Source organism: Streptomyces sp. NPDC090798 (assembly GCF_044768965.1).
Taxonomy (GTDB): domain Bacteria; phylum Actinomycetota; class Actinomycetes; order Streptomycetales; family Streptomycetaceae; genus Streptomyces.
This window is the reverse complement of sequence record NZ_JBIVXA010000024.1, coordinates 1-168,104: the sequence shown is the minus strand read 5'-3', so window position 1 is coordinate 168,104 and position 168,104 is coordinate 1. Positions and strand designations below refer to the sequence as shown.

The window sequence follows — 168,104 nt, the reverse complement described above, 5'->3', positions numbered from 1 at the left end:
CTCGCCCCGGAGCCGGTCCACTTCCCCCAACCTCACTCCGGGAAGCTGCCCACGATCAGCCGAGATCACTCAACGTAACGAAGCACTACTAGGACCTGTCCGGCGGATCATGCCGGAGACGCGCTTATGAGGCGCCGTTGCTTTCCTCCGACCTGATCCGCCGGACAGGCCCCAGCGGCACCGGACCTACTCCCGCTGGGCCTTGACGAGTACCTCCCCGGTGGGTGTACGGGAGTACAGCACCGACCGCCCGGCCCGCCCCCTCCGCACCAGCCGGGCGTCCAGCAGCACCTTCAGATGGCGTCCGACCGAGCCGAGACCCTGCCCGGTCAGGGCCACCAACTGGGTCGTGCTCATGGGGGAGTCGAGCAGGACGAGGACCCCGGCGCGGGCGGGTCCGAGCAACGCGCCCAGGCTCTCCGGCACGGTCCCGGGCCCGGTGTCGCAGAGCACGCCCGAGCAGGGGTAGACGACGGCGTACCGGTCCGGCTCCTCCCACGACACCCAGCCGTGCCGCTGCGGTGTGACCGGTACGAACACCAGCTCGGCGCCGGAGATCTCGCGTGGCGGGTACTCGTGGACATTGACCTGCAGCCGGTTGTCGCCGAGCCAGCGCGTACCCGGCCGCAGCGCGTCGAGGGCCGCCGCCCAGCCGCCCTGGCTCAACTGCGCGGTCCGGGCGACGACATCGGCCTCCAGGACGCGCCGCCGCCGGTCCCAGTACGGGCGTACGGCCTCGGTCCAGACGTAGGTGAGCAGGTCCGCGGCGCGCTCCGGGAGGTCGTCGCGGCGCAGGGCGGCGGGCAGCGGCCCTGCCAGGGAGACGGTGAGGTGGGCGCGGGCGTCCGCGGCCGACGCCTCCCGCACCCGGGCGACCTCCTCCTCGAAGTCGGCCTCGCCGCGCGGCGTCGGCGTCAGGAAGTCGGCGATCCAGTCCCGCCCGAGCCCGGACCGTATGAGCAGCGCGGTGACGGGGTCGGCGGCCAGCCGCCTTGCGTACGCGGGCAGATGGGCGTCACGCCAGGCCCGTTCCCCAGGGTGCGCGGCCGTCCGCGCGTGCAACAGCTTGACGGCGGCGAAGGTCTCGGCGAGCGGGGAGAGCACGAAACGGGTGCGGGCGAGGGTGTCGGCGTTGATCTGCCACCAGCCCATCCGCCCCTCCCACCGCCGCTCTCTGTCGCTGTCCGTCGCCCCGTGTGGTTTCGCCTCGCCCCTTGTGGCTCGCCTTCGCCCCGCGTGGTTTCGCTTCTCCGCGAAACAATAACGACCACGCCCGGCGCCGCCCGAGACTCCGTGCATGCGCAGCTACTCCGACCTGTTCCGCACCCGGGAGTTCACCCCTCTTTTCCTGTCCGCGGCGCTCAACGCGGCGGCCTCGACGATCGGCGGCCTGGCCGTCGGGACACTGGTGTACGAGGCGACGGACTCGCCGCTGCTGTCGGCGGTGAGCATGTTCGGACCCCAGCTCGCGCAGGTGGTCGGCGCGACCACCCTGCTGTCGGCGGCGGACCGGCTGGCGCCGCGCGCCACGATGACGGCCATCGCCCTCTCCTTCGCCGTCGGTACGGCGGTGATGGCGACGCCGGGACTTCCGGTCCGGGGGCTGTTCCCCCTGATCTTCGTCCTGGGTCTCGTCTCGTCCCTCGGCGGCGGTGTCCGCTGGGGTCTGCTGAACGAGGTCCTGTCCAAGGACGGGTTCCTGCTGGGCCGTTCGGTCATGAACATGGTGGCCGGCCTCGCGCAGATCACGGGCTACGCGACGGGCGGCGTCCTGGTGGCGGTGCTCTCGCCGAGGATCACCCTGGCGAGCGCGGCGGCCCTGTATCTCGCGGCGGCCCTGGTCACCCGCTTCGGCATGACCCGGCGGCCGCCGAGAGCCACCGGCCGCCCCTCGATCGCGCGGACCTGGCGCACCAACGCGCTGCTGTGGTCCTCGCCCCCGCGCCGGACGACGTACCTGCTCCTGTGGATCCCGAACGGTCTGATCGTCGGCTGCGAGTCCCTGTACGTGTCGTACGCCCCGGACCGGGCGGGTCTGCTCTTCGCCTTCGCGGCGTTCGGCATGTTCGTGGGCGATGTGACGACGGGCCGTTTCATCCCGCCCGCGGTCCGCGGCCGCCTGGGCGTTCCGTTCCTGCTGCTCCTGGCGGCGCCGTATCTGCCCTTCGCGCTGGGGCCGGGGGTGGCGGTGGCGGCGGGCGCGGTCGCCCTCGCCTCGGTCGGCTTCGGGGCGAGTCTGATCCAGCAGGAACGCCTGATGGCCCTGACCCCGGAGGAGCTGAGCGGGCACGCCCTGGGACTGCACTCCTCGGGCATGCTCACGATGCAGGGGGTGAGCGCGGCGCTGGCGGGAACGATCGCCCAACTCACCTCGCCCGGAACGGCGATGACGGTGATGGCGGTCACATCGGTCGCGGCGACACTGCTGATTTCGAGCCCCCGCCAACACCCGGAAGTATCCACACCACAACAGAAGCAACCAGAAGTGAACTCACTCTGAACCCCGAAAGGTTGTGCGACGGCGGCCACAACTCCCCCTCGGAGGACGTCGTCGAACGGGATGACCACACGCGCACAGACATACGCGCGGACCTCATCGGCCCCTGGGGCCCCGTTGGGCCCATCGGGCCCCGTGGAGGAGAACCGATCATGTTCAGTCGCCGCATCACCGCTCTGCCGAGGGCGCTGGCGCTCGCCACCGCCGCCGTGGCCGTAACCGTCGCCGCCCCCGCGGCACACGCCGCCCCCGCCAAGAGCGCGACCGCGGTCGTCGTCGGCCAGAAGCTGTACTACACGGCGGCCGCCGGTCAGACGAACCATCTGTCCATCTCCTGGGCGCTCGGCGCGACCGACCCGGGATCCCAGCTGAGCGACTTCATCTACACCTTCGACGACACCGTCAAGATCTCCCTCGGCGCGGGCTGCGTCCGCCCGGCCGGCGGCGACGACACCAAGGCCGTCTGCACGGTCACGGAGCCCAACACCTCGGCGTCCGACCTCGACTCCCTGATCGTCGATCTCGCAGACGGCAACGACACCGCGACGACCAGCGACACCAGCGGCGGGAACACGAGGATCTACGGCGGGCCGGGCAACGACACCCTGACCGGCCACGGCGTCGACGTCCTCTACGGCCAGGGCGGCAACGACCGTCTCTCCGGAGGCGGCGGGGTCTACGACGAGGGCGCGAACGGCGGCGCGGGCAACGACACCCTCATCGACTGCAGCGCCGAGTGCCACGGTGGCGCGGGCAACGACAGCCTGTCGGGCACAAGCGGCGACAACTCCCTGTTCGGCGACGACGGCGACGACAAGCTGTACGGCAACGCGGGCCGCGACCTCCTCCAGGGCGGCCGCGGCAACGACACCCTGTACGGCGGCGCGGGCGACGACAGGCTGTACGGCAACAGCGGCAACGACGTCCTGCACGGAGGCGCCGGCAAGGACTTCCTGTCCGGCGGCCCCGGCCGCAACAAGACGTACCAGAACTGACCCGTTCAACGGGGTGGTCGGGCGGGCGTGAGGAACGCGGCCCGACGGGCACTCGGTCCCTCTGGGGCCGAGAGCCCGTGTCCGGCCAACGGGCACTCTTCCGGTCGTCCCCCTGAGGTCAGGGCTTGCCCGTCCCGGACCCCTCGACGGCGCGCAGGGCCTCGATGACGCTGGCCACATGAGCGCGGGCGGCCGCCTCGGCGCGCTGCGGATCACGCGCGGTGATGGCCTCGACGAGGGCGAGGTGTTCGCCCAGGGAGACCTGGGGGCGCCCGGACTGCAGGGCCAGCCGGAACTGGTGGCGGACGATCTGCGCGTTCAGACGGGTGAGGAGTTCGGCGGCGGTGTCCTGGCCGGAGATGTCCCGGACGAAGTCGTGGAGTTGGCGGTTGAGTTCGGAGTACTTCAGGGGCTCGGCGGCCTGGACGGCGGCACGCAACTGCTCGCCGAGCTCGAGGAGTTGCGTGCTCTGCGCATCGGTGACCCGTTCGGCGGCCTTGGCCGCGCACAGCCCCTCGAGCACCATGCGGCACTCGTAGATCTCCACCGCCTCGCTCACGGACACGGTACGGACCCGGGCCCCGCGGTTGCGGATCCGCTCCACAAGACCGTCGGCGGCGAGATCGACCAGCGCGGCTCGCACACTGGCCCGCGTGACATCGAACTGCTCGGCCAACTCGGCCTCGACCAGGCGCTGTCCTGGCGCCATGTCACCGGCCAGGATGGCCCTGCGCAGCGCGACGAGGGCCTGCTCCTTGGCCGCGGCGCCGCTGCCTTTGGCACTGCCGGTAGCTGGGGGCACGTACGTACTCCTTCGGTCTCGAGCTCCTGGAGCGCCTCGGGCTTCCCTGAGCTCTCGGCTCTCCTTGGAGATGGTTACCGACCGTAGGATGGGTACACAAAATCGTCAACAATCCGGCCCGGACAGTGGGGATCCGGGCCCGGTGGCTGCTGGCATTCTGGGGGTGTGGTCGTGGAGCGGATGTGGATCCGCCGGGGAGGGGAGCGTGCCATGGGTGGGGCGGAGCGGGATCGGGTCGGTACGGGGCCGCTGGGTCCCGAGCAGATGATCGCGGAGGCGCGGAAGGCGTTCTTCGTGATGTTCGGGTTCCTGGCGCTGATCTGGCTGGCGCAGCTCGCGAACTTCGCCGACCACTACGCACTCTCGCGGGACTACGGAGTGGTGTCCGGCGACACCGGCACGCTGCCCAACATCGTCACCGCACCCTTCCTGCACTGGAACTGGGCACACATCGAGAGCAACTCGGGACCGCTGTTCGTCTTCGGATTCCTCGCCGCCTACCGGGGAGTGGTCCGTTTCCTCGGGCTGAGCCTGCTCATCGTGGTGACCAGCGGTCTTACGGTCTGGTTCCTCGAGCAGGGCAACGTGGACACGGTCGGCGCCAGTGGCCTGATCTTCGGGTACTTCGGCTATGTCGTGGTGCGCGGACTCTTCGACCGGCACCTGATCGACACGCTGATCGGTGTCGTCATGGCGGCCTCCTTCGCCTACATGCTCACCGTGGCGGTGCCCGGGACGCCGGGGGTGAGCTGGCTGGGGCACCTCGGGGGCCTGGTCGGCGGCCTGGTCGGGGCCTGGCTCTTCAGGGACCGACGCCCCCGGCCCGCCAAGGACACCCACTCCGGCGGCGGCACCGGCCCGACCACCCGCGGCGCCCTCCAGCCCCGCGCCGACAGCCCACGCGCCGACCTCCACAAGGAACTCGGCGACCTGGGCCTGCTCTAGGCCCTGTCGTAGCTGGATTCGGTGAGCGGCGACAGTAACTGGTGGTGAAGCAGGGCCTGGCGATGGAGGGCGATCGCCGCGCCCGGGCTTCCCTCGCCCTGCTCCGCCCTGCTCCGCCTTGCTCCGCCCCCGGCCCCGTCGCATGCGGCCTGGCTCACACCGATAGGCCCGTATTGCGCGGTGGACTGTGGGTACGCGCCATCCGTGGGCCTCGGCGGCGCCGTCATCCACCCCTGAAGGGCACAAATCCGGCAACCTTGTCATTTGACCGTCGGGCACGTGATCGGTGGCTCCCGCGGCCTGTCCGTTAATAGAAGGACGACCCTGGAACGGGGGACGCATGACCCAGGCGGATGATCGCAGGGGACTGGCCGGCGTGGCCACGAGACAGGGGCTCGAGGCGGCGGTCGCGGAGGAAGCGCCGTTGCCGCATACGGCCCCCGCGCCACGGGTGATCCCGGTCAGGGCGGGCGCCCGCAAGGACCGGCTCGCCGCGCTGGACGGGCTGCGATTCCTGGCGGCGCTGTCGGTGGTCCTCTTCCACTTCGTCGGCCAGACCCCCGGGGCGATGGTCGTCGTCTGGGGGCGCCCGTACCAGAGCACCTTCCCGGAGTCGCACGGCTACTTCGCCTTCGGACGGCTCGGCGTCGACCTGTTCTTCCTGATCAGCGGCTTTGTCATCTGCATGAGCGCGTGGGGGCGTACCCCGCGTGACTTCTTCATCTCACGCGTCACCCGTCTGTACCCGATGTACTGGATCGCGATCGTGGTGTCGATGTGCGTCATCTACTTCGCCGACACCCCGTTCGGGCACCCCAACCCGCGGGTGCTGTTCGCGAACTTCACGATGCTGCAGACCCCGCTCGGTGTGGCCAACCTGGACCCGGTCTACTGGACGCTCTGGCCGGAACTCTGCTTCTACCTCACCTTCGCGGTCGTGGTGTGGAAGGGCCTCACCCACCAGCGGGTGGTGATCTTCTGCGGGTGGTGGACGGTCGCCGCGGTGCTGGCGCCCAGCGCCCACATCCCGCTGCTCACGCTGATCGTGAACCCGACGTCCGCCCCGTACTTCATCGCGGGCATGGCCTTCTACCTCATGCACCGCTACCGGCCGACGCCGCTGCTGTGGGGGATCGTCGCCATGTCGTGGCTGCTGGCGCTGCACTTCCTGCTGGCGCCCCACGGCGGTCGCGTCAACTGGGCCACCTGGTCGCCGTGGCGGGGCTGGCTGATCCTCGTGACCACCGTGTTCTTCCTGCTGATGGGCGCCATCGCGCTCGGCGGGACCCGCCGGATCCGCTGGCGCGGGCTGACCGTCGCGGGCGCGATGACCTTCCCGCTGTACCTGTTGCACGACACGATCGGGATGACCGTCGCCCACCACTACGGCGACCGGATCGACCCCTCGGCGCTGGTCGTGGCCACGGTCACCGCTCTGATCGTCCTGTCGTACCTCGTGCACCGCTTCGTCGAGCGGCCGATCGCGCTGGCCATGCGGCGCTCGCTGAACACTGCCGCGTTCGGCCCGCAGCCGCCGACGCCGCGCTCCTGACGAGTAGAGTCCGTCTCTTCGCCGGGTCCCCCTGTGCGGAGTCCCCGCGGTAGGTCGTGCCACGGCCGTTTCTCCTGACCTCGTCCGTACGCGTCACCTCCCGGACTCGACCGGCTCATGCCGCGTGCGCTGCGTTATTGGGGTCGGAGGGCCACGGCGTCGATCCGTCCGCGGAATCGGTCATCTCGGCCGGGACGGGGCCAGGTTCGTCGACTGGCCGGCGCCCGAACGTGCCGTGGTGGAGGAGGCCTTCCGCCCGCTGCCGGCCCTCGCTCTGGTCGACGGTCGGTCGCCGTCGGACATCTCCGACCTCTTGGCGGGAATCGCGCACGCGACGGGTGAACTGGAGCCGTGGCTGGAGCACATGGCCGGACTTCCCGGCTCCGAGACGGACGCCGGGCTCGTCCGCCTCGCCCTCGACCGGGCGACCGAACTCCTCTGGGAGGAGTTCGGATTCACGTGGTGGTACCACCGCGACCCCCAGGTGATCGCCGCCTGGCTGCCCACCCAGCGAGCCCGCGTCGCCGCCTTCGCGCATGAAGTAGCTCCTCGGACAGGCCCCATGAGCGGACTGCGAGGGCCGTACGGGCGTCGGCTTCGTCCGCGCGCCGTGAACGTGCTGGCCAGGCAGGGCGTTCGCGCCGGAGGTGCTGTTTGGGTAAAGGGTTCGGCATCGACAGTTCAATGGTCTTGTCCTGTGCATGTCTCACTCGATGAGATGCACGGAGACCACTCCTTGCAACTCAGGACCACCCAGGGGGATTCATGCACATATCCCGTACCGGGCGCGGTGTCGCGGCTTCCACGGCCGTCACCGCCGCCCTCGCCGTCGCCGCGCTGGCGACCGCTCCGCTGGCCGGCGTCACCACCGCCGCACCCGCCGCCGTACCGCACACCAAGGCCGTCCCGGCCCTCGCCGGACACACCCTGGTCCACGACGTGGCCAGCCCGCTCTCCAGCGAGCAGTGCCAGGCCAAGTGGCACATCGCCTGTTACAACCCGCTCCAGTACCGCACCGCGTACGACCTCAACGCGCTGTACCGGAAGGGCATCACGGGCAAGGGGCGCACCATCGTCATCGTCGACTCGTACGGTTCCCCGACCGTCCAGCACGACCTCGACGTCTACAGCAAGCAGTTCGGTCTGCGCAGCACCAAGGTCAATGTGGTCAAGTGGGGCAAGGTTCCCGTCTTCGACCCCAAGAACTCGGACATGACCGGCTGGGCGGGCGAGACCACCCTGGACGTCGAGATGGCCCACGCCGTGGCGCCCGACGCCAAGATCGTCCTGGTGGAGACGGCGGTCGCCGAGACCGAGGGCACCACCGGTCTGCCGGAGATGATGGACGCCGAGAAGCACCTGATCGACCACGGCGTCGGTGACGTCATCACCCAGAGCTTCGGCGCCACCGAGAACACCTTCCCCGGTTTCGACAAGGGCGACTTCTCCAGCATCAAGAAGCTGCGCTACGCCTTCGAGGACGCGAACCGCAAGCACGTGACCGTCCTCGCCTCCTCCGGTGACGGCGGCGCGACCGACAGCACCGCGGACGGCAAGGGCTACTACAACAAGCGTGTCAACTCCTGGCCCTCCTCGGACCCGCTGGTCACCTCCATCGGTGGCACCCAGCTCCACCTGAACGACAAGGGTCAGCGCGTCAAGCCCGACAGCGTCTACAACGACTACGGCTCGGGCGGCGGCGGCCAGTCCCACGTCTTCTCCCGCCCGGCCTTCCAGAACGGCGTGAAGAACGTCGTCGGCGCCCGCCGCGGCACCCCGGACGTGTCGCTGGCCGCCGCGGTCAACGGCGGTGCCTGGATCTACTCCAGCTACGACCCGACCGCCACCGGGTGGGACGTCACCGGCGGCACCAGTGAGGCCAGCCCGCTCTTCTCGGGCATCATCGCCCTCGCCGACCAGGCGGCCGGCCACCGGGTGGGCAACATCAACGAGGCGCTGTACGGCCTCTCCCAGCGCTCCGCCCACCACGACAAGAGCGCCGGCATCGTCGACGTGAACGACGGCACGAACAACACCTATGAAGGTGTCACCGGCTACAAGGCCGTCAACGGCTACGACATGGCCACCGGCGTGGGCACCGTCGACGCCCTCCGCTTCGTGCCCGCCCTCGCCCGGGCGAGCCACCGCGGCTGACGCCACACCGCCGCACCGGGGCTCCTTCCTCCGAGAGTTGCCCCTGAGCTTTGTCCCTGAAATTCACCTCTGAGACGGCCCGGGTTCCCCACCCGGGCCGTCCGTCTGTTTATCTGTAGAAATCGAGTCGGTGGATTCGGGCTGAGAGGATCCGCATACCCGGAATTGGCGGCATGCTGATTCATGCCCGCTCGCACATATCCTCCTTTGGTATGCCGCCGGCTTCCTCGATTAGCGTGTCGGGCAAAACGGGCACGGATCGCCGTTGTTACTGTGCGGGTCCCAAGGACTGTCCACAAAGGATGTCACGCGCCAGCCGGCGGACAAGATTCGCCTTATTCGAATACTGGCGCAGTCCGGTCGAGAGGATACGGACCATGCACGATTATTCTCGTCGCGGCCTGCTCAAGGCGACGGCGGCCGCCGGCGCCGGCGCGGTGGTTCTCCCGGGTGTCGCCGCCGCGGAAGCTCCGGGCGCGAGCGCCGCGACCGAAGCGGCCGGCGACGCGAAATGCAAGTCGGCGAAACTCACCGGCCGCATCGTCCATCCCGAGGATGCCGGGTACGCGGAAGCGAGCCTCGGCTGGGACGAGCTCTTCTCTCACTATCCGCTGGTCATCGTCTACGCCCAGGAGACCCAGGACGTGGTCAACGCCCTCACGTGGGCGCGGCAGAACAACGTCGCGCTGCGGGTGCGCAGCGGCGGCCACAGCCTTGAGGGCTGGTCGAACGTGGACAACGGCATCGTGATCGACGTCAGCGAGTTGAAGTCGGTCCACATCGACACCGCCACTCGTACCGCGGTCCTCGGCGCCGGGCTCAACCAGTTGGAAGGGGTGACCGCACTCGCGAAGAAGGACCTCGCGGTGACGACCGGTACGGAGGGCACCGTAGGCCTGTCCGGTGCGACGCTCGGCGGCGGCCTCGGCTTCCTCGTCCGCTACCTCGGCATGGCCTGCGACAGCCTGACGGGGGCTGAGGTCGTCGTGCCGTCGGGTGCCGACTGCGCCAAGGTGATCAAGGCGGATCTGAAGAACAACTCGGACCTGCTCTGGGCGCTCCGCGGAGCGGGAAACGGCAACTTCGGCATCGTCACCTCGCTCACCTACAAGGCGTCTCCACTGAAGAGCGTCGCCTATCTGCAGGCGACATGGGAAGGCATCGGGGATCTCCATGGGGTCTTCGACGCATGGCAGCGTACGGCGCTGTTCGCCGACAAACGCCTTGGAACCCAGCTCGAGATCCACAGAAACCAGACCCTGCTGTTCGGGGTTCTCGCGGAAGGGTCGGCGGCAGAGGTGAAGGCGCTGCTGGCTCCGATCCTGTCGGTCGGCAATCCCAGTGTCTCGGTACAGGTCGGTAACTGGGGCGACGTATACGCGGGATTCCAGATTCCGACCAGCGCCGAGCCCGGGAACTGGAAGTTCTTCTCACAGTTCTCCAGCAAACCGTTCCCGAAGAAGGCGATCAGTATTGTCGCCTCATTCATGCGAGACGCCCCCACGGACGACAGCAACTTCTTCACCCAGGCCTTCGGCGGGGCGGTGAGGAAGGAGCCCCGCGGCGGCACGTCGTTCCCGCACCGCGACACGCTGTTCTATTCCGAGCAAGGCGCCGGCTGGGGGCCTCGTACAGGACAGCCAGGCGTCTGCGACCCACTCACCCCGCAGGCCCAGGCCTGGATCGCCGAGTTCAGCCAGGCAATGCGGCCCTACGTGGACGGCGCCTACGTCAACGTGCCGAACATCGGAATGCAGGACTGGGAGACCGCCTACTGGGGACCCAACTTCGACCGGCTGCGCAAGATCAAGGCGAAGTACGACCCCCGCAACGTCTTCCAGTACGAGCAGAGCATCCCGCCCGCGTTCTGCTGACCGAAACAACAGAAAGGTCCGGCCCGGGAGGAAACCCCTCCTGAGCCGGCCACGGTCTTCCTGACCCGCCGTTCGCGAAGTGACCGCCGTTGCGGGTCAGGACCTGTTGACGGCCGTTCGCTCTCCGACATGCCGACGCAGTGCCGTCGTGCCAGGCTGAGGGGGATCACGCCGTTCCGGGAGCTCGGCTGACCGGATGGCCCTGCCACCCAAGGAGGCCGACATGGCCGGTGACGCCGTCCGACCCGGAACGGCCAGTGCCAACCCGCGCCCATGGCATGCGCCCACGTCGAACACCACCGTCCTCGCGGCCGCACTGATGATCTTCGGTGGTGCGATGGCGATCTTCGAAGGAATCGCGGCCATCGCCAAGAACGGCCTGTTCCTCGCGACGCGTCACTACGTGTTCGAGTTCAGTCTGGCGGGCTGGGGCTGGGTGCACCTCATTCTGGGCATCGTCATCGTCCTTGCCGGATGCGCCGTGCTCAGCGGAGCGCTGTGGGCGCGCTTCTTCGGTGTGTCCGTGGCGGGGCTCGGCGCGATCGCCAACTTCCTGTGGGTGCCGTACTACCCCCTGTGGGCCCTGACGCTGGTCGCCGTCAACATCTTCATCATCTGGGCTCTGTGCACGGGTATGCGTAGCGAGGCCGACGAGGGACGGACGGCCTGAGCAGGCGCTGGGCTCACACGTCGATGAGGACCTTGCCCACCGCTCCCTTCTCGACCGCGGTGTGCGCGTCCGCGGTGCGTTCCAGCGGGAAGCGGTGCAGCGGCAGGCCCGCCTCCTCGCCCACGCGCAGCGCCCCGTCGGCGAGGGCGGCGGTGATGGCGGCGACGGCATCCCGCTTGGCCTCGGCCGGCATGGTGTAGACGAGCACGCCCTGGAAGCGCAGGTTGCCGAAGAAGGTCCAGCGGGGCAGTGTCACCTCGGCGCCGTCGTCGTAGTACGCGACGGCGCCGTTCTGGGCGGTCACCGAGACGTCAAGCCGCGCGTTCGCCGCCATCGCGACCTCCACGACGATGTCGGCACCGTCCGGGGCCACCCGGCGGATCGCCGCCGCCACGTCCTCGGCCTTGTAGTCGACGACGTGGTCCGCGCCGGCGGCCTCGGCCAGACACGCCTTGAACGGGCTGCTGACGGTGGCCACCACGGTCGCCCCCGCCCAGCGCGCCAGCTGGATCGCCATGTTGCCGACCGCGCCCGCGCCGCCGGCGACCAGCACCGTACGGCCGCGCAGCGCGCCGGGGCCGAGCCGGGCCGGGCCGCCGTCCCGCACGGTGAGGGCGCGGTGGGCCGTCATCGCGGGGATGGCGATGCTCGCGCCGAGGTCGAGGGAGGCGTGGTCGGGCAGCGGTACGGCCTGCTCCTCGCGAAGCACCACGTACTCCTGCGCCGTGCCGCCCGGACGCTGCCAGGCGGCCTCCCAGATCCAGACGCGCTGACCGGTCCTGGCCGGGTCGACACCCTCCCCGACCGCGTCGATCAGTCCGGCGCCGTCCTGGTTGGGCACCTGCTCGCCCTCACCCTGCGGGCCGGCCGTGCGCGACTTCCAGTCCGTCGGGTTCACCCCGGACACCCCGACCCGTACCCGCACCTCGCCCGGTCCCGGCTCCGGCAGGGGACGCTCGGTCAGGCGCAGCACCTCAGGGCCGCCGCCTTTCGTGTACACGATTGCCTTCATGATCTGGACAAGACCCGGCCGAGCCGTATTCTTCCCGGCACGCACCTCAGGCCCGCGGGGTCCCCTGGCACAGCACGGCGGTCCCACCGCCCGCCGGTGGCGGTTCGGGGAGGGCGACGCCGCAGCCGGGGGAACGGCATGGGGACCTGGGAACGCAGGTTCCACCGGAGTCGCCGAGGCCGCGATGCCTGTCGTCAGCTCGAAGACAACGACGGCGCCACTGCACCGCGCGTCATCCGGATGCCGCAACGGAAACCGCATCACCCATTCGGCCGACCTGACGTGCCGTCGGCTGCCGCGCCCGGAAGCCTAGGATCCGCCACTAGGGAAAGGGACGTCGCCCACCCCTGTCCGGCATCGGCGGGCCCACCTGATGACTGGAGGAGACGGGATGCTGCACCGCGCCGGCAGGACCTCCTGGAAGCGCTTCGCCGGCGTTCTCGTCCCGAGCGCCCTGGCCGTCGCGGCCCTCGGTGTCGGCATGGCGCAAGGAGCACTGGCTGCGTCGTTCCTCATCTCCGGCCAGAAGTTCCAGGTGGCCCTGGACACTCTGGACGTCCGTGGTCTGAGCATCTACAGCTTGGTGGACGTGACCAGGAAGGGCACCCTCGTGCCGGTCTTCGTCACCGGGGCCAGCCATGCGGAGATCAGCGGGCTGTGCCAGTCCGTGGTGGTCACGATCCCGGTCCTGGGCCCGTACACGCTGAGGGTCACCGGCGGCGAACGCCGCCGGGTCGAGGCGAAGAACCTGTTCCTCGACGCGACCTCCTTGTCGAGCAAACAGGCGAATTTCAACGACCTCGACATCGGTGTGGCGGCGGGAGCGGTCAGCAAGGGCCCGATCAGCCGGGAGGACAGGAAATCCCGGTTCTTCGATCCCAACGGCTTTGCCCAGCAGGCGGATTCGGCCTTCCTGAGTGACGTGCGCTTCACGACGGTCGCAGTCTCGGCCGCCACGTTCAACGTTCCGGACCTCGACGTGCGGCTCAGGCAAGGCCGCCACGAGTGCTTCTGACCCATCGGCACGCAACACGCGCCTTTCGTGCCCGCTCGCCGCACACTCCCGCCCGCCGAACACCATGGAAGCCCACGTGTTCTTCGAACGATCCGGCAGACGCCGGGACTTGCGCGTCGCCGCCACCGACGCCCGACGAGTATTCAGGACCTGGCGGGACGAACGTCCCTTCTGGGCAGGACTGTTCACCTTCGCGGCGGCCTTGCCCATCATCTACTTTCCTTACGCGCACTTGAAGTTCGGCGCCATCCCACTGGCCCTGTCGACCTCGGCCGGCGCGGGGTCGCTGATCATCGGGGTTCTGCTCGTGGCCCTGGCCGTCTCCCTCTGGTTCCACCAGCAGGCGCGCGTATTCGCAGGGATCACGGTCATTCTGCTTGCCCTCATCTCGTTTCCCGTCGCCAATTTCGGGGGCCTCCTCATCGGATTGACTTCCGGCCTGATCGGCGGATCCCTGGCCTGTGCCTGGATTCCTCCGACGGGCGCCGCCGACTCGCGGCCCGAGGCGAACCGTGCGTCAACCCCCATCCCCGCGAGTGAGGACCACGGTGGCAGGTGACGCCCCGACCGACTGTGCGGCAAGCGGGCCGGATTCCGAGCCCTGCCATCCGAGCAGTGCGGTGCCCGGCCGCTCGGCCGGCCAACTGCTGCGGCCCCTCACCTGCGCACTGGCAGTGGCCGCCCTGTCCTTGGTCCCGCAGCTCGCCACACCAGCGGCTTCGAAGGCGTTGCTCGCCCCTGGCTCCATCCCCACGTCCAAGGCACCAGCGGCTGCCGGTAAGCCGGTCGCCCCACTGCCGGACCGTCCGGCGAACGTCCTCTGGGTGCTGCGCGCCGACAGACTCGTGCTCCACGACAGTGCCTTCCGCGGCGTGGTCACCGTCCGGACCGCGGCCGGGTCCCAGCGGGTGCTGAAGTTCACCGCACGGTCGCTGGACTTCGGCGACCTCGACCTGACCGCGGGCCGCGGCCGCGCGGCGATGCGCCTGCGGGCCAAGCCCGCGACCACATCTACGGTCAAGGGCAAGGACGTGGTGACTCTGTACACCCGGAAGCTGTCCGGCACACTCGTCGGACTGGGCGGCGATCCGCTCCCGGCGGACCGCAGCGTCACCGTCACGCCCGACGCGCTGCCCCCGTGGCTCTCCCACTCCGCCGTTCCCACCCGCACCATCACCTTCGAGAACGTGACCGTTTCACAGGTCGCCCAGCTCACCGGCAACATGTCCATCGCCGGGCCGACCCTCAGCGTCGCGGCCGGGTGACTGGCACACATCCGCCGCCACCCCGTACTCAGGCTCAGCCGGGACTCTCGATGGTCAGCCTGTGTGCTGTGTGCTGTCCGCTCGACGGAACGCCCATCAGTCGGTGAGCCGGTTCAGCAGGTGCTGTGCCTCCTTGATGCGTCCGAGGCACAGCACGCGAAACGTACCCACGGAACGTCCGGCGGCCGACTGGAACAAATCGACGGCCAGTTTCAGCCAACTCGGCTTGCCTTCCGGCTTCCAGGGCAGGGGGTTGGCCGTTCCGGCCAGCTGGGCGGCCTGCCGGATGGCCTCGGCCCGCTGGAAGCAGTTCACCAGGTGTTCCTTGCCGAACCGCGCCTCCAGCAGCACCCGGCACGCGTCGAAGCAGTCGTACGCCCGCCGCGCGGCCACGGCGGCTTCGTGTCGCGCGTCCGGGGTGTCCTCGGCGCCCCACAGCTCGGCCTGCCGCAGATAGAGTTGCCCGAGCCCGTCGATGAGGTCGATGTCGGTGAAGTTGTCGTAGAGCAGTTGCGTGAGGTCCTGGGGCTCGTCGTCCGGTCCGCTGCCCCCGTCCTCGTCGTCCGGTTCCGCGGGCGCGTAGCGCCTGCTGTGCAGGTACCTGCCGATGCTCGTCGCGTAGTCGAGGCTGATGAGCTCCTCGAACGCCGCATCAATGTGCTCCTGGTCGACCGACGCGCCCGACTCCAGACGGACGCGCTCGCGCAGTACGGCCACCCGTTGTGACTGGAAGCGATGGTCCAGCGGCTCGACCAGCTGCGCGGCCGCCCGCTCGAGCGCCGCCTCGCGCTCTGACGGATCCGGCGATCCGTAGCGGACATGGCGGAGCAGGACATCCGCCATGTCTATCTGCGCCTGGCGCCGCTCCTGCCCGCTGCGGGTGCTGCGGATCACCGATTCCAGGATCGCGGCCGCCTCGGCGTACTCCCACAGGTAGCGGTGGAGCCGCGCCCGGGCCAGCCGGATCTCGGTGCTGTGCGGCCACAAGCTCTCCGCCCGGTCGAGGACGGCCCAGGCCGGGCCGTTGTCGACGCGCCGTCCCGCCTTGCCGGCTCCGGGCTGGTGCACCGTCAGGAGGCGCTGGTACTCGCGTTCCAGGTCGCTGCGCAGCTCGGCCGTGCCGATGGTCGGCCCGTACCGCTTCTCGTGGCCCTCAAGAGTCCGGACCCGCTCCGCGTAGACCCGCTGCAGCAGATCGAGCCGGACGATGGGAATCCCGTCGTTCGCCTCGACTGCCGCCCGCCACAGGCTGCGCCCGCGCAGGTGCCACTCCTCCACGATGCACAGCCGGGCCAGCTGTGCGTGATGCCTGGTCCTGGCCTCCTGGGTGGCGAGCCACTCCTGTGTCCTGCTGACCGCGCGCCGCAGGTCCCGCTGCGTGGCCGAGTCCTCCGGGTCCCACTCCAGCCGCTCGCGATGGCGCAGGCACTCCAGCCACACACGGTAGGCGCGGGCACTCGGGGCACTGTCCACGGCCTGTACGGCGTACCGCTCCGCTCTCCTGGCCTCCACCACGGCTTCGCGCAGACGCTCGTTCTCCTCCAGCGCCCATGCCTTGAACCCGACAGTCCGGGCGAGCTCAAGCAGCCCGCTGGCGTCGCCGACCTCGGTCTGCTGCATGAGGGCGTCACGGTACGGCTGGAGCAGGTCCATTGCCGCGTTCGCGCCGTCCAGCCGGAGAGCCGGATCGGCCTGGCGCCGGTGGATGTTGCGGAGGAACCTGGCGACGGTCAGGCGGACGGGCAGCCCCCAGGCCGTCTGCGGCCCGTACGGGCCGGAGAGGCTCTCCATGACGAGACCCACCATGGCGGACCGTTCCTCGTCCGTCCGCAGCTCGAGCGCGTGGTGCCTTGCCGCCTCCAGGAAGCGCCGGGTCCACAGATGCCGCAGTGCCGTGGTGGGCGCGCAGCGCTCGAGGGCCACGCGGCCGAGGTCCACGGCCTCCGCCAACGCCGCCAGCCGCTCCGGCTCGTTGTCGACCGTCCTCGCCCGGGCCCGGGCGGCGCGCATGCGCAGGCCGAGCTGCGTGGCCTCACCACCGGTCGTGTTCGGCGGGGGCAGCAGATTCAGCAGGTCGTGCACGAGTCCGACGCTGGAGCGGCCTTCGGCCAGCTGCTGTCCGTCCAGCTGCAGGTCCGCGGTGTTGAGCAGCCAGGAGATGGTCCAGGCGAGCCGGCTCACCCGCCCCTTGGCGATCTGCTGGGCGTCCTCGCTCAGCACCGCGGCGGCACCGGCGCGGATCCGCAACATGTCGGCGTCGGACCCGTAGCGGCGTCTACCGAAGAACAGGGCGTTGTCGATCGACCGCAGCATCTGCGGAGGAAGGCCGGGCGCGCAGCCGCACAGGGCGTCCACGGCCTGCTCGCAGGCCGCGACGAACCGGGCCTCGGCCTGCGCTGTCACCGGCTCGCGCATCCTCACGTTCAGTTGCGACACGGCCCGGTACAGGGCCTCGTAGCCGTCGTTCGGACTGCTGTTGCTGTTGCTGTTGCTGTTGCTGTTGCTGTTGCCGTTGCCGTTGCCGTTGCCGCTGACGGCGGCGGCGACTTCGTGGGCCGGCTCCTCCTCCCGGTGCGCGCTCGGCTCGACCGGCAGGACGATCGCTTCCACGTCCAGCGTGTTGGCGATCTCCTCCACCTGCAGGCTCAGCCGGGGCAACAGGCCGCCGGCTCGGGCCCGCAGCCAGCTGGCCGCGCACTCCACGGCGAACAGGAGCGACCGGTGACTGTCGTCGCCCTCCTCGTCCTCGAAGTGGGAGCGGGCGGCCTCGAAGACCCCGAGCGCGCCTTCTCGCAGCGTCCTGTCCAGCAGCTCCGGGTCACGGGCGGCCGGACCGAGCGCGACGGCCTCCGCCGGCTGAAGACGACGGCCCACGTCGACGCCCAGGGCGACGAGCGTCATGTTCCGCAGCGCCTCCCGGGTGGCGCGGCTCAGTTCGTAGTGCGGCGACCCCGGTGGACCTGCGGACGGCTGCCGCTCCAGGAGCACGCCGTGGGCGGCGAGCCGCTGGATCGGTGCCGGGCCGACACCGGCGGTGACGAGGACGTCATGCGGCAGCGGGAGGCGCTCGGCCATCGCCCAGATGATGAGCGGGGCGAGGGCGCCGGGAGAACCCGAGTCGTCGAGCAGCCGGCATCCGGCTTCCTCGAACACCTTGGTGATGGTCATGCGGCAGGCGTCGAGAAGGTCCACGGCGACCGCCACCGGTTCGGCGTCGTGCGGGCCGTTGTCGACGTACTGGCTCACGTGCTGGTCGACGCCGAACAGAAGGATCCCGGGCCGTCGGACGAGACTGTCGTCGGCCTCGTCGATGACCTGGTGGGCATCCACGCGGACCTGGCGCTCGCCCAGCTCGTACGAGAGGAGCTCGGTGGCCTCCTCCCGGGTGAGCGGGCCGAGCCGGACCGGTGGCATGTGGCGCAGTTGCTGGCCCCCGTTGGCCGGCAGATGCGTCACGCTGGCGATCAGGACCACCGATCGCCGGAACGCGAAGTTGCCGAGGACCTCGTCGAGATCGGCCTCGAGATCAGCGGTGTCCTCCCCGAAACGGGCGCAGTCGATGACGGTCACGATGTCGTGGCCGTGCGCGGCGCCCGAGAGGGTGCTCAGCATGTGCTTGATCTTGCGTTCCGTGGAGGTCGTGTCCTCGCCGTACTCCTCCACCGTGAACAGGTTGGCGTCGAGCCGCGTGGCCAGCGCCCGGGACATGGGGAACCGGCTGCCGCACCCGGGCACATCGATCTCCAGCAGCGCCCAGGGGCGGTTGACCCCAAGTGCGCGACGGAAGTCCTCGTCGCCGACCAGCCGTTCGATGAAGGCGGACTTGCCCGTGTGCTCGGGACCGACGACCGAGATGACCCTGCCCCCCGACACCAGGGAGCGCGCGTTACGCAGCTCTGCCTCGCGCCCCACGAACATGCTCGACGGGTCGGCCGGAAGAGGGGAGAGCCAGGAGGGCAGCCGCGGGCCCGGCGCCGCGGCCGGAGCCGAAACCGGACCGGCCTTGATCAGAGTGAGGGCAGCGGGCGGCACGACGTCGTGCTCGCGCAGGAGGTCGGTGAACTCGCCGTCCGAGATGAAGGTGTGGGTGGGGCAGGCATGCAGGCGGTGGTTCCGGAACGCCTCGTCGTCGTGGATGACCACACCGACCAGGTGGTCGTCGCAGAAGACGGCGGCCCCAGAGGCACCGGCCCACGCCTGTTTGCCGTCCGAGCGGTCACCGGGGGCAGTGTCCTGGTCCAGGACATACAGGTCATGGACACCGCGACCGCCGGCCAGCGGGGGCAGGGCTCCGCGCAGCTGCTCGACCTTGCGGTGCCCGTCGGCCGTCCGCGTCGCGAGGGGGAAGGCGAGACCGCCGTAGGACAGCGTGGACGTTCCACCGGCGCGGCCCCACAGCACCTGTCCGGGCACGTCCACCTCGGAGCTGAGCTCCAGGAGGGCGACATCGCGACCGGTGGGATGAGTCCAGCGGACTTTCGCCCGCCGGTACTCGATGGCACCGGAGGAAGGAAGGCCGACGTACACGTCGATGTATGGCCACTGCACTCCGGAGTCCTGCCGCCTGGTGACGTGCCGGGCGGTGAGTACCAGGCGGGGGGCGATCAGGTAGCCACTGCCGAGTCCCTGCTTCTGCTCGCCGTCTCCGGCGCGGATGTCGACCAGCCTGCGCGGGTCCATCTCAGTGGTAGTCCCGGGAGCCGGCTTCCTCATGGCTGATCTCGGGGCTGCTGCCGCCGGCCGCCCGATCCTTGATCTTGAGCTTCAGGGTCAGCTTGTGCGTTCGGGCGGAGGCGGTCGTCCGGTCCAGGCCGGCGTCGACCACGCCGAAGTGGAACTTTCCGCCGACTTTGTTGTCCTTGCGCAGTTCCAGCAGCAGCTCGAGCTGCGCCTCTTCGATCTCGAAGCCGAACTGCTGATCAGCACCCTTGTCCTGCGCGGTGTACAGCTGCTCGCGCAGCTCTTCGATCGCCGCGGCGAGCCCCATCTCCGCCTTGTCCGCCATCCCCGCCCCCAGCTTTCGCCACCGGCTCCGGACCATCCGAACCCGAAGGGTCAATAGTGTGCCAACTGCCTCCCGGATTTGCCAAAATGCCCCGAACGGAGGGAAGTTGCAGGGCCGGCGGGGTTCGGGCCAACTCGATCCGGTACCAGTCGCGTCGCACTGCACGGGGCCTCGTCGGCGGCGCCGACGTCACCGTTGTACAGGCGATGTCGTACAGGCCATGTCGTACAGGCCATGTCGTACAGGCGATGCTGGGCCACAGGTCCGCGACGCTGACTCCGGACACGTACGGCCATCTGGTCCCGGACCGTCCGGACGCGGTGTCCAAGAAGATGCACAAGCGCCAGGCGGAGGGGCCGACTCGGGAGGAATCCTTTCCTGAGCCGGCCCTTCTTGCTGTGCCCCCGGCAGGATTCAGCGGCGCACTGGGGTATTGCTGCTGCGCGATAGACGGCCGGGCTCAGCCATAGCGGCAGCGCGAAGCCGAGGGGATGCCCGCTTGCGTACCAGGCCGTCAGCAGACCAGGTCGACCCGCAGCGGAACTTGTGAGCCTGCGGAAACACCAAGGGTATGGGCCGCTCTTCACCGTCCATTATGCCGAGACATACCGCATACAGGCGATGCTGGTGTATGTCGCGGTGACGGCGGCGGTTATGGCGGAAACGATCCGCATCGAAATCTCCTGGCCCACTTTATTTCTGAAAGTTCTCAGGGCGGGCGCGGGTCCAGTCATGGAGATTTCCGTCCTGCGTCAGAACAGCGGCTCGACAGCTTGGCATCGGTGACGGCCAGGCCGAACGCGCGCATAGACGCTGCTGACTGTCGGCTCTCTGTACCGCCCGCGTGCTACACCGCCCGCGTGGCATCTGAAGCGGGATCTTCACGGACTCGCCGGGAGCACCGGCCGGATCTCGGCCGGATGATCGCGTCCCGTCTATCGGGTCCGCCGCCATCCGTCAAGTCACGAGTTCTCCTGTCACGCAATCCAGGGGCATGACGCGATTCGATTGCCGGGGCCTAATTGAGATACGGCTCACAGAGAGCAAGTGACCCGCCTGCGTCGTCCGGAACATTCCTGGAGATGCGATTTACGGGACACATTTCCCACTACCCACAAAAGAAAGGACGTGGCGGCAATGCTTCTCACTTCCGCCCATCCCCTATGCGTCGAAGCGACCCTGGATCCCCGGCTCACCCGATGGAAGTGGCTGGTGAAATGGATCCTCGCCATCCCGCACTACATCGTCCTGTTCTTCCTGCAGATCGCGTTCCTGCTGCTGAGCATCGTCGCGTTCTTCAGCATCCTCATCACCGGCAGCTACCCCCGACCGCTCTTCGATTTCAATGTCGGTGTCATACGCTGGAGCACGCGAGTCAATTACTACGCCTCCGCAGTGCTCGGCACCGACAGGTACCCGCCGTTCACTCTGAGGGACGTGCCCGACTACCCGATCCGCGTCGATGTCACCTATCCCAAGCGGCTGTCCCGCGGGCTGGTCCTGGTCAAGTGGCTGCTGGTCATCCCACAGTTGCTGGTGATCACGGTACTGATCAGCAGCGGCTGGAGCGCATACCGCTACCTCGATCACTACAGTCCGTTCTCCTCCGGGCTCATCGGCCTGCTATCTCTGGTCGCGGTGGTGATCCTGATGTTCACGGGGAGCTACCCACGGGGTCTGTTCGACCTCCTCATGGGCCTGGTCCGCTGGACGCTGCGAGTGCTCGTCTACGCGTACCTCATGACCGACAAGTACCCCCCGTTCCGGCTGGACATGGGAGGGAGCGAGCCCATGGCAGGAGCGGTACAGCCGGCGGGCGGCGGGTAGGGATCTCCGTCGCCGGCCAGGCCGCCGGGGCTCGACACATCGGTGGCACGCGAGGGGCGCCAAGTCGAACAACCCGAAGGGCCGGCTCAGGAGGGTCCACCTCCTGAGCCGGCCCTTGGACCGGCAGGGGCGCCGCTCGGGTTCCGGCCGATGCCGAGGGAAAGGGGAGTCTGACGACCGCCCTGCCCTGGGGTGTCCACACCTTGAGCGTCGTCGGGGTCGACGCGGCCGGGAACCGGTCGCGGCCGACCGGGTACGAGGTCTCGGTTCCGTCGCAGCTCCCGCCCCCGAGTCTGCCCACCCTCGTCCTCACCGCCCCGGCGACATCCGGCCGGGCGGCCCAACTGGACGTCTCCGGTCAGCTGTCGGCGGCTCCGTACCCATCTGGTGAGGCCGTCCACGTCGTCAAGAACGACCTGGCCCATCCCGCGGGCGTGACACTGCCCGATGCGCCGTTGTCCGCCGACGGCACCTTCCGCATCGCCGATGCCCCACAGGTCGGCGGAGCCAACACCTACACCGCGACCTACCCGGGTGACTCCGCCCACCAGGCCGTCAACGCGTCCGCGACCGTCCTACGCGAAGGTGTCCGAGTCGCTGAACGGCTACTACGGGAACACCCACTACGGCAGCTTCCTCTACCGGGTCTACCACCACACCGCCAAGGCCAAGCTGACCGCCACGGTCACGCCCGACAAGGCCGGCCAGTGCGTGCGATTCCAGACCCAGCGGTACTACGGCGGCGCCTGGCACACACAGAGCACCTCCTCCTGTCACACGCTCAGCACCACGAGCACCGGCTATGCGACGCTGAGCCTGACCAAGGAGGTCAACAGCAAGTTCCGTATGCGGACCGAGTACGTCCACACCAGCAAGGACACCGGCAACCTCAGCACTTGGGGCGCATGGCAGTACTTCACCGTCAGGCAGTGACCCACAAGGCGCCGGGTCCCCGCAGAGGGGAGGTGAAGCTTGGTGGTGAACCGCCGCGCGAGCGGCCCAGGCACTCACCTCCCGCACCACCTCGGCAGCCGCGCGTCCTGGCCGACGGCTCCGGACACGCCACGGCGCCCTGCGCGGTACGGATGCGAGGGCGCCGTGGCGGCACGGGGGCGGGTCAGCGGGTGCGAGGAGATCCTGAGCCGCCCGGGGTTCGGGGCGCCCAGGTCGGCTCTGCCGTGGCCTCCTTCATGGACGGTTCGTCCATGAGGACGTGCCAGCCGTCGTCGCCCGCGTTCCCGTCGAGGCGCACGCTGATCTCCTTCGTCTGCCCGGTGTCCTGGAAGTACAGGACGACGGTCTGACGCTCGGAGCCTTCGTCGTAGAAGTCGGCTGCGACCTTCCCGCCCGCTCCCTTTCCGAATGCCTTGATCCAGTTTTCGGCCGTGCTGCGTGCGGCGTCCTTGCCGCCGTCACCGGTGGCGAGTGCCGCGAGCCGGTCGGCGGAATCGTCCGCGATCCGCCAGACGAGCTGTTGCGTGACGCCGAGTGAGCCGGTCGACGGGTAGCCGAGCACGTGCAGAGGTTCATGGCCGGTGTAGTCCTTGGCGTAGCGGGTGTCCGCCGTGTCGTCCGTGGACGAACACCCGGTCAGTGCCGCGAACAGCACACTGGCTGCCAGCACTCCGGTCATCGGGCCGCGTGCTGCGGTCCCTGCCCTCATTTGGCACTCCTGGGTCGGATGATCAGGACTCGTTGTATCGGGTTGCTGGTGCCGCGGTAACGCGCCAGCACATCGTCGAGCGTGGTGTGGTTCTTGATGCCGTGCTGGGAGAGTCCCAGATGTCCCTGCACCTTGGAGGTCACCACCGCGGCGTGGTTGTAGCGCCGTTCCTTCTTCCATTTGAAGAAGACGATGTCGCCCAGCCGGGCGTTGTACGTCTTGGAGATGCGGGTCGCGGGACGGTGACCGGAGCAGTGACGGCGCAGGTTGTCGGCGCCCGACCAGGTGTAGCTCTTGTTCTTGACCGAACCGAAGAGGTAGTACCGCTGCCACCACGCGCCGTCCGTCTTGCGGCCGCCCCACCGGAACTTCATACCGCCACCACCGCCACCGTGGTACCTCCGCCCGTCGGTACGAGCGGCTCGCCGGCGACGAGCGGCTCAGCCGGCGCGACCGAGCCCGGGCCCGGTTATGGATCGGCACGGCGCTGAGCAAGGAGGGCAACAACGAGTACGCGACCGGCGTCATGGCTGCTGCCACCCGTGAGTTCGAAGAACTCGGCGAGCCGGAGGACTGGTCCGTGGCGCACCAGAAGCTCGCCCTGGCCCACCGCGGTGCCGGCCATCCGCAGTCCACGCGTTCGGCCTGCGCAGATCCCGCTACCGCGGCCTCGTCAAGACCCCCCCGCAACACCACCTCACCGGCGCGGCCCTCAACCGGGCACGACTTGCTGCCTGGCTCACCGGCCGCCCTCTCGCCCACACCCGCATCTCACCCTGCGCGGCAATCCGCCCAGCCAGGGCCTTCGTTGCATGGCAGCCGGCCGTGCACGCCTGGCGGGTTTACCACGATTGGGTGAATCCATCCGGTAAGCGGCAACCGCACGTCATCTCTACATGTCACACATTTCACTTTCGACAGCAGACATCTCAGGGGGACTTATGAGTAACCAGCAGCCGCCGCAGCCCGGATGGGCCGGCCCGCGGCAGCCCCACGGCCAGGCCCCCCACGGCCAGCAGCCGTACGGGCAGCCGCTGTTCCAGCCACAGCCGCCGAAAAAGGGACCCGGCGCAGGGAAGGCCATCGGTCTCGGCTGTCTCGGCCTCGTCGGCGTGGCCGTCGTCCTTGGCATCGTCGCCGCGGCCGTCGACGGCAGCGGCTCGAACGACTCCAGCAGCAGCGCCTCGAAGTCCACGTCCACCACCACGACCGGCAACAAGGCGGCCGCCGACGCCAAGGACGACAGCAGTAAGTCCGGCGACAAGAAGGCCGGTGCCCCGAAGACCGTTGTCTTCAAAGTCTGGGGGACCGCCCCGGCCGGAGCGCTCGGCGGTCTCGACATCAACTACGGCTCCGACAGCGACACCCGCAAGGGCGTGTTCAAGAACGGCAAGTTCGAGGCCATCCTGCCCCTCAAGAAGGGGGCGATGTACTACTCGCTGAACGCCCAGCTGCAGGGCTCGGGGGACATCAACTGCAGCGTGACCGAGGACGGGCAAACGAAGTCCGGGCACGCGTCGGGCGGCTACAACATCTGCGACGCCCAGCTCAGCAGTGACTTCACCGGTGGCTGGCAGTAGGACCGGCCGCGGATTCCCGGCCGCCGCCCACCCTCGAACCGAACAAGTGCCCCTGGGGGAACCGTGACCGACGCCAGTTCACCGCCGATGCCGTCGTACAGCCCGACACCACCGGTGAAGAAGTCTCGCACCAACCTGATCATCGCGGCTTCAGCAGCCGCCGTCATCGCGGCGGTCGTCGGCACCGGAATCGTCGTCGTGCACTCCGGCTACGGCAGTAAGCCGGTCGAGGCCGTCAAGCCGACGGGCGGCGCCACGGGGGCGGCCGCCACGGAGACACCGACCCCCACGCCGTCGTACGACGAGGTGACTGCCGACAGCTTCACCATCGAGCTGAAAACCACGAAGCGGCAGTGTTTCGGGACGGCTGGCTGCAATGTGACGGTCGAGCCGGACCTCACCTACCTGGGGGACAGCGAGGGCATCGCCCCGGACGCCGTGTACGAGATCACTTACGAGATCCACGGCGACGAGTCCGGCCCGGTCATCGAGACAGCCGAGCTGTCGGACCGGACGAGCCTGAACTACACGCCGTCCATGATCAGCACTGCTTCGGCGGGCACGAATGTGTCCGTGGAGATCACCGACGTCACAGCCCAGGGAGGATGAGGCGTCGCAGGCCGGGTGTGTGGCGGCCTCGCTTCCCGAGCAGAGTGGGACGTTGGTGCCGTGGGGGGTGTCCACCCGGTTGTGGCCGGCGGCCGGCAAGGCGCACAGCGCGTCAAAGAGGAGCCGAGGGCTACGTCTTTGATGCGCGGCCGTCAGCCGTGCTCGACGAGATTGAGCGGGATCGGGGTGGCCGCGTAGGCGGCCGGGAGCACCATGCCGGCGTGGTCACAGACGAAGGCGCCACCGGCGAGGAGGGATGCCGCGTCACCTGTCTCGTTGGCGGTGGTGGAAACCGTCAGCCGCCGCAGTTGCTGGGCTACGCGCTCCGGATCGTCGCACTGGTGGCCCGTTGGGTTGCGTATCGCGGACCAGTTCACGGCGTCGACGGCATCAAGGGACACCCTCGCATTCTGCCGGAGTGCGCTACGGGCGCGGGAAGCGCAGCCGAGATGATCAGCGCCCCATATCCTGGATCCTGGTCGTCTTCGCGCTCCGCCCTGAGCTTGGGAAGCTCGGGTCTTCCCGAGGCGGACGTTTCGCTGACCTGCGGTGAGCGATACCGACAGCGCTCTGGCTCAAGCGCCAGTGCCCGCCGTTCCCCGTGGTTCCCGCACGAGCTGGCGCGCATCTGGCACGGCTCTGACGGCGGTGCAGTTGCCTGCCGTGTCTAGAAACGCCTCCTACAACCCTCTGTGATGGGGCAAGATGAATTTGCTCCCATCGACGGGGGATGGGGCGCCGCGCATGCCTGCCGTGGACTCGCCATCCTGGTGCGTGCGATCACCGGTGTCTCATGAATGACGGTCAGTCCTGTATGGCCGTAAAACGCGTGGGTGTCGGGTCGGGGCCCGAAGCTCCGTGAACAGGAAGGAATCCTGCGCATGGCGAGCGCAACCGACCCGTGAGGGCAGGGCCGCTGATTGGCCTGGTATCAGGTGGTCTCTTGGTACCCGTCACAGTGGCCTATCCCTGGATCGGCGTGATCGCGGTCCTCAGCCCACTCGCTCTCTTGTGCTGCGTAGTTTTGCCTGGCGTGTGGTCTGCAAGCCCGTCGCGCCGCCGCGACGCCCGTGTCATGGCCGAGTTATTGCTCGGCTCACCTAAGCGGGAGCGGCGATGAACGGCCAGCACTGGTGTCGCGCGCCTCCGCTGCATGCCGATGATGTCCGGAGCGTTGTCGTGATCGGTTGCGCCCGGAACCTGCCCCTACCCCCGGTGAGAGATCACCGGGGCGGGGCCCGCACTGATGGATCCTTCTTCTTGCCCTGGGTCTTGCCTGGGATCGTGGTGACCTGCGTTTTCGCTGCTCAGGAGCAGTGGGCACCTGCGACTGGTGGTCGCCGTTGGTCGTCTTTGGCCATTGTCGAGCGACCTCGCAGGGCCCAGGGACGGCCCAGCGTAGATCACATCAGTAGCATCAACTGACGGACGCCGCCCGCCACTGCGCGGTGATGCACCCCTCTTCCATGTCCCACCACTCCTTGGCAACGCCGTGGTTGAGGAGCTTTCGTACCTTGGCCAGATCGGCGGTGGGCGGCACATCCAGGGAGACCATGCCGAACCGCTCTATGCCCTCGCCGTCGACGCCGAGTTCCTGAAACGCGTTGATCACGCTCTGCCGTGCGGCACCCGAGCCGCCGTCACGGAACACGATCAGGCGGATGGTGCAGTTCTCCGAACGGCGAACCACCTCGCCGGCCCATCGCACGCCTTCCTCGTCGGGCTCGGCGGCCACGATGTCCCCGCACGCGATGTCTCGAACGAACCACGGGATGTTGTCGAGCCGCACTGTGCCGTCGCCCTGGTCGACAGCCCACAGACTCTCCACCGACGCCGGGGGCCATTCGTCCTCGATCTCAAGCCGGAAGTGCACCTTCACGTACGGGCCTTCAGGGTTCGTCATGGCGCCCAGGATGCACAGCCATGCCAGGCCAGGCCAACCGCAGTCTCCGCGCTACCAGCTATGCCCAGCTCATCAGCGGCGTGAATCCTGCTGAACTGACCAGCGCCGAGGTGTATCCGCTCGGATGGAGCGAGCCCGGCGCGCTGGAGTGGGGGCGTCCCTGGTACGACGACCTCACACAGTTCTTCGAGGCTGCTGCCAGGGCGGGCGACGCGATGCTTGTCTGGCTGGACTGACAGACCACGACCGGCGGTGAGACCTCAGCTTGGGAAGCTTGGGTTTTCTGGGGGCGACTACCGCACCGACCTGTGGCGGAGCGCCGTCGGCGCCTGGTGGGTGGTCGACTGGTTCCCCCGCCGTGGTTCCCCGCACGATCTGGCACAGGTCCGGCACGGGCTGGCGTTGACCCCCACTGTTCGCCCTTGTTGATGTCAGCCGCTGATGTGTCAGCCGCTGATGTCAGACGTCGTCCATGCTCCCTGGGCCTGCGACGCAGTTTCCGGCCCCGTCCACCAGGTAGATGACGTCGCGGGTGCCCACTGCGTCCGCCTTGCCGGGCTCGGGATCGATGACCGGGCAAACCGACTCCACTCCTCGGACGACAATCTTGTACGTCACAGGCCATGCGCGTTCTTCGGCCCACCCAAGGTATTCACCGCCGCCCTCGCCCGGTGTTCGGTCGGGATCTCCCTCGACCACAGCACCGCGCTCTCCGCACGGCGGACAACCGACCACGCGGGCATCCCAAGCCGACTCATTGACCACCCGCACCGGCAGTCCCTCATCGTCGGAACTGCTGCACCCTGTCACGGAGATGGCAGCGAGGCCTAGCGCGACCAGCAGCGAAATACGCGGTCGTTTCATGCTCAGGCAGGACGCAGTGTTGGGACTGCCTGGTTTCCAAGGTCGCATGCCAGGACTCCCCCGTGATCATGGATCGGTCTCGGATCATCGCAGGTCATAGACCTGATGGGCAACGGTCCAAGACCGCTGTCCGGTCCAACCTGGTGTACGGCCGGTGGGGCGGGGTGTAGTTCCGCCGGCCGCCAGGTCGAGCCGCGGAACGTCTACCGGTCCTTCACCCGCATCGCCGACTCCGCTGACATCCGAGTCGTTCGGCTGCACGACGCCCGGCACGGCACGGCCACCCTCCTAGCGGCGGCCGGGTCGGTGCCCAGCTGGAAAGCCCTGCCGTTGCGGGCCGATAACTGTGTTGCTAGAGCAGGGGAGTTGATGTCTAGTGACCTCGCGCATCAGCATCTAAATAGGAGAAGAGAGTGATCAGACTTAGACGCCTGCTGGCGTCGATGACCGCCGCCGGAGTCGCGTGCATGCTGAGCGCGGCTCCCGGGGCTGCCGCGGCACAGCACCACGCGGCGGCGCCGGGTGCCGCGTCGGCGATGGGCGTTTCGGCACTGTCGTTCAGCGCCAAGTCGGTCGATGCCACCTCAGGGTCGGCCACCATCGAACTGAACTGGACGATGATCTCGTCCAATCCGAACGCCCTCGGTTTCGGGGGCGACATTCACATACGCCGGATGAATCCGAAGACCGGCGCCTACATTGGCACCGAACTCGCCGCCAACTTCGACTCCCAGGGTTCACTGTCCGGCGACGTCACCGTCAAGCCCGGTGCCACCCCCGCCTCGACCACGTACACATGGACCGTCGCCGTCCCGCAGTACGGAGCCACGACGAAGACGACCTGGGCAGTCTCGGAGATCCAGGGTGGTGACGGCGCTGGCGACAAGATCGACTGGACCGCGCCCCAACTGTCCGCGTTCCCCAGCTCCTTCACCGCCCGGACCACCGTGGACCAGGGCTACCCGAGCCTCGACCAGATCGCCCTGGCGCAGGGTATGCAGGCCACCGTCTACGAGGCCCCCGGCCAAGGTGCCGCGCTGCGATACCAGCTCGACAGCCAGGAGAACAAGTCCGGTGTGAACGGCGGAACGGTTGTGGTCACCGGTTCGGGCGGCCGCACGGCCCGCGGATCGTTCGCCATCGTCCGGGACGCGAGCGAGGGCTACCAGGGCTGCGGCAACATCGACTGGATGCAGCGGCAGGTACTCGACTGCGCCGTGACCGTGTCGCTGCCGGCCGGCCTGTCGGAGGGCGATTGGAAGGTCACAGAGGTGGACCTCACCAGCAATGCCGGAATCACCCACGCCTACACCGGGCTGTCCGAAGCCCCGGTGCACGTGACCTCTGACAGCGTGCTGTCCGCGACCGGCTTCGCGTTCACCCCGAGCCAAATCGACAGCTGGCACTCGCCCGTCCCGACCGTACAGCTCTCCCTGCGGGCTTCTGGCGCCGTGGGCGGGGTCAGCTCCGTACAGCTGACGAACTGGGGAAACAACGCCACCCAGTGCCAGCAGCTGTCCACCACCCCGACCGTGCAGGCGGACGGTACGGTCACCGTGCCGGTACGCGGGCTGCGGGGCCAGTTCAGCTGTCAGCTCACCGGTTTGATCATCACCGACGGTCACGGCGACCAGGCCGTCTACGGTTCATCGCTGGGCGCCCCGGACGTTGATGCGACACTGACCAACATCCCTGACACCGTGTTGCCCACGGTGGACGCGGTCGCAGTCACCCCGGGTACGGTCGCGGCCAACGACACCCAGACATGGATCAAGCTGACGATCGACCTGTCCGCTTCCACCGCCGGGGTGAACGGCCTCGACCTGTATCTGGTCGACGCCTCCGGGCACGCCGACCCGATTCAGTCCGGTGGTGTGTCCACCACCTTCTCAGGTCCGTTGGACGAGTACTTCACGCTGCCGCGGGGCACCGCACCCGGCACGTACACCATCGGTTTCACGCTCCAGGACCAGGGCTACAAGACCGTGAGCTACGGCCTGCCCGGCGGCGGCAGCCAGCCGATGCCCGGCGGACCCGTCACCCTTACAGTCACCGACCCGGCAACCGCCGGGTGACCATTCGGGACACGCTCCAAGGCTTCACCTGTTCCGTCACGTCAGCGTGAGGGAACAGGAGGGGCGATCCTGAGCAATCACGCAACAAAGTCCCGAAGTCCGCTGAGTCGCAGCTGAGGGGGCCGACTCGGGAGGAAACCCCTCCTGAGCCGGCCCTTCCTGCTGTGCCCCCGGCAGGATTCGAACCTGCACGGATGTGGCACGCGACTATCTGCGTCGTGCACCTTCTGATCCGTAGCGCTATAGAGATCAGCCGTTGAGGGTCATGCAGGTCGCGCTTCAGCCATACGAAGACGGCGCTGGTCGGAATCGGCCGCTGAGGTTGCTGTATTTCGCTGCTGCACCGATCGAACGCCCCCAGCAGCCGCACCGGGGGGCCCGTATGCCCGGATCAGATGGCGTCGATTTGCCAGGCGATCACACCGGTTGACCCCTTGGCACCGTCGACATCAATGCGTACCGGCTTGTGCACGGTGATCCGCTGCTGGACCACCGACTGATCGCACGGCACCTTGGTCTCTGTGCCGGTGCTCGCCGGTGTGAATGTCAACTGCGCGCTGCCGTTGCCGACGCACACCAGGTTGAGCCTGTATGTCCTGCCCTCGTTCAGGCTCGGCTCGGTGTGGATGCCGTCGATCACCCGCTCCGCGCCGGCCTCGACCATCTTCCCGCTGTGGACGGCGGTCAGGGCCGCTTGAGCCTGCTCAGTGAGTTTCTTCTGGGACGGCTCTGTTGCCGTCTGCGACCCACTCGCAGCAGGCGGCGAGTGATCTTTGGAGGCTTCGCCGTCATCACTGCCGGACGTGCACGAGGCGAGCAGGACTACTGACGCTGCCACAGCGCATCCGGCGAGCCATGCCCGCGGGCTCGAAAAGGTCATGACGAGGTTTCCCAGTACTTCCAGCCAGTCTCGGATGTGGGCAGCGTCGCCGACCCGTGAGCGATCTCGACGCCACCACAGCTGCTGCCGCCAGCGGAACGGTACCGCTTCCAGTTCAGCTTGTACCCCCACGAGCCGTACTGCAGGTGTCCGTACTTGTTCCGGCTGATGTCATGGGAGTAGTTGTGGCCGATGGCGACAGAGACACTGGCACCGATTTTGATGCTGATGGTGGTCTTGGCCTTCGCGAGGATCGCCCCGGCCGACCACTCCCCGCTGGCTGAAAATTCGGCAGAGATGGTGCCAGTTTTGGTGACGGACACGGACATGGTGCCGCCCGGACCGTCCTTGTACTTGGTGCCGTTCCACCAAGAAGGAACGTGGTATGCCTTCTTCGACGTGATGGTGTACCACGTGGACGGCTGGTCACACATGGACGGCGCCTTGTCGGAGAGTGGCTGATCGGTGGCGTCCTCCCAGACCTGTCTGTCGTTGATGTCCGTCGTTTGGTCAGCGGATATCGCGCTGTTGTCGCCTGTCGGCAATTCATCAGCGGAAGCAGTACCCGCAGTCACGAAGCAGAAAAGCAGAGCAGTGGCAGCGCCGGTCGCAGCGCGCCGTGAACCGATGCCCATGTGACACCTTTCCGGTGGACCGCCCCCGTGGCGATCGAGCATTTGGACACTACGGTCAGGGCATGTACTGGACAATCAAATGATCAATGTTCTGAGGAGAACTTGAGAATTCGATGTGGTGTGGTCGGGAAGTGGGCAGCTCAAAGCCAGGTCGGTGGAGCTGCTTTGGCGCGAGTGATCATGGTCTCGTAAGCATTCCCGCGTCGGGCAATCTGGGGACCTGTCCGGTAAAGCACGACGTTGGGGCCGTGATCTGCGAGGCTCGCGCCAAAGTGGCTGCCTAAAGCCGTGGAGCCGACCGCCCCAGCCACGTCGTACCTCCTTCTACGGCAAGCGGTTGATTGCTGTGCGCGCGGCACGGGCGTCGGCTGGGCTGGAGCCGGGCGGCGACAGGAGCGCAAGGCCGGCCGGGGGCCGGGCTGCGCGCGGGGAGCGGAGCGAGCCGCCTTGAACCAGTTGAGTTGGCTGCGCTGCGTCGCAGGGACATCGACCTGGCCGGCCGCCTGGTCGTGGTCCGCCGGGCGCAAGCCGAGTTGCAGGACGGGCGGCTCTTCGACAAGGCGCCCAAGTCGGCTGCCGGGGTGCGCACGGTCTCCTTCCCCGGTGAGCTGGTCGACGAGATCACGCGTCACCTGGAGCACTACGCCGCCGCAGGACAGGACGGGCATGTGTGCGTCGGGCCGCAGGGTGGGCAGCTTCGGCGGAGCAACTTCCGGGACGACTGGGTCAAGGCGCGGAAGGATGCAGGCGTCACGGCCGAGCTGCACTTCCACGACCTGAGGCATACGGGCAACACGCTGGCCTCCACGGCCGGGGCCAGCACCAGGGAGCTGATGACGAGGATGGGCCACAGCAGCTCGCGGGTCGCGCTGATCTATCAGCACATGACCAGCGACCGTGATCGGGCCCCTCGGCGCGATGATCCGCGACGGTGGGGGAGACCTCTCGGACAACGGCGACAGTCACACGCCTGCAGTGATGCTCACGAAATGGCGCTTCGGGATGGACCGACTTCCGGCATATGAGCTGATTGACTCGTCTGCTCTCAGCGGCGACGACAGGCGGCTCACCGTACGAGTCGGCCATCCGTAGACCTGGGGAAACGGCAGGTACCCACGCGGCACAGCTCTGGAGCGGCCTCTTCGTCCCGAGCGCTCGGCTGGGAGGGGCATTGAGGTCTGGTCGGCTGGTCGGTCGGCCATCGCCGGTTGTTGACGCTCGGCTTGCGGTCGTGGTGCTTGCCGTACTCCACTGCTGTACAGCGGTCACGGGATCAGGAAAGCCGCCCGGCCTCGTAAAGCGCGTCGAAAGCCATCTCGTCGACGGCCGAGACTCGGTCCCGATCGGCGTAGCGGAACCACGCCTTCTCAGCGATCTCCCTCGATGGGGTCAGCTCACCGCGGTGATCGGCGGTGTAACAGATCATCCGGAAGGGGCCGTGATTCGGATGGCCCTCGCCGATCTCGAAAGTGCCGAAGTGCACCATGGAACCGGGGTCGATCGCCGCCTGTAGTTCTTCGTCGATCTCCCGCACCAGGGTCTCGCCGTCGGACTCGCCCGGCTCACGATGACCGCCCGGGAAGTAGAAGCGATCTCTGCCATGACTACGCGTCACCAACACCCGGTCGTCCCGAACCAGGATCCACGCCACCTTCTCCGGCACACCGTTGCCATTCGCCATGGCTCGTGACCGTATCGGAGGGCATCGTTTGCGTCAGCACCGTCCGCACACTGAGCTTGGGAAGCTCAGGTGATCCAGAGGTAGTCGCCGTGCTGACCCGCGGCGGAGCCTGAGCGGCGTCCCATGGGCTGCTTACCGCTTGCCCGGTGTTCCCCGTGGTCCCCCGCACGACCTGGCACGGATCTGGCACGACCCCTCGTCCTGGCCGATCACAGGTCCACCCGAGAGGCGTCCGCCTTGGCGTCGCCACGATGCGGAACGACGTACGCAGGTCGAAAGGGAAGCTCCCGCAGCGTTGCTTCCATGGCCTTGAAGAGGGCGTCGGCATCGGGCCCGTAGGCGTACACCACACCCTCTCCGCCACCGAACTCGTTCCGGTCTACTTCGCCAACCCCGGCGTTCTCAACGACAACGGTCATCGCGCGTTCCGCTTCGTAGATTGCAGCCCGCTCGTCCCGCTCCCCGAACTGGTCCCCGCTCAGGCGGAAATGGGCGATGACGGTCTGCTCGGAAGCGTCGGCTTGAGGCATGTCGAAGAGTGCGTCCATACGCGACACGATCTCACCGGGCAGGTGGCCAGAAACAACCCATCTTGCCGTACGGCCGCCTCACTCAAGCGCTTGGGTCGCCACCCGCAACTGTTCGCTGTAGGGATAAAAGTGAAGGTACGGTCTGGCTCGAGGCGCGCGTCCCCCCAATGGATCACGTGGATGCCGCCCTCCGGGTCGGCCGTGAAAAGGAGGCACACCAGCTTCGTGGAAGCGCCCAGCGCCTCGAAGGTCTCGTGCAGATTCTGGTACTCCTCAGAGACGCGACTGGCGTTTGAGATCCGCGAATGCTGGCTGCCAGGGTCGAGATGCGCAGACCGGCGGGCGGCTGGCGGCCCCCGCCGCACTGCACGTTCAAGTAGAACGCTCCGGACTGGTACGAGGACATGCACGAGCGTCAGTGCAAGGCGCACTTCTCGCGACGCATCGGGATTGAGCGCGGCATCGCTCGCCTTCAGAGCCGCGCTGGAACAGTTCTGTCAGCCAACCTGTAGCTGACTGCCTCTCTGTGCCCGCGGCGGCCCCGAGCCGCTGCGTCGCCCCCTCCGATACGGATCACCAGGAGTCGACGAAGGTCCGGTCCACGATGGGCGAGTGGGGGAAGATCTCGTACGACGCGTGAGGCGGAGGAGGAGCGGGCGGCCGGCGGCCCGGTCCGCGGGTGCGTGGGTCAGGCGTCCATGTGGAACTTGTCGATGTCCCAGTGCTGGTTGCCCCGCTCGGTGAAGACCAGGACGTTCAGCCGACCGCTGTTGAAGTTGAAGTCACAGGTCTTGGACTTGCCCTTGCCGCCCACCTTGCACACGCGGACGTTGTCTGAGGCGGGCCCGAAGAGACTGACGGCGAAGGTGCGGCCGTCCGCCTTGAGGTCCTTAACCGTGACAGTGTCGGTGGCAGGGTTGTACGACATGGAGCCCTGGGCGTACTGCTCGCTGACATTGTGAGGGGTGGCCGAACTCGTGCCCGCGCCGATAGTGAAGGCGAGGCCGAGGCCGGCGACGGCGGAAACGGGGGCGGTGATCAGTGCCCGGCGGATGGACTTATGCATGCGCGTTGCTCTCTCCATTTGAATGACCGCGAAACAGTGGTCTCTGCGCAAATGCTAATCGCTCGGGGTGACTTGGCCGCCTGGGGGCGTCCCGAAGGCATGCATCACACCGTCCAGTTACCGAGCCTGACACCTCATCACCAAGAAGGCGTCGCGCGGTGACAGCTCGCCTCCTGCTTTCCGCCCTGGCTACGCCCGCGTCTCTCCCAGCGCGACAGTCCTGGGCATGCCGATCTCGGCGTGGTCGAACCCGGTGTGCTGATGCCCGAGGCAGTCGAGCCCTGCCCATGCCGGGTCCTCGCCGAAGACGAGCTGCAGCTCGACCTTCCAGTACTCCGGCTGCCGGTCGGGGGCATCACGGTCGTCGGCACCGTTGACCGCAAGCAGTCGCCCAAAGGACATCGAAGGCTGGTCGTCGTTCCAGCCCCACCTGCCCCGTTCGACGATGAAGCCGTCACCGTCGTTCTCAAGACTCTCGATCCCTTCGACCTCGACCTGGAGGAACTCACCGAAGGCATCCCAGGCGGCGTCGACGTCGCGTACAGACTCGGGCTCGACCGCACGCTGTCTCAAAATGCGCGCGAATACATCCACGCTGGATCTTCACGGAATGGGCGTGCGGGATGCTAGCGCGATGCTCCAAGTGGCTCAGGGCTTACCCCAGGAGCGCTGACGCTGGAAGCAGATTTTGAGATCTGGCCTCATCCTTATCAGGTCGATCATCGCGAGCTCCAGGCACTGGATCTTGGCCGCCATGCGGCGTGGGAGGTGTCGCCAGGGTTCGCCCTGACCCACCTTCGTTCGCCGCTGTTGGTGTCAGCCGCTGGGGTCAGACATCAGCGGCCCACTTGACGTTCGTCCTAGACAGGGATTAGGGGCGGCACTCAGTCGCCGCCGCCGGCACGACGAGCCTTGGCGAATGCTCCGCCCCGGACCAGAAGCACCGCACCGAGCGCGACGAGCCCCAGAGCTAGGGCGGAAAGCACCATCGCCGCTCCGGAAGAGAAGCCGAGGAGTTTGGGTCCTCCGTCCAGGACGGGGCCGCCAGCCATCGCAATCCAACCCCAACCAGCCCTCGGCGACGGCGCATACGCCGCGGTTCCCCGGCCGTTCAAAGTCAACACGCCCAGAACTAGGAGAACGCAGCCGGAACCCAACACGATCCACGCAGACATGGCACCCCTCCGTTGGGAAGGCTGCTGCACGGGCGGAACGGCTTTGATCTGTGGCCTGGCGGTGCCGTAGAGCACCAGTTTGGAGGATCGCGTAACCGGATGCGGGCTGAGCTGGCGAGACGCTGAGCTGCGGGTTCTCGGGGGACTCGCCGAGGATCCCCGCTGGTTGTTGTTCGACCGGGCACGCAGAGGGCACGTGTGCCCCTCTGCCGCACTCTGGCCGCCAGATGGCGAGACCCCTGTTGCGCGCTCACGCGGGCTGCGGGCGGCCCGTACTGCCCCGTAGTCTCGGTTCCGACCACTCGGCAAGAACGGGGGAGTTCACGGGATGGCGAAGCCGGTACGCGCAGCACTGGGGGAAGTCTGGCTCAACTGCCAGGTCTGCCAAGGGGATTTGTTCCGAGAGCGGCGTGTCCTGCTCAACAGCGCCGGCATGGAGTTCATGCTCGGAAAGTTGGCATGGGCCGACGAGAACGCCACGGGCCTGATCTGCTGGCGGTGCGGCTACGTCCACTTGTTCGTCAACAAGGACATCAAGCTCTACCGAGCGGACAAGTAACGGAGTTCGCGAAATCGGGTGGGGCTGACCTGAGGTGGTGACGTGCGTGTGTTCAGCACACTCGCTGTCGTCCTCCGTGGGTCCCTGCTGCCACGAGACCACGCGGTCGGCGAAGCCTGACTGGTCGAGTCGAGTCGCCGGCCGACCTGTGCGACGCTCGATGCGAACTATGGGCACGAAGGTCGCTAGGGTCTGTCGGGCGTTCCATCAAGATCAGCAGAAGCACCCAAGACATCTCCACGAGGGGCTTTCCGCGGCGTGCGCGGTCGATGGCGTCAACGGCGAATAGGACGACCAAGACCAGAATGACAGATCGTTTGGCCCAGCCCATGAGGCTGCTTCGATCAGGCCATGAGGCTGCTTCGATCAGGGTTTTGCATGGTCGTCCTCTCGTGGGCTGCACCGTGTCGCGCGGGCGGCGCCGCTGATTCTCTCCCTCACCCACCACTCACCCCAGCTCCCATCCCGTCTGCCGTCGACCCACCCGTGGAGCGGGCGTGGTTCCTGGCGTCCGGGTGGAGCGCGCCCCGACGGGGAGAGATCATCGGCCTCCGCTGGTCCGATCTCGACCTCGACAATCGTGTCCTGTACGTCCGTAGCAGACGCAGCGCCGCCGTGGCGTCCTGTACGACGACGATCCGAAGAGCCGCCGTCGTCGCGCCGTACCGCTGCCCGCGCTCTGCATCGCCCCGCTGCGCTGGCACCGGATGCGGCAGTCCGCCGCACGCGCCAAGGCGGGGGAGAAGTGGCAGGCGTCCGGCTACGTCTTCACCACCCGCACCGGTCGCCAGGTCGAGCCGCGGAACGTCTACCGCTCCTTCACCCGCATCGCCGACTCCGCCGGCATCCGCATCGTCCGGCTGCACGACGCCCGGCACGGCACCGCCACCCTCCTCACAGCGGCCGGAGTCGCGCCCCGCGTCGTGATGGAGATCCTCGGGCACAGTCAGATCGGCATCACCATGGATGTCTGCACGCACGTTGTGCAGGACGCGCAGCGCGAGGCGATGAGTCACATGGATCGGCTGCTCAGGAGGCGTCCCGGTCGTCAGTGACCGTGCTCGTTGATGCCAGCGGTGGATGTCAAAGGCCCCGGACCATGATCGGTCCGGGGCCTTTGCCCTTGTGCCCCCGGCAGGATTCGAACCTGCGACACCCGCTTTAGGAGTTTTCCCTGAGCGGGGCTGTGACCTGCGCAAACGTGCGCTGCAGGGCGGCTGGTCTGGGAAAACACCCCTCCGTGGTTCTCACGTGTTCACGGGGTTTCCCGGCCTCATGTGTGCTGAATCCGTTCTGGTGGCTGCCCGGAAGGCGTCCTCTGGCAGCCCGCCCTATGCGGCAGTGCGAGAAGTCCTACCACGGCTCCGCTGTTTCGAACTGATGCCAGTTATTCGCGCAGGCGGGCTGGCGCGCGGCTTCGTCGAGGGCAGATCGTCACGGAGGAGTGGGCTACCGCCAGCTGCCCTGTGGCGGGTGCTCTGGCATGTGGGTGGGGAAGGTGAGTCGCCTGTTCGCGGCTTTGGCCAGCCAGTCCGCCCACCTGCCGATGAAGTCGTCGAGTTCCGCGACGTCCAATGGGTTGAATGGCCACGCCACCTGGCGTACGTCCATGCCAGGGCCCAGCGCGGCCCGGGCTTCCGCGTCCGGCAGGAGAGCAAAGGGCTCGACAATGGCGCGCTCCGCCAGCAGGGGGCTGATCATGAATGCCGTCTCGAACCAGCGGTACTGCTCGGCGACCTGAGCGTCGCAATACCACAGCGAGTGGCTGCGCCCCTGGTAGCCCTGTTGGTTGTCGGGGAGGCGTAGGGACATCGTGGCGTAGGCGATGACGTCGAAGGGCGGTGCCGAGCCGACTCGCCACACCTCCGGCGCTGCCGCGTGGGTGGCGGACAGGTGCAGCGTGGCGTGGCCCAGCTTGAAGATCCAACCTCCGTCGTCTCCCTGCCGGACCTCACCCGTGGGGGCCGCTCCCGTGAGGGCCATGAGGCACGTCTCGGAGATTCGCGACAGGGCGCTCTTCGCAGCGTCGAACAGATCCTGGCGGCGTTCTTGTTCGGTGCGGTGCTGGGACAGGCGCCTCCCGTCCTCGGCTCTCCGGGTCGCCTCGTTGCGATTCGCCTCCGCCAGCGCGGCCAGCCCACCCGAGAGTGGGGCTTGCATGAGGCGATCCAGCCGGGCCAGCACGTTATTGGGGGTCGGTCGGGCTTGCGGAGCCTTGTACAGACTCTCCTCTACGAGCGCGGCGAGGGCAGCCGGGACGGCCACGAGGCGAGGTGGGGCGGAGTGGAGGTGCTGGTCCTGAAAGTCGGGGCCCGGGAACGGGACGGTGCCGGTGATCATTTCGTAGGCGGTGATGCCTAGAGAGTAGATGTCGGAGGCGATGGTGGCCCGCTGAAGCCTCCACCGCTCGGGGGCGACGTAGGGGCTGGTGCCGTTGAGTTTCCAGGTGTGGGTTGCGGTTGCGGCGTCGGCGTAACGTGCGAGGCCGAAGTCCGCGAGGCACCAGTGCCCATCGAGTAGAAGGACGTTCTCCGGTTTGAGGTCTCGATGCACGACCTCGCCGTCCAGGTCGGCCAGCGCCACGGCGATGTCCTGCAGAACCTTGACGGCTTCCTCCAGCGGGAGCACGCCACCGGACTCCATCAGGTGCTGGCGCAGCGACTTATCCGCCCGGGGCATGACGAGCGCCCAGTCGTCCCCGTGATCACCGCTGTCGATGATCGGAACGACGTTGCACACGCCCTCGCCGGAGAACAGCAGCTCGCGTTCGGCACCGGGGCTCTTGGGGATCAGCTTCACCACTGCTGGCTCGCCGTTCGCAGAGCGGGCCTCGAAGACGCGGCCGAATCCGCCCTCCCCAAGCGGGTCTCCCAGCTCCCACTCCTGTTCCAGCCTCAACTTGTCCACCGCACGCCTCTTCATCGTGAGTTGCTCACCACGGGTGCCGCTGCACCCGGCATCATCATGCCGGACAGCACCGACGACCCGTCCCTGAACAGCAGATCAGCCCCGCAAACACTGATCAGCGGCGCACACATCGGCGAACCAGATCACCTGAGACGGGGACCAGACCAACGGAGACCGGACATGTGTCTTGGCAGGACCCGACCTTCGATACTCGCTGTCTCGTCTCACCGAAGGTTGAGCGTTCTCACCGAACTTTGACCGCCTTGCGTGCCGACTGAGCCAGGCGTACCGCGCAGGTCGGAGTTTGGTCACCACCGACGGCCCGCAGGTCAAAAGTTCGCCCAACTTGCCATCTGACACGGCTCCGTTGTCATCGTGCGATACCTCAAATCGGCCTGCGAGTAGCACAATTGGTTGCTAGTTCACCTAACCTAGTGAAACTCCGCCGTACTAGTTCGGCATTGCGCGGGCGCGGGTGGCAGATTCCGTGGTGCACGTCGGTGGCTCATCACCGGCGTCCGCCTCATGCCGCCGTCGGCGGAGCAGGAGCAAGCTGCGAAACGTCCAGACGCCACCGAGGCGTTGTTGGGGCTGATCGTTCTTCGGGCGTTGGCAGGTGGGCCGTACGGGGCGAGGAGCGCCGCCCACTCTCCTGCAGGGTGTCGGCCCGTTCCTCGTCGGCACGAGGCTTCGGTGCTCGGGCGCGTGACACGCTCCCGAGAGACGGGAGCTTCTGTGTTCGCCCGGCACGCCCGGGTGGAAGGACGACACCATGGTCGCGAAACGACGCGACGGCACTTTCCCGCACATCGGCACCGACACCTGGGGCCGGAACCTCGCGGACGCCATCGAGAACACCTGCGCGGAACACGGGGTCGTGCCCCCTCCTCGGCAGGCGATCACCGAGGGGCTGGCCACCGCTCTCCCGGATACCGAAATCAAGGGACTGATCGCCAGCCGGAACAACAAGAAGGTGCTCAAGCCCTCGGCCTTCCGTCTCGTGCAGGCCGGCGACGAGCAGGTACTCCTGCTGATGTGTGACGTCCATGGCGCTGCCGTGGTCCCGTGGGATCTCAACGACCGCACCGTCAACTGCTGGTCGCCGCCCGTTGCTGAGGCCAGCCAGCGTGTCAAGGAGCTCATCGTCGCCGAGCTGGAGCTGCACGAGGCCAGGAAGACCGAGAAGACCGTTGAGAAAGAACGGGAGAGCTGCCGCCGCGCGGCCGGTGACGACACGTACGCCGCGCAGGCCCTGGCGGCGGCCACGCAGAAGCACCAGGACGCCGAGCGCCGGGTGGGGGAACTCGAAGGCGAGCGCCAGGCCCTCCTCACCGCCCTCGGTGGCCGGCGGCCGCGGCCTGTGGTCCGGGCGGCGGAGGAGGATGGGGAGCCGAAGGCGGCGCTCGCTCTCGCTGAGCAGCCGTACGAGGTGGCCGTCCACATGCAGCGGTACGCCGCCGAGAGTCTGGAGCGTGCCGGCAAGACCCGCGGCTACGACCTGGCTGAGTCTCTCGTGGACGCGGGTCAGCTCTCCAAGGGCATGAACGTCCTGCAGCAGTGGCAGATCACCCGTCCCGACGGCACGGTGTCGAAGCTGTGGCGGCTGGCCGCCGTGACCGGGAACAACCGCGCACTGGCCCGTCTCAACATCTTCCGTGTGCGTCCGGAACACCTGGTCACGGGGATGCCCCAGTCCCTCCTGCCCATGCCGAAGGGCAAGAAGGCCGATCCCGAGCTGCTGCTGCTGGGCCAGCGGGAGATCCTGAACCGGTTGTCCGACCGGCTCAACGAGGCCGCCGCCAAGCCGGAGACGGAGGCGACCGACCCGTCGGTCCGGGCCGGGAAGATCGCCACGGTCTCCGCGGAGATCGTGATCGGCTGCACCAAGCCGGCGGCGCTGGAACACGTCCTGCGGACGTTGAACGTCAACGACCACCTGCGCGGCATCCAGCCCTACGACGAGGATGCGCGTCTGATTGCCCTGTTCGCGACGCTCGTCGACGCATACGCCAGGGAATCGCACCTCGCGGAAGCGCTCGCCGAGGCGTTCCCCGACGCGCGCGGCGCGGACCTCCTCGACCTGGTCGGGGTGCGTGATGCGCTGACCGCCAACGGACCGCTCGACCCGCTCGTGCCGCTCGTGCCCGCGGGCGATGACGTCTCCCCCACCGTGCTCCGTGATATCGCGGTGCGCGCCATCACCGCACTCGTGTTCCCCGAGATCCCGCCCGAGGCCCCGAAGCGGACGAACGCACGCACCGTCCGCGACACGGGGCGCTTCTGGCCGATCGTCAGGGGAACGCTGCAGGAGCCGGCGTGGAGCCAGACCAAGGCGAAGACAGCAGAGGCACGCACCCGCCTCTGGTCCGCCGCCATCGCCCAGCTGTTCCTGCACCGGGGCAACATCCTCTCCGCCCTCGGCTTCTTCGGCGTCCCGGAGACCGCCAAGGGCGCCGGACAGGACCCGCGGTCGCTCAAGGCGCTCCTCCTCGGGGCAGAGGCCGGCGACACGGCCGCTTGGGCCGCCCTCGTCCAGCGCATGGCGCCGGCGCTGATCCACGCTCCGCAGCCGTTCATCACCGCTGGCCAGGGCAGCGAGGCGGGCGACGGACGCAAGGGTGTGCGGCGCACCCCTAAGAGTGCCCTCGCCGCCCTCACTCTGGCGTACACGGCAACCAGCGCCCCGAACATCAGCCGGGCACTCCTCCTCGCGTTCGCGAGGGCCGTGCTGGAGCACCCGGACGCGACGCAGCCGCCCGAGGCGGGCGGCGGTGAGCCTCTGGTCTGCTACGGGGAGCGGCACTGGGTGGATGGCCGGACGCCGATCACCGCGGGGATGGTGATCGCTCCTGACACCGAGGGCCGGCCCACACACTACGTCGCCGACAAGGCTTGGTTCGACGAGACGTTCCCCGTGGAGCTCAGCCGCCCGGTCCCAGGCAGCCCCGGAAGCACCACCACGTCCCCCACGGCAGGGACCAGCACGGATCCCACTGCCACCGTGAACGGCGCTCCGCCAGCCAACCCGCACGACCAGCTGGCCACGCTGCGCCGCGAGCTGCCCGCCCGTGTGGAACTCGTCGAGAGCGGCTACCAGCAGGCCGTGGACTCCGCCCACACCCTGATGACGGATTTCGAAGAGGCGCACCGCCTGCGAGTCCAGCTCGGAGAGGACGCACTCCCGGCCGAGCAGCGGATCGAGTGGATGGAGAAGCTGACGAAGGCCCGGGCCGCGGCCCAGGCCAGCGTGACGACGCTCGAACAAGTGGAAGCGCTGATCCTTCAGGTCTGACCGGCGCGGTAGCACCCGAGACCGGCATGTGCCAGCGGGCTCCTCAAGGCAGTTGAGGAGTCCACCTCGCCAGCCGCGTGACCGGGCGGTCACGCGGCTGGTTCAGCACGTGCCGAGAGCGGACAGACCCGACCGAGGCAGTCAAAGTTCGGTGAGAACGCTCAACCTTCGGTGAGACGGGACACTCGCCTTAGGAGTTTCCCTTGGGCGGGGCTGTGACCTGCGGAAATGTTGACTGCGGTGCGTCTGGCCTGGGAAAACACCCTCCGTAGTTCTCACGTGTTCGCGGGGTTTCCCAGCTGCATGTGTGCTGAATCCGCTTCGCAAGGACGTCTGTACAGCAGAGCGATCGGTCACCGGGATGGCACGGCACATAGTTCCGGCGAACGCCTCTCGTGGGCTGCGACTTTGGCCGACGATGGGATCGCAGGTGTCGAGCGCGAGTAATTGGTACGGGGACAGGGGGCGTTGTGCGCGTTGATCTGCGTATGGAACACGGTGCGAGTGACTTGCGCTCACTCCACACTTGGCTACGGAGTGACGCGGGTGTGCGCAGATCGGCCACCCTGGAGTTGCAGGGGGCATCACTCCAGCCGGGGCAGATGGGATCCGCTGTCGAGGTGATCAAGCTGGTGACCGAGAACGGGTGGAGTGCGGCCTCGTTCGTGATGGCCGTCGTGGCGTGGAAGCGGACGCGGCCGCAAAATCCCCAGATCACGATCAGCCGCGACGACACCACCGTCTCGCTCACGAACTGCAGCGACGAGGAAGTGGAGCGCGTGATCCGCATCCTGAGTGAGAGGCAGGGCGGGGAGGGGCAGGGCGAGTGACTGTGCTGCCCGACCCAGGAGCATCACGAGCCGTCCTGATTGGCTCCAGTCGATTTGATCACCTGGAGCAGCTTCCGGCTGTCGCCAACAACCTCACCGCGCTTGCCGAGGCACTCTGTCTCCCCACTTCCTGGAGCCTGCCGCCGCAGAACTGTGTGGTCGTGTCGAACCCGGTATCCAACGATGAAGTGATGGCTGAGCTCAGATCCGCTGCCAAGCAGGCCCGCGACACTCTGCTCGTTTACTACGCAGGACACGGGTTGATCGACCTGCAGAACGCCTTGCAGCTTGCGTTGCCCAAGTCCCATCAGCGGCGAGTGGAGTCGGGGCTTCCCTACGACTATGTGCGCCAAGCGGTTCTGGACGGTCCGGCAGAACGGCAGGTGATCGTGTTGGACTGTTGCTTCGGCGGCCTGGCACTTGGGGCGATGGCCGGCACGCCGGAACTGGTAGATCAAGCATCTGTGGAGGGAAGTTACCTCTTGGCTGCAGCGTCGGAGACGAGTTACGCCCTGGCGCCGCCCGGCGAGACCTACACGGCCTTCACCGGAGAGTTGCTGGAAGTCCTTCGTACAGGCATGGCTGGTGGGCCGGAGCTGCTGGAGCTCGATGCCGTATACCGGCACCTGCGCCTCGCGCTTGGAGCTAAGCAGCGCCCCATGCCGCAGGCTCGCAATAGGAACACCAGCGCTCGACTGGCGCTCGGACGGAATCGAGCCTTCCTGCCTGGACCTTCAGTAGCCACCTCGGACAGCCTGGACTTGGCCAGCCGCACTTGGCCTGCGCCGGAGGGCATCCGCACCGTCCAAGGGTTCATCGCCAGACTTCAGAATGTTCGTCAGACGTCCGGGTTGACACAGAAGGCGGTTAGCCAACGGTCGGGTGGGCGGATTTCGGAAGGCAGTGTCAGCAATCTGCTCACTCGCGAGACCCTGCCCAGGACATGGACGGCTATACCGACCTTCCTGTCTGCCTGTGGTGTGCCCGACGAACAGGTGGAGCAATGGCACGCAGCCTGGACGAGACTTCGGGTGGAGCAATCGAGCACCACTGCTGCTGTGCAGCCGCCGAAACGCCAGATTACGAAGCCTGCTGTAGGAGGCGCCTGGCGGAGGCTGACCGGCCGTATCGGGAGACCAAAGTCGCGTTGAGCTTCGGTGCCTACGGAACCCGGGAAACCTCCGCAGTTGGACTTGGCTTCTGGGGTGTTGTATCGGACTTGTCCGAGTCGCTTCCGAAAATCGTGTTCCAGAGGGCGACGACCACGATCACTGCAGCCACGATGGCCCACGTTGACGGCTTCTTCCCCCGCCGCGAGACCGCTGTGGGCCTGACGTACGTGGCTGCGCGGTAATGCCCCTTGCGGTACTGCGCCATCGTTCACCCTCCCCCGAGGTCAACCTGGACGAGCTGCTCGTCCTGCCGAGCAGTGTGACAGTGCACCGGGGTGGTTTGAAGGTGAGTTGAAACCACGCGGCTGGATTTCATTCACCGCATGTGGCCTCCGCCGAGGCACTTGGCCACCTACGGGACCCATAGTGACGGACAGGAGGTGTCTGAACCTCGCAGGCGTCCTGTGCCGACGGAGTCTTCCTCCACCTCGTCCACACCGCGTACGACACCGAAGGACGAGCCGATGTGGGCTACTGGGAGGGCGCCGTCCAATCAGGGGGCAGACCTTAACGGGGCACGGTAACTGCCATGAGTTTGCCGTCCCCAAGGTGGAGCCAGCCCCGGCCAGGAGTGAGAGGGCGGCCGACAATGGAGTCTCCCGTCTTGATGCCGATCCAATCACCGGCGCGCCGCTCCTGAGGAGACAGCAGGAGGCCACGGTGGGCTCTCTTCGCTTTGCCCAGCCAGGGGTAGCTCGGCCCGAGCTTGTCTTCATCGCCGGCCAAGACCAGCGCTGTACCCTCGTCGAACCCGTGCTCTAGCAAGTTCCGCAGCACACGCTGGGCATCGCACTCGCCCAAGACCTCCGCGTCGTCCATCACGACAACGACCGGTTCCTCAGCGGACGCCACTGACAGGGCCTCCTCAAGTTCGTCGTGCCCGATGTCGCCCTGATCGAAGCAAGCAACCACGCCGTCCTGATCGGCCAATTCCCGTAGAGGTGACGGCCTGGGCGTGGCTAAGACGACCTGGGCGCCAGATGCGAGGAGAGAACGTGCGATGTTCACCAGTGCCGTGGAGCGACCTGACTTCGCGGGCCCGGCCACAACGAACGCGGGAGCAGTGCCGGAGGCCAGATCAGGGCCATATGCGGCCAGGTTGTCGCCCCCGACACCCGCCAGTGCCCACAACCTCGGTGCCGCCGGATCACGCATGGTCCACGCTTCATCGAAGCTGATGTCGGACGGCAATGAGGCAGAGCGTTTCTGCGCTTCCAACGCTTCATGGGCTGCGTCCCACAGGCCGAGCAACAGGACGTGATCCTCTTGTGTCAGGGTCGCCATGTGGGAGAACGCGACAAGTGCCTCCCGCTCGGGCAGCTCATCGTGGGTATACCAGCGGATCCACGCATCCGACGAAATTCCGGTCTGCTCCTCCATATCAGTGAAGGACCACTTGCGCTTCAGCCTGTGTTCGTCAAGGCGGCGATGCAGCGTGACCAACTCCAGCCGCGCCGGGGAGCGGTCCACCTCGAACTCTCTGCTCTTCACGCCGTAGAACGTCGCGTTCGCCGGCCGTTGCTCCTCCGCGGCGTCAGCCATCCTGACGAAGCCTTCACTACGGCGAACTACACCGAGGAACACTCTCAATGCGTCCTTGTCGTGCCACAGAGCCTGCGCCGCGTTGAGGATCAGTCCCTTCAATGACTCATGCGCGTAGTTGAACTGCGCAGAGTCTTGGCTGGCGTTGGTCGGTGTCTCCGTGCCGGCTGGTGGCTCTTTTGCTGCCTGCCCACTTGAGGCCCCAGTGTCCTGCTTCGGCGAGCCCTCGGAAGGGGCAGTCGTGTTGTTCACGTCATCGTCTCCGGCGGATCCTGTGGTATCTGCCGGAGGGTGTACTGATGCTTGGGCGACCGTTTCCCTGACGACCTGCTTCCACAGAGCCTTGAAACGATCAACTTCGCCGTCTACGTCGCTGTGTCGAGCGAATTCGGCCAGGACACGGACAATCATCTCAAGGCGGCCCCACGGGGGTAGGTCTGGCCTCTGGAACGTGTCCAACACTGCTTGGTGATTCACGATCCAGTAGTCCTGCGCGTCCTTCCCGACGCGGTCGCGAATAGCGCGGGCTGACGGGAGTCCCGCGTCCAGCCTCAGATCGTGGAGCTCGTCGTTCAGCTTCTTCAGGTCAGGCTGGTCAGCCAGATCGGGCCTCTTCCACGGCTGAGCGACCACTATCTCTGCCCCCTCCTGTGCTTCTGCATCGTTTGCAAATCAGGCGGCTTGGCGCCTGTACTCACGGGCGTCAGGATCTGTCATGAGTGTCATACAGCGGCTGTTCTTGGCCGATGGTGTCAGCGATCGTCTTGAGCCGTCAGGGCCGTCCTGTAAGCACCCAGGCTGGATGCACAACCCAGTCGGTGCCATACGGAAGGTAGATCCTCATGGAACAGATCAGCTTGCGCCTCGTAGTCCTCCTGATAGTCGGAGTCCTTGTCGTCGCCCTGACGCTGCATGCACCCGAAGTCGGCGCGGCCTTGGTGGGAGCCACTGCGGTGGTGGCACTACTCGCCCAACTCATGGGTCCCGAATGACTCTGCTGAGCGGAGAAGCTTGCAGCCATGGGCCACCTCATCTCCCAATCTGTGGTCCGATTCCATGCGGACAGCTCCACCGAACCCAGGGCACATCTGCGGCTTCATGGGACCTGTGGTTTTTGGTCTCAGCTTCGGTGGCGGTGTTCCTCAATGTGGGCCTGATTCAGCCAGTGGGCGATGTTGTTGCTGGTGGTGGTGATGATGGGATGAGCAGGGTCTACGAGGCGTCGTGTGTCTGTGAGCATCCGAGTGAGAATGCCGACGGCTTCCCTGGGGTAGCCAGCGCGTCCGCGCCACATGGCGAGCTTGTCCAGCACCGACAGTGTGGCGACGTGATCAGCGCCAAGGTGGCGTTCGATGTGGGTCAGCAGGGCCTGGTAGGTGTCGCTTGCCGTCAGTGCGTCACCCGTTTCGCCCTGCCAGTGGCCAAGGCTATCGAGGGTCGTCAGGGTTTGGAGGTGGCCAGGGCCCAAAACACGTTCCTGGTCAGGGAGGAGCTCTTGCAGTGCGGCGATGGCTGCCTGGGGTGCTCCTGCAAAACCACGCATGACGGCAAGGCTGTGCCGGGTACTGAGAATCTCTGCGCCTTCTGGCACGATGCGGCGCTGCTGATCACGGAGGACATCCTCCAGTGCTTGAACAGCCTTCTGGGGCTCTCCTGCCCAGCCCAAGCACAGGGCGCGGCTGTGTCGGGAGCTGAGTGTGTCGGGGTGGTGAGGGCCGAGGACTCGGGTTCTATCGGCGATGACGGCGGCGAGGTTCTCAGATGCGGTGGCCGGATCGGTTCTTGCCTGCAAACGGGCGAGGTTGTGGCGCGCGGTGAGCAGCTCGGGATGGTCTGGGCCCAGGATCTCACCCATGTCGGGGATCAGCGCCTGATATCCGTCTATGGCCTTATCCGTCTCGCCCGCTTCTCCCTGCCAACGGGCAAGGCTCTGCCTGGTGGTCAGGGCGCGCAGGTGCCGGGGTCCGAGCGCTCGTGTCTGGTCGGGTAGCAGCGCCTCGAGCAAGCTGACGGCCTCGGCAGCGTTGCCTGCCTCACCCAGCCAGCGGGCCAGGTTGTGGCGGGCGGTCAGGGTGCCTTCGGCATCGGCACCGAACTCTTCTTCCATGACTGGAATCAGCTCGCGGTAAGACGCAGCAGCTCCTGCTGCGTCACCAGCGACGCCCTTCCAGTAAGAAAGGTTGTGGAGGGTGGAGAGTATCTCCCCACGGTCCGCTCCGTTGCGCTGCCGGACAGCGAGAATCTCTGTCAGGGCGGCGATAGTGCCATGTGTGTCGCCCGTCTCACCCCGCTCGAGTGCAAGGTTGTGACGAGTTACGAGGGTCTCGGGGGCCTCGTAGCCGAACAACCGGAGGTGGTCTGCCTCAAGGCTTTCCAGGGTCTGGACTGCTCCGGCATGATCGCCGGCTCGGCTTTGCCAGCGGGACAGCTCGCTGCGGGCGACAAGGGTGTGCGGGTGGTCGGCCCCAAGGTGTTGGTGGGAGAGGGAGCGGAGTGTGTCGAAATGGGCGCGTGCCCAGAAGATGTCGCCTGATTCACCCGCACTCGTGCCCAGCCGGAATAGAAGGGTGTATGCGGTGTCGTCCTGCCACAGGGGGTGGCTCTCGCCGTCCTGATCGTGGGTGGCCAGCGAGCGGGCGCTGGCCCGCAGCCGCTGTGCGTGGTCCTGGTCGTGCGCAGTGTCGGGCCAGATATCAAGCAGGGCGTGGGCAGCCGCCGGCAGGACGGTGTTCCTGCGCTGTGTCCGGATGTCGGGCGAGGAACCAGGAGGTTGCTGCTCGCGTACGGCACGCTGGATGAGCTGGTGCACGCGGACCAGCCATGAGTCGTCACAGCCCTCGCCCGGGGTGTGATCGATGAGGTGGAGCCGGTCCAGCGTTGCCAAGGTGTGCTCGGCCGCGAGCTCGTCGACGGGTCGGTCTGTTCTGCTGCGCTCGGTCAGCCAAGCGCGGGCGGCCCCGCTGGTGAACAGCGGGGCGGGAATGCCAGTTGTCCCGTCGAGGACGGCCGCCAGTTCCAGCATGGGGCGAGCCAGCGCGCCGGTGTGCTGGTCGGCCTGGTCGACGGAGATGTCCCACAGCGCTGCCAGTGAGCTTGCCGTAGCACTGCCGCGCACAGCAGGGATCAGTCGTTCAAGGGTGAGCCGGCGGTCCGCGAGCAGGCTTCGGTAGCGGGCGATGCTGCACGAGGCGTTGTAGTCGAGGTATGCGCCGGCCCGCGACAGCGCCAGGGGAAGATGACCAAGGTCATCGGCGAGCCCCGCCAGATCCGCGTCGGCATCGGCGGGCACGGCCCGCTGCAGCGTGTTGCGCAGGTGGGTAAGGGATTCCTCGGCCGTGAAGACGCCAACCGAAAGGAACGGGTGTCCACTTGCCGTGACGAAATCTCTTTCGCGGCTTCGCGTGGTGACGATGACCCTCCCACGGCCAGCGGTGCGTCGAGGCACCCACAATCCCTCAAGTGCACCGGGGGAGTGCACGTCGTCGAGGACGATGAGCCAGCTGAGTTCGGTGACACGGAGCCAGTTGAGGAATTGCTCAGCGGCATACGTGGTGTTCTCACCGCCGGGCACCAGCTCAAGAGCACGGGCTGCCTGAGCGTAGGCACCGGTCACGGCAGGCGTGTTGTTCGCCGTCACCCACATCAGCATGTCCACTCCACCGCCTGCCACGTAAGCGGTACGGCGGCAGTAGTCGGCGGCCAGGCTGGTTTTGCCGACGCCTCCGGCTCCTGTGACCACGCACCCCCTGACAACTGCGCTGGCTGCGTCCCCGATGTCACTGTCCTCGGGGTCATCCAGAGCGCGTGCCAGGGCATCGCGATGTTCCCGCTCGACGAGCACATCGGCAGGTTCAGGGACCAGACCTATGCGTAACGGCTTTGCGCTGCTGGGCGTAACGCCAAGCGGCTTCTGCGTGCGTGGCCCGGACGCCGCAGTGTCGCGGCGGGCTGTGGTCCTGCTTTGCTCGGCCGCTCGGCGTAGATTCTCCCACCGAGCACGGGACTGTGGCCCGGGCCTCGAACCAGCGCGGCTATCGAGGAGTTCGGTCAGGAAGGCGAAAGGCGCCCCGGCCCGCGGAACACTCTGAGCGCTGAACCACGCGCTGAGAGTGCTCTTGGTCAGGGTGACGGGAGGGGACTGCCGCTTGGCCAGCTGGATGATCTGACCGAACGTAAGCCCGGATGCCCGCCGAATTGCCCCCAGCTCCTCGGCCAGGCGTGAGGCTGCCGCCGGGACGTCCACCATGCCGTTCCCCCGTTCGTTCCGAACCTTCTACGAACCCTATTCCTTGCCTGTCTGACCACCACATACCTGTATTCCGGCGGGAGTTACTTCTCGCCGAACCCCGATCCGAACAGGTCAGGTGACGTGTGACCGATCGCTTGGTTGGTCAAGTCCACGGATTGGACAGACAATGCGCATTCTCTGTCGTAAAGCGCGGTACGTCTGGCGAACGCCGAGGCTGCGGCGGCGGATCGCCGCGCTCGTTGTGCGGTGGATTGTCGGTGCCGCGCTGCGGACACTGGCGAGCCTTTTGTGGGGGTGGTGGACCAGCTAGTGACGGACTTCGGGGCCGGGTTGGTCGTCGCCACCAGGGACGGCGCGGGTGGGGTCTGATCCAGCCGCGGCCCCGGTGTCCACCGAATCGCTGCGAAGAGAACTGGCGATCGACGTGGACAACGGAGCCGTACTGGGTGCCCGTCAGCGTGAGGCGCCCTCCGGCCACAGCACCCGAACGGGCACGCCGTTCCGCTCGGCGTAGGCCACGACGTCCGCCGTGCCGCCGTACCCCCATGCCGGCTTCCCGTCCCATACGGCGACCAGCTCGTCAGCGAGCCCGACGAGGATCTCAGAGCCGGTCATGTGCGCTTCGGAGTCGGATGGGGTCATGCCGGTCTCGTGCACGTCGCTTGCTCGGGACTTCAGCGCGTCGTAGGTGGAGTGGTGCCACTCCGGCAGGCTGTCGCGGTACTCGGTGGCCGGGACGACGACCTCACGGCGTCCGCCGGCGGACAGCACGACCTCGGCGAACTATGTGTCGGGGCCGTCGGCGATGCACGAGATACCCACCAGTTCCGCCGCGTCGTGCCCGCTCACCGCATCGGCCAGGAGTGTCCGCACGCGCTTCTCAACCTCTGTGCTCAGTCCGCGGTGACCGGTGATCCCCACCCGCATGTCTGTCCTCCTACAGGTAGACGCCGTGCAACCGCTCGTAGAACTCGCGCACCACCTTGGGCGGTGAGCTGGTGGTCAGCGACCGGCGCACGGCACGCGCCCTCTCCACGATCCGGCCGGAACGGTAGCGGAGTCCGGATTCCAGCGCGCGGGAGTGGCTTCAGGTGAAGGCGAGAGCGCGGAAGGCGTTGCGAACGTCGGTCAAGGGCTGGCGGTCGCGGGTGTAGTAGAGCTTGTTGGTCAGTAGGACTGCCCAGCGCCCCTGTTGGGGCGAGATCCACATGCCGGTGCCGGTGAAGCCGTAGTGGACCCAGATGTCGTCATCGGGGTGGGTGCCAGGGGCGGGGTGCCAGAACAAGCCGCGCACGGGTTCGAGGGTGCCGGTCTGGACGGTCAGTGACTGCCTGGTCCAGGCGGGGCCGAATCCGGCTCGCCCCAGGCTGGTTGAGGTGTCCAGCATGTGGCGCAGGAAGAGGGCGAGGTCGTCGAGGACGGTGAAGGCGCCGGCGATCCCGCACACTCCGCCCAGGAGCCGGGCGGAGAAGTCGTGGGCGACACCCTTGAGGTGAGTGTCGTTGTCCTGGTCGAGTTCCGTCGGCGCGCAGCGGGCGGCGATCTCGGCGGGCAGCGGCCCGAAGCGTGTGGAGGTCATGCTCAGCGGCTGCCAGATCCGTTCCGTGGCGAGCCGGTCGAGGCGCTGGCCGGAGAGATGTTCGGCGAGGTAACCGAGGATGAGGGCGGCCCGGTCGGTGTACTCGACCGCCTCGCCGGGAGGACGGTGCAGGGCCTCGTGGAGAACGCCGTCGCGCACGTCCTGTGGGTCGGTGCCGTAGAGGTTCTTCAGCTGGGCCCGCAAGGGGACGCCGGCGGTGTGGGTCAGCAGCTGGCGGGCAGTTACGGCCCCGAGTGGGCGGCCGGCGACTTCGGGCCAGATGTCGTTGAGGGGGACGTCGAGGTCGAGCTTGCCTTCCTCCCACAGGGCGCCGATGGAGGACCAGACGGCGAGGACCTTGGTGAGGCTGGCGGCGTCGAAGACGGTGTCGCGCCGCATCGGGGTGTCCGGCTCGTCGGGGTCGAGGACCCCGGTGGTGCCGTGGGCGAGGGGCCCGGCGGCGTTGCCGACGGCCCACACGGCGCCTGGGTAGATCTTGTCGCGGACGCCTTCGTTCAGGAGCTGCTCGATGCGGTTGATGCAATCGGTGCGGTGCGTCATGGTCTCCCTGTTCGCCGTGGGCATCCCGCCGGGCCAGCGTAGTGAGTTGGGGCGGGTAGGACTGGCGGTGCAATGGTGTGTCGGACATCGGCCGCGGCATCGGCGTACTCGCTGTCGGGGCGCCGCCATCAGGGCCGCTCGCCCTCTTCAGACGAGCTGGCGACTGAGGTCGGTCAGCGCCTGGGCGGTCGACGAGAGCGGGTAGCGGGCGGCGTTCGCGTAGCCCGCCTGCCTCAGGGCGGGCAGGAGGCCGGGTGCGGTCCGTAGCCGATCCAGGTCTCGGGCGAGGGTGGCGGAGTGAGTGAAGTCGGTGGCCGAGCCGGAGGCGGCGAGTACTTCGTTGAGGCCGGGGACGGGCTGGTAGAGGACGGGCAGTCCGCAGGCTTGGGCCTCCAAGGCGACCAGGCCCATGGCCTCCAGGGTGGTGGATGGCATGACGAGTACGTCGTGTTCGGTGAACGCTTTCCACAGCTGTGGGCGGCGGAGCCAGCCGAGGTAGCGGGCTCTCACGCCGGCCCGTTGCAACAGCGGTGCCAGGGCATGGAATTGGGCTCTGGGCGCGGCCATGCTCAGTTCGACGCCCGGCACTGGGGCCAGGCTCTTGATCAGGGCCTCGACACCCTTCTCGGAGGTCAGCCGTCCGGCGTAGAGCAGGCGCAAGTGGCTGGAGGACGTGCGGGCGGGCCGGGGTGGCGGATCGGTGAGCAGGTGGTCGGGGATGCCCCAGGGGATGAGGGTGATCTTCCGGCGGTCGACGTGTGGGGCGAGCTTGCGGAGGCGGTCGGCCATTGCCCCTGTGGGTACGACGATGGCGTCGGCCGCCCTTACGGTCTCGCGCAGCACCTGCAGCTGGTCGCGATGGGTCTCGGCGAAGATCAGGTCCGTGCCGTGGACCAGGGCGATACGGGGATGCAGTGGGAGCGCCCGGATCAGGGCGGGGGTGGCGCCGAAGGTGAGGTGCTGTAGGTGCAGTACGCCGACCTGAGCTGGGTCGATCGCGACTGCTAGAGCCTTGCGCAGGGCTGCGACGTAGCGGCCGAAGGCAGGGCCTTGAAGGCACTTCCCGGCCACGGACAGCAGGTCGAGTCCGGCGGGGACGCGGTGTCTGTGGCCCGACGGGCCCAGCATGAAGGCGCGTGCGGGGATGAGGGGGCGGCCGCCGGTATAGAGGTCGAGGAAGAGCTCGACGCTGCCACCAGGGCTTCCGGCGGGCAGATCCAGAAAAGTCGCAGCCATCGGCCCTGTGATCGGCCCGGGTCTCACAGGACTCCTCCGGGAAGCTCTTCGTAGAGTCGGGAGATGTCGATGCCGTCCGTCGCCGCGTACTTGGCGGGCTGCTGCTGGTAGCTGGCCGGGGTGCCATAGGCGGTGAGGAAGACGAGCTTGCCGAAGGTCATGCCCGGATAGATCCGAACCGGTTTGGCGGCGCGGATCTCCAGAGTCCAGCGGATGGCGTGGCCCTGGTGGCCGAGCGGGGCGGAGACGTGCACCCAGATGCCGAGGGAGCCGATGGTGCGGTTCCCGTTGAGCATCTGTGCGTACGCCTCCGACCCCGTCCGCTCGTGCGTGACACCGAGGTAGAGCAGCCCGGGCTCCAGTACCAAGCCCATGGTGGGGATGGTCTGCTCGGTGAACGCGGTGGGGACGGCGGCGTCCAAGGCGCCGGCGCAGACACGGATCGTGCCGCCGAGCCGCCAGCCGTAGGAGTTCGGGGAGAGCCGGGCGGGGTCGTAGGGGTCGATGGTGATCTCGCCGGTCTGGATTGCGGCGTCGATCTCGGAGCCGGTGAGGATCACGACGCGACCGCCTCGATTCCTGCCATGTCTTGCCAGTACCGCGATGGCTGCGGGCCGTGGGCGGCCTGGTACTTGCCGCGGTAGAGGTCGATGGCGCCGGTGGAGACGAAGAACATGATCTGCCCGATCTTCATGCCGGCGTAGACCCGTAAGGGGCGGACAGGAGAGAGCATCAGCGTCCACTGGCCGTGGAAGCCGATGTCTCCGATGGGGGCGGTGATCTCGACGAACAGTCCGAGTCGGCCGACGGACGAGCGGCCGAACAGCAGTGGCACGAAGGCGTTGGAGCCGACCTGTTCGAGGGTGTGGCCGAGGTAGAGCTCGCCGGGCTGGAGTACGTATCCGCCCTGGCCGATCTCGATCGCGCGGGTGGGGTTGGGTCGGTGGGCGTCGATTACAGGGGCGGTGTAGGTCAGCAGGGTGGGGCCGAGGCGGACGTTGTAGCTGTTGGGGTTGACCTGGTCCGGCTCGAAGGGGGTGATGGTCAGGCGGCCGTCGTGTGCTGCGGCGGTGATCTCGTGCCCGGTGAGGATCATTGCTCGCCTCCTTCGGCGAAGTGGGAGGTGGAGGGGAAGGGCAGCGTGGTCAGGACGCGGCGTACGGCCTGCCCCAACCGCAGCCCGGCCTGATGCGTACGTCCGCCGAGGTGGCTGTCGGCGAGGTAATCGGTGGTCAGCACGCTGCGTATCGCCGACGGCAACGGCAGGGGTGTGGGAGTGACGACCAAAGGGCCGACGCGTTCGGTTAGGTGGTCGAGCAGCTTGTCGCGGACATCAGCGTGTTCGTCGGGGAGGAAGGCGTGGACGAGCTGGTTGTCGAAGGGCTCGATGGCCAGCAGGTCGCCGAGGGTCAGGACGTCGCCGAGCGGGGTGAGGCGCAGGGCGGTCTCGTTGAGGATGACCGCGTCCGCGCCGAGACCGGAGTGCAGGCGGCCAGCGATCTCTGTCAGCAGGTGGCGTCGGTCCAACGTGGTGTTGCGATAAGGCTCGTTCACGGTGCCGATCGGGCTCGACAGCGTCCGCGCGACCAAGGCGATCTTGGCGTGCAGCACGGCGAGGTCCCCGGGAACCGCGGCCGAGTCCGGGAAGGCGCACGCGCGGGTGACCCAGCCGCCGCTGACGGGCTCGGGGGTGGCGTATCCGCGGCCGAGTTCGAGGCCCTTGACGACGAGTGTGTCGCCGACGTGCAGGGGGCCGTAGGTGTCGCTGTGGCAGTGGCCGGAGAAGATGACGTCCGCGAACGGGCACGTGGCGGCGAGCTTCAGGTCCTCATCGAAGCCGGAGTGGGACAACACCACCCAGGCGTCGGCGCGGTGGTGGTGCTCCAGCATCACCTCACGTAGGGCCTGGGCCGGATCGGCGACATGGTGGCCTGTGCGCTGGTCGGCGGGGATCGCGTTGAACGCTTGCGGTCCGATCGCCGCGGTGACGGCGACTCGGTGGCCGCCGATGCGCTTGATGCGTACCCGGTCGAAGAGGGGGTTGCCGTTGCCGTCGGCTACGTTGGCGCACACGGTCATCGCGTGCAGCCCCGGTTCGAAGTAGTGCGTCCAGCCGTGGTTTCCCGGTGCGAGCAGGTCGTACAGGCCGCTGAGGATCTCGTGCTCGATCCGGCCCTTGCCGAAGCGATAGAAGCCGCTGCCCTCGAAGAAGTCGCCGCAGTCCACGATCAGGCTGTCGGCTTTGGCGGCGTGGAGGTGGGTGAGCATCGGGGCGGCCGAGTCGAGGGCGGAGTGCACGTCGGTCGTGGCGATGATCCGCCGGAGCTGTCGGCTCATGGGTTGACCTCGCAGATGTCGGCGCCGAGGGCGTGCAGCTTGGTGGGCAGGTCGGCATGGCCGCGTCGGAGCTGTTCGAGCCCGCCGAGGGTGGTGACGCCGCGGGCGGTGAGGCCGGCGATGAGCAGGGCGGAGCCTGTGCGGATGTCGGTGGCTTCCACCCCGGCGCCGTTCAGGTACTGCGGGCCGGTGAAGCGGCACTCGGTGGACGAGTGCTCGTGGATCTCGGCACCCAGGCGGGCGAGTTGGGGCAACAGGTTGCCGTGGCGGCCGGGGTTGATGGTGTCGGCGAACAGATGGGTGCCGGGGCGGGTGAGGGCCAACGCCATCAGCGGTGGTTCGAAGTCGGCGTCCAGACCGCCGGGGGAGAGGGAGGCGACGGCTCGTAGCGGCTTGTCGGTGGGGCAGGCGTCCTGGGCCCGCACGGTGAGCACACCGTCCTCGGTGGCGGCGGGCACGCCAAGCTGTCGCAGGGCGGTGACCAGCGGAGTCACGTCATCGCCGCTCACGCCGCAGATGCGTGCGTCGCCGCCGGTCACCGCGACCGCACAGGCCAGGGTGCCGGCCTCGATCTTGTCGCCGGGTACGCGGCAGGCGATGGTCTCCACAGGGGTGGACGGGCGCGGTACGAGCGCCAGGGCGGACTCGCTGACGCGGCACTCCCACCCGGCCATCCGCAACGCGCCGACGACGCTGAGCACTTCTGGTGACAGGTTCGGCTGGCCAAGACGCAGCGGCCGTCCGGCTACGGCCGCACGCAGGAGAGCGGCGATGCTCGCGCCCCGGGAGCGGAAGGGCAGCGTGATCGAAACCGTTTCGGCGGTTCGGGCGGCTGCTGCCTCCACGACGTACCCGTGGTCGTCGACGGTCGTGCGGTCGCCGAACCGCTCGTAGACCTTGAAGTGCTGCTCCATCCCGCGCTGCCCGATCCGGCAGCCGCCCGGCCAGGGAAGCCGGGCCCGCCCGTAGGCGCCCAGCAGTGCGGGTACGAGGTAGTACGAGGCCCGGATGCGGGCGGCGGTCTCGGCGGCAGGTCCCGGCTGGGATGTGTCGCTCGGCAGGATCATCACGGTGTCGGGATCGCTGACGGGACGGGCCGTGTGCCAGCCGGTCTGCTGAAGCAGGGTGAGCATGGTCTCGACGTCCGTGTTCGCCGGAACGTTGGCCAGCTGCACCGGGCGGTTCAGCGCAGCGGCGGCGGCCAGCAGCGGAAGGGCGGCGTTCTTGGACCCGTCGACAGTCACGGAACCGGTCAGTGGGCTGCCCGGCCGGACGGCAACTACTTCGGCGGCGACTGGGGGAATCCGTACGGCTGTCAACAGTCAACTCCTCTGCAAGGGAAGGGGGCGTGAGGTCTCGACCGGATCGCTGACCTCGAACTCGGCCCAGCAGCGCTTGCCTGCCGGCATTGGATCGAACCCGTGGCGATCCGCGAGCGCGGCGACGAGGAACAGGCCGCGTCCGCCCTCCTCGTCCCCGCCGGGCAGACCGACCTGCGGGACGTCGGGGCTGGTGTCGGTCACCTCGATCAGCAGACGCGCATCGCTCAAGCGGGCACCGGCCGAGATGGGCCCTTTTCCTGCATGCCGTACTGCGTTCGTGATCAGCTCAGCTGCCACCAGCTCCGCCGTCTCCAGGAGCTCCGGCTCCAGGAAGGCACCCCACGCTCGTATCGCACCCGCGAGCCGCTGCCGCGCGCACGCCGCGGCAGCGGACGTGCAGGAAACGGGAAAACGGACGTGGTGCACTTCCATGAGCGGCCTCCTGGATCGGTGCTGCTCCTCCACGCAACCGCGCCAGGGACAAGCGGAACCAGGCCGTGTGCTGGGGCTGCATCACCTATGCAGGAGCTGCATCACCGCCAATTGGCCCTCGGCTACGCTCGGTTGAGTAGGCAGGATCGGCGACGGCAGGAGGAGCCGTGGCACAGATGGCCGAGGCACAGAGTGAAGCGAGACGGATCGGTGAAGTGATCCGTCAGGCACGCGTGTTACAGCGGCGCTCCCAGAAGGACGTCGCCGCCGCACTGGGGTATCACCAGTCGAAGGTGAGCCGCCTGGAGAGTGGCCGGGGCACACAGGACGTCCGCATGCTGCGCGAGGTCGCGCAGGTGCTGGACATTCCACCGCACCGCCTTGGCCTCGCCGCCGCTTCGAATGCCAGCCCCTCGGACCCTGAGACAGAGGACATGCACCGCCGTACCTTCCTCGCCGCCGGCATCACCGCGCTTGCGGCTCAGTCTTCGCCCGCCGCACCCCATCACGATCTGGTCCAGGTCCTGCTGCCCGGCACCACTCCCGTGGCCACCGGCCAAGCCCTGGGTATCAGCGAGCTACGCGACCGAACACGGACCGCACGCCGGCTGTTCTGCACGTGCGACTACACCGAGCTGGAGCGGACCCTGCCGGGTCTGATCGCCGACCTGCGTCAGGCCGCCGACGGCTCATCCGGCTCGGCCGACGCGTCCGCACTGCTCGCGACCGCCTACCAGACGTCAGTGAGCCTGCTGCTGAAGCGAGCCGACCAAGGCAACGCCTGGCTCGCGGCCGGTCGCGCCATGGCCGAGGCGGAACGGTCCGGAGACCCCGTCGCGCTCGCCGCCAGCGTCCGCGTTCACGCCCACGTCCTCGTCCGCGAGAAGCACACCGCACAGGCCGTGAACATCATCCGCCACACCGCCGACCAGCTCACCGGCTCCTACGACCAGCGCCCGCCACGCTACCTGGCAGCGGTCGGCCTGCTACTGCTCCGCGGGGCGACCGCCGCCAGCAGGAACGGCGACCGCGACACCACCGAGGACTTCCTCACCGAGGCCCGGGAAGTCGCGCGCTACGTCACTTTCGACCGGCCCGACGCCTGGGCGAACTTCAGCCCCACCAACGTCGCCCTCCACCAGGTCAGCGCGGCCGTCTCCTTCGGCGACGCAGGCATCGCCCTGAAGACCGCCCGCCCCCTCATGCGCCGCCACATTCCCGTCCCCGAGCGCCGCGCCGCCCTGTGGGTCGAGGCCGCCCGCGCCTACAACCAGCAGGGCCGCCTCGCCGACGGATACCAGGCGCTGCGCATCGCCGAGAGCTGCGCGGCCCAGGACATCCGCCGCCCCGCCGTCCGGGAACTGGTCGCGGATATGGCCGCCCGCGACCGCCACCGTACGCTGCCCGCACTGCATCACTTCAGCCGTCAATTGGGAGTCCCCGCGTGAGCGACCAGCCCGACCAGCAGGCCAAGAAGCCGTTCCTGTACGTCGTCGTGTGCGCGGCCGGAGTCGCCGGCGACGTCGGCAAGCTGATCACGGCTGCTCAGGAGGCGAACTGGGACGTCGGTGTCATCACCACTCCGCAGGGCCTGGGGTTCATCGACACGGGGGCGGTCGAGGCCCAGACCGGCTACCCCATCCGCTCGGCCTGGCGCTCACCCGGCGACCCTCGCCCGCTGCCGCCCGCCGACGCCATCGCGGTGGCGCCGGCCACCTTCAACACGGTCAACAAGTGGGCGGCAGGGATCTCGGACACCCTCGCGCTGGGCATCCTGTGCGAGGCGTACGGCATGGGCATCCCCACCGCCGTCCTGCCGTACGTGAACTCGGCCCAGGCCGCCCATCCCGCGTACCGGCAGAGCCTGGAGCGGTTGCGCGAGATGGGCGTCCTGGTCGGTTCGTACGAGCCTCACCGGCCGAAGGCCGGGGGCGGCGCGGACCGATACCGCTGGGAGGAGGCGCTGGAATTGCTCACTCCCACGGTGTCCGTGCGGCCGTGATCAGCGCCGCCGTGCCGGTGGCGGCTGCGGCGCTGGAGTGGCTGCCGCTGGTTGGACGGGAGCGGCCGGGCGTGGTGTGGCGCTGCGAGCCCTGGCTGCCTCGGCTTGCGGGCCGGGGGCGTGGCGTTCGCCGAGGCGGCGGATGCGCCAGGTGAGTGCGCGGGCGGGGCTGCGGGCATCGTCCAGGGTGCGCTGGCCGAGCGCCTGGTCGAGGACGGTGGCCGAGTTGTGTCCTGCCGCTTCTGCCTCGGCGAGCACGGTGGCGAGTGCGTCCCAGGCGGGGTCGTTGAGGATGCGCTCGGCGTGTTCTGGTACCGCCTGCTGGAGGTGGTGGGCGTAGCGGCGCTTGGTCTGGAGGCCGGGGGAGCGGCGCGCGAGGTCCGTCAGGGCCCGGCCGGCGACCTGCGCGTACGCGACCTGCAGGTGGACGAGGGTCTGCTCGGCTGCCGCCTCCTGTTGGGCGTGCTGGCGGGTGCGGTGCCAGTGCATCGCGAACGCCACGGCGGTGAGCATGGCGTCCAGGAGCATCGCGAATCCTGTCCCGTCACCGTCCTGGGGCCTCTCCCGCCAGATGGCCTGGACGCTGCGGCGCAGGACGCGAGTGCTGTCGAGGTCAGCGGCGATGCGGGAGCGGGTGGCGCGTTCGAAGACAGCGGCGGCCTGTTCGAGTTCGGCCTTGAGCGCGGCCGGTGCGGTGACCGGCAGGAGGTCCAGTGCGGCGCCGAGTGCCATCAACTGTCCTTGGGCCGTGGGGTCGTCGCTGTGGGTGAGGTGGTGGGGGATGCGTTCGGTGGCGGCGGTGGCCTGGTGCCACGGGCTGCCCGGCCGGACGGAGACAGGTTCCGGACTGGTGGTGGCGAGCCGTTTCCGAATCTGAGGGAGGGAGAGGTCAGGGGCGAGGGTGGAGCCCGCGTAGAACACAGGCTCGCCCTTGTCGTTGGTGTCGCCGGGCAGGGCGAAGTTGCAGCCGAGCGCGTCGCCGGACGGGCCGCGCTTGAGGCGCACGGTGACGCCCGTCGCTTCCAGCAGGGCGAAGAACTCGGCCTCGGTGGAGGCGGCTGCCATCGCGCGGCGGACACGCAGGCGCAGCATCTCGCGGGAGGTGGCGTCCTGGCCCAGGCGCTTGGCCTTGAAGTGCTCCTTGCTGGTGGAGCGTTTGGCGGCGGTGCCATCGCCCGGCTTCAACCGCCGCAGCCCGTAGTCGGCCTCGATCTGGCGGGCCTCGCGCTGCACGGCACGCTGGTCGTAATCACGCCGGGGGCGGCGGCCGTCCTGGCGGACGAGGGTGGCGGTGATGTGGATGTGGTCGTCGGCGTGGCGGACAGCGACCCAGCGGCAGGCTTCCGTATCGCCTTCGGGGGCGATGCCGGCGGCGGCCACGATCCGGCGGGCGATGCCGGCCCACTGGGCGTCGGTGAGGATCGGGTCCTCAGGTGCAGCGCGGACGGGGCAGTGCCACACGGTGTACTTGGGCGCCTTGTCGCCCAGCATCGTCATGGGCTGGTCGAGCTGCGCGGTGAGCTGGGCCTCCACGTCCTTGGGGTCGCGGTGGGGGCTGCGGCCGGGGTCGGGGGCGAAGTCGTTCCAGGAGGCCACCAGGTGCGGGTCGGTGTGCTCGTTGGCCCGGCCCTTGCCGAAGAGGTAGCCGATTGTGCGGCGCGTGGCCTGTGGCCCCTTGCCGAGGATGATCTTCGGGATCAATGGTTCACCGCCCCTCTGTGATCTGTGCGACCGCGGTGTCCACCTCGGCGACGGATGCCTCGACGCGGTCAAGGAGCCGTTGGACGGTGTCGGGGTGGGGCCAGGCGCCATCCTTGTGGAGGTGCCATGTGAGCTGGTTGAGGTTGTTGCCGATGCCACCGAGCTGCCGGTTGGCGGCCAACAGCGCCTTGACCATGGCGCGGTAGTCGGCGGCTGCCGCGGTGGGGTCGTCGGCGCGGGCGGCGGCGAGCGCGCACTCGGCGACGTAGCCGCCGGGCTGCATGCGGCTTAGGGCGGCGGCCTTCTGGACGAGGGCGAACTCGTCGTCGTTGTAGCGGGGATGGACGCGGCGCTCGCGCAGCTGCTTGTCACGCAGACGGCGACGCGGCGCAGGCTGCTGCGGCACGTTCGACGACGGCTCGCTGCCCCCAGTCTCGGTCGGCTCCCCCGGGCCGGCCGACGCCGGTGCCCCTGCGCCGGATGCCTCCGCGTCCCCTGGGGCGGGGGCCGGGTAAGGACTCCTTACCCGACAACTTGCTGCGCTGTTTGGGGCTGAGGTGGTGTGCGTCGGCTGCTGTGCTGTGGGGAGTTCGTGGTGCTGTTCCTGCATGGGGGTGCTCCGGTGGTGAGGGGGCGGGAGGTGTGTCACGTGCGTCGCATGCGTCCCATGCCTGGTCAGGACAGGTACGGACACTCGGCCAGGTACGGAGAAATCCGTCCCCGTGAGGACATCCGTCCCCGCGCTGACCTGCGCGGGGACGGATGCGACGCAGTGACACGGACCCAGAGGGAGGAGGGTCAGCGGGCGCGTTTGGGGCCGGCGGGGCCGCCGGGCGGGCCGATGGGCGGTTGGCCCGCCGGGGAGGCGGGCGGCTTGCCCTGGGCCGGGCGCGCGGGCGTGGCATCGTGTGCGGGCGCCGTCTCGGTGAGGTCGGGGCAGTGGCGGGCCCAGCTGTCGAGGAACCGGTTACGGGCGTACCCCTTGGCCTGCCTGCCCTTGTCGAACCGGTAGTTGGCCGGGCGGATGTCGAAGTCCCGCAGCATTCTGCCCAGGTGGTAGGCGTTGAGCCCGTTGGTGCCGTGCTCTGCCCAGGGGGCCTCGGGGTCCTGGAGCAGGGCGGTGACCAGATCCAGGGAGGACAGGGCCTCGGGGTTGCCGTGTGCCTCGAAGACGCGGTGGATGTCGCGCAGCAGCCGTGTCTTCAGGTTGGTCTGCTCGTCCTGGACGGCCTCGTACCGGGTCATCGCCACGCAGGCCGCACGGGCACGGGCGGGCCAGTGGCCGCCGGCCAGGTCGGCGATGATGACCAGTGGTTCCCAGGTGTCCGCCGCCCGGTCCTCCACCGGCATGGGCGGCGCCATGCGGCCGGCCGGGCCGCGCAGCGGCCCCAGCCAGGCGGACAGCTTGTCCCGCAGCGCGTTCAGTTCCGGTGTGGCGTAGCGCGAGCGGAACGGGGTCACCTTCTCGCCCGGCTTGCGCTTTTGCATGCGGAGCACGACCGCCCGGTCCGTGATCGTGTCGGGCAGGTCGCCGATCGAGGCGAGTGCGGCCATGGCGAAGGTCGGATACGGGGTCGGCTTGTGCTCTGGTCCGGAGATGCGCCAGGCGGGCCGGTTGCGCTGGTGTCCGGCGTTCAGCAGGCCGCGCAGTTCCTCGTTGTCGCCGGCCTTGCTGAAGATGGTGTCGGCCTCGTCCACCAGGAGCGTGCGTGGGTTCTTGCCGATGACGCGGAAGAGCACGGCCGTGGACATGTTCACCGTCATGATCGGCTGGTGGACGGTCTCGTGGAGCACGTCCAGCACCCGGGACTTGCCGCAGCCCTTCGTCGGGCCGACGACTGCCAGACGCGGCGCGTGCTGCAGAGCGGTCTGGATGTGCGTGGCCGCCACCCACAGGGTGACTGCGGTCAGCGCCTCGTCACTAGGCAGTACGACGTACTTGCCGATCGCCACCCGCAATTCATCCAGTAGTTCCGCGCCCTCACCGGAACCCTGTTTCACGGGGTCTGCCGGTCGCCGAGGAGGCCGGGGACCGACCTCGTGATCCGGTCCCCGTGCGTCGACGGGACCGGTCCCCTCCTGCTGGGCGGTGTCCGCCACGGGTGTGTCGGTCCCCAGTGACTGGCGGGGACCGTGCTCACGGTCCCCGTTGCGGTCCCCTGGTGCAACTGCAGCCTCTTGGGGACCGGTCCCCGATTTCACGGCGTTGGCCTGCGGGTTTGCACCGGATGTCGATACGGGGACCGTGACGTGCGGGGACCGGGCAGCGTGCACGTCGCGGGGACGGTCCCCAAGAGCAGCCGTGTCAAAGGGAGGCTGGGGGCCGCGTGCTTCCGCGTCTGCCGAGTGCTCGACGGTCCCCGATGCGGGGGACGGTGTGTCCGTCTGGTCCCGGCGGTGCCAGGGGATGCCCTCGCCGGGGACGGCGGGCGTGGGCCAGGCGGTGGTGGAGGTGTTCGTGGTGGTGGGGGACGTAGAGTCCTCCATAGGCGTTCCTCTCTGGCGAGGGGCAGGACGGGCAAGGTCCCGCCCCTCACCAGCTCGTTCGTTCAGGGATGGGCGATCCGTTGGGAAGTCTTCGGCCCTCGGCGTTGGCGCGCCGGGGGCCGCTTCGTTGTCCGCGTCAGACGCGGGGTCAGGCCGTGAGGTCGTACGACGTCTGGGCGTCCAGCCACGCGTCCACCTCCCGCCAGCGGTAGCGCAGGTGACGGCCGACCTTGTGGACGCTGGGGCCGATGCCCCGGTACTTCCACTGGTAGAGCGTCTTCACCGGCACCCCGAGGTAAGCGGCCACGTCGGTGGGAGTGGCGAGCTGGTCACGCTCGGCGCCGACAAGGCGCGGGGAGTGGTTCGGCAATGAGGTCTCCATATCGGAATCAGGGTTTTCGATGGCAGGCGTGGGCAACACAGCCACATCACCAGCGGAAGCGTCCAGAGTGGATTCTGAACCCGGCTACTTCTCTCGGCGTGGCCGGGAAGACCAAAACAGTAAGGGCGGATCCCCGGTTGCCGAAATCGCTCTCGCGGAAGCAGGAATTTTCTGTGGAGAAGCGACCGGCTGAGGTGCCGGAATCCGATACCTCAGCAGCTCAGAGGCGGCGTCCAGCAGGCAGCAGTGACACGGTCAGCCCTCCGGACACCGCAGCCGATAGCCGCTCAAATCGCCCACATTTTTGACGCGGAGGGAAGGTAGCACAACCTCCCCGCTGAGACGGCTCGTGATGTGCCGGAATTCGAAGAGACGAACACCACTTCGCCCCCGGACGCCTTTTGGAGAGTTTAAGAACTAACTCTTGCCATGACGGCCGGCTGCAAGTTAAAGCTATCTGTCATGCCCAACCGACCTGTCGAAATAGGCCCCGCCGGCCTCCACACCGCCCGCGCCATCGAGCACCTACGTCTGGTGCGCGAACTGACCCAGCACCAACTCGCCGCCCGCTGCACCGCACTGGGCCGCCCGATGGCCAACACCGCCCTCAGGCGCACCGAACGCGCCCGTCGCCGCTGCGACGTAGACGACCTCGTCGCCCTCGCCACAGCGCTCGGCGTTTCACCCGCGGGCCTGCTCCTGCCGCTCCCGTCGGCGTCTTGTGATGACCGGAGGGGGTGCTAGTTGGCGCGGGTCTGGATTGAGGACCGCATAGGGCACGCGGCGTACGTACGGGCCGTGGCGGATGCCAAAAGGGCGGGGCGTACGCCGCCGGGGCGCTACCGCGTGCGCTGGTACGACCCCGACGGCAAGCCGAAGATGAAGACCTTCACCCGCAAGGTCGACGCCGAGGCAGAGCGGACGAGGATGGAGTCCCGTCTCAACGACGGCTCCTACCGTGACCCGGCCGCCGCCCGCGTGAAGTTCGCAGAGGTGGCGGAGTCCTGGCTGGCAGCGCAGCTTCATCTCAAGCGCTCAACCAGGGCTCGCTACCGCGGTGTTCTCGACGTCCATGTGATCCCCAAGTGGGGCACCACCCCGCTGGACCGCATCCACTTCGAGGACATCGCGGAGTGGCTCGCGGATCTGCTGTCCGGCGAGGCGACCGGCGGTAGGAAGCTCAGTCCCCTGTCGGTCCGCAAGGCGTACGTCGTCCTCAGTCGCGTTCTGGGCTACGCGGTCAAGGCTCGTCGTCTGGCGGTCAACCCGGCTGTCGGCGTGCCCCTGCCGAAGGCGATGCCGGCGGACCACGTGTACCTCGACGACATGCAGGTCGACGCCCTGGCCAACGCGTCAGGCGCCTACCGGGTGTTCATCTTGCTGCTGGCCTACACCGGCCTGCGCTGGGGCGAGGCGTCCGCGCTGAGAGTGGGCCGCGTCGACCTGGACGCCTGCCGGGCTCACATCGTGGAGGCGTACGCCGAGGACAACGGCAAGCTCTACCTCGACACCCCTAAGAACCACGAGCGCCGGTCCGTACCGATCCCGCGGTTCCTGGCCGACGAGCTGAAGCCCCACGTCCAGGGGAGGAGGGATGACGACTTGCTCTTCACCGCCCCGCAGGGTGGGCCGCTGCGAGCCCGCAACTTCCGCCAGCGATTCTTCGCGCTGGCGGTCGTGAAGGCCGGGCTGGGGCACCTCAAGGTCACCCCGCACAAGCTGAGGCACACGGCAGCCTCACTCGCCATCGCCAGCGGGGCAGACGTCAACGTCGTACAGACGATGCTGGGCCACAAGTCCGCAACGCTGACCTTGGACACGTACGGGCATCTCTTCCCGGACCGCCTGGATGAGGTCTCGAAGAAGATGCACAAGCGCCGCGCCAAGCAGTTGGCCAAGGCGAAGGCCAAGCTGGAGAAGGCGGCGAGGAAGGCTCGCGAGGCCGCCGAAATGGTGGCGGCCCTGGAGGAAGATTCCGCGTGATGTGTGCCTGATCCGTGCCGGGGAGCCGTAGCAGAAAGGGCCACCCCGCCGCGCTGAGCGGTGGGGTGGCCCCTTGTGCCTCTGCCTTGGATCAGGTCAGTCGCGGCCGGCGGCTTTCCTCCCAGAACCGGTCCATCGCACCAGTGGCCGCATCCCCAGCCAACCGCTCGATCCTCTCGGGCACCTCACGCTCGTCGAGCACGAAGAGCCTCCCGCCGACGAGGTGCGTGGTCGTCTTCCAGTCGAGACGCCGTCCCGCCTCCCTGGCGGCACGCCGGACGTCCTTGAGTTCGCCCATCTCTGCAAGATCGTCCGCGCCGAGGATCAGCTGTCCGTAGTAACCCTCGTACTCGGGCTTCAGAGCGCCCCGCATCAGCGACTCAAGCCGGTCGACCAGCTTCTCGTACCGGCGACGGGCCAGCTCTTCCTTCGCGGGCATCTCGCACAGCTCCCCACCTCTGCCCGCAGCGGCATGTGTGCCATATGTGTGCTGCGAGGACGAAGGCCCTCCCGCCCGCTGGACGGAAGGGCCTCTGACCAGGTGTTTCTCTGTGCCCCCGGCAGGATTCGAACCTGCGACACCCGCTTTAGGAGAGCGGTGCTCTATCCCCTGAGCTACGAAGGCGGGGGGATCTCGTTGAGACCCGGCGACTAGCGTAGCGGATTCGGTGGGGTGGGGGTTCTGGCGTTCGGTCAGTGGGTGATTCGGGTTTCCAGGCCGTCCAGGACGCGGTCGAGGCCGTACCGGAAGTTCTCGTCGCGGGCGGTGCGGGGATCCTTGCCGCGTTGTTCGGCGTAGCCCTCGCGGAGGTGGGGGTAGGACTCGGCGGCCTGTTCGGCGGTGGGCCAGAGGCTCTCCACGTACTGCTGTTCGGTGTGGCCGCTGCGGGCGAGGACGTTGAGGTAGGCGGCCTCGCTGGTGGCCATGCCGGTGACGTAGGCGACGAGGGTCGAGGCGGCCTGGTCGGCCTCGGTCGTGGGCAGGCCCGCGCGGGTGAAGAGGGCGAGCAGGAACTCGGCCAGGCGCATCGCGTTCGGGCCGAGGTACGACATGCCCATCTCGCCGAGCACCGAGGCGATCCACGGGTGGCGCAGCATCGTCGCGCGCAGGCTCTGGGCGCAGAGGGTCGCGTCCGTGCGCCAGGTCGCGGGGCCGGTGGACCCGGGGATCTCGATCTCGCCGTAGATCTCGTCGATGGCCAGCTCGATGAGTTCGTCCTTGTTGGCCACGTGACGGTAGAGCGAGGTGGCTCCGGCGCCGAGGCGGGTACCGAGCTTGCGCATGCTCAGGGCGTCGATGCCGTCGGAGTCGAGCAGGCGTAGCGCCTCGGCGACGATCTGGTCCCGGCTCAGCGCAGGCTGTTCGCGGCCGGCCCGGGGGCGGGTCCACACCGACTGGACGGGCGGCGGCGGCTCCGCTTCGGCCTGCTTCTGGGGGGACATTCGGCTTCCTCTCTCCCGGTCCGGCCACCGTAGCGCACAGCATGCGCAGGATGCGTACGGGTGGTGATGGAATCGTACGGCGTTCTCCCTTGCGTACAGTGTGCGCATCGCCGTACGGTGTTCCACGGAGCGCACGGTGTGTGCGGCTCAGCCTGTTGTTCGAGAGGTAGTGAGATGGACCGTCATCCGCGTCGCTGGCTCATCCTGATCGTGTTGTGCCTCAGCACCCTGGTGCTGGTCGTCGACAACATGGTTCTCACCGTGGCGATCCCGACGATCGCCGAGGATCTGAAGGCCAGCGCCCAGGACCTCCAGTGGATCCTCGACTCGTACATGCTGGTCTTCGCCGGGCTGCTGCTGACCGCGGGCAGCCTCTCCGACAAGTTCGGGCGGCGGAAGGTGATGGTCATCGGGCTCGCGCTCTTCGGGGCGGCCTCTGTGGTGGCCATGGAGGCCGCCACGCCCGGGGCGCTGATCCTGGGACGGGTGCTGATGGGCGTCGGAGGTGCGCTGATCATGCCCAGCACGCTGTCGATCCTGATCACCGTCTTCGACGACGCCGAGCGGCCCAAGGCCATCGCCGCCTGGAGCGCCGTCGCCATGGTCGGGCTCGTCGGCGGTCCGGTCGTCGGCGGCGCGCTGCTGGCCCACTTCTGGTGGGGGGTCGTCTTCCTCCTCAACATTCCCATCGCCGGTCTCGCGATCGTCGCCGCGCTGGTCCTCATGCCCGAGTCCAAGGGGCCCTGGCGCAAGGCCGACCCGATCGGCATGGTGCTGTCGATGGTCGGCATGACCGCGCTCATCTGGACGATCATCGAGTTTCCCAAGGCCGGCCTGAGTCAGCAGGGCACGCAGTTCTCGCTCGGCGTCGCCGTGCTCGGGCTGGTCGGATTCGGGGTGTGGGAGAGCCGCTGCTCCTCGCCGATGATCCCGGTCTCGCTCTACCGCAACCGTGTCTTCACCGGCGCCAGCTTCTCCCTCGTGCTGCTGACCCTGGCGCAGGGCGGCCTGATGCTGGTGCTGACCCAGTACCTGCAGTTCGTCCTCGGCTACTCCGCCACCCAGACCGGCCTCGCCTTCACCCCGCTGGCCCTCGCGACCCTCGCCTTCAACAGCGTCGGCGCCGCCCTGCTGCCGAAGACCGGCAACCGCGCCATGGCGGTCTTCGGGCTCCTCGTCATCGCCTCCGGGTTCGGGCTGCTGTCCACGCTGAACCCGGAGAGTGGGTGGGGAGTGCTCGCCGGTGCCATGTGCCTGATGGGTGCCGGTGGGGGGCTGACGATGCCCGCTGCGATGGCGGCCATGATGGGCGCGATCCCGGACGAGCACGCCGGTGTGGGCTCCGCGCTCAACGACACCGTCCAGCAGGCCGGCGCCGCGCTCGGTGTCGCCGTCCTCGGTGCGGTCCTCTCCAGCACCTTCACCGGCCACATGCCCGCCACCGCCCCGGCCACCGCCCGCCATTCGATCGGCGACGCCCTCGCCGTAGCCGCCCGCACCGGCGACAAGTCCCTCCTCGCCTCCGCCCATGACGCCTTCACCAGCGCGATGTCGGCGAGCTTCCTGGCGGGCGGGGCGGGAGTCCTGGTCGCGGCCGTCCTCGCCGTCTTCCTGATGCGGGACGGCAGCGGGCCCGCCGGAGCCCCGGACGAGGGTGGGTCCGAGGCCGCGTCGGCCGGGCTCGCGGGGCTCACCCACTGACGCCCATGGGCGCATCCCCCACATGCTCCCGCCCGTGTCCGGACCACCTCCCCGTGGCCCGGACACGGGCGTTCACGTGCTCAAGCGGTCCCAGACGGTCTCAGGCAGTCTCAGCCGGTCTCAAACGGTCGCCGGAAGAGGTGCGCGCGCCGACGCGTCACGTCCGCGGTACCCGGCGAAACCGTCCCGCCACCCACAGGTCCTCCTCGATCCGCCCCACCGTGGCCCGCAACTCCGGCAGCACCTCGGCAACGCACTCCTCGGTCGTACGGCGGCTGCTGTGCATCGCGACATTGACGGCGGCCACGACCCGCCCACCGCGCTCGCGCACCGGCACCGCGACCGAGCGCAGCCCCACCTCCAACTCCTCGTCGACCAGGGCGTACCCCTCTTCCCGTACGCGGTCCAGGACGGCCTTCAGCCGAGCGGGGTCCGTGATCGTGCGGGGGGTCAGCGGGAGCAGTTCGGTGAGCGGGGGCTCGGGCAGGTCCGCCAGCATCACCCGGCCCAGCGCGGTGGGGTACGCGGGCAGGCGGGTGCCGATGGTGATGTGGACGCTCATGACGCGGCTGGTGGAGACGCGGCCCGTGTACTGGATCTCGTCGCCGGTCAGGACCGCCAGCGACACCGAGTCGTGCAGCCGCTGCGAGAGTTCGGTGAGGTGCGGGGCGGCGATCTCGGCGAGCGAGGTCCGCGACAGGGGAGGGAAGCCGAGGCCGAGCACACGGGGGGTGAGGCGGAAGACGCGGTCGTGCGCGGTGACGTATCCGAGGTGTTCCAGGGTGATCAGTGCGCGGCGGGCGGTCGCCCGGGCGAGTCCGGTGGCCTGGGCGACCTCGGTGAGGTTCAGTTCGGCGCGGCCCTCGCCGAAGGCGGTGATGACGGTGAGGCCCCGGGCCAGCGACTCGATGAACTCCCGGCCCAGTTCCTGCTTGGAGGCGCCGGTCCAGACGGCGAGGCCGGAGGGGGCGGCGGTGGCGCGGGGCGTGGGCGTGGCGGATTCGGCGTGCTGCGCCTCGCGCAGTTCCCGTTCCATCGCGGCGACGGCCTCCCGCAGTCGGGGCAGCAGGGTGTCGCGCAGATCGGCCGCGGTGTGCCGGCTGGTGTGGCTGACCACGCTCACCACACAGGCGATGCGGCCCGCCTCCCGTACGGGCATGGAGAGCGCGACCAGACCTGGTTCGATCAACTGGTCGTCCAGCGCCCAGCCGGCCTCCCGCGCCTCGGTCGTACGCTGCTCGAAGTCGTCGCCGAGGGCGGGGAGTCGACGTGCGCTTCGGCCGGCGCCCGGCTCCTCCGGCCTGCCCGCCGCGAGGTCATTGCCGACTGTGAGGCCTTTGCCGACTGTGAGGTCCGTGCCGACTCCGAGGCCCTTCCTTCCCGCAAGGTCCTTCCCGTCCGCGAGGTTCCTGCCGTTCTTGCCGTTCTTGCCGTTCGTGCGGTACGCGCCGTTCCAGTCCTTCTCGCCGTTTCCGTCGTCCTCGCCGTACTCGATCGGTCGGCTTCGCGCCGGGACCGCCGGGAACCCCCGGTCCTCCGGGTCGGCCGCGCGCCGCTCGTGCCACCGCGCCCACTCCCGTTCGCCCCACTCGGTGGCGAACAGCGGGCCGGGCGCGGTGCGTTCGGCGGGCAGCAGGTCGCCGATGCGGAAGCTCAGCGACATGGCGCGGCGCCGGGTCGCCTGATGGATGAAGCGGATGCCGTCCTGGTCGCCGACCGCGAGCGAGACGGACTCGTCGAGCTCGTCGGCGAGGGCGTCGGCGTGCGCGTCGAGGAGGCGGGGCAGCCGCAGGGCGGCCAGATAGGCGTTGCCGAGTTCCATCAGACGGGGGGCCAGGACGGCGTCGCGGCCGTCGAGGCGTACGTACCCCCGGCGCGCCAGGGTCGCGGTGATCCGGTCGACGGTGGAGCGCGCGAGCCCGGTGGACCGCTCCAGACCGCTGAGGCTGGACACTCCGTCGGCGTCGGTCAGCCGCCGCAGTACGGCGATACCGCGGATGAGGGGGGTGACGGCCTCCGCGGGCACCGCGGCCTCGGCGCTCGCGGCGCTGCTGGTGCCGGTCCCGGGGGCCGGTGCGACGTTCGATGGCATGGGCTCTCCGTTGTGGATCTCTGAAGAGACGCAGTCGCGGATCTCCGAAGAGACTCAGAACAGACACCGTAGCCCTTGCACGGCCAGGTCAGCAGGTCGGAGAACGCGAGCGGCGGGGAGAGACCGGTCGGGCGAAGGAGGGAACAGCCGGTCGGGGGCGGCGGAGAGACCGGTCAGTGGCGCGTGACGGACACCCGGTAGTCACCGTTCGGATCGGTCGCCGTGACCGAGATCGTGATGCCGGTCTTGGGGTCCTTGAAGGACTCGCCGGGGGTGAAGGGGGCGTCGGAGAGTTCCGCGTGGACGTTGGGGCTGCGGGTGCAGCCGCCGCTGTGGCGCTTGGAGTCGTAGACGGTGATGGGGCCGTTTCCGGTGTCCACGCCCGCGTCGACCTTGTAGATGAGGATGCCGGGGCGGCAGACGGCGGAGTCGTTGCCGTCGTGGGTGCGCAGTTCGAAGGCGTACCCCGTCTTGGTACCAGTCGGTACGAAGACCAGCTTCTCGCCGCCGGGCCGGGACAGCGGGGTGAGGGTGTACTCCGTCGTCCCGGGCGACGCGGCGCATCTGACCTGCGACTCGTCGAGCCAGCCCAGCTTCCACTTGTGCCAGCCGAGGAGGTCGTTGTCGGCTCCCCAGTCCTCGCTCATGATGTCCCAGTGGCCGACCGCGCCTCCGCCCTCCGGGGTGTAGAGGTCGGGCAGGCCGAAGGTGTGGCCGTTCTCGTGGGGGAGTACCCGGTAGCCGGTCTCGGCGTAGGAGCCGGAGCCGTCGTCCTGGCGGCTGTAGACGAAGGACGCGTTGGAGACGGGGACGCCGTCGGCGATGGGTGCCTCGGTGTTGCCGGCGAAGGTGACGGACAGGACGGTGTCCAGGGCGGAGGGCCCGGCGTTCGGCGTCACCAGCACGTTCAGGAGGTCGTACGAGCGGAAGTCCACCTCGGGGTCGGCCGTGGCCACTATGTCCTGGACCAGATCGCGGTAGCCGGGGTCGAAGGGGGCACCGCGTTCTATGCCGTACGCCTTGAAGGGCTTGGGCATGCGCAGCCAGTGGTGGATGGGGGTCTCGGGGCGGTAGTCGAGGCGGCCGTAGGAACTGGTGCGAAACCAGTTCTGGGTCTGCGGGAAGAACTCGGCGAGCCGGTCGAGTGCGCTGCCCGGGCCGGGCGCGTCGGAGAAGTCGACCATCAGGGTGAGGGCTCGGACGATGCCGGTGGAGCGGGCGTACCCGGGTTGGGTCGGTATGCCCTCTCCCATCTGTACGCCCATCGCGCCGCTGATCATGCAGGGACCGAGCGCCGTGGAGCGGGCCAGCGCGATGGAGCCCGCCGTCGTGGAGCCCGCCGGGAGGTGACCGGTGCCGGCGGAGGTGCTGACCGTCAGCGTCAGAAGGGTCACCGTGGCGAGGGCGGCCACGCGGCGCGAGCGTATCCGGCGGCTGGTGGGCTGCATCGGCTGCATGCAGGGGCCCTTCGCTCACGGCAGCCGCCCGGTCACCGGCTGCACCCTGTGCGATCACCCTGTGACGGGGGATGCGGGGGCGCGCGCTGGAAGAGACCGAACGTGGGTTTCTTGCCGGGGTAGGGGTGACGGGAGCCGCGTCAGTGGTTTGGCCACGGCCCGGGGCGGACGCTCGGGCGCGGGCTGGGGCGGACGCCCAGGCGCGGGCGGGTGCGTGCCGAGCCGCGGCGGGGGCGGGTGCGAGCTGCGGCGGGGAAGGCGGCTGAGCTGGGGCGGGGGCGAGGCTGAGCTGTGGCTGGGACGGAGGCTGAGCTGCGAGCCGCGCCGGATGTTCGGCCATGCGCTGCGCGGGATGCTTGGCCGGGAGTCCACATGCTTGGCCGTGCGCTGCGCCGGATCCCCTGCCGGGAGCCGCCCCCGACGCTCGGCCGGTGGTCACGGCGGATGTTTGGCCGTGCGCTGCGCGGGATGCTCTGCCGGAAGTCGCCAGAGGCTCTGCCGGGAGCCGTCCTGATGCTCCGTCGGTAGTCGTGGCGGATGCCCGGCCTGGAGTCACGCTGGACTCCGGGCCGCGTGCCCCGCCGGATGCTCGGCCGCGCGCGGCGCAGGATCTGCGCCGGGAGCCTGGCCGGATGCTCGGCCTGTCGTCACGGCGGACGCCGGGCCGTCGGTCATGCCGCCCGTCACGTCGGACTCCTGGCCGTCCTTCACGCCAGACGGACGCCCGGCCGTCCGTCACGCCGGAATCCTGGCCGCCCCCCACGCCGGACGCCGGGCCGTCCCCCTCGCCGGACGTCGGGGGCCACCCGTCACGCCCGACTCCAGGCCGCGCACCACGTCGGACTCCTGGCCGTCCCTCACGCCAGACGGACGCCCGGCCACCCCCCCCACCCCACCCCCGAAACCAAGTGACGCAGGTCACATCAGATCTCTGGGAATGCGGGAAATAACCGGGGACGGTTTCCCCGTTTAGCCATGTGTCCGAGCGAAGCGGGGATGGATTCCCCGGATCGCGCCACAGTCTTCCTACACCTACGTCTGAGGAGTACACCGTGGAGACCGCCACCCCCGTGAAGCGTCGCGTGCCCCGGCCCCGCGCCGATGCCCTGCGCAACCGGGAGCGGATCGTCGCCGCCGCGCGTGAGATGTTCGTCGAGTTCGGCCCCGATGTGCCGTTCGACGAGATCGCCCGCCGCGCCGGTGTCGGCAACGCCACGGTGTACCGCAACTTCCCGGACCGCGACGCGCTCGCGCGGGAGGTCGTCTGCTCGGTCATGGACCGCACGTCGGAGTGGATCGAGTCGGCTCTCGCCGAGGGCGGCGACGCCTTCCAGGCGCTGAGCGACTTCGTGCACTTCGCGGCGGACGAGCGGATCGGCGCCCTGTGTCCCATGCTCTCCGAAGCCTTCGATCAGCACCATCCGGATCTGTTCGCCGCACGCGAGCGGACCATGGAGATGATCGATGCGCTGATGAGGCGCGCCCGCGAGGCCGGGCAGTTGCGTCCCGACGTCGAGTCCGGCGACTTGATGATCGCCGTCAGTCAGCTCACCCGGCCGCTGCCCGGCACCGCGTGCCAGGGCATCGACCGCTTCGTTCACCGTCATCTGCAGCTGTTCCTGGACGGTCTGCGGGCACCGGCCCGCTCCGTACTGCCCGGAGTGGCGGCCACCGTGGAGGACCTTCGAACAGCCTGACCACCTGACCGATGAGATAGGCGCACAGCGCCAGTCCAGTCCTTAGTCCGACAAGCTTCACGACAAGCTTCACGACCAGCTTCACGACCAGCTTCCGGAAGCCTGCGGCCGTCGACGACGACGAGCCGCCAGGCTCCCGTGACCTTCCCTCACCCTTTTTCACTGCGAAGTACCGGAGTGGGTATCCCCATGTCTGAATCAGGCACCTCAGCCTCGGCAACGTCGGCGGCCGAACTCGCCGACGCACACAGCAACCGCTGGAAAGCGCTCGCGTTCATCGCGCTCGCCCAGCTGATGGTCGTCCTCGACGCGACCATCGTGAACATCGCGCTGCCCTCCGCCCAGCAGGACCTGGGGATATCGGACGGCAACCGTCAGTGGGTCATCACGGCCTACGCCCTCGCCTTCGGCGGTCTGCTGCTCTTCGGCGGCCGTATCGCCGACCTGTGGGGCCGCAAGCGCACCTTCGTCACCGGTCTGATCGGCTTCGCGGGCGCCTCCGCCCTCGGCGGCGCCGCGCAGGGCGAGGCCATGATGCTCGGCGCCCGCGCCCTGCAGGGCGCGTTCGGCGCACTGCTCGCGCCCGCCGCGCTCTCGCTGCTCGCGGTGATGTTCACCGACGCCAAGGAGCGCGCCAAGGCGTTCGGCATCTACGGTGCGATCGCCGGTGGCGGTGGCGCCGTCGGCCTGATCCTCGGCGGCTTCCTCACCGAGTACCTGAACTGGCGCTGGACGTTCTTCGTGAACATCCCGTTCGCGATCATCGCCGCCCTGGGCGCGTACTTCGTCATCCGTGAGCCGGCCGGTGGTCGCAACCGCTCGCCGCTCGACATCCCCGGTGTCATCCTCTCCACCCTGGGTCTGGTCTCCCTGGTCTACGGCTTCACCCGTGCCGAGTCCAACGGCTGGAGCGACTCCACCACCATCGGTCTGTTCGTCGCCTCCGCGGTGCTGCTCGCGGCCTTCGTCTTCACCGAGTCCAAGGTCAAGGCCCCGCTGCTGCCCCTGCGCGTCATCACCGAGCGCAACCGCGGCGGTGTCTACCTCTCGCTCGGCCTCGCGATCATCGCGATGTTCGGCCTGTTCCTCTTCCTGACCTACTACCTGCAGATCGTGAAGGGCTACTCGCCGGTCAAGACCGGCTTCGCCTTCCTGCCGATGATCGCGGGCATGATCACGGGCTCCACCCAGATCGGCGCCCGTCTGATGACCCGCGTCGCGCCGCGGCTGCTGATGGCACCGGGCTTCGCCCTGGCCGCCGTGGGCATGCTGCTGCTGACCCAGATGGAGATCAACTCCTCCTACGCGGGTCTGCTGCTCCCGGCCCAGCTGCTGCTCGGCCTCGGTATGGGTACGGCGTTCATGCCCGCCATGTCCCTGGCCACGTACGGTGTCCAGCCGAAGGACGCCGGTGTCGCCTCCGCGATGGTCAACACCTCGCAGCAGGTGGGCGGCGCGATCGGTACGGCCCTGCTGAACACGATCGCCGCCTCGGCGACCACCTCGTACATCAAGGACCACATCGCCGGTGCCGCCTCCAAGTCGCAGCAGCAGCTCGTCCAGCTGCAGGGCATGGTGAACGGCTACACCAACGCCATCTGGTTCGCCGTCGGCATCCTGGTGATCGCCGCCGCGATCGCCGCGACCCTCGTCAACACCGGCCGCCCGGACATGTCCGCGGCCTCCGGCGCGGGCGACGGTGCCGAGGACGAGGTCAAGGTGCCGGTGATCGCCCACTGATCACCCGTACCGCCCGTACCGCCGCTGGCACCTCCGGTGCTTCAGGTGCTTCGAGTACGGGCGCGGGGTGGGGACGCCTCGCCCGTACGATTCCCAGGGTCCGCCCCGGTTCCGAGCTCATCGGGACCGGGGCGGACCCGCGTCCACCCCCGGTCAACCCGTCAGTCCGTCATCCGCCAGCCCGTCGGCCCGTCAACCCCATCAACGCAGCCAGGGCAGGTCCGCGCCCGCGTCCTTCGGCTGCAGCCCCTCGGCGATGATCCGCATGGCCTCGCCGAGGGCTTTGTGCTGTTCGGGCGTGAGCCGGTCGAAGAAGGCCTGCCGTACGGCGTCGACATGGCCCGGCGCGGCCTTGCTCAGCACCTCGTAACCGGCGTCGGTGAGGACGGCGAACTGGCCCCGCTTGTCGGAAGGGCAGTCCTCGCGGCGCACCCATCCGTTCTTCTCCAGGCGGGCGATCGCGTGCGAGAGGCGCGAGCGGGTGATCTTCGCGTTCATGGCCAGCTCGGTCATCCGCAGCCTTCTGCGCGGCGCCTCGACGAGCTGGACGAGCAGACCGTAGTAGACGTGTGGCATGCCCGCGTCGCGCTGCAGCTGACGGTCGAGATGGTCCTCGAGGAGGGTGGCGGCGTTCATGTACGCACGCCAGGTGCGCTGTTCCTCGTCGGTGAGCCAGCGCGGCTCTTCAGCGGATGCGGATGCCGTATTCATGGACTCCACTGTACGAGCCCCTTCTTGAATGTTAAACAAATCGGGAGTATGGTTCTGCATGGAAGCTTGAGACTTCAAATAACTTCCCAATCGGTCTTACGATGGACCCCCCGGAGGGAGTAGCCGCCATGTCGGTCGCCACGTCTGCCGTCACCGAGGGGCGTGCCTCGCAGGAGCGCATGCCCGCCCTCTACCTCAGTCATGGCGCTCCGCCGCTCGCCGACGACCCGATCTGGCCCGGAGAGCTGGCCGCCTGGTCCGCCGAACTGCCCCGCCCCAAGGCGATCCTGATGGTCTCCGCCCACTGGGAGGAAGCCCCGCTGGCCCTCGGCGCGGTCCAGACCGTACCGCTCGTCTACGACTTCTGGGGTTTCCCCGAGCACTACTACCAGGTCCGGTACGAGGCTCCCGGCGCCCCCCAACTCGCCGAGTCCGTACGGAAGCTGCTGCGCGCCCCGGGCGTCCCCGTCCAGGACATCCCGGACCGCGGCCTCGACCACGGCGCCTACGTCCCCCTCGTCGAGATGTTCCCCGACGCCGACATCCCTGTCCTGCAGATCTCCATGCCGACCCTCGATCCGGTGAAGCTGATGGAGATCGGACGCAAGCTGGCGCCGCTGCGCGACGAGGGTGTCCTGATCGTGGGCTCCGGCTTCTTCACCCACAACCTGGCCGCGCTGCGCCAGGCCGGCGTCCCCTCCTGGTCGGCCGAGTTCGACGACTGGGGCCACCGCGCCCTGGACGCCCGCGACTGGGACGCCCTGCTCGACTTCGGCCGCAAGTCCCCGGCCGGCCTGCTCGCTCACCCCCGCACCGAGCACTTCGCCCCGCTCTTCGTGACGATGGGCGCGGCGGACGCCACGGGCGAGCTGGACGGGCAGCGGTCGGTGATCGACGGGTTCTGGCTGGGGCTGGCCAAGCGGTCGGTGCAGTTCGGCTGACGTCCGTGCCGCCGTCTGTGCTGCCGTCTGTTTCGGTCGGCGTCCGGTTCGGCTGATCTAGAGGTCCTTCTCGTACCAGGCCACGTCCCAGTACCGGCCGAACTTCCGGCCCACCTCCCGGTACGTACCGACATAACGGAACCCGAAGCGTTCGTGCAGCCGCACGGACGCTTCGTTGGGCTGGGCGATGCCCGCGTAGGCGCGGTGCACGTCCTCGTCGGCGAGCGCCTCGAAGAGGGCCTTGTAGAGCAGCGTGCCGACGCCCCGGCCGCCCGAGTCCGGGGCGAGGTAGATGGTGACCTCGACGGAGGTGGCGTAGGCGGGCTTGGGGCGGAAGGCGCTGGATGTGGCGTATCCCAGAATGCGCTGTGCGTTCCCGGGAGTCCCCTGTGAGTCCGTGTCCGTGGCAACCATCAGGCGGTGCGGGCCGTCTTCAGGGTGGGAGAGCAGCCAAGGACGACGCTCTTCCGAGGTGAAGACGGCAGTGTCAAATGTGATGGGCGTCTCACGAACGTAGTGGTTGTAAATGGCCGTGAGAGCGTCGAGGTCGGCCTCGACTCCAGGCCTGACCTGCACCTCTGTACGTTCTGTTGGCATCCGACCTCCCGCTGTGGCGGCACAGGGTACTGCATGATCAGAAAAATTGAGGGGCGGGTTGGGAATTCTGTCCGGATTCCAGTCGTTGTTTCCTTCGGATGCCGGGCACTCGGAAGAGTGTCCGAGCGGCCACTAGGACCCGCAAGCCCACCATCGCAAGGGAGCACGCATGGCAACCCGTGCCGTCGCCCGTCGTCAGTCCGCCACCGGCGAGACCAGCGACGCGGCACGCAGTGTTCGCGCCGTAGGCGGCGAAATCGCCGACCGCGACCTGGTCGGCATGTACCTCGACGAGATCGCGCGTACGCCGCTGCTCGACGCCGCCAAGGAAGTCGAGCTGTCCCAGACCATCGAGGCGGGTGTGTTCGCTCGGCAGATCCTCGACGACGAGGTGGATGCCCCCAAGGCGGACGCGACCCGCGAGGAGCTCGAGGCGCTGGTCGCCGAGGGGGAGCGGGCCAAGGACGTCTTCATCCGCTCCAACCTGCGGCTGGTCGTCGCCGTGGCCCGGCGGTATCCCCGTAGCGGCCTGCCCCTGCTCGACCTGATCCAGGAGGGCAACGCGGGCCTGGTGCGCGCGGTCGAGAAGTTCGACTACCGCAAGGGCTTCAAGTTCTCGACGTACGCCACCTGGTGGATCCGTCAGGCCATCACCCGCTCCATCGCCGACCAGTCGCGCACGATCCGCCTCCCCGTGCACCTGGTCGAGGAGCTGGGCCGCATCCGCCGGGTGCAGCGCGAGTTCAACCGCGAGCACGGGCGTGAGCCCGAGCACGCGGAGATCGCGACCGAGCTCGGCTCCACCCCGGAGCGCGTGGGTGACGTCCTGGACTGGGCCCGCGACCCGGTCTCGCTGAACATGTCGGTGGACGACGACGGTGACACCCAGTTCGGTGACCTCCTCGAGGACACCTCCGCGGTCTCGCCCGAGCAGTCCGTCCTCACCCTGCTGCGCAGCGAGGAGCTCGACGACCTGATCGGGCGCCTCGACCAGCGCACGGCCTCGATCATCAAGATGCGGTACGGCATCGACGACGGCCGGGAGCGCACGCTCACGGAGGTCGGCAAGGAGCACGGCCTCACCCGTGAGCGCATCCGCCAGATCGAGAAGCACGCGCTGCTGGAGCTGAAGAAGCTGGCCCGCGACACCGGTTTTGATGCGGCGGCTTAAGAATGTCCGCGGTTCGTGCGGTTTGCGTGGTTCATGTGGTTGGTGCGCCACGTATGGTTCGTACGGGTTCGGCGGATCTGACGGATCTGATGGCCGTAGGTCGGCCATAAGTCGACCGGACATGGCCATGTAACGCCGCTTAACTCGCTGGGCTCTGGGCACAAGACTTCAGGGCCCAGGGTTCAGGGTCCCGGGGCGCAGCCCCAAGACCCCCCAGAACCGAGTCCCGACGCACTCCCCCCCCGCGCCGGGACTCTCCAGAGCCGAGCTTCGGCGCCTTCCCCCCCCTGGCGCCGGGGCTCGGCTCCTTTTTGTCCGGGGTCCGTCGGCGTTCGGCAGGGTGCGTTCGGCGGGTGGTTCGGGGCCCGTTCCGGGGGAGCGGTGGTTTTCGGGCAGCCTGACGGGCCACCCCGTACCTGAACCCCGGGGTGACCCGGATGGCAGATTGTGCCACAGGGGCATAACCTGCCGTCCGTGACCGGTACCAACCGCGCGGCCCGCGCGTCCAACCCCCGCGTTCCGGGGGGTTCGTCGTCGGCCGATCGTGCCGGGGGGTGCGATGAGGTCCGCTCCGGCGCGGCCGCCGCTCCCGGGCTCTCCCTCACGGAGCGACGCAAGGCCGCCACCCGAATGGAGATCGCACGGGCCGCGGCCGGGCTCTTCATGAGGCACGGTCTGCGCGGCACCCGCGCCGAGGACATCGCCCGCGCCGCCGGTGTCGCGCCACGCACGTTCTACCGCTACTTCGCCGGCAAGGAGGAGTGCCTCGCCCCGCTCTTCTCCGCGGGCGTCGAGAAGTGGGCCGAGGCCGTACGTGACGCCCCGGCCGACCTGTCCGTGCCGGAGGCGCTTCGCCACGCCGTCGTCCAGACCCTCACCCCGGGTGTCGGGCTGCGACCGGAGTCCATGGACTGGGTCCGTGCCCTGCTCCGGCTGGCCGAGGGGAGCCCGGCGGTGCTGAGGGTGTGGGGCGAGGCGTGTCAGGGGGCGGAGCGGACACTGGCACGGGTGCTGGAGGCGAGGGCTTCCGTGGCGGGCGGCGGGGCGGAGTTCCGGCTCGGTGCCGCCGTGGCCGGTGCGGCCGTTCGTGTGGCGGTGGAGGCCTGGGCCGCCGGGGACGAGCCGGCCGACGGTCCGGCCGGGCCGGTCGCGCTCGCGGTACGCCATCTGGAAGCCCTGCGTGACTTCCCCTGGGGAGCCGTGTGAGCGCGCCGCGGACCGGTCAGGCCCGCGCAGGGCTCACTCGGCCCTGACGCCGCGCCCTTCCGGGCGACCGCCCTCTGCCCCGCCCTACGAGCCGCCCTCTGCCCCGCCCTACGAGCCGCTCTCCGACCCGCCCTACGAGCTACCCGCCGACCCGTCTTCCGGGTCGGCCGCCGCCCGAGTCAGGCGTCCGCCCAACTCCCTTACGCACTCGACCAGTTCGGCCGGCCGGCGCACCGTGAACTCGCAGTCGACCATCGCGAGCCGTACCGCCAGCCACTCCACGGAGTCCCCGGCGGAGGAACGCAGCAGACAGTTGCGCTCGTCGATCGGCTCGGGCGCGCCGAACCACTTGGGCAGGCGGGCCGCGACGAACGCGGCGGGCGCGGCGAAGGTGACCTCGAAGTCGTACGTCTCCTGGCGCCCGTACATCGACTGCCGCAGGTACTCGGCCGCGCTCCCCGTCGGCAGTTCGCGTGGCGTGAAACGGACGCCGGTCGCGAAGGGCTCGGCGATCCGGTCGACGCGGAAGGTGCGCCAGTCGTCGCGGTCGAGGTCGTAGGCGACGAGGTACCAGCGACGGCCGGTGGAGACGAGGCGGTACGGCTCGGCCAGGCGTTGTGACGGGGTGTCGTCCCCGGAGCGGTAGGCGAACCGCAGCCGTTCCCGTCCGGTCACCGAAGCGGCGATCACGGTCAGCGTCTCGGGCGCGATGCTCGCCCCGTCCCCGCTGGTCAGCGGGGTGGTCGCGGCCTGGAGCGTGGACACACGGTGGCGCAGCCGGGACGGCAGGACCTGCTCCAGTTTGGCGAGGGCCCGTACGGAGGCCTCGTCGACGCCCTCGACCGCGTGCCCGGCGCCGGCCCGCAGCCCCACCGCGATCGCCACCGCCTCCTCGTCGTCGAGCACGAGCGGTGGCATCGCCTTGCCCGCCACCAGCCGGTAGCCGCCGTCGGCCCCCTTCGTCGCCTGCACCGGATAACCCAGCTCCCGGAGCCGGTCGATGTCGCGGCGGACGGTACGCCGGGACACGCCAAGCCGCTCGGAGAGCTCGCCACCGGGCCATTCGCGCGGGGTCTGGAGGAGGGAGAGCAACTGGAGGAGCCGGGCCGGGGTGTCCGTCGTCATGTTTCCCAGGGTGCCGTACATCTAGGACGTGATCTGACCTAATAGGGGTCTACCTTCAAGCCATGACCTCCACCGAGACCACTCTCAGCAGCCCGGCCGAGCCGCCGCAGGGCCCGGCAGCCGTGGCCGACCGGCGGCGCTGGTTCGCGCTCGCCATCGTGATGACCGCGGCCTTCATGGACCTGGTCGACGTCACGATCGTCAACATCGCGATTCCCTCGATCCAGCGGGACGAGGGCGCGTCCTTCAGCCAGATCCAGTGGATCACCGCCGGCTACGCGCTCGCCTTCGCCGCCGGGCTCATCACCGGTGGACGGCTCGGCGACATCCACGGCCGCAAGCGGCTCTTCCTGGTCGGCATAGGCGGCTTCACGATCGCCTCCGCGCTGTGTGGCTTCGCCGCGAACCCGGAGATGCTCGTCGCCTCGCGCATTCTGCAGGGCGGGATGGCCGCGCTGATGGTGCCGCAGGTGCTGTCGATCGTGCACGCGACCTTCCCGGCGCACGAGCGGGGCAAGGTCTTCGGCCTCTTCGGGGCGATCGTCGGCCTGGGCGCCGTGTCGGGCCCTCTCCTCGGCGCGTTGCTCACCGAGTGGAACCTCTTCGGTCTGGAGTGGCGGCCGATCTTCCTCATCAACCTGCCGGTGGGCATCGCCGCGCTGATCCTGGGACGACGCTTCATCAGCGAGTCCAAGGCCCCGAAGGCCCTCAAGCTCGACCTCGTCGGCGTGGCCCTCGTGACGCTGGGCCTGCTGATGCTGCTCTACCCGCTGACGCGCGGGCGTGAGCTGGGCTGGCCGCTGTGGGGGTACGTGTCGATGGGCGGCGCCCTCCTCGTCTTCGCGGCGCTGGTGGCGTACGAGAAGCGCAAGGCGGCGCGGGACGGATCGCCGCTGGTCGAGCTGTCGCTGTTCAAGGTGAAGAGCTTCGCCGCGGGCATCGCCGTCCAGACCGTCTTCGGGGTCGGCCTCGGCATCTTCTTCCTGGTCTGGACGCTGTACATGCAGGTCGGCCTGGGCTGGAGGCCGCTGCGGGCGGGCCTGACCGGGGTCCCGTTCTCGATCGCGGTGTCGGCCGCGGCGGGCATGTCGGTGCAGCTGCTCGTCCCGCGCTTCGGGCGCAAGGTGCTCCAGGCCGGCGCGCTGATCATGGCGGCCGGGGTGCTGCTCTACATCTGGGAGTCCGAGCGGTACGGCCTGTCCATCGCCTCCTGGCAGATGGCGCTTCCGCTGGTCGTCATGGGCGCGGGCATGGGCTTCATCGTGGCCCCGCTGACCGACGCGGTGCTGTCGGAGGTCCCGCGCGAGCACTCCGGTTCGGCGTCCGGCCTCATCAACACCGTGCAGCAGATGGGCAACGCGCTCGGACTCGGCCTGGTGTCCGTGGTCTTCTACGGCCAGATCGGCGACCACTTGACCCGCGCCCAGGTGGGCCCGGCCTTCGTCAACGGCTTCCAGCACGCGCTGGGCTGGGTCGTGGCGGTGATGGTGGCGATCTTCCTGCTGATGTTCGCGCTGCCGAAGCGGCCGGCACAGCATGTCGAGGGGGCGGGGGAGGACACCGCGCTCGGCGACCGGGAGGGCGCGAACCCGGCGGCGGGCGCCCCGGTGTCCGACAGCGAGCCGGCGCTGCTGGGCTGATGTCCTGGTGCTGACGTCCTGGTACTGACGTTTTGGTTGTGTGCCCGCCCTCCGCTGCCGGAGGGCGGGCACATTGCGTCCGGCGGGGCAGGCGACAGACCGTAACCGTCCGCGGCCTGCGGAAATGGCTCGGGCGACAGGGGCGACGACGGCGTCGGCCGTCCGGCTGTGACCCGCCAGCAGTGAAACGAGCTGGGCGGACGGCCCCACCTCGATGCCCGTTTGTGTCCACCTGTCGCCCGAACCTGTTTACTTTCCGGAAATCCGGGCGTAGCCTCCGAGCGAAACCACAAGTTCGGGCATCGGCCGCACAGTAATCGGAGGCGAACGGACATGTACGCACCGGAGCGGCAGCAGGAGATCCTCCGGCTTGCCCGTGACGGCGGTCGGGTGGACGTGCTCTCGCTGGCCGAGGAGTTCCAGGTCACCGCGGAGACCATCCGCCGCGATCTGAAGACCCTCGACCGCGCGGGACTCCTGCGGCGGGTGCACGGCGGTGCCATACCGGCCGGACGGCTGGACTTCGAGCCCGACCTCGCCGAGCGCGAGTCCACCGCGGCCGACGAGAAGGACCGCATCGCACAGGCCGCGGTCGCCGAGCTGCCGGACCAGGGCACGATGATCCTCGACGCGGGCAGCACGGTCGCCCGGCTCGCCGGGAACCTTCCGCTGGAGGCGACGCTCACCGTCGTCACGCACAGCCTGCCGATCGCGGCCCGCCTCGCGGACCACCCCGGCATCCAGCTCCACCTGGTCGGAGGGCGCGTCCGGCACCGTACGCGCGCCGCCGTGGACGCCTGGGCGCTGCGCGCGTACGCCGAGATCCGCGCCGACGTCCTGTTCGTCGCAGCCAACGGCTTCTCCGCCGAGCACGGACTGACCACCCCCGACCTCGCCGAGGCCGCCGTGAAGCGCGCGGCCATCCGTGCCGCGCGCCGCGTGGTGCTGCTCGCCGACTCCTCCAAGCACGGCCAGGAGCACTTCGCCCGCTTCGGCGACCTGAGCGACGTGGACCTGCTGATCACCGACAGCGGGCTGAGCCCCGAAGACGCCACCGACATCGAGCGCGGTGGCACGGAAGTAGTGCGCGCATGATCCTCACCGTCACCCCCAACCCCTCCCTCGACCGTACGTACGAGGTCCCGTCGCTCGACCGCGGCGAGGTCATCCGGGCCACCGGCGAACGCGTGGACCCGGGTGGCAAGGGCGTGAACGTCTCGCGCGCGGTCGCGGCGGCGGGGCAGCGCACGATCGCCGTACTGCCGCTGGGCGGCGCGCCCGGCGCACTCGTCGCCGAGCTGCTCCACGCACAGGGCATCGAGGTCGCGCCGGTCCCGGTCGCCGGAGCCACCCGTTCGAACATCTCGGTCGCCGAGCCGGACGGCACGCTCACGAAGATCAACGCCCCCGGTCCCGAGCTCACCTCCGCCGAGGCGGAGCTGCTCCTGGAGACGGTGCGTCAGCAGTATCGTTCCGGCGACACCGACTGGATCACCTGCTGCGGCAGCCTGCCGCGCGGACTCGGTCCTTCCTGGTACGCCGACCTCGTCGCCCGCGCCCACGCGGCGGGCGCCCGGATCGCGCTGGACACCTCCGGCCCCGCGCTGCTCGCCGCGCTGCGCGAGCGGCCCGACGTGGTGAAGCCCAACGCCGAGGAGCTCGCCGAAGCCGTCGGGCGCCCCCTCGCCACCGTCGGCGACGCGGTCAAGGCCGCCGAGGAACTGCGCGAGATGGGCGCCGACGCAGTGCTCGCGAGCCTCGGCGCGGACGGGCAGCTGCTCGTGGACGGCGCGGGCGCCTGGTTCGGCAGCGCACGGGTGGACGCCGTGCGCAGCAACGTGGGCGCCGGTGACTCCTCCCTCGCCGGATTCCTGATCGCCGGAGGCCGCGGCCCGGAGGCCCTCGCCTCCGCCGTCGCCCATGGCGCCGCGGCCGTACAGCTGCCCGGCAGTGTGATGCCGGGCCCGGCCGACCTCGACCCCTCCGCCGTGACCGTCACGTCGGAGGTCCCCGCGGACCGCGTACTCACGGAGCCCGTGTCATGACGAACCCAGCTGTTGCGACGAACCCAGCTGTTGCGACGAACCCAGCGGTTCCGACGGCCGGTACCGCCGCGGTCGCACCCCCTGAACAGGCCCTGATGAGGCGGGGTTTCCCCGGCCCCGCCTCCGCCACACCCGTAGACCCCGCCCTCCTTGAGTGCGGCACCCCCGTCCCCACCCCCGCCCACCACTTCCCCCGGGCGATACGCGTGCGAAGGAGCCCGCGATGAGCGAGATGATCACCGCGGACCTGGTCGATCTCGACCTGTCCGCCGAGAACAAAGAGGCGGCGGCACGCGCCCTCGCCGAGCGCATGGTGACCCTGGGGCGGGTGACCGACCTCGACGGCTTCCTCGCCGACGTGGCCGCCCGCGAGGCCCAGATGCCCACCGGCCTCGACGGCGGGATCGGCATCCCGCACTGCCGCAGTGTTCACGTCACCGAGCCGACGCTCGGCTTCGGGCGCAGCGCGGCCGGGATCGACTTCGGCGCGCCGGACGGCCCCGCCGACCTGATCTTCCTGATCGCCGCCCCGGCGGGCGCCGACGACGCGCATCTGACGATCCTGTCGTCGCTGGCCCGTCAGCTCATGAACGCCGAGTTCACGTCCGCGCTGCGGGCCGTGGACGACGCGGCGGCCGCGGCCGCGCTCATCCGCGGGGACGAGTCCCCGGCGGCCGCGGCCTCGACCGCGCCCGAGGGCTCCGAGTCCGCCGAGGACTCCGAGAACTCCAAGGGCTCCAAGGACTCCGTGGCGGTGTCGGCGGCGGCCTCCGCCGACACCGCCACGGGCACCACCACGAGCGTGCGTCCGTTCCGGATCGTCGCCGTCACCTCCTGCCCCACCGGCATCGCGCACACCTACATGGCGGCCGAGTCGCTGGAGAACGCGGGCCGCGAGGCGGGCGTCGAGGTCGTCGTCGAGACGCAGGGCTCGGCCGGCTTCACCCGGCTCGACCCGGCGGTCATCGCGGCCGCGGACGGCGTGATCTTCGCGCACGACGTGCCCGTGCGGGACAAGGACCGGTTCGCCGGCAAGCCGACGGTCGACGTCGGTGTGAAGGCGGGCATCAACAAGCCCGCCGAGCTGATCACCGAGGTGCGCGGCAAGGCCGCGCGCGGCGAGGTCAGCGCGGGCTCCGCGCCCGGTACGCCGGTGGAGCGCGCCGGTGAATCCGGCGAGGGCTACGGCACCAAGCTCCGCAAGTGGCTGATGTCAGGCGTCAGTTACATGGTCCCGTTCGTCGCGGCCGGCGGTCTGCTGATCGCCCTCGGCTTCGCGATCGGCGGCTGGACGGTCAACAAGGCGCCGTCGGTCATGGACCACTTCGTGTGGACCCAGACGGACAGCTGGGGCGCCCTGCTGTTCCAGATCGGCGGCGTGGCCTTCAACTTCCTCGTCCCGGTCCTGGCCGGCTACATCGCCTACGGCATGGCGGACCGCCCGGGTCTCGTCCCCGGCTTCGTCGGCGGCGCGATCGCGCTCAACATCAACGCGGGCTTCCTCGGAGGCCTGGCCGCCGGTCTCATCGCCGGTGGTGTGGTGATCGGGATCCAGAAGGTGAAGATCCCGGTGGCGCTGCGCGGCATCATGCCGGTGGTGGTGATCCCGCTGATCTCCGCGGCGATCGTCGGATTCCTGATGTTCGTGGTCATCGGCAAGCCCATCGCCTCCGCGCAGAAGGGCATGACCGACTGGCTCAACGGCCTCACCGGCACCAACGCCGTCCTGCTCGGCGCGCTGCTCGGCCTGATGATGTGCTTCGACCTCGGCGGCCCGGTCAACAAGGTCGCGTACACCTTCGCCACCGCCGGTATCGCGGTCGCGAGCCCCAGCGACTCCGCGATGAAGATCATGGCGGCCGTGATGGCGGCGGGCATGGTTCCGCCGCTGGCCATGGCGCTCGCCACGACCGTGCGCGGCAAGCTCTTCACCCAGACCGAGCGGGAGAACGGCAAGGCGGCCTGGGTACTGGGCGCCTCCTTCATCTCGGAGGGCGCGATCCCGTTCGCGGCGGCCGACCCGCTGCGCGTGATTCCCTCCGCCATGGTGGGCGGCGCGGTCACCGGCTCCCTGTCGATGGCCTTCAGCGCCACGCTGCGGGCCCCGCACGGCGGCATCTTCGTGGTCCCGCTGATCGGCAACCCGTTCCTCTACCTGATCGCCATCGCGGCCGGTGTCTGTGTCACCACCGCCCTGGTGGTCGTCCTGAAGGGCATGCGCAAGCAGGCCCCCGAGGGGACCGGTACGGGGGTCGCCGACGCCGCGACAGCCACGAAGGTCGACTCCAAGGAGCCGGTCGCGGCCTGAACGGCCAACTACTCGCCCTTTTAGGGCATCTGCGAGATACGTCACGGTCCGGGGCCAAAGTCCCGGACCGTGGTGTCTACTGGGGGGTATGCCTGAGCATGTGTCGATCCTCCAGCTGACGGGCGTGGCCGTCCTCGCCCTCGCGACCGCCATCTGGGTCGTCGGCCTGTCCCGCCTGCTGCGCCGCGCCCGCACCGAGGCCGTCGTGCGCCACCACGGGCACCTGCTCCGCGCCATGCCCCATCAGCGCCGGTCCGGCCCCGCCGCGGAGTCCGTGGAACTCACCCCCGAGGAACACGCCGCGTTCGCGGGCCTGGTACGCCAGTTCAGCGACAGTCGCCCCTGACGAACGGGGGGCTCCCCCCTGACGAAGGGGGGTCGGTTCGACACGCCAGGCCCTAGGCGAGCCGCGCCGCCCGGCGTTCCATGGCGGCCCGTGCCGCGTGCTCCGTCGGATAGACCTCGCACATGTGCCGGCCGTCCGGCGTCGCCGTGTGTTCGACCTCCCACAGGGAGATCTCCTGGCCGTCGCGGAGCAGGAACGCGTGCTCGTAGAGCGAGAAGCACAGCCCGACCTGGCCCGCCCGGCAGGGGCGCCCGAAGGCCTGGGTGATCTGGTGCGCGAACGCGGTGCGCAGCAGCAGCGTCGTGATGTCGGCCCCCGGCCGGTCCGCGTTCTCCGCCCGCCGCAGCAACCGCCGCGCGTGATCCGCCGAGTCGTCCGTCAGGTAGACGTGGCGCGGCTCGGGGACCGGCGACAGATGGACCATCACGGGCAGTTCGAAGTCCGGCGCGTCCGGCGGCAGCGGCAGCCGGGCCGTGGCGGCGCGCAGCTCCTCCTCGTCGACATACACCTCGTGCTGCGGCTCTCTCCCGAGCGCCGTGTTGTGCACGAGCTCCCACAACGTGACCGCCGAGCCGTCGGCGAGCAGCCAGGTGTGCCGGTACGTCTCGCGGTGCAGCCCCGCGCTGTGGTGCGCGGAGTGCAGCGAACTGTCGTGCGCCAGCGCGCAGTCGAGCCGCCTTATCGTCTCGTCGGGCAGCTCGAAGGAGTTCAGGGCACGGCCGAGGAGTCGCTCGAGGTGCTCCTCCGGAGACTCGGGCGACTCGGGTGGTTCGTACGCTGCTGTCTCGTACGGAACGCTCAAGGCTTCTCCCGGCGTTGCTGCATGTCACCTTGTGGGTGCATACCGTAGCCCCTCGGTCGGACATCAATCCTGCGAACCGAGAAAACGTACGGACAGAAAACGAGCGGGCCGCGCGGCAAGTTCCCGCGCGGCCCGCCGTGACGTCAACGGCCCCAGGTCAGACCGTACTTCCCGCGGTCCACGCACTCCAGGACATGTTCCAGCCGTTCAGTCCGTTGTCCGGCGAGACGGTCTTGTCGGGCGAGTTCTTCACCACTACGACGTCCCCGACGAGAGAGTTGTCGTAGAACCACTTGGCGCTGGTGTCGCCCTGCGCACCCTGTGCGTCGGCGAGACCGACACATCCGTGGCTGGTGCCCTGCCGTCCGAAGGGCGGGTTCCCGCGGTCGTACCAGTAGTTGCCGTGGATGAACGTCCCCGAAGACGTCAGACGCATCGCGTGCGGCACGTCCGGGATGTCGTACTCGCCGCCGTAGCCCACCGTCGAGCCGTTCATCCGCGTCTGGACGAACTTCTCGGAGATCACCATCTGACCGTTGTACGTGGTGTGCTCCGGGCTGCCCGCCGAGATCGGCACCGTCTTGAACGTCGTGCCGTCACGCACCACCGTCATGGTCTGCGTGTTGACGTCGACCGTGGAGACCTGGGAGCGGCCGATGGTGAAGGTGACCGTCTTCTTCTGCACCCCGAAGACGCCGTTCGCGCCCTCGACGCCGTCCAGGTCGATCTTCATCGTGACCTTGGAACCGGCCTTCCAGTACGCCTCGGGCCTGAAGTCGAGCCGCTGCGAGCCGAACCAGTGCCCGGCCACCTGCTGCCCACTGCTGGAGGTGACCGTGATGTGCGACTGCACGGCCTTCTGGTTGCTGATCACCTTGTTGAAGTTGAACGACACCGGCATTCCGACGCCGACCGTGGTGCCGTTGTCGGGCGTGTACGTGCCGATGAAGCTGTTGCTCGAGGAGACCGTCGTGAAGATGGAGTTGGCGGCGGCCGTGCGTCCGCTCGCGTCCTTCGCGGTCGCCGAGATCTGGTACTTCGTCCCGCGCTCCAACTGCGCCGTCGGCTTCCAGCCGGTCCCGTCCGCGGTGATCGCCCCCGGCACCGCCGTCCCGGACCCCGACACCGTCATCTTCACATCGGTCAGCTTGCCGTCGCTGACCTTCACGCCGGTCGCGTTGATGGACGCGTCCGTCGAACCGTCCTTGGCCGAGATGACGATCTTCGCCGTGGACGTCTTGGCCGAGGTGCCGCTGTCCTTGTCGCCCTTGGCGTCGGCGCTGGCGTTGCCGCCGCAGCCGGTCAGGGTGAGGGCGCCGACCATCAGGGCGGCACAGGCCCCCAGTGCGCGCCGCGCTGTCATGTTCGGCGTTGCCACGGGCTGCTCCAGTTTCTCGTGATGTGCGTGATCCGCTCCAGTGCATGGAGAAGGAGCGAGCGGTGCCGCGAAGGGTTCCCCCCGTCCCCGGCCCAGCACCATCGCGTGACACAACCGGGACAATCACCGCCGGGCCCACGTCGAACTCCCCCTGCCACTGCCCCCACTTGACGTCAGCGAGGGCAGCGGGCCACCCGGAACCACGGGCCGGACCCGTCCTAGGCGCTCCCGTACAACTCCCCGTACGACGGCCACACCCCGCCCGGTCCGTCCACCGGGTCGGCTGCTCGTACCGCGCGGACGATCGCCCGGGTGACCAGATCCGCGCCCGCCGCGAGGATCTCGTTGAGGGCCAGGGGGTTGTCGGGACTGAGGGGGCGGGCGCCCGTGGCCAGGGCGAAGACCGTGTCGCCGTCGTTCAGGAGGTGGACCGGGCGCACGGCGCGCGCGATGCCGTCGTGCGCCGTGCCGGCGAGCTTGTGGGCCTGGGCGCGGGTGAGGTCGGCGTCGGTGGCGACGACGGCGAGCGTGGTGTTCAGCGGGGGAGGCGCGTTCTTCGCGGCGGCTTCGGCGAGCCGTTGCCGCGCCGCCTCGTGGACCTCGGCGGTGGGATAGGCCGTACGACCGTCTCGCAGCAACTCCCCGTACAACACCCCCGTCTCCGGATCCACCGCCGAACCCGCCGCGTTGGCCACCACCAGCGCGGCCACCGTGATCCCCGAGGCGAGCACGGCGCTCGCCGTCCCGACCCCGCCCTTGATCCGCCCGACCGTCGCCCCCGTCCCGGCGCCCACACACCCCTCCGGCACCGGCGTGCCCGGCCCGCTCGCGTCGGCGGCCTCGACCGCGGCCCGGCCAGTGGCCGCGTCCGGCCTCGCCCGGAAGTCGCCGCCGCGGCCCAGGTCGAAGACACAGGCGGCGGGCACGACCGGCACGACGTGCGCCGGATCGGGGCCCACCCGCACCCCGCGGCCCCGCTCCTCCAGCCAGGCCATCACCCCGGACGCGGAGTCCAGGCCGTACGCGCTGCCGCCGGTCAGTACGACCGCCTCCACCTTCTGCACCAGGTTGCGCGGGTCGAGCGCGTCGGTCTCCTTGGTGCCGGGGCCGCCGCCGCGTACGTCCACGGCCGCGACGGCGCCGCCCACAGGGGCGAGCACGACCGTGGTGCCGGTGAGCCAACCGTCGCCGGTACGCGTCGCGTGTCCCACGCGCAGCCCCGCGACATCCGTCAGAGCGTCAACTGTCATGCCTCCAGTGTTTCCCGCCCCGCGGTCCCCGCTCCCTCCCCTGTCACCATCCGTGCCGTCAAGGCCACCCCGACCGCCACCGACAGCGCCGCCACGACGCCCGCCGTGAGCACGGCCCAGCTGCGCAGGAAGGTGCACAGGATCACCAGCAACGCCGTCGTCGGCAGGACGAGTTGCTGTGCGATGCCCACCTTGAAATACCGCGCGTGCAACAGCCACACCGTGAGGAAGTACAGCGCCGTCGGCAGTGTCACCGCTGCGGACGCGGCGAGCGTCGAGATCTGGGCCTTGCCGACCGCCTGCTCGACCGCGACCTCCAGGCCCGCACCGATCGCGGCCGCCGACGCGAAGATCAGGTAGTGGCCGTATCCCCACAGGAACGCGTGCGCGTTGGACCGCAGGTGCCCGTGGATGGGCACCACGAAGTAGATCCACCATGCGGAGAAGACGATCAGCAGTCCGCCGGCGGCGATCGGCAACAGCTCGCCCAGCGCGTCGTGCTCGGCCACCGCCGATTTCACGGCGACCGTCGACGCGGCGATCGTCTCGCCCAGCACGATGATCGTGAACAGGCCGAACCGCTCGGAGACGTGGTGCGGATGCCAGGAGGTGACGAAGTCCTTCTCCGCGTACACAGGGACGCACATCTCGGCGATCGCCATCACCAGGAACACCCAGGGGCGCCCGGACTCCGGCAGGACCAGCAGCCCCAGCCAGCCGACCTGGCACAGCAGCACACCGGCCGCGTACCGCAGCACCATCGTTCTTTCGGGGCCCTCCGTGCTGCGGGCCACCCGCAGCCACTGGGCGATCATCGCGAACCGCATGATCGCGTAGCCGAGCCAGACGGCTACGTACACATGGTTCTCGAACGCCTGCGACACCCCTGCGGCGAGGACCAGGACACCGGCGATCTGCACCAGCGTCATGATCCGGTAGAGCGCGTCGTCGTTGTCGTAGGCCGAGGAGAACCAGGTGAAGTTCATCCACGCCCACCAGATCGCGAAGAAGATCATCGCGTAGTTGAGGATGCCCTCGCCCGCGTGTCCCGCCGCCACGGCGTGCATCAGCTCGACGCCCGCCTGGGCGATGGCCACGACGAAGCACAGGTCGAAGAAGAGCTCCAGCGGCGACGCGACGCGGTGCGCCTCGTCCCTCCTCCGGGCAGTCATTCTGCGCAGGGGCCCGAGCCGGGCCGTCCTGGGCGTCGGGGTGGGTTCGGAAGCGGCGCTGGACGTCATACGGCCAAGCACAGCAGAAAAGAGTCCAGGTCGCTCGGGTTGGCGGCCGCAGGACGCGGCCGTACCGGGGTGGGCCGGGGGCCCCTCGGCGTACTCTGGGACGCATGAGTACCGCCTCCGCCCCCGAACCGCGTGACGCGTCCGCACCGCGTGATCCGAAGTCCGCGCTGATCTTCGACGACCCGCTGAGCCAGCAGTCCTCGGACGACACGGACCGGGGATGGGGCGAGCAGTCCGGTGGTGACGGTGACAGCGCGGCGGACCTGAAGAGGTTCCTCGACGAGAAGCCGCCGCACCACCTCTGAGCCGCCGTGCCCCGGCGCCGCCTGACGCCGACCCCGACATGGCGAGCGCCGTTCCCGAGGCCGCCGCGGCCGGACCTGCGGTCGCGAATCCCGGCCTGAAGAGGACGAAGCCCGATCCCGGACCGCCGGAGTCGGCCTCCGAGCGTCCGGAGTCGGCCTCCGAGCGTCCGGAGTCGGCTCCCGAGCGTCCGGAGTCGGCTTCCGAGCCTCTCAAGCGTGGCCCGCCTCGTGCGGGGTCGACTTCCGAGCTTCCCGGACGGGCGCCCGACTGTCCGGAGCCGACCTCCGAGCTTCCCGAGCCCGACGCCGACGGTCCGGGACCGGGCTTCGAGCCTCGGGAGCAGGCCGCCGAGCTTTCGTAGCCCTACGGCGACTGCCCGGGGCCAGCCCGGGCGTTCCCGGAGCCTGAGCCCGATGGTCCGCAGCCGGCGCGTACGGTTCCGTGTCCCGGCTCCGAATGTCCGCAGCCAGGCCCCGCGTTTCCGGAGCCCGAATCCGACTGTCCGCAGTCGGCCTCCGAGCGTCCGGAGCCCGGCCCCCACTGTCTGACATCGGCCCCCGCGCTTCCGTGGCCCGGCCCCGGTTTTCAGGAGTCGGTCCGTGAGCGTTCCGAGCGGGGCCCCGGCCTTCGCCGTCAGTGCTGGCTGTTGCCCGAACCGCGCTGGGCCACCAGGGCATCGCGGATTTCCTTGAGCACCTCCAGCTCGGACACCTCGGTGATCTCCTGGGTGCCCTCCTTCGCCTTCTGCCGGGCCGCTTGCCGGGCCAGGAACTTCGACATCGGCAGGACCATCAGGAAGTAGACGACGGCCGCGGTTATCACGAAGCTGAGCGTGGCGCCCAGCACGGAGCCCCACATGATCCGGATGCCCGTCGCCGTGGCCCCGGTGCCGTTGCAGGGGTCTTTGAGGCAGGAGCTGTAGCTGTCGAGGTTCTGCGTGCCGATCGCACCCACCAGCGGGTTGATGATGCCCTTCACCACCGAGTTGACGATGTTGGTGAAGGCCGCTCCGATGACCACCGCGACGGCCAGGTCGATGACGTTGCCCCGCATCAGAAAGGCCTTGAAGCCCTCCCAGACACCGGGTTGCTTCTTCTCGCTCACCAAGAGGCCCCTCTGCACAAGTTGTGGAACAAACAGCTCCGCAACCTACGGCAGGGCTCGCCGGACCTGTCCAATTCGGTAGCACGATCGAGAGAGTTGACACCGATTCGATATCCAGGAGAGCCGTCAGTACGGCATTGCGCACGGTACTCAACACAGTGTCACCGCCAGCCGTGCCGTCGTGCCCGCGCCCGCCAGCCGCGCCGCCGTGGCCCGGGGCACGGAGAGGACCACCAGCGCCCCGGTCTCGGTGGCGGCGAAGTCCGGGACCTCGGCCACCCGCGCCCCGGCCGCGACCACACGCCCCTCGCTGCCACCGTCCGCCGCGATCACGTCGACCCGGTCGCCCGGTTCGAGCAGCCGCACCGTGGCCGCGTCGGCGATCCGCACCGGCACCGCCACCGTCTCCACCGCGCCCCGCCCCCGCACGGACGCGGTAGCGGAAGGGGGAGGGGAAGGGAGGGAAGGGGACATGGGGGAGGAAGCGGACGTGGACGGGGGAGCCGCCGTCGGATGGCCCCGTGCCCGCCCGGCGTCACCGGGGCCCGCCGCCACGAGGGCCGCCGCGGTGATCGCGAGCCCCGCGGCCACGGCCCGCCGCTTGTGACGGGTGAGACGCCGCAGCCGGTACCGCCCGCCGCGCACGTGTACGGGGGAGAACTGCGGCACCTCGCAGATCGGAGGCGCGTCCACACCGGGCGGCCGTGCGTGATCCGGTCCGGGCGGACGTACGGGATCCGTGCCCGGCGCCCGTACGAGATCCGTGTCCTGCGTGCGTACAAGAGAAGTGTGCTGTGCCATGGGACCACCACCTGCGACGAGAGACCGGCTTGCGATCCCACGATGAGGCCTCGCGGCGGAGCCCGTCGGCGCCGGTGGACTACCGACGAGTTGTGGACAACTCCCTCACCCGAACGGGACGTTCCACCGCGTGAAAACGCCCGTCAGTGCCCGTCAGCGCCCCTCGGTGCCCACCGAGCGCCCGTCGAAGCCAACGTCACGGCAGCTCGAACCCCGGATCCATGCCACCCAGCGCCGTCGTGCACAGACAGTCCCGCGTCCCGTTCTCCGGCAGTGCCGCCACCGCGTCGTACAGCACGTCCCGCAGCCGGTCCACGTTCGACGCGAACACCTTCAGCACGTCGTCGTGCGAGACGCCCTCGCCGGCCTCCGCGCCCGCGTCGAGGTCGGTGACCAGGGTCAACGAGGTGTAGCAGAGCTCGAGTTCACGGGCGAGCGCGGCCTCGGGGTGGCCGGTCATGCCGACCACGGACCAGCCCTGCGCCTGGTGCCACAGCGACTCGGCGCGGGTGGAGAACCGCGGTCCCTCGATCACCACGAGCGTGCCGCCGTCCATCGGCTCCCAGTCGCGCCCGCGCGCCGCTTCGAGGGCGGCCTTGCGCCCGACGGGGCAGTAGGGGTCGGCCAGCGACACGTGCACGACATTCGGCACGGTGCCGTCCGGCAGCGGCAGCCCGTCGAAGAACGTCTGCGTCCGCGTCTTCGTACGGTCGACCAGCTGGTCCGGCACGAGCAGCGTTCCCGGCCCGTACTGGGGGCGCAGTCCGCCCACCGCGCACGGTCCGAGGATCTGACGGGCGCCGACGGAGCGCAGCGCCCAGAGGTTGGCCCGGTAGTTGATGCGGTGCGGCGGCAGATGGTGGCCGCGGCCGTGGCGGGGAAGGAAGGCGACCCGCCGCCCGGCGATCTCGCCGAGGAACAGGGAGTCGCTCGGCGGCCCGTAGGGGGTGTCGACTTGTATCTCGGTCACATCGTCGAGGAAGGAGTAGAAGCCCGAGCCGCCGATGACACCGATCTCTGCGTTCGCCATGACAAGCACATTAGCGGGATTCGAAGGCTCGCCTCCGAAAACGCCGGGGCCCCCGTCTCGACGCCGGGGCCCCCGTCTCGACGCCGGGGACTCCGCCCCCGAAAACGCCAGGGACCCCATCGTCGTACGACGACAGGGTCCCTGCGAGAAAGTCCTACGCGGCCGAGCTGCTGCTCGACGAGCCGCTGCCCGACGACTTCGAGTCCGACGAGGACGACGAGGACGTCGACGACGATGACGAAGTCGAAGAGGTCGACGGCTTGGACGCCGGCGAGCTGCTCGACGACGAGCCACGGCTGTCGTTGCGGTAGAAGCCGGAGCCCTTGAAGACAATGCCGACGGCCGAGAACACCTTCTTCAGGCGTCCACCGCAGTTGGGGCACTCGGTCAGGGCGTTGTCGCTGAACTTCTGCACCGCCTCGAGGCCCTCGCCACACTCGGTGCACTGGTACTGGTAGGTCGGCACTTGTCTTCCTCCTGGCACTCTCACTCAATGAGTGCTAACGACGATCCATAGTGACGTATTCCGCGAGATCAGTCCACTGTCACCGGCACTCGGTGACCGACGCCACGTGCGACGGTGCGTCCACTGGGTCGGGTGGCCAGCCGTGAGCGCAGGGCCAGCAGGGTCGCCAGCGCCAGTGCCGTACCGGCCATCGGCACCAGGAATCCGGCACCGTTCCACAGGCGGTCCTCCAGCTGTCCGGCGACCGTGACGGCCGCCGCCTGGCCGAGCGCGACGGCACCGGTCAGCCAGGTGAAGGCCTCGGTGCGGGCGCCCGCCGGGACCAGGCCCTCGACCAGCGTGTAGCCGGTGATCAGGGACGGAGCGATGCACATGCCGACCAGGAGGCCGATCCCGGCGAGCACGACCACGGAGTGCGCGGCCCACAGTCCGGACGCGGCGAGGGCCAGGGCGGCGTAGCCGATGACGAGCCGCCGCTGCGGGGCCACCTTCCAGGCGAGGGCTCCGCAGACGACGCCGGAGAGCATGTTGCCCGTGGCGAAGACGCCGTACAGGACGCCGTTCAGACCGGGCTCGCCGATCGACTCGCTGAACGCGGCGAGCGAGACCTGCATACCGCCGAAGACGGAGCCGATGCCCAGGAAGGTCACGATCAGCACGCGCACTCCGGGGACCCGCAGCGCGGAACCGTGCTCCACGCGTGTGTGCCCGGCGGCCGCGACAGCGGGCTGGGTGCTCTTCTGCGAGGCGAAGAGGAGACCGCCGATCAGGGTCAGCCCGGCTTCGGTGAGCAGGCCCGCGGCCGGGTGCACGGCGGTGCACAGCGCCGTGGCGAGCAGCGGGCCGAACACGAAGGTCAGCTCGTCAGTGACGGACTCGAAGGCCGCGGCGGTGGTCATCAGGGGCGAGTCCTGGAGCTTCACGCCCCAGCGGGCGCGCACCATGGGCCCGACCTGGGGCACCGAGGCGCCGGTCGGCACGGCGGCGACGAAAAGGGCCCACAAAGGGGCGTCCATCAGCGCCAGCGCCGTCAGGGAGAGGCCTGCCAGGGCGTGCACCAGGACGCCGGGCAGCAGGACGGCCCGCTGGCCGTGGCGGTCGGCGAGACGGCCGGTGAAGGGTGCGAACAGCGCCATGGAGACGCCGGTGACGGCGGCGACGGCGCCGGCGGCCCCGTACGAGCCGGTGGTGTGCTGGACGAGGAGTACGAGGGAGAGGGTCAGCATGGCGAAGGGCTGACGTGCGGCGAAGCCGGGAAGCAGGAACGTCCAGGCGCCGCGGGTGCGCAGCAGCTGTCCGTATCCGGGGCGGGAGGTGACCGTGGATGCCACGGCCGTGCCTTTCTGCCGCCTGGTAGCGCGGCCCCTTTTGTCGGGCGGCGCCGAGAGCTGTCCTCTTGCGCGGAACTGCGGTAGATGCCGCGCCGCCCACTGCGGGGGCGTCGCGACCGCCATACGGTCGCGCCAGCTCTGCTTCAGGCAGAGTTGGTTCGATCAAGGTGTGCCTTCATCGTACAGGGCCGAGTGCTGCGGTGCCTGTGAAAGTGAGCACCATGGCGGTGTTCGCCTGTGAATGCACATCGCCCCTTAATGTCCCGTTTACTGTCCGGAATGTCGGGAGTGCGGTCCGGCGCCGTTGCCCGCGAGGCCCAGCCAGCCCGCCAGCTTGCCGCCCTGGCCCACCGCGCGCAGCCGTCGCTCGGCCGCGTCCCGGACCGGGTCGGTGGCCACCACGAGCAGCTCGTCGCCGCGTCGCAGGACGGTCGTGGGCAGCGGCACGAAGGACGTCCCGTCGCGCACGACGAGGGTGACGGCGGCACCCGAGGGCATGCGCAGCTCGGCCACCTCCACGCCGTGCATGCGGGAGCCCTTCGGGATCGCGACGGACAGCAGATGGCCGCGCAGCCGCTCCAGGGGTGCCGATTCGATTCCGAGGTCGGCGGCGCCCTCGGACTCGCCCAGCCGCAGCTTCCGGGCCAGCCAGGGCAGTGTGGGGCCCTGGATGAGGGTGTAGGCGACGACCAGGACGAAGACGATGTTGAAGATCCGGCGGCTCTCCGCGATGCCGCTCACCATCGGGATGGTCGCCAGGATGATGGGTACGGCGCCGCGCAGGCCCGCCCAGGACAGCAGCGTCTGCTCCTGCCACGGGATCCGGAAGGGCAGCAGGCTGACCACGACGCTCAGGGGACGCGCCACCATGGTGAGCACCAGGCCGATGACGAGGGCCGGCGCGATGTCGTCGCCCATCTCGTGCGGGGTGACCAGCAGGCCGAGCAGGACGAACATGCCGATCTGGGCGATCCAGCCGAGCCCTTCGGCGAAGCCTCGGGTGGCGGGCCAGTGCGGCAGTTTGGCGTTGCCGAGCATCATCGCCGCGAGGTAGACGGCGAGGAAGCCGCTGCCGTGCGCGAGCGCGCCGGCGGCGTACGAGGTGACCGCGATCGCCATCACGGCGATCGGGTAGAGGCCGGAGGCGGGCAGCGCCACGTGCCGCAGCCCCCAGGAGCCGAGCCAGCCCACCGCGAGGCCGATGGCCGCGCCGATGGCCAGCTCCAGGGTGATCTCGCCCAGCAGCACGTACCAGTGCTCCACGGGGCCCGCCGTGCAGAACGCGACCACGAGGATGACCACCGGGGCGTCGTTGAAGCCGGACTCGGCTTCCAGGATGCCCGTCACGCGCGCGGGGAGGGGCACTTTCCGCAGCACGGAGAAGACGGCCGCCGCGTCCGTCGAGGACACCACCGCGCCGATGATGAGCGCCTGCCGCCATTCCAGGCCGATCAGGTAGTGGGCGGCCGTGGCCGTCACCCCGACGCTCACCGCGATGCCGACCAGTGCCAGTGAGGTGGCCGCGGGCAGTGCCGGCTTGATCTCCTTCCACTTCGTGCCGAGGCCGCCCTCGGCCAGGATCACGACCAGGGCCGCGTACCCGATGACCTGGGTCAGTTCGGCGTTGCTGAAGTGGACATCGCCGACCCCGTCCTGGCCCATGGCCATGCCTATGCCGAGGTAGACGAGCAGGCTGGGGAGCCCGCTGCGCGAAGAGATACGAACCGCTGCCACCGCGACGAGCAGAACGAGCGAGCAGACGAGCAGGAGCTGGTTGAGGTGGTGGACAGTCAGCGGCTGTTCCCTTCTCGCCATTCCGGGCACTGGAATCGAACGTGTGGATGTGAACACGTCGATTCGATGCGATCGCGTCGAGGGCGACGCGTGGAATCGATGTGATCGCGTGGATCCGAGCACGTCGATCCGAACACCCGAAGTCGGTACATGAGTCCAAGTACTTCGTTACCTTACCTAACTCTTGACGCTTTCTTGACACTCCAGGGGCCGAGATCGAACGCTCGTCCGTCCTGTACCCGACTCCGCGTCAAGGCGCGTCGGGCCCTGCGCCTATGGTTGCTCCAGCACTCCAGGACCGCCTGCCGCTCGCGTTAGGACAGCAAGGACAGCGATGCCCCCGAACACCACCGCCTCTTCCGGCCAGAAGCCGGGCAAGTCCGGCAGGAAGAAGGGGCGCAAGGCCCGACTGGTCCTGATCGTCCTGGTTCTGGCCCTCTTCGGAGGCGTTGCCTATGGCGGCTACTGGGGGGTCAGTACCGTCCGCGCCTCCTTCCCGCAGACCAAGGGTTCACTCACGCTCGACGGCCTGTCGGGCCCCGTGGACGTCAAACGGGACGGCAACGGGATCCCGCAGATCTACGCATCGTCCGACGAGGACCTGTTCATGGCGCAGGGCTACGTCCAGGCGCAGGACCGGTTCTACGAGATGGACGTACGCCGCCACATGACCTCGGGCCGGCTGTCCGAGATGTTCGGCTCGAGCCAGGTCAAGAACGACGAGTTCTTGCGCACGATGGGCTGGGACCGGGTCGCCAAGGAGGAGTACGACAAGAAACTGTCGCCCTCCACGAAGAAGTACCTCCAGGCGTACGCCAAGGGAGTCAATGCCTACCTGAAGGGCAAGGACGGCAAGGACATCTCCCTGGAGTACGCGGCCCTTGGTTTCACCAACGACTACAAGCCCCAGGAGTGGACCCCGGTCGACTCGGTCGCGTGGCTGAAGGCGATGGCCTGGGACCTGCGCGGCAACATGCAGGAAGAGATCGACCGCTCCCTGATGACCAGCCGTCTGGGCCCGAAGCAGATCGCCGACCTGTACCCGGAGTACCCCTACAGCCGGAACAAGACGATCACCCAGGAGGGCCAGTACGACAGCGTCACGGCGTCGTACGTCCAGGGCGGCAGCACGACGACGGGCAGCGGGACGCAGTCCACGACGGGCACCGGCCTCGCGGGGAACACCACCGCGCCAGGCGGCCTGCAGAGCCAGCTCTCCAAGCTCTACAACGTGCTCGACAACGTGCCCACCGCCGTCGGTGTGAACGGCAACGGCATCGGCTCGAACTCCTGGGTCGTCGCGGGCAAGTACACGATCACCGGTAAGCCGCTGCTGGCCAACGACCCGCACCTGTCGGCCTCGCTGCCCTCGGTCTGGTACCAGATGGGCCTGCACTGCACGAGCGTCTCCAGCAAGTGCCGGTACGACGTCTCCGGCTACACCTTCGCGGGCATGCCCGGCGTGGTCATCGGCCACAACCAGAACATCGCCTGGGGCATGACCAACTCCGGGGTCGACGTCACCGACCTCTACCTGGAGAAGATCACCGGCGAGGGCTACGAGTACGACGGCAAGGTGCTGCCCTTCACGACCCGCAAGGAAACGATCAAGGTCGCGGGCGGCGCCACCAAGACGATCGTCGTCCGGGAGGCCAAGGACGGGATGCCGCTGCTCTCCGACCGCGACGACGAACTGGTCAAGGTCGGCAAGAAGGCCACCGTCGACAGCGGGGCGCCCGACCGCGGTGACGGCTACGCCATCGCGCTGCGCTGGACCGCCCTGGACCCGGGCAACTCCATGGACGCCGTCTTCCAGCTGGACAAGGCGTCGAACTGGTCCGAGTTCCGCAAGGCGGCCGCGTCCTTCGACGTGCCCTCGCAGAACCTGATCTACGCCGACACCAACGACAACATCGGCTACCAGCTGCCCGGCAAGATCCCGACCCGGTCGAAGGGCGACGACGGCTCGCTCCCGTCGCCCGGCTGGGACTCCAAGTACAAGTGGACCGGCTACATCAAGCAGTCCGAGCTGCCCTACGAGTACAACCCGCAGCGCGGCTACATCGTGACCGCCAACCAGGCGGTCGTCGACAAGGACAAGTACCCCTACACGCTCACCACGGACTGGGGCTACGGGACGCGCAGCCAGCGGATCACCGATCTCATCGAGGCGAAGATCAGGGGCGGCGGCAAGATCTCGACCGACGACATGCGCCAGATGCAGCTCGACGACAGCAGCGAGATCGCCAAGCTGATCGTGCCCAAGCTGCTCAAGATCGACGTCGCCGACAAGAACGTCCGCGAGGCGCAGAAGCTCCTGGAGGGCTGGGACTACACCCAGGACGCCGACTCCGCGGCGGCCGCGTACTTCAACGCGACCTGGCGCAACATCCTCAAGCTCGCCTTCGGCAACAAGCTGCCCAAGGAGCTGCGGGTCAAGGGCCAGTGCCTGAACGTCGCCCCGGTCGACACCACCGGCCCCGCGGACGAGAACCAGACCGTGCGCGAGTGCGGTCAGCGTGAGGCCGACCAGGCGCAGCCGGACGGCGGGGACCGCTGGTTCGAGGTGGTCCGCAAGATCATCGACGACCAGAACAACGACTGGTGGAAGGCGCCCAAGACGCGCCTCGACAATGCGGCCGACAACCGCGACCAGCTGTTCGCGCGGGCCATGAAGGACGCCCGCTGGGAGCTGACCGCCAAGCTCGGCAAGGACATGGACACCTGGAGCTGGGGCCGGCTGCACCGCCTGTTCCTGAAGAACCAGACCATGGGCACCGACGGTCCCGGCGTCCTGCAGTACATGCTCAACCGCGGCCCCTGGAAGCTCAGCGGCGGCGAGGCGACGGTCAACGCGACCGGCTGGAACGCCGCCGGCGGCTACGGCGTGGTCTGGGTGCCGTCCATGCGGATGGTGGTCAACCTCGACGACTTCGACAAGTCGAGGTGGATCAACCTCTCCGGCGCCTCAGGGCACGCCTACAGCGCCCACTACACCGACCAGACGGACAAGTGGGCCAAGGGTGAACTGCTGCCGTGGTCCTTCTCGGACAAGGCGGTCGACAAGAGCACGAGCGACACCCTGGTGCTCAAGCCGTGAGCCGCCGACGGCGACCGTGAGTCACTGACGGTGGCCGTGAGTCACTGACGGCGGCAGGTGAAAGGGCCCTCCACGCACGCGTGGAGGGCCCTTTCACCCACCCGGGCCCGTCAGCCGAAGCGGCGCACCCCCGAAGGCGTCACCACCGCGTGGACGGGACGGTCGTGAGGTTCCGCAGGGACGTGCTCGACGACCTCCGCGTCGTACAGCAGCACCACCAGCGCGGGATCGGCCCCCGCGCGCTCCAGGCGGGCCAGTACGCGGTCGTACGAGCCGCCGCCGCGGCCCAGACGCATTCCGCGCCGGTCCACGGCCAGGCCGGGCAGCAGGACCACGTCGGCCTCCTGGACGGACTCGGGGCCGAGCCGCTCGCCCGCCGGCTCCAAGAGAGCCATCCTGCCCCCGTGTTGGACGCGCTCCAGGGAGCCCTCTCCGGCGTACGCACCCCAGTCCAGGTCGTTGTCCGCCATCAGGACCGGCAGCAGCACGCGCACCCCCCGCGCGTGGAGCGCGTCCAGGAGCGCGAGGGTGCCCGGCTCGCTCCCCACGGAGACGTACGCCGCCACCGTGCGCGCGTGCGCCAGCTCCGGCAGCTCCAGCGCCCGCAGGGCCAGGGTCCCGGCGGCTTCCCGCAGGTCGTAAGGTGTCAACCTGCTCCTCACCGCGAGGAATCCTCGCCGCAACATTCGCTTGTCAGGCTCTGCCGCACGTCCCACGTGGCTCACAGCTCACTCCGTACCGTTCCTTATGCGCTCATATGAGAGCTATTTAACGGGACCAGCAGATTGCGCTCATAGCCACCGGATATGGTTACGCGCATGACTGAGTCGCACCCCAGGATCAGCAAGGCTGTCATCCCCGCAGCAGGCCTCGGCACCCGGTTCCTGCCGGCCACCAAAGCCACTCCCAAGGAGATGCTGCCGGTCGTCGACAAGCCGGCGATCCAGTACGTGGTCGAAGAGGCCGTGTCGGCGGGTCTCGATGACGTCCTGATGATCACCGGCCGAAACAAGCGGCCCCTCGAGGACCACTTCGACCGCAATTATGAGCTGGAGTCCGCCCTTCAGAAGAAGGGTGACGCCGACCGGCTCGCCAAGGTCCAGGAGTCCAGCGACCTGGCCACCATGCACTACGTGCGCCAGGGCGACCCCAAGGGCCTCGGGCACGCCGTCCTGTGTGCGGCTCCGCACGTCGGCCACGAGCCCTTCGCCGTGCTCCTCGGCGACGACCTGATCGACCCCCGTGACCCCCTCCTCGCCCGCATGGTCGAGGTCCAGGAGCAGCACGGCGGCAGCGTCATCGCGCTCATGGAGGTCGAGCCCGAGCAGATCCACCTCTACGGCTCCGCGGCCGTCGAGGCCACCGGGGAGGGCGACCTGGTCAAGGTGACCGGCCTGGTCGAGAAGCCGGACCCGGCGGACGCGCCCAGCAACTATGCGATCATCGGGCGCTATGTCCTCGACCCGCACATCTTCGACATACTCCGCAAGACCGAGCCGGGCCGCGGCGGCGAGATCCAGCTCACCGACGCCCTCCAGCAGCTCGCGCAGGACGAGAAGGTCGGCGGCCCCGTGCACGGCGTCGTCTTCAAGGGCCGCCGTTATGACACCGGTGACCGCGGCGACTATCTGCGTGCCATTGTCAGGCTCGCGTGCGAACGTGAGGACCTGGGCCCGGACTTCCGGACCTGGCTTCGCAGTTACGTAGCCGAGGAGATGTAGGAATTTGAGCAGCGCCGCGACCCGTGTCACAGGCCAGGACCACCTCTGGTCGGTGACCGAGCACCTGGAGGACATCCTCGCGACCGTTCGCCCCCTCGAACCCATCGAGCTGCAACTCCTCGACGCCCAGGGCTGTGTCCTGGTCGAGGACGTCACGGTGGCGGTCTCCCTGCCGCCGTTCGACAACAGCTCGATGGACGGGTACGCGGTCCGGGTCGCCGATGTCGCGGGCGCGAGCGAGGAGTACCCGGCGGTCCTCACGGTCGTCGGCGACGTCGCGGCCGGCGAGGGCGAGCTGCCCCATGTGGGCCCCGGTGAGGCCGCCCGCATCATGACCGGCGCCCCGCTGCCGCCCGGCGCCGAGGCCGTCGTCCCGGTGGAGTGGACCGACGGCGGCCTGGGGGAGGGGCCCGTCTCCGGGATGCGCGCCCACAGCGCGGCCCCCGAGGGCGCCTCCGGCCAGGTGCACGTCCACCGCCCGGCCGAGGCACGCGCGCATGTGCGCGCGAAGGGCAGCGACGTGAAGGCGGGGGACCGCGCTCTCGAAGCCGGCACGATCCTTGGCCCGCCGCAGATCGGCCTGCTCGCCGCGATCGGCCGCGGCACCGTACGCGTGCGCCCGCGCCCGCGCGTGGTCGTCCTGTCCACCGGCAGTGAACTCGTCCAGCCCGACGAGCCGTTGGGCACCGGCCAGATCTACGACTCCAACAGCTTCGCCCTGTGCGCCGCCGCCCGCGACGCCGGGGCCATCGCCTACCGGGTGGGCGCGGTCGCCGACGACGCCGAGACGCTCCGCGCCACCATCGAGGACCAGCTCATCCGGGCGGACCTGCTGGTCACCACGGGCGGCGTGAGCGTCGGCGCGTACGACGTCGTCAAGGAGGCCCTGTCCTCGGTGGGTGACGAGGACGAGGAGGGCAGCGGCATCGACTTCCGCAAGCTCGCCATGCAGCCCGGCAAGCCCCAGGGCTTCGGAACGATCGGCCCCGAGCACACCCCGCTGCTCGCGCTCCCCGGCAACCCCGTCTCGTCGTACGTCTCCTTCGAGTTGTTCGTCCGCCCCGCGATCCGCACCCTGTCGGGCCTGGACGACGTCCACCGCCCCACCACCAGGGCGACCCTGGAGACGGGCAAGGCGCTGACCTCGCCGGACGGCCGCCGGCAGTTCCTGCGCGGGAGGTACGCCGACGGCAAGGTGACCCCGGTCGGCGGCGCCGGATCGCACCTGGTCGCGGCCCTCGCCCAGGCCGACGCGCTGATCGTCGTCCCCGAGGACGTCACCTCGGTCGAGCCCGGCACCGAGGTCGAAGTGGTCCTGCTCGGCTGACTGCCCCGAGTGGCGGTACCGTGTCGCGCACAAGAGGCCCGACCGGGAGCGCCGCGCAGACATGAGTACGCAGGACCGACTGACCCACATCGACGAGGCGGGCGCCGCCCGCATGGTCGACGTCTCCGGGAAGGACGTGACCGCGCGCACCGCCCGCGCCAGCGGCCGTGTCCTGGTCTCGCCCCGTGTGATCGAACTGCTGCGTGGGGAGGGCGTCCCCAAGGGCGACGCCCTGGCCACCGCGCGCATCGCGGGCATCATGGGCGCCAAGCGCACCCCGGATCTGATCCCGCTCTGTCACCCGTTGTCGGTCTCGGGTGTCAAGCTTGATCTGTCGGTCGCGGACGACGCCGTCGAGATCCTCGCCACCGTGAAGACCACCGACCGCACGGGCGTCGAGATGGAGGCCCTCACCGCGGTCAGCGTGGCGGCCCTCACCGTGATCGACATGGTCAAGGCGGTCGACAAGGGGGCGGTCATCACGGACGTACGGGTGGAAGAGAAGACGGGCGGAAAGTCGGGCGACTGGAGCCGGGCATGACGGCACCGTCGTACCGCGCGCTCGTGGTCACGGCCTCGAACAGAGCCGCCGCGGGGGTCTACGAGGACAAGGGCGGCCCCTTGATCGCCGAGGGGCTCACGGCGTACGGCTTCGAGGTCGACGGCCCCCGGGTGGTGCCGGACGGCGACCCCGTGGAAGCGGCACTGCGCGCGGGTGTCGACGGCGGGTACGACGTGATCGTGACCACCGGCGGGACCGGGATCTCGCCCACCGACCGGACGCCCGAGGCGACCCGGCGCGTGCTCGATCACGAGGTGCCGGGCATTCCCGAGGCCATCAGGGCGTTCGGAAGAGAGAAGGTGCCCACGGCGGCGCTGTCCCGGGGGCTCGCCGGAGTCGCGGGACGGACGTTGATCGTCAACCTGCCGGGTTCCACCGGCGGGGTGAAGGACGGCCTGGCCGTTCTGGAGCCCCTTCTGATCCACGCCGTCGACCAGATCCGTGGCGGCGACCACCCCAGACCCAGCGGCAGTGGGGGTGCGAGCTGAACAGCCCATCCTGGCCCGTCGAGCTGGTGGACGGCGATGTCGTCCTGAGGCCGATAAAGGTGCGCGACCAGCGGGCCTGGCGCGAGGTGAACCGGCGCAACCGGGACTGGCTGCGGCCCTGGGAGGCGACGATTCCGCCGCCCACGCCCAGCGGTCCGATAGCGCACCGGCCGACCTACCGTCAGATGGTCCGGCATCTGCGTGCCGAGGCCAGCGCGGGCCGGATGCTGCCCTTCGTCATCGAGTACCAGGGCCGTCTGGTCGGGCAGCTGACCGTCGCCGGGATCACCTGGGGATCGATGTGCTCCGGGCACATCGGCTACTGGGTGGACCAGTCGGTGGCGGGGCGCGGAGTGATGCCGACGGCCGTGGCGCTGGTGACCGACCACTGCTTCCGTACGGTCGGACTGCACCGCATCGAAGTCTGCATTCGCCCGGAGAACGGGCCGAGCCGCCGGGTCGTGGAGAAACTCGGATTCCGTGAGGAAGGGCTCCGGCCGCGTTATCTCCACATCGACGGGGCCTGGCGGGACCATCTCGTCTTCGCGCTCACCGCGGAAGAGGTGCCGGAGGGGTTGCTGGGGCGTTGGCGGCGGGCACGATCGATGCAGGCCCGTTCGGAGAAGCAGAGCAAGCCCGGCACTCAGTAAATGAAATGTGTGTTCGAAATTGATCGGTGCGTGATCGGCTCGGGGCATTAAATTCGCGCTCCCTGCGGCCTGCTGATCGCATCGGTCACAAAAAAAGCTCGAAATATCAGCCGGATCGTGCGACACACCGGCCGAATTGGCAGATGGCCTCATGCAAACCCCTCTACCGTGTGAGGCGTGAGCAGCAGCGGCCTCATCTACGCAGTCATCGTCGGGGCCTGGGCCGCCTACTTGGTGCCGATGTGGCTCCGTAGGCAGGACGAGCTGAACGAAGCCCGTCCGACGGAACGCTTCAGCACCGCCATCCGGCTGCTGTCCGGACGGGCGGGAATGGAGCGCCGGTACGCCAAGGACCTGCGGGCGCGCTCCGCCGAAGAGGGGGAGCCCAGCGCCGGTCCGGACGCCGTCACCAACTCGGTGGACGTCCGGGCCTTCGCCATGCCTCCGGTCCGGCAGCAGACCAAGGCCCAACTCCCGCCGCCCGCCCAGCCCGAACCGCAGCAGGCGCCACAGGCCGCCGCCCGGCAAGGTGCCCCACAGGGCTCCTCACCGGCCGGCCGGCCGGTGCCGCAGCAGTCGGCCCAGCCCGCGTCCAAGTCGTCGGCGCCGGGGCCCGGATCGGCGCCGTCGTCGGGTTCGGCGTCGGATTCGGGCTCTGGACCGGATTCGGCCAACTCCGGGGCCTCCAGGGTTCCGGCCGCGCGGCGGGCCTCCGCGGCGGAGGCCGCGGCGCGCGCCCGGCGCTCGAAGGTGCTCGCGCGCCGACGGCGTACGACCGTGATGCTCTTCCTCGCCTTCACGCTCGGCGCGATCGTGGCGGCCGTCGGGGGGCTCGCGTTCCTGTGGGCGCCCGGCGTGCCGGCCGTGATGCTGAGCTCGTACATCGTGTACCTGCGCGCCCAGGAGCGACGGCGCTTCACGTACACCATGGACCGGCGCCGGGCCGAGGCCGCGGCGCAGCGGCTCAGGGAGCGGCAGCCGCGCCGGCGGCCCACCCTCGACCCCGGCGCCGACGAGCCCGACGACAGCCCCGAGCCGGAGACCGACCCAGGACTGTCCGCGCTCGCGGCCGACCGCCGCGCCCTCGTCGAGCAGACCGACCACGCCGAGTGGGTCGACCAGCAGCGTGAGCGCCAGCGGGGCCCCGGCCGGGGCGACAGCTGGGACCCGGTGCCGGTTCCGCTGCCGACGTACGTGACCGCGCCGGTCGCGCCCCGGGCCACGTCCAGCGTCGATCTGGGGGCGCCGGACGCGTGGAGCTCGGCGCGCTCCAGCGCCGTCGAGCCGAGTGAGCCGGAGGCGGATCCCGCCGCCGAGGAGGGCCACGATGCCGCCGAGACGGCCGAGGCCGCCGACGACGGCCGCAGTGACGCCCGGCGCGCCGCGTCCGCCCGGCGGGCCCGTGAGCGCGGTCGCACTCCGCTGTTCGACCAGTACGAGGACGGCGAACGGCCGCGCGCCGCCAACGAATGACCAGGCGCTCGGGAGCCCCGGCTGACCAGCCAGGAACGGATTTCCAAGCACCCCGACGGGGATGCTAGAGTTTCACTCGTTGCAAGGGCCTGTGGCGCAGTCCGGTAGCGCACCTCGTTCGCATCGAGGGGGCCAGGGGTTCAAATCCCCTCAGGTCCACTGCAATTCAGAACCCCGTCGGATTCGTCCGGCGGGGTTCTTGCCTGTCCGGCCACGCTCTCTCGTTCACCGAATGGTCAGCGGCTTGGCAAAGCAGAGGCTGAGTTCGTGGAAGCGGTAGTAGCCGAACTTGGCACAGGGCTCGTAGCCGCTGGAGAGGTAGAGAGCGACCGCCTCGGGCTGCTTGGCGCCGGTCTCCAGGACCATGCGGGTGCGGCCGCCCGCGCGGGCGTCGTCCTCCAGGGCGGCCAGGATGCGGCGGGCGAGGCCGAGACCGCGGGCCTGCGGGGTCACGTACATGCGCTTGAGCTCGGCGTCGCCGTCCGCGTACCCCTCGTCGTTCCTGTCCTGGCTGCGCCAGCCGCCGGACGCGATCGGGCGGTCCCGCTCGTCGTAGGCGAGGAGGTACAGGCCGAGCGGCGGCCTGAACATCGACGCGTCGAGCGGTGTGACATCGCCCTCATCGCCGTAGCGCTCGGCGTATTCGGCCTGCACCTGGTCGTTGAGCTTGACGGCGTCGGGGTGGTCGTACGGGACCGGGCGGATACTCATGCGAGGTATCGTACATGTATGCGACCTCTGGGTGGATTGGATTAAGTATCGTGCCAGCGTGCTGACTGTTACCTCGGTGAATGTGAACGGGCTCCGGGCCGCCTCCAAGAAGGGCTTCGTGGAGTGGCTCGCGGAGACCTCCGCGGACGTGCTGTGCCTTCAGGAGGTACGGGCCGAGCCCGGGCAGCTGCCCGAGGAGGTGCGGGCGCCGGAGGGGTGGCACGTCGTGCACGCCCCCGCGGCCGCCAAGGGGCGCGCGGGCGTCTCCCTGTACACCCGGCGCGAGCCCGACCGGGTGCGCATCGGGTTCGGGTCCGAGGAGTTCGACTCCAGCGGACGCTACGTCGAGGTCGACCTCCCCGGTGTCACCGTCGCCAGCCTCTACCTGCCCTCCGGCGAGGTCGGAACCGAACGGCAGGACGAGAAGGTCCGGTTCATGGACGAGTTCCTCGCCTATCTGAAGGAGCTGCGCGAGCGCTCCGCCGCCGACGGGCGTGAGGTCGTCGTCTGCGGCGACTGGAACATCGCCCACCAGGAGGCCGACCTCAAGAACTGGCGCGCCAACAAGAAGAACTCCGGCTTCCTGCCCGAGGAGCGCGAGTGGCTGGGGCGGGTCCTGGACGCGGGCGACGGCGGATACGTCGACGTCGTGCGGGCGCTGCACCCGGACGCCGAGGGTCCGTACTCGTGGTGGTCGTACCGGGGGCGGGCCTTCGACAGCGACAGCGGATGGCGCATCGACTACCACGTCTCGACACCGGGGCTCGCGGGCAAGGCCGTGAAGGGGTTCGTGGAGCGGGCGGCGACGCACGGGGAGCGCTGGTCCGACCATGCGCCGGTGACGGTCGTCTACGAGCTGTAGTCCCGTAGCCGCCGGTCCAGCGCCATCGACACTTCCGCCTCCACCACGCTCTTCGCCAGGGGGCGCAGGCGTTTGAGGTCCTCGGTGGTGCGGTTCTCCGTCAGGACGATGCCGGCGAAGAGGTCGGCCAGGGCGTCGGCGTGGTCGCGGACGCGGCGGGCGGCGGTGAGGACGTCGGCCAGGGGGATGCCCTCGCGGACCAGGGCCGCCGAGACGTCGAGCAGGCGGCGGCTGATGTGGACGATCTCGCCGCCGTCGGTGCCGAGATAGCCGAGGTCGAGGGCCGCGGCGAGGTTCTCCGGGGTGGCCTGGCCGGCGAAGACGTCGGCGAGCTCCTCGGGGGAGAGGCGGACGGGGGTCTCCTCGGTGGGCTCGCCCAGGCCCAGGAGTTCACCGACGTCACGGCCGTGGTCGAAGGCCTCGGCCAGCTCCGCGATGCCGCTGAGGGTGTGGCCGCGTTCGAGCAGCGCCGAGATCGTGCGCAGGCGGGCCAGGTGCGTGTGGTCGTACCAGGCGATACGGCCCTCGCGGCGGGGCGGCGGGATCAGCTTGCGCTCCCGGTAGAAGCGCAGGGTGCGCACGGTGATGCCGGCCTCCTCGGCCAGCTCCTCCATCCGGTACTCACGCTTCTCCGCCACGTGCGAAACCCTACGTCGTACCGCCGGTAACTTTCGTGGTCGCAACCCTACCCATCAGTACGGAGCTGCTCTACGCTCCCATTGCGCCAGTGTTTACTGGCAGAGTCGGACGGCTAGGGAGGCGTGGGATGGTCGGGATGACCGAGCACGAGCATGTGCGCGTCGCGGTGATCGGGTCCGGGTTCGGCGGTCTGGGGGCCGCGGTGCGGCTGCGCCGCGAAGGGATCACCGACTTCGTCGTCCTGGAACGGGCCGGAAGCGTCGGGGGTACGTGGCGGGACAACAGCTACCCGGGGTGCGCCTGTGACGTCCCCTCGCACCTGTACTCGTTCTCGTTCGCGCCGCACCCCGACTGGCCGCGCACCTTCTCGGGGCAGGAACACATCCGGGCCTATCTGGAGCACGTCACCGACGTCTTCGGGCTGCGCCCGCATCTGCGCTTCGACTCCGAGGTGAAGATGATGACGTGGGACCAGGAGAAGCTCCGCTGGGGGATCGAGACCAGCCGTGGTTTCCTCACCGCCGATGTCGTCGTGTCCGCGACCGGGCCGCTCTCCGACCCCAAGACCCCCGACATACCGGGGATCGACTCCTTCCCCGGCAAGGTCTTCCACTCGGCCCGCTGGGACCACGACTACGACCTGCGCGGCAAGCGCGTCGCCATGATCGGCACGGGCGCCTCCGCCATCCAGATCGTGCCCGCCATCCAGCCGGACGTCTCCCGGCTGACCCTCTTCCAGCGCACGCCGCCGTGGGTGATGCCCCGGGTCGACCGCGCCATCACCGGCGCCGAACGGTGGCTGCACAAGCAGCTGCCCTTCACCACACAGGCCCGGCGCGGACTGCTGTGGGGGATCAGGGAGCTGCAGGTCCAGGCGTTCACGAAGCGTCCGGGCGAGCTCGGCCTCGTCGAGCGGCTGGCCAGGCGGAACATGGCGCGGGCCGTCCAGGATCCGGCGCTGCGGGCCAAGTTGACCCCCGACTACCGGATCGGGTGCAAGCGGATCCTGCTCTCCAACACCTACTATCCGGCGCTCACCCGGGCCAACGTCGACGTCGTGGCCTCCGGGCTCGCCAAGATCGACGGCTCCACGCTCGTCGCAGCCGACGGCAGCACGGCCGAGGTCGACGCGATCATCTTCGGTACGGGCTTCCACGTCACCGACATGCCGATCGCGGACCGGGTCGTCGGAGCGGAGGGCAGGACGCTCGCGGAGGTGTGGCGCGGCGGCATGAAGTCGCTGCGCGGGGCCACCGCGGCCGGGTTCCCCAACTGGATGACGATCATCGGCCCGAACACCGGGCTCGGGAACTCCAGCATGATCCTCATGATCGAGTCCCAGTTGAACTACATGGCCGACTATGTGCGGCAGTTGGACGTCCTGGGCGGACGCGTGGCCCTCGACGCCCGCTCCGACGCCGTGGAGGGCTGGAACGACAAGGTCCAGGAGCGGATGCTGCGCACCGTGTGGAACACCGGCGGCTGCACCAGTTGGTACCTCGACGCGAGCGGCCGCAACACCACCATCTGGCCCGGCACGACGACCGAGTTCCGTAGCGCCACCCGGCGGGTGGACCTCGGAGAGTACGAGGTGCTGCGCGCCCCCGAGCCGCGCACACCCGAGCCGAGCACGCACGGGTCGAGCGCACCCGAGCCGAGCAGCAAGAACTCCGGCACCAAGAAATCCGGCACCAAGGGCGCCAAGAGGGTGGAGGCGGGAGCGTGAGTCGACCGACGCATGTGGAGCACGGGGCGTACGCGCCGCCCGCGCCCGCGGGGGAACTGACCGCCGTCTCCGCCGACGGCGCCCGGTTGCACGTGGAGGTGCACGGCCCCGAGGACAAACCGGCCGCGCCCATCGTCGTCCTCGCGCACGGCTGGACCTGTTCGACCGCCTTCTGGGCGGCGCAGATACGGGACCTCGCCGTCGACCACCGGGTGATCGCGTACGACCAGCGCGGGCACGGACGCAGTCCGGTGAGCGAGACGTGCACCGCGGACGCGCTCGCCGACGACCTGGAAGCCGTGCTCGGGGCCACGCTCGCGCCCGGCGAGAAGGCCGTGCTCGTCGGGCACTCCATGGGCGGGATGACGCTGATGGCCGCCTCGGCGCGGCCGCGTTTCCGGGAGCACGCGGTGGCGGCCCTGCTGTGCAGCACGGGCAGTTCGCGGCTGGTGGCCGAGGCGCGGGTGGTGCCGATGCCGGCCGGTCGGCTGCGGACCCGGGTGACCAAGAGGATCCTCGGGTCGGCCGCGCCGCTCGGGCCCGTCACACCGGTCGCCCGGCGGATCCTCAAGTACGCGACCATGGGCGCCGGTTCGTCGCCGGGCATGGTGGAGGCGTGCGCGCGGATCGTGCACGCCTGTCCGCGCAAGGTGCGGCACGCCTGGTCGAAGGTGCTCGATCTGCTCGATCTCGACCACGGGGTAAGGGCGTTGGAGGTGCCGACGGCCGTGGTGGTGGGTACGGCGGACCGGCTGACGCCCGTGGTGCACGCGCGCGCCCTGGTCGCGACCCTGCCGAACTGTGTCGGCATCACCGAGCTGACCGGGCTCGGGCACATGACACCGGTGGAGGCGCCGGAACTGGTCACCGCCCGTATACGCGAACTCGTCTCCACCTACGCAGAGATCAAGGAGGGCAGCGCATGACCAAGGTGAGCCTGGAAGGGCAGGTCGCGGTCGTCACGGGGGCCGCGCGGGGCGTCGGCGAACTCCTCGCCCGCAAGCTCTCCGCGCGCGGTGCCAAGGTCGCGCTGGTCGGCCTGGAGCCGGACGCGCTCAAGCAGGTCTCGGAGCGGCTGCACGGCGAAAGCGGCTTCTGGCACGCCGATGTCACCCACCATGAGGCGATGGCCCGGGTCGCGGCCGAGGTGAAGGAACGGTTCGGGAAGGTCGACATCGTCGTCGCCAACGCCGGTGTGGCGAACGGCGGTCCCTTCGTCGAGTCCGATCCCGTCGCCTGGCGGCGGGTCATCGAGGTCAACCTCATCGGATCGGCGGTCACCGCGCGGGCGTTCCTGCCCGTGCTGATGGAGAGCCGGGGGTATCTGCTCCAGATCGCCTCGCTCGCGGCCATCACCCCGGCGCCGATGATGACGGCGTACTGCGCGTCCAAGTCGGGTGTGGAGGCGTACGCGCACAGCCTGCGCGCCGAGGTCGGCCACAAGGGCGTACGGGTCGGGGTCGGTTACCTGTCCTGGACCGACACCGACATGGTGCGCGGGGCCGATCAGGACGAGGTGATGCGGGAGTTGAGGCAGCGGCTGCCGTGGCCGTCCAACAAGACGTATCCGCTGGGGCCGGCCGTCGACCGTATCGTCGCGGGGATCGAGCGGCGGGCCGGTCATGTGTACGCACAGTGGTGGCTGCGCGGGATGCAGGGCGTCCGGGGCTACCTCCCCGGGGTCATCGGGGCGGTAGGACAGCGGGAGATGAGGCGGTTCGAGCCGCGGCTCAAGGGCGTGGGTACGGGGCTCGTGGGTGCCGGCGGGGCGGCCGACGAGCAGCGTCAGCAGGGGATATCACCGTGAGTAACTGATCGAAATGCGTGCGTAGTCCGTGCGTGTAAGTCTGGTCGAGCCCGATCCCCCTCACCCACAAATGGGAGTGAAACCTCATGGGCAAGAAGGACCAGATGCAGAACAAGGCCGAGCAGATGAAGCAGCAGGGCAAGAAGAAGATGGGCCAGGACATCGGCCACGAGAAGGCCCGTCCCGGCGAGCACTCCCCGCAGCCGGGTGCCCGCACCTCGCAGCAGGGTGCGCGCTCCCCGCAGTCGGCTGAGCGCTCCCCGCAGAGGGGCGACCGGACGATCCCGGAAGCCGAGCGCATGCAGCGTGAGGCGAAGGACCGGTTCGACCAGGACTACGACGTCTGACGGTTCGCTGCGCCGGCTTAGGCCGAGTTGTGGGGCGCCCCTGTTGGTTGGGGGCGCCCCACGCTTTTGTTTGGCGTCGGGGGGTGCGTTGTCGGGTGCGGGTTCTCTGTGGCTTGCGCGCAGTTCCCCGCGCCCCTGACGGGGCGCCTCCCCGCCCCCTATTGAGATCTTGGGGGGAGTTTCGGTCTTGATCTGTCGGGGGGGTTTGTGTAGTCGGGTGGGGAGGCCGCGTGGTGGGTGGTCAGGAGGTCCAGGGCCAGTTGGATGGCCGTGTCCATTTCGGTGTGGTGGCCCTCCGCCCAGTCCAGGGGAGTGCGCAGGACCGCCAGATCCGGGGGGACGCCCTGGTTCTCGACGGACCAGCCGTACGCGTCGAACCAGGCCGCGTTCATCGGCACCGTGATCACCGTGCCGTCGCCGAGGCGGTGGCGGCCGGTCATGCCGACGACTCCGCCCCAGGTGCGCTGGCCGACGACGGGGCCGAGCTTCAGCAGCTTGAACGCGGCGGTGATCATGTCGCCGTCGGAGGCGGTCGCCTCGTCGGCGAGGGCGACGATCGGGCCGCGCGGGGCGTTCGAGGCGTACGACACCGGCTGGGCGTTGCGTGTCAGGTCCCAGCCGAGGATCGTGCGGGTGAGCTTCTCCACGACGAGTTCGCTGATGTGGCCGCCCGCGTTGCCGCGTACGTCGACGATCAGCGCGGGGCGCGAGACTTCCAGGCGCAGGTCGCGGTTGAACTGGGCCCAGCCGGAGCCGCCCATGTCGGGGATGTGGAGGTAGCCGCACCGGCCCCCGCTCAGCTCCCGGACGACCTCGCGGCGCTTGGCCACCCAGTCCTGGTAGCGCAGGGGGCGCTCGTCGATCAGCGGGACGACGGCCACCCGGCGTGAGCGGCCCTCGCCCGCCTCAGGGATGAACGTGAGCTCCACCGTCGTACCGCCCGCACCCGCGAGCAGGGGGTAGGGGCCGGTGACCGGGTCGACCGGGCGGCCGTCGACGTGGGTGAGGACCGCGCCCTCGCGGATGCCGGTGCCGGCGAGCGGTGAGCGTGCCTTGGAGTCGGAGGAGTCGCCGGGGAGGATCCGCTTCAGCATCCAACCGCCGTCGCGGCGGACGAAGTTGGCACCGAGCAGGCCCTGCCAGCGCTGGTAGTGGGCCGGCCCCTCGTTGCGGCGGGCGGCGGCGACGTACGCGTGGGAGGTGCCGAGTTCGCCGAGGACCTCGCGCAGGAGGTCGGCGAAGTCGTCGGGGGAGGCGATTCGTTCGAGCAGCGGGCGGTACTGGGCGAGCACACCGTCCCAGTCGATGCCGCACATGTGGGGTTCCCAGAAGTAGGCGCGGGTGAGGCGGCCCGCCTCCTCGTAGGCCTGGCGCCATTCGGCGGGCGGGTCCACCTCGTGGATGATGCGCCGCAGGTCGATCCAGACCGTCGAGTCGGAGTCACCGGTCTCGGTCGAGGGGACCGCTCGCAGGTCGCCCTCGTCCACGACGACCAGCCGGGAGCCGTCGCCGCTGACCGCGAACCAGTCCAGGTGCTGGACGAGTTCGGACTTCTTCGCCTTGCTGATGTTGAAGAACTCCAGCGTCGGCCGGCCGGAGGTGTCGTCGGGGTTGACGAAGGTCTCGCCGAGGGCGCCCGAGATCGGCCAGCGCAGCCAGACCAGGCCGCCGCCCGCGACCGGGTACAGCGCCGAGTACTTGGAGGCGGTGACCGGGAAGGGGGTCACCCGGCTCTCCAGGCCTTCCAGTTCGACGCTCACCGCGCCGTCCGCGCTCTCGTCCTCGATCGGGTCCAGGCCCCCGGCGACCGGCCGTCCGTCGGGGTTGAGCGCGAAGGGGGAGGGGGTGGCGGAGGACAGCGGGACCAGGTAGGGGCGGCAGCCGAGCGGGAAGGAGAGGTCGCCGGTGTGGACGTCGTACACCGGGTCGAAGCCGCGCCAGGAGAGGAAGGCGAGGTAGCGGCCGTCGCGGGTGAAGACGGGGTTCTCGTCCTCGAAGCGGCCGTTGGTGACGTCGACGATGAGCCGGTCCTTTATGCGCGCGATCTTGATCTGGCGCAAGGAGCGGCCGATACCCGGGTGCGACCAGGTCAGCCAGGCCCCGTCCGGGGAGAAGGCGAGGTCCCGGACCGGCCCGTTGATCGAGGTGATCAGCTCAGTGACCTCCCCTCCCCCGGACTCCGTCGATGAGGTGTCCTCGGACTCTGTCCGGGAGGCTTCCGCGGGCTCGGTCGGTGAGGTGTCCTCGGACTCCGCCCGCGCGGCTTCCTCGGACTCCGTCCGTGCGGCTTCCTCGGACCCCGTCCGTGCGGCTTCCTCGGACTCCGTCCGTGCGGTGCTGTCGGGCTCTGTCCGGGAGGCTTCTTCGGGCTCCGTCCGGGTCGTGGCCCCGGACTCCTGCGTCGCGTCGAGGATCAGCAGTCGTCCGTCGTTCGAGGCGATCGCGAGGCGTTCGCCCTGCGGGTCGGAGACCATCTCCAGCACGCGCCCCAGTTCGCCGGAGGCGAGACGGCGCGGCTCGCGCTGGCCGGAGGCCCGGGGGAGGAAGGCGATCTCGACGGCGTCCTCGCCGTCCGCGTCGGTGACGTAGGCGATCCGGCCGCCGGAGCCGAGCATCTCGGGGAGCCGGACGCGCACGCCGGGGGTGTCCGCGATGGTGCGCGCGGGGCCGTCGCGGTGGGTGAGCCAGTGCAGGCTGCCGCGTACGACGACGGCGCTGGCCCGGCCCGTCTCGTCGACCGAGATGCCGTCCACGTGCTGCGCCGCGGGCACCTGGTACGTACGGCGTCCCGCGCGCGGACCGCCGAGGCGGACGTCGAGGCGGCGCGGGACCGAGTCGGGGGAGAGGTCGTCGACGATCCACAGGTCCCCGGCGCACTGGTAGACGACCCGGGTGCCGTCGCTGGAGGCGTGCCGGGCGTAGAAGGCGTCGTGGTCGGTGTGGCGGCGCAGGCCGGAACCGTCGTAGGCGCACGAGTACAGGTTTCCGATGCCCTCGTGGTCGGAGAGGAAGGCGATACGGCCGCCGACGAACATGGGGGAGTCGAGGTGGCCGTCGAGATCGGCGAGCAGTCGCCGTCCGTGCAGCCAGAGCCTGCCGGTGGCGCCGCCCCGGTAGCGCTTCCAGGAGGCGGGTTCGTGCGGCGGGGTGCCGGTGAGCAGGAGCGTCTTGTGTTCGCCGTCGTGGTCGGCGACCTGGATGGCGGCGACCGGGCCCCAGGGGAGTGCGCCGCCGGGGTCGCCGTCGGTGGGGACCTTGTAGGCCCAGGTGAAGTACGAGAAGGGCTGGCCGTGGGAGGCGACGGCGAGGATGTCGCTGTGCCCGTCCTTGTCGGGCGGCGACCAGCCGCAGACCTGGGTGTCCGCGCTGCCCCAATAGGTGAGCCGGCGGGAGGGACCGCCGTCCACCGGGGCCAGATGGATCTCCGGCACGAGGCTGCGCCAGCTCGTGTACGCGATGAGCCGGCCGTCGGGGGAGAAGCGGGGGTGGCCGACCTTGGTCCGGTCGACGGTGAGCCGCCAGGCGCGGCCCGGCCCGTCGAGGGGGGCCATCCACAGGTCGTCCTCGGCGGCGAAGCAGAGGCGGTTGCCGCTGAGATGGGGGAAACGGAGATAGCCGGATGCGTTGCCCCTGGTGGTCGCGTTGTCCCCGGGGGGCGCCTGGTCCGTGGTCGCCTTCTCATACGCGTCGCTCACCTACCCATGCTTTTCCTCCCGGAGGCCCCCGGCAACTTGTGAGTAGGTGTCCTTTCGGATGTGCGTGACCCAGCACACGTACGAAACGGTTTCGTTTCTTTGAATCTCGGGGTATCTTCATAGGTGTACGAAACCGTGTCGTCCGGAGCAGAGAAGGTGAGTGGGATGACTGAAGCCGCAACGGTGCGTCGCAGTCGGATCACCCCCGAGCGTGAGGCCGAGCTGTACGCGGCCGTGCTCGAACTGCTCCGGGAGGTCGGCTACGACGCCCTGACCATGGATGCCGTCGCGGCCCGCACCCGGTCCAGCAAGGCCACCCTCTACCGCCAGTGGGGCGGCAAGGCCGAGCTCGTCGTGAAGGCGCTGCGGCACGAGAAGCCGAGCACCAGTGACATCGACACCGGGTCCCTGCGGGGCGACTTCCACGCGATGGTGAGGCGTGAGGACGACTGCCACATGGAGCAGAACTCCGCGCTGATGCGGGGTCTGGCCACGGCGCTGCACGGAAACCCCGATCTCCTGCGGGCCTTCCGGGAGTGGGTCATCGACCCGGAGACCGAGATGCTCCGGGTGATCCTGCGGCGCGCCGTCGACCGGGGTGAGATCCGAGCGGACAACCCCGCCCAGGAGTACGTGATGCACATGTTGATCGGCGCCTTCGCGGTGCGCGGCGTCATCGACCAACTGCCACCGACCCAGGCCTTCCTCACCTCGTACATGGACGCCGTGATCCTCCCCGCTCTCGGCGCCTGATCCGCCCCGACCTTTCGTCACACCTACCTGCACCTGACGCGACCGCTCACGTCGTCGGGCTTGTCTCCCCTGCCCAGTTGCCAGCAAACGACCTGACCGGGAGTACGCCCTCGTGGCCACATTCCTCTACAAACTCGGCCGACTCGCCTTCAGGCGACGCCATTTCGTCGCCCTGATATGGGTGGCCCTGCTGACGCTGGCGGGTGTCGGCGCAGCCTCCGCGCCCACCGCGGGCGCGTCCTCTTTCTCGATCCCGGGCACCGAGGCGCAGAAAGCTTTCGACCTCCTGGAACAGCGCTTCCCCGGGATGAGCGCCGACGGTGCGACCGCCCGCGTGGTCTTCAAGGCGCCCGCCGGCGAGAAGATGGGCGACAAGGCCAACAAGGCCACCGTCGAGAAGACCGTCAAGGCGCTCGGCGACGGCTCCGAGGTCACCTCCGTGTCCGACCCCTTCAAGTCCCACGCGGTGAGCAAGAACGGGTCGGTCGCCTACGCCTCGGTGAAGTACAAGGTGTCCGGCATGGAGTTGAAGGACTCCTCGAAGACCGCCCTGGAGGAGGCCGCGCAGCAGGCGCGGGACGCCGGGCTGAGCGTCGAGGTCGGCGGTGACGCGCTCCAGGTGACGCCCGAGACCGGGTCGACCGAGGTCATCGGTATCGCGGTCGCCGCGGTCGTGCTCGTCATCACCTTCGGTTCGCTGATCGCGGCCGGGCTGCCGCTGCTGACCGCGCTGATCGGCGTCGGTATCGGCGTCTCGACGATCACGGCGCTGGCGAACGCGCTGGACCTGGGCACCACCACCTCCACCCTCGCGATGATGATCGGCCTCGCGGTCGGCATCGACTACGCCCTCTTCATCGTCTCCCGCTACCGCGCCGAACTGGCCGAGGGCCGGGAGCGCGAGGAAGCGGCCGGACGGGCGGTCGGCACGGCGGGCTCGGCGGTCGTCTTCGCCGGTCTGACGGTCGTGATCGCGCTGGTCGGTCTGTCGGTCGTCAACATCCCGATGCTGACGAAGATGGGTGTCGCGGCGGCGGGTACGGTCGCCATCGCGGTACTGATCGCGCTGTCGCTGATTCCGGCCCTGCTGGGCTACGCGGGCCGCAAGGTCCAGCCCGCCGGCAAGAAGAGCAGGCTGCTCGGCGGTGGGCGGGCCGCGAAGAAGGAGGGCAAGCCCAACATGGGCACCCGCTGGGCGAGCTTCGTCGTGCGCCGGCCGCTCGCCGTGCTGGTGCTCGGCGTGATCGGCCTGGGTGCCGCCGCGCTCCCGGCGGCCTCGCTCGAACTGGGTCTGCCCGACGACGGTTCGCAGCCGACGTCGACCACGCAGCGCCGGGCGTACGACGCGCTGTCCGACGGCTTCGGCCCCGGCTTCAACGGTCCCCTGATGCTCGTCGTGGACGGCAAGTCCAGCGACGACCCCAAGGCCGCGGCGACCAAGGTCACCGACACGGTCAAGGACATGAAGGACGTCGTGTCGGTCAGCCCGGCGGCGTTCAACAAGGCCGGGGACACCGCGACGATCACGGTCGTCCCCGACTCCAAGCCGTCCTCCGTCAAGACCGAGGACCTGGTGCACGCCATCCGTGACGCGGGCGGCACCATCTCGACGGAGACCGACGCGAAGGTGCTGGTCACCGGCACCACCGCGATGAACATCGACTTCTCGCAGAAGCTGAACGACGCGCTGATCCCGTATCTCGCGCTGGTCGTCGGCCTCGCCTTCCTCCTGCTGATCGTGGTCTTCCGCTCGGTCCTGGTCCCGCTGAAGGCGGCGCTCGGCTTCCTGCTGAGCGTGATGGCGGCGCTCGGCGCGGTCGTCGCCGTCTTCCAGTGGGGCTGGCTGTCCGGCGTCATGGGCGTCGAGCAAACCGGCCCGATCATGTCGATGATGCCGATCTTCATGGTGGGTGTCGTCTTCGGTCTCGCGATGGACTACGAGGTGTTCCTCGTGACCCGGATGCGCGAGGCGTACGTCCACGGGGAGAAGCCCCACCAGGCGATCGTGACCGGCTTCAAGCACGGCGCACGGGTCGTCACGGCGGCCGCGGTCATCATGATCGCCGTCTTCTCCGGCTTCATCGGCTCCAGCGAGTCGATGATCAAGATGATCGGCTTCGGCCTCGCGATCGCGGTCTTCTTCGACGCGTTCGTGGTCCGCATGGCGATCGTCCCGGCGGTGCTGGCCCTGCTCGGGAAGAAGGCCTGGTGGCTGCCGAAGTGGCTGGACCGGGCGCTTCCCAACGTGGATGTCGAGGGCGAGGGCCTGCGCACGGCGGAGGAGAAGGGCAGGGGCCACGGCGACGGTGGCCGGGACGAGGACCGGGAGCTGGTCCGGGTCTGAGGCCTGACCGACTGGGCGTCCGGTTGACCGGCTGAGGTGGTGAGGGGCACCCCGCGTTGCGGAGGGGTGCCCCTCACTCCTGCTCCCGGCTGTGGAATCATCCGGTCCCAGGCTCTCTCACGAGGAGGTCCGCCGACGGTGTTGCACGAGTCGGTCTTCAAAACCGCGGACCTGCCGGTCGGTGACCGGTTCGAGGCGTGGACGCAGCGCATGGGCCGTACGCACGCGCCCATGCGGCTGGCCAGCGACCGCACGGCGGACTACCGCGCGCACCAGCGCATGATCGGGCTGGGGGACGTCACGGTGTGGCCGGCGACCTTCGACCACCTGGTCTTCCGTCGGACACCGAAACTGATCCGCCAGTCCGATCCCGAGGTGTACCACCTCTCCCTCCTGCTGCGGGGGGAGGGAGAGGCCGCCTGGGACAGACAGCAGGCCGCCTACCGGGTCAACGACATCCACACCAACTGTTCCTCGCGGTCGTACGAGATTCACACCGGCGCCGACCCGGTCAGCCTCGTGGGAGTCGAGATCCCGCGGTCGCTGGTGGCGCTGCCCGCGAACCGGGCCGACCAGGTGATCGGCAGCCGGATCTCGGGCCGCGAGGGAGTCGGCGGACTCCTGGCGCAGTTCCTCGTCCAGTTGGCCTCGGACACCGGCTCCTACCAGCCGTCGGACGGGCCCCGGCTGGGAACGGTCCTCGCCGATCTGGTCACGGCCGTCTTCGCGGGCGCCCTGGACGCCGAGGCCCTGCTGCCGCCGGAGACCCGCGGCCGGACGCTGACCCTGCGCATCAAGGCGTTCATCCGCCGGAATCTGGGCGACCAGGAGCTGACCCCCGCCCGGATCGCCGCCGCGCACCACATCTCGCGCAGTCATCTGTACCGACTCTTCCAGGCCGAGGGCCTCACCGTGGCCGCCTACATCCGCGATCAGCGGCTGGAGAACGCCCGCCGCGACCTCGCCGACCCGGCGCTGCGCGCGATGCCGGTCCATGCCGTCGCCGCCCGCTGGGGCTTCCCCCGCGCCGCCGAGTTCACCCGGGCCTTCCGCACCGCCCATGGCGTCCCGCCGAGCGAACTGCGCGGGAGGACGGTGGCCGAGGCCCGCGAGGCACACTCGGAAGGCCGTGGACCCAGCGCCAAGTAGGTGGCGACTGTGTGCCAACGACAGAAGGGCGGTCGGCCGCGCATTGTGGTGATCGCCGCGCGGCGGGGGACGGGCGGACCGGAAGGGGCGGGCCAGGACCGTGGGGGAGCCCTGGCACGGCCCCGGCCCGGTGGGCTACGACGTGGCTCCGGCCCGGTGGGCTATGACGTGGCCCCGGTGGGCTACGACGACAGCGCCGCCCGTACGGCCCGTACCAGCGCCTGTGCCCGTGGATCCGCCGTCACGGTCTTGCGGAAGCCGTTCGTGATGTAGCCGAAGGCGATGCCCGACTCGGGGTCCGCGAAGCCCAGTGGGCCGCCGCGGCCGGGGTGGCCGAACGAGGCCGGGCCCAGCAGCGGGGAGGCGGTGCCGTGGAGCATGTAGCCGAGTCCGAAACGGGTGTTGATGACCAGGGTGCGGTCCGGTCCCGCGGACGCCTCGGCGCGGGACAGGTCGACCGTGGCCGGGGTGAACAGGCGGGTGCCGTCCAGCCGGCCGATCAGGGCGGCGTAGAAACGGGCGAGCCCGTCGGCCGTGGCGATGCCGTTGGAGGCGGGGAGGGCCGCCGCGCGGTAGGCGGGGTCGTTGTCGTCGGGCGGCGGGGTGATCGCGGCGAAGGCGCGGACGGTCGTCGAGTCCGGGTCCTTGTAGGCCTCGGACACCGACCGCTTCGGGCGGGTGCGCAGGGCGCTCGACGGCTCGGGTGTGTCGACTCGGCCCGTGCGGCCCACCCGGTGGGCCTCGGCCCCCGGCAGCCCGACCCAGAGGTCCAGGCCGAGCGGGGCGGAGATCTCCGACGCGATGAACTCGCTCACGCCCCGGCCGCCGGTCACGCGGCGGACCAGTTCGGAGAGCATCCAGCCGAAGGTGTGGGGGTGGTAGCCGTGGTCCGTGCCCGGCTCCCAGAGGGGGGTCTGCGCCGCGATCGACTCGGCCGTGCGGTCCGGGTCCGCGGCCTCGGCCGGGGTCAGCGGCGTGTCGACCACGGGCACGCCCGCCCGGTGCGACAGCACATGCCGGACCAGAAGCCGTTCCTTGCCCCGGTCCTTGAACTCGGGCCAGTACTCGGCGACCGGTGCGTCCAGGTCCAGCTCGCCGCGCTCGCGCAGCATCAGGAGTACGGCGGCCCCGACGCCCTTCGTCGCCGAGTGCATGACGTGGGCGGTGTCGTGCTCCCAGGGTGCCGAATCCGCCGTACCGTCCACGTCCCGCGTGCCGGCCCACAGGTCGACGACCTTGCGCCCGTGCCGGTACACGGAGACCGCCGCACCCCGCTCCCCGAGCGTCTCGAAGTTGCGTGCGAACGCCTCCCTGACCGGTTCGAAGCCCTCGGCCACTGTGCCGTTCACGTCCACGCCCGTACTCCCTGTCGCCCTGCCACCCTCAACAGTGGATGCAACACACACGCGGAAGGCTCGATTCCTAGCCGAGCAGGATCGTGACCTCGATGTTGTTCCGGGTCGCGTTCGAGTACGGGCAGACCTCGTGCGCCGCGTCGACGAGCTTGGTCGCGACGTCCTGGTCGAGGACGGGCAGTGAGACGCTCAGGGCGACCGCGAGGCCGTAGCCGCGCTGCTTGTTGGGGCCGATGCCGACCTTCGCGGCGACGGTGGAGCCGGTCAGGTCCAGTCCGGCGCGGCGGCCCACCAGTACGAGCGCGTTGTGGAAGCAGGCGCTGTACCCGGCCGCGAAGAGCTGCTCCGGGTTGGTGCCGTTGCCGTCACCGCCGAGCGCGGGCGGCATCGCGACCTTCAGCTCGATCTGGCCGTCCAGGCTGGTGACATAGCCGTCCCGGCCGCCGTGCGCGGTGGCCTCGGCGACGTACATGATCTTCGTCGGACGAGTGTCGACAGCGGTGTCGCCGACAGCGGTGCCATCGATCATGGCGGGACCTCCCCCAGGACGGAAAACACAGAAGTGCACAAGCACATCGTGCACAAGGTACCGGCCGGTACGGAAGGTGTGATGACCAGGGGGTGGAAACCGCCGGTAACCCCCGTCCCGTGCCGGACGGGCAGGTCAGCGCCCGCGCCCCGCCGCGCCCTCAGCGCGCTCGGCCAGCCCCCACAGCTCCTGCCGCATCCTGGCCACCTCGTCCTCGGTAAGGCCGGTCGACGCCAGCAGCGCCCGCGGTACGCCCGCCGCGCGCTCCCGCAGCGCCTCGCCGCGCCCGGTGACCGCCACCAGCACCGACCGCTCGTCGCGCGCCGAGCGTTCACGGCGGACCAGACCGGCCGACTCCAGCCGCTTGAGCAGCGGCGACACCGTGCCGTAGTCCAGCCGCAGCGCGCCCGCCAGCTCCTTGACCGTCGTCTCGCCGCGCTCCCAGAGGAACAGCAGGACGAGGTACTGCGGGTAGGTGAGGCCGAGCTCCTCCAGCAGCGGACGGTACGCGGCGGTCACCGCGCGCTGGGCCGCGTACAGCGCGAAGCACAGCTGGTCGTCGAGGAACAGCGACCCGGCCGATCCGAAGTCCTCTTGGTCCCCTTGTTTCGTCACGCGCCCATTGTCACGGAGTACGCACAGCTGTCGAGCGCGGGTCGAAACCGAAGGGCAGTTCCAGGCGGTGGGTGCGCATCAGCTCGTCGTCGGAGAGCAGCTCGCCGGTCTTCCCGTCCGCCGCGATCGCGCCGTCGCTCAGGATCAGCGCCCGGGGGCACAGTTCGAGGGCGTACGGCAGGTCGTGCGTGACCATGAGGACGGTGACGTCCAACGACCGCAGGATGTCGGCGAGTTCACGGCGTGAGGCCGGGTCGAGGTTGGAGGACGGCTCGTCGAGGACGAGGATCTCCGGCTCCATGGCGAGGACGGTCGCGACGGCCACCCGGCGGCGCTGCCCGAACGACAGATGGTGCGGTGGACGGTCGGCGAAGTCCGCCATGCCGACCCGCTCCAGAGCCGAACGGACGCGCTCCTCCAGCTCGGCGCCCTTCAGGCCCGCCGCGGCCGGCCCGAAGGCCACGTCCTCCCGCACGGTCGGCATGAAGAGCTGGTCGTCCGGGTCCTGGAAGACGATGCCGACCTTGCGCCGGATCTCCGCCATGTGCCGCTTGCCGACCGGGAGTCCGGCCACCGTCACGGTTCCGGCGCCGCCGGTCAGGATGCCGTTGAGATGGAGGACGAGGGTGGTCTTGCCGGCGCCGTTCGGGCCGAGCAGCGCGACGCGTTCGCCACGCCCGAGGCTGAAGTCGACGCCGAAGAGGGCCTGGTGGCCGTCGGGGTAGGCGAAGGCCAGTCCGGCCACTTCCAGAGAGGGGGTCACAGGGTCCATCCCAGCAGGCAGACGACAAGGGCGGCGAACGGGAGGGCGAGGGCGTACGACCACTGCGCCCGGGACGCGGTCACCTCGTCGATGACCGGCATCGAACCGGCGTACCCCCGGCTCACCATGGCGAGATGGACGCGTTCCCCGCGCTCGTAGGAGCGGATGAACAGCGCGCCCGCCGACTTCGCGAGGACGCCCCAGTGCCGTACACCCCGGGCCTCGAAGCCCCGCGACTCACGCGCGATCCGCATCCGCCGCATCTCGTCCGTGATGACATCGCCGTAGCGGATCATGAAGGAGGCGATCTGTACGAGGAGCGGGGGCAGCTTCAACCGCTGGAGCCCCAGCAGCAGTTCGCGCAGTTCGGTCGTCGAGGCGAGGAGCACGGAGGCGGCGACGCCCAGGGTGCCCTTGGCGAGAACGTTCCAGGCGCCCCACAGGCCGTTCACACTGAGCGACAGACCGAGGACGTCCACCCGCTCGCCCTCCGCCACGAACGGCATCAGCACGGCGAAGGCGACGAACGGGATCTCGATCAGCAGCCGCTTGAGCAGGAAGGCGGCCGGTACCCGGGCCTGGTACGCCACCGTCGCCAGGAGCGCGGCGTACAGCGCGAAGGCCCACATCGCCTCGCGCGGGGTGGAGACGACCACGACGACGAAGGCGAAGGCCGCGGCGAGTTTGGTGTGCGGCGGCAGGGCGTGCACGGGGGAGTGCCCGTGCCGGTAGAGCCTGTGTGCTCCCCCACTCCCGGCTCCGCTCGAGCGGGAGGTACCCCCATCCGCGCCCACCTCAGGCCACCTGCGAGGGGGAGACGTCGGCGCTGTGGCGCCTGCGTACCGCCCAGAAGATCCCCGTGCCCGCGACGACGGTGACGCCGACGCCGATCACGCCCGCGAGGCCGCCGGAGATCCGGGCGTCGGAGATGTCCTTGACGCCGTAACCGGCGAGCGGGGAGTCCTCGGTGTGGTGCTTCTTGGTGTTCTTGTCGATGCCCTGGTCCTTGGCGACCTTCTCCAGGCCGTCGGGGCTCGCGGAGGCGTAGAAGCTGACGAAGCCCGCGAGGGCGAGGGAGGTGACGAGGCCGACCGCCCACACCTTGCGGCGGGAGGTCCGGGCGGCCACGGGGACGGCGGGCGCGGGCGCGTCGACCAGCTCGCCGCCGACGCGCAGCTTCAGCCGCTGCTGCAGACCGCGCGCCCCGTACACGAGGTCCGGTCGTACGGCGATGACCGCGCCGACCGTGAGAGCGGTGATCGTGGCCTCGCCGATGCCGATGAGGACGTGCACGCCGATCATCGCGGTGGCGACCTTGGTGATCGGGACGTCGGTGGTGCCGCCGAGGGCGTAGATGAGGGTGAAGGCGACGGCGGCGGCCGGGACGGAAAGGAGCGCGGAGACGAAGGCCGCCACGGTGATGGAGCGCTTCTTGCGCGGCAGGACCTTCACCAGGCCCCGGAAGAGGGCGTAGGAGACGACCGTCGTGACGATCGCCATGTCGGTGATGTTCACGCCGAGTGCGGTCAGGCCGCCGTCGGCGAAGAGGATGCCCTGCATCAGCAGGACCACGGAGACGCAGAGGACTCCGGTGAAGGGGCCGACGAGTATCGCCGCGAGCGCGCCGCCGAGCAGATGTCCGCTGGTCCCGGCGGCGACCGGGAAGTTCAGCATCTGTACGGCGAAGATGAAGGCGGCGACCAGGCCGGCGAGCGGCGCGGTCTTCTCGTCGAGTTCGCGGCGGGCGCCCCGCAGGCTCACGGCGATGGCGCCGGCGGCGACCACTCCGGTGACCGCGGAGACCGGGGCGTTGATGAATCCGTCAGGCACATGCACCGTTCGATGATAGTGCCTTGTTGCGAACGGTTTGCAAGAGCGAGGTGCCCATGAATAGCGGCGAAGTGGTGATGCATGGCGGGGGCTGATCCGGGAACCCTGTGGGTACGCGCAGTCCGTGGGCGAAATCTCCGGAATGTGCGACATTGGAGAGGTGGCGGATTCATAGATTCCGCACAGGTAACGCAGCGCAAGGAGTCGGTTCATGTCCGCCGTCGAACAGTACGCACGCGCCCACATCGTCACCGACACCGCAGACTCCGCCGAGGACGAACACCAGGTCGTCCCGGTGGCCCTCAGCTACGACCCCGACGCCGATCCCCGCCAGGTCCACATGACGCTGCCCGGCCCCCACGAGTGGGCCTTCCCCCGGGAGCTCCTCGAGCGAGGCCTGCGCGCTCCGGTCGAGTCCGGCGACGTACGCGTGTGGCCGTGCGGCCGGGTGCAGGCGGTCGTGGAGTTCCACTCCGCGCAGGGCGTGTCGGTGGTGCAGTTCGACTCGAAGGTCCTGATCCGCTTCCTCCGCCGTACGTACACAGCGGTGACTCCGGTGGCCCACTGACGGTCGGCCCGCCCCGCGTGCGGCCTCAGCCCGCGTGCGGCCTCAGCCTCAGCCTGCGTGCGGCCTCAGCCCGCGTGCGGCCTCAGCCTCAGCCTGCGTGCGGCCTCAGCCCGCGTGCAGCATCAGACCGATCCCCACCACCAGCAGCCCCGCCGCCGCGAGCCGGGACGCCCCGAACCGCTCCTTGAAGAACACCGCCCCGATCGCCGCGCCGACGATGAGCCAAGACCGCCGTCACCCCAGGTGACCCGCAGCGATCTACCGCCGGATCCCCCACACCAAGGACGAGGATCAGACCGGGGTCGACCGACAGGAACGCATCTGCCGGGAGATCGCCGAACGGCTTCAGGACGACCACGGCATTGCCGCGCAGATACAGGTCTCCAAGATCTCCGAATACCTCGACGTGCCGCCGCCCACCTCCGACTCCGACGCGCCCCACGTCCCGAAGGTGGACGGTCCCATCATGTGACGTCTGGTCAGTGTGTGCGGGGCGGAGGGATTCCGAAGCGGACCGGGAACCCTCCGGAAGACGCCGGCGGCGACGCCGGGACCAACAGGGGGAGCCGGTGCCGACCTTCGAAGAACTCTTCCACGTAAATCTCTCACCGCTGCAGTCGGCGGCCGACGACTGGGCCGCCATGGCGGTCCTGCTGAACAAAGTCGCCAAAGAGGCCGGGAGTATGCGCAGCCTGGCCCAGGGCACCGAGTGGAAGGGTGAGAACGCCTCCGTCACCAAACCGTTCGTCGTCCGGGTGTCGGACGAGTTCACCGACGCGGTCACCGAAGCGGAGAGCGTCGGGAACCTGCTGAGTTCCGCGCACGACAAGATCAAGGCGGCCAGGGACGACCTGAAGGTTCTCTGCGAGAATCCGCCCGCAGGCATCACGATCCATGCCGACGGCACGCTGAGCCGTAGCGTCCAGCCCCAGCGCATGTCGCACGGGGATCCCGAGTCCGTGGTGACCCAGGACGACTTCGACGCCCTGCAACGCCGCATCGATGCGATCATCGCCCGCGCAGCGGAAGCGGACTCGACCTGTTCCTGGGGCCTGTGGCAACTCACCAAGGACAAGCACGAGTTCGGCAGCACGTATTACGGCTCCCTCAAGGACGCGAGCACCGACGCCCGACAGGCGCAGCAGACGAAGACGGATTCGGTGGAGTACACGCCGCCCGCCAAGTGGGGCAGCGGCACCATCAAGCCCATCGCTGAATTCCTCAGTTACCGCTCCTGGATGGGTGGGGGAGAGGCGGCACTGCACGGAGACCTCAACGGCGCGATACAGGGCGCAATCGGCGGTGCCCCCTCCGCGGCCGGCGGCGAGGCCAGCAAGCACCTCGCCAAGGGCGCGCTCCTGAGCGACGTAACCGGGAAACATCATCGCCCCACGTTCATCAATACGATCGGCAAGTTCGGGGAGAAGATATTTGGCGTGCCGGTCGCCGTGGTCGCGACGGGGGTCGACTTCTACTACACGCCCGAGGCGCCCAAGGGGCCGGGCGACACCCATGTGGACGCCCCAGGGGAACCGGGAAAGGTGAGGTACCAATGACGCACTCCGCTGGACCGCCCACGCGCGGGCGCCGCCGCCCGGACCTGCGGCACTGGCTGAGACCCCAAAGTTCACGGATGGTCGTCTTCGGCATCTGCATGGCCGTCGGCGGGCTCGCCGGTGGGGTGCGCTCTGCGTTGGACGGGAAGGGGATCTGGACGATCCTCGGCACCTTCGCCCTGGGGATTTTCGGCTTGCTCATTGTTGTGAGCTTCTTCGTCAACTACGAGGACCGGCGAGGCCGCCGCTGAGCTCCTTGGAATCAATCACCTTCTAGGAATCCTTCCGTGCAGGGCCGGGGAGCCGCGCGAGACGCGTAGCGCTTTTCGGCCCTATCCGTGTGGGGAACTTGGCCGCCTGGCGCTCGACCGCCCGAGCCCACTGCTCGCTGTGGTGTCTCGTCACCGGGGCACCTCACGCTCTTCACGGGCGATCTCACGGTTCGAGGCGATGTCTTCGGCTACTCCAGCGGCCAGGAGTGCGGCGCCGGGGGTGTGGCCGGAGCCGACAAAGCGCCAGTGCCCATCCGGCGCCGTGCCGGGCGTGGTGTCGAGACCGACGGCCCGCGTGGAGGCGGGAGCAGGGGGAGCAGACGGTTGCGCGTCTGTTGCGGCAGCGGACGAGGAGCCGTTCGCCGGATTCTGCCAGGTCTTGAACACCTGCTTGGATCGGCCTTCGACCATGTCCAGCAGTCTCGACGGTCCGGTGCCGTCGCGGACCGGGGTGAGATCGATGATGACGGTGACGAACTTGTCCCCGCGGCGGGTGTGGCGCCACGCATGCTCATCCACGCCCAGGACTTGGACACCGTCGAAGCGGGTCGGGTCGGCGATCAGCAACTGGTGGCCGGTCGCCAGGACGGCGTCATTGACGGTGTGCCAGGGCACCCCGAGCCCGGCGGCGATCCGGGCGATCGACATCCGGTCGCTGACGACACTCTTCAACGCCCACCTCACCGCCTGCGTCGAGAGTTTCGCCCTCGGCGCGGCGGCCGCGGTCGTGCCTTGGCGCCAGACCTGTCCGCAGCCGGAACAGCGGTAGCGGCGGATGCGGACGTGCGGGATCGTTGCCCGCCAGCCGAGCGGGACGTGCGCCAGTCGGCGCAACCGCTGATGATCGTCCGGTGGCGTTTGGTCGATCAAGCGCGGTCGTGGAGCGTGACCTGGTAGCCGTCGGGGTCGGCGAAGGTGAAGGTCCGACCGAAGGGACCGTCGATCGGTGCGGAGACGATGGTGTGACCGTCGGCGACGAGCGCGTCGTGGATGGCCTGGACGTCGGTGGCGTGGAGCCAGATCGCGGCACCGATGCCGGGCTGAGCGACGGATGCGAGGTCGGTGCCGGGAATGACGTCGCGGAGTGCGAACGCGATCGGCTTCGTCTCGAAGACGACGGCGTGCGGAGGTCCGGCCGGCGAGCGGACGAGGCCCAGGTACTGCTCGTAGAACGCCTGCGAAGCGTCGAGGCCGCGCACTTGGAGCGAGATGAAGTCGGGGCCGGTAGCGGGCATGATGACGCTCCTTCTTTTCGTGTCAGTTTTCTGACATGCGTCAACCTATGTCAGAATGCTGACATGAGTCAAGAAGGTGTCGGCGTCAACCTGGAGACGTCACTGGGCTACCTGCTCAAAGAAGCGTCGAGCGCCCTCCGCGCGGCCATGGAGGAAGTGCTGCGGCCGCTCGGGATGAGCGTGACGCACTACTCCTGCATCGAGCTGCTGGCGCAACGACCGGGCTTGTCGAACTCCGAGCTCGCGCGAGGCGCGTTCGTGACACGGCAGACGATGAACGTGCTGCTCCAGACCCTGGAACGAGACGGCTACGTGACCAGGCCTGCGGCGGCGCCCGTCGGGAAGGTGCTTCCCACGCGGCTCACGCCTCGCGGCCGACGAAGCCTCGAGAAGGCGAGCGCAGCCGTCCGGTCCGTCGAGGCCAGAATGCTGGCCGGCCTGACCGAGACCGAGCAGTCAGACGCGTTCCGTATCATGCAGAGCATGATCCATTCCCTGCGCGGTGACAACGAGGGTGCATAGCTCGTTCCGCGGCGCACGTCTCGTCGCGCTCGGACAGGAATGCAGCCGAGCCTGAAATCCGTGTCGGCGACCTCGAAAACCGACAGACCCCGACTACACCCTCTGTACCCGAGCGAGGAACCGGAGGCGCGTACGCCGAGTCCGTCCACGACGGTGTACGCGGCGATCGACAGACCGGTGGCCAACGCCGCGCCGATGGCGGCCCAGTTGGGGCGCCGCCCGCGCATTCCCCACAGCGCGACCCCCGTCAGCCCCGCGCACGACACCGTGATCCCCGCCGCCGCCCACGCGTCCGGCACCTCGTGCGCGAACACGGCCGCCAGCACGGTGACGACCAGCGGGGCGGTCCCGCGGGCGATCGGATACGCCTGCCCGAAGTCGCCCAGCCGGAACGAGCGCATCAGCAGCACGTAGTACAGGACGTGGATCGCGGCCGACACGAGCAGATACGGCCACGCCCCAGCCGCCGGCACCGCCACGAACGGCATCAGCGCCAGCCCGATCAGCACCCCGCCGCCCGCGATCAGCGTGAACCCGACGAGCTTGTCGGTGATGCGGTGCGCGATCGCTTCCAACTGGCGTGGGTGACCGCGGCGAGCAGCACCGACGCGGTGACCAGCGGGGTCACAGGTGCTGCTCGCGCACGTCCACCAGCGTGCCGCCCGCCCGCGCGACCAGCGTCCTGGGGTCCATGGGGAACACGGTGTACGGGGTGCCGGCCGCGGCCCACACCACGTCGTGGCCGAGAAGCGAACGGTCCGCGAGGACCCGCGTCCTCGTACGGTGGCCGAAGGGCGGCACCCCGCCGATCGCGTACCCGGTCGTCTCCCGTACGAGCTCGACCCTGGCCCGTGTCACCTTCTCGGCCCCGAGCTCCCGCCGCACGAGCTCCACGTCCACGCGCGACGCCCCGTCCATCAGCACCAGCACCGGCACCCCGTCCGCGGCGAAGATCAGCGACTTGCAGATCTGGCTCAACTCGCACCCGATCGCGGCGGCGGCCTCGTCGGCGGTACGGGTCGCGTCCGGGAAGCGGCGGATGCGCGGCAGCAGATCGGCGAGGCCCAGCTCCTCCAGGGCCTGGGCGAAACGGGGGTGGGCTCCGGACTCTTCGGCGGCGTCGGTCGTCATGGGCGGCACGCTATCGGTCGGTGTAGGAGGCACGCGAGCGGGTTCCGGTGCGCCGGGCGCCGGGTCTCATGCCTGTCCGACAGGGCCTAGTCCCACCAGAAGCGCCACAGCGGGGCGTCGATCAGGGAGGCGGCGTAACGGGGGAAGGGGGTCGGGGGGTCGTTGACGATGTTGTCGGCCGTGGTCAGGAGGTGTTCGAGCGCGATGTGGGCGGCCTGCTGTTCGTCGCGCGGCGGGCTCGCGACGGAGACGTACAGCGTCGCTCCGACGACGGTGAGGACACGTGCGCCGAAGCGGTCCTCCCAACTGCGCAGGAGAGCACAGAGCAGGGGCAGCGGCGCCTCCGCACGCCAGCCGACGACGGCGGGGATGTCGGCGCTGCGCGCGGCGGCGACGAGACCGAGACAGGCGTCTGTCGCGTTGTACGGGTCGTCGGCCATGAGATGGGCGAAGGCCGAGCGCGCGGCCTCGTCCGGGTGGACGCCGCAGGAGGCGAGGGTGGCGGGGGCCAGTCCGGGCCAGTGGTCGAAGGGGGCGCCGGGGTCGTCCTCCCACGGCTCGACGAACGGTGCGATGTCCTCGGGCGGTTCGAGGGGCTCGGACGGGGCGGCGAGCCGGGCGAGTTGGTCACGCCGGTAGGCGCGCCAGCCCTTCTCCAGCTCGGCTTCGAGGTCGACGGCGGCTATCTCGGCGAGGTCCAGCGAGCGGGGCCGGTCGTCGTCCGCGTAGCAGAGGATCGGCAGCAGGCCGGTCTCGCCCTGCTGCCGCTGGCAACGTGTCCACCAAGCCAGCGGGTCCGACGGTGGTTTGTCGGAGCGCCACATGACGGGGGAGCCGTCGGGGACGGCACGGCCTGCGGGCAGCCCCGCGGGCAGTCCTGCGGGCAGCCCCGCGGGAAGGGAGAACGTCATGCGCGGAGCGTAGAAGCCCCCACTGACATCGCTCCCGAGCAGTTCCCGAGCAGTTCCCGAGTCGCCCCCGGTCGCACCCGAGGCCGACCCGTTCCCCGCCCGGACAGGTCCTGGCTGCCACCCGGACGTGCTCCGGCGCCCCGCCCGGCTAGCTTCCCGCCTTCAGGAGCGCCGCCACGATCGGGCCCGCCGTGTCGCCGCCGTGGCCGCCCTGTTGGACGACGCCCGCCGCGGCGAGGTCGCCCTTCCACGCGGTGAACCAGCCGTTGGGCTTCTTCTGCCCGTCGACCTCGGCGGAGCCTGTCTTCGCGCCGTAGTCGGGGCCGAGGCCGGACATCGCCTGGGCGGCGGTGCCGGACGCCGCCGTGTACTGCATGAGTTCGCGGAGCTGGGCGAGGGTGGTGGCGGGGAGGGTGCGGGAGGCCGTCGCCAGCTTGCGGTTGTCGACCGCCGGAGACACCAGGTACGGCTGGTGGAAGACGCCCGTCCTCACCGTGGCGGCGACCGAGGCCATGTTCAGCGGGTTCATGCGGACCCCGCCCTGGCCGATCAGCGAGGCCGCCATCTGGGCCGCCGACTGGACCGGGACCGAGCCGTCGAAGGACGGGACGCCGATGGCCCAGTTGTTCATGGACAGGCCGAAGTACTGCTGCGCCTGGTTCGTCAGGTCGGAGTTCGACAGCTTCTTGGCCTGACTGATGAAGGCGGTGTTGCAGGAGCGCGCGAAGCTCGCCTTGAACGTGCCGCCCTTGATCTCGAACTTGTCGTCGTTCTGGAACTTCCAGCCGCCGTACGTCACGTACTTCGGGCACGGGTGCTGCTTGTCGGCCGAGGCGAGCCCCTTGTCGATGAGCAGCGACGACGTGATGACCTTCATCGTGGAGCCGGGGGCCAGCGAGCCCTGGAAGGCCGTGTTGAAGCCGTGGCTGGCGTTGGCGACCGCGAGGATCTCGCCCGTCGAGGGGCGCATCAGGACCACCGACGCGCGGTCCTTCTTGGCGACCTGCTGCTCGGCGTCCGCCTGGAGGGTCGGGCTGAGCGTGGTCTTCACGGTCCCCGGGGTGCCCTCGCTGAGGGTCACCAGGGTCTTGTCGGGGGTCTTCTGGGTGCCCTTGGTGGCGGCCTTGCGGACCACGCGCAGTTCGATGCCCGCCTTGCCGCCGGCGATCTTGCCGTACTTCTCGCGCAGCCCGTCCAACACCGTGCCCAGCGAGGGGTACTTGGCCGTGGTGATCTCGCCGCCGTCGCGGTCGAGGGCGGTGACCGGGGGAGTGCCGGCCGGACCGGTGACCAGGCGGTCGCCGTCCTGGAGGTCGGGGTGCACGACCGACGCCTGCCAGCCGACCAGCGCCACACCGTCCTTGGCGCGCCGCACGACGGTCAGCTTCGAGTCGTACGTCAGGGGCTTGCTCTTGCCCTTGTACGTGACGGTGGCCTTGACGGAGAAGGGGACGGAGGCCCCGGACGCCGTGCCCGGCGTGAGCTTGACGCCGGTGATGTGGGCGTCCTTGCCGTAGCCGGTCAGCAAGGTCGTCGCGGCCGCCGAGTCGTCGGTGGCCGCGGCCGCCTTCGCGACGTCACCGCTCTGCCAGGCGGTCAGGAACCGCGTGGACAGCGCCGTGACCTCGGCCGCCGACGGCGGACCGGTCTTCACGGCCTTGTGGCCGGCGGTCTCCGACGTACGGTCCTCGGCCGCCGCCCCGCCGCCGTACAGGCTGTAGGCGCCGAACGCCCCGCCGCCGACGACCACCGCGATCAGCCCGCCGACCACGGCGGGCTTCGTCTTTCGTCGCTCGGCGACGCGCCTTCTGTTCCCCACAGCTTTCGATCCTCCGCCTTTTCCCCAGGTCCCCCGGCACCCTCATGCTCCTCAACGAGAGCCCCCACCCTAGGGTCCCGCCCTGTCAAGGGTGACTTCAGCCGCCCGTTCGTAGCACAGCTGCGACGATCGGACCGGCCGCGTCCACCCCGTGACCGCCTTGCTGGGTCATCGCGGCGGCCGCGATGTCGTTGCGATAGCCGGTGAACCAGCTGTTCGACCTGGACTGGGCGTCGACCTCGGCGGAGCCGGTCTTGGCGCCGATGTTGCCGCTGAGCCCCGCCATCACCTGGGCGGCGGTGCCGCTGGTCGCGGTGAGGTTCATCATCGCGCGCAGCTGCGCGGACGTACTGCTGGGCAGGCCCTTCGCCGTCGCCAGTTCCCGGTCGTCGAGCTTGGGCGAGACGATGACCGGCTGCCGGAAGGTGCCCGTCATCGCCGTCGCCGTGACCGACGCCATGTTCAGCGGGCTCATCTGGACCTGGCCCTGGCCGATCGCGTTCGCCGCGCGGTCCGGGCCGCCGGAGGCGGGGACGCTGCCGTCGAAGGAAGGGATGCCGGTCTTCCAGTTGTTCTGGCCGAGGCCGAAGCGCGTCTGCGCCTCGGTCGTCAGGGACTCGTCCGTGAGCGGTTTCTCGTCGATCAGTTTCACGAAGGCCGTGTTGCAGGACCGCATGAAGCTGTTGGCGAGGCTCGCCTTCTCGTTCGGCGCGAGGTCGGTGAGGTTGTGGAAGGTCTCGCTCTGCCAGGTCGCGGTCTGCGGGCAGGGCGCCGGGCCGTTCATGGTGGTCACGCCGTTGTCGATGAGCATCGCCGAGGTGATGATCTTCATCGTGGAGCCGGGGGCCAGGGTGCCCTGGAAGGCCGCGTTGAAGCCGTCCGCGCGGTGGTTGGCGACCGCCAGCACCTGACCGCTGCTCGGCTGCACGGCCACCACGGACGACTCGGCGTACCGGGCGGCCGCCTTCTCCGCCGCGGCCTGCACGCCGGCGCTGAGGGTGGTGCGCAGCTTGCCGGGCTTGCCCTTGGCGAGGGTCACCAGTGCGGTGTCCCCCGCGCCCTCGGACGCGTGGTGGATCGCCAGTTCGACCCCGGCCGTACCGCCCGCCGTATCGCCGTACTTCTCGCGCAGCGCGTCCAGGATCGGACCCAGCGAGGGGTACTTCTCCTTCGTCAGGACAACGTTGTTCCGGTCCACCGCCTCGATGGGCGGGCTCGCCGACTCGCCCGTGACCAGCGTGTCGCCCTCCTGCAACTCGGGATGCACGACGGACGGCTTCCAGTCGACCAGCGCCTTCCCGGTGGTCTCGCCGCGCACGACGGTCAGCCGGGAGTCGTACGCGAAGGGCTTGGACTTCCCCTCGAACGACACCGTCGCCTTGACGGAGAACGGCACGGTGGCCCCCGTCGCCGTCCCCGGGGTGATCTTCACTCCGGTGAGATGCGCGTCGTCGCGGTAGCCGGCCAGCAACTCCTGCGCCTTCTGGGCGAAGTTGGTGTACGCGGCGGCCTTGGCGGCGTCCCCCCGCTCCCAGGCGGCGAAGAACTTCGTCGAGGTCTCCTTGACCTCCGCGCCGCTCGGCGGCCCCGTCCTCACGGCCGCGGGTCCGCCGCCGCTCCCCGAGCCTCCGCCGCCGCTCCCGCTGAGCGCCGACATCACATTGAAGGCGCCGTATCCGGCACCCCCCACCATCACGGCGAACACACTGCCGATGACGGCGGCCTTTGCCCCCTTGCGCATCGCGCGAAACCCTCCCCGTGGACCCTCCCCCGAACTTCTGAACGCGTTCAGAAAAGCCGGTCTGCAGGGCACTGTATGCGGGAGGAGTGACACATGGGGCGGAGATTCTCCGAATCGTTAGACAGAACAACGATGGCGCGAGACACAACAACGATGGCGCGAGACGGAACGACGATGGCGTGGCGGTCGCCCGCCACGCCATCGTCGTTTCTCTCCTGTTGGTTGGACCGGATTGGCCGCAGTCAGACCTATGAGCTGAGGGCGCCCGGGTGGCAGGCCCTGCCTGTGTGGGGTGCCATGGGAGGGATGACGCGGACCCTGGGCTCTGGAAGGCTCCGCCGGACCACGCGGCGGAGGCCGACGCGGCGGCGTCAGCAAAGCCGTCACCAGCGGCTCCAGGCGCCGGGGCCACCGAACACCGGTCGAGTCCATTGGGGCGGACTGGTGGCGGCCAGCCTGCCAGGACTCGCTGCCCTGCTTGCGCTGCTGTTCACCTGGATGCAGGTCACGCAGACCGGGAAGGAAGTGGGGATCAGCGAGCAGGGGCAGATCACCAACCGATTCAACGCCGCGATCAACAACCTGGGGTCGACGTCCCTGGATATACGACTCGGGGGAATCTACGCGCTGGAACGGATCATGCACGACTCGGCCCGCGACCAACCCGCTGTCATATCAGTCCTGTCCGCATATCTACGGCAACACGCTTCTGTTCCAGTTGGCAGCACGAAGAAGGCGCCCGGCGAGTCGGGTGACAAGCCATCGCCCCGCGCCGACGTCCAGGCGGTGATGACCGTGTTGGGCAACCGCAGCCCCGATCGCGACCAGGGGGCACCGATTGACCTCAGCCGCACCGCACTGCGTGGGGTGAGACTCCCCGGCGATCCCACCGAAATCCCCTTCCGCGGTGCCGACCTGTCAAACGCAGATCTCCGCGACTCCTCCCTCCCCAACGCGGACCTCCGAGAAGCATCGTTGATACGAGCGAACCTCTCGGGGGCGGCGCTGAGAGGATCGCGGCTCGACCTTGCATATCTGACGAACGCGAACCTCGCAGACGCAGATCTGTCCGGCTCACACTTGAACGGCGCGGGTCTGGAAGGCGCAAACCTCACAGGCGCGTCCCTCTGCAGCGAAGTGTTCATGCAGACCGCACAGGGAGGCCGAGGAGCTGCGGCAGCCCTGCTGAGCCGGGCCCGACCAGTCGGCCAAACCAGACCGGAGGGTTGCGCAGACTTGGCCGACGCGCTCCTAGTCAAGGCGAACCTAACCAACGCAGCGCTCTTCGGCATGAATCTCACGAGAACGATGTTCTGTCCTCCCCCGGAACCCGGCTTCGACAGCGGCGACTGCGCGAATCTGACTGGCGCCACACTCAGCGAGTCGAATCTCAAAGGCGCGTACCTGTCAAGGGCAAACCTCAGGGGCGCCGACTTGGCCCACGCCGACCTGACTGGCGCGGACCTCACGAATGCGGACCTCACGAACGCGGACCTCACGAATGCGGACCTCACGAACGCGGACCTCACCGGGGCCAAGGTCGCCGGGGCGAAGTTCGAGGGGGCCAAGCTGAAGGGGGTGCGCGGGTTGCCGCCGTCACTGTGACCCGTCTTGAGGCCACAGAGGGGTGAGAAGCCCCGCTCAGGCGGGTTGCGCCACGCGGTCTGCAAATCTGCTGCGGGGCGTAGCTGGGGCCGTCTCTGGGCCGTACGAGGGTGGCCAACAACACCCAACAACGACCGCCGACAACAACGATGGCGCGGCAGTCCGCCGCGCCATCGTCGTGCACCCGCCCTGCTAGACCCAAGTGTCCAGCCACATCCGGGAGCGCCACTGGTCTATGGGGATCGCCGTGCCCGTGTACAGGGGCCAGAAGTAGATGAAATTCCAGGCGATCAGGAGGACCAGGACGCCCGCGCTCGCCGCGCCGATGACGCGGCGGCGTTCCGTGGAGCCGGGTGGGCCGAGGATCGCGCCGATCATCATGGCGACCGCCAGGCACAGGAACGGGACGAAGATGATGGCGTAGAAGAAGAAGATCGTGCGCTCCTGGTACATGAACCAGGGGAGGTAGCCGGCCGCGATGCCGCAGGCGATCGCGCCCGCCCGCCAGTCACGGCGGAACGCCCAGCGCCACAGGACGTAGATGATCGCGAAGCAGGCGGCCCACCACAGGAGAGGCGTGCCCAGGGCCAGGACCTCGCGGGCGCACTTGTCGCCCGCGTCGGAGGGGCAGCCGTCCTTGCCGGGCAGCGGGGACTCGTAGAAGTACGAGACCGGGCGGCCCAGGACGAGCCAGCTCCACGGGTTCGACTGGTAGGTGTGCGGGGACGAGAGGCCGACGTGGAACTCGTACACCTCGTGCTCGTAGTGCCACAGGCTGCGCAGCCAGTCGGGCAGGAAGGTCCAGCTGCCGCCCTTGCCGTCGGTCGCGGCCCAGTTGCGGAAGTAGCCGCCCTTGCCGTCGGTGGGGGAGAGGATCCAGCCGGTCCAGGAGATGAAGTACGTGACGATCGCCACCGGGACCGTCGCGAGGAACGTGATGCCCGTGTCGTGCTTGAGGGCCGCCGCGTACGGGTGACGGGCGCCCGCGACCCGGCGCGCGCCGACGTCCCACAGGACCGCCATCAGGCAGAACGCGAAGAGGACGTACAGGCCGCTCCATTTGGTGCCGAGGGCCAGGCCCAGCATCAGACCGGCCGTCCAGCGCCAGGGGCGCCAGCCGAGGCGAGTGGTCTCGGCGATGTGCGCGTCGGGGCGTACGAGACCGTCCGCGCCGGTGGGCAGGGCGACCGCCAGTCGGGCACGCGCGCGGTCGCGGTCCACGATCAGACAGCCGAAGGCCGCCAGCACGAAGAACATCAGCACACCGTCGAGCAGCGAGGTGCGGCTCATCACGAAGTGCAGCCCGTCCACCGCCATCAGCGCGCCCGCCAGACAGCCCAGGAACGTCGAGCGGAACATCCGGCGCCCGATCCGGCACAGCAGCAGCACCGACAGCGTGCCGAGCAGCGCCGTCATGAAACGCCAGCCGAACGGATTGAAGCCGAACATCCATTCGCCGAGCCCGATGACGTACTTGCCGACCGGGGGATGCACCACATAGGCGGCGTCGGACGGGATGCCGACGTGCCCGTTGTTCTGCAGGATCAGGTCATTGGCGTTCTTGTCCCAGTTGACCTCGTACCCGCGGTGGATCAGCGCCCAGGCGTCCTTGGCGTAGTACGTCTCGTCGAATATCACCGCCTTCGGGCTGCCCAGGTTCCAGAACCGCATCAGCCCCGCCATCAGGGTCACGAGCAGCGGGCCGCCCCAGCCCGACCAGCGCGTGATGCGTTCCGTGACCTCGTGGCGCAGCCCGAGCGCCGCCCAGATCCGGGGACTGGGCTCGGCGTACGGCGGCACGAGCCGATCACGAACATCGCTTCTGGGCGGCGCGGTATAGCCGAAGCGGCGCAGCCGCTGCTGCCACGACGGCCGCCGCTCTTCGGCTGCCTGGCCCTGCCGGGTGTCCGTGGAGGACGCGGTACTGGTCACCGCGCCATCGTAGGGAACAGGTCTGTGGGAGTCCCGTGCACGGGCCTAATGGGTGGATGCGACTGCCCCCGAATGCCCCTGCGAGGATGGAACTGTGACAGGAACCCTTGTTTTGGCCGGCACCCCCATCGGCGACGTGGCCGACGCCCCGCCCCGGCTCGCCCAGGAGCTGGCGGGCGCGGACGTCGTCGCCGCCGAGGACACCCGCAGGCTGCGCCGGCTGACCCAGGCGCTGGGCGTGCAGCCCACCGGGCGCGTGGTGTCGTACTTCGAGGGCAACGAGGCCGCCCGTACGCCCGAACTCGTCGAGGCGCTGGCCGGCGGGGCGCGCGTGCTGCTGGTGACCGACGCCGGGATGCCGTCCGTCTCCGACCCCGGGTACCGGCTGGTCGCCGCGGCCGTCGAGAAGGACATCAAGGTCACCGCCGTACCCGGCCCGTCCGCCGTGCTCACCGCGCTCGCGCTGTCCGGGCTGCCCGTCGACCGGTTCTGCTTCGAGGGGTTCCTGCCCAGGAAGGCGGGCGAGCGGCTGTCCCGGCTGCGGGAGGTCGAGGGCGAGCGCCGCACGATGGTCTACTTCGAGGCCCCGCACCGCCTCGACGACACCCTCGCCGCGATGGCCGAGGTCTTCGGGGACGGGCGGCGGGCCGCCGTCTGCCGCGAGCTGACCAAGACGTACGAGGAGATCAAGCGCGGGCCGCTGGGCGAGCTGGCAGCCTGGGCCGCCGAGGGCGTACGCGGGGAGATCACGGTGGTGGTCGAGGGCGCGCCGGAGAAGGGCGCCGAGGAACTGGACGCGGCCGAACTGGTGCGCAGGGTGCGGGTGCGGGAAGAGGCCGGAGAGCGCCGCAAGGAGGCCATCGCGGTGGTCGCCGCCGAGGCCGGAATTCCCAAGCGCGATGTCTTCGATGCGGTGGTCGCGGCAAAGAACGCGGCGCACAGCGCCCCATAGAAGAGCAAAGGGCCAGCACGGAAAGCAAAGCTCAGGCCGTGTCTTTGAGGCATTCCGACAAGGAAAGGCCAAAACGACTCCAATAGTCGACAGGCCTGATGCGTTCCCGCCCGGAGAAGCGTCCACTGGTTGAAGGGACGTACCCGTCCCTCGCCCCCGCCGACCGGGGGCGCTTGTCCAGCGGAACAGCAGGAGCTGGCATGAGTGAGATCGCAGGGCAGACCGGCAATCGCAGCGCGGCGACCGCCGTGGTCAACGAGTCGTATTCCTTCGCATGCATGCGCTGCGGGCACGGCTGGGAGCAGTCGTTCGAGATAGAGCACCACCGCGACGCCGAGGGCGGCGAGTTCGTGACGTACGTGGCGGACGGCCGTGTCGTGCCGTCGCCGCTGAGCCGGCCCTCCTGCCAGAACTGCGACGGACACGTGCTGCGCATCATGCGCGCCGGACAGGTGTCCTCCGTGCAGAACTCCATGCACCAGCACGTGCACCGCCCGGTGTCGGCCCACCCCGGGCAGGCCCACGACGAGCAGGCCCACGACGAGGCCCTCGCCCAGCCGGCCGTGCCCAAGGAACCCCACCACTGGCACCTCTCCGACCTGCTGCACCCCTTCCACCACCGCAAGGCGGGCTGATCGCGGGAGCGCGGTGACCTCGCTCGGGTGAGGTCCGGTCCGGCGTGCCCCTTTCGTAGGATCGGGGCATGCCCTCCGACAAGACCGAAGCGCCACCGCTTCCCGAGCCGCTGCGCGTTCCCGTCGCCGACTCGCACACCCACCTCGACATGCAGTCCGGCACCGTCGACGAAGGACTCGCCAAGGCCGCCTCGGTCGGCGTGACCACGGTCGTCCAGGTCGGCTGCGACCTGAAGGGCTCCCGCTGGGCGGCCGAGACCGCCGCCGCGTACGAGGCCGTCCACGCCACCGTCGCGCTGCACCCCAACGAGGCGCCCCGTATCGTGCACGGCGACCCCGACGGCTGGTCCCGCCAGGGCGCACGGCAGCCCGGCGGCGACGGCGCCCTGGACGAGGCCCTCGCCGAGATCGACCGCCTCGCCGCCCTTCCCCAGGTCAAGGGCGTCGGCGAGACCGGGCTCGACTACTTCCGTACGGGCCCCGAAGGCAAGGCCGCCCAGGAACGCTCCTTCCGCGCCCACATAGAGATCGCCAAGCGGCACGGAAAAGCCCTGGTCATTCACGACCGCGACGCGCACGCCGACGTGCTGCGCGTCCTGAAGGAGGAGGGTGCGCCCGAGCGGACCGTCTTCCACTGCTACTCCGGCGACGCGGCGATGGCCGAAATCTGCGCCCAGGCCGGGTACTACATGTCCTTCGCTGGAAACATGACCTTCAAGAACGCCCAGCCACTGCGCGACGCGCTGGCCGTGGCCCCCCTTCAGCTCGTCCTCGTCGAGACCGACGCGCCCTTCCTGACCCCCGCCCCGTACCGCGGACGGCCTAACGCGCCTTATCTCATTCCGGTCACGGTGCGCGCCATGGCGGCCGTGCGCGGCATCGACGAGGACACGCTGGCGACGGCGCTCTCGGCGAACACCGCACGGGCCTTCGGTTACTGAGGGATAACGCTTCCGGCCATTCTCCGGGGTCACACCTCAGGGCAGTGTCGCGACACAGCGTAGCCGCGTTGCTTGGGAGAGTGACGACCGCTCCGCTAGGTTCTGGTCGCCCGATCCGGATCTCCTGGAGCGTGTCGTCGTGAGCAACTCGCCCAAGTCGCCCAACTCGCAGTACGAGACGTATGGCCTGACTGGAACGCCGTTCGAGGACCGAGAAGGCCACGAACAGCCGCCGTACGGTGCCGGAAGCCCGGACCGCGGCGGCTACGTGGACACCTACCGGCCCGCGTACGAGGCACTGGCGGCGTCACAGGCGCCGACCGAGCCGATACTGCCCCGGCAGACGCAGACGCAGACCCGGACACAGACGTTCGGGGAGCCGGCGGAGGATCCGGCGGGGGAGCCCCGGTCCGGCGGACGGGCCGCCGCCCGGCGCGCCGCCCGGCGCCGGCGCACCGCCGAGCGCCCCGACCCGCTGCGGCGGCTGCTGCCCCAGGCGCTGGTCGTCGCCTTCCTCGCCGGCGGCACCTCCGCCTTCGTCGCCAACGACAAGGCCATCGAGCTCAGCGTCGACGGGAAGGCGCGCACGCTGCACACCTTCGCCGACGACGTGACCGAACTCCTCGCCGAGGAAGGCGTGCGGGTCGGCGAGCACGACGTGGTCGCGCCCGCCCCCGGCACCGAGCTGACCAGCGGTGACGAGATCGCGGTCCGCTACGGGCGGCCCGTGCGGCTCACCCTCGACGGACAGCCGCACGAGGTGTGGACGACGGCGCACACGGTGGACGGGGCGCTCCAGCAGCTCGGGGTGCGCGCCGAGGGGGCGTACCTGTCGACCTCGCGCTCCCGGCGCATCGGCCGTGAGGGCCTCGCGCTCGACGTCCGCACCGAGCGGACGGTGACGATCATGGCGGACGGGCGGGCGCGGACGATCCGGACGAACGCGGCGACCGTCGGCGAGGCCGTCGAGGAGGCCGGGATCACCCTCCACGGCGAGGACACGACGTCCGTCCCGTCAGGGAGCTTCCCCCGGGACGGACAGACGGTCAGCGTCATGCGGATCACCGGTACCCAGGAGGTCCGCGAGGAGGCGATCCCCTTCCGGACGACACGGACGAACGACCCCTCGCTGTTCCGTGGCACCGAGGTCGTCGACCGGGCCGGGGAGCCCGGGACCCGACGGGTCACCTACCTGCTGCGGACCGTCAACGGGGTCGGGCAGAAGCCGCGGAGGGTCGGGGACGAGGTGGTCCGGGAGCCCCGGGGGCAGGTGGTGCGGGTCGGTACGAAGCCGCGGCCCGATTCCGCGCAGGGTGCGGACCATCTGAACTGGTCCGGGCTCGCGGCGTGCGAGTCCGGCGGTCGTCCCGGCGCCGTGGACCCCTCTGGCACCTACGGCGGCCTGTACCAGTTCGACACCCACACCTGGCACACGCTCGGGGGGTCCGGGCGGCCCCAGGACGCGCCGGCCGCGGAGCAGACCCGCCGGGCGAAGAAGCTGTACGTCCGCCGGGGCGCAAGCCCGTGGCCCCACTGCGGAGCCCACCTCCACGGCTGACCGGAATTCTGGCCGCGGGCCGGTGGGGGTTGCTCGCGCAGTTCCCCGCGCCCCTGTGGCGGGGCTGCGCCCCGTATCCCCCACCACTCGCTTCGTTCGGCCGCGGGCCGGTGGGGGCCGGGCGCGCAGTTCCCCGCGCCCCTTCGGGGCGCGGCCCGCACCCCCGTAGTCTTGGGGCGTGAACAGCCCCACCCCCGACGCCCTCCTGGGCCCCGCCGACGTCCGCGAGCTCGCGGGTGCCCTCGGTGTGCGGCCCACCAAGCAGCGCGGCCAGAACTTCGTGATCGACGCCAACACCGTGCGCCGCATCGTGCGCACCGCCGGTGTACGGGCCGACGACGTGGTCGTCGAGGTCGGCCCCGGCCTCGGCTCGCTGACCCTCGCGCTGCTGGAGGCGGCCGACCGGGTCGTCGCCGTGGAGATCGACGACGTACTCGCGGGGGCGCTCCCGGCGACCATCGCCGCCCGTATGCCGGCCCGCGCCGACCGCTTCGCACTCGTGCACTCCGACGCCATGCACGTGAACGAGCTCCCGGGCCCCGCCCCCACCGCCCTCGTCGCGAACCTCCCGTACAACGTCGCCGTCCCCGTGCTGCTGCACATGCTCAGCACCTTCCCGACCATCGAGCGCACGCTGGTGATGGTGCAGGCCGAGGTGGCCGACCGGCTCGCCGCCGACCCCGGCTCGAAGGTGTACGGCGTGCCGAGCGTCAAGGCCAACTGGTATGCCGACGTGAAGCGGGCCGGGTCCATCGGACGGAACGTCTTCTGGCCCGCGCCGAACGTCGACAGCGGCCTCGTGTCGCTCGTCAGGCGCGCCGAGCCCATCAGCACCACGGCCTCCAAGCGCGAGGTCTTCGCGGTCGTCGACGCCGCCTTCGCCCAGCGGCGCAAGACGCTGCGCGCCGCTCTCGCCGGGTGGGCCGGTTCCGCGGCCGCCGCCGAGGTCGCGCTCGTCGCCGCCGGGGTCTCCCCCCAGGCCCGGGGGGAGTCGCTGACGGTGGAGGAGTTCGCCCGTATCGCCGAGCACAAGGCAGCGAACACAGAGAACGCCGGGAACGCCGGGAACGCCGGGAACAAGGAGAGCGCTCAGCCGTGACGGAGTCGAAGACCGAGCCCAAGACGGGCACGGGCACGGGCACGGACGTCGTGACCGTTCGTGTCCCCGCCAAGGTCAACGTCCAGCTCGCCGTCGGCGCCGCCCGCCCCGACGGCTTCCACGACCTGGCCAACGTCTTCCTCGCCGTAGGGCTGTACGACGAGGTCACCGTGACGCCGGCGGACGAGCTGCGGATCACCTGCGAGGGCCCGGACGCCGACCAGGTCCCCCTCGACGCCACGAACCTGGCGGCCCGCGCGGCCCTCGAACTCGCCCGCCGGTACGGCATCGAACCGACCGTCCACCTCCACATCGCCAAGGACATTCCGGTCGCGGGCGGCATGGCGGGCGGCAGCGCCGACGGCGCCGGCGCGCTGCTCGCCTGCGACGCCCTGTGGGGGACGAACGCCTCCCGCGAGGAACTCCTCGACATCTGCGCCGAGTTGGGCAGTGACGTGCCGTTCAGCCTGGTGGGCGGGGCGGCGCTGGGCGTCGGGCGGGGCGAGCAGCTGCGGAGGCTTGACGTCGGCGGGACCTTCCACTGGGTCTTCGCGATCGCCGAGCGCGGGCTGTCGACCCCGGCGGTCTTCAGGGAGTTCGACCGGATGAACGAGGGTGTGCGGATCCCGGAGCCGGTCGCCTCGCAGGAGCTCCTCGTCGCGCTGGCCAAGGGGGACGCCGGGGCCCTCGCCCGCGCCGTCTCCAACGACCTCCAGCCCGCCGCCCTCTCCCTCTTCCCGGCCCTCGCCGACACGCTCGCCGCGGGGCAGGACGCCGGTGCGCTCGCGGCCCTGGTCTCCGGCTCCGGACCGACCACGGCGTTCCTCGCGGCGGACGCCGAGTCCGCGCGGGTGGTCGCCGACGCGCTGCGCGCCTCCGGCACCTGCCGGACGGTACGGGTCACCGACGGCCCCGCCCCCGGCGCGACGGTCGTCTGACCCGCACGGGCACCGGTATCCAGGCACCGGTATTCAGAGGCACGTAACGGGCACCGGCATTCAGGGGCACGTCAAGCGCGCGCGGTACTCAGAGGTGAATTGAGTACGGGCGCGCTGACGCCGTAGCGGCGGACGGCGCGACCGTACTCGTATGGCATCAAGCGCTCACACCCTCGCCGCGGCCACACCCGCCTCGCGCGACAAGTACGTCGATCTGCTGCGGGTCGCCTCGCTCGGCACGGTGGTGCTCGGGCACTGGCTGATGGCCGCCGTGTCGGTGCGCGGCGACGGACGGGCCGAGGTCGGGAACCTGCTCGCCGTGGAGCCCCGCCTCCAACTTCTCACCTGGGCCCTCCAGGTCATGCCCGTCTTCTTCTTCGTCGGCGGCTTCTCGCACGCGCTGTCGTACCGCTCGCTGCGACGCAAGGCCGGGGAGGCCGGGGAGACCGGGGAGACCGGAGGAGGGGCGCTCTACTCCGTGTTCCTGCGCGCCCGGTTGCAGCGGCTGCTGCGGCCGACCGTGGTGTTCATCGGCGTGTGGGGAGCGTTCGCGCTCGCTCTGCAACTCGCGGGCAGGGAGGGCGGGTTGCTGGACGTGTCGCTGCGACTCGTCGCCCAGCCGTTGTGGTTCATAGGGATCTACCTGGCGATGGTGGCCTTCACACCGCCGCTGCTGCGGCTGCACGAGAGGTACGGGTGGGGCGCGTTCGGCGGGCTCGTCGCCGCGGCCGGACTCGTGGACGTGCTGCGGTTCGGGTTCGGGGTGCCGTACGTCGAGTTCCTGAACTTCGCGTTCGTCTGGCTCGCCGTCCACCAGCTCGGATTCCTGCGCGCGGACGGGAAGCTGGGACGCCCCTACCTCCTCGCGGGCGCCGGGCTCGCCGGGGCGGTGCTGCTGGTGGCGTACGGGCCGTATCCGCTGTCCATGGTCGGGATGCCCGGCGAGAAGATCTCCAACATGGCGCCGCCCACCTTCGCGCTGCTGTGCCACGGGCTGTGGCTGGTCGGCGGGGTGGAGCTGCTCCGCGGGGCCGCGCAGCGGTGGCTGCGCCGGCCGCGGGTGTGGCGTGCGGTCGTCGCGGCCAACGGCGTGTCCATGACCGCCTTCCTGTGGCACCTCACCGCGATGCTCGGTGTGTACGGGGCGCTGCTGGCCCTCGGCGTACGGCTGCCGGAGCCCGCGACGGGCGTGTGGTGGGCCCAGGTGCCGGTGCGGGTGGTGGTGGCCGGTGTGGTGACGGCCCTGCTCGTCACCGTGTTCCGGAGGTTCGAACAGCCCTCCGCCATGGTCGTACGGCAGTCGGGGATGCCGTCCGCGGGTGCGCGGACGGCCGCCGCGCTCGGCGTGACCCTGTGCCTCTTCGGGGTGCTGGGGCTTTCGATGGTCGGGTTCGGCGGGTTGCTGGAAGGGCGCACTGCGGTGCTCGTCGCGGTCCGGGTGACTGCTCCGGTCGCCGTGGCGATGACGCTCGCGGGGTGGCTGCTGGTGGAGCGGGCGGGTCGGGCGGGCCTTGGGCGGACCCCGGTCGCATGAACATGCGGGGTTCGTTGTCGGCGATGGACCCACCCGTGTGGCTCGGGGGGTGAGGGAGCCGGACTACCCTTGAGGGTCGATCGTCCCCCTTGTTCAGGAGAGAAATGGCCGTCAACCTGGTCAATGTCGAGTCCGTCAGCAAGGTGTACGGCACCCGTGCCCTGCTCGACGGAGTCTCCCTCGGCGTCAGCGAGGGCGACCGGATCGGTGTGGTCGGGCGGAACGGCGACGGCAAGACCACCCTCATCCGCATGCTCGCCAAGCTGGAGGAGGCCGACACCGGCCGCGTCACGCACTCCGGCGGGCTGCATCTGGGGGTGCTGACCCAGCACGATTCCCTCGACCCCACCGCCACCGTCCGGCACGAGGTCATCCGGGACCTGGCCGACCACGAGTGGGCGGGCAACGCCAAGATCAGGGACGTCCTGACGGGACTGTTCGGCGGCCTTGACCTGCCGGGGTTCCCGCAGGGGCTCGACACGGTGATCGGCCCGCTCTCCGGCGGTGAGCGCCGCCGTATCGCGCTCGCCAAGCTGCTCATCGAGGAGCAGGACCTGATCATCCTCGACGAGCCCACCAACCACCTGGACGTGGAGGGCATCGCCTGGCTCGCCCAGCACCTGCGGGAGCGGCGGTCGGCGCTGGTGTGCGTGACCCACGACCGGTGGTTCCTCGACCAGGTCTGCACCCGTATGTGGGACGTGCAGAAGGGCGCGGTGTACGAGTACGAGGGCGGATACTCCGACTACGTCTTCGCGCGCGCGGAGCGTGAGCGCATCGCCGCCACCGAGGAGGTCAAGCGGCAGAACCTGGTGCGCAAGGAGCTGGCCTGGCTGCGGCGCGGCGCCCCCGCCCGTACCTCCAAGCCGCGCTTCCGCGTCGAGGCCGCCAACGAGCTGATCGCGGACGTGCCGCCGCCCCGCGACAAGAGCGAGCTGATGAAGTTCGCCAGCTCGCGGCTGGGCAAGACGGTCTTCGATCTTGAGGATGTGACGGTGCAGGCGGGCCCGAAGGTCCTGCTCAAGCACCTCACCTGGCAGCTCGGGCCCGGCGACCGGGTCGGGCTCGTGGGGGTGAACGGAGCCGGCAAGACCTCTCTTCTGCGAGCCATGGCCGAGGCCGCCCGCAGCGAGGGGGAGACGCAGCCCGTCGCCGGGCGGATCAGCACCGGCAAGACCGTCAAGCTCGCCTATCTGTCGCAGGAGGTCGCCGAGCTCGACCCGACCTGGCGGGTGCTGCAGGCCGTGCAGGCCGTCCGTGACCGGGTCGACCTGGGCACGGGGCGCGAGCTGACCGCGGGGCAGCTCTGCGAGACGTTCGGCTTCAACAAGGAGAAGCAGTGGACGCCCGTCGGGGACCTCAGCGGTGGTGAGCGGCGGCGGCTTCAGCTGCTGCGGCTGCTCATGGACGAGCCCAACGTCCTCTTCCTCGACGAGCCCACCAACGACCTCGACATCGAGACGCTCACCCAGCTGGAGGACCTGCTCGACGGCTGGCCCGGCTCGATGATCGTGATCTCCCACGACCGGTTCTTCATCGAGCGCACGACGGACAACGTGTTCGCGCTCCTCGGCGACAGCACCCTGCGGATGCTGCCGCGCGGGATCGACGAGTACCTGGAGCGGCGCAAGCGCATGGAGGAGGTCGCCGCGGCCGCCGTACTCGCCGCCGCGCCCGCGCCGTCCGCCAGGGCGGCCTCCGCCGCCGACGCCCGCGCCGCGAAGAAGGAGCTGCAGAAGATCGAGCGTCAGCTCGACAAGATCTCCGAGAAGGAGAGCAAGCTCCACACCCAAATCGCCGACAACGCGACGGACTTCGAGAAGGTCGCCAAACTCGACGCCGAACTGCGTCAGTTGACCGGTGAGCGCGAGGAACTGGAGCTGCGCTGGCTGGAGCTCGCCGAAGACGCGTAAGCCTCTGGCAGGCGGCGCGCGCGTCCCGTGAAGGGGGCGTGAAGGCGCATAACGAGGGCATCACGGGCCGGTCCTCCCTTGGGAACAGGGGGAGTACCGGCCCCTTGTTCGAGGTCCCCAGAGTGATAGAAAGGTCCGTCTGAGAACAGTCTGAGAACCACCGGTGTGGCGCGAAATCGGCTCCGCCGACCGCGCCGCCGGTAGGGCGCCACATCAGTGAACGAGGGGGAACGCGCTGATGAGTCAGCCGCCGAGTGAGCCGCCGCAGGGTGGCTTCGGAGCACCGCAGGACCAGCCACCGACGCCGTCGACGCCACCGGTTCCACCGGCTCCGCCGGCGCAGGGCGGGTTCGGCGCACCCCCCAACGCGCCCCAGGGCACGCCCCCTCCGCCCGCCGGTCCGCCGGCACCCGGTTACGGATATCCGCAGCAGCCCGGGCCCTACACCCAGCCCGGCCCGTACGCACAGCCGCCGCAGCAGCCGGCGGGCCCGTACGCTCAACCGCCGCAGCAGCCGGGGCCGTACGCCCAGCCCGGGCCGTACGGCCAGCAGCCCGGCTACGGTCAGCAGCCCGCATACGGTCAGCAGCCCGGCTACGGGTCCGGGTACGGCTATCCGGGCCAGGCGCAGTACCCCGGCGGCCCCGGCGGCCCGGGCACCCCTCCGCCGCCTCCCGGTGGTTCCAAGAACCCCTTCAAGGGCCGCCCGGCCGTGGTCGTCGGCGCCGCCGTGGCCGCGCTGCTCGTCGTCGGCGGGACCGTCTGGGCCGTCAGCGGCGGGGGCGGCGGCGACGGCAAGAAGCCGGTCGCCCAGGACAGCAAGGGCGGGAAGGCCTCCTCCTCCGCGGATCCGGTCAACCCCGGTGACGGCAGCGGCAACGGGGACGGGGACCAGGAGAACCTCAACGCGGGCCGCCAGGCCGGTGAGGCGAAGGTGCTCTGGTACAAGCAGGCACCCGACGCGCCCGGTTCCGGCGCCGACGCCCCCGGCCTGTGGATCACCGACAAGGCGGCGGTGAAGGCCGCGTACAAGCAGGTGTTCGCGTACAACGTCGGGGACGGCAAGCCCACTTGGGACCCGATCACGTTCCCGCAGCCGATCTGCGCGGTCACCCCGCAGAAGACGTCCGACGACAAGGTCGTCGTGGCGTACAAGAGCGGTGCAGGCGACAGCGCCAAGTGCAACCAGCTCCAGCAGATAGACCTGGCCACCGGTGCCAAGGGCTGGAGCGGCAAGGTCGCCGACGGAGCGCTCTTCGACAGCACGCTCACCGTCGACCTGTCGGTCACCGGCAAGACGTTGATGGTCGGCCGCTCGCAGTCCGGCACGGCGTACGACATCACCAGCGGCAAGAAGCTCTGGGACAAGACGAACTACGGCCAGGCCTGCTACCCGGCCGCGTTCGCGGGAGGCACCAAGCTGCTGTCCGTCGCCTCCTGCGGTGCCGCCACCGACACCGAGCACGACGAGGTGCAGGAGCTGGACCCGGCCACCGGCAAGGCCAGGTGGACCACGAAGATCCCCAAGGGCTGGACGGTCGAGCGCGCGTACTCCGTCGACCCCGTCGTCATCTACATGACCAACAAGGACGAGAAGAAGGTCAACGTCACCACGTTCAAGGACAACGGTGCCGTCCGTTCGCAGCTCAAGAGCAGCGACGCCTTCAGGCCCGAGTGCGGTTTCGCCATCCTCGACCGCGACCTGACGGGCTGTTTCGGCACCGCCGCCGACGCGAACACGCTCTATCTGCCGACCGAGGCGAAGAGCGGCGCCAACGAGATCGTCGCCTTCGACCTGTCGACCGGCAAGGAGAAGTGGCGCGTCAAGTCCCCGGCCGCCGAGTCGATGCTGCCGCTGAAGATGGACGGCACGCAGCTGATCGCGTACGTCGAGCCGTCGTACGACGCCGGTGGGCAGATCGTGTCGATCCCCACGACCGGAAGCGGCCACAAGCCCACCAAGCTGCTGCAGAACCCGCAGGGCACGGCGTCGGTCGAGAACGGCTTCTTCTCGAAGGCGGTCGACTACGTGGACGGGCGCTTCTACATCTCCACCACCCGGCTGACGGGCAACGACCAGTCGAAGGAGAAGTTGATGCTGGCCTACGGCAAGTGACGCACGCTCACGCCACCTTCGCCCCGTTCGCCACCTTCTTCGTCTCCGGCATCTCCGTCCCCACCGCATTCGCATCCGAGGTAGACACGTCATGAGCCAGCCGCCGCCCCCACCACCGCCGAACGAGCCCCCGCAGGGCGGCTTCGGCGCGCCCCAGGACCCGCCGCCGGGGGGCTTCGGAGCCCCTCAGGACCCGCCGCCGGGGGGCTTCGGTGCGCCGCAGGCTCCGCCGCCCGGGGGGTTCGGCGCCCCGCAGCCTCCGCAGGGCCCCGGCTACGGCTACCCGCAGGCGCCCCCGCAGGGGCCTCCGCCGGGACCCCCGGCCCAGCCGGGCTACGGCTACCCCGGCCAGCAGCCCGCCCAGCCCCCGGGAGCCCCGTACGGCTACGGCTATCCGCAGCAGCCGCCGACCTACCCGACGCAGCCCCAGGTTCCCCAGGGCGGGGGCGGCGGGCGGAAGCCGAACAGCCAGGTGGTCATCATCGTGGCGGCCGTCGCGGCCGTCGCGCTGATCATCGGTGGCGGGGTCTGGTACGCGAGCTCCGGCAAGGACGACAGCAAGAACAACTCCTCCGGTACGAGCGGCGGCACCGGAGGCAAGGGCGGCTCGGGCGGCGACAGGACCACCGGTTCCACCGGCAAGGAGAAGGTCCCCGCCAACACCAGATCCACGGTCCTCTTCCAGGTCCCCGCGCCCGCCGTGCCCGCCGAGACCAGCGTGTCCACCGTCGGTTCCTGGCTCACCGACAAGGTGTACGCCAAGAGCGGCGACGCCGAGATCAACGGCTACGACCCCGACTCGGGCGCCAAGGTCTGGACGATCAAGCTCCCCGGCCCGGTGTGCACGGCCAGCCGCCACACCACCGACTCCGGCCGGACCGCGATCGTCTACGAGCCCGCCATGCCGACCAAGGCGAAGCCTTCACACGGCTGCAGCGAGGTCTCCGCCCTCGACCTCGCCGCCGGCAAGCTGCTGTGGACGAAGTCGGTCAAGTCCGGTGACCAGAAGATCAGCCTCGACAACGTCACCACCAGCGCGAACACCGTCGCCGTGGGCAGCACCAACGGTGGCGCCGCGTTCGACATCTCCACCGGCAAGGCGCTGTGGGTCCCGAAGCCCACGGACAGCTGCTACGACGCCGGGTACGGCGGCGGCGACAAGCTGGTCGCGGTCCGCAAGTGCGGCGAGTACGGCAGTACGCGGCAGCTGCACATCCAGACCATCGACCCGACGTCCGGGAAGGTGATCTCGGAGTACAAGATGTCGCCCGGCATCGAGTACGCGAGCGTCGTGTCGACCAACCCGCTGGTGGTGGCCGCCGACGTCGGCGACTCCGCCGGTGACGGCAGCGGCATCTCGGACTTCTTCTCCATCGACAACAAGACCGGCCAGTTGCGCACCAGGATCTCCGCGCCGGGCAAGACGTACGCGGCCAAGTGCGACGGCATCACCAGGATCGAGAGCTGCGCGAAACTGGTGGTCGGCAACGACAAGCTCTACATTCCGACCGAGCAGCACGACGGCGGCCAGTCCGGCCAGATCAACGAGATCGTCGCCTTCGACCTGGGCACCGGCAAGCAGACCGGCCAGCGCGCGGACGCGGGCGACGGCTACGACATCTCCCCGCTGCGCATGGACGGCGGCAACCTCCTCGCGTACAAGCGCCCGCCCTACGACAAGGGCGGTCAGATCGTGAGCATCGACGGCACCTCCTTCAAGGAGACCAAGCTCCTGGAGAACCCGGCGACCGGGTCGGTCCACGACGCGGAGACGAGCATGCTCCCGGACTACGCCGAGATCCTTTACAGCAAGGGTCACCTCTATATGTCCGCGATCTACGCCCACAAGCCGTACAGCGCCTCCGAAAAGGAGTACCTGGCGATCGCGTTCGGCGCGCAGTAGGTCAACTTCTTTTGACCACGGCCCCGTCCCAGCTCAGGGACGGGGCCGTTCGCTTACCCCTCATCACTCCCGAATGCGAGGAATTTCGATATTCCGGGGCACTTCTCACCAGTAGGGGAAGCGCAACGTCGAACAAGCGTGTAGCTTCCGGGGGATGGAGAGCCGGGGGGCTCCTAATCCACGGGGAACCAGTGGGGATGCTAGGGGGGACTGGGGGGTTGCTCGATGGGAGTGCGGCTCATGGTGGTCGACGACCACCGACTGCTCGCCGAGGCGTTGGCCTCGGCGTTGAAACTGCGGGGGCACCGGGTGCTCGCCGCGGCGGCGCCCGCCGCGGGAGCGGCGGAGCTGGTGATCACCAGGGCACCGGAGGTGTGCCTGATCGGCACGGCGACACCCGCCGAGCCGGGAATCTTCGACCCGGTGATCAGGATCAAACGGGAGCGTCCGCAGGTGGCGGTCCTGGTCCTGGGACCGGTCCCGAACCCGCGCGGCATCGCCGCCGCGTTCGCCGCGGGCGCGTCGGGCTACGTACGCCATGACGAGCGGATAGAGGGAGTCGAGCGCGCCATCATGAAGGCCAGGGCGGGCGAGGCGGCGGTCGCCCCCGCCCTGCTCCAGGGCGCCTTCAGCGAGTTGCTGAACCCCGCGGCCCAACCGGACGACGAGGGCCAGCGGCTCCTGCAGATGCTCACCCCACGCGAGGTGGAGGTCCTGGTGAGGGTCGCGGACGGCGAGGACACGAGGCTCATCGCGGCCGGCATGGGGATAGCTCCGTCGACCGCCAGGACCCATGTCCAGCGGGTGCTGATGAAGCTGGGGGTGGGCTCGCGCCTCGAGGCGGCCGCCCTGGCCGCGCGTACGGGCCTGCTGGACCGGGCGGGGCCGGTGACGGCGGGGCTCGGGAGTGCTGAAGACCCTCGGCCTACGTAGTAACCCCGCTGGGGTCGTGGCGAGTTGGCCGAAGTTCTCGGGGCTGGTACCCAAGAAGCGTTGGGTTCGACGGTGAAGAACCGTCGAACCCAACGCCACAACACCACACGCTCGGACCGCGATGTCAGGCGTGTTCGTGAGTCGCCGACCCGGTGCGCGGTGAACGGCCGGTCACGCGCAAGTGGTGGAGAGCTGCGCAGCGGTGGCGAGCACCGCGTTCAGCGCCGCGGTGATGTTGGCCGGGACGGGCGGGAGGGCCGCCAGCGCGGCGGTGAGGACGTGCAGTTGCGCCTGCAGTTGCAGGGCGAGGGCCGCACAGGTCGGCGGCGTCGGAGGCGCTGCCGGGAGGCACCCGGCGGCACGGAGCTGTGCGACCGTGACCTGGGCCGCGGCGACCGCCGTCTGGGCCGCGGCGACGTCGGGCGTCGGCGTGGCGGCCAGCGCCGTCGCGGCGGTCTGCAGCTCCGTGGAGAGCTGACCGCTCAGAGTGGCACAGACCGCCGGGGGTGTCGGGAGTGTCGGGGGCGTCGGGGGCTTGGGGCCCTTGGACTCCTGGACGACGGGCGTGATGGGCTGCGGGTCCGTGGCGGCGATGGCCGCCGGTGCTATAGCCATAGACAGGGATGCCAGGGCCGCGGCCGAGGCGACAACAGACCCGAAGCGCTTGAAATGGAACATTCCGCGCCTTTCTTCGTGTGTGTGAAGAAGTTGGGGAGATATCCCCGAGCCCAGGAGGCCCCGCGGCGTGGCCGGTGGCAACTCCGCATGTCCTGTTCACCCCGGGGCGCGGCAGCCGCCAAGGCCCTCACAGGGGACAAAGGTGCAGGTCAGAGGTGCGTGGAAGGGATGATTCGAGCGTGGGTGCTCGCTACTGTGAAAGAGCGACCACCCAGGGCGATCGTTCGCCGCGGCCTTGCCCTCGTGCGGGCCTGTGTCGATCTGTGGGCGTGGAACTCGACAACAGCCACATCCCGGAAAACGGCGTCACATGCGTACGTGGTGCTCGATGTCCTCCTTGAACTCAGCGAGCGCCTGTTCGGTGAGTGAGGGACGGGTGTCGACGATGGCGGCGAGGTAGTCCTCGGTGTCGGCCGGGGTGCCCTGGCGGTCGGTGATCTCGCGTTCGAAGGCGGCCTGGGCGCCCTTGCGGGCGGCGAACTCGATGTCGGCGGGGGTGAACATCTCGCTGGCCTCCACCAGCCGGTGCAGCCCGACCCCGTCGGCGGCCCGGCCCAGGTAGCGCCGCCAGATCGCTTCCCGGGCGGCCGCGTCGGGGGGACCGACCGGGATGACGTAGTCGAACCGGCCGGGGCGCAGGAACGCCGGATCGAGGGAGCGGACGGAGTTGGTGGCGCAGATCAGCAGCCGGTCGTCGTGGTCGCGGAAGCCGGGGATCAGCTTGAGCAGTTCGTTGGTGACGCCGTGGCCGGGGTCGACCGCCACACCTGAGCGGACGCCGGCGATCTCCTCGACCTCGTCGATGAACAGGAGCACGGTCTCCAGCCCCGCCAGCTCGTGGAAGGTGTCCCGCAGCGAGGCGGCCAGGCCCCCGGCGGAGCCCGCCGCGAGCCGGGACGGGAAGAGCTCCACGAACGGCCACTCCAGCCGGGAGGCGACGGCCCTCGCGAAGCTGGTCTTGCCGGTGCCCGGCGGCCCGAAGAGGATGACCGCCTTCGGCGGCGCCACCCCGTACCGGTCGGCCAGCGCGGGTTCGGCCAGCGGCAGCACGATCCGCCGCTCGATGGTCTCCTTCTCCCGCTCCATCCCCGCGAGGGCCGCCCACAGCCCGCCCGGCTGCACCCGCCCGCCCAGCTCCGCGAGCAGACCCGCGTCGCTCGCGCCGAGGTGCTCGACCTTCTCGTAGAAGACCAGTCCGCCCCGGGTCCGGTAGCCGGAGTTCTCCAGCGCCGCGGTTCCGGTGGCCCCGGGGGCGAGCAGCGCACCGATCCGGCGGATCCCCTGCGTGCGCAGGCGCCGCTCCAGCTCGGCGATCAGGGCGCTGCCGATGCCCCGGCTGCGCCAGTTCCCCGCGAGCGCCACCAGCGTGATCCAGGCCCGCTCACCCTGGGACTGTGCCACCGCCATGCCCACCAGGTCGTCGCCGACCACCGCGACCACCGCGGGGCCGCCGGCCCGGGCCACGGCCATGACCTCGGAGACGGGGAACACCGGAGGGGAGTCGTCCGTCTGCCGGTCCTGGTCCCAGATCTGGATGGCACGGTCCAGGTCGTCGTCGCGGAAGTCCCGCAGTCGCCATGTCGGCATGATTGCCACCTCGCCGACTACTCATTCTCCGCGCGGATCGAACCCCGGGCGACCGGACGGCCCGGGGCCCCTGATGAGCGCCTTGCGTTCCATACCGCTCCCACCAGCCGCGCGTACACCGACTACTCCGACGGAGGCTCCTCCTCGGGCATCGGCACCGGCGGTGGCAGTGGGCGCAGCCACAGCCAGACCAGGAAGAAGATGCCCAGGGCGAGCATGCCGAGGCCGGTCCAGAGGTTGATGTTGACGCCTTGGGCCTTGGCGAGTTCGGCGTCGGAGGCGGTCAGGCCCGCGAGGGTGACGATGACGCCGTAGACGACGAACAGGCCTCCGATGATGGTGCGGATGTCGAAGAGGCGGGTCGCGGTCGTGGACTGGTGCTCCAGCTCCGTGACCTCGCGCTGGACATCGCGGTCCGAATAATGGTCGGACATGGTTTCCTAAGCCTCCCTCGTCGGGACGAGATCAGAAGAAGATCAGAACGAGAACGGGATGTAGCAGGCCGCCGCCAGGATCAGCGCGCCCCAGCCCAGCAGCGCGGGCCTGCGGTACCACGCGTCGTCGCCCACGGCCGGCGGCTCGGCCATGCCGGGGGAGACGGTGCCGTAGACCAGGCCTTGGAGGTCCTCCGCCGGTTTGGGGGCCGTGAAGAGGGAGACCGCGACCATCACCACCGCGCCGGCCACGAAGCCCGCGATCGCCGAGACGAAGTTGGCGCCCTGGTCGGAGGGGATGGCGATGATCCCCTGCTTGTAGATGACGAAGTAGTTGACCATCGCCGCCGTCGTGCCTGCCAACAGGCCCCAGAAACCCGACTTCGCCGACGCGCGCTTCCAGAACATGCCGACGATGAAGGCCACGAACATCGGCACGTTGAAGAAGGAGAAGAGGGTCTGCAGGTAGGCCATGATGTTGGAGAAGGACGACGCCAGGAACGCCGTGCCGATCGACGCCAGGACGCCGATCACCGTGATCAGGCGGCCGAAGCGGACGTAGTAGGAGTCCTCCCGGTCGGTCACGACGTACCGCCGCCAGATGTCCGACGTGAACACCGTGTTGAACGATGAGACGTTGGCCGCCATGCCCGCCATGAAGGCCGCCAGGAGCCCCGTCACCGCGATGCCCAGCACGCCGTTCGGCAGCAGTTCCTGCATCAGGTACGGGACCGCGTCGTTGTACTGGAGGTTCGAGCCGCTCGTGCCGATCCTGGGGACCAGGACGGCCGCCACCAGGCCCGGGATCATCACCAGGAAGACGATGAAGATCTTGGGGAACGCCGCGATGAGGGGGGTGCGCTGAGCCGCCGACAGGTTCTTCGCCGAGAGCGCGCGCTGCACCTCCGCGAAGTTCGTCGTCCAGTAGCCGAAGGAGAGGACGAAGCCGAGGCCGAGGACGATGGTCAGCCAGTTCGCGCCCAGCGGGTTCACATGGCCGATGCCCGTACCGCCCCAGGCGGTGGTGAAGTCACCGCCGTGGGTCTTGTCGAGCGAGTGGGTCAGACCGTCCCAGCCGCCGACCCGCTTCAGACCGAGCGCGGCGATCGGGATCAGGGCCGCGAGGATCACGAAGAACTGCAGCACCTCGTTGTAGATCGCCGAGGACAGGCCGCCGAGCGTGATGTACGCCAGGACGAAGAACCCCGCGATCACGATCGCCACCCACTGCGGCCAGCCGAGCAGCGCCTCGACCACGATCGCGAGTGAGTACAGGTTGACGCCCGCGATCAGGATCGCCGCGAAGGCGAACAGGATCGAACTCAGCAGGTGCGCCGCCTTGTCGAAGCGCAGGAGCAGGAACTCCGGGACCGAGCGGACCTTCGAGCCGTAGTAGAACGGCATCATCACCAGGCCCAGGAACACCATGGCGGGGATCGCGCCGATCCAGTACCAGTGCACGGTGTAGACGCCGTACTGCGCGCTGTTCGCGGCCATCCCCAGGATCTCGGTCGCGCCGAGGTTGGCGGAGATGAACGCGAGGCCGGTGATCCAGGCGGGCAGCGAACGCCCGGAGAGGAAGAAGTCGAGGCTCGTTTTGACCGAGGCCTTGGCGGCGAAACCGATGCCGAGCACGACGACGAAGTAGATGCCGAGGATCGTGTAGTCGAGCCCGTTCGTGGGGAGCCGGAGCCCTGCGGCGAGGTATGTGGGGGCATGCATGCCCGTATCTATGCCCCATGAGTCCCACGACGCCGCTCAAGCTTCACACACACTCCCCAAACCCCCGCAGGCATTGACGTCCCTGTTGCTTTGTGGTTTGTTGTGTTCGGTTATGTTTGATGGTTGGGTGTGGTGTGGATGAGGAGTCCAGTGGTGAAGAAGACCTCGACCCGGCTTGCTGACGGTCGTGAGCTGATCTACTACGACTCGGGCGACAGCGCGGTGCGCGACGCGGTGGACCGCCGCCCGCTGGAGCCCACCGTCACCAGCTCCCAGGTGCGCCGCGACCCGCTGCTCGGCGACTCGGTCGCGATCGCCTCGCACCGCCAGGGGCGCACCTATCACCCCCCGGCGAACGAGTGCCCCCTGTGTCCCTCGCAGGGCGACCGGCTGAGCGAGATCCCGGACTCCTCGTACGACGTCGTCGTCTTCGAGAATCGTTTCCCCTCGCTCGCCGGCGACTCCGGACGCTGTGAGGTCGTCTGCTTCACCTCCGACCACGACCTGTCCTTCGCCGACCTCTCCGAGGAGCAGGCGGGGCTCGTCCTGGAGGCGTGGACGGACCGCACGGCGGAGCTGTCCCACCTCTCCTCCGTCGAACAGGTCTTCTGTTTCGAGAACCGCGGCGAGGAGATCGGCGTCACCCTCGGCCACCCGCACGGGCAGATCTACGGCTACCCGTTCACCACCCCGCGTACGGCCCTCATGCTGCGCTCGCTGGCCGCGCACAAGGAGGCCACCGGCGGCGAGAACCTCTTCGACGAGGTCGTCGCACGCGAGCTCGCCGAGGGCGACCGGATCGTCCTGGAGACCGAGCAGTGGGTGGCCTTCGTGCCGTACGCCGCGCACTGGCCCTACGAGGTCCACCTCTACCCCAAGCGGCGGGTGCCCGACCTGCTGGGGCTCGAGGAGGCGGCGCGCACAGAGTTCCCCCAGGTCTATCTGGAACTCTTGAGGCGCTTCGACCGGATCTTCGACGGGCCGGGTGGTGGGAAAGCAGGGAAGGGGGAGCCTCCGACGCCGTACATCGCCGCCTGGCATCAGGCGCCGTTCGGCGCGTTGGAGGAGTTCGAGGGTGTGAGCAGGGACGACTTCGCGCTTCACCTCGAGCTTTTCACCATTCGCCGCACTTCCGGCAAGCTGAAGTTCCTCGCGGGTTCCGAGTCCGGCATGAGCGTGTTCATCAACGACGTGCCGCCGGAAGCCGCGGCCCAGCGACTGCGAGAGGTAGCGAGTTCATGAGTGGGAAGTACCTGGTCACGGGTGGCGCGGGCTATGTCGGCAGCGTGGTCGCGCAGCATCTGATCGAGGCCGGTCACGAGGTGACGGTCCTCGACAACCTGTCGACGGGCTTTTGCGAGGGCGTCCCGGCGGGGGCTTCCTTCATCGAGGGCGACATCCGCGACGCCGGTAAGTGGCTGGACTCCTCGTACGACGCCGTGCTGCACTTCGCCGCGTTCTCGCAGGTCGGCGAGTCCGTCGTGAAGCCCGAGAAGTACTGGGACAACAACGTCGGCGGCACCATGGCGCTGCTGGCGGCGATGCGCGAGGCGGGCGTGCGCAAGCTGGTCTTCTCCTCCACGGCCGCCACGTACGGCGAGCCGGAGCAGACCCCGATCGTCGAGTCCGCGCCGACGAGGCCCACCAACCCCTACGGCGCCTCCAAGCTCGCCGTCGACCACATGATCACCGGCGAGGCGGCGGCCCACGGACTGGGCGCGGTGTCGCTGCGCTACTTCAACGTGGCCGGCGCGTACGGGGCGCAGGGCGAGCGCCACGACCCCGAGTCGCACCTCATCCCGCTCGTGCTCCAGGTCGCGCAGGGGCGGCGGGAGGCGATCTCCGTCTTCGGCGACGACTATCCGACGCCGGACGGCACCTGCGTCCGCGACTACATCCACGTGGCGGACCTGGCGGAGGCGCACCTGCTGGCCGTCGAGGCGGCCACCGCCGGTGAGCACCTCATCTGCAATCTCGGCAACGGCAACGGCTTCTCCGTCCGCGAGGTCATCGAGACCGTCCGCCAGGTCACGGGGCACCCGGTCCCCGAGGTGATGGCTCCGCGCCGGGCCGGGGACCCGGCCGTGCTCGTCGCCTCGGCGGCGACCGCGCGCGAGCGGCTCGGCTGGAACCCGTCCCGCGCGGATCTCGCGGGGATCGTCGCGGACGCGTGGGCGTTCGCTCAGAACAGGGAGCGGTAGGTAATTCGGTGGGCGTACGCGAGGGGTTCGAGGAGCTGTACGGGACCGAACCGGAAGGCGTCTGGGCGGCGCCCGGGCGGGTCAACCTGATCGGCGAGTACACGGACTTCAACGAGGGGTTCGTGATGCCGCTCGCCCTCCCGCACACGGCGGTGGCGGCGGTGTCGCGTCGCACGGACGGGGTGCTGCGGCTGCACTCCGCCGACATCGAGGGCCCGGTCGTCGAACTGCACGTCGACGAGCTGGCGCCGCTGACCAACACCAGCTGGGCCGCGTACCCGGCGGGCGTGGTGTGGGCGCTGCGCGAGGCGGGGCACGCGGTGACGGGCGCGGATGTGCACCTCGCCTCGACCGTGCCGACGGGGGCGGGCCTGTCCTCCTCCGCCGCTCTGGAGGTCGCGACGGCGCTCGCCCTCAACGACCTGTACGAACTCGGCCTCACCGGGCCCGAACTGGCCCGGCTCGCCCAGCGCGCCGAGAACGACTTCGTCGGCGTGCCCTGCGGGATCATGGACCAGACGGCGTCCGCGTGCTGCACCGAGGGGCACGCCCTGCACCTCGACTGCCGTGATCTGTCCATCCGGCAGGTCCCCTTCGATCTGGCCGCCCAGGGGCTGGAGTTGCTGGTCGTCGACACGCGGGTGAAGCACGCGCTGGGCGACGGTGCGTACGCCGAGCGGCGCGAAGGGTGCGAGGAGGGCGCGCGGCAGCTCGGGGTGTCGCATCTGCGGGATGTCGCGTACGAGGAGCTCGACGCGGCGCTCGCGCGCCTGTCGGACGAGCGCGTACGCCGCTACGTCCGCCACGTCGTCTCCGACGATCACCGGGTGGAGCGGGTCATCGCGCTGCTGGACGCCGGGGATGTCCGGGCCATCGGGCCGGTCCTCACGGAAGGGCACGCCTCGCTCCGGGACGACCTGCGGATCTCCTGCGAGGAGCTGGACCTCGTGGTCGCCACGGCCAACGCCGCGGGGGCGCTGGGTGCGCGGATGACGGGGGGCGGCTTCGGTGGCTCGGCGATCGTGCTGGTGGAGTCGGCGGATGTGGACACGGTGACGAAGGCGGTGACCGAGGCGTTCGGCTCCGCCGGTCATACGGCTCCTCGGGTGTTCCCGGCGGTGCCTTCGGCGGGCGCCCGGCGCTTGAGCTGACGCTCGGGTGCGTTCTTCGGCTGCGGGTGGGTGGGGGCTGGGCGCGCCCACGCGGCGAGCCGCATGATGTGACAGCCCCGCGCCCCCTAAAGGCCTCGGGGTGACCGGTGCTTGAAGGCGAGGTAGTCCTGGTTCAGGGCAAGCGCCTGGTCAGGGTGTATTCCGTGATTCCCGGTGGATAGTCGGGGATCACGCAGACCACCTCGTAGCCGTGTTTCTTGTAGAACTCGGGAGCCTGGAAGTCCCAGGTCTCCAGGCGGGAGTTGCGGCAGCCGCGCTCCTCGTGGGCGAGGCGCTCGGCCTCGGCGAGGAGCCGGCCGCCGAGGCCCGCGCCGCGGTGGGGGGCGTCCACCCAGAGGTACGTCACGTGCAGCCACGTCGTCCAGGTGTGCCCGACGAGCCCGCCCGCGAGCGCCCCGTCGACGTCCAAGGCCCAGACGTGGAGCGGAAGTTCCCGTTCGGCAGGGGTGCCGCGCAGCGCGCGGAGGATCGGGGACGCCTGCGTGTTCGTGTCGCGCAGTCGCCGGCGGAGCAGATCACGCCGGTCTTTGTCGTCTCCTGTCTCCATACGAAACATACGGCTCACCATAAACGCGCTGGCCAATCAGTTCTGCAAATTGCCTTCCGCTGCCCGTCCCCGGTCGTACCCTGTGAACAGCGCCGGTGGGGGCCGGTGCTGATCAGGGGGCGAGACAGTCGGGTACGACGCCCGAAGTGGGGGTAGCAGTTCCAGCACGGCGGCGGCCGTGCGGCTGCGGCACCCCGTTTTCCGAGTTCGAGCGGGCTCGGGATCACTTCGGGTGTCGTACCTGCGCCGGTCCGTCCCCCGACCAGTGGGGGTATCAGTGGTTCGCATCCGTGTCCTGGTCGTCGACGACCACCGCATCTTCGCCGAGTCGCTCGCCGCCGCCCTGGCCGCCGAGCCCGATGTCGACGTGTCCGCCGCCGGCAGCGGCCCGGCCGCGCTGCGCTGCCTGGAGCGGGCGTCCGCGGAGGGCCGCAGATTCGACGTGCTGCTCGTCGACGCCGACCTGGGCGGCAATCTGCCCGGCGCCCGTCCTGCCGTACCGGTCCAGGAGGGCAACGAGGACGGGCTCGTCGACGGCATCTCGCTCGTCGCGGGCGTCCGTTCGGGGCAGCCGAGCGTGCGCATCGTCGTGCTCGCCGAGAAGGACGATCCGCGCCGCGCCGCCCTCGCACTGCAGGCAGGCGCCTCGGGGTGGGTCGCCAAGGACTGTTCCCTGTCGCGGCTTCTGACCGTCATACGGGGTGTGCTGCGTGACGAGACGCATCTTCCGCCCGCCCTGCTCACGGGCGTACTGCGGGAGTTGACCGCCGCGCGCAAGCACCGCACCGAGAGTGAGCGGCTGGTCGAATCGCTCACGCCCCGGGAGCGGGAAGTGCTGCGGTGCATGGTCGCGGGGCTGGGGAGGAAGGCCGTCGCGGAGAGGCTGTTCCTCTCCCCGCACACCGTCCGGACCCATATGCAGAACGTGCTGGGGAAGTTGGGCGTCCACTCGACGCTCGCCGCGGTCGCCCTCGCCCGCCGGGCCGGGGTCGGGCCCGTCGACCTAGCCGGGGATGTTGTCGAACGGGGCGGTCAGCTGGCGTAGCAGGGACGCGAGTTCACCACGCTGCGCCTTGCTGAGTTCGGCCAGGATCGCGCGCTCCTGATCGAGGAGTCCGGCGAGCGCCTGGTCGGCGCGGTCGCGTCCCTCGTCCGTGAGGCGCACGAGTACGCCCCGGCGGTCGCTCGGGTCCGGGAGGCGCTCCACCAGACCCTTCTTCGTCAGCCGGTCGATGCGGTTGGTCATCGTGCCGGAGGTGACGAGCGTCTGCGTGAGCAACTGGCCGGGGGAGAGCTGGTACGGGGAGCCCGCGCGCCGCAGTGCGGTCAGCACGTCGAACTCCCAGGGCTCCAGGCTGTGCTCGGAGAACGCCAGCCGTCGGGCGCGGTCCAGGTGCCGGGCGAGCCTGCTCACCCGGCTGAGTACCTCGAGCGGTTCCACGTCGAGGTCAGGGCGCTCCCGGCGCCATGCTGCGACCAGCCGATCGACCTCGTCCTCCATGACGATCAGTGTAGTGGTTGTGTCGACATGAAGTCTCTTGATATCGATCCTCTCGGCACGGAGTTTCTTGATATCAAGTCTCTTGACATCGAGATAAGTGCGGGGGGAAAGTAGGAGACATGACCACTCCCACCTGGGACGCCACCCAGTACCTGCGCCACGCCGGCCACCGCGCCCGCCCGTTCATCGACCTCCTCGCCCGGGTCCCCGACCTCCCCGGCACCCCGCCCCGCGTCGCCGACCTCGGCTGCGGCCCGGGCAACGTGACCGTCCTCCTCGCCGACCGCTGGCCCACCGCGCGCATCACCGGGTACGACAACTCACCCGAGATGCTCGCCGGGACGCGGCAGTACGCCGGCCCCACGGCCGGCGGCGGACACCTCGACTTCGCCCACGCGGACGCGGGGACCTGGGCGCCCACGGAGACGTACGACCTGATCGTGTCGAACGCCGCGCTGCAGTGGGTGCCGGGACACGTGGAGCGGTTCCGCGACTGGGTGGCCGCGCTGGCGCCCGGCGGCACCTTCGCCTTCCAGGTCCCCGACAACATCGACGCGCCCCTGCACGCCCTGATGCGCGAGCTCGCCGCCTCCGCCCGCTGGAAGGACCGCCTCGAAGACGTCCTGCGGCACGAGGACTCCGTCCACGAACCGCTGGTCTACCTGGACCGGCTGGCCCGCCTCGGCTGCGCGGTGGACGTCTGGCAGACGACGTACGAGCAGATCCTGACCGGTGCGGATCCGGTACTGGACTGGGTGAAGGGCACGGGGCTGCGCCCGGTGCTGACGGCCCTCGCCGACGACCCGGAGGCCCGCGACGCCTTCGTCAGCGAGTACCGCGACCTGCTGCGCGACGCCTATCCGACCGCCCCGTACGGCACGGTGCTGCCCTTCCGCCGCCTGTTCGCCGTGGCACACAAGGAAGCGTGAGCGGATGCTCGCCGCCATCGACCACGTCCAGCTCGCGGCCCCGCCGGGCTCGGAGGACTGCCTGCGCGTGTACTACGCCGAGGTTCTCGGCATGACCGAGATCCGCAAGCCGCCCGTGCTGGCCGGCCGCGGCGGTTGCTGGTTCCGGGCGGGCCCCGTGCAGCTCCACCTGGGGATCGAGAAGGACTTCCGGCCCGCGAAGAAGGCCCACCCCGGGCTGCGCGTCACCGGCATCGAGACGTTCGCCGCCCGCCTGCGGGCCCACCAGGCCGAGGTCACCTGGGACGACAACCTCCCCGGCCACCGCCGCTTCTACTCCGAGGACCCCGTCGGCAACCGACTGGAGTTCCTGGAGCCACTCGGACCGATGGAGCAGCCCACGTCCGCGGCATGATCCACCGGACAGGACCTAGTAGTGCTTCGTTACGTTGAGTGATCTCGGCTGATCGTGGGCAGCTTCCCGGAGTGAGGTTGGGGGAAGTGGACCGGCTCCGGGGCGAGTT

145 protein-coding genes, 2 tRNA genes and 7 pseudogenes are annotated in these 168,104 nt (G+C 69.5%); 79 read left to right on the top strand and 75 right to left on the bottom strand.

The features are described 5' to 3' along the window. Window positions 1-186: 186 nt before the first annotated feature. The gene (locus tag ACIQTP_RS38015) at window positions 187-1,152 is read right to left on the bottom strand and encodes an ArsR/SmtB family transcription factor (RefSeq protein WP_403408556.1); all 966 of its coding nucleotides are present in this window, start codon (window positions 1,150-1,152) and stop codon (window positions 187-189) included. Between the two features lie 145 nt (window positions 1,153-1,297). On the opposite strand from ACIQTP_RS38015, the gene ACIQTP_RS38010 reads away from it, so the two are divergent. Beyond that, a complete protein-coding gene (locus tag ACIQTP_RS38010) occupies window positions 1,298-2,500 on the top strand; it encodes an MFS transporter (protein ID WP_403408554.1) in 1,203 nt (400 codons plus the stop codon). Between the two features lie 149 nt (window positions 2,501-2,649). Then, on the top strand, window positions 2,650-3,492 hold the full coding sequence (locus ACIQTP_RS38005; protein WP_403408552.1) for a calcium-binding protein: 843 nt from the start codon (window positions 2,650-2,652) through the stop codon (window positions 3,490-3,492). A gap of 118 nt (window positions 3,493-3,610) precedes the next feature. Here the strand turns inward: ACIQTP_RS38005 and ACIQTP_RS38000 are convergent, their stop codons facing one another. Beyond that, window positions 3,611-4,294 (bottom strand): GntR family transcriptional regulator, encoded by a 684-nt coding sequence (locus tag ACIQTP_RS38000; RefSeq protein ID WP_403408550.1) that lies wholly within the window; start codon window positions 4,292-4,294, stop codon window positions 3,611-3,613. Between the two features lie 210 nt (window positions 4,295-4,504). On the opposite strand from ACIQTP_RS38000, the gene ACIQTP_RS37995 reads away from it, so the two are divergent. The 5 genes from ACIQTP_RS37995 (at window position 4,505) to ACIQTP_RS37975 (ending at window position 11,489) form a co-directional block, all read left to right on the top strand. Beyond that, window positions 4,505-5,239, top strand: coding sequence for a rhomboid family intramembrane serine protease (locus tag ACIQTP_RS37995; RefSeq protein WP_403408548.1), 735 nt, complete (start codon window positions 4,505-4,507; stop codon window positions 5,237-5,239). Window positions 5,240-5,615: 376 nt separating this feature from the next. After that, window positions 5,616-6,791, top strand: a complete 1,176-nt coding sequence (locus ACIQTP_RS37990) for an acyltransferase family protein (protein WP_403408546.1) — start codon at window positions 5,616-5,618, stop codon at window positions 6,789-6,791. Between the two features lie 765 nt (window positions 6,792-7,556). Next, a complete protein-coding gene (locus ACIQTP_RS37985; protein ID WP_403408544.1) occupies window positions 7,557-8,945 on the top strand; it encodes a S8 family serine peptidase in 1,389 nt (462 codons plus the stop codon). Window positions 8,946-9,322: 377 nt separating this feature from the next. Next, window positions 9,323-10,819, top strand: coding sequence for an FAD-binding oxidoreductase (locus ACIQTP_RS37980; protein WP_403408542.1), 1,497 nt, complete (start codon window positions 9,323-9,325; stop codon window positions 10,817-10,819). A gap of 319 nt (window positions 10,820-11,138) precedes the next feature. Beyond that, window positions 11,139-11,489, top strand: a complete 351-nt coding sequence (locus ACIQTP_RS37975; RefSeq protein ID WP_403408567.1) for a hypothetical protein — start codon at window positions 11,139-11,141, stop codon at window positions 11,487-11,489. Between the two features lie 13 nt (window positions 11,490-11,502). Here the strand turns inward: ACIQTP_RS37975 and ACIQTP_RS37970 are convergent, their stop codons facing one another. Beyond that, window positions 11,503-12,501 carry an NADPH:quinone reductase gene (locus ACIQTP_RS37970; protein WP_403408540.1) on the bottom strand — a complete coding sequence of 333 codons (999 nt, stop codon included), beginning with the start codon at window positions 12,499-12,501 and terminating at the stop codon, window positions 11,503-11,505. Between the two features lie 391 nt (window positions 12,502-12,892). On the opposite strand from ACIQTP_RS37970, the gene ACIQTP_RS37965 reads away from it, so the two are divergent. From ACIQTP_RS37965 to ACIQTP_RS37955, 3 genes are all read left to right on the top strand, one after another. Next, the gene (locus tag ACIQTP_RS37965; protein WP_403408538.1) at window positions 12,893-13,516 is read left to right on the top strand and encodes a DUF6230 family protein; all 624 of its coding nucleotides are present in this window, start codon (window positions 12,893-12,895) and stop codon (window positions 13,514-13,516) included. A gap of 76 nt (window positions 13,517-13,592) precedes the next feature. Then, window positions 13,593-14,075, top strand: coding sequence for a DUF6114 domain-containing protein (locus tag ACIQTP_RS37960; RefSeq protein WP_403408536.1), 483 nt, complete (start codon window positions 13,593-13,595; stop codon window positions 14,073-14,075). Beyond that, window positions 14,065-14,781, top strand: a complete 717-nt coding sequence (locus ACIQTP_RS37955) for a hypothetical protein (protein WP_403408534.1) — start codon at window positions 14,065-14,067, stop codon at window positions 14,779-14,781. Before ACIQTP_RS37960 ends, ACIQTP_RS37955 begins: the two co-directional genes overlap by 11 nt. A 96-nt stretch (window positions 14,782-14,877) precedes the next feature. Here the strand turns inward: ACIQTP_RS37955 and ACIQTP_RS37950 are convergent, their stop codons facing one another. Together ACIQTP_RS37950 and ACIQTP_RS37945 are read right to left on the bottom strand one after the other, a co-directional pair. After that, window positions 14,878-19,461, bottom strand: coding sequence for a trypsin-like serine protease (locus ACIQTP_RS37950; protein WP_403408532.1), 4,584 nt, complete (start codon window positions 19,459-19,461; stop codon window positions 14,878-14,880). Window position 19,462: 1 nt separating this feature from the next. Beyond that, window positions 19,463-19,786, bottom strand: coding sequence for a trypco2 family protein (locus tag ACIQTP_RS37945; protein ID WP_403408530.1), 324 nt, complete (start codon window positions 19,784-19,786; stop codon window positions 19,463-19,465). 621 nt (window positions 19,787-20,407) lie between these two features. Here ACIQTP_RS37945 and ACIQTP_RS37940 point away from each other — a divergent pair. The 3 genes from ACIQTP_RS37940 (at window position 20,408) to ACIQTP_RS37930 (ending at window position 22,546) form a co-directional block, all read left to right on the top strand. Then, complete coding sequence (locus ACIQTP_RS37940; RefSeq protein ID WP_403408528.1) at window positions 20,408-20,572, top strand: hypothetical protein; 165 nt, start codon at window positions 20,408-20,410, stop codon at window positions 20,570-20,572. A gap of 351 nt (window positions 20,573-20,923) precedes the next feature. Then, entirely contained in the window at window positions 20,924-21,613 is a 690-nt protein-coding gene (locus ACIQTP_RS37935; RefSeq protein ID WP_403408526.1) for a DUF4389 domain-containing protein, read from the top strand. Window positions 21,614-22,198: 585 nt separating this feature from the next. After that, the gene (locus ACIQTP_RS37930) at window positions 22,199-22,546 is read left to right on the top strand and encodes a hypothetical protein (protein ID WP_403408524.1); all 348 of its coding nucleotides are present in this window, start codon (window positions 22,199-22,201) and stop codon (window positions 22,544-22,546) included. Window positions 22,547-22,730: 184 nt separating this feature from the next. Here ACIQTP_RS37930 and ACIQTP_RS37925 read toward each other — a convergent pair whose 3' ends face one another. Further along, the gene (locus ACIQTP_RS37925) at window positions 22,731-23,276 is read right to left on the bottom strand and encodes a hypothetical protein (RefSeq protein WP_403408522.1); all 546 of its coding nucleotides are present in this window, start codon (window positions 23,274-23,276) and stop codon (window positions 22,731-22,733) included. Further along, complete coding sequence (locus tag ACIQTP_RS37920; protein ID WP_403408520.1) at window positions 23,273-23,650, bottom strand: amidase domain-containing protein; 378 nt, start codon at window positions 23,648-23,650, stop codon at window positions 23,273-23,275. Before ACIQTP_RS37920 ends, ACIQTP_RS37925 begins: the two co-directional genes overlap by 4 nt. Before the next feature lie 23 nt (window positions 23,651-23,673). Here ACIQTP_RS37920 and ACIQTP_RS37915 point away from each other — a divergent pair. The 3 genes and pseudogenes from ACIQTP_RS37915 to ACIQTP_RS37905 form a co-directional block, all read left to right on the top strand. Continuing rightward, a pseudogene (locus ACIQTP_RS37915) lies at window positions 23,674-23,898 on the top strand (hypothetical protein); the annotation flags it as partial. Between the two features lie 319 nt (window positions 23,899-24,217). Continuing rightward, on the top strand, window positions 24,218-24,856 hold the full coding sequence (locus ACIQTP_RS37910) for a hypothetical protein (protein ID WP_403408518.1): 639 nt from the start codon (window positions 24,218-24,220) through the stop codon (window positions 24,854-24,856). Window positions 24,857-24,919: 63 nt separating this feature from the next. Then, window positions 24,920-25,465, top strand: coding sequence for a hypothetical protein (locus tag ACIQTP_RS37905; RefSeq protein WP_403408516.1), 546 nt, complete (start codon window positions 24,920-24,922; stop codon window positions 25,463-25,465). A gap of 152 nt (window positions 25,466-25,617) precedes the next feature. On the opposite strand, the gene ACIQTP_RS37900 is transcribed toward ACIQTP_RS37905, so the two are convergent. Continuing rightward, the gene (locus ACIQTP_RS37900; RefSeq protein ID WP_403408514.1) at window positions 25,618-25,866 is read right to left on the bottom strand and encodes a hypothetical protein; all 249 of its coding nucleotides are present in this window, start codon (window positions 25,864-25,866) and stop codon (window positions 25,618-25,620) included. A gap of 1,016 nt (window positions 25,867-26,882) precedes the next feature. Beyond that, complete coding sequence (locus tag ACIQTP_RS37895; RefSeq protein ID WP_403408512.1) at window positions 26,883-27,368, bottom strand: DUF4265 domain-containing protein; 486 nt, start codon at window positions 27,366-27,368, stop codon at window positions 26,883-26,885. A 20-nt stretch (window positions 27,369-27,388) separates the two neighbouring features. Between ACIQTP_RS37895 and ACIQTP_RS37890 the strand changes: the two genes are divergently transcribed. After that, window positions 27,389-27,604 carry a DUF1877 family protein gene (locus tag ACIQTP_RS37890; RefSeq protein ID WP_403408510.1) on the top strand — a complete coding sequence of 72 codons (216 nt, stop codon included), beginning with the start codon at window positions 27,389-27,391 and terminating at the stop codon, window positions 27,602-27,604. 223 nt (window positions 27,605-27,827) lie between these two features. Here ACIQTP_RS37890 and ACIQTP_RS37885 read toward each other — a convergent pair whose 3' ends face one another. Then, window positions 27,828-27,986 (bottom strand): hypothetical protein, encoded by a 159-nt coding sequence (locus ACIQTP_RS37885; protein ID WP_403408508.1) that lies wholly within the window; start codon window positions 27,984-27,986, stop codon window positions 27,828-27,830. A 420-nt stretch (window positions 27,987-28,406) separates the two neighbouring features. Between ACIQTP_RS37885 and ACIQTP_RS37880 the strand changes: the two are divergent. Then, window positions 28,407-28,544: pseudogene (locus ACIQTP_RS37880) on the top strand (oxidoreductase); the annotation flags it as partial. 101 nt (window positions 28,545-28,645) lie between these two features. Beyond that, a complete protein-coding gene (locus ACIQTP_RS37875) occupies window positions 28,646-30,307 on the top strand; it encodes a hypothetical protein (RefSeq protein ID WP_403408506.1) in 1,662 nt (553 codons plus the stop codon). A gap of 391 nt (window positions 30,308-30,698) precedes the next feature. Here the strand turns inward: ACIQTP_RS37875 and ACIQTP_RS37870 are convergent, their stop codons facing one another. Continuing rightward, window positions 30,699-31,187 (bottom strand): hypothetical protein, encoded by a 489-nt coding sequence (locus ACIQTP_RS37870; protein WP_403408505.1) that lies wholly within the window; start codon window positions 31,185-31,187, stop codon window positions 30,699-30,701. Then, entirely contained in the window at window positions 31,184-31,822 is a 639-nt protein-coding gene (locus ACIQTP_RS37865; protein WP_403408503.1) for a hypothetical protein, read from the bottom strand. Before ACIQTP_RS37865 ends, ACIQTP_RS37870 begins: the two co-directional genes overlap by 4 nt. Window positions 31,823-32,283: 461 nt before the next feature. Here ACIQTP_RS37865 and ACIQTP_RS37860 point away from each other — a divergent pair, with 461 nt between their 5' ends. Next, entirely contained in the window at window positions 32,284-32,847 is a 564-nt protein-coding gene (locus ACIQTP_RS37860; RefSeq protein ID WP_403408501.1) for a tyrosine-type recombinase/integrase, read from the top strand. 248 nt (window positions 32,848-33,095) lie between these two features. Here the strand turns inward: ACIQTP_RS37860 and ACIQTP_RS37855 are convergent, their stop codons facing one another. The 5 genes from ACIQTP_RS37855 to ACIQTP_RS37835 all read right to left on the bottom strand — a co-directional run bounded on the left by ACIQTP_RS37855 (window position 33,096) and on the right by ACIQTP_RS37835 (window position 36,151). After that, complete coding sequence (locus ACIQTP_RS37855; RefSeq protein ID WP_097224458.1) at window positions 33,096-33,503, bottom strand: NUDIX domain-containing protein; 408 nt, start codon at window positions 33,501-33,503, stop codon at window positions 33,096-33,098. Between the two features lie 209 nt (window positions 33,504-33,712). Further along, on the bottom strand, window positions 33,713-34,051 hold the full coding sequence (locus ACIQTP_RS37850) for a hypothetical protein (RefSeq protein WP_403408499.1): 339 nt from the start codon (window positions 34,049-34,051) through the stop codon (window positions 33,713-33,715). A gap of 670 nt (window positions 34,052-34,721) precedes the next feature. Next, a complete protein-coding gene (locus ACIQTP_RS37845) occupies window positions 34,722-35,099 on the bottom strand; it encodes a hypothetical protein (protein ID WP_403408497.1) in 378 nt (125 codons plus the stop codon). A 189-nt stretch (window positions 35,100-35,288) separates the two neighbouring features. Then, complete coding sequence (locus ACIQTP_RS37840) at window positions 35,289-35,693, bottom strand: hypothetical protein (RefSeq protein ID WP_403408495.1); 405 nt, start codon at window positions 35,691-35,693, stop codon at window positions 35,289-35,291. 290 nt (window positions 35,694-35,983) lie between these two features. Continuing rightward, window positions 35,984-36,151 (bottom strand): hypothetical protein, encoded by a 168-nt coding sequence (locus ACIQTP_RS37835; protein ID WP_403408493.1) that lies wholly within the window; start codon window positions 36,149-36,151, stop codon window positions 35,984-35,986. Between the two features lie 517 nt (window positions 36,152-36,668). On the opposite strand from ACIQTP_RS37835, the gene ACIQTP_RS37830 reads away from it, so the two are divergent. Together ACIQTP_RS37830 and ACIQTP_RS37825 are read left to right on the top strand one after the other, a co-directional pair. Next, complete coding sequence (locus ACIQTP_RS37830; protein WP_403408491.1) at window positions 36,669-36,833, top strand: hypothetical protein; 165 nt, start codon at window positions 36,669-36,671, stop codon at window positions 36,831-36,833. 528 nt (window positions 36,834-37,361) lie between these two features. Next, window positions 37,362-37,888: pseudogene (locus ACIQTP_RS37825) on the top strand (tyrosine-type recombinase/integrase); the annotation flags it as partial. Between the two features lie 394 nt (window positions 37,889-38,282). Here ACIQTP_RS37825 and ACIQTP_RS37820 read toward each other — a convergent pair. Beyond that, complete coding sequence (locus ACIQTP_RS37820; protein ID WP_403408489.1) at window positions 38,283-39,740, bottom strand: serine/threonine-protein kinase; 1,458 nt, start codon at window positions 39,738-39,740, stop codon at window positions 38,283-38,285. Window positions 39,741-40,512: 772 nt separating this feature from the next. Here ACIQTP_RS37820 and ACIQTP_RS37815 point away from each other — a divergent pair. From ACIQTP_RS37815 to ACIQTP_RS37805, 3 genes are all read left to right on the top strand, one after another. Continuing rightward, window positions 40,513-43,032, top strand: coding sequence for a hypothetical protein (locus tag ACIQTP_RS37815; protein ID WP_403408487.1), 2,520 nt, complete (start codon window positions 40,513-40,515; stop codon window positions 43,030-43,032). Between the two features lie 488 nt (window positions 43,033-43,520). Further along, window positions 43,521-43,862, top strand: coding sequence for a hypothetical protein (locus tag ACIQTP_RS37810; RefSeq protein WP_403408485.1), 342 nt, complete (start codon window positions 43,521-43,523; stop codon window positions 43,860-43,862). Further along, window positions 43,859-45,013, top strand: a complete 1,155-nt coding sequence (locus ACIQTP_RS37805) for a caspase family protein (protein WP_403408483.1) — start codon at window positions 43,859-43,861, stop codon at window positions 45,011-45,013. Before ACIQTP_RS37810 ends, ACIQTP_RS37805 begins: the two co-directional genes overlap by 4 nt. A 528-nt stretch (window positions 45,014-45,541) precedes the next feature. Here ACIQTP_RS37805 and ACIQTP_RS37800 read toward each other — a convergent pair. From ACIQTP_RS37800 to ACIQTP_RS37755, 10 genes and pseudogenes are all read right to left on the bottom strand, one after another. After that, window positions 45,542-47,209 (bottom strand): hypothetical protein, encoded by a 1,668-nt coding sequence (locus ACIQTP_RS37800; RefSeq protein WP_403408481.1) that lies wholly within the window; start codon window positions 47,207-47,209, stop codon window positions 45,542-45,544. 487 nt (window positions 47,210-47,696) lie between these two features. Then, entirely contained in the window at window positions 47,697-50,417 is a 2,721-nt protein-coding gene (locus ACIQTP_RS37795) for a tetratricopeptide repeat protein (protein ID WP_403408479.1), read from the bottom strand. A gap of 861 nt (window positions 50,418-51,278) precedes the next feature. Beyond that, window positions 51,279-51,752 (bottom strand): annotated as a pseudogene (locus ACIQTP_RS37790) (hypothetical protein). A 160-nt stretch (window positions 51,753-51,912) separates the two neighbouring features. Then, on the bottom strand, window positions 51,913-52,965 hold the full coding sequence (locus ACIQTP_RS37785; RefSeq protein ID WP_403408477.1) for a serine hydrolase domain-containing protein: 1,053 nt from the start codon (window positions 52,963-52,965) through the stop codon (window positions 51,913-51,915). Between the two features lie 147 nt (window positions 52,966-53,112). Next, the gene (locus ACIQTP_RS37780) at window positions 53,113-54,201 is read right to left on the bottom strand and encodes a glycosyltransferase family 4 protein (RefSeq protein ID WP_403408475.1); all 1,089 of its coding nucleotides are present in this window, start codon (window positions 54,199-54,201) and stop codon (window positions 53,113-53,115) included. Window positions 54,202-54,224: 23 nt separating this feature from the next. Further along, window positions 54,225-54,761, bottom strand: coding sequence for a dCTP deaminase domain-containing protein (locus ACIQTP_RS37775; RefSeq protein WP_403408473.1), 537 nt, complete (start codon window positions 54,759-54,761; stop codon window positions 54,225-54,227). Beyond that, entirely contained in the window at window positions 54,758-55,297 is a 540-nt protein-coding gene (gene dcd, locus ACIQTP_RS37770) for a dCTP deaminase (RefSeq protein WP_403408471.1), read from the bottom strand. The genes ACIQTP_RS37775 and dcd overlap by 4 nt, the downstream gene beginning before the upstream one ends. Continuing rightward, window positions 55,294-56,538, bottom strand: a complete 1,245-nt coding sequence (locus ACIQTP_RS37765; RefSeq protein ID WP_403408469.1) for a bifunctional metallophosphatase/5'-nucleotidase — start codon at window positions 56,536-56,538, stop codon at window positions 55,294-55,296. Before ACIQTP_RS37765 ends, dcd begins: the two co-directional genes overlap by 4 nt. Beyond that, window positions 56,535-57,782: a UDP-N-acetylglucosamine 1-carboxyvinyltransferase gene (locus ACIQTP_RS37760; RefSeq protein ID WP_403408467.1), complete on the bottom strand. Its 1,248-nt coding sequence runs from the start codon at window positions 57,780-57,782 to the stop codon at window positions 56,535-56,537. Before ACIQTP_RS37760 ends, ACIQTP_RS37765 begins: the two co-directional genes overlap by 4 nt. Before the next feature lie 78 nt (window positions 57,783-57,860). Further along, window positions 57,861-58,292, bottom strand: coding sequence for an ATP-binding protein (locus tag ACIQTP_RS37755; protein ID WP_403408466.1), 432 nt, complete (start codon window positions 58,290-58,292; stop codon window positions 57,861-57,863). 176 nt (window positions 58,293-58,468) lie between these two features. Here ACIQTP_RS37755 and ACIQTP_RS37750 point away from each other — a divergent pair, with 176 nt between their 5' ends. Together ACIQTP_RS37750 and ACIQTP_RS37745 are read left to right on the top strand one after the other, a co-directional pair. Beyond that, window positions 58,469-59,740 (top strand): helix-turn-helix domain-containing protein, encoded by a 1,272-nt coding sequence (locus tag ACIQTP_RS37750; protein WP_403408464.1) that lies wholly within the window; start codon window positions 58,469-58,471, stop codon window positions 59,738-59,740. Continuing rightward, window positions 59,737-60,294: a flavoprotein gene (locus ACIQTP_RS37745; RefSeq protein ID WP_403408462.1), complete on the top strand. Its 558-nt coding sequence runs from the start codon at window positions 59,737-59,739 to the stop codon at window positions 60,292-60,294. The genes ACIQTP_RS37750 and ACIQTP_RS37745 overlap by 4 nt, the downstream gene beginning before the upstream one ends. On the opposite strand, the gene ACIQTP_RS37740 is transcribed toward ACIQTP_RS37745, so the two are convergent. From ACIQTP_RS37740 to ACIQTP_RS37725, 4 genes are all read right to left on the bottom strand, one after another. After that, entirely contained in the window at window positions 60,295-61,995 is a 1,701-nt protein-coding gene (locus ACIQTP_RS37740) for a mobilization protein (protein ID WP_403408460.1), read from the bottom strand. It lies immediately after the preceding gene. A 4-nt stretch (window positions 61,996-61,999) separates the two neighbouring features. After that, window positions 62,000-62,401, bottom strand: a complete 402-nt coding sequence (locus ACIQTP_RS37735) for a plasmid mobilization protein (protein WP_403408458.1) — start codon at window positions 62,399-62,401, stop codon at window positions 62,000-62,002. A gap of 392 nt (window positions 62,402-62,793) precedes the next feature. Next, window positions 62,794-63,954 carry a DUF3631 domain-containing protein gene (locus ACIQTP_RS37730; RefSeq protein ID WP_403408565.1) on the bottom strand — a complete coding sequence of 387 codons (1,161 nt, stop codon included), beginning with the start codon at window positions 63,952-63,954 and terminating at the stop codon, window positions 62,794-62,796. Between the two features lie 676 nt (window positions 63,955-64,630). Beyond that, entirely contained in the window at window positions 64,631-64,852 is a 222-nt protein-coding gene (locus ACIQTP_RS37725; RefSeq protein WP_344565145.1) for a helix-turn-helix domain-containing protein, read from the bottom strand. A 474-nt stretch (window positions 64,853-65,326) separates the two neighbouring features. Between ACIQTP_RS37725 and ACIQTP_RS37720 the strand changes: the two genes are divergently transcribed. Next, on the top strand, window positions 65,327-65,608 hold the full coding sequence (locus tag ACIQTP_RS37720) for an XRE family transcriptional regulator (protein WP_403408456.1): 282 nt from the start codon (window positions 65,327-65,329) through the stop codon (window positions 65,606-65,608). Then, on the top strand, window positions 65,609-66,847 hold the full coding sequence (locus tag ACIQTP_RS37715; RefSeq protein ID WP_403408454.1) for a tyrosine-type recombinase/integrase: 1,239 nt from the start codon (window positions 65,609-65,611) through the stop codon (window positions 66,845-66,847). It begins immediately after the preceding gene. 91 nt (window positions 66,848-66,938) lie between these two features. Here ACIQTP_RS37715 and ACIQTP_RS37710 read toward each other — a convergent pair whose 3' ends face one another. From ACIQTP_RS37710 to ACIQTP_RS37700, 3 genes are all read right to left on the bottom strand, one after another. Further along, window positions 66,939-67,286: a hypothetical protein gene (locus ACIQTP_RS37710; protein ID WP_403408452.1), complete on the bottom strand. Its 348-nt coding sequence runs from the start codon at window positions 67,284-67,286 to the stop codon at window positions 66,939-66,941. Between the two features lie 113 nt (window positions 67,287-67,399). Continuing rightward, a tRNA-Arg gene (locus ACIQTP_RS37705) sits at window positions 67,400-67,472 on the bottom strand. 68 nt (window positions 67,473-67,540) lie between these two features. Continuing rightward, complete coding sequence (locus ACIQTP_RS37700) at window positions 67,541-68,290, bottom strand: TetR/AcrR family transcriptional regulator (protein WP_403408450.1); 750 nt, start codon at window positions 68,288-68,290, stop codon at window positions 67,541-67,543. Between the two features lie 174 nt (window positions 68,291-68,464). Here ACIQTP_RS37700 and ACIQTP_RS37695 point away from each other — a divergent pair, with 174 nt between their 5' ends. Then, a complete protein-coding gene (locus ACIQTP_RS37695) occupies window positions 68,465-69,991 on the top strand; it encodes an MFS transporter (RefSeq protein ID WP_403408448.1) in 1,527 nt (508 codons plus the stop codon). Window positions 69,992-70,148: 157 nt separating this feature from the next. Here the strand turns inward: ACIQTP_RS37695 and ACIQTP_RS37690 are convergent, their stop codons facing one another. Together ACIQTP_RS37690 and ACIQTP_RS37685 are read right to left on the bottom strand one after the other, a co-directional pair. Continuing rightward, the gene (locus ACIQTP_RS37690; RefSeq protein ID WP_403408446.1) at window positions 70,149-72,083 is read right to left on the bottom strand and encodes an IclR family transcriptional regulator C-terminal domain-containing protein; all 1,935 of its coding nucleotides are present in this window, start codon (window positions 72,081-72,083) and stop codon (window positions 70,149-70,151) included. A 173-nt stretch (window positions 72,084-72,256) separates the two neighbouring features. Continuing rightward, window positions 72,257-73,540: a M6 family metalloprotease domain-containing protein gene (locus tag ACIQTP_RS37685; RefSeq protein ID WP_403408444.1), complete on the bottom strand. Its 1,284-nt coding sequence runs from the start codon at window positions 73,538-73,540 to the stop codon at window positions 72,257-72,259. A gap of 1,052 nt (window positions 73,541-74,592) precedes the next feature. Here ACIQTP_RS37685 and ACIQTP_RS37680 point away from each other — a divergent pair. Next, window positions 74,593-75,237 (top strand): TetR/AcrR family transcriptional regulator, encoded by a 645-nt coding sequence (locus ACIQTP_RS37680; protein ID WP_402041781.1) that lies wholly within the window; start codon window positions 74,593-74,595, stop codon window positions 75,235-75,237. 189 nt (window positions 75,238-75,426) lie between these two features. Next, window positions 75,427-76,977 carry an MFS transporter gene (locus ACIQTP_RS37675; protein WP_403408441.1) on the top strand — a complete coding sequence of 517 codons (1,551 nt, stop codon included), beginning with the start codon at window positions 75,427-75,429 and terminating at the stop codon, window positions 76,975-76,977. A gap of 201 nt (window positions 76,978-77,178) precedes the next feature. On the opposite strand, the gene ACIQTP_RS37670 is transcribed toward ACIQTP_RS37675, so the two are convergent. Next, the gene (locus tag ACIQTP_RS37670; RefSeq protein WP_168492601.1) at window positions 77,179-77,688 is read right to left on the bottom strand and encodes a MarR family winged helix-turn-helix transcriptional regulator; all 510 of its coding nucleotides are present in this window, start codon (window positions 77,686-77,688) and stop codon (window positions 77,179-77,181) included. Between the two features lie 128 nt (window positions 77,689-77,816). On the opposite strand from ACIQTP_RS37670, the gene ACIQTP_RS37665 reads away from it, so the two are divergent. Next, the gene (locus ACIQTP_RS37665; RefSeq protein WP_403408439.1) at window positions 77,817-78,629 is read left to right on the top strand and encodes a dioxygenase; all 813 of its coding nucleotides are present in this window, start codon (window positions 77,817-77,819) and stop codon (window positions 78,627-78,629) included. 57 nt (window positions 78,630-78,686) lie between these two features. On the opposite strand, the gene ACIQTP_RS37660 is transcribed toward ACIQTP_RS37665, so the two are convergent. Continuing rightward, window positions 78,687-79,226 (bottom strand): GNAT family N-acetyltransferase, encoded by a 540-nt coding sequence (locus ACIQTP_RS37660; protein WP_403408437.1) that lies wholly within the window; start codon window positions 79,224-79,226, stop codon window positions 78,687-78,689. Window positions 79,227-79,395: 169 nt separating this feature from the next. Between ACIQTP_RS37660 and ACIQTP_RS37655 the strand changes: the two genes are divergently transcribed. Both ACIQTP_RS37655 and ACIQTP_RS37650 read left to right on the top strand, forming a co-directional pair. Next, window positions 79,396-80,397, top strand: coding sequence for an RNA polymerase sigma factor RpoD/SigA (locus ACIQTP_RS37655; protein WP_402041797.1), 1,002 nt, complete (start codon window positions 79,396-79,398; stop codon window positions 80,395-80,397). A gap of 630 nt (window positions 80,398-81,027) precedes the next feature. Next, window positions 81,028-81,603, top strand: coding sequence for a TetR family transcriptional regulator (locus tag ACIQTP_RS37650; protein WP_403408563.1), 576 nt, complete (start codon window positions 81,028-81,030; stop codon window positions 81,601-81,603). A 132-nt stretch (window positions 81,604-81,735) separates the two neighbouring features. Here the strand turns inward: ACIQTP_RS37650 and ACIQTP_RS37645 are convergent, their stop codons facing one another. Then, window positions 81,736-82,728 carry a helix-turn-helix transcriptional regulator gene (locus ACIQTP_RS37645; RefSeq protein ID WP_403408434.1) on the bottom strand — a complete coding sequence of 331 codons (993 nt, stop codon included), beginning with the start codon at window positions 82,726-82,728 and terminating at the stop codon, window positions 81,736-81,738. A gap of 62 nt (window positions 82,729-82,790) precedes the next feature. Here ACIQTP_RS37645 and ACIQTP_RS37640 point away from each other — a divergent pair, with 62 nt between their 5' ends. The 5 genes from ACIQTP_RS37640 (at window position 82,791) to ACIQTP_RS37620 (ending at window position 89,067) form a co-directional block, all read left to right on the top strand. Continuing rightward, the gene (locus ACIQTP_RS37640; protein ID WP_403408432.1) at window positions 82,791-84,368 is read left to right on the top strand and encodes an MFS transporter; all 1,578 of its coding nucleotides are present in this window, start codon (window positions 82,791-82,793) and stop codon (window positions 84,366-84,368) included. A 333-nt stretch (window positions 84,369-84,701) separates the two neighbouring features. Then, complete coding sequence (locus ACIQTP_RS37635) at window positions 84,702-85,463, top strand: DeoR/GlpR family DNA-binding transcription regulator (RefSeq protein WP_403408430.1); 762 nt, start codon at window positions 84,702-84,704, stop codon at window positions 85,461-85,463. Then, window positions 85,460-86,413 (top strand): 1-phosphofructokinase, encoded by a 954-nt coding sequence (gene pfkB / locus ACIQTP_RS37630; RefSeq protein WP_403408428.1) that lies wholly within the window; start codon window positions 85,460-85,462, stop codon window positions 86,411-86,413. The genes ACIQTP_RS37635 and pfkB overlap by 4 nt, the downstream gene beginning before the upstream one ends. Before the next feature lie 223 nt (window positions 86,414-86,636). Then, window positions 86,637-88,721: a fructose-specific PTS transporter subunit EIIC gene (locus tag ACIQTP_RS37625; protein WP_403408426.1), complete on the top strand. Its 2,085-nt coding sequence runs from the start codon at window positions 86,637-86,639 to the stop codon at window positions 88,719-88,721. Window positions 88,722-88,809: 88 nt separating this feature from the next. Beyond that, window positions 88,810-89,067 carry a hypothetical protein gene (locus ACIQTP_RS37620; RefSeq protein ID WP_403408424.1) on the top strand — a complete coding sequence of 86 codons (258 nt, stop codon included), beginning with the start codon at window positions 88,810-88,812 and terminating at the stop codon, window positions 89,065-89,067. Window positions 89,068-89,119: 52 nt separating this feature from the next. Here the strand turns inward: ACIQTP_RS37620 and ACIQTP_RS37615 are convergent, their stop codons facing one another. From ACIQTP_RS37615 to ACIQTP_RS37600, 4 genes are all read right to left on the bottom strand, one after another. Continuing rightward, window positions 89,120-89,869 carry a DUF6227 family protein gene (locus ACIQTP_RS37615; RefSeq protein WP_402041815.1) on the bottom strand — a complete coding sequence of 250 codons (750 nt, stop codon included), beginning with the start codon at window positions 89,867-89,869 and terminating at the stop codon, window positions 89,120-89,122. 157 nt (window positions 89,870-90,026) lie between these two features. Continuing rightward, the gene (locus ACIQTP_RS37610) at window positions 90,027-91,232 is read right to left on the bottom strand and encodes an Ig-like domain-containing protein (RefSeq protein ID WP_403408561.1); all 1,206 of its coding nucleotides are present in this window, start codon (window positions 91,230-91,232) and stop codon (window positions 90,027-90,029) included. A gap of 233 nt (window positions 91,233-91,465) precedes the next feature. Continuing rightward, window positions 91,466-92,497, bottom strand: a complete 1,032-nt coding sequence (locus tag ACIQTP_RS37605; protein WP_403408422.1) for a P1 family peptidase — start codon at window positions 92,495-92,497, stop codon at window positions 91,466-91,468. After that, window positions 92,494-93,738 (bottom strand): low temperature requirement protein A, encoded by a 1,245-nt coding sequence (locus ACIQTP_RS37600; protein WP_403408420.1) that lies wholly within the window; start codon window positions 93,736-93,738, stop codon window positions 92,494-92,496. The genes ACIQTP_RS37605 and ACIQTP_RS37600 overlap by 4 nt, the downstream gene beginning before the upstream one ends. Window positions 93,739-93,842: 104 nt before the next feature. On the opposite strand from ACIQTP_RS37600, the gene ACIQTP_RS37595 reads away from it, so the two are divergent. After that, window positions 93,843-94,043, top strand: a complete 201-nt coding sequence (locus tag ACIQTP_RS37595) for a hypothetical protein (RefSeq protein ID WP_402041824.1) — start codon at window positions 93,843-93,845, stop codon at window positions 94,041-94,043. A gap of 634 nt (window positions 94,044-94,677) precedes the next feature. On the opposite strand, the gene mscL is transcribed toward ACIQTP_RS37595, so the two are convergent. The 6 genes from mscL to ACIQTP_RS37565 form a co-directional block, all read right to left on the bottom strand. After that, the gene (gene mscL / locus ACIQTP_RS37590; protein ID WP_403408418.1) at window positions 94,678-95,148 is read right to left on the bottom strand and encodes a large conductance mechanosensitive channel protein MscL; all 471 of its coding nucleotides are present in this window, start codon (window positions 95,146-95,148) and stop codon (window positions 94,678-94,680) included. Between the two features lie 150 nt (window positions 95,149-95,298). Then, window positions 95,299-95,949: a hypothetical protein gene (locus ACIQTP_RS37585; RefSeq protein WP_403408416.1), complete on the bottom strand. Its 651-nt coding sequence runs from the start codon at window positions 95,947-95,949 to the stop codon at window positions 95,299-95,301. A 196-nt stretch (window positions 95,950-96,145) separates the two neighbouring features. Next, window positions 96,146-96,979, bottom strand: a complete 834-nt coding sequence (locus ACIQTP_RS37580) for an S-methyl-5'-thioadenosine phosphorylase (RefSeq protein ID WP_403408414.1) — start codon at window positions 96,977-96,979, stop codon at window positions 96,146-96,148. Window positions 96,980-97,133: 154 nt separating this feature from the next. Next, the gene (locus ACIQTP_RS37575) at window positions 97,134-97,445 is read right to left on the bottom strand and encodes an FmdB family zinc ribbon protein (protein WP_403408412.1); all 312 of its coding nucleotides are present in this window, start codon (window positions 97,443-97,445) and stop codon (window positions 97,134-97,136) included. A 68-nt stretch (window positions 97,446-97,513) separates the two neighbouring features. Further along, complete coding sequence (locus tag ACIQTP_RS37570) at window positions 97,514-98,899, bottom strand: MFS transporter (protein WP_403408410.1); 1,386 nt, start codon at window positions 98,897-98,899, stop codon at window positions 97,514-97,516. Window positions 98,900-99,043: 144 nt separating this feature from the next. After that, the gene (locus ACIQTP_RS37565; RefSeq protein ID WP_403408408.1) at window positions 99,044-100,591 is read right to left on the bottom strand and encodes a potassium/proton antiporter; all 1,548 of its coding nucleotides are present in this window, start codon (window positions 100,589-100,591) and stop codon (window positions 99,044-99,046) included. Between the two features lie 313 nt (window positions 100,592-100,904). Here ACIQTP_RS37565 and ACIQTP_RS37560 point away from each other — a divergent pair, with 313 nt between their 5' ends. Then, window positions 100,905-103,670 carry a penicillin acylase family protein gene (locus ACIQTP_RS37560; RefSeq protein ID WP_403408406.1) on the top strand — a complete coding sequence of 922 codons (2,766 nt, stop codon included), beginning with the start codon at window positions 100,905-100,907 and terminating at the stop codon, window positions 103,668-103,670. Window positions 103,671-103,780: 110 nt separating this feature from the next. On the opposite strand, the gene ACIQTP_RS37555 is transcribed toward ACIQTP_RS37560, so the two are convergent. After that, on the bottom strand, window positions 103,781-104,356 hold the full coding sequence (locus tag ACIQTP_RS37555) for a 5-formyltetrahydrofolate cyclo-ligase (protein ID WP_403408404.1): 576 nt from the start codon (window positions 104,354-104,356) through the stop codon (window positions 103,781-103,783). Between the two features lie 132 nt (window positions 104,357-104,488). Between ACIQTP_RS37555 and galU the strand changes: the two genes are divergently transcribed. The 7 genes from galU (at window position 104,489) to ACIQTP_RS37520 (ending at window position 110,050) form a co-directional block, all read left to right on the top strand. Beyond that, entirely contained in the window at window positions 104,489-105,391 is a 903-nt protein-coding gene (gene galU / locus ACIQTP_RS37550) for a UTP--glucose-1-phosphate uridylyltransferase GalU (RefSeq protein ID WP_168509140.1), read from the top strand. Between the two features lie 4 nt (window positions 105,392-105,395). Next, the gene (gene glp, locus ACIQTP_RS37545; protein WP_403408402.1) at window positions 105,396-106,718 is read left to right on the top strand and encodes a gephyrin-like molybdotransferase Glp; all 1,323 of its coding nucleotides are present in this window, start codon (window positions 105,396-105,398) and stop codon (window positions 106,716-106,718) included. 61 nt (window positions 106,719-106,779) lie between these two features. Then, window positions 106,780-107,259 (top strand): cyclic pyranopterin monophosphate synthase MoaC, encoded by a 480-nt coding sequence (gene moaC, locus ACIQTP_RS37540; protein ID WP_053852462.1) that lies wholly within the window; start codon window positions 106,780-106,782, stop codon window positions 107,257-107,259. Beyond that, window positions 107,256-107,768 carry a MogA/MoaB family molybdenum cofactor biosynthesis protein gene (locus tag ACIQTP_RS37535; protein ID WP_360278754.1) on the top strand — a complete coding sequence of 171 codons (513 nt, stop codon included), beginning with the start codon at window positions 107,256-107,258 and terminating at the stop codon, window positions 107,766-107,768. The genes moaC and ACIQTP_RS37535 overlap by 4 nt, the downstream gene beginning before the upstream one ends. Next, a complete protein-coding gene (locus ACIQTP_RS37530) occupies window positions 107,765-108,418 on the top strand; it encodes a GNAT family N-acetyltransferase (protein WP_403408559.1) in 654 nt (217 codons plus the stop codon). Before ACIQTP_RS37535 ends, ACIQTP_RS37530 begins: the two co-directional genes overlap by 4 nt. A 177-nt stretch (window positions 108,419-108,595) precedes the next feature. Continuing rightward, a complete protein-coding gene (gene glpR, locus ACIQTP_RS37525) occupies window positions 108,596-109,891 on the top strand; it encodes a gephyrin-like molybdotransferase receptor GlpR (RefSeq protein WP_403408399.1) in 1,296 nt (431 codons plus the stop codon). Between the two features lie 85 nt (window positions 109,892-109,976). Next, window positions 109,977-110,050, top strand: a tRNA-Ala gene (locus ACIQTP_RS37520). A gap of 66 nt (window positions 110,051-110,116) precedes the next feature. Here ACIQTP_RS37520 and ACIQTP_RS37515 read toward each other — a convergent pair. Next, a complete protein-coding gene (locus ACIQTP_RS37515; protein ID WP_403408397.1) occupies window positions 110,117-110,602 on the bottom strand; it encodes a GNAT family N-acetyltransferase in 486 nt (161 codons plus the stop codon). A 58-nt stretch (window positions 110,603-110,660) separates the two neighbouring features. On the opposite strand from ACIQTP_RS37515, the gene ACIQTP_RS37510 reads away from it, so the two are divergent. Next, window positions 110,661-111,464, top strand: coding sequence for an exodeoxyribonuclease III (locus ACIQTP_RS37510; RefSeq protein ID WP_403408395.1), 804 nt, complete (start codon window positions 110,661-110,663; stop codon window positions 111,462-111,464). Here ACIQTP_RS37510 and ACIQTP_RS37505 read toward each other — a convergent pair. Further along, window positions 111,452-112,078 (bottom strand): MerR family transcriptional regulator, encoded by a 627-nt coding sequence (locus tag ACIQTP_RS37505; RefSeq protein WP_402042787.1) that lies wholly within the window; start codon window positions 112,076-112,078, stop codon window positions 111,452-111,454. The genes ACIQTP_RS37510 and ACIQTP_RS37505 overlap by 13 nt on opposite strands. A 161-nt stretch (window positions 112,079-112,239) precedes the next feature. On the opposite strand from ACIQTP_RS37505, the gene ACIQTP_RS37500 reads away from it, so the two are divergent. The 4 genes from ACIQTP_RS37500 to ACIQTP_RS37485 all read left to right on the top strand — a co-directional run bounded on the left by ACIQTP_RS37500 (window position 112,240) and on the right by ACIQTP_RS37485 (window position 115,983). Beyond that, window positions 112,240-113,829, top strand: coding sequence for a flavin-containing monooxygenase (locus ACIQTP_RS37500; RefSeq protein WP_403408393.1), 1,590 nt, complete (start codon window positions 112,240-112,242; stop codon window positions 113,827-113,829). Then, window positions 113,826-114,755, top strand: coding sequence for an alpha/beta fold hydrolase (locus ACIQTP_RS37495; protein ID WP_403408391.1), 930 nt, complete (start codon window positions 113,826-113,828; stop codon window positions 114,753-114,755). Before ACIQTP_RS37500 ends, ACIQTP_RS37495 begins: the two co-directional genes overlap by 4 nt. Beyond that, window positions 114,752-115,636, top strand: coding sequence for an SDR family oxidoreductase (locus ACIQTP_RS37490; protein WP_403408389.1), 885 nt, complete (start codon window positions 114,752-114,754; stop codon window positions 115,634-115,636). The genes ACIQTP_RS37495 and ACIQTP_RS37490 overlap by 4 nt, the downstream gene beginning before the upstream one ends. An 86-nt stretch (window positions 115,637-115,722) precedes the next feature. Beyond that, window positions 115,723-115,983 (top strand): hypothetical protein, encoded by a 261-nt coding sequence (locus ACIQTP_RS37485; RefSeq protein WP_403408387.1) that lies wholly within the window; start codon window positions 115,723-115,725, stop codon window positions 115,981-115,983. A 158-nt stretch (window positions 115,984-116,141) separates the two neighbouring features. On the opposite strand, the gene ACIQTP_RS37480 is transcribed toward ACIQTP_RS37485, so the two are convergent. After that, window positions 116,142-119,678: a S41 family peptidase gene (locus ACIQTP_RS37480; RefSeq protein WP_403408385.1), complete on the bottom strand. Its 3,537-nt coding sequence runs from the start codon at window positions 119,676-119,678 to the stop codon at window positions 116,142-116,144. A 165-nt stretch (window positions 119,679-119,843) separates the two neighbouring features. On the opposite strand from ACIQTP_RS37480, the gene ACIQTP_RS37475 reads away from it, so the two are divergent. The 3 genes from ACIQTP_RS37475 (at window position 119,844) to ACIQTP_RS37465 (ending at window position 123,924) form a co-directional block, all read left to right on the top strand. Further along, entirely contained in the window at window positions 119,844-120,431 is a 588-nt protein-coding gene (locus ACIQTP_RS37475; protein ID WP_403408383.1) for a TetR/AcrR family transcriptional regulator, read from the top strand. Window positions 120,432-120,543: 112 nt separating this feature from the next. After that, window positions 120,544-122,775 carry an MMPL family transporter gene (locus tag ACIQTP_RS37470; RefSeq protein WP_403408381.1) on the top strand — a complete coding sequence of 744 codons (2,232 nt, stop codon included), beginning with the start codon at window positions 120,544-120,546 and terminating at the stop codon, window positions 122,773-122,775. A gap of 138 nt (window positions 122,776-122,913) precedes the next feature. Beyond that, window positions 122,914-123,924, top strand: a complete 1,011-nt coding sequence (locus ACIQTP_RS37465) for a helix-turn-helix domain-containing protein (RefSeq protein ID WP_403408379.1) — start codon at window positions 122,914-122,916, stop codon at window positions 123,922-123,924. A gap of 182 nt (window positions 123,925-124,106) precedes the next feature. On the opposite strand, the gene ACIQTP_RS37460 is transcribed toward ACIQTP_RS37465, so the two are convergent. From ACIQTP_RS37460 to ACIQTP_RS37435, 6 genes are all read right to left on the bottom strand, one after another. Then, a complete protein-coding gene (locus ACIQTP_RS37460; RefSeq protein ID WP_403408377.1) occupies window positions 124,107-125,279 on the bottom strand; it encodes a serine hydrolase domain-containing protein in 1,173 nt (390 codons plus the stop codon). A 67-nt stretch (window positions 125,280-125,346) separates the two neighbouring features. Then, window positions 125,347-125,808, bottom strand: a complete 462-nt coding sequence (locus tag ACIQTP_RS37455; RefSeq protein WP_101404570.1) for an organic hydroperoxide resistance protein — start codon at window positions 125,806-125,808, stop codon at window positions 125,347-125,349. Window positions 125,809-125,943: 135 nt separating this feature from the next. Continuing rightward, complete coding sequence (locus ACIQTP_RS37450) at window positions 125,944-126,423, bottom strand: MarR family winged helix-turn-helix transcriptional regulator (RefSeq protein WP_402041893.1); 480 nt, start codon at window positions 126,421-126,423, stop codon at window positions 125,944-125,946. A 10-nt stretch (window positions 126,424-126,433) separates the two neighbouring features. Further along, complete coding sequence (locus ACIQTP_RS37445) at window positions 126,434-127,195, bottom strand: energy-coupling factor ABC transporter ATP-binding protein (RefSeq protein WP_402041896.1); 762 nt, start codon at window positions 127,193-127,195, stop codon at window positions 126,434-126,436. Then, the gene (gene cbiQ / locus ACIQTP_RS37440; RefSeq protein ID WP_403408375.1) at window positions 127,183-127,980 is read right to left on the bottom strand and encodes a cobalt ECF transporter T component CbiQ; all 798 of its coding nucleotides are present in this window, start codon (window positions 127,978-127,980) and stop codon (window positions 127,183-127,185) included. Before cbiQ ends, ACIQTP_RS37445 begins: the two co-directional genes overlap by 13 nt. Window position 127,981: 1 nt before the next feature. Continuing rightward, window positions 127,982-129,022 carry an energy-coupling factor ABC transporter permease gene (locus ACIQTP_RS37435; RefSeq protein ID WP_403408373.1) on the bottom strand — a complete coding sequence of 347 codons (1,041 nt, stop codon included), beginning with the start codon at window positions 129,020-129,022 and terminating at the stop codon, window positions 127,982-127,984. Between the two features lie 205 nt (window positions 129,023-129,227). Between ACIQTP_RS37435 and ACIQTP_RS37430 the strand changes: the two genes are divergently transcribed. Further along, window positions 129,228-129,584: an SsgA family sporulation/cell division regulator gene (locus tag ACIQTP_RS37430; protein WP_168492518.1), complete on the top strand. Its 357-nt coding sequence runs from the start codon at window positions 129,228-129,230 to the stop codon at window positions 129,582-129,584. Window positions 129,585-129,689: 105 nt separating this feature from the next. Here the strand turns inward: ACIQTP_RS37430 and ACIQTP_RS37425 are convergent. After that, window positions 129,690-129,818: pseudogene (locus ACIQTP_RS37425) on the bottom strand (EamA family transporter); the annotation flags it as partial. Between the two features lie 335 nt (window positions 129,819-130,153). Between ACIQTP_RS37425 and ACIQTP_RS37420 the strand changes: the two are divergent. Next, a complete protein-coding gene (locus ACIQTP_RS37420) occupies window positions 130,154-131,140 on the top strand; it encodes a hypothetical protein (protein ID WP_371646945.1) in 987 nt (328 codons plus the stop codon). 77 nt (window positions 131,141-131,217) lie between these two features. After that, complete coding sequence (locus ACIQTP_RS37415; protein ID WP_225900338.1) at window positions 131,218-131,391, top strand: hypothetical protein; 174 nt, start codon at window positions 131,218-131,220, stop codon at window positions 131,389-131,391. Window positions 131,392-131,784: 393 nt separating this feature from the next. Here ACIQTP_RS37415 and ACIQTP_RS37410 read toward each other — a convergent pair. Together ACIQTP_RS37410 and ACIQTP_RS37405 are read right to left on the bottom strand one after the other, a co-directional pair. Then, window positions 131,785-132,246: pseudogene (locus tag ACIQTP_RS37410) on the bottom strand (ISL3 family transposase); the annotation flags it as partial. A gap of 32 nt (window positions 132,247-132,278) precedes the next feature. Next, window positions 132,279-132,647, bottom strand: a complete 369-nt coding sequence (locus ACIQTP_RS37405; protein WP_355858566.1) for a VOC family protein — start codon at window positions 132,645-132,647, stop codon at window positions 132,279-132,281. A 63-nt stretch (window positions 132,648-132,710) separates the two neighbouring features. Here ACIQTP_RS37405 and ACIQTP_RS37400 point away from each other — a divergent pair, with 63 nt between their 5' ends. After that, complete coding sequence (locus ACIQTP_RS37400; protein WP_403408370.1) at window positions 132,711-133,169, top strand: MarR family winged helix-turn-helix transcriptional regulator; 459 nt, start codon at window positions 132,711-132,713, stop codon at window positions 133,167-133,169. 104 nt (window positions 133,170-133,273) lie between these two features. On the opposite strand, the pseudogene ACIQTP_RS37395 reads toward ACIQTP_RS37400, so the two are convergent. From ACIQTP_RS37395 to ACIQTP_RS37375, 5 genes and pseudogenes are all read right to left on the bottom strand, one after another. Then, window positions 133,274-133,797 (bottom strand): annotated as a pseudogene (locus ACIQTP_RS37395) (EamA family transporter); the annotation flags it as partial. Continuing rightward, window positions 133,794-134,300 (bottom strand): YbaK/EbsC family protein, encoded by a 507-nt coding sequence (locus ACIQTP_RS37390; protein WP_403408368.1) that lies wholly within the window; start codon window positions 134,298-134,300, stop codon window positions 133,794-133,796. The pseudogene ACIQTP_RS37395 and the gene ACIQTP_RS37390, both read right to left, overlap by 4 nt. Before the next feature lie 86 nt (window positions 134,301-134,386). After that, the gene (locus ACIQTP_RS37385; protein WP_403408367.1) at window positions 134,387-135,211 is read right to left on the bottom strand and encodes a DUF4253 domain-containing protein; all 825 of its coding nucleotides are present in this window, start codon (window positions 135,209-135,211) and stop codon (window positions 134,387-134,389) included. A gap of 148 nt (window positions 135,212-135,359) precedes the next feature. Next, the gene (locus ACIQTP_RS37380; RefSeq protein ID WP_403408365.1) at window positions 135,360-137,030 is read right to left on the bottom strand and encodes a penicillin-binding transpeptidase domain-containing protein; all 1,671 of its coding nucleotides are present in this window, start codon (window positions 137,028-137,030) and stop codon (window positions 135,360-135,362) included. Window positions 137,031-137,127: 97 nt separating this feature from the next. Continuing rightward, window positions 137,128-138,771 (bottom strand): penicillin-binding transpeptidase domain-containing protein, encoded by a 1,644-nt coding sequence (locus tag ACIQTP_RS37375; RefSeq protein ID WP_403408363.1) that lies wholly within the window; start codon window positions 138,769-138,771, stop codon window positions 137,128-137,130. A 444-nt stretch (window positions 138,772-139,215) separates the two neighbouring features. Between ACIQTP_RS37375 and ACIQTP_RS37370 the strand changes: the two genes are divergently transcribed. Further along, window positions 139,216-140,376 (top strand): pentapeptide repeat-containing protein, encoded by a 1,161-nt coding sequence (locus tag ACIQTP_RS37370; protein ID WP_403408361.1) that lies wholly within the window; start codon window positions 139,216-139,218, stop codon window positions 140,374-140,376. A gap of 192 nt (window positions 140,377-140,568) precedes the next feature. Here ACIQTP_RS37370 and ACIQTP_RS37365 read toward each other — a convergent pair whose 3' ends face one another. Next, the gene (locus ACIQTP_RS37365; protein WP_403408359.1) at window positions 140,569-142,308 is read right to left on the bottom strand and encodes a dolichyl-phosphate-mannose--protein mannosyltransferase; all 1,740 of its coding nucleotides are present in this window, start codon (window positions 142,306-142,308) and stop codon (window positions 140,569-140,571) included. Window positions 142,309-142,402: 94 nt separating this feature from the next. On the opposite strand from ACIQTP_RS37365, the gene rsmI reads away from it, so the two are divergent. The 11 genes from rsmI (at window position 142,403) to ACIQTP_RS37310 (ending at window position 156,830) form a co-directional block, all read left to right on the top strand. Continuing rightward, window positions 142,403-143,260, top strand: a complete 858-nt coding sequence (gene rsmI / locus ACIQTP_RS37360) for a 16S rRNA (cytidine(1402)-2'-O)-methyltransferase (protein ID WP_403408357.1) — start codon at window positions 142,403-142,405, stop codon at window positions 143,258-143,260. A gap of 200 nt (window positions 143,261-143,460) precedes the next feature. Then, window positions 143,461-143,895 carry a hypothetical protein gene (locus ACIQTP_RS37355; RefSeq protein WP_403408355.1) on the top strand — a complete coding sequence of 145 codons (435 nt, stop codon included), beginning with the start codon at window positions 143,461-143,463 and terminating at the stop codon, window positions 143,893-143,895. Between the two features lie 68 nt (window positions 143,896-143,963). Beyond that, window positions 143,964-144,836, top strand: a complete 873-nt coding sequence (locus ACIQTP_RS37350) for a TatD family hydrolase (RefSeq protein ID WP_402041932.1) — start codon at window positions 143,964-143,966, stop codon at window positions 144,834-144,836. Between the two features lie 139 nt (window positions 144,837-144,975). After that, on the top strand, window positions 144,976-146,394 hold the full coding sequence (locus ACIQTP_RS37345; protein ID WP_403408353.1) for a ubiquitin-like domain-containing protein: 1,419 nt from the start codon (window positions 144,976-144,978) through the stop codon (window positions 146,392-146,394). Between the two features lie 178 nt (window positions 146,395-146,572). Next, the gene (gene rsmA, locus ACIQTP_RS37340) at window positions 146,573-147,493 is read left to right on the top strand and encodes a 16S rRNA (adenine(1518)-N(6)/adenine(1519)-N(6))-dimethyltransferase RsmA (protein WP_403408351.1); all 921 of its coding nucleotides are present in this window, start codon (window positions 146,573-146,575) and stop codon (window positions 147,491-147,493) included. Beyond that, entirely contained in the window at window positions 147,490-148,431 is a 942-nt protein-coding gene (locus ACIQTP_RS37335; protein WP_403408349.1) for a 4-(cytidine 5'-diphospho)-2-C-methyl-D-erythritol kinase, read from the top strand. The genes rsmA and ACIQTP_RS37335 overlap by 4 nt, the downstream gene beginning before the upstream one ends. Before the next feature lie 151 nt (window positions 148,432-148,582). Continuing rightward, entirely contained in the window at window positions 148,583-149,965 is a 1,383-nt protein-coding gene (locus ACIQTP_RS37330; RefSeq protein ID WP_403408347.1) for an acyltransferase, read from the top strand. 104 nt (window positions 149,966-150,069) lie between these two features. After that, the gene (locus tag ACIQTP_RS37325) at window positions 150,070-151,878 is read left to right on the top strand and encodes an ABC-F family ATP-binding cassette domain-containing protein (RefSeq protein WP_075027273.1); all 1,809 of its coding nucleotides are present in this window, start codon (window positions 150,070-150,072) and stop codon (window positions 151,876-151,878) included. Between the two features lie 238 nt (window positions 151,879-152,116). Further along, window positions 152,117-153,994, top strand: coding sequence for a PQQ-binding-like beta-propeller repeat protein (locus tag ACIQTP_RS37320; protein WP_403408345.1), 1,878 nt, complete (start codon window positions 152,117-152,119; stop codon window positions 153,992-153,994). Window positions 153,995-154,085: 91 nt separating this feature from the next. After that, a complete protein-coding gene (locus ACIQTP_RS37315; protein ID WP_403408343.1) occupies window positions 154,086-155,897 on the top strand; it encodes a PQQ-binding-like beta-propeller repeat protein in 1,812 nt (603 codons plus the stop codon). Window positions 155,898-156,122: 225 nt separating this feature from the next. Next, window positions 156,123-156,830 carry a LuxR C-terminal-related transcriptional regulator gene (locus tag ACIQTP_RS37310; protein ID WP_402041953.1) on the top strand — a complete coding sequence of 236 codons (708 nt, stop codon included), beginning with the start codon at window positions 156,123-156,125 and terminating at the stop codon, window positions 156,828-156,830. A 171-nt stretch (window positions 156,831-157,001) separates the two neighbouring features. Here ACIQTP_RS37310 and ACIQTP_RS37305 read toward each other — a convergent pair whose 3' ends face one another. The 4 genes from ACIQTP_RS37305 to ACIQTP_RS37290 all read right to left on the bottom strand — a co-directional run bounded on the left by ACIQTP_RS37305 (window position 157,002) and on the right by ACIQTP_RS37290 (window position 161,251). After that, entirely contained in the window at window positions 157,002-157,445 is a 444-nt protein-coding gene (locus ACIQTP_RS37305) for a hypothetical protein (RefSeq protein ID WP_403408341.1), read from the bottom strand. A 369-nt stretch (window positions 157,446-157,814) separates the two neighbouring features. Next, complete coding sequence (locus ACIQTP_RS37300; RefSeq protein ID WP_403408339.1) at window positions 157,815-159,095, bottom strand: ATP-binding protein; 1,281 nt, start codon at window positions 159,093-159,095, stop codon at window positions 157,815-157,817. Between the two features lie 122 nt (window positions 159,096-159,217). After that, window positions 159,218-159,529, bottom strand: coding sequence for a hypothetical protein (locus tag ACIQTP_RS37295; protein ID WP_402041961.1), 312 nt, complete (start codon window positions 159,527-159,529; stop codon window positions 159,218-159,220). A gap of 42 nt (window positions 159,530-159,571) precedes the next feature. Continuing rightward, on the bottom strand, window positions 159,572-161,251 hold the full coding sequence (locus tag ACIQTP_RS37290; protein WP_403408337.1) for a sodium:solute symporter family protein: 1,680 nt from the start codon (window positions 161,249-161,251) through the stop codon (window positions 159,572-159,574). Between the two features lie 153 nt (window positions 161,252-161,404). On the opposite strand from ACIQTP_RS37290, the gene galT reads away from it, so the two are divergent. The 3 genes from galT to galK are packed head-to-tail and all read left to right on the top strand — an operon-like array spanning window position 161,405 to window position 164,603. After that, entirely contained in the window at window positions 161,405-162,493 is a 1,089-nt protein-coding gene (galT, locus tag ACIQTP_RS37285) for a galactose-1-phosphate uridylyltransferase (RefSeq protein ID WP_403408335.1), read from the top strand. After that, window positions 162,490-163,452 (top strand): UDP-glucose 4-epimerase GalE, encoded by a 963-nt coding sequence (gene galE / locus ACIQTP_RS37280; protein ID WP_403408333.1) that lies wholly within the window; start codon window positions 162,490-162,492, stop codon window positions 163,450-163,452. The genes galT and galE overlap by 4 nt, the downstream gene beginning before the upstream one ends. Before the next feature lie 8 nt (window positions 163,453-163,460). Beyond that, complete coding sequence (galK, locus tag ACIQTP_RS37275; RefSeq protein WP_403408331.1) at window positions 163,461-164,603, top strand: galactokinase; 1,143 nt, start codon at window positions 163,461-163,463, stop codon at window positions 164,601-164,603. Between the two features lie 133 nt (window positions 164,604-164,736). On the opposite strand, the gene ACIQTP_RS37270 is transcribed toward galK, so the two are convergent. Then, on the bottom strand, window positions 164,737-165,192 hold the full coding sequence (locus tag ACIQTP_RS37270) for a GNAT family N-acetyltransferase (RefSeq protein WP_403408329.1): 456 nt from the start codon (window positions 165,190-165,192) through the stop codon (window positions 164,737-164,739). A 256-nt stretch (window positions 165,193-165,448) separates the two neighbouring features. On the opposite strand from ACIQTP_RS37270, the gene ACIQTP_RS37265 reads away from it, so the two are divergent. Then, complete coding sequence (locus ACIQTP_RS37265; RefSeq protein WP_054233027.1) at window positions 165,449-166,216, top strand: response regulator transcription factor; 768 nt, start codon at window positions 165,449-165,451, stop codon at window positions 166,214-166,216. Here ACIQTP_RS37265 and tamR read toward each other — a convergent pair. Next, on the bottom strand, window positions 166,175-166,672 hold the full coding sequence (gene tamR, locus ACIQTP_RS37260; RefSeq protein WP_054233026.1) for a MarR family transcriptional regulator TamR: 498 nt from the start codon (window positions 166,670-166,672) through the stop codon (window positions 166,175-166,177). The two genes, ACIQTP_RS37265 and tamR, sit on opposite strands and share 42 nt — an antisense overlap. Window positions 166,673-166,791: 119 nt before the next feature. On the opposite strand from tamR, the gene ACIQTP_RS37255 reads away from it, so the two are divergent. Further along, window positions 166,792-167,601, top strand: a complete 810-nt coding sequence (locus ACIQTP_RS37255) for a trans-aconitate 2-methyltransferase (RefSeq protein WP_403408326.1) — start codon at window positions 166,792-166,794, stop codon at window positions 167,599-167,601. A 4-nt stretch (window positions 167,602-167,605) separates the two neighbouring features. After that, window positions 167,606-167,995, top strand: coding sequence for a glyoxalase (locus tag ACIQTP_RS37250; RefSeq protein WP_403408324.1), 390 nt, complete (start codon window positions 167,606-167,608; stop codon window positions 167,993-167,995). Window positions 167,996-168,104: the final 109 nt, after the last annotated feature.

What these genes read in the sequence shown, in the direction of transcription:
- ACIQTP_RS38015 (WP_403408556.1), bottom strand. Translation starts at nt 1,152, where the DNA reads ATGGGCTGGTGGCAGATCAACGCCGACACCCTCGCCCGCACCCGTTTC.
- ACIQTP_RS38010 (WP_403408554.1), top strand. Translation starts at nt 1,298, where the DNA reads ATGCGCAGCTACTCCGACCTGTTCCGCACCCGGGAGTTCACCCCTCTT.
- ACIQTP_RS38005 (WP_403408552.1), top strand. Translation starts at nt 2,650, where the DNA reads ATGTTCAGTCGCCGCATCACCGCTCTGCCGAGGGCGCTGGCGCTCGCC.
- ACIQTP_RS37995 (WP_403408548.1), top strand. Translation starts at nt 4,505, where the DNA reads ATGGGTGGGGCGGAGCGGGATCGGGTCGGTACGGGGCCGCTGGGTCCC.
- ACIQTP_RS37985 (WP_403408544.1), top strand. Translation starts at nt 7,557, where the DNA reads ATGCACATATCCCGTACCGGGCGCGGTGTCGCGGCTTCCACGGCCGTC.
- ACIQTP_RS37980 (WP_403408542.1), top strand. Translation starts at nt 9,323, where the DNA reads ATGCACGATTATTCTCGTCGCGGCCTGCTCAAGGCGACGGCGGCCGCC.
- ACIQTP_RS37975 (WP_403408567.1), top strand. Translation starts at nt 11,139, where the DNA reads ATGATCTTCGGTGGTGCGATGGCGATCTTCGAAGGAATCGCGGCCATC.
- ACIQTP_RS37970 (WP_403408540.1), bottom strand. Translation starts at nt 12,501, where the DNA reads ATGAAGGCAATCGTGTACACGAAAGGCGGCGGCCCTGAGGTGCTGCGC.
- ACIQTP_RS37965 (WP_403408538.1), top strand. Translation starts at nt 12,893, where the DNA reads ATGCTGCACCGCGCCGGCAGGACCTCCTGGAAGCGCTTCGCCGGCGTT.
- ACIQTP_RS37950 (WP_403408532.1), bottom strand. Translation starts at nt 19,461, where the DNA reads ATGGACCCGCGCAGGCTGGTCGACATCCGCGCCGGAGACGGCGAGCAG.
- ACIQTP_RS37945 (WP_403408530.1), bottom strand. Translation starts at nt 19,786, where the DNA reads ATGGCGGACAAGGCGGAGATGGGGCTCGCCGCGGCGATCGAAGAGCTG.
- ACIQTP_RS37940 (WP_403408528.1), top strand. Translation starts at nt 20,408, where the DNA reads ATGCTGGTGTATGTCGCGGTGACGGCGGCGGTTATGGCGGAAACGATC.
- ACIQTP_RS37935 (WP_403408526.1), top strand. Translation starts at nt 20,924, where the DNA reads ATGCTTCTCACTTCCGCCCATCCCCTATGCGTCGAAGCGACCCTGGAT.
- ACIQTP_RS37925 (WP_403408522.1), bottom strand. Translation starts at nt 23,276, where the DNA reads ATGAGGGCAGGGACCGCAGCACGCGGCCCGATGACCGGAGTGCTGGCA.
- ACIQTP_RS37920 (WP_403408520.1), bottom strand. Translation starts at nt 23,650, where the DNA reads ATGAAGTTCCGGTGGGGCGGCCGCAAGACGGACGGCGCGTGGTGGCAG.
- ACIQTP_RS37910 (WP_403408518.1), top strand. Translation starts at nt 24,218, where the DNA reads ATGAGTAACCAGCAGCCGCCGCAGCCCGGATGGGCCGGCCCGCGGCAG.
- ACIQTP_RS37895 (WP_403408512.1), bottom strand. Translation starts at nt 27,368, where the DNA reads ATGACGAACCCTGAAGGCCCGTACGTGAAGGTGCACTTCCGGCTTGAG.
- ACIQTP_RS37890 (WP_403408510.1), top strand. Translation starts at nt 27,389, where the DNA reads ATGCCAGGCCAGGCCAACCGCAGTCTCCGCGCTACCAGCTATGCCCAG.
- ACIQTP_RS37870 (WP_403408505.1), bottom strand. Translation starts at nt 31,187, where the DNA reads ATGACCTTTTCGAGCCCGCGGGCATGGCTCGCCGGATGCGCTGTGGCA.
- ACIQTP_RS37865 (WP_403408503.1), bottom strand. Translation starts at nt 31,822, where the DNA reads ATGGGCATCGGTTCACGGCGCGCTGCGACCGGCGCTGCCACTGCTCTG.
- ACIQTP_RS37855 (WP_097224458.1), bottom strand. Translation starts at nt 33,503, where the DNA reads ATGGCGAATGGCAACGGTGTGCCGGAGAAGGTGGCGTGGATCCTGGTT.
- ACIQTP_RS37850 (WP_403408499.1), bottom strand. Translation starts at nt 34,051, where the DNA reads ATGGACGCACTCTTCGACATGCCTCAAGCCGACGCTTCCGAGCAGACC.
- ACIQTP_RS37845 (WP_403408497.1), bottom strand. Translation starts at nt 35,099, where the DNA reads ATGCATAAGTCCATCCGCCGGGCACTGATCACCGCCCCCGTTTCCGCC.
- ACIQTP_RS37835 (WP_403408493.1), bottom strand. Translation starts at nt 36,151, where the DNA reads ATGGCTGGCGGCCCCGTCCTGGACGGAGGACCCAAACTCCTCGGCTTC.
- ACIQTP_RS37815 (WP_403408487.1), top strand. Translation starts at nt 40,513, where the DNA reads ATGGTCGCGAAACGACGCGACGGCACTTTCCCGCACATCGGCACCGAC.
- ACIQTP_RS37810 (WP_403408485.1), top strand. Translation starts at nt 43,521, where the DNA reads ATGGAACACGGTGCGAGTGACTTGCGCTCACTCCACACTTGGCTACGG.
- ACIQTP_RS37785 (WP_403408477.1), bottom strand. Translation starts at nt 52,965, where the DNA reads ATGACGCACCGCACCGATTGCATCAACCGCATCGAGCAGCTCCTGAAC.
- ACIQTP_RS37780 (WP_403408475.1), bottom strand. Translation starts at nt 54,201, where the DNA reads ATGGCTGCGACTTTTCTGGATCTGCCCGCCGGAAGCCCTGGTGGCAGC.
- dcd (WP_403408471.1), bottom strand. Translation starts at nt 55,297, where the DNA reads ATGATCCTCACCGGGCACGAGATCACCGCCGCAGCACACGACGGCCGC.
- ACIQTP_RS37765 (WP_403408469.1), bottom strand. Translation starts at nt 56,538, where the DNA reads ATGAGCCGACAGCTCCGGCGGATCATCGCCACGACCGACGTGCACTCC.
- ACIQTP_RS37755 (WP_403408466.1), bottom strand. Translation starts at nt 58,292, where the DNA reads ATGGAAGTGCACCACGTCCGTTTTCCCGTTTCCTGCACGTCCGCTGCC.
- ACIQTP_RS37750 (WP_403408464.1), top strand. Translation starts at nt 58,469, where the DNA reads ATGGCCGAGGCACAGAGTGAAGCGAGACGGATCGGTGAAGTGATCCGT.
- ACIQTP_RS37720 (WP_403408456.1), top strand. Translation starts at nt 65,327, where the DNA reads ATGCCCAACCGACCTGTCGAAATAGGCCCCGCCGGCCTCCACACCGCC.
- ACIQTP_RS37710 (WP_403408452.1), bottom strand. Translation starts at nt 67,286, where the DNA reads ATGCCCGCGAAGGAAGAGCTGGCCCGTCGCCGGTACGAGAAGCTGGTC.
- ACIQTP_RS37700 (WP_403408450.1), bottom strand. Translation starts at nt 68,290, where the DNA reads ATGTCCCCCCAGAAGCAGGCCGAAGCGGAGCCGCCGCCGCCCGTCCAG.
- ACIQTP_RS37695 (WP_403408448.1), top strand. Translation starts at nt 68,465, where the DNA reads ATGGACCGTCATCCGCGTCGCTGGCTCATCCTGATCGTGTTGTGCCTC.
- ACIQTP_RS37690 (WP_403408446.1), bottom strand. Translation starts at nt 72,083, where the DNA reads ATGCCATCGAACGTCGCACCGGCCCCCGGGACCGGCACCAGCAGCGCC.
- ACIQTP_RS37685 (WP_403408444.1), bottom strand. Translation starts at nt 73,540, where the DNA reads ATGCAGCCGATGCAGCCCACCAGCCGCCGGATACGCTCGCGCCGCGTG.
- ACIQTP_RS37675 (WP_403408441.1), top strand. Translation starts at nt 75,427, where the DNA reads ATGTCTGAATCAGGCACCTCAGCCTCGGCAACGTCGGCGGCCGAACTC.
- ACIQTP_RS37670 (WP_168492601.1), bottom strand. Translation starts at nt 77,688, where the DNA reads ATGAATACGGCATCCGCATCCGCTGAAGAGCCGCGCTGGCTCACCGAC.
- ACIQTP_RS37665 (WP_403408439.1), top strand. Translation starts at nt 77,817, where the DNA reads ATGTCGGTCGCCACGTCTGCCGTCACCGAGGGGCGTGCCTCGCAGGAG.
- ACIQTP_RS37660 (WP_403408437.1), bottom strand. Translation starts at nt 79,226, where the DNA reads ATGCCAACAGAACGTACAGAGGTGCAGGTCAGGCCTGGAGTCGAGGCC.
- ACIQTP_RS37655 (WP_402041797.1), top strand. Translation starts at nt 79,396, where the DNA reads ATGGCAACCCGTGCCGTCGCCCGTCGTCAGTCCGCCACCGGCGAGACC.
- ACIQTP_RS37650 (WP_403408563.1), top strand. Translation starts at nt 81,028, where the DNA reads ATGGAGATCGCACGGGCCGCGGCCGGGCTCTTCATGAGGCACGGTCTG.
- ACIQTP_RS37645 (WP_403408434.1), bottom strand. Translation starts at nt 82,728, where the DNA reads ATGACGACGGACACCCCGGCCCGGCTCCTCCAGTTGCTCTCCCTCCTC.
- ACIQTP_RS37640 (WP_403408432.1), top strand. Translation starts at nt 82,791, where the DNA reads ATGACCTCCACCGAGACCACTCTCAGCAGCCCGGCCGAGCCGCCGCAG.
- ACIQTP_RS37635 (WP_403408430.1), top strand. Translation starts at nt 84,702, where the DNA reads ATGTACGCACCGGAGCGGCAGCAGGAGATCCTCCGGCTTGCCCGTGAC.
- pfkB (WP_403408428.1), top strand. Translation starts at nt 85,460, where the DNA reads ATGATCCTCACCGTCACCCCCAACCCCTCCCTCGACCGTACGTACGAG.
- ACIQTP_RS37625 (WP_403408426.1), top strand. Translation starts at nt 86,637, where the DNA reads ATGAGCGAGATGATCACCGCGGACCTGGTCGATCTCGACCTGTCCGCC.
- ACIQTP_RS37620 (WP_403408424.1), top strand. Translation starts at nt 88,810, where the DNA reads ATGCCTGAGCATGTGTCGATCCTCCAGCTGACGGGCGTGGCCGTCCTC.
- ACIQTP_RS37610 (WP_403408561.1), bottom strand. Translation starts at nt 91,232, where the DNA reads ATGACAGCGCGGCGCGCACTGGGGGCCTGTGCCGCCCTGATGGTCGGC.
- ACIQTP_RS37605 (WP_403408422.1), bottom strand. Translation starts at nt 92,497, where the DNA reads ATGACAGTTGACGCTCTGACGGATGTCGCGGGGCTGCGCGTGGGACAC.
- ACIQTP_RS37600 (WP_403408420.1), bottom strand. Translation starts at nt 93,738, where the DNA reads ATGACGTCCAGCGCCGCTTCCGAACCCACCCCGACGCCCAGGACGGCC.
- ACIQTP_RS37595 (WP_402041824.1), top strand. Translation starts at nt 93,843, where the DNA reads ATGAGTACCGCCTCCGCCCCCGAACCGCGTGACGCGTCCGCACCGCGT.
- ACIQTP_RS37585 (WP_403408416.1), bottom strand. Translation starts at nt 95,949, where the DNA reads ATGGCACAGCACACTTCTCTTGTACGCACGCAGGACACGGATCTCGTA.
- ACIQTP_RS37580 (WP_403408414.1), bottom strand. Translation starts at nt 96,979, where the DNA reads ATGGCGAACGCAGAGATCGGTGTCATCGGCGGCTCGGGCTTCTACTCC.
- ACIQTP_RS37570 (WP_403408410.1), bottom strand. Translation starts at nt 98,899, where the DNA reads ATGGCGGTCGCGACGCCCCCGCAGTGGGCGGCGCGGCATCTACCGCAG.
- ACIQTP_RS37565 (WP_403408408.1), bottom strand. Translation starts at nt 100,591, where the DNA reads ATGGCGAGAAGGGAACAGCCGCTGACTGTCCACCACCTCAACCAGCTC.
- ACIQTP_RS37560 (WP_403408406.1), top strand. Translation starts at nt 100,905, where the DNA reads ATGCCCCCGAACACCACCGCCTCTTCCGGCCAGAAGCCGGGCAAGTCC.
- ACIQTP_RS37555 (WP_403408404.1), bottom strand. Translation starts at nt 104,356, where the DNA reads ATGTTGCGGCGAGGATTCCTCGCGGTGAGGAGCAGGTTGACACCTTAC.
- galU (WP_168509140.1), top strand. Translation starts at nt 104,489, where the DNA reads ATGACTGAGTCGCACCCCAGGATCAGCAAGGCTGTCATCCCCGCAGCA.
- moaC (WP_053852462.1), top strand. Translation starts at nt 106,780, where the DNA reads ATGAGTACGCAGGACCGACTGACCCACATCGACGAGGCGGGCGCCGCC.
- ACIQTP_RS37535 (WP_360278754.1), top strand. Translation starts at nt 107,256, where the DNA reads ATGACGGCACCGTCGTACCGCGCGCTCGTGGTCACGGCCTCGAACAGA.
- ACIQTP_RS37515 (WP_403408397.1), bottom strand. Translation starts at nt 110,602, where the DNA reads ATGAGTATCCGCCCGGTCCCGTACGACCACCCCGACGCCGTCAAGCTC.
- ACIQTP_RS37505 (WP_402042787.1), bottom strand. Translation starts at nt 112,078, where the DNA reads ATGGAGGAGCTGGCCGAGGAGGCCGGCATCACCGTGCGCACCCTGCGC.
- ACIQTP_RS37500 (WP_403408393.1), top strand. Translation starts at nt 112,240, where the DNA reads ATGACCGAGCACGAGCATGTGCGCGTCGCGGTGATCGGGTCCGGGTTC.
- ACIQTP_RS37490 (WP_403408389.1), top strand. Translation starts at nt 114,752, where the DNA reads ATGACCAAGGTGAGCCTGGAAGGGCAGGTCGCGGTCGTCACGGGGGCC.
- ACIQTP_RS37485 (WP_403408387.1), top strand. Translation starts at nt 115,723, where the DNA reads ATGGGCAAGAAGGACCAGATGCAGAACAAGGCCGAGCAGATGAAGCAG.
- ACIQTP_RS37475 (WP_403408383.1), top strand. Translation starts at nt 119,844, where the DNA reads ATGACTGAAGCCGCAACGGTGCGTCGCAGTCGGATCACCCCCGAGCGT.
- ACIQTP_RS37455 (WP_101404570.1), bottom strand. Translation starts at nt 125,808, where the DNA reads ATGATCGATGGCACCGCTGTCGGCGACACCGCTGTCGACACTCGTCCG.
- ACIQTP_RS37445 (WP_402041896.1), bottom strand. Translation starts at nt 127,195, where the DNA reads ATGGACCCTGTGACCCCCTCTCTGGAAGTGGCCGGACTGGCCTTCGCC.
- ACIQTP_RS37430 (WP_168492518.1), top strand. Translation starts at nt 129,228, where the DNA reads ATGTCCGCCGTCGAACAGTACGCACGCGCCCACATCGTCACCGACACC.
- ACIQTP_RS37415 (WP_225900338.1), top strand. Translation starts at nt 131,218, where the DNA reads ATGGTCGTCTTCGGCATCTGCATGGCCGTCGGCGGGCTCGCCGGTGGG.
- ACIQTP_RS37405 (WP_355858566.1), bottom strand. Translation starts at nt 132,647, where the DNA reads ATGCCCGCTACCGGCCCCGACTTCATCTCGCTCCAAGTGCGCGGCCTC.
- ACIQTP_RS37400 (WP_403408370.1), top strand. Translation starts at nt 132,711, where the DNA reads ATGAGTCAAGAAGGTGTCGGCGTCAACCTGGAGACGTCACTGGGCTAC.
- ACIQTP_RS37390 (WP_403408368.1), bottom strand. Translation starts at nt 134,300, where the DNA reads ATGACGACCGACGCCGCCGAAGAGTCCGGAGCCCACCCCCGTTTCGCC.
- ACIQTP_RS37385 (WP_403408367.1), bottom strand. Translation starts at nt 135,211, where the DNA reads ATGACGTTCTCCCTTCCCGCGGGGCTGCCCGCAGGACTGCCCGCGGGG.
- ACIQTP_RS37375 (WP_403408363.1), bottom strand. Translation starts at nt 138,771, where the DNA reads ATGCGCAAGGGGGCAAAGGCCGCCGTCATCGGCAGTGTGTTCGCCGTG.
- ACIQTP_RS37355 (WP_403408355.1), top strand. Translation starts at nt 143,461, where the DNA reads ATGAGTGAGATCGCAGGGCAGACCGGCAATCGCAGCGCGGCGACCGCC.
- ACIQTP_RS37350 (WP_402041932.1), top strand. Translation starts at nt 143,964, where the DNA reads ATGCCCTCCGACAAGACCGAAGCGCCACCGCTTCCCGAGCCGCTGCGC.
- ACIQTP_RS37330 (WP_403408347.1), top strand. Translation starts at nt 148,583, where the DNA reads ATGGCATCAAGCGCTCACACCCTCGCCGCGGCCACACCCGCCTCGCGC.
- ACIQTP_RS37325 (WP_075027273.1), top strand. Translation starts at nt 150,070, where the DNA reads ATGGCCGTCAACCTGGTCAATGTCGAGTCCGTCAGCAAGGTGTACGGC.
- ACIQTP_RS37320 (WP_403408345.1), top strand. Translation starts at nt 152,117, where the DNA reads ATGAGTCAGCCGCCGAGTGAGCCGCCGCAGGGTGGCTTCGGAGCACCG.
- ACIQTP_RS37315 (WP_403408343.1), top strand. Translation starts at nt 154,086, where the DNA reads ATGAGCCAGCCGCCGCCCCCACCACCGCCGAACGAGCCCCCGCAGGGC.
- ACIQTP_RS37310 (WP_402041953.1), top strand. Translation starts at nt 156,123, where the DNA reads ATGGGAGTGCGGCTCATGGTGGTCGACGACCACCGACTGCTCGCCGAG.
- ACIQTP_RS37305 (WP_403408341.1), bottom strand. Translation starts at nt 157,445, where the DNA reads ATGGCTATAGCACCGGCGGCCATCGCCGCCACGGACCCGCAGCCCATC.
- ACIQTP_RS37300 (WP_403408339.1), bottom strand. Translation starts at nt 159,095, where the DNA reads ATGCCGACATGGCGACTGCGGGACTTCCGCGACGACGACCTGGACCGT.
- ACIQTP_RS37295 (WP_402041961.1), bottom strand. Translation starts at nt 159,529, where the DNA reads ATGTCCGACCATTATTCGGACCGCGATGTCCAGCGCGAGGTCACGGAG.
- ACIQTP_RS37290 (WP_403408337.1), bottom strand. Translation starts at nt 161,251, where the DNA reads ATGCATGCCCCCACATACCTCGCCGCAGGGCTCCGGCTCCCCACGAAC.
- galE (WP_403408333.1), top strand. Translation starts at nt 162,490, where the DNA reads ATGAGTGGGAAGTACCTGGTCACGGGTGGCGCGGGCTATGTCGGCAGC.
- ACIQTP_RS37270 (WP_403408329.1), bottom strand. Translation starts at nt 165,192, where the DNA reads ATGGTGAGCCGTATGTTTCGTATGGAGACAGGAGACGACAAAGACCGG.
- tamR (WP_054233026.1), bottom strand. Translation starts at nt 166,672, where the DNA reads ATGGAGGACGAGGTCGATCGGCTGGTCGCAGCATGGCGCCGGGAGCGC.
- ACIQTP_RS37255 (WP_403408326.1), top strand. Translation starts at nt 166,792, where the DNA reads ATGACCACTCCCACCTGGGACGCCACCCAGTACCTGCGCCACGCCGGC.
- ACIQTP_RS37250 (WP_403408324.1), top strand. Translation starts at nt 167,606, where the DNA reads ATGCTCGCCGCCATCGACCACGTCCAGCTCGCGGCCCCGCCGGGCTCG.